We start from the raw sequence: 227442 nt of genomic DNA, 5'->3' as shown, positions 1-227442 counted from the left end.
GCAGGTACGTGACGATGGCGAGCCCCACGAAGAAGATCGTCCAGCTGAGCAGGGGGCGGTGCGGTCCGAAGTTGTCGAGGGGGAGCAGGAAGTACGCGACGGTCGTGGCGACTACGAGACACAGGGGTGGACCCACCACCCGCACCCATCCAGGATTGGTTGTGCGGTGCACCACGTGAGCCTCCCGCCCGAGGTCGCGTCCCGCCGAAGCACGCCCCCACCACGATCGTCCGCCCCGGCGATCCGCCGCCACCCGACAGCGGCCGAACGGTGCACCGGCGCATGAGCGCCCTGCGCCCGAATCGCCCGGACGGGCGTTCCCGAATGGCGGCGGGGTGGGCCCGGGCCGACGCTCGAAGTCCCGGACGCGTCCGGCGTACGGGACCGACCAGAGGACCACGCCATGAGCCAGGACCAGCCGGTAGGAACACCGACGTACAAGGGGCCGCAGCCAGGAGAACCGAACAGCCCGTGGGTGACCGGCGGTCTCGCATTCGCCGCCGTGCTGATGCTGTGCATCGGAGTGCTCGGCGTGCTCCAGGGCATCGCCGCGATCATCGACGACGATGTGTACGGCCGGGTCGGCAACTACGTCTACCGCATCAACCTGACCGGCTGGGGCTGGATCCACCTGATAATCGGCGCCTGCCTCGCGATCACCGCCGGGGGCCTGTTCAAGGCCGCCACCTGGGCGCGGGTACTAGGTATCTGCCTGGCCTCGCTCAGCCTCATCGCCGAGTTCATGTTCCTGCCGTACTCGCCGATCTGGTCGGTGGTCATGATCGCGATCGACGTGTTCATCATCTGGGCGCTGGCGGTGTACCGCAGCGACGCGCCAAGCAGGGCCTGATCAGTCCGTCGCGCCCTACTTCCGCTCCCCTTCGAGGAGTTGGGAGACGACGAAGCCGAGAACCGAGCAGACGATGACCAGCGGCATCTGGTGGGCCGCGTCAGTGCCGAGCAGCAGGAAGGAGAGCACGGCGCTGGTGACCGGGAGGCGGGTGACCACCGAGGTGGCGGTGGCCATCCCGAGCGCGAGCCCCGGCGCCGTACCGAGTCCCGGCAGTCCCGAGCAGGCGATCCCGATGGCGGCACCGAGCAGCACCGACGGGAAGATGGGACCGCCGCGCAGGCTGCCCAGACAGAGGCCCCAGGCGAGGCCCTTGAACAGGACCAGAGCGGCCAGCGCGCCGATTGACCAGGCGTGGGGATGTGCGGCGAGGGTGCCCAGGGTCGCCTGGCCGGACAGGGCGGCCTCCTCCGGCGAGCGGCCGGTGACCAGGGCGTACGCGGAGATGAACACGCCCACGGCCGCGGCACAGGCGATCGTGCGGACGGCGGTGCGCCGTCGCGTCCACGCCGCCGTCAGATGGCCGAGGCGGTGCCCGGCGGTGAGGATCGCCGCGATCAGCACCGCCAGGGGAATCCCCCACAGGAAGTCCCCGGCGTCCGGGCTCGCGTCCGGCGGCACCTCGGGCAGGGTGAGCGCCCCGGTCGACAGCCCGGTCCACTGCCCGAAACCGGTGAAGACGAGCGCCCCCACACCGCTGGCCAGCAGACAGGGCAGCAGCAGGAGCACCAGCTGCGAGCCGGCGAGACCGGCGGCCTCGACCATCATCACGGCGGCCACCAGAGGGCCGCCGAGAATGGTGGAGATCGCCGTTGTGGAGCCGGCGGTGCCCAGTACGAGCACGGTCTTGGGGTCCGCATCCCTTTGCACCGCTCGCAGGATGAGCAGGGCAAGGCCGCTGCCCACCGCCATCAGGGGAGCTTCCGGACCCAGCACCACGCCCAAAGGCAGCGTCGCGAGGGCGGCGAAGAGCACGCCCGGCAGTTCCTTCGGCCCGAGCGGCGGGCCGCCGAGACCGTGGACGGGCACATGTCCGCCCTGCCCCGGTGCGCGTGTGACGACGGGCGCGAGCAACAGCCCGGCCAGCAGCAGCGCGGGCAGGGGCCACCACCAGGGCGCCCGGTCGTATCCGGCGGCCTCCGGCAGGGACTGCCACACCCAGTGCTGCAGCTCGTGCTGCAGGCTCACGAAGTAGAAACAGGCGAGCGCGATGGGCACACCCAGGACGACGGAGACCAGCAACAGGCGTACGTAGCCGGGGCTGAACAGCGTCTGACGCAGCGCCGGCGGACCGGGACCGGGCCCTTGGCCCTCGGGCCCGGGGGGTGCGGACTGGCCTTGGGGCGCGGGAGGTGCGGACATGGAGGGTGCGCTCTCCTCGCTCTCCGGCGGGCCAGGGGCGGTGGGCTCAGTCAACGCCGACGAGATCAAGGGCGCACTCCGAGGACGACGGTGGAGTGACGGGTCTCCCCGTCGCATCTGCTCTGCTGCGGTCCAGGAGGCCTGGCTCAAACGCCGTCCGGTCCGAATCGCATGGGTGGGCGTTGCGAACATGTTCGTCAAGAACTTGTTCGCGGCGAACATGTTCGCTACCTTCCAGGCATGGCAACTCACGGCAATGGCCCCCTCAGTCGTCGGGAACGCCCGGCCAAGCCCGCTCTGACCCGGGCGGGCATCATCGCCGCCGCAGTGCGGATCATGCGGTCCGAAGGTCTGCAGAAGGTCACCATGCGCCGCCTGGCGCAGGAGCTGGACACCGGCCCGGCATCGCTGTACGTCTACGTGCGCAATACCGCCGAGCTGCACGCTGCGGTCCTGGACGAGCTGCTCGGCTCCGTGGACATGACCCCGGTCAGCACCGACGGCGACTGGCGCGACCGGCTGATCGAGGTGCTCACCTCCTGCACGACGGTGCTGTTCTCCCACCCCGAACTGGCCCGTGCGGCGCTGGTCGCCCGACCCAGCGGGGAGCACTATCTGCGGCTGGTCGAGGCGCTGCTGGCTCTGCTGGACGAGGGCGGCGTCCCGCCGGGACAGGCCGCTTGGGGCGTGGACGTACTGCTGCAGTACGCCACCGCGACCGCCGCCGAGCACGCCGGTCAGGACCGGGCCGTCGACACCCAGGACGACTGGGACGCCCTGACCCGGGCCCTGCACGGCGCCTCCCGCGACATTCACCCCCATATCGCCGCACTCGCCGCCGCGCTGCTTTCGGGCGAGCCCGGGGACCGGCTCGACTGGGGTTTCCGTGTGCTGCTCAACGGCATCATGCACACTCCCGTCCCGGCCCCTCCGGCCCGTTCCGCGGACTGAAACTCACCCCATGAGGAGCATCGGCATGACCACCCACCACCCCATCGCCATCATCGGCGCCGGCCTCGGCGGCCTCACCCTGGCCCGCGTCCTGCACGTCAACGGCACCGAAGCGACCGTCTTCGACCTGGAGGCGTCCGCCGGAGCCCGCACCCAAGGCGGCATGCTCGACATCCACGAGGACACCGGGCAGGCGGCGCTGCGTGCCGCAGGCCTCCACGACAAGTTCCGCCGGCTCATCCACCCCGGCGGCGAGGCCCTGCGCATTCTCGACAAGCACGGCGTCGTACGGATGGAGCAACAGGACCCGGGCGACGGCAGCCGCCCCGAGGTCGACCGCGGACAACTGCGCGACCTGCTGCTCACCTCGCTGCCCGAGGGCACCGTCCACTGGGGCAACAGGATCACCGGGGCGCGCCCGCTGGGCGGCGGCCCCCACGAGGTGACCCTCGCCGACGGGAGTTCCTTCACCACCGACCTGCTCATAGGCGCCGATGGAGCGTGGTCGAGGATCCGCCCGCTGCTCTCTGCGGCGGTCCCCGCCTACACCGGCGTGTCCTTCGTCGAGGTGGACCTGCTGGAGGCCGACCGGCGCCACCCCGCCAGCGCGGCCGTCATCGGCGGCGGCTTCTTCTTCGCGCTCGACGGCGGCAAGGCTCTCCTCGCCCACCGCGAGACCGACGGCAGCCTGCACGTCTACGTCGCGCGCAAGGCGCCCCAGGAGTGGATCACCGGCATCGATTTCACCGACTCGGATGCCGCCAAGGCGGCCGTCCTCGCCCACTTCGACGGCTGGCACGACAGCCTGCGCGCACTGGTCGCCGAGGCCGACGGCGCCCGTGTGCCGCGGCACATCCACGCCCTGCCCACCGGCCACCGCTGGGACCGGATCCCGGGTGTCACCCTGCTGGGCGACGCCGCCCACCTGATGTCACCGTTCGCCGGCGAGGGCGCCAATCTCGCCATGTTCGACGGCGCCGAACTCGGCCGGGCCCTCACCGCCCACGCCGGTGACACCGAGGCCGCGCTCGCCGCCTACGAACGGATGCTGTTCCCCCGCAGCGAATCCGCCGCCGCCGAGTCCGCCGCCAGCCTCGACCTGCTCTTCGGCGACGACGCCCTCCCGCGTCTGCTCGACCAGTTCGCCGCCCACAGCCAGGCGGGCTGACTCGCGCGGCTCGCCCACTTTGCGCCACCGGTCCGTACGACGACGAACCGTGAAGGAGCCCCGGTGACCCTTCGTCTCCTACGGCGTGGACGGAGGCGTACGCGCGGTGGAACAACTCCGTCAGATCGTGGGCGCCTTGCAGATCGCCGACGTGGCCGCGCAGGTGGCACTGAACCTGCGGACCGACTTCGCCGACTTCCACGACTTCAAGCCGGGCGACCACCAGCACAAGACGCTCACGACGGCGCTGGACCAACTCGTGACCTGGAGCACGGCCCTCGACACCCTGCGCCCCGCATCCAGCTCCGCAGCCGCCTGACGACGAAGCAGCCCGGCCCTCGCCGCTGTCAACAGTTTTGACAGCAGCCCGAGTTCACGGTTCCGCGCTCTGCACGGGCTGTGCGGGAGAGGCTTCCCAGAGGACCCGAGAAACCACTCAGGGGCCTGATCCACTGAGTGGATCAGGCCCCTGACCTTGTGTTTCGGCTGTCGGGGTGGCGGGATTTGAACCCACGACCTCTTCGTCCCGAATTAGGCCCTGGAAGATCGTCTGCCTGTGCGCTAGGTCAAATTTGCAGGTCAGGGCGTTGGGGAGCATTGGTCTCCGTTGGCGCCTCAGGGGCCCTGACGCAAGATCATCTCCAGAATTTCTCCAAGACAGCACTCGGGCTCACTGCGCGCGATGCAGGAGTCGGCGTGTGGTCCGCAGTTCCGTGGCCCGCGGCCCGCTGTCTGGCACTGACCGCCTCGGCGTGAGCCTCGGAGACTAGCTGCGCGGGGCTGGAACGGCGATGTATAGCTGCCGGAGTCCGTGCACGGCGGCATGGAACGCGGCCGCGATTTCGCGTGCCTTCTGCTCGCTCTTGATCGCCCATATGGAGATGTAGTCAGGTGCAATGTTGGCCTGCGTCACCGTGCCGTCAGATACCAGTACTTCAATCGCGGACTGTAGGACAGCAACTGCCTGCTCCGGGATGGTGGGCCCGCTGCTGGCAAAAGCGTCAAGCTCCACCTTCCAGCGCGATCCCTGGCGAGCGATGCAGACAAAGATCGCGTCGTTGGTCTTGGCGCTTTTGTAGGCCGTGCGGTGAGCATCCGGTTTGGTGCAGTCGGGGATGAGCGCAGCGGGGAGAGGCGTTCCAGGTGTCGGCATGTTCACATCGTCGCAGGCGCTCACGCCGCTAATCAGGCGAACACCGGCCATCGCATCGCAGTCAACCTGTTTCAGTACCGCACAATGTGAGGGCATAGATCACGCTGTTCGTAGCCGCCGCGAACGCCAGCGCTCACTGAGCTCCAGAAGACTTGTGCGTCGCTGAAATGCCCGCCGAGGGTGTGCCAGGCCATCTGCGGAAAGTCGGTCCGAAGCGCGGCCAGGCCCGCTTTGGCGAGTCCACAACGCTGGTACTCCGGCTCGGTGTGAGGCTCCTCGACCCAAGCCAGCTTGCAGCGGCGGCACACCTTGTAGTCGACCCCAAACACAGTCTCGCCGTACAGGTTGGCCGCGCGCTGTCGCCAGCCGGAACGAGTAGGCGAAATCGTGTCCTGCCATGGAGTGTTCAGCTGAGGTGGGTCGGGCCAGCCCTTGGGCTGGCCCAGGCGCCCGCAGGTGATGCGGTGCAGATACAGACGTAGTGGCTCAAGTCCGTAGGAGCGCCCTAACTCGCTAGGTTGCCCGCTGAGGCACAGTGCTGCTTGCCGGTGCTCTTCATTTGCCATGGCGTCCATGTTGCCCACGCCGATCCCGCTGCACGCGCGGTTTCGAGCGCCACGGCCAGGCGCCGCTGGCCAGACTCCTACGCATTACGAGCTGTCCGGGCTTGTTCCGCGGAGGTCCAGGGGCGTCCGCCCTTCGCTTCACGCCGCAGGTCAGGCGTGTGGCGGACGTTCACGGACGAACGCGAACCGCACCGGATTAAGCAGCAATCGAGACTAGAACTGAGACTGCGGGGGCACGTAACGCGTCGGGCTTCAACCGCCCGTCGCACCCTCTCAGCAGCCGTGTGAGGGTCCTCATGCTCCCAGACACGAACCGCAACCCAGCCGGCCTCCCGCAGACGTCGATTCGTGTCCTCGTCTCGCTCCTTGTTCCGGGCAACCTTCTCAGCCCAAAACGAAGCATTGCGTTTGGCGACCGTGTGATGAGTTGGGCATCCATGCCAAAAGCAGCCATCCAAGAAGACAGCGATCTTCGCCCGGGTGAACACCAAGTCCGCGGTTCTACGCACCTCCGGAAGGGGGCGGACCGCCACGCGGTAGCGGAGGCCGAGGCGGTGCACGGCCCGTCTCAGCGCCAGCTCGGGTCGTGTGTCACGACTGCGGTTGCCTCGCATGCTGGCTCGAGTAGCCCTGCTTGAGGCCCAGGACTCGTTGCGTGATCCCACTGAAGCAACGGTAGTCCAGCCCTTCCTCATCTGTGCGCACGGCCAGTCCTCGCGGTGCGAGGACTGGCTCCGTAGTCAAGGGCCCACCCCCTCCTCCCCAACCTGTCGTGCGTGGCAGCCACGAACTCACGCATCTGAACCGCCCGAGGCCCAGTCGGCCACCCAGCCCCCATCGCAGAAAGAGGCACAAGCCAAGCCATGCGTCAGACCTTCCAGAAGGAACGTGGGATCATCGACACCATGCCGACCCTCGCCACCGCCACCCGACCACTGACCGTTGCAGGGCTGTTTGCCGGCATCGGCGGTGTCGAACTGGGACTTCAAGCGGCAGGCATGGAAACCAAGCTGCTCTGCGAGTGGTGGGAGCCGGCTCAGGCTGTACTGCAGCACCGTTTTCCTGACACTCCGCTACATGGCGACATCCAAACGTTGCAGTCGCTGCCTGACGTCGACATCGTGACTGCCGGTTTTCCGTGCACCGACTTGTCGCAAGCCGGCCGAACTGAAGGCATTCACGGGAAAGCCTCGGGAATGGTCAAGCATCTTTTCGAACTACTGCAGGATGCTTCCCCTCGGTGGGTAGTCATCGAGAACGTCCGCAATATGCTTTCCCTCGACCGCGGTACAGCAATGGAGTACCTTGTCGGCGAGTTTGAGCGGCTCGGCTACACGTGGGCCTACCGACTCGTTGATTCACGCTTCACTGGGGTACCGCAACGACGTCAGAGGGTTATCTTCGTTGCGTCACGCACCGAAGATCCGCGTACCGTCCTATTCGCCGACAACACTGAAGAGCGGTCCGAATCGGACTATAAGGACGACGCATTCGGTTTCTACTGGACAGAGGGAAACACGGGGCTGGGATGGGCGAAGGATGCCCTTCCCACTCTTAAAGGCGGATCGGGCCTCGGAATCCCTTCATCACCCGCCGTATGGGTGCCTGGCGCAGGAGTCGGCAGGTCTATCGTGACCCCCCTGATCGAAGACGCGGAAGCAATGCAGGGGTTCCCCCGAGATTGGACCAAAGCGGCACTAGAGGTCGCGCGCCCCGGTACGCGCTGGAAGCTCGTCGGCAACGCGGTCACCGTGGGCGTATCCGAATGGCTGGGACGACGGCTTCAAGCCCCTGGCGACTATGACGAGACGGGCGAACTAATTCTCCCCAAGGGGATGAAATGGCCCACAGCGGCCTGGGGCAACGTGGATGGTCGCTGGGATGTGCCGGTCGGCCTGTGGCCCGAGCAGCGTGAATATCAGCATCTGCTGGACATCATGAACCCGGACACAGCCGTACCCTTGAGCCTGCGAGCCACTGCCGGGTTCCACAAACGCCTCCTCAAGAGTCGCCTTCGCTACCCGGAGGACTTTTCCACGGCTCTCAAGGATCACGCCGACTACATGCAGGGTCTAGTCAGGACAGCCTGACGTAAGGCAGCGCTGGCACTCGATTTCTCGGGGACGAACAGTCTCAGACAGGCGATTAGCATCGACCGCGGATGCGGGGCGAGTTCCCGCATCCGCGACCGGAAATCACGCCCCTCACACAAGACGTCGGCGTAGAATCACGCGCATGACGCCCGAGGAAACCTTGGCACGCCTGTCTCGCTTGCTTAAAAAGGAACACGAAAGGCCCATTAACAACAAGTACGCTGAAGCACGGGGTTTCACCGCCCAATTGCTCGATTTACCCCCTTCGAGGCTTTATTTCACTTATGTCTCAAGGGTGAGCAATTTCAGCGTTCGCGCTGTTCAATCTCCGGCTGCGGTACAGGCAACCGTTGTTGTTGCCCTTATTAAGCTTCGCACCGAAAATGAGGCAACTCACCGAGCCGCCGAAAAACTCGCAGCTAAAACAGGTAAAACAATCCTCCTCTTGCAGCGAGTCAGCGATGAGAGCCTCGAGTGGGCCGTGATGGGCGGCTACTACGTGGCCGCTGACCCCAATACTGAGGAAATCGCCAATCGCATCGTGGAGGTTTTCGGCGGGCCGCCCTTGCGAGGGATCGAAATCAGCCCGAGCGAGGCAGCTACCAGCGCCCTTGAATACTTCGACAGGCTCGGCCTTAGCGGCGCGAGCGTTGGCGCCGTCCTTTCACAGCGGGCCGACATTTCTAGCATTGTCGCATTCGCCGCCGCTTCGAGCGCCGCGGGCCTCTCTGCTGCAGAGACTGCTGTCATCGCAAGGCGGCGAGCTTTGATCGCAGAACTCAAGCGGATGATCTCAGATCCGGCCACCACGGAAACTGATCTACACAGGAAAATCAAGGGAAACTACTGGATTTTCGGCGGCAGGTATACAGGAGTTGCGCGGGCCTCAATCATGCCGATGGATCGGTACGACATCCCACTTTTCTGCGCGGATGGTTCCCTACATATCGTCGAACTTAAGGGATCTCACATCCCAAGCCTCATCGAGCGCCACAGGCAGCATCTGATGCCCGGCGCGAAAGTTCATGAGGCGGTTATGCAGGCCGCCAACTACATCCGCCAACTGGACGAAGGCGGCGCCACCATGGAAACCATCTACAGAAATAGCGGCATCGACTACGATCTGCGTCGAGGGCGAGCAACCGTCGTAATCGGAAATCAGGCTTTTGTAGACATCCCGGAAGATCCCGCGAGACAACTAGGGGCCGTTACTCGGTCGATGGTTGACCAAACGATCCGAACCTATAACTCCCTCATCAATCGGGTGGAAGTCCTGACATGGGCGGACCTTCTCGACGCTGCTGACCGGTCACTCCGATTCGAGGAGGAGGTCGCTGGAAATATCGCGATCGATACGCCCAGCGGGGACGGGGAGGACAGGGCGCAGGGGTATGCCTCAGAGACCGCCGAAGAGGCCGGGCAGGCAGAAGCCAGCCTCTTTTAGTCGGGCCGTGTGGCCGCCTTCTATGCGGCGTCAGAAAGAACGCGTGGTCCCAGCGTCCGGAGTCTGCGGCCCCGTTGGTGCCGCAGACTCCGCAGAGTCGAGGGCGTGTCCCACGGCCAGCAGATGTGAACTAGCGGCCAGCAACTCCGGGTACGGCTCTGCCATGCGAGCCGCCTCCATGGCGGAGGCGACGAGGGCATCGGTGGGTCCTTCGCCCGGCTGCTGCTCAGCCGCCTTCACGAGCGACCATGCTGGCCCTTCAATCCCGAAGACTTGCACGTCCTGCAACCCTGACGCCACCAGCTCTGCCACCAGCTCTTCAGCGCGATGGAAGTAAGACAAGGTGAACCCTCGTACGCCGTCGTAGACAGCCGTCTCAAGAATCTCTGAAACGGAATCACGAATCCGTTCGGTGTGCAGGTGGGCGTAGGTAACGTGCTCGAAGAGCGATGCGTACCGATTAATCGCAGCCGCAACGACCAACCCGCCCGGCTTCACTACACGCTTGGCTTCCGCCAGCGCCCTACGCCGGTCAGCGGGATCGGGCAGGTGGTATAGCGGCCCGAGGAGCTGCACAACGTCGAAGCAGGCGTCGGGCTCGTTCAGCTCGCGGGCATCTCCCACGACCGCTGAGCACACTGATGACGCAGTCTCGACATGCCGGGGGATCGGGTCCACGAGGGTCACGTCGTAGCCGTCCTTCACAAGCCATTCGGCATGGATCCCGGTTCCCCCTCCCACGTCGAGCACGCGGGCCGGCGCCGGGGGCAGAAACCGTCGGAGAAGCTCTTGCGTCCTGATCAGCTCCATCCGCCCATCTGCCGAGCTGCGCAGGCGACTGTCCTCGTTCACTGTCTCGCCATAGAACCGCATCACGGAGGGCGCCAATTCGAGATTCGACATGCCCGCAGTATCGTGTGTACCGGTGGACCAGTCCAGCGCGCGAGGTAGAGGAAGCTATGGCTGTTCTGAAGTACGAGGAGATCGCTGAGTCACTTCGAACGCGCATCGCCGCAGGTGAGTTCGCCCCCGGCGAGACCATCCCGTCCGGCCGAGACCTGGCTGAGCAGTGGGATGTGTCGCGGGCCACTGCCATCAAGGCCGTCGACGTGCTCCGCAACGACGGCGTAGTAGTGGCCAAGCAGGGGACCGGTTTCGTCGTCACGGAGACACCCGTGGCGCGCCCTGCCGGCGCCCGCCGGGCAGGGTCGGCACGCATCTTGGGCGGGATGCCGTTCCTGAGGGTTGGGGTGCCTGACTGGGCCGAACCTCCAGCGCGCGTCGCCAACGCCCTGAACCTAGCGCCGGGAGTCTTGGCGCTCCGGCGCGTCCGCATCCTCCAGCTCCCGGACGGGAGCCCCAATAGCTGGGTGGAAGCGTGGTTCCCCCCTGAGATCGGAGAAGCGGCCCCCCGGCTCTCGGACACGGCTCCTATTGCTGAGGGCACAACCCGCTACGTCCGTCGACAGACCGGGCGATTCCCCGTTGAGGGGGTAGACGTCACCACTGTGCGCCTGGCCACCGATGTGGAGGCGGAGCGGTTGGGAGTTGAGGAGGGCGGCGCGGTCGCGGTTCTCCTGCACACGGCGCACGACCAGGAAGGACGCCCATTGGTCTGCGAAGAGGGCGTTACGCCTGCCTCACTTTTCGAGCAGGTGGACACCTACGCGATGTAGTGAAGTGCTCGAATCGAAGCTGGACCGGTCCGCCGGTCCAGCTTTTTTGATGCCCTGTCAGGCGTTCTGAGCTGGGGATATTGGCTGCGATGTTCGACAACTCCAAATTCGCCGCTTGACTGGACCGGTCCACCGGTCCAGTCTGTAGTTGCAACGCCACGCCGCCTCAGGCGGAGTGGCTCTGGTTCGGGATGGCCTGCCACAACTAGGGGCCCCGCGCTGGGGGTTGCTTGAGAACTACATAGGTGGGCCCCGCCTCCCCGAGTCGAAAAGGCGGCCGCGCGGCACTTGCCCGCGCTTCTGCCTCGCGGCTTTCACGCCGCGCCGGTTGCCTCCGCTGCTCGTCTCGTACGAGCAGCGCTGAGGGGAGCCGGATCTACCGCCTCAACGGCGCGCGGCCCCGGAGTTGCACCTCCGGGGCCGCTGTTCGGGCCGTTCCCACCTGAAAGGAACTGCGACCCATGAAGAACATCGTTGCTGGTCATGTGGCTGTTACCGCCACAGAGTTCGTTGAGCTCGCGCTCGGTACCCCGCTGGATCTGTGGCTGGGTGTGGAGGGCGAGAGCGAGATGGAGCGGGCCGCCCGGCTGGACGCCGCGCGAGACATCCTCGCCGCGTATCCGGAGCTGCCGGACACGGTGAGCAAGGTCGCTGCGGAGGCGATCGAGGCGTTCGCCCCGGAGCTCTTCAACGTGACTGTGCTGCCGCAGCCGTCGCTGCGTCGTCGTCCGGGTACGGGCAAGAGGGCCGCGGCATGAACGACCTCGTACTGAACGACCTGACAGGCGCCCTGCGCGCCCTGCGCACGCTGGCTGTCGAGTTTCCGGACCTGCCGGCCGTGCATGTGCACTTGTCGCCCATCTACCCGGACCGGCTGGACCTCTCGCTGCACGGCGACCTTGCCGGGTTCGAGACGTGGCGGGTGGCGCTCGGCATCAGCCCGGACACGGTGGCCCGCCACGACCAGGACGACGGCACGACCGTCTGTCTGGAAGGCGGGACCGAGTTTGCGGGGGCCGCGGTCCGGCTCATGGGATTCGCACGCCTGGTGCAGACCCCGTCCGCGACGGACCATCCGCGCGTCGCTGAACCTGTCAAGGTCGGGGGCTCGGCATGAAGCGGCCCGCACCCCCGGGCGAGCAGATCGCCGCGCTACTCCTGCTCCAGTCGCGGCTGACGCGGGTGCTGGTGGCCATCGCGGTGGTGGCGCTCGCGTTCACCGCGACGAACGTGACCCTGTTCGCGATCACTCATCACATCTCGGTGTGGATCGCCTGGCTGCTCGATCCGATGGTGGCGGTCGCACTCGGCACCGTGCTGATCGTCGACGGACTGCTGTCGCAGCACGGTGTGCAGCCCTCGGGGTGGGCGACCGCGCTGCGCTGGTTCACCGGGCTCGGCACGTGGCTGATGAACTGCTGGGCCGCACTGTGGCCCGCTGGCAAGCCGTTCGGCATCCCCCGCGACGTGGACCCCGCCGGCCTGGTCCTGCACTCGATTCCGCCCGTGCTGTTGATCGTTCTCGCCGAGGCGATCACTCACTACCGGCGGGCGATCCTGGCCCGGATCGCCGAACTGCGCCTCCTGGTGGACACGGTGGACACCCACCCCGTCCACCGGCCGTCCACCCCGGCATCCACCCACGCCCCCATCGAGCTACCGACCGCGATTGCGAAGCCGGTACCCGCGGCAAGGCCGCTGGTCATCTGTGGTGGAGGCGCGGTGTTTCCCCTCGCTGTCCACCCGGCGTCCACCCCGGACCGGGACGGGCTGCAGGGCGGGCGGAGGTTGAGCACGGAGGAGGCCGCGGAGGTCATCCGCGAGTGCTTCGAGGGTGGCGACAGGATCGCGGAAGCGGCGGTGAAGTCCACCCGGTCCACCTCCTACGTCCACAAGGTCTACGGCCGACTCGCCAACCCCGAGGAGCCCGGGCCGCGCTTGATGGCGGTGGGCGGTGAGGGCTGATGCCGCCCTCCCGCAGCCGGTGCTTTGACCCCACCGGCCGCGTGCACGGGATACCGACCTACCCGTGGCGGCTGGCCCCCGACGGATACGCCACGCGCCGGCAGCTGCGGGCGCGCGGTCTGAGTCCGGGCGGGCAGCCGATCGCGGCTCAGCTGCTCCGGCCCCGCAGAGGTCGCGGACCGCTGACGGCCTACCTGTACCGGCTCGATCGTGCCAGGCCGGTGCGGCCGATGACGACAGCGATGTGGGCCGCGCACGCCAAAGCGATGCTCGCGCGCCGCAAATGCCCCAACTGCCGCACGGATGCGGGCTACTGCATCCCCACCTCGCTCGGAATGTGCGTGTCCTGCGCCTACCCCACCGCGCAAGCCGCCTGAACTCAACTACTCGTCAAGGAGATTCCTGTGACCAGCGCCGTCACATCGTTCCACTACGTCATGACCGTTCACACGAGCGGCGGCCACTTCGCCACGTTCAACGGCGCGGCCGACCTGCCCACCGGCCCACAGGGCGCCACCCGGGCCGAGGCATTCGAGCAGATCCGCGCCGTCGTCGCGCGGGAGCTGGGCCTGAACGCCGACCAGCTTGCAGTGCAGTTCTTCTCGATCGACCCGAACCAGCTATGACCTCGCACGACCCCGATGGACAGCGCGCTGCTTGACCCGTCCCGATGACCGAGGCCCGGCCGCTTCCTACCAAAGTCCCGGCCGGGCCCCTACTCCACCGAGGAGTGCTCGCAGCATGACCGATGTCAGTACCGAGCCGGTAGCGGTCGAACCGGCCACACCGCCGCCCCCACCCGAGATCACACCCCGCTCCCACCAGGCTCCCGAGCCTGCCGAGTTGGACCACACGCCGGGTGGCTGGCCCGTTCTGCCGCTGGCAACGACGGGAGCGAACAGCACCATCGGCATGGTCGCCACCGCAGCTCTGGCCGGTGGGCCGGTCGCCGCGGCGATCGCCATGACCGGTGCGGTCGTTCTCGGCACGGCAGCCGCGGCCCGCAAGAGCCGCCGCGACCAGCGCACTCCACGGAAACAAGGCACGGGCCGCACTGCGTCACGCGCTGCGTCGGCCGCTGGTCAAGCCCGTCGGCAGGGCCGTGGCGGGGTGCCGTCGCAGTCCCGTAACGGGAGTGCCGGCACCAGCGCTGGCCGTGGCCAGAGCAAGTCCCGCACCGGCAGGGGGATGCACGCCGGTGGCCCTGCCAGCCGGGGTAAGCACCGTCCGGCAACACACGGCGCGGGTACGGCAAAGCGGCACGGGACTGCCCGCCCCGGCGGTACGGGTCGGGTGGGTCAGGTGCGGGCGCTGCGCGCCGACAAGCGCCAGGCCGCTCCGACGCGGGCGGCGAACCGGGCGCAGACCACCGCGGCCCGCCGCGGTGTCGCGGACGCCCGCCGGGCCGCGAAAGCCGCGGCCCGCAACACCGACACCCCCACCAAGGGGCGTGTCGGCCGTGCCCTTGCCAAGGGTGCGGGCAAGGTCGCGTCGGGCCGAAGCGCGCTGGTCGCCAAGGCACGGCGCGCTCGTGATGAGCGCACCGGGAAGGACGTGGCGGGCAAGCGGTCCGCGGTACGCAAGGCCCCGGCACGCAAGCGGGCCCGCTGGGCGCTGTGGCGCTCGGCAGCCCGCATGCAGGGCCGTCGCCTGGTGGCCGCGCTGCTGGGCGGAGCGCTGGGCGTCATCGGCCTGATCACCACACCGCTGGGCCGAACGCTCGGCGTTCGCTGGCTCCAGTACCCCGGGCGCCGCCTCTACCGCCGGTTGCTGGGTCAGGCGCGGCTGGAGAAGGCAGAGCGTGACGCGGCGATCCGGCAGACCCAGGACGCCGAAGAGGCCGCCGCCGATGCGGAAGCCGAGAGCGACCCCAACGAGATCACCGACCAGGTGGAGCGTCCCGCCCACCTGGTCCCCACCACACCTGCTTCACCCACGTTCGCTGAGGAGGCGACGCACGTGTCTGGGTTCAACTTCGAAGAGACCGCAGCCGAGATGGAATCGGCGGCCCACTCCTACGAGCCGGACGGCTGCATGGAGATCCTGGCCATGGTCGAGAGCCTGCCCGCAGCCCTGCTGAGCATCGCCCACACGATGCAGATCCTCGCGGAGCGCTCCGACTCGGAGTTCCCGCTGGAGAAGGAAGTCGCGGGCGGTCTGACCGACATCTACAACGCCCTCATGTACGCCGTGTCCGCCGCGGAAGACCTCGGCCCGATCTTCCGGCAGGTGCATGAGCAGGACATCGCCCGCCACGAAGACCCCCGCAACGGTCCCGATGCTGAGAAGGGCTGGAACGTCTGAGATGAGCACCAACACCAAGGCCGCCACCAGCGGTCCGGTGTGGGACTGGAGCGCCGGTCACGGACCCGTGACCGGCGCCCTGTCCGCCACCACCGGAGCATTCGCCCTGGCCACCACCGGAGCAGCCACCCACATGCCACCCGGCTGGGCACTCGCGGCCGGCACCGCCGGGGCGCTCGGCCACGCCATCGCCGGACTGCGCGCCCGCAACGCCGGCCGGACCATCGCCACCCGCGCCGCCTCCTGGCTCGTGGGCGCCGGATGGACCACCTGGGCCATGGCAAGCGGCCCTTTGACCTGGGCCGCGCTCGGCTCACTCGCCACCATCGGCATCGGCATCGGCGCCGCCGCCCGCTCCATGAGCCTCTTTGAGGAGGCGCGGGAGGAGGAGGCCATCGCCGCAGCCGAGCGCCACATCGCCGCAGAGTTGTCCGCCGAACGGCGGGCGATCGCTGCGGAGTGGGTCGACCGCGTCCAGCGGGTGTGCGGCATCACGCTGCGCGTCCTCGCGGTCGAGATGTGGCCCACCGGCACCGGATTCAGCATCGATGCCGAACTCCCGGCAGGCGGTGCCACCTACGACCGGATCGCGAAGGAGTCCGGGCGGCTGTCCGCGGACGCGCGCCTGCCGCACGGCTGCACCGCCGCCGCCGGGCCCGGCATCGACCAGGGCCGGGTACTGATCGACGTGACCACCGTCAACGTCCTGGTCGCCGAGACGACCTATCCGAGCGAGTACGGGCCGCTGTCGATCCACACCGGCTTGCCGTGGGGGTATCGCACCAATGCGGAAGAGGTCCTGGCCTACCTGCGTGAGCAGTGCGCGCTGGTGGTCGGCCCGACCGGATCGGGCAAGACCAACATGGTCCACGTCATCCTCGCCGGATTCGCCCGCGCGGAAGATGTGCTCACGTGGGTGATCGACCTGAACGCCGGATCGGCCGGACTCCCCTGGGTCCTGCCCGCCCTCAACCACCAGCCCGTAGAAGGACAGGCCCCGTTGCGGCCCGGGGTGGACTGGCTGGCCGCCTCCTACGACGAGGCACTCCTGATGCTGGATGCGGCGGTCAGGGTCGCGAAGCACCGGAAGATGGCCTACCAGGACCTGATGTCCCGCGCGAACACCGACCTGCTGCCGGTCAGCGCGAAGATTCCGCAGATCATGCTGGTCATCGACGAGGGCGCGGAGATCCTGACCAGCAACGACAAGCAGATGCGGGAACTGGCCAAGAAGATCCTCGAAGTCATCCGCATCGCCCGCGCCATGGGCGTACGCACCGTGCTCACCGCGCTCGGGGCCACCGGCTCCGTGCTCGGGAACCTGATGATCCGCCGCGAAGCCAAAGTGCGTGTCGCGCTCACCGGCGGTGAGACCGAGGGCATGGACCTGGGCAAGATGTTCCCCGGCAGCCGCGGACTCAAGACCGACCAGGCCCCCTACAAGGGCGCCGGATTCCTCGGCACCCCGGAATCCCCGGTGGCGCTGTTCAAGAACTGGCGGATCCTGCCCAACCAGATCCGCGACATCGTCGCCGCCACCTCAGACCGACACCCCGCACTCGACCAGCCGTCCGCGGACGCGGCCGGAACGGCCTACGCCCGCCGCTGGTACAGCGACCGCATCGCCTGGATGCACGACACCCCCAGCACCGACACGACCGAGTCCACGCCACCGGCCAAGGCCGGTGGGCTGAATCTGTCGGCCCTCCGCAGCGAGAGCGCCGAGCCGGACGCGGATGCCCTGGCAGCACAGTTCATGGCTGAGATCGACGAGCAGTTCGGCACCGTCGCCGAGCCGACCAAGGCTGCGGAGGAGGCACCCGCGGCACCCTCGCAGGGGCTGAACCTGTCCGCCCTACGCGGAGACAAGGACACCGACTCGGGCCCGGCATGGCTCGCAGAAGCGATCGACGCCATCAAGTCCGCGGGCCCCATGGGCATGAAGCCCTCCGCCGTCGCGGAGCTCGTGCGCCGTGATCGCAAGACCGTGCGCGACGCCCTCAAAGCGGCTGCAGAACGCGGTGAGTTGATCTACCGCGACAACGGACCGCACTCCGTCTACATCCACCCCGACCACTTCTGATCACTCACACACAGCTACTGGCTACTGGGTAGTGGGGACCACCCCAGTAGCCAGTAGAACACCCCAGTAGACCCCACTAGAGGCCCCAACAGCGGCTTTCTACTGGGGTCCCCACTAGCCACTACCCACTAGACACACCCCACTACGGTCACACCGTGTGACCGTTCGGGCCGGTTTCCACACCCTGTGGAGACCGGCCCGCCCCGTTCCCGCACCACCACACCGCGAGATGAACGGAGGCACCACCATGACCCGCCAGCCGCCCGGGCCCGAACACGGAACCATCGCCCCGCACATACCCGCCGACCTCTACCGGCAGGCCGAACGAGAAGGCAGGCCGATCATCGTCGTCGTCCAGGCCGCCCCGGCTGCCCGACACGCGCGCGCCTTCCTGGTGCCTCTCGGCCTGGGACTCGCCACGGCAATCGGGGTTGCGGGCACGGTCGCCGCGATCCTCGCGCTGTTCGAGTTCGCCATCCACACCGCAACCCTCATCGCCGGGGCCGCCGGACCCATCGGCGTCGGCGGCCTCACCTTCAAGCTCACCCGCCCCAAGCAATGACGCCCGGGGCGGCCCCCACTCACGCCAATGACTTGGGGCCGCCCCGGCATCCAGCACCAATTCAGAGAAACTGGAGACCTCCAGCATGACCCAACCCACCGACATCCGGCGAGTGCGCGGCTTAAGGCCGCGTCTGCTGGACGCGTTCTGCTGCCAGGGCGGCGCCGGCAAGGGCTACTCAGATGCCGGGTTCGACGTCACCGGCATCGACATCGCCCCGCAGCCCCGCTACCCCTTCACCTTCGTCCAGGCCGAGGCCGTGGCGTTCATCCGCGAGCACGGTGCGGAGTTCGACTTCATCCACGCCTCACCCCCGTGCCAGCACGACAGCGAGTGCCAGCGCATCCGCGGTAACCCCCACCCTGACCTGATCGCCCCCACCCGCGCCGCCCTGGAATCCACCGGGCGCCCGTGGGTGATCGAGAACGTCAGGGGCGCCGTGCCCAAGCTCCGCGAGCCCGTGATGCTGTGCGGCTCCATGTTCGGGCTTGAGACCTACCGGCACCGCTACTTCGAGACCGGCAGCGGCTGCACCCTGACCCAGCCTGCGCATCCCGGACACGTGACGCCCCAGGCCAAGATGGGGCGCCCCGTACCGCCGGGGTACTTCGGGCAGTACATCGGCAACTTCTCCGGCGTCGGCCGGGCCCGCGCGGTCATGCGCGTGCCGTGGATGAACCGGGACGGCATCCGCGAATGCGTCCCCCCGGCCTACTCCCAGTGGATCGCCACCCAATTCCTCACCCTCGAAGGGAGGACCGCCGCATGACCGCCAACCGCAGCCACCTGCGCACCGCACTGGAGTTGGCCGGGTCCGGTGTGCCGCCGCTGCCCCTGCGCAAGGGCAAGGCCCCTTTCGGGAACTGCCCGGCATGCGCCAAGAACGCCTGCGGTGGCCGGCCGAACATGAAGACCCCCGGCCCCTGCACCTGCTCGGCGCCCTGCCACGGCTGGGCCGCCGCTACCACCAACCTCCACGTCATCAACTCGCCGACGTGGGAGCGGGTGTGGCGAGAAGCGGCAGCGGTTGCCTACCACCCCGGCGGCGCCGGCCTCACCGTCGTCGACCTGGACTCCCCGGCCGCCGTTGCCTGGGCCCGGCAGAGTCTGCCCGCCACCCGGATCGTGCTGACGACGCGCGGTGAGCACTGGCTCTACCGGGGCGCCATGCCGTCGTCCAGCGCGGTCCGGCCGGGCGTGGACATCAAATCGCGCATGTCCTATACCCGTTGGCTCGGCCCCGGCACCGGCCGCATGGTCGACCTGCCGACAGCCGTGCGCGCCTTGGTCGTGAGGGAAGAGGCCACCCGCGCGCCCGGGAGGGTGGCCTCTTCGTCTCCCGTCTGCACCACATGGGACCGGGTCGTCGCAACCGGGTGCCGCCACACCGAACGCTACGTACGCACTGGCATCGAGCACGGCCTCGCGTTGGTGCGCAGCCACACCGAATCCGGCGCCGGAGCACAGGCGTTCCAAGTGGCTCGCTTCCTGAAGACGCAGCACGGCCGGTGTCCCGGGCCGTGCGGACTGGCCGTACTCGGGGAACGGATCGTGGCTGCCGCTGTCTCCGTCGGGGTGCCGGAGGCCTACGCCCGCCGCGCGGTCGCCAACGGCCTTGAGGCGGCTGTGGAGCGCACGGTATGAACAAAACATCCCTAATCGCCCCGAACAGCCCACAGGGCGCCCTGCAGGGCCCGCTACGGGCGGCCGTGGGCGCCCCGAAGGGCGTCGCCGAAGGCGTCCCCGTTGCTGTTCGCCCTGACCCGCGCCCGAGTGACGGCCGCTACCCCGTTGCGTGGATGGCGATCTGCGCCCCGCGGGGGGCTATCCCCTCGGCCACCTCGAAATGCCTGTGTGGCAGGGACCGTAGCGCGATTGGCAAGCCACGCGTACTGGCCCTGATCGCCGACCACGAGTCCCACCGCGACACCTGCCCGCTGCGCACTACCCAGGAAGGGAGGGCCGCCGCATGACCGACGTCATCGACGGCGCCGCGCTGCTCGCCGAGATTCATCGACTCAAGGCCCGTATCCGAGAACTGGAGAGTCCTGCCATCGACGCAAAGCGCGCCGAGATCCGCAGCAGCTACATCGAGCTCATCTCCCAGGCCGAGCAGGACCGCGACTACGAGGGCGTGTTCGGCGTCCAGGGCCTTCTCCGTGAACGCGAGGAGCGGTGGGCGGCCGAGGACTCGGCAGCCAGGCAGTTCACCGCAACGGTCGTCAGCACTGAAGCACCCCAGAACATGAGGGCCGCCGCATGACGACCAACGACGCAGGCCCGGATCTGTGGGAGGGGTTCGAGCACATCGAACCCGAGCAGATCACCGGCCCCGCCTGGGATGAACCCGTTCCCCTGCGGGTTCGCCCGCCGCTCCCGGACTTCCCCGTGAACGTCCTCCCCGCCTGGTTGGGCAGCATGGTGCGCGGTGTCGCCGAGGAGACCCAGACCCCGGCGGACCTAGCCGGATGCCTGGCCCTGGCGGTCCTCGCCACCGCCGCCGGCGGGCGCGTCAAGGTGTGCGTACGCGGTCACTGGCGGGAGCCCGTGAACATCTACACCGCCATCGCACTGCCCCCTGGCAACCGGAAGTCCGCCGTATTCGACCTCATGGTTCAACCACTGCTCGATGCGGAGAAGGCTCTGATCGAACTCTCCGGACCCGTGAGGGCGGAGGCCGAGACCCTGGCGAGGCTGGCCAAGTCGGCAGCCGAGAAGGCCGCTGGCAAGGCGGCCAACGCGGAGCCCGAACACCGCGACACCCTGACCGCCGAGGCCGTCCAACTGGCTCAGGACGCAGACAAGATGACGGTTCCCGCCGAACCGCAACTCGTCGCGGACGATGTGACGCCGGAAAACGTCGGGACACTCCTGGACGAGCAGGGCGGGCGCATCTCCTGCCTGAGTGCTGAGGGGGAGCTGTTCGACATCATCGCCGGGCGCTACACGGGCAAGCCCAACATGGGCATGTTCCTCAAGGGCCACGCAGGGGACATGCTCCGGGTCAACCGGCAGGGCCGCAGTGCTCAGCACGTCGACTCCCCGGCAGTCACGATCGGCCTGGCAGTGCAGCCGGAAGTTCTGGACGCACTTAGCCGCATCGACGGAGCAGACGGGCGCGGACTCCTTGCCCGCTTCCTCTACTCCAAGCCCCTGTCCCTGGTCGGCTCCCGGAGCCTGACGCCCGCACTGTTGGACGAGCAGGTGGCCGCCACCTACGCCAAGCACTTGGCGGGTCTGACGCTCGCCCTGGCGGACTGGACCGACCCCGCCCTCATCCAGCTCACCCCCGAAGCCGACGCCGTCCTGCTGGCCTACCAGAAGGTCACCGAGTCGCGTCTCGGCCCGGACGGGAGCTTCGCTCCGATCGTGAAATGGGCGTCCAAGCGGGACGGCGCCGTGGCCCGCATCGCCGGCCTCCTGCACCTCGCCGCTCACCCCGAGGACGGGTGGCACAAGCCCATCGAGGCATCCACCATGGCCGCCGCTACTGAACTGGGCGTCTACTTCACCGCGCACGCCTTGGACGTGTTCAGCGTCATGAGTGCCGACCCCGCCCACGAATCCGCGGTGACCGTCCTTGCACAGCTCGTCTCCAGCAACCCCGCACAGTTCACCAAACGGGAGCTGTTCCGGATGCTGCGTCGGGCGGACTTCCCCGCCATCAGCGACCTGGACCCCGCCCTCGCCCTGCTCGAAGAGCACGGCTGGATCCGGCAGCAGCCGCCGCCCCCGCGCACCGGTCGCGGCGGCCGGCCGCCCTCGCCTCGCTTCGAGACCCACCCGCGCATCGCGCGCGGAGCCTGACAGAACCCCCAGGCCGCTGACAGAACTGACACAACCGCCCGAACAAGCCGTTGACCTGCACGAACGACCATGATCGCGGTTTTGACAGAACTCAATTAAAACTCGACAGAACCCCCGGCAGCGCCGCGCGGGTCCTGTGACAGAACCCCCCTGACGAGGTTCTGTCAGCAATTAATTCAGTTCTGTCAAAGATCCAGAAAGCATCAAAACCGCAGGTCAACGGCTTGCAGGCGAGGTTCTGTCAATTCTGTCACTGGATCCCGCTTCCTCGTGAGGAGTCACCGCTACATGAGCACCGCTCCGCGACTGGAACCCCCGGCCCTTCCCCCGGTCTACCTCCCGAGCGACATCGCCAAGGCCCTCCACTGCTCGGAGTGGTGGGTGAAGGAACAAGCTCGCAGGGGACGCATCCCCTTCACCAAGCCCGCAGGGAGCTACCGGTTCACGGCCGAGCACTTCGCCGAGATCATGCGCATCTTCGAGAGCCGCCCCGCCGAAAGCTATGACGCTCCTGCGCCGGCAAAACAAGCACCACGGCGCAGGGCGACGACAACGGCGGCGTCCGTCACCTCCCTGAAGGCAAGGACCCCACGCAGGGCGCGTGGCGGCCAACCGCAGTCCAGCGCAGCCTGATTCCGCGTGCCGCCCGGCCCTTGAGCCGGGCGGCACGCCCGTTCATAGGAGAACAACGTGGGTTATGCCGAGAGTCTCGGCAACTACTGGCGCGGCCGGTACAAGCTGGCGCCGGGCAAGTACGGCACTGTCCGCGATGCCGATGGCGATGCCATCCGCTTCCGGACCAAGGCTGCGGCAAAGAAGGCGGCTGACGCCGAAGAAGCGAAACTGTTGGCCGGAACGAAGAAAGCACCGCCTGAGCGGATCACCTTCGGTGCCTACGTCAACCGCTGGTATGCCGCACAGGACTTGGCGGCATCCACCATGCAGAACTACCGGCGGCACATCGAAGAGCATCTGCTCCCCGCATTCGAGGATTCCGCCGTCGCTGACATTCTGAGCACCGACATTGCCGCTTGGGAGAAGCGCGAACGTGCCGTGCCCTATGCGGCATCCAGCGTCAAGACATGGCGGGCGACACTGCACCTGATCCTTGCCGACGCTGTTGATGAGGGACTGCGCGACTCCAACCCGGCAACAAAGCGCCGTGGACGAGGAAAGCGTGCCGGCCGCTCACGTAACCGTGGCCCGGAGAAGGCAGTCACGACTGCACTCGGCGTCCTGCTGCTCGCCGAGAGAATGGCGCTGCTGTCCGGCCGCGACGACGAGTTCGTTGCCGGCATCATCAAGGGCTACACCGGCGTGCGCTGGGGCGAGATCGTCGGCCTTGAGACCGAGTTCGTACGGCCCAAGAGCATTCGCGTGGAATGGCAGCTATACGAACTGGACACCGGCGAACTGCACCGCTGCCCGCCCAAGGACGATTCTTACCGCGACATCGACACTCCGGATTTCCTCGCCTCGCTGCTTGCCAGCCACATCGCCCGGAGGAGACCGAAGCCTTGCGAGTGCCACGGACTGGCCTACGTCTTCCGCGGACATGGAACCGCCAATGGGTCCGTGAGCCGCCCTGGGGCGAAGCTGGTCGACGTGGCGCGCCGCTGCGGCGTATCGACCGGCACTGCCTCCAACGTCCTCAACCGCCCGGATGCTGTGGCGGAGCCGACTCGCCTGATCGTGCTGGAAGCCGTCAGTGATCTCGGGTACATCCGCAACGCCGCATCGGGGGAGTTGGCTGCTCACTGGCGGCGCTCCGGTTTCGCCACGTGGCTCTTTCGGCCGGCCGCGACAGGGCGGTACCCGGGGCGGGGCAGTCAGGAAGAGCGGCCGGTGCCTGTCGTTGCTGAGCCTTGGCCTGGCATCCCGGCGCGCGGGCGAGGAGCCTCCAAGCGGGCTGAGGTGTGCTGGGTGCCGATCGCTCCGGGACTGACTCCGCACGGGTTGCGTCACACGCACAAGACTCTGATGAGGGAGGTGGGGACCCCGCCGAAGCTCATGGACGAACGCATGGGCCATGAGGATGGCTCCGTCCAGTCGCGCTACGACCACATCACGCCAGGAATGCGGCAGGCGCTGATGACCGCGCTCACCGGGATGTGGGAGGAAGCGCTGGACGCACGCCGGGAGATGAGTCACGGCTCGCCCGTGGCTGCTCTGGATGCGTTGCTGAAAGCGCGCTGATCTGGAGACAGATTCCAAGATCTTCTCCAGGATTTCTCCAGAGAGCCCCTGGAGAACGAGTCAGGCCCGGTGCTGAAGTATCAGCACCGGGCCTGACCTGCAATTTAGCTGTCGGGGTGGCGGGATTTGAACCCACGACCTCTTCGTCCCGAACGAAGCGCGCTGCCAAGCTGCGCTACACCCCGATGTCACCGCTGTCGCGGCGACATCGATTACTTTAGCCCACCCGCGCCCCTGGACGAAATCCGGTTTTCGCGCACCTACCGGGGCCGTCTCAGTCCCGCGCCACCAGTGTGAGCAGCGTCGCTTCCGGTGGGCACGCGAACCTCACCGGCGTGTAGCGGTTCGCGCCGCAGCCCGCCGAGACGTGCAGGTAGGAGACGTTTCCGGCGTTCTGGTGGGTCGAGAGGCCCTTGACGCGGGCCGCGTCCAGGTCGCAGTTGGTGACGAGGGCGCCGTAGAAGGGGATGCACAGCTGGCCGCCGTGGGTGTGGCCCGCCAGGATCAGGGGGTAGCCGTCCGCCGTGAAGGCGTCGAGCGTGCGCAGGTACGGGGCGTGGACCACGGCCAGGGAGAGGTCGGCGGCCGTGTCCGGGCCGCCGGCGACGCGGTCGTAGCGGTCGCGTTTGATGTGCGGGTCGTCGAGGCCCGTGAACGCGAGCTCGTAGCCGTCGAGCTTCAGGCTGCCGCGGCTGTTGGTCAGGTTCACCCAGCCCGCCGTGTCGAAGGCGTCGCGCAGCTCTTCCCACGGGTTGTGGACCACGCCGACCGCCGCGGAGTTGCCGTTCAGGCCGTGTCGGCCCTGGGCCTTCTCGATCAGATAGCGGGCCGGGTTGCGGAGCATGGGGCCGTAGTAGTCGTTCGAGCCGAAGACGTAGACGCCGGGGTATTCGAGAAGCGGGCCGAGGGCGTCGAGGACTTCGGGTACGCCGTCCGTGTCGGACAGGTTGTCGCCGGTGTTGACCACGAAGTCCGGGCGCAGGCCCGCCAGGGACTGGAGCCATGCCCGTTTCTTGCGCTGGCCGCACACCATGTGGATGTCGGAGACCTGGAGTACGCGCAGCGGGCGCATCCCGTGCGGCAGGACGGGAACCGTCAGCCGTCGGAGGCGGAAGGAGCGGGCCTCGAAGCCGGCGGCGTAGGCGAGGCCGGCTGCGCCGACTGCCGTGATTCCCAGGGGTACTCCGTAGCGTGCGCGCATGCGCCCATCGTTGCAGATCCGGCGTGGTGGGGGAGCGGGCGGGCGGCGGCCGCCCCTTCCCGCAGGGGGAGCGCGATGAGCAGACCGAGGCAGATCCAGACGTACGTATTGCTGCCGACGAAGCCGTCGATGCCCGTCGCGTCCCAGCTCCACAGCCATACGACGCTGCTGCACAGGATGACGTAGATCGCGCCCGCCCAGCGCAGCAGGCGGCGCCGTCTCGGGTCACCCTTCTGAAGGCGCAGCCCCGCGTCGATGAGGACGGCCAGTGCCGGGAACACCCAGACCAGGTGGTGCACCCAGGTGACCGGGCTGATGAGGCAGGCCGTGAGGCCGGTCACGGCGAAGCCCGCGAGTTCGTCTCCGGCGGCCACGGCCCGGCGGGCGCGCCAGGCCCAGAGGCAGAGGATCACGATCACGCCGAGCGCCCAGACCGTGCGGCTGGGGGCGTCGGGTTCCGAGAGCCGGGCGACGACTCCCTGCCAGGACTGGTTGGAGACGTACGCGAGCGAGCCGACCCGGTCCGTGTTCCACATCGCCTCGGTCCAGTAGACCCGCGAGGCGTCGGGCGCCACCCACATGGCGAGCAGTGTGGCGCCGGTCGCGACGCCCGTGGCGGTGGCGGCGGCTCGCCAGCGGCGGGTGACCAGGAGGTAGCCGATGAAGACGGCCGGGGTGAGCTTGATGGCGGCGGCCAGGCCGATGCCGAAGCCCGCGAAGCGGCCGCGGCCCGTGGACAGGAGCCAGGCGTCGGACAGTACGAGCGCCAGGAGCAGCAGATTGACCTGGCCGAAGCTGAAGGTGTCGCGGACGGGCTCCAGCAGGACGAACAGACAGCCCGCGACGGCGAACGTGAACCACCGGCTCCAGCCCTGCCGCCGCACGACGGTTCCGGCCGAGCAGTACAGCACCGCTCCCGCGGCCGCGAGGTTGAGCAGCACGCTGATCGCGACGGCGCTCTGCCAGTCGACCAGGGTCATCGGCAGCATGCACACGGCGGCGAACGGCGGGTAGGTGAAGCCGTAGTGCGTCCCCGGGACCAGATAGTCGTAGATGCGTCCGCCGTCGGTCCACGACTCGACGGTTCCGTAGTACACGCCGAGGTCGAACCAGTCCCGGTGCAGCGGGACCGTGGCCAGGAAGAGTCCGACGGCGGTCGCCAGCCCCCCGACGAGGGACAGCCGTCCGCGCGTGGTCGTCGGCCAGGTCATGGCTGTGGATCTGGTCATCGACATGTGGTGCTCCCTGGCCTCATCCGGCGGCTCCCCGGCCTCTTCGTCATGCGGCGCTCCCCAGCGGGTCCGTCCCGGTGCGGGCCGCGGCGCGCTCCGTCATGCGGTGGGCGCACCACAGCGCGAGCACGGCGAGGACTCCGCCGCAGGTCGCCAGCGCCACCTGCGGTCCCTCGGGCGCGAAGCCGCTCGGCAGTACGGCCAGGGCAAGGACTCCGCTCGCGACGGCGACCGTCCGGCGCACCCAACTGTCGGGTCCGGCCGCGGCTATCAGGAACAGCCCCCACAGCACGTACCAGGGCCTTATCGCCGGTCCGAGGACGGCCACCGCGATCAGGCTCAGCCCGAGTGCGTACACCGGGCGCAGTCTGTGGTGGCGCCGCCATGCGAGCAGTACGGCCAGGGCGGTGGCGCCGAGGCCCGCCAAGTGCCAGGCGGGAGCGGCGAATTGGGCGAGCCCGCTGCCCGCGTTCTCCAGCAGTGCGCCGGTCATGCGGCCGAGAGAGGAGGTGAGCGACCAGTTCTGTGGCGAGACCGGGGTGTCCAGGGCGCCTATCCATCCGTATCCGGTGCCTGTCAGGGCGGTGGTCACCGCCGTGGTGGCCGCGCTGATCCCCAGGACCGCCGCCGCGGCCTTCACCCGTGGCGTACGGCCGTCGAGCTGCCGGGCCCAGAGCAGGGCGACGGCCAGCAGCCCGAGCGCGGCGGGCGCTTTCACCAGGGCCGCGAGCGTGACCAGGACGACCGCGACGATCGGCCAGCGCCCCAGCGCCGCCACCAGACCGGCACCCAGCAGGCCGAGCATGATCGCGTCATTGTGGGCGCCGCCGACGAGATGGAGCAGCACCAGCGGATTGAGCGCCCCGAGCCAGAGCGCGGCTGCCGGGTCCGCCCCGCAGTGCCGCGCCAGCGTGGGCAGGCAGCAGACCATCACGGCGACCCCGAGCAGGGCGACGAGCCGCATCCCGAGCACGCCGGTGAAGACTTCGCTGCGGGTGAAGTCGGTGATGGCCCGGGCGCAGGCGAGGAAGAGCGGTCCGTACGGAGTCGGGGTGTGCTGCCACAGCGGCGCCACCTCGGCGGGCAGAGGTCCGCCGAGCCGCGAGGGCCCGTGCGTGTACACGTCTATCTGTGCGTCGACCATGGCGCCCTGCGCGAGATAGCTGTACACGTCCCGGCTGAACAGCGGCGGCGTAAGCAGCAGCGGGGCCGCCCACAGCCCGAGCGTGAGCAGCAGGGTGCGCCGCCCGGGCGGCTTGGGCCCGCGGACCGCCCGCCCCAGCAGCGCCCAGGCCGCTACCAGCAGGACGAGTCCGAAGTACGCGGCGACCAGTCCGAGCGCGGCCCGGCCCGACTCCGGTGCGAGAGCATTCCGTACGGGCAGGGCGCCGGCGGTCACGCCGCCCGCGGCAAGCGCTGCCGAGCCCACCAGGCCGAGCAGTTGGCAGCGGCGGGTGTCGACGGAGACGGGGAGCACCAGCATCTGGGCAGCGTGTCAACGGGCGGTGTCCGAAAGGCGACGTCGTCATCGCCATCGTGCGGCCGCCATATGTCGGCAGTCTTACAAACATACGCACGAGGGGTTCCGCGGCCCTTCCGGGGCCCCGCCGCGAAATGCACGGGCCGGGACATCGACCCACCTGCCACACTGGATCCCATGACCAGAGTCAAGCCTCCTTCGTACTCTTTTTGTCGCGTTGTCGAGGCACGGGGGCTCTGAGCAGGACGCATCGCGAGCCCTGGATGGCGGGTCGTGCTCCGGCCTAGGCTTTCGCTCATGACTGAGTGCGTGCAGGTGTACACAGCGACGGAGAGCCGCGAGGCGGCGGTGGCACTGGCCAAGGGGGCGACAGAGGCACGTCTGGCTGCGGGTGCGCAGGTGGTTGGCCCCGTGGCGTCGCTGTTCTGGCACCTGGGCGAGTTCGGTGAGGGTGAGGAGTGGCAGGTGATCTTCAAGACAACGGTGGCTCGGTACCCCGAACTTGAGGCACATCTGCTGGAGCATCACCCGTGGAAGAACCCTGAGATCAATGCGGTGGCCATCGTGGCGGGCTCTGCGGCGGGTCTGGACTGGATCGCTCGCAGCGTTGCTGAGTGATCACATGGCCGCGCGGTCCAGGAGTTCGGCGACGGGCGCGATGGTCCGGTGGGGCTGAAGCCTGAGCAGGAATTCGTTGGCGCGCTGCTGGGGCCGGACGGAGCCGATTCCGGTGGAGAGATCCATGGCCTTGGCGATCACGGTTGCTGATTGCTCGATCTCGCCTGCGTCCAGGTAGGCGTGTGCCAGCCAGGTGAGGTACAGCGACTTGTCGCGGGCGTGGGCGTCGTCGAAGTCGGCCAAGGCTGCTTCGAGGGCAGGCACGGCGCGGAGGGGGCGGTGCAGCTCGGTCCAGCAGCGCCCTTTCATGATCTGGAGCTCGCGGGTGTCGACCCAGGACGACCAGTCGGGCCCGGGGCGGTCGCTGCTTGTTCCTGTCAGAGCCTCTTCCGCCTGGCCGAGTGCTTGCTCGGTCTCCTTGGCCTGGCCTGCTTTGGCATGGGCCCACGCGCGACGTTCGAAGAGAAGGGCCCGGACTGTCGCAGGCGCGTCCGCGCTGGCTGTCGCGCACGAGGCGGCGGCTGTTGCCACCCCGGACGCGCCGATGCTGACCTGCTGATATGCGAGGAAGGCGAGCGAGTTACCCGCAAGCGCCGCATCTCGTGCCTCGGTCGCAGCCTGAAATGCCTTCTCGTAGAGGGTTGACGCCTCGGTCTGCCGCCCTGAGTCGAATGCGGCCCAGCCTGCCTGCTGTGCCTGCTCGGCCACCAGGCTCAGGAGCTGCCGACCCGTGGTCTCGGTGTAGGAGGCGTTGCGGAGGAGGTTCATGGTGGTGCCGAGCTCGGTGCGGTAGATGTGCCGAGTGTCGGCCCCGCCGAGTACGTCATCGAGACTGCGGAGACGGGTGGTGCGCCGCTGAAGGTGCTGCACCTCGCGCTGTCCGATGCGGCGGCCGGCCGGGGCTCCTGCCGCCATGGCGGCACCGGTGGCGATGCCTATGGAAGCTGCGAGGAACCTCCTGCGCTGCACTTCGTCTCCTTCGAGATCGACGGTTCCCAGATCATCGAACTCGGGAACATCCGCAATTCCTGGGGCGACACTCGCGAGGGGAGAGATCAGCTCCGGGCGGCTTGCAGGTGTGAGCGTTGCTGCCTGCTCCCACGGGCGCGGAGCCATCCCGATCATGTGGCCAGGGATAGCGAGGGCGTCTGCGATGTACGCAATCTTCTCGTAGGTGGTGATCGCGCCGTCGCCGCGCGCCAACTTCCCCACACGTTCCGGCTTGATGTCGCACGCGTCGGCGATTTTCAGAAAGCTGATCCCACCCCACTGCCGGGCCAGCTTGAAGACCTGCCCGAAGTCGTGGCGCTTCAGCGCAGCCTGCATGTCGGCCCGGCCAAGGACATGGGCCGGTAACGCCGTTGGTGAGAGGTCTCCTGACACGCGCTTCCTCGAATCTGCCTGGGCACAAGGAATATCAGCGATTCTCCGCGCGGAGTTTACCCATCATGGGTACCCCTATCGCCGGGAATCGATGACGCATTGAGACGTCCATCCTCGGAGACATGCAGAAGCGACAGGATGCGCTGAACAGCCTGGAAATGGTGTGCCGATGGGCTCGCCATCCTCGCTGCGTCGGCCTGGCCCGCGTCGAGCTGCGCAAGGCGCTCGCCGCCTGGGGCCTGGCGAAGATTGAGGACACGGCTCTCGTCGTGCTCTCGGAACTGGTCACGAACGCCGTCCGGCACGCGCACGTTTCGCCGGGGCGTGAGATCGAGACCCGTTTTCTGGTGGTCGGCGACGACCTCCGCATCGAGGTACACGACGCCGCTGATGGGTGGCCTCACAAGCACGTCGCCACCAATAGCTCGGAGTGCGGCCGAGGGCTCGTCCTGGTCAGCGTGCTTGCGGACCAGTGGGGCGTAAGCGAACGCGGTGGGGTCGGTAAGTCCGTGTGGGCTCTCATGGCGGTGCCGCCTCAGGACGGAGACAGCTGATGGACGCTACTCAGGGACCAGTGGAAGCTAGCGCGCTGACTAAGGGTTGTCCCGCAATGGATCTCCGAGTCGCTTCGGGTGGGTTGGCCGCTGTACGGGTCGGTCGCCTATCCGGCGAGGGCGAGGTTGTGCAGCCGGGCGATGCCGAGCATGGCGTGGTGAACTCCGTCGCCTTTGAGGCGGCAGTCGCGGAGGATCTTCCAGGTCTTCATGCGGGCGAAGACGTGTTCGACGCGTGCGCGGACCTGTTTGTGGGACTTGTTGTGCGCTTCCTTCCAGTCCGGAAGGTCTTCGCCCTTGCGTCGGCGGTGGGGCATGACGAGCCCCGTGCCGGGGTATCCGCCGTCGGCGATCGTCAGCGTCCTGCCGACGGCGGCTTTCGCGCCGGACTCGTCCCATGCCTTGCAGTCGTTGCGGTTGCCGGGCAAAGGCCGGCCGACCACGACGACCAGTCGGGTGTCGGCGTCGATGACGATCTGGTGGTTGGTGGAGTACCGATAGTTCTTGGACTGCTCCGCCACTGTGTGGTCCCGGGTCGGGACCAGGGTGCCGTCCACGATGAGCACGGTGTCCTTGGCGAACCGCTTGCGGGGCTGGAGCGCGAGCATCGGCCCGAGGTGGTCGATGATCCGGTCCGCTGCCGACTTGGACACCCCGAAGAGCGGGGCGAGCTGGCGCATCGTCAAGTTGGTGCGCCAGTACGCCGCGACCAGCACCAGACGGTCCTCCAGGGGCAGGCTCCACGGCCGGCCCCGCCGCACCGGATCTGCTCCTTCGCGACGCAGCGCGGTGACCAACTTGCTGAAGCAGCGCGGGCTCAGCCCGGTGAACGGCGCTATCCAAGACAGTTTTGACGCAGTGATCACAGCAGCCATGATGTGATCATCTCGTGGTGCTCGCCGGGTAGGGCCCGCGACGCTCCCTCTTCGGGTCCAGCGAATTGACACGGGTGTCCGTCGATCTGGGGCGCTCGGCTTTCTACTCGCCGACGGCTCCGTCGATCGCCTCGCGCAGCAGGTCGGCGTGGCCGTTGTGACGCGCGTACTCCTCGATCATGTGGGTGAGGACGTAGCGGAGTGAGATGGTCTCGCCGCGGAAGTCGACGGTGTTGTCGAGGGAGTTGAAGGAGGCGGCGACGGCGCGGGCGCGGGCGCACTCCTCGCGCCAGATCCCGAACGCCTCGCCGACGTCGGCGTCCTCGACGTGGAACTCGGCGAACGTGCCGTCGACCTCGCCGGGCCAAGGCGTCTTGACGTCCTCGGCGTTCACGATGAAGCGGAACCAGCTCCGCTCGACCGAAGCCGCGTGCCGCACCAGGCCAAGGAGCGTGAGCCCTGAGGTCGGTATCACCTTCTGCTTCAGCTGTTCGCCGGTCAGACCCGCGCATTTCATGGCCAGGGTCGCCCGCTGGTAGTCGAGGAACGAGGTGAGTGACGCACGGTCGTCGGCCACCTTCGAGGGGTATATGCGCTGGTCATCGTTCACCGGGTGATCATGGCAACGATGCGTTCTCGCAGGCACCCCCGGTCCGAAGCGTGGACACCGACGCCTACCTACCCACCGACGCTGAGGCCGGAGATCCATTGCGGGACAGCCCTTAGTCAGCCGGCGAGACCTCGCGCGGTTATTCGGTTCGCGGACTGGGCGTTGACCACAGACAAGCAGGGCAGCGGACCGGTCTACGAGGCTGAGTGCACGACGTGCGGCGAGTCCTCCGACGCGGCGGAAAGCAAGGACGAGCCCGAGCTGTGGTGTCTCCGGCATGCGGGTGCGCTCGGGCACACCGGCTTCCGTGGGGTCACGACGGCGTTCTTCCGCGCCACTCTGGTCAACGCGCGGAGTGGTGGTGCGGACTCATGAGGCAGCGCTTATTCGCCCTCGGATCGTCGTCTTCTGGATCGCGGTGTACGTGCCGTTGGCGGTGATCAGCGATCCCTATTCGTAAGCCTTTTGGTGTCTGGTCCGAGTAGACCGGATGCAGGCCGGACCGCCCCCTTGGCCTGGAAGCACTCGGGGGCGGTCCGGTTGGGGCGCAGAAGCAACCCCGGTGCCGATGGTACCGGGGCGGTCGTCGTGTCCATGATCGACGAGCCCTCTCATGGTCGGAGTTGAGCCAGCGACGGGGAAAGGGACTAGCGGATGCACGACCCAGAGGACGCAGGCTTCGAGAGCGAGCCGTTCGACCCTGACGACGTGGTTTGGGTACGTGAGGTCGATTACGTGGCTGGCTGGCGTGATGCGACGGAAGCCGGTGGGGAGTTGGCAGACGCGTTGGAGAGCGCGGGGTTCGACACGGCGGGACTCGAATGGCGAGCTCGGACGAGTGCGGACGGGGCGGGAAGGGTGCGCCTGGTGCTGTCGGCGGCAGCGGCTCATGACGTGGCTGCGTTGGTGCGAGCGGTCGCTCGGTTGGGCAAGGCGAGCTGAGCGAGCGGATTGCACCAGGGGCACCGCCTGGAGGGCTGAGCATGTAGCCAGCGAGCCAGGGGGCATTCTCAGTTGTGTGTCGTGCATTGCGAGTGCCCCCAGTGCGTGCCACTCACGTGCCCCAAGCCTGTTTGGCCGCGGGCCTACGGGAGCGCCCCCAACACGCTTTCCAAGTCTGTTGGGGGCGCTGAGCCTTGTGCAAGGTCGTTCACCAGCGTTCATTGGTGGCCGACCGGCCGATACTTGGTTCGAGTCCTACCTGAACGACGCTGAACGCAGCTGAATGAGACGGAAACTGAGACGGAGCGTGCCTAACCAGGTGACGACGAGTCCCCGTTGGCGTTAGCGTGCGGCGGTGATCAGCAATGAGGGGGAACGGCTGGGGGCGGAGGCCGCACGTCGCCTGGCACAGACGGGTCTCTACGAGTTCGAGCCTGGTCTGTCAGACGCCGAGTTCACGCGCATTGAGAGTGAGTACGGCTTCGAGTTCGCGGACGATCACCGAGCGTTCCTTGCGGCCGGCCTTCCCGTCAACGTTCCTCCGGAGGAGGGGCAGACGTGGACCAAGCCTTGGCCTGAGTGGCGCAGCGGGGACTTGGACAGGTTGCGCGATCAGCTCGGCTGGCCGGTTGAAGGCGTTCTCCTCAGTGTTAAGCACAACGGGTTCTGGTACGAGGGCTGGGGTGAGCGTCCGGTCGATCATGTAGCCGCCCTAGCCAAGGCTCGGCGCCACCTTGCAGATGTGCCGGTGCTCGTGCCCGTGTACGCCCACCGGTACCTTCCCGCCGGCCGAGGAACCTTTGGGCACCCGGTGCTCTCGATGTGGCAGACCGACATCATCTACTACGGGCTGGGCCTGGCCGACTACATGCACCAGGAGTTCGACGAGGCACGGGGCGACGTCGACGAGAGCTGGAACCCGAGAGCAACCGTCCCCTTCTGGCGGGATCTTGTCTGACTTCTGCGGTGCGCGAGGGCGGATCAGTGGGCGCTCTGAGCTTGGGAATCACCGGGTCCGAAGGCTGAGCAAGGGTGCTTGACCTGCTGTTATGGTGCTCACCGCCGTTGCTGGTCCAGAGCCTGGGAGCCCGTAGGTGACCGCGGCTGACCGTCCGATCGGGCATGCCTCGGGCACGGGCCTGCGCCTGGCTGGCGGAGTGGGAAGAGCTAACGTCTAACGTCGCACCCACTGTCGCAGCGTCCTCATGGCACGATCCTTGCGGAGACGGGTTGCCGGCCTTTCGCCTGGGCTCGTCATGAACGCCGCGACAGGGGTCCATCGCTTGCGTCCGCTGCGAGTTGTCCACCTCACCGCGGGGAAGTCCGTGATCTGCGTAATGCGCCCTCGTTCGATCACCCGCGTGCGTAGGTAGCCACGGATTACCAGTCGCGAGTGTTCATATGTCACGCCGAGCCGATATCCCCGCACTGCTAGGACTGCGAAACCGATCACGGCCAGACAAGCCGCGAGCTGCGCAACGGCGGTGTTGGCGTGCGCCAGGTACACACTGCAGACAACCGCCGGAACGGCTCCAAGGCCGCTGTTGGCGAGACGGTTCTGCGCGGCTAGTGATTGCTCCATGACGTTCCTCGTGTGGTCGAGTCAGCCGGCAGCCTACAGTCGGCGGTCCGCTCGACGTCTTGTGCACCAGTAGATGGCATTTCGCCGCCCGTTCCCCGACTACTGCCTTGTAAGCCTGGCGCCGATCGCAGGCCGGTCTTGGCTGGTCAACAGGCGTACAACAGAGTTGGGCCTGTCGGCGCTTGCCTGCACCGCCTCACACCCTAATTGACCGTGGCTGACCGCTGAATCTGGCACGGATCTGGCACGCGCGGCGTCGCCTCACCTGCCTTGTAAGTTCAACCAGAGGACGATGCAGTCCTGAACTGCTGTTCCCCGTGGCTACCCGCTAGATCGGGCACGGAAGGGGCATAGCTACCGCATAAATCCGTGCTGCTCACGGAGGGTCCCGGGCATAGCATCAGCCTGCTTGATCACGTGGGGGCGGGAGGCTGTGGTGTACGCACACGAGGTGATCCTCAACGAGCTCGCACAAGGGCTCAAACCGATGGCTGAGGGCGTTGAGTGGTTCGAGGGCCTCTCGGAGGATGACCAGCGCAAGGCTGTGCACGCGCTGGTGCTGTTCTGCGGGCAGGCCCGCGCGCGCGAGGACGATGTGCCGGAGAGCATTGCGCGCTCTGGCATTCGCCCCACTCACACGCCTGCCGTGATGCTCACGAAGTGGCGCTTTGGGATGGACCAACTTCCGGCGTATGAACTCACGAAGTCGTTTCGCCTTCTTGTTGCCCTCTTCAGCATCGCTGATAACCGCAGGCGGATGCTGTACTGCGCTGGCGGGTGCAGTCATGAGTGGCACCAGCTGTCAGCTCAGCCAAAACGATCAACATAAGCTGCTTCCTGCCCTGGGTCTTCTAGGGATCACGGCGACCTGGGTTTCGCTGGTCCAGGCGCTGGCCGCCCGCCCTTGACTAGTCGTCATTGGTCGTTGTTGGCCGCTGCCGATCGGTCTTGGACGGCCCAGAGAGGGCCCGGCCCCTGAACCGCGAGCACCGCTTTAGGAGCGTGGTGGGGCGAGTTGGGCCTGACCTGGGTATTGCTGGCTTCGGCGCCTGCGGCCCCTGGGCCCTGCAGACAGCCGCGGTTCCCCGTGAGTCCCCGCCCGATCTGGCACGGTTGTGGCACGGGGACCGCTGGTCCGTTGTTCTCAGATTCGGGCGTGCCTGGGGTCAGGCGTCGCGCCACGCTTCGAAGAATTGATTGCGCTCCTGTGCCGTTTCGAACTCCCGTCGACCGGCCAGTGCAACGCGCCATGCGCTCATCTCGGCGTCCCGTAGCCAGAGCTCGCCCCCGTACCGGCCACTGACGCCGATGGTGCCATTGCCGAGGGCCGAGCCGATGACCTCTGCCAAGTCAGTGCGCTGAGCTGGCGTCAGCTCCTCCAGGAAGCTCAGGACGCGGGAGGCGATGCCGCCCTCGTTACCGTCATGGATGCGGTCGAAGAAGGGACCGCCCATGTTGGCAGGATGGATGTTCCAGGCTGCGCTGCCGCCGGCGTCGCGGATGCGCTCCCAGAAGTCCTTCCCTTCTGTGGTTCCCGGCAACGGAAGTGCCGCGAACAGGTCGATCAAGTGACCGTTGGCGGCATGGCTGTAGGCGGTATCGCAGGTTGCAGCAGCGGCGATTCTGGCGACGTGGCTGGCAGTGAGGCCGCCATCTTCTGGCCAGTCAAGTGGGACGTTGAGCTTCTCGACGAGGTGCTGTTCTAGTTCGTCGTGCTCATCAGGCTGTTCGCTGCCGACACGCCGGTTCACGATCACGCTGTCCCCCTGGGGCTGCGGTCCGATACTCGGTCTGCCAGCATGCCAGCACCGGGAGTCTCGGCGTGGTTGGTTTCTGGACGAGTTGGCTCCCTATCGCGAGGCCCATGACTCGACCGAGCGACTGCTTCGTCCCGAAGCAACTCGCATGGGCCGCCGACCTTGGGCCAGCGCTTATCTGACCTGCTGCGACGGTCCGTGAGTGGCTGTGTTCGTCCGCCGCTGCCTGTCCGCGTTGTCACGCAGTTAGACACTCAACGCTGCGGCTCACGCTGCGGTGTTCAGATCGGCGTTGTGCAGCGCAGCAAGTTCCTTCAGGTCGTTCGCGACCATGACCTGAGAGAGACGACCCGCGACCGCTACGACCCTTGGCCAAGAGGGTGCCCGTAGATACTCCGCGTCGGTGTCGTTGGGTGCCTCGGCCGCCGCGGCGTTGAGCGTGATGCCCAGCTCACGCATGAGAGCGACCTCTTCGTCAGTTCTCAGACTGACTCCGAGGTAGCGCTCCGGCTCGTCGGCGTCGCAGAAGTCATCGAAGAGCGTGTGAAAGACGTGGTCCAGGTTCTCGAACACCTGCGGGTCCAGCCAGACGTCCTGCTGCCACGGCGGATTGGCCAGAGCCAGGACAACGGGTACGACGTGGACCCGGTGGTTCGCTATGAGACGGGCGTCTTCGCTCATGGGCCGAGCCTAGCGACGAGGCCCTGAGGTTGCGCCGTCATTTCCCGGGAGCCGAGTGGTAAGAAACACCCCATCTTGCCATACCGCTACCCCTGGGTGGAAACGCGATGGTGTGGGTCCTATGACCTGGGGTTTCGCTCCTGGCGGCTATAGCTCGACTGTCACTGCCGGTCGCTAGTGGTCGGCCTCGGGAAGCCTCGGACGGCCCAGAGACGGCCCAGCTGGGCAGGCAGGCTGAGTCCCCTTCCTTGTCAGTGCGTGCGGCTAGGGTGCCCCCACCATCACGGGCAACGCTCTGGGGAGAGGTTTTGGGAGCCAAGACGGGACTGCTGGTGTACGCGGACGGCGACGTGCCGGGGTTGCTGCGACGAGTGGGGGCCGCGGACCTTGATCGGACGGTCACCATGATGCGGCGGCTCTACCCGGGCTGGGAGATCGAGCAGTGCGAGGGCTCGAACCTCTGGGACGGCGTGTATCCACCGAAGGGGACGACGTACGCAGCGAGCTGGCCGGGTGTAGAGGTCATCGGTGATCAGGGGGTGATGATCGACGCCCCTTCCCAGCTCCCGGACCACCTCGTGGCGGCAAGCGTCGGACGGCGGCTCGTCCTGCACGCCATGCACAGCGTCGTCGACTGGCTCGGGTTCGCCGTGTGGGAGGACGGACGCCTCGTCCGCTCCCTGAGCCTGTCGCCGGACAGCGGAATCATCGAGAACGTCGGCGAACCGCTCCCCTTCGAACTGCCCTACTGGGCTGGGGACCGCCCGGCGGACATCGTTCCCTGGCCCGGCGAGGAGGAAGAGCCGTACGCCCTGCCCTTTCACCCCCTGGACCTCGGCGAAGACGCACTGCGGGCGCTCTGCGGGTTCATCCAGGAGGGGCTTCCCGAGCGCGATGACGTCGACGCGGACGCCATCGAGCTGTTCGGATTCCACGTGCGCGACCCACACGGGCCTGACCCCGCAGAGCAGGAAGCGGAGCTGCGCAGAGCCGTGGAAGCCATGGATCCGCCGCGCTTCTACACACTGAGCCCTGACGGCTCACTGGTCGAGCGCAACGGCCTTTAGCTCACGATCTCTTCGTCCCGAAGCAACTTGAGCGAGGCTCTGCCTTGCGACGGTGTGGCTCTAAGCTGCTGGGATGGTCCGTGGGTTTGCGTGGGCGTCCGCCGGTGTTTGTCGGCGTTGTCACGCAGTTACACACTCATGGGTCTGGCGTAGTCGTAGTCCGGGCCGATCTGGGCTCCCAAGGGGATCTGCCCCGCCACGCAGCGAGCCAAATGCCGGAAGGTCCTCACCACCCGCGTCATCCGTCCACAACCTCCTGAGACAGAGCGGCCAGCGGGCAACATGGCCTCATGACAAAACTGTCCGTCCCGTCGGTCCGTCGTGCCTCCTCTGGTTCAGTGCTGTCGTTGTGGTCACAGGACTCTGTGTTGTCGATCGGCTCAGTAGGATCGGTGCTGTCCGTGGGGTCCGTTGGTTCGGCCTTGTCAGTCGGCTCGATCGGAAGTGCCCTGTCGGTCGGCTCAATCGGTTCCTCCCTGTCGCTGATCTCAACCGGGTCGTGGCTGAGTACAGGATCGTTGTTTTCCGCGCAGTCGCGGTGGTCGGTGCTGTCCTGGCGTTCCTCTCGCGGTTTCCTGGCCGCGGGAGCGGTAGGGGCAGCGACCGGAGGCGCCCTGCTGTTGGCCCAGATGCTGTACAAGGCCGAAACCGGCACCGAATAGCCTTGATCAGGTTGAGAGGATATTTCGCTCGGCGTTTCAGAACGGGAATGATTGCTTGGTCCCGTGACGCAAGGTCGCGCCGGAAGATGGTGCTCTCGTCGGCGAGGCGGCGGGTCATCAGGTCGGTCATCGCGGGGTGGGTCACGGCTTCGGAGGGCGCGGGCAGGATCTCGTAGCGCAGGCAGGCCGACATCGATCTCTGTACCTCAGCTCCGATCGGCGGCCAACTAAGGTCTGGCCGTAGGAAGAATGGGGCTATGGATGCTGGACTCACCGCACTGTTCGGTGCCGCCGTAGGCTCACTCGCCACCCTCGGCTCCGCGATGGTCACCGGGCGCGCGGCGGCGCGCTCGCAGTTCGGCCAGTGGCGCCGGCAGCATCGCCGGGACGCCTACGCGAACTACCTGGCCGCGGTGTACGACCGCGATGTCGCCCTGGATGCCGTGCGCGACGCGCTGGGGGCGGACCAGCCGGACCTGCGGGAAGTCGACGAGAAGATGGAGCGCTTTGCCGCCCAGGTTCGCGGCGTTCACCGAGCCGCCGAGTTCGTCATCCTCGAAGGTCCGGCGTCCGTAGTGGAGGCGCTCTACCGCGTGGTCCACTCGGCCGACGATCTCGCCGAAGTCATACGGCGCATGGCGCGTGATGCCCGTGAAGGGGACACCTCTCGCAAGGTCGCGGACGCCGCGCTTGCCGCCGAACGGGACCACCCCTTGCACCAGGCCGTGAAGGGCCTCCGCACGGCGGCGGCCGACGTCCTCGGCGACAGCCGGATACGCGTCTACTAGTGACTCGGGCCCACCGGCAGGGCCCTGTCCGTTGCCGCCCAACTCCTCAGAAGAGCGTCAGCCGTTGGCGCTTCGCGGCCCGTGGGCCACGCGTACTCGTCCATCGTCAGATCATGACTGCGCAAGGTATCGCGATCACTGCTTTGTAAGCCTGGCGCCGATCACAAGCCGGTCTTGGCTGGTCAACAGGCAAACAACAGCGCTGAGCCAGGCGGCGCTAGCCTGCACCGCCGCGGACCCCAATTGACCGTGACTGACCGCTCGATCTGGCACGGATCTGGCACGCGCAGCGTTGCCGACACCTGCCTTGCAAGTTCGATCAGACGGTCGCCGTAGAGCCTCTGTCCGCGCGCCGGTGAGCCGCTTCCGATCGCCCAACGCACGGCGAAGCAGGATTGACCGATGACCTGCGTGGGCCCTTTGGAGGGCCGTAGGCTGGTCCGGCAGCCTCAGACTGAAGCCAGCTGCCACAGGCGGGGAGTATGTCACATTCGTCACCAGGTCCCGAATTTCGCGAAGCCGAATTTATCCAGTTCCTGGTTGAGCTGCTACGCAGATCTGGATACCAGAACGCTCAGCCAGAGGCGGCCGTGGGTGGGAATAAACGCGTCGATATTGTCGTAGACTCACCGGATGAGATCTTCCTGATCGAGGTGAAGAGAAGCTCCCCACAGACAGAGCGGCGAGTCAGGGAAAGTGTGGCGCAGTTGAAGCACTACTCTTCTCTCGCCTCGAATGAGGCGTACGCCGGTCGACCTCAAAAGCTTGTCCTGGCAATTCCGGGAAACCTGACGATGAGCACGATAGGAGCGCTATCCCGGGAAGGTATTACAGTCTGGGATGGGGCTTGGATCGCCGAGAAGGCGGTGGCAGTTGGACTCGCTGCCGACGCCGCAAGGTTCCTAAGCGAGGAACACTTTGCCAGCAGTCCAGAGGATCAGTTGCCAGGCATGGCCGAAAGGCTTGCCCAATTGGCGCCTGGACGCCCAGCCTGGTCGGCCTATCAGAGGCTATGCCGAGAAATCGCAGAATTCCTCTTCTGCCCACCCTTGCGATCTGCAATCTGGGAGAGTGCCAATGAGGCAGAAATAAACAAAAGAGACTTCATCTTGCCAAACTATGCCACGGAAGGCTTTTGGAAGTTCCTGAGAGACGAGTATCGAGCACACTATGTAGTGGTTGATGCCAAGAATTACAGAGATGGAATCGAAAAGGAACAGGTTCTTCAGATTGCCAACTATCTCTCACGCCACGGGACCGGTCTGTTTGCACTTATTATGACCCGCAATGAAGCGAAGCAGTCTGCCCTGTATACGATGAGAGAGCAATGGATTCTCCATAACAAGATGATCGTGGTGCTCCACGATCGCGACATCATGCAAATGCTGACCGACAAGTCATTCGGAAATGACCCAGCAGAGCTAGTGCGACAGAAGATCGAGGACTTCCGCTTGGGTATTTGAGGGCCCGAGTTTCCGGTCAGGAAAACCACAGGGTGATCTGTGGGATTTCGCGCTGCCAAATACAGCCCTCCTGGGGGTACGCCGTACAGCCGCAGAGAGGAGTCAGGTTCCTGAGTCAGCTTTACCGATATGACTCATGAGCGCTTGCAGCGTTGGCACAGCTGCGATCACTGCACCGCAAGCTGCAACCACAAGGTCCAAATATTCCGATGAACTCCCTTGCCAGTCCTTTGGATCCCATACAAGCTTGTCTACAGAAAATAGGCAGGCAATTCCGGCGGCGACGCTAACAACGAGCAGGCTCCACTGTGACTGATCCGAATCCGCCCGAAGTCCTTGGTCTCCGCGACGCACGAGTCGCGCCCAGATCAATCCCGCGTAAGCTGCAAATAGTGCTGCTAGTCCGACACGGTTCATGTATGGATACTTTACGTGAATTACGACAGGTACATTTCCTCCCATCGCCCGCGGATCGTCGAGGCTTGCCGCTCCGGAGTACGGCCCAAATTCACTGACTTCGCCATAACGAGGCGCAACACAAACGGTCAGGGTGACCGTTCGTCCACCGCGTCCAACCTGTGCGCTACTGGCTACCTGCCCTTCAGGAAGTGATACTCCGTCCGTCTGGCGGATCAGGTCGGTATTCGAGGTAGCAAGCCGCGCACCTGGGGCGAGCTTGGCACTTTCTGCCACGTTCATTCGCGCTGTAGCAGTCAAAATGCCATCACCGTCGAAACTTTTCGGAATGGTGATATCAATTCCAGCAGAGTCCTCGACTTCAGCAATTTTCAATGGACCAGGGCTCGCAATAACTCCCTCGTCCCCTTTGCATTTGACATTAGGGTTCTCACCTGTGGGGCTTACAGATGGTTCATTAATCACAAGAAAGCAGGTGGCTGCTGCCGCAAGTAGGAGGATTACAACATCCGCATAGTGTAACAGCATCCATTTCGTTAGATTCTTGATGGGTGGCACAGTCGCTCCCTCTTTGACGTAACAGCTTCTAGCGAAACATCAGTATGCGAGTCGATGTTTCAGTGAGAGCGGAGGATCGTTCTTTCTTGCGTGTCACCACGGATTCCGCAGAATCGCCGCTTCATAGAAGGGCAGGAGACCACCGCGGTTGACGTAGCGGCTTTGGGCGGGAGCTGCCATGGGGCGAGAGATCGGGGCCCGTAAGCTTTCCGCGACTCGGGCAGTCTCCTGACCTGCCCGCAATAGCCCGATGTGGGCCCCGATCTTCGAGGCTCGCCCCATGGCGGCTGCCTAAAGCCGCGGAGCCGACCGCCCCAGCCCCGGCCGGCCTCTCTCTGACGGTTTGGTGTCCGCGCTCGGTGCGCCGCCGCCCGGCCGGGGGCAGCCGGGCGAAGACAAAGGCAGCCCCCGAGCCGGGGGCTGCGGCGCGCGCCGCGCTTGCGCGGCGCCTTGAGTAAGTGAAGAGAGTTTGGACCGATCCAGCCTGTCGGCGGTCTGTCAGTTGCGGACGGCGCGGAGTGTGCGGGGGCTGTCGGCTGTGATGCGGTAGGTGAGTTGGGCCTGGCTGCCGTTGGCGCGGAGCTCTTCGAGGATGAGGGGCTGATGGCCAGCGCCGTGGGTGACGCGCAGGGTGTGGATGACCGGTGTGGCGTCGGGAAGTTCCAGGGCGCTGCGCTCGTCGGCCTGGGGCATGCGGGCTCGTACGGTCTCGGACCAGGTGAGCTTGTGCCCGGCCGCGGTGAGAACGGCGTAGATCTCCTCCGGCGCGGTGTCGGGGGCGTCGGCGAGCGGCGGTGTGTTCTCGGCCGTGGCGAGCGGGATCAGCACGCGGTGCAGCGCGCGGGCGCCTGTGGCCGGATCGATCAGGACGCGGTCGACACCGAAAAGTGCTTCGCCCTCGCCAAGTTCGAGTAGCGGGCCGGTCGTGGCAGTGGTTTCGGTCCGGTACACGGTCGGCTCGTGCGGCTGCCCCCACGGGGCGTGCTCGGGAGCGTATGTTCCGCCGGTGCGGGTGATGGTCCGCTCGATCGTCAGTGGCGGCGTAGGTGTGCCCTTCACGAAGCTGCCCTTGCCGTGCCGCACCTCGATGAGTCCTTCGGACCGCAGTGCCGCGATCGCGTTGCGCACGGTGGGCCGGCTGACTTCGTAGCGCTCGATGAGCTGGGCCTCTGAGGGGAGCGCGCTGCCGGGTGGGAACTCGCCGTCCGCGATGCCTCGCCTGATGGCGGCGGCGACCTGCTGGTACAGGGGTCCGGGGCGCTCGATGCCTGCCATGTCTGTGGCCTCCGCTCATGGGCGCGCGTTAGATGTGGGCGGCTGACGCCCGTCGTGTTACGTCACTCGTCAGCATAAGTGCTTGCCTTCTCGCGTCAAGCCATGCATGGTTGTCACTCGTCAGTACGAGTGACGTCAGGTTGATCCTGGCGCCTGGATGGCCAAGGAGGCCAACTACCCATGCAGTCCATACCTGTGGACACATCCCGGCTCGGCGTACTGCGGTGCGCCGTTGGGCCGGAAGCGAAGGTCAGCAACTTCGAGACGAAGGAGGTGAAGAAGGACCGGGACGGCAACACGATCTACACCGTGGCCGTCATGGTCCGCCAGGAGGGGCGCCGGGTGTCGGTGATCGAGATTTCGGTGACCGGGGAGCCCAAGGGCGTCACGGATGGCACGGAAGTCAGGGTCACGGGCCTGGAGGCGTTCGCCTGGGCGATGGGCGACCGGCACGGGATCAGCTTCCGTGCTGCCGCCATCACGCCCATCCCGGCCGCGGGCGGGAGCACAACCGCCGCTGCCAGTAAGGCGGGTGGCGCGTGATGGGGCCGATCGTGCTCGCGTTCGCGCTCGCCGCACTGGCCTGGTTACTGGTCGCCGGGTCCGCGCTGCGGGAGCGGCACCCGGTGTGGTTCTGGTACCTGACGGGCTACCCGATGACCGTGGTGCGGGTCCTGGCTACTTGGCGCAGGGTCGCGCAGTTCAACGGGCTCACCGTCACTCACAAACCTGCCCGCCGGATCGTGGGCGACCTGGAGGTACGGGGTGAGCCGGTGCACCCCATCGCCCCGCGCATCTCCTTTCCTCGCGCCACACCGACGGGTCTGTCCCTGGTGGTGCGGCTGCATCCGGGGCAGACGCCGGGCCCGTTCATTACGGCAGCGGACGCTCTGATGCACGCCTGGCGTGTGCACGGGGTGCGGGTGACCTCTCCGGAGCGGGGAACCGTGCTGATCACGGCGACGGCCCGGGATCCGCTGGAGCGCCCCGGCCTGGCATCCGCCCCCGTTGAGCTGCTGTGTGCGCTGGTCGGCGTGCTGGAGTCCGGCGGGGCCTGGGTGATGGACCTGCGACAGATTCCCCATTGGCTGATCACCGGGGCGACCCAGTCGGGCAAATCCACTCTCCTTGCCCGGCTGGTGTGCCAACTGGCCCCGCAACCGGTCGCCCTGGTCGGCATCGACTGTAAGGGCGGCATGGAACTCGGGCTGTTCGGCGATCGCCTCACCGCACTCACGACCAGCCGACGTGAGGCGGTGGCCGTCCTCGGCGCGCTGGTGGTCGAGATTCAGGACCGGATGCGCATCTGCCGTGCGGCGGGGGCCCGCTCGATCTGGGAACTGCCCCACACCGTGCGGCCGGTGCCCGTCGTGGTCATCGTCGATGAGCTCGCCGAGCTCTATCTGACAGATGGCACCAGGGAGGGCAAGGCGGAGGCGGAGCAGTGCTCCACCTACCTTCTGCGCCTCGGGCAGCTCGGCGCAGCGCTCGGCGTACATCTCGTGGTCGCCGGGCAACGCGTCGGCTCCGACCTCGGTCCGGGTGTGACCGCGCTGCGCGCTCAGCTGGCCGGACGGATCTGCCACCGCGTCAACGACCCCGGCACAGCCGAGATGACCCTGGGCGACCTCAACAAGGACGCCGTAGCGGTCGCCCAGTCCATCACCTTCCAGGAGAAGGGCGTGGCCGTGTGTACCGGGACGGAAGGCGGTTGGGACCGGGCCCGTTCCCATCTGACCACGACCGAGGAGGCCCGCAAGACCGCCTCTGCCTACGCGGGTATGACGCCCGAACTGCCCGGCCTGGACCAGGCCCTGACGGCCTCGGCTGGGGGTGAGATCCATGAGTGAGGAAGCGTCGATTCCCTTCGCGCTGGTCTTCGGGATCATCACCGTCCTGCTGGTGCGCTCTCGCGATGTGAAGGCGTGGGAAGCCGTGATGATCGGCCTGTTCGGCCTCTACCTCGGCCAGACCCCGGTCATCTTCACTGTCGACGGCCTCGTCACGTGGTTCCTCTCCGGATTCACCCACACCTGACAGGGAGCCGTATGCCGATGCGACGCGTGCGCTGCCCCGTCTGCAAGGGCGAGCGCTACCGCAAGACCCGCACCGGACACCGGCGGCGCTGCCGCTGCTGCCGAGGCACCGGAACCATCCGCTGACCCAACCGACCAACCGACCAACCGCCAACCGGCCAACGCACCGACGCACAGGGAGTGATCGCCATGGACACAGCCCACCCACCAACCGTCCGTGCCGCTTCGGCGGCCCACCAAGGGAGGTCCCCGCCATCACCGCCGAGATCACCTCGGCTGACAGGCGCGCCGTGCTCGACCGCGCGGCGCGTCTGCGTCAGCTCACCGAAGTCGACCAAGACGTCATCCGCCGTGCGCAGGACCAGCAGTTCGCCCGCTGGCTGGAACAAATCACCGCAACCGGCGGCTGCGCCCACCCGATCCACCTCACCGGTGCAACCACCGTCCGCGACACGCACAGCGGCGAAATCCTGCACCACTACGACACCATCGCAGAACCGGGCGAACGGCTCCTCGTCCGCTGCCGCAACCGGCGCGCCACCGTCTGCCGGCCCTGCTCCCGCCTCCACGCCGGAGACACCTTCCACCTCGTGCGGGCCGGACTCGTCGGCGGCAAGAACGTCCCCGCCGACGTACGCCAGCATCCGCGGCTCTTTGTCACTCTTACCGCCCCCGGCTTCGGCCCCGTCCACCACATCACCGAAGGGGAAGAGCGCTGCGGCCCCCGCCGTGGTGCAGGGCGCTGCGAACACGGCCGGGCCGTCGGCTGTTCCGCACGGCACACCGACCTTGACCCGCTCGTCGGTCAGCCGTTGTGTCCCGACTGCTACGACTACCCGGGCCATGTGCTGTGGCACGCGCACACCGGGGAGCTCTGGGCCCGCTTCACTCGCACCGTCCGCCGCACCCTCGCCTCAGCCACCGGGATCGCACAGAGCCGCTTCCCCGACCACGCACGGCTCTCCTTCGCCAAAGTCGCCGAATACCAGAAACGCGCGGCCATCCACGTGCACGCCGTCGTGCGCCTCGACGGCCCGGCCGGTCCCCACGATGCTCCGCCGCCCTGGGCCACCGCCGACGCACTCACCACAGCCGTCCACACTGCCGCTGGCACGGTCACCGTTCACACTCCGTACAGCCCGGCCACCGGCGAACATGCCCTGCGATGGGGTGCCCAGCTCGATACCCGGCCGCTGCGTGCCTTCGGCGACCGTAACGGGCTAGCCGATGACGCAGTCGCCGCGTACGTGGCCAAGTACGTCACCAAGGGCGCAGCCGACACAGCCGCCGGCACCGACTACCGACTGACCTGCGCTGAGGACATCGAGACTGCAGCCGTCTCCCCACACCTGCGATCCCTCATGCGCGCCTGCTGGCGACTCGGCGGCCTCCCGGAATTCGCGCCCCTGCGACTCTGGGCCTGGGCACACACCCTCGGCTACCGCGGCCACATCCTCACCAAATCCCGCGCCTACTCCACCACCTACGCCACCCTGCGCGCCGAACGCGCCGACCACGAACGCACTGCCGCCGGGGGCGAACTCCCCGACGACTCCGGCACGGTCACAGACGCTCACTGGCGCTACATCGGCTCCGGACACACTCCGGGTGCCGCCCTTATGGCTGCCGGAATCGCCGAAGACCTCGCCCGAAACCGCGAGATCGCATCCGTGGAGCTGGAGGAGCCTGGGAGGTGGGGAAATGAGCGCAGCACGACGTGACCCAGCGGTGGAGCGAGCACGACATCTTGAGCGCGTCTGCTCCCGGTTCCCGAGAACGATTAGCGCGGACAATGCCCGTCGGCTGGCTCGCCTTCTCAGACCTCCTGGCGACGAACAGACCAGATAGCAAGGATGGGGCCCGCCTGAGCGCGGGCCCCATCCTCTTTCGTCTCGCGGATCGTCAGAGCGGGTTGGGATCGATGTCCACACGCCCGAAGTCGAAGTACCGGCCCTTCGTGCTTGGCTCGTCGATGATCACCGCGTTGAACAGGAACCGCAGGACGGCATTCATGCGGTCGTACTCCTTGGCCTTCACCAGCTCCCGCCAGTTCTTCCGGGCCTCTGGGCCGACCAGCCCCCGAAGGACCTCGACCGCCGGTCGGACGACGAGCTTGCGCTCAACCTTTGAGATCCGCTCCTCGACCGTCTTCCTCATGGCGCGGTACTCGTGGGTCTTGAGCTCTCGGCTGTCCCACATGTCCTTGAGCTCGGCGAGCTCTTCGCGGTCGGCCTCGATTGTTGCCCGATCCTCCTCCGACAGGACAGCGGCGCTCGCTTGACCCGTCACGTCCAACCCCTCAAGAAGCTTGATCGCAGCATCGCTTACGAACTTCTCCAGCGGAGCGCAGCTGGCGGTCCGGTAGCAGCGGTTCGAATCTGAGCGTGCGGCGCGGTTGCACATGTACTTGCCGCCACTTCCGCCCATTCGATTGCCGCACCCCTTGCAGACAACCAGCCCGCGGAGAATGTAAGGCTGCTTCGGCGCATACTTCCCTCTGTTGGCGGCGGCGCGGTATGCGCGGCGCTCCCGAGCCTCGTCCCATACGCCACGACTGACGATCGCGGGCCAGCCGCCCTGCCCGATCTCCTCGCCACGGAAGATCCGGATGCCTGCAACATGGTGGCTGTCCAGGATGGCCCGCACGTTGAAAGAGTTCCACTCCTTGTTGAGAGCGGTCAGTTCTCCCCGGCGATTGAGGTCCTGGGCAAGAGCCGTGGTCGTCTCGCCATCGAGGTAGCGCGTAAAAATCTCGCGCACGATCTCTGCCTCGGCCGCAATGATGACTGTGCCGCTCTTGTCGTAGCCGTACCGGCGCTTTCCGGTGTGCGGCTTCCCATCCTGTGCACGGTCGATCTGTGAGTCTTTGAGTCGTCGGGAGGTGTCGTCGCTGGACCTGCAAGCGTGCGCTACCTCGATGCGCAGAAAGAACCGGTCATCAGGGTCGGCAAGATCCCGTTGGTTCGCCTGGCCGTGAAGGGTGATGCTGTGGTCATCCGAGATCTGAAGAAGCTCCTCAAGATCGCGAGGCTGCCGCATCAGACGGTCCGGGTGATAGGTCAGGATGTGCCGGACGCCTCCGGACCGTGCCGCATCGAGTAGGGCATCCCACCCCTTCCGCTTCCGGTTGCGCTGCCATGCTGAGCGGTTGTTGTCCACGAAGATCATGTGCTGGTCGACCGTGACTCCGAGCCGCTGCGCGATGTCCCGGCAGATACGCTCTTGACGATCGACGCCCGTCTGGTCGTCATCGTTCACGTGCGAGATCCGGCAGTAGATCGCCGCCGATTCCCCTGTCCAGTCAGCACGGCCGCGCTTGGCTCGCTGTGCTTCGGTTATCCGGGCCAACTTGCGAAGTCGTTCTGAGTCGTTTCTGACCTGCGATATCTCGTTGACCGGGTCCATGCCAAGAGACTATGAAGGAACCATGACTAGCCTCAAGTCCAAGCTCCAGGAAGACCTCACCGCCGCCATCAGGGCGCGCGACGAACTGCGCTCCTCCACACTCCGGCTGACCCTCACCGCGATCACCAAGGAGGAGGTCGGCGGCGAGACGGCGCGCGAACTCTCCGACGACGAGGTGCAGAAGGTGATCGCCAAGGAGGCGAAGAAGCGCCGCGAGGCTGCCGAGGCGTTCCAGCAGGGTGGTCGGACCGAGTCGGCCGAGCGGGAGAAGGCCGAGGGCGAGCTGCTCGACGCGTACCTGCCCAAGCAGCTGTCCGACGACGAGCTGGGCGCGATCGTGGCGCAGGCCGTCGAGGAGGCGAAGGCCGCCGGCGCCGAGGGGCCGCGGGCCATGGGGGCGGTCATGAAGATCGTGAACCCGAAGGTGGCCGGGCGTGCCGAGGGCGGCCGGGTGGCCGCCGCGGTGAAGCAGCTGCTCGCGGGCTGAGCCGCGCACAGACACAGCACGACCGAGGGGACCCGGCCGCCCGGCCGGGTCCCCTCGGTTCGTACACGACTACCTGTACGCGAACTACCTGTACACGACTACCTTTACGCGACTGCTGCGGACTTCTTACGGGAATGCGCCGGTCGTCCCGCCGTTCCCCTGGCCGCGGTTGTTCCCGCCGCCGATCAGGTCCGGCGGGATCGAGATGTCGGGGAAGGGGTCCTGTCCGCCGTTGTCCTGACCCCGGTGGTCACCGTGCTTGCCGTCCTCCGGCTTCTCGGGCTTGTCCTTGGGCGGGTCCGGGATCGGGACGGTGACGAACGGCAGCGCTTCCTTGCCCTCCAGGGCCCCGGTCATCGCGTCGCGCCAGATGGGTCCGGGGACCTGACCGCCGAAGACCTTGTCCTGGTATTCGCCGCCGATGTAGATGTGCTCCATCTTCACCTGCTGGGTGGGGCTGCCGACCCAGACGGCGCCGGACAGGTTCGGGGTGTAGCCGACGAACCAGGCGTTCTTGCGTTCGTCGGTCGTACCCGTCTTGCCCGCGTTGTCACGGCTCTGGAGACCGGCCTGCTGACCCGTACCGGAGTCGATCACTCCGCGCAGCAGGGTGTTGATGGTGTCCGCCGTCTGTTCGGACATGACCTTGCCGCAGGTGGACTTCGGGACCTCGAGGTTCTTGCGGTCGGCCGTCTCGATCGACTCGATCGCGGTCGGGGTGCAGTACGTGCCGCGGTTGGCGAAGGTCGCGTACGCGTTGGCCACGGTCAGCGGCGAGATACCGGTGGAGCCCAGGGTGAGCGCCGAGGGCTCCTCGGGGAGCTTCTTGCCGCTGCCCTGCACCACGCCGAGCTTCTGCGTCATCTCCATGACCGGGCAGAGGCCGATCTCGGCGATCATCTGAACGAAGTAGGTGTTGACCGACTTCGCCATCGCCTCCTTGAGGGCGTACGGACCGACCTCCTTCTCGTTCTCGTTCTTGAGCCGCTGGTTGCCGAGGTTGACCCACGGCTTTCCGCTGCAGGTCGCCACCTGGGAGGGGTAGGGCATCTCGTACGGCGCCGGATACACCTGCGTCGGCGGCTTGCCCTGCTCTATCGCCGCCGCCGCCACGAAGGGCTTGAAGGTCGAGCCGACCGGGAAGCCGTAGTTCGAGCCGCCCATGCCCTGGTTGACCGAGTAGTTGATCTGAGTCTCGGTCTTGCCGAAGCCGTACGGCCTGGACTGGCCCATCGCCACGATCTTGCCGGTGCCGGGCTGGACCATCGTCACCGCGGTGGCGACGTCGTCCGTCTTGTAGACGTGTTCCTTGATCGATTTCTGGGCCGACTTCTGAGCCTGCGGGTCGAGCGTCGTCTTGATCGTCAGGCCGCCCTGGTTCCAGACCTTGGCCCGGTCCTCCTTGGTCTTGCCGAAGACCGGGTCGGACAGGAACACCTCGCGTACGTAGTCACAGAAGAAGCCCGCGCCGCTGACGGCCGTGATGCAGCCGTTCTTCGGTTTGCTGACCTTCAGGCCGATCGGCGCCGCCTTCGCCTTGTCCGCTTCCGCCTGGGTGATGTCGTGGACGTCGGCCATGCGCTGCAGCACGGTGTTGCGACGCTTGGTCGCCTCCTGTGTGTCGTTGACCGGGTCGTAGCGGCTGGGGGACTGCACGATGCCCGCGAGCATCGCCGCCTCCTCCAGCTTCAGGTTCTTGGCGGACTTGGAGAAGTAGCGCTTGGAGGCGGCCTCGATGCCGTACGCCTGCTGCCCGAAGAAGGTGATGTTGAGGTAGTTCTCCAGGATCTTCTTCTTGCCCAGCTCTTCCTCGACCTGGATCGCGTACTTCAGTTCCTGGATCTTGCGGCCGATCGTCTGCTGGGTGGCCTGGGCGACCTTGTCGGGGTCGTCGCCTGCCTCCTCGACGAAGACGTTCTTCACATACTGCTGGGTCAGGGTCGAGGCGCCCTGGGAGACGCCGCCCGACTGGGCGTTGCGGTTGAGCGCGCGCAGGACGCCCTTGAGGTCGATCGCGCCGTGCTCGTAGAAGCGTGAGTCCTCGATCGCGACGATCGCCTGCTGCATGTACGGGGAGACGTCCTTGAGCGACACCACCGTGCGGTCGCGTGAGTAGACCGTGGCGATCTGCCCGCCCTGCGAGTCCAGGATCGTGGTGCGCTGACTCAGCGGCGGAGTCTTGAGATTGGCCGGGATCTCGTCGAATCCCTTGACCGTCCCCTTGGCCGCGAGGCCCAGCGCACCGACGGCGGGCAGGGCGATGCCTGCCAGCACGGCTCCGGAGAGCACGCTGACACCGAGGAACTTGGCGGCCTGCTGGGTCCCTGTCAGACCTCCGCCGGAGCGCTTCTTTGGCATGGGGGCAGCCTACGTTCTCATTCGCCGGACACGCGTATATGCCTTGGCCTAAGCTGCTCACAACTGTCACAGCAGTGCGGTTCTGCATCAAGGCCTTCCCGGATTCCCGCTGTACCCGAAGCTGGCGGGCCGCTGTCCGAATCCGCCTCATGCGTCGCCCGAAGTCCGTTGTGACTCAACTAACCTGTCCTGTTTTGTCGGGATAGTGATGTATGCCCCCAGCTCACTCCCCTGGGTGATCTGCCGCGTACGCATAGTCCGTTCGGGCCATTCAAGATTGGGCCCGAAGGGGGTGTTGCGCTGTGCCCACCTTCCGTAACGTCCTCAACTGGCAGCGGTGAATATGCCGCTGCCGCCGTGGGGGAGCCTCGATTCGGGAGAGGACGGCGCCGGCATGGGCTGGGTAACCGACTGGAGTGCGCAGGCAGCCTGCCGCACTACCGATCCGGATGAACTGTTCGTACAAGGGGCAGCGCAGAACAGGGCCAAGGCGGTGTGCACCGGTTGTCCGGTGCGGACCGAGTGCCTGGCCGATGCGCTCGACAATCGCGTCGAGTTCGGCGTCTGGGGTGGAATGACCGAGCGGGAACGGCGCGCACTGCTGCGCAGGCGTCCCACGGTCACCTCCTGGCGCAGGCTGCTCGAGACCGCGCGTACGGAGTACGAGCGCAGCGCGGGCATCCTGCCCGTGGGCCTCGACGACGACGAGACATACGAGACGTACGCAGCGGTGGGGTAGCCCACCGCTGTTTGTTTACACGGCGCTTCTCATACGGCGTCTCATACGGCGCTTGTCTTCACGGCGTCTGTGTCTGTGTACACGGCGTCCGACTACACAGCTCCGGCCGGAGCGGAACCGCCGGTCGCGAGCCGGTCACCGATGGCCCGCAGCCCCGCGAGATCGTGTACATCGCCGGGCAGGGCGGGCACTTGGGCCACCGCCACCTCGGGGTGGAGCGCGGTGAAACGGTCGCGCGTGCGCTGTTCGCGCGCGAGCACCTGCATCCGTTCTGCGTGCAGGCGCAGCAGACCCGCCGTCAGCTGTTCTGTGGTGTGGTCCGCGGGGGTGTGTTCCTCGAGAGTCGTGCCGTCCACGGGGGTGCCGTCCACGGGCTGGGATTCGGGAGAGGCGGCCGTGGAGTCACGAACACCAGTCTTCCCGGACCTTTGATCCACAATGCGGCCCTCGTCAAGATTTTCTGCGGCCGCCAGCGCCCGCTCGGCCGACAGACGGGCGGCGCCGCTGCCATGGACCCGGTTGAGCACCAGGCCGGCCAACGGCATCTCCTCCGCCGCCAGCCGCTCCACGAAGTACGCCGCCTCCCGCAGCGCGTCCCTCTCCGGCGCCGCGACCACCAGGAAGGCCGTTCCGGGTGCCTGCAGCAGCCGGTAGGTGGCATCGGCGCGGGTGCGGAAGCCGCCGAACATGGTGTCCATCGCGGCGACGAACGTCTGCACATCGCGAAGGAGTTGACCGCCGAGCAGTTTGCCGAGCGTCCCCGTCATCATCGACATGCCGACATTGAGGAACTTCATCCCCGCCCGGCCGCCCATCTTCGCCGGCGCCATCAGCAGCTTGATGAACTTCCCGTCCAGGAAGGACCCGAGACGCCCGGGCGCATCGAGGAAGTCCAGCGCCGAGCGCGAGGGCGGAGTGTCGACGACGATCAGGTCCCACTCGTCACGCGCGCGCAGCTGCCCCAGCTTCTCCATCGCCATGTACTCCTGCGTGCCCGCGAAACCGGCCGACAGGGACTGGTAGAAGGGGTTCTCCAGGATCGCCCGGGCCCGCTCGGCGTCCGCGTGGGCCTCGACGATCTCGTCGAAGGTCCGCTTCATGTCGAGCATCATGGCGTGCAGTTCGCCCTCGCCCTCGATGCCCTTGACCCGGCGCGGGGTGTTGTCCAGGGAGTCGATGCCCATGGACTGGGCGAGCCTGCGGGCCGGGTCGATGGTGAGGACGACGACCTTGCGGCCGCGCTCTGCCGCCCGTACGCCAAGGGCCGCGGCGGTCGTGGTCTTGCCGACGCCTCCCGCGCCGCAGCACACGATGATGCGGGTCGCGGGGTCGTCGATCAGCGGGTCGACTTCCAGAGCGGCCGCCGCGTCCAGGGTCATGAGCCGGTTCCTTGCTTCCGCAGTTCCTTCGACAGCCGGTAGAGCCCCGCCAGGTCGACTCCCTCGCTCAGCAGGGGGAGTTCGTACGTCGGCAGGCCGAGGCCGGCCAGTGCCGCGCGCTGCTCGCGCTCCAGCTCCACGCGCTGGGCGTGGTCGGCGGCCTGCTCCAGGAGCGGAGTGACGAGCTTCGCCGAGCCGCTGACGCCCGCCGTCGTCAGCGCCTTGGCGATGTCCGCGCGCCGGTCGCCCGCGGCGTGGCGCACCGCCTCCTCGTCGAGGATGTGGGGGCGCACCATGTTCACGATGACCTTGCCGACGGGCAGGTCGGCGGCGCGCAGCTCGGCGATGCCGTCCGCGGTCTCCTGGACGGGCATCTCCTCAAGGAGCGTCACCAGATGGACCGCGGTCTCGGGGGACTTGAGTACGCGCATCACGGCCTGGGCCTGATTGTGTATCGGGCCGAACTTGGCCAGGCCCGCCACCTCGTCGTTCACATTGAGGAAGCGTGTGATGCGGCCGGTGGGCGGGGCGTCCATCACCACGTAGTCGTAGACGTACGGGCCCTGCTTGGTCCTGCGGCGTACGGCCTCGCAGGCCTTGCCGGTCAGCAGTACGTCCCGGACACCGGGCGCGATGGTCGTCGCGAAGTCGATCGCGCCGAGCTTTTTGAGCGCGCGGCCCGCGCTGCCCAGTTTGTAGAACATCTGGAGGTAGTCGAGGAGCGCGCGCTCGGCGTCGATGGCCAGCGCGAACACCTCGCCGCCGCCCGACGAGACGGCGATTTTCCGCTCCTCGTAAGGAAGCGCCTCCGTCTCGAAGAGCTGTGCGATGCCCTGTCTGCCCTCGACCTCGACAAGGAGAGTGCGCTTTCCCTCGGTTGCGAGGGCCAGCGCGAGGGCGGCGGCCACCGTCGTCTTACCGGTACCACCCTTGCCGCTGACGACCTGGAGCCTGCTCACGTATTCGAGCCTAACCAGTCGGGCTGTCGCCCATGCAGGAGGCTGCCTGCGGGCTGCGTCACGAGGCGGGCGGCAGGTGCGGCTACAGTCGGCTCCATGACCAAGTGGGAATACGCGACCGTGCCCCTTCTCGTGCACGCGACCAAGCAGATTCTGGACACCTGGGGCGAGGACGGCTGGGAGCTCGTCCAGGTCGTTCCCGGGCCGAACAACCCCGAGCAGCTCGTGGCGTATCTGAAGCGGGAGAAGCAGTCGTGAGCGGCGCTGTCGAGGCGAAGCTCGCCGAGCTCGGGCTGACGCTGCCGGAGGTCGTGCCGCCGCTGGCCGCGTACCAGCCGGCTGTGAGGTCGGGTGCGTACGTCTACACCGCGGGCCAGCTCCCGATGGTGGAGGGCAAACTTCCGGTCACCGGCAAGGTGGGCGCCGAGGTCACCCCCGAGGAGGCCAAGGAGCTTGCGCGCACCTGTGGGCTGAACGCGCTGGCCGCCGTGAAATCGGTCGTCGGCGACCTGGACCGGATCGCCCGCGTCGTGAAGGTTGTCGGCTTTGTCGCTTCGGCCGCGGACTTCACCGGACAGCCCGCCGTGCTCAACGGCACCAGCGAGCTGCTCGGCGCGGTGTTCGGTGACAAGGGTGTGCACGCGCGCAGCGCGGTGGGCGTCGCGGTGCTGCCGCTGGACGCACCGGTCGAGGTCGAGATCCAGGTGGAGCTCGTCCAGGACTGACGCGCCGTTCAGGACTGACACGCCGTTCAGGACTGACGCACCGTGCGGGACTGACTGATCGTTCAGCACGGAGCGGAGCTTGTACGGAGCCGAAGCTCCTGGTCAAGCGCCGTATGTGGCCCCGTGTCCGCCGGTTTTCCGGCGGATGCGGGGCCACACTCGTCTTCGGTATTCCCTTGCATCTCTCTTGACGTGGACGCGTCGACGGGTGTGACCTGTCCATGGTTAGGAACGTTTCCTAACCATCTGAACGCAGGAGGGATCCGTGGCACCAACCCCCCGCCAGTCGCGCAGATCGGTCGGCGCTGCCCTCGTGGCCGCGGCCACCGCAGCGTTAACCGTGGCCCTTCCGGCCCTGAGCACTGCCCAGCCCGCCGCCCGAACGACCGTGAACGCCGCACCCGTCCGCTATGAAGCCGAATCGGCAGCCATCTCCCAGGGCGCCGCCGAGTCCAACCACACCGGATTCTCCGGCACCGGCTTCGTCAACTACACCAATGTCGCCGGCGGCTATGTCGAGTTCACCGTGGACGCCCCCGCCGCGGGCAGCGCCACCCTGGCCCTCGGCTTCGCCAACGGCACCACCGGCAACCGCCCGCTGAACATATCGGTCAACGGCAGCGCCGCCGCGGCCAATCTGGCCTTCCAGCCCACCGGCGCCTGGACCACCTGGTCCACCGTGACCACCACGGTCACGCTCAAGGCGGGCACCAACACCGTCCGCGCCACCGCCACCGCCACCGAGGGCGGCCCCAACCTGGACTTCATCGACGTCACTCCCGCCGACGGCCAGGCAGGCACCGACTACGAGGCCGAGTCCGGGACGATCTCCCAGGGCGCCGTCGAGTCCAACCACTCCGGGTACTCCGGCACCGGCTTCGTCAACTTCCAGGCCGTGGCGGGCGCCTCCGTGGAATTCACCGTCGACTCCGCGCAGGCCGCGGGCGCCAAGCTGGACTTCCGCTATGCCAACGGCTCCACCGCGAGCCGCGCGATGGACATCACGGTGAACGGCACCTCGGTCGCCGACGACCTCGCCTTCCCCGTCACCGGCGCCTGGACCACCTGGAAGACCGTCACCGCCAACGCGGCGCTCAAGGCGGGTGCCAACAAGATCCGCGCCACCACCTCCGCGGGCGACGGCCCGAACCTGGACAAGCTCACCGTCACCGCGAGCGGCCCGGCCGACACCGAGAAGCCGACTCCGCCCGCCAATCTGCGCAAGGACAAGGAGCCGACCGCGAGCACGGTCTCGCTGGCCTGGGACGCGTCCACCGACAACGTCAAGGTCATCGGCTACGACATCTACCAGCACGGCCAGCTGATGAAGAGCGTCGACGGCAGCACGCTCGCCGCCACGGTGGAGGGCCTCAACCCCGAGACCTCGTACGACTGGACGGTGTTCGCCCGTGACGCCGCAGCCAATGTCTCGGCCGCGAGCAACGCCGTCACCATCGCCACCCTGCCCGCCCCGCCGGACAACGAGGCGCCGAGCATCCCGGGCAGTCTGCGCTCCACCGGAAAGACCGCGACCAGCGTCGACCTCGCCTGGAACCCCTCCACGGACAATGTGAAGGTCACCGGGTACGACATCTACCGCGACGGCGCGGCCGCCGGAACCTCCGACTCCGCGTCGACGACCATCGCGGGCCTGAAGGCCAACACCGCGTACAAATTCAAGGTCAGGGCCTTCGACCTGAAGGGCAACAAGTCCGAGTTCGGCCCGGAGATCACTGTCACGACCGGCGGCAGCCAGCCCGGCGGCGTCCCCGACCCGGGTACCGTCTCCACCCTCGCCAGTGGCGTGGACGTGGCCTGGGGCCTGGGCTTCCTCCCCGACGGCTCCGGCATCTACACCGAGCGGAACACCTTCAACGTCTACCGGCTCACCAAGTCGGGCCAGAAGACGCTGATCGGCAAGGTCCCCAACGCGGTCGGCACAGGCGGTGAGGGCGGACTGCTCGGCATCGAGATCAGCCCCAGCTTCACGACGGACCACTATCTCTACTTCACCCACTCCGCGTCCGAGGGCAACCGCATCGTGCGGATGAAGTACGAGAACAACGCGCTCAGCGACTACAAGATCTTGCTCCAGGGCATGGAGAAGAGCCGCTTCCACAACGGCGGACGGCTGCGCTTCGGTCCGGACGGCAAGCTGTACGCGTCGATGGGCGACGCCCAGAGCGGCAGCCGGGCGCAGGACAAGAACTCGCTCAACGGCAAGATCCTGCGCATCAACCCCGACGGCACCGTCCCCTCGGACAACCCCTTCGGCAACGCCGTCTGGTCGCTAGGCCACCGCAACCCCCAGGGCCTGGACTTCGACTCCCAGGGCCGCCTGTGGCAGGCGGAGTTCGGCAACAGCACCATGGACGAGGTCAACCTGATCCAGAAGGGCGGCAACTACGGCTGGCCCAACTGCGAGGGCACCAGCGGAAGTTGCTCCGGCTACATCGCACCCAAGAAGACCTGGCCCACCTCCTCGGCCTCACCCAGCGGCCTGACCATCATCAACGACCACGTCTTCGTCGCCACCACCGTCGGCGAGCGCGTCTACCGGCTGCGCATCGACGCGAATTCGAACCTGGTGGACCAGAAGACGTACTTCCAGGGCACCTACGACCGGCTGCGCACCGTCGAGGTCGACCACGACGGCGACATCTGGCTCACCACGTCGACCGACAAGGACGGCACGGCGGGCAACGACCGGGTCCTCTTGATCGACATCGTCTACTCGGGCGGCAATCCGCAGCCCGGCGAGTTCAAGCTGACCAGCAGCGCCTTCAACGACGACGCCACCATCCCGGCGAAGTACACCTGCGCCGGGGACGGTACGGCGGGCCAGGATCCGTCGCCGCCGCTGGCCTGGGGCGCGGGAAGCTCCGGGGCGAAGAGCTACGCCATCGTCTTCGCCGACGTCGCCAACAGCGGAAACAAGCTGCACTGGGCGATCTGGGACATCCCGGCGGCCAAGCTCGCCCTCCCCGAGGGTCTCGGATCGGGCTTCGACGTCCCCGGCCAGGACGGCGCCAAGCAGAAGGCGATGGGCAGCGGGGCGAACGCGCAGAAGTTCTTCGGGCCGTGCCCCGGAGGCTCGACGCACCCGTACACGTTCACTCTGTACGCGGTGAACTCGGCGACCGTGCCCGGGATCGGCTCGGGTTCGTCGATGGCCCAGGTCGAAACGGCGATCAAGAACGCGAGTACCGCGAATGTGAAGCTCCGCGGCAACTCCAACGCCGGCACCTGAGCCCGGGCACCTGAGGCACGGTTCCAGGGGCGGTTCGAGGGGCGGCACTCACGGCCGCCCCTCGAACATCCCGACGAGAGCGGATAGCCTCCGGCCATGTCCAATGGTCAGTGGTACCCGCCGGAGTGGCCGGACCGGATTCGCGCACTCGCGAGCGGTGAGCTCACCGCCGTGACGCCGAAGCGGGCTGCGACCGTGATGCTGTTGCGCGACGCCGCGGACGGCCCCGCCGTCCACATGCTGCGCCGACGCGCCTCCATGGCCTTCGCCGGAGGCGCGTACGCCTATCCCGGCGGCGGCGTCGACCCGCGCGACCACGACCATCTGGTGCGCTGGGCGGGTCCCTCGCTGCAGACCTGGGCCGACCGTCTCGGCGTGGACCAGGCATCGGCCCAGGCCATCGTGTGCGCGGCCGTGCGCGAGACGTACGAGGAGGCGGGGGTCCTTCTCGCGGGCGAGACGCCCGGCACGGTCGTCGGCGACACGACGGGCGACGACTGGGAGGCCGACCGGCGGGCGCTGGTCGAGCGGGAGCTCTCCTTCGCGGACTTTCTGGACCGGCGGGGCCTGGTACTGCGCTCGGACCTCCTTGCCGCATGGGCGCGGTGGATCACCCCCGAGTTCGAGCCGCGGCGCTACGACACCTGGTTCTTCGTGGCCGCCCTGCCCGAGGGCCAGCGGACGCGGAACGCGTCGACGGAGGCGGACCGCACCGTCTGGATCCGCCCGGCCGAAGGGGCCGCGGGCTACGACAAGGGCGATCTGCTGATGATGCCGCCCACGGTCGCCACGCTGCGGGCGCTGGAGCCGTACCGGGCGGCCGCGGACGCGCTCGCCGCCGCCGGGGAGCAGGACCTCACTCCCGTACTGGCCCAGGCACGGCTGGACGACCAGGGGCAGCTCGTGCTGAGCTGGCCGGGCCACGACGAGTTCACCAAGCACATCCCGACGGAGGGCTCGCGATGACGGAGAACGCCGCCATACGGCGGCGTGCCGGAGGTGCGCGATGACCGAAGCAGCCGCTCTGCCCGGGCAGCCGCGCGGAGGCGTGCTCTCGGGGCCTGCCACCGCACGCGCCATGAATGTCCTCGCGCCCAATGCCTCCGCCATGACCCTCGACGGCACGAACACCTGGATCGTCTCCGAGCCCGACTCCGAGCTCGCCGTCGTCATCGACCCGGGCCCTCTCGACGACGGCCATCTGCAGACCGTCGTCGCGACCGCCGAGAAGGCGGGCAAGCGGGTCGCCCTGACCCTGCTCACCCACGGCCACCCCGACCACGCGGAGGGCGCCGTCCGGTTCGCGGAGCTGACGGGTACGAAGGTCCGCGCCCTCGACCCAGCGCTGCGGCTCGGCGACGAAGGGCTCGCCGCGGGCGAGGTGATCCGGGTCGGCGGCCTCGAAATGCGGGTCGTCCCGACGCCGGGCCACACCGCCGACTCGCTCTGTTTCCATCTGCCGGCCGACCGGGCCGTACTGACCGGCGACACGATCCTCGGGCGCGGCACGACGGTCGTCGCCCACCCGGACGGGCGGCTCGGCGACTACCTCGACTCACTGCGCAGGCTGCGCTCGCTCACGGTCGACGACGGGGTGCACACGGTCCTGCCGGGCCACGGGCCCGTGCTCGACGACGCACAGGGCGCGGTCGAGTTCTATCTGGCCCACCGGGCGCACCGCCTCGCCCAGGTGGAGACGGCCGTCGAGGACGGGCACGTCAGCGCGGCCGATGTGGTGGCGCACGTGTACGCGGACGTGGACAGGTCGCTGTGGCCGGCGGCGGAGCTGTCGGTGCGGGCGCAGCTGGAGTATCTGCGCGAGCACGGCCTGATCTGAACCCGTCCTGATCCGAGTCCTGTCCTGATCTGAACCCTGTTCCGGCCGGAAACCGCCGGCAGGCCCCCAGGCGACGGGTTCATTGGCCCGTGCTTTACGCTCCGCTTACTTATCGACACCGTTCCTGGGGGGACCAGCGTGTTCGTGCTCTTCATCCTGCTCGTCATCGTGGCAGCCGTGCTGTTCTTCGTCGGCCGCGGCAGCGAAAAGCGCGGGCTCAAGCTCGGCGCGCTCGGGGCGCTGCTCGCGGGCCTCTTCGCGGGGATCGCCAGCTGTGTGCATGTCATCAGCGCCTATGAGGTGGGCGTCCCGGTCACCTTCGGCAAGGTCGGCTCGCCCATGACGCCGGGGGTGAACATCACCTCACCCTTCACCAACGTCACGACCTTCTCCACCCGCCCCGTGGACCTCAACCTCTCCGACAAGGAAGTGGTCGAGGTGCGCTCCTCGCAGGGCGGTGTGATGTACGCGGAGCTCACCGTGAAGTGGGCGGTGACGCCCGCCAAGGCCGTCGAGCTCTACCGGCTCGCGGGCAGCGAGGACGCGATTCAGCAGCGCCTGGTCTTCCCGGACAGCCGGGAGATCGTCCGTAACGTCTTCGCCCGCCACACCAGCGAAGAGGGCTACAGCTCGGCCCGGGAGACGATCAACAGCGAGATCGCCGACCGGATCAAGGAGCGGCTCGCCCCCCGCGGGATCGACGTCACCACCGTCAATCTGCGCAATGTGAAGCCGTCCGACCGGCTCCAGGACCAGATCGACCGCAAGATCCAGCAGCAGCAGGCGACCGAGCGGGCGACGGAAGCGGCACGCACGGCCAAGGCGGAGGCCGAGCGCCGCCGGATCGAGGCCGAGGGCATCGCCAGGGCCAACAAGATCCTGAACAACTCGCTCACCGACAAGGTGCTGACCAACCAGTGCATCGACGCCTTCAAGGAGGCGGCGGCGAAGCACCCGGTGTACGCCGTGCCCTGCGGCGGCGGAAGCGCCAACCCGCTGATCGTGGACGGCACCAAGAACTGAGGCAGACATGCGGGAAGGGCCGCTCCCGGTGGGGGCGGCCCTTCCCGTACGAGACGACTCAGCGCGAACGCTTGGCGAGGCGCTCCACATCCAGCAGGATCACGGCCCGCGCCTCCAGCCGCAGCCAGCCGCGCTGCGCGAAGTCGGCCAGCGCCTTGTTCACGGTCTCGCGGGAGGCGCCGACCAGCTGGGCCAGCTCTTCCTGGGTCAGGTCGTGGACGACGTGAATGCCCTCCTCCGACTGCACGCCGAAGCGGCGCGACAGGTCCAGGAGCGCACGGGCCACACGGCCCGGTACGTCGGAGAAGACCAGGTCGGACATCTGGTCGTTGGTCTTGCGCAGTCGCCGGGCGACGGCGCGCAGCAGCGCGGTGGCCACCTCCGGCCGGGCGTTCAGCCAGGGCTGCAGATCGCCGTGGCCGAGGCCGAGGAGCTTCACCTCGGTCAGCGCGGTGGCGGTCGCGGTGCGCGGGCCGGGGTCGAAGAGGGACAGCTCGCCGATCAGCTCGCCCGGGCCGAGGACGGCGAGCATGTTCTCGCGGCCGTCGGGGGACGTGCGGTGGAGCTTGACCTTGCCTTCGGTTACCACGTAGAGGCGGTCGCCGGGGTCGCCCTCGTGGAAGAGCGCGTCGCCGCGGGCGAGCGTCACTTCACTCATCGAGGCGCGGAGCTCCGCGGCCTGCTCGTCATCGAGCGCCGCGAAGAGCGGGGCGCGCCGCAGAACGTCGTCCACGTGTTCTCTCCTTGTCGACCTGCTCAGGGACCGTGGCCCATGATGCCGGACCACGCACCCGAGGTGCGGGCGCAGGTCGGATCCCTGGCCGTAAAACCGTGCGATCAATCACACCAAGTCTGACGCACTGGAGCGCCTGTTCGTGCGGCAGGGGCCCGATTGGGTCCTGATTGGCTGTGACCGGGGCGGATGTCAGTGCGGGCCCGTAGGCTGACCGGGTGTCCAATTCGCCGGTGAGAGCGCAGGCCAAGGGGGCTGGGAGCGTGTCCGGAAAGCAGAATTCCGCTGTGGGCGAACAGTCCTCGCTCGGCCCTAAGAAAACGAGCAAATCGCCCAAACCGGAATCGCGGCTGGCCATGGTCCGCCGCGCGCGCCGGATCAATCGGGAGCTCGCCGAGGTCTATCCGTACGCCCACCCGGAGCTGGACTTCACCAACCCCTTCGAGCTGCTCGTCGCCACGGTCCTGTCCGCCCAGACGACGGACCTGCGGGTGAACCAGACCACGCCCGCGCTCTTCGCGAAGTACCCGACACCCGAGGATCTCGCCGCCGCGAATCCGGAGGAGGTCGAGGAGCTCATCCGCCCGACAGGGTTCTTCCGGGCCAAGACCAAGTCGATCATGGGCCTCGCCACCGCGATCCGCGACGACTTCGGCGGCAAGGTCCCCGGCCGCCTCGACGACCTGGTGAAACTGCCGGGAGTGGGCCGCAAGACGGCGTTCGTGGTCCTCGGCAATGCGTTCTCAGTGCCCGGCATCACCGTCGACACCCACTTCCAGCGCCTGGTGCGCCGCTGGAAGCTCACCGAGCAGGAGGACCCGGTGAAGATCGAGGCGGAGATGGCCGCGATCTTCCCCAAGAGCGAGTGGACGATGCTCTCGCACCGGGTGATCTTCCACGGCCGCCGTATGTGCCACGCCCGCAAGCCCGCCTGCGGCGTCTGCCCGATCGCGCACCTCTGCCCGGCGTACGGAGAGGGCGAGACGGACCCCGAGAAGGCGAAGAAGCTGCTCAAGTACGAGAAGGGCGGCCAGCCCGGCCAGCGCCTGAACCCGCCCCCGGACTACCCGGGCAAGCCGGCCCCGCCGCTCGGGGCGGGCGGGTGACGTCCCCGAGAAGGAGCGACGGAACGATCCACGCGCCCCGAGGCGTTGTGAACGAGGGGTGCCGATGATGCGCGCAGGAGAAGAGACGTACGAGCAGAACTACGACCACGAGGTGGTCGTCACCACCGACGGTCTGCCCGCCTGGCTCGACCCCGTCGTGCGCGCCGCGGACACCGTCGAGCCCGAGCAGCTCAGCCGTTTTCTGCCGCCCGAGAGCGGCCGCGGTCGGCAGTCCGCCGTCCTGATCCTGCTCGGCGAGGGTGACAAGGGGCCCGAGCTGCTGCTCATGGAGCGCGCCGGGAGCCTGCGCTCGCATCCCGGGCAGCCCTCCTTCCCCGGCGGTGCGCTCGATCCCGAGGACGGCGATCCGGCCACCACCGGGCCGCTCCGTGCCGCGCTGCGCGAGGCCGAGGAGGAGACCGGCCTCGACCCGGCGGGCGTCCAGATCTTCGGCGTGCTGCCCAAGCTCTACATCCCGGTGAGCAGTTTCGTCGTCACGCCCGTACTGGGATGGTGGCGCACCCCGAGCCCGGTCGGAGCGGTCGACCCCGCCGAGACCGCGCGGGTCTTCACCGTGCCCGTGGTGGATCTCACGGACCCGGCCAACCGTGCGACGGCCGTGCACCCGAGCGGGCACAGCGGTCCGGCGTTTATGGTCGAGGGGGCTCTGGTCTGGGGTTTTACCGCGGGTGTGATCGACCGCATTCTGCATTTCGCCGGATGGGAACGACCATGGGACCGCGCCAAGCAGGTCCCGCTCGACTGGCGCTCATGACAGGCTGAACCCAGCCGCTCCAGCCGGACGGAGCAGGCGCCGACGAATCTGCGAGGCAAATGACGGTGAACGTGCTGGACATTCTGTTGCTGGTCGCCGCCGTGTGGTTCGCGATCGTCGGCTACCGACAGGGTTTCGTCGTCGGCATCCTTTCGGTGATCGGTTTCCTCGGTGGCGGTCTCGTCGCCGTGTATCTGCTGCCCGTGCTCTGGGGTCAGCTGACGAACGATTCCGACGTGTCCACCACGGCAGCGGTCGTGGCCGTCGTCATCGTGATCGTCTGCGCCTCGGTGGGGCAGGCCTTCACCACCCACCTCGGCAACAAACTCCGCCGGTACATCACCTGGACGCCCGCGCGTGCCCTGGACGCGACCGGGGGCGCGCTGGTCAACGTCGTGGCGATGCTGCTGGTCGCGTGGCTGATCGGTTCCGCACTCGCCGGAACCGCCCTGCCGACGCTCGGCAAGGAGGTCCGCAGCTCCAAGGTGCTGCTCGGGGTCTCCCGGGTGATGCCCAGTCAGGCGAACACCTGGTTCACGGACTTTTCCTCCGTTCTCGCGCAGAACGGCTTCCCGCAGGTCTTCAGCCCGTTCTCGAACGAGCCCATCACCGAGGTCCAGGCGCCCGACCCGGCGCTCGCGGGCAGCCCGGTGGCCGCCCGCGCCCAGCGGTCCATCGTCAAGGTCGTCGGCACGGCCCAGAGCTGCGGCAAGGTGCTCGAAGGCACGGGCTTCGTCTTCTCCGACCGCCGCGTGATGACCAATGCGCATGTCGTCGGCGGCGTGGACGAGCCGACCGTCCAGATCGGCGGTGAGGGCAAGCTGTACGACGCGAAGGTCGTGCTCTACGACTGGCAGCGCGACATCGCCGTACTGGACGTGCCCGATCTGAAGGCGCGACCGCTCCAGTTCGCCGACACCGACGCCCGCAGCGGCAACAGCGCGATCGTCGCGGGCTTCCCGGAGAACGGCTCGTACGACGTGCGCTCGGCCCGCGTCCGCGGCCGGATCAACGCCAACGGCCCGGACATCTACCACCGCGGCACGGTGCGCCGTGACGTCTACTCCCTGTTCACGACGGTCCGTCAGGGCAACTCCGGCGGCCCGCTGCTCACGCCCGACGGCAGGGTGTACGGCGTGATCTTCGCCCGTTCGCTGGACGACCCGGACACCGGTTACGCGCTGTCGGTCGACGAGATCCGCGAGGACATCTCGTTCGGCCTGACCGCGAACCAGCAGGTCGACAGCCAGGAGTGCGCGCTGTAGCGGTCAGCCGTACGGGGTGCTGTACGGGGCGGCGCTAGGCCGTACGAGGAGCTGTACGGGTCAGCCCTGAGCCGCCTGGGCGTCAGCCGCGGGTATGCCGCAGCCGCGCCGAGACCCAGCGGGCCCGGCGGCGCAGGATGCGCGGAATGCCGATCCCCTGCCCGGGATACTCATGGCCCTCACCTTGGGGGCCACCCCTCTCGCGGGTGACCGGCCCGTTGGCCGAGCGGCGGTTGCGTGCTGCGTCACCGTAGTCGTACGTCCAGCCCATACACCGACGTGTGCCCGTGCCCCATGGTCGGTAACCGCGCCGGGGGCGGCCAATTGGCCTATGCGCCGGGCAATTGGCTGTTCGTCGTACAAGCGTTCAAGGTTGTGGGTGCACGGGAACCCACCGGGCTAGCGGTCGGGCTCCGGGTCCTTCAGCCAGGCGATGAGTTCCTTGGAGAACCCGGCCGGATCCTCCTCGTGAGGAAAGTGGCCGAGGCCGTCGAACAGCCGCCAGCGGTACGGCGCTTCCACGTACTCGCCCGAGCCCGCCGCGCTGCGCGTCCGCATCGCCGGGTCCAGCGAGCCGTGCAGATGCAGCGTAGGCACCCGCACCGGGCGCTTCATCCGGCGGTTGAACTGGATCCCGTCCGGCCGCGCCATCGACCGCACCATCCACCGGTACGGCTCGATCGAGCAGTGCGCCGTCGACGGGATGCTCATCGCCCGCCGGTAGACGTCGATCTCGTCCGCCTCCGGCAGCTGCGGCCCGGACCAGTCCTGGATGAGCCGGCCCACCAAGGCCGCGTCGTCCGCGACGAGCTGACGCTCCGGAATCCATGGCCGCTGGAAGCCCCAGATGTACGAGCCCGCCCGGCTCTGCGAGAAGTCGGAGAGCATCGCGGACCGCCAGCGCCGGGGGTGCGGCATCGAGGAGACCGCGAGCCGGCGCACCAGCTTGGGCCGCATCACCGCCGCGGTCCACGCCAGATAGCCGCCGAGGTCGTGGCCCACCAGCGCCGCGTCCGGCTCGCCGAGCGAGCGCACCACGCCGGTGATGTCGAGCGCGAGGTTCGCGGGGTCGTAACCCCGCGGCGTACGGTCGCTGCCGCCCACGCCCCGCAAATCCATCGCAACCGCCCGGAACCCGGCGTCGGCGAGTGCGGTCAGCTGATGCCGCCAGGTCCACCAGAACTGCGGAAAGCCGTGCAGCAGCAACACCAGCGGCCCATCGCCCATCTCGGCGATATGGAAGCGCGCACCATTGGCCGCCACGTCGCGATGGGTCCAAGGACCATCGATGCGTACGGGGCTTCCAGAACCGGTATCAGGGGCCGTCATGCAGTCGAGCGTGCCACACCCGAGCACCCCACGGTCGCCATGCCCACCCGAGAGGGAGCGACGGGCGAGACCCAGAGGATGCTCCGCCGGTGCTCACGGCCCCGCGACCGTGGTCCTCAGACCGCGACCTTGTCCTGCGCCGGGCGGGTGTGCGGCTTGACGCCCTGCAGTACGGCGGCCGTCTGTTTGGCCGACGCGATGGACTTCTCCGGCGGCTTGACCTTCTTGAACTTGGCCACGGCCAGCACCGCGAGCAGCCCCGCGAGCAGCAGATAGGCCCCGCCCACGATCAGGAACGACCACGCCAGGCCGAGACCCAGATTGTGGATCCCGTACACCGCCGCGAAGCTCAGCACCGGCAGCGAGAAGAGCACGAACACTCCCGCGACAGTGAACGCCGCGCCGCCCATCACGCCGCGCCTGACGTCCTGCCGCAGTTCCGCCTTGGCCAGGGCGATCTCGTCGTGCACGAGCGCGGACATCTCGGCGGTCGCCGAGGCGACCAGCTGGCCGAGACTGCGCTCGGCGCCGACGACGTTCGCCGCGGTGTTGCCGGGGTCGCTCATCGCTGACTCCCTCTCCTCATCGGCGGATCCGATGTCAGTTCCGATCTCAGTTCCGATGTCAGATCATGCCGGACTGTCGCCGCCCTCGCGCGACGCCCCCGCCAGTTCGGCCTTGCGACGGTGCTCCGCGGCCTTCTCCTCGTAGATCGCAGCCATCCGAAGGTGGTATTCCGGGTTGTCCTGTTCATAGATGTCCGGGATGCCGTCCTGGTCCTCGTCGCGCTCCTCAGCCTCGACGAGCGCGTTGTACTTCCGTACGCGCAGCTTGAGCAGAATCGCGGCGAACACGGCGGCGATCAGGGAGCCCATCAGGACGGCGGCTTTGACATCCTCGGTGAGCACCGGGCTGCCCGCGAAGGCGAGTTCGGCGATGAGGAGGGAGACGGTGAAGCCGATTCCGGCGAGCGCGGCGACGGCGAAGACGTCCGGCCACGCCAGATCCTCATTGAGTTCGGCCCGGGTGAAGCGGGCGGCGAGCCAGGTGCCGCCGAAGATGCCGAGGGTCTTGCCGACCACCAGGCCGAGGACGACGCCGAGGGGCTCCGGCTTGGTGAAGACGTCGGTGAGCAGGTCGCCGGAGACGACCACTCCTGCGGAGAAGAGCGCGAACAGCGGTACGGCGAGTCCCGCGGAGAGCGGCCGTACGAGGTGCTCTATGCGCTCGCCGGGGGAATGCTCCTCCCCCTCGCGCCTGGTGCAGCGCAGCATCAGGCCCATGGCGACACCGGCGATGGTGGCGTGGATGCCGCTGTTGTACGTCAGCCCCCAGATGACGAGGGCCATCGGGACGTACACGTACCAGCCGCGCACGCCCTTGTGCAGGAGCAGCCAGAAGACGCCGAGGCCGACGACGGCACCGCCCAGCGCCGCGAAGTTCAGCTCGTCGGTGAAGAAGACGGCGATGATCAGGATCGCGAAGAGATCGTCGACGACGGCGAGGGTGAGCAGGAACGCGCGCAGCGCGGACGGCAGCGAGGTGCCGATGACCGCGAGGACGGCGAGCGCGAAGGCGATGTCGGTGGCGGTCGGCACGGCCCAGCCCTCGGTGGACCCGCCGCCGGCAGTGGTGACGACGAGATAGACGAGCGCGGGCATGGCCATCCCGCAGACCGCGGCGATCACGGGCAGCGCGGCGGCCTTGGGTTCGCGCAGCTCACCGGCCACCAGTTCGCGCTTGAGCTCGATCCCGGCGACGAAGAAGAAGATGGCGAGCAGTCCGTCGGCGGCCCAGTGCTCGATCGAGAGATCGAGGCCGAGGGCGGAGGGGCCTATGTGGAAGTCGCGTACGGATTCGTAGCTGTCACCCAGGGGCGTGTTGGCCCAGATGAGTGCGGCGACGGCGGCGACGAGAAGAAGGACACCACCCACGGTCTCGGCCCGCAGCGCGTCCGTGACGAACGTCCGCTCAGGAAGGGAGAGACGTCCGAGAAACTTGCGGGGGGTGGAGGTGGGCGCGGCCACGTCGGGGGACCTCCGGTCGGGTGGGCAGGACAGAGCACATGCCGACCAGACTTCCCGGCGCACCTAGGTTTTCTTGCTACGTTATTGACGCGGTCCTTAGTTTACCTAAGAGCGCGAGGGCGTATCCGGTGAGCCTCACTTTAAGGCGCATAAGGGACACGCGTCGCGCTGTCGCGGGCGGTTGCGTGCGCCCGCGGCGCGGAGTCACCGCGTCCGGGGTCGTCGGGGCCCGCCCCGACACGGACACGAGGGGGGTCCTGCCGCACGCGGCCGGACCCCTCCCCAGGCGCTGAATCAGTCCTCGCTTGCCGCCGTCGGCAGCTTCGTCTGGATCAGATCCATCACCGACGAGTCCGTGAGCGTTGTGACGTCGCCCAGCTGCCGGTTCTCCGCGACATCCCGCAGCAGCCGCCGCATGATCTTGCCCGAGCGGGTCTTGGGCAGCTCCGCCACCGGCAGCACCCGCTTCGGCTTCGCGATCGGCCCGAGCGTCGCGCCCACGTGGTTGCGCAGGTCGTTCACCAGGTTCTCGTCCTCGCTCGCCGTACCACGCAGGATCACGAACGCCACGATCGCCTGACCCGTCGTCTCGTCCGCCGCGCCCACGACTGCCGCCTCGGCGACCTTCGGGTGCGAGACCAGTGCCGATTCCACCTCGGTCGTCGAGATGTTGTGCCCGGACACGAGCATCACGTCGTCGACGCGGCCGAGCAGCCAGATGTCGCCGTCGTCGTCTTTCTTGGCGCCGTCGCCCGCGAAGTACTTGCCCTCGAAGCGCGACCAGTAGGTGTCGATGTAGCGCTGGTCGTCGCCCCAGATGGTGCGGAGCATCGAAGGCCACGGCTCGGTGAGGACGAGATAGCCGCCGCCTCCGTTCGGAACCTCGTGGGCCTCGTCGTCCACGACGGTGGCCGAGATGCCGGGCAGGGCGCGCTGGGCGGAGCCGGGCTTGGTCTCGGTGACGCCGGGCAGGGGGCTGATCATCATGGCGCCGGTCTCGGTCTGCCACCAGGTGTCCACGATCGGGCAGCGGTTGCCGCCGATGTGCTCGCGGTACCACATCCAGGCCTCCGGGTTGATCGGCTCGCCGACCGACCCGAGCACCCGTAGCGAGGACAGGTCGAACTTGGCGGGGATGTCGTCTCCCCACTTCATGAAGGTACGGATCGCGGTCGGCGCCGTGTACAGGATCGTGACGCCGTACTTCTGCACGATCTCCCAGAAGCGGCCCTGGTGCGGAGTGTCGGGGGTGCCCTCGTACATCACCTGGGTCGCGCCGTTGGCGAGCGGCCCGTAGGCGATGTAGGAGTGGCCGGTCACCCAGCCGACGTCGGCCGTGCACCAGTACACGTCCGTCTCCGGCTTGAGGTCGAAGACGGCGTGGTGGGTGTACGCCGCCTGGGTGAGGTAGCCGCCGGAGGTGTGCAGGATGCCCTTCGGCTTCCCGGTGGTGCCGCTGGTGTAGAGAATGAACAGCGGGTGCTCGGCCTCAAAAGCCTCGGGAGTGTGCTCGGTTGACTGGCGCTCGACGAGCTCGTGCCACCATGCGTCGCGGCCCTCGGTCCAGGCGACGTCCTGGCCGGTGCGGCGCACGACGAGGACGTGTTCGACGTTGTCGACGCGGTCGATCGCGTCGTCCACGGCCGGCTTGAGTGCGGCCGGCTTGCCGCGCCGGTATCCGCCGTCGGCCGTGATGACGACCTTGGCGTCGGCGTCCTGGATACGGGTCGCGAGCGCGTCGGCGGAGAAGCCTCCGAAGACCACCGAGTGCGCGGCGCCGATGCGGGCGCAGGCCAGCATCGCCACGACCGTCTCGGGGATCATCGGCATGTAGACGGCGACCCGGTCGCCCTTGCGGACACCGAGCTCGGTCAGGGCGTTCGCGGCGCGCGAGACCTCGTCCTTGAGCTCGGCGTAGGTGATCGCGCGGCTGTCGCCGGGCTCGCCCTCGAAGTGGATGGCGACCCGGTCGCCGTTGCCCGCTTCGACATGGCGGTCCACGCAGTTGTACGCCACGTTCAGCGTGCCGTCCGCGAACCACTTCGCGAAGGGCGGGTTGGTCCAGTCGAGGGTCTCGGTCGGTTCGGTGGCCCAGCTGAGCCGCCTCGCCTGCTCGGCCCAGAAGCCAAACCTGTCAGCCTTGGCCTGCTCGTACGCCTCCGCCGTCACGTTGGCGTGCGCGGCCAGCTCCGCCGGCGGTGCGAACCGCCGCTCTTCCTTGAGCAGGTTGGCCAGGCTTTCGTTACTCACGACATCTCCCTTTCCCAGGGCGTCCTATGTGCCTATGTGTCCCAAGCCATAGCTCATCAGCCAGAGGGCCGGGTGACAAGAGCCTTCCGGAAATTGGTTTAGACCTATTGAGGCTGTGGGTGAAGCTATGGGTGGCCCCTCCTCCCCGGGCGGCGGGAAAGAGGGGCCATACGGTCTCACGGACGCGGCCGACGAGCGGTTCAGGCGCGCAACTCCTGCAGAGCCGAAGGAGCAGGTGCGACCCGGTCGAAGACCTCGTCGATCTCGTGCTCGTCGCTGCTCGCGAGGAGATACGCCTGGGCCTCGCCGACATGGAAGTACATGCCGTGCAGCTCCAGCCTCCCTTCGGCGAGCCGCCTGGCGACCGATTCATGGGCGCGCAGATGCTCCAACTGCTGGACCACATTCGTCAGACACAGCTGCTCGACCGCGTCGGTGGGCATCCGCCCGGAAATCCTCGCCCAGGAACGGTGCCTGCTCCTCATCCGATCAAGGCTCGGCTGCCCGTGCCGCAGCCAGCGCCGCAGCGGGGTCTGGACGCTTGCGGGCGGCCCGTTCAGCAGCGACTGCATCGCGCCGCAGCCCGAGTGGCCGCAGATGGTGATCGAGTCGACCTCCAGCACATCGACGGCGTACTCGATGGCGGCGGCCACCGAATCGTCGCTGCTCTCCGCCCCGGGCAGCGGAACCAGATTTCCCACATTGCGTACGGTGAACAGATCGCCCGGGCCGCTGGCCGTGATCATGCTGGTGACCAGCCGGGAGTCGGCGCAGGTGAGGAAGAGCTGCGAGGGCCGCTGCCCCTCGCGCGCCAGCCGCGCCAGCTCGTCGCGCACCAGCGGGGCCGTATTGCGCTGGAACGAGCTGAGCCCGCTGGCCAGTTGATGCGCGTACGCCTGCCGGGGGCGGTTGTCGGCGCAGTGATGGTTGCGCCAGGGTGTCCAGGGGCGGCAGCAGCCGTGCGTCTCCGAGGCCGGCTCGCTGATCCGCCCCCCGGCCCGGCCGGTGAACTCCACCGTCCCGCCCTGCGCGACGTGCGAGGCCTGCCAGCCGTGCAGCGCCTCGTACGCCGCATGGTCCATGAAGGAACCGTCCAACTCGACCACACAATGGGCTCCTTGGGGCACCTGGCCCAGCGTCCGGCTCAGCCGCGGCACGGCCAGAAACGTCAACTGGCCACGCGCCCGGACCAGGTGGACCCCGTCCCGGTCCTCCGTGGTGATCCGGGTCCGGGTCAGCCGGCGCAGAGCCACCGCGACGGCCACCGCGATCCCGATGGCCACACCTTCCAGCACGCCCGTGAGCACGACCGACGCCAGCGTCGCCGCGTACACGAGGATCTCCCGGTTCCGCCGCACGCTGCGCAGATGCGTGATGCTGACCATCTGTACGCCCACGACCATCACCAGTGCTGCCAGCGCGCCCAGCGGGATCAGATCGAGCACGGGCACCAGCAGCAGTGCGGCGACCGTGATCCACAGACCGTGCAGCATCGTGGCGTTCCGGCTCACCGCGCCTGCGGACACATTGGCGGTGCTGCGGACGGCTACTCCGGTGACGGGCAGCCCGCCGAGCGCACCGGCGACGACATTCGCCGCCCCCTGCCCCGCCAGCTCACGGTCGAGACGCGCGCGCGGAATCCGGCCGCCCGGCTCCTTGCGGGCAGCCACCAGGTTGTCGACGGCGACCGCTGACAGGAGCGACTCCACGCTGGCCACCAGGGTGATGGTGAGGACGGCGGCAAGGATGCCGAGCACCGGCCCTTGGGGCAGCTCGGGCAGGGCATGGCTGCTCCAGGACGGCAGATCGACACGCGGCAGGCTCAGCCCGGCGACCACGGCGAACGTGGTCGCTGCTGCCACCGCGGCGAGTGCGGCCGGGATCTTCCGTGCGACTCGACCCACGTGCCCGGGAATCCGCGCCCACACCACCAGTACGGCAATGGTCAGAACGCTGGCCGACAGCGCGGCCGGGTGAACGTTGGCCAACTGGGCGGGAAGGGCACGGACATTGTCGATCGCGGAGCTCTGCGGTGTGGCGCCGAGGACGATATGGAGTTGTGCGAGGGCGATCGTGACGCCGATGCCGGCCAGCATGCCGTGCACGATCGCCGGGCTGACGGCGAGAGCCGAGCGGGCCACCCGCAGAGCGGCCAGCCCGAGTTGGGCGATTCCGGCGAGGACGGTGATGGCGCAGGTGGTGCGCCAGCCGTACTGCTGGATCAGATCGGCGGTGACGACGGTCAGCCCGGCGGCGGGACCGCTGACCTGAAGCGGCGCCCCGCCGAGCCGGCCGGCGACGATCCCGCCGACGGCAGCGGCCACCAGCCCGGCCTGGAGAGGGGCGCCGGTGGCGAGCGCGATGCCGAGGGAGAGCGGCAGCGCGATCAGAAAGACGGAGATCGAGGCGGACAGATCGGCGCCCGCGATGCGGAAGCGGTGGGACGGGCGGTCCTTGCTCTTTCGGGACTTTCGAGTTGTGCGGGGCTTTCGGCTTTTGCGGGAGGGGTCTTCGGTGCGAGTGGGGGCGCAGGCAGACATGGTTCCCGTCTCCTCCGGGGCAGCGCGGTCGCGGAATGTGGGGACGCGGCCGTGGGTCACGGCGTGCAGCGGCGGGATTCTCAACTCTCGGTAAATGGATCGTAATGCAGAGTAAAGACTGAGGCATTATTTTCGGGGCAAATGGGGCAGCATTTCACCCGTTCTGGTGATTAGTACTTTGAACGCGGCTCGTCGCACCCTTCCCCCACCCACCGCGATGCGAGCTTGACGGCGCCATGGGCAATGCGTCGTACAGGCATATAGGCATAAGAAAGAGGGTGGGCGGATGAAGGTCGCCACGAGGAGGATCGCCGTCGGGGTAGTCGCCACGGCGCTGATCGCAGAACTCGCCGGCTGTTCCGTACTGGACGCGGCTGACGACTCGGCCGCCGCCCAGCAGGGTGCCCCCGCAGCGAGGAAGGGCGCCCCGGCTCCCCAGAGCGCGGTACGTCTCATCGGAGACGGATCCACCGCGTTCACCGGACCCCAGTCCGGTCTTCTCAAGCCGCAACGCCTGAAGCCGGGTCAGCAGCCGCCACAGTTCGTGGTGTTCTCCTGGGACGGGGCCGGCGAGGACAGCCAGAAACTCTTCTCGCACTTCCGCAAGGTCGGCAAGAAGTACGACGCGACCATGACCTACTTCCTGAGCGGCGTCTATCTGCTGCCCGAGGAGAAGGCGACCCTCTACGACCCGCCCCAGCATTCACCCGGCAGCTCAGACATCGGCTTCAACGACACCCAGGGCATCCGTGACACCGTGCGCGAGCTGCGCGGCGCCTGGCAGGACGGCAACGAGGTGGGCACCCACTTCAACGGCCACTTCTGCGGCAATGAGGGGGGCGTCGGCCAGTGGTCCGTCGCCGAGTGGAAGAGCGAGATCAGACAGGCCAAGTCGTTCGTGAAGAACTGGCGCACCAACGCGGGCCTGGAGGACGAGCAGCCGCTGCCCTTCGACTACGACAAGGAGCTCATCGGCGCCCGCACCCCCTGCCTCGAGGGCCGCACGAACTTCGTGCGCGCCGCCGGCGAGCTGGGCTTCCGCTACGACACCAGCGGCATCAACGACCAGATCTGGCCCAAGAAGGACCTCGGCCTGTGGGACCTCTCCCTGCAGATGGTCCCCGTCCCCGGCCGGGCTTTCGAGACCCTGTCCATGGACTACAACTTCATGGTCAACCAGTCCGGGACGGTCAAGGGTGACCCCTCGAAGTACGAGTACTGGGGCAACCAGATGCGCGACGGCCTGGTGAAGGCCTTCGACCGCGCCTACAACGGCAACCGCGCGCCGCTGATCATCGGCAACCACTTCGAATCCTGGAACGGCGGCACGTATATGCGTGCGGTCGAGGAGACGATCGCGAAGGTCTGTGTGAAGCGGGACGTGAAGTGCGTGTCCTTCCGGCAACTGGCCGACTGGCTGGACGTGCAGGATCCCGAGGTCCTGCGGAAGCTGCGCACGCTCCAGGTCGGTCAGGCCCCGAGGAACGGCTGGGCGGCCTTCCTCGCTACCCAGCCGGCGGGCGCACCGGGCTCAACCAAGACCAAGCAGGCTGAGCGGCACTGACGTCGTGCGCCCGCACTTCGTCCTTGGGCCCCCCCCGCGCCGTTCGGCGCCGGGGGCGTCTCGTCAGCTGGGCTGAGGTACGGGGGCAGGCTCGGCCAGCACGAAGGCGGGGTCGACCTGCGCCGCAAGGTCGGCTCCTGTCTTCGCGTTCCCCCAGCTCTCCGCGTTCTTCAGGTGGAAGTGCACCATCTGGCGGGTGTAGCGCTCCCAGTCGCGGTGTTCGTACGAGTCCTCCGCGGCGTTCTGCAAGGCCTGCAGCGACATGCGGTTGTCGGCCTCCAACTGCTCGAAGCGCGGCGGCCGTCCCTTCTCCATCGCCCGTACCCAGCCGGAGTGCCCGACGGTCACCAGCAGGTCCTCACCGACCTCGTCGCGCAGGAAGTCGACGTCGTCCGGGCCCTGCACCTTGTTGCCGACGACCTTCAGGGCGACGCCGAAGTCCTGTGCGTACTCCTTGTACTGGCGGTAGACCGAGACCCCCTTACGGGTCGGCTCGGCCACCAGGAACGTCATGTCGAAGCGGGTGAACATCCCGGAGGCGAAGGAGTCCGACCCCGCGGTCATGTCGACGACCACATACTCCTCGGGACCGTCGACCAGGTGATTGAGGCAGAGCTCGACCGCGCCGACCTTGGAGTGATAGCAGGACACCCCGAGATCCGACTCGGTGAAAGAGCCCGTGGCCATCAGCCTGATGTCCCCGTCGTCGAGGCGCACGCTGACCGCGCAGGCGTCATAGACCGGGTTGTCCTCGCATACGCGCAGCAGCCGCGAGCCCTCCCCCGGGGGTGTGGTCTTGATCATCGTCTCGACAGAGGCGATCCGGGGATTGGAGCCCCGCAGATAGTCCTTGATCAGCGACAGTTGCGCGCCCATCGCGGGCAGCGCGGCGGCCTCTGCCTCATCGAGCCCGAGCGCGGCCCCCAGATGCTGATTGATGTCGGCGTCCACCGCGACGACGGGGGCTTCATTGGCGGCAAGGTGGCGGATGAAAAGCGAGGACAGCGTCGTCTTGCCGCTGCCGCCCTTCCCTACGAAAGCGATCTTCATGTTCACCTAGAGTAGTGGGTCGATCGCATGGTGTGGTCAAGTTGCGTGAAGAAGACCACTCCAAGGTGGGGCGTGGGTCGGGGGCGCGTAGCCTCGCTACCTATGAGTACGAATGCCTCGTCGGTCGACCCCCTAGCCACCCTCGGCTCCCTGCCGGGCGTCGCCGACTCCGTGGACTCCGTACGCAAAGGTGTCGACCGGGTCTACGGTCACCGGGTGATGCGCCGGCGCAGCACCGAGGTCACGTCGGAGGCGGCGCTGCGCGGAGCTCGGGCTTCTGCCGCGCTGTCCGGTGCGGACTGGGCGCTGGAAGAGGTCCGCAGGCGGACCGACTTCGGCGTCGAGCCCGAGGCGCGCACGGTGGGTGCGGCCCTGCGGCTGACCGCCGAGGCGGGTCAACTCCTGTCCATCTGGCGGCAGTCGCCGTTGCGTGTGCTCGCCCGGCTGCATCTGGTCGCGGCGAGTGGCGCCGGTGACGACGCCACGGTGGGCAGGCCGCGCCTCGCGAGCGAGGAAGTCGACGAGCCGCTGATCGAGGCCCCGCTTCCGGATGCGGACGAGGTGACCGGCCGACTCGACGGACTGGCCGAACTGATCATCGCGGGCAGCTCCGCCCCGGCTCTGGTGACCGCTTCCGTGGTCCACGGCGAGCTGCTGGCTCTGCGCCCGTTCGGTACGTACAACGGTCTCGTCGCGCGGGCCGCCGAGCGCATCGTGCTGATCGGCAGCGGGCTCGACCCGAAGGCGATCTGTCCCGCCGAGGTCGGTCACGCCGAGCAGGGCCGGGCGGCGTACGTCGCCGCATTCGAGGGGTATCTGTCGGGCACGCCGGACGGGATGGCCGCGTGGATCGCGCACTGCGGGCGTGCGGTGGTACTCGGGGTCAGGGAGTCGACCGCCGTGTGTGAGGCATTGCAGCGCGGCGCTGCCTGAACTGAGGCCGGACAAGTTCCTGCAAGAGCCCCCGAACAGGGTTGCGGCGGTACCGGAATTGGTACCGCCGCTGGCATGTCCGCCAAGTTACCAAGCGTCCTCGATATATTGCCCATCAGGTCGGGAACTTCTGCCCGTCACCTGGTGCGGCTGGCCCGTAATCGACGGGTCGACGTCGCGTGGGTGCTCAGTTTTCATGCTTCGGTCCGTGGGCCTTCATGCGTTAAAGGTGATCCTTTCGGATGTCCTTGGTCTCGCGGGCCGTTGATTCATTTGTACTCCAGCGGGAGGGGAAGCGGAACCCCTGGCTGCACATCTTTACTTTTAGGTTCAAACAGGGACGCATATCTACACAGCGGCGGCAGTGGCAATCTGAGCTGCGGCATTGCGTCGCCGGCTGGCGTACCAGACGAGCCCGGCGGTCGCGGCCGCCGCCCCCACCGCAGCCGCCGCGACCAGGGCCGGACGCGGCGGCATCGAGAGGGCAGGCAGCCGCTGTTTGAGGCGGACCGGACGGTTGAAGACGAGAATCGGCCAGCCGCGCGCGGTCGCCTCCCGGCGCAACGCCCGGTCCGGGTTCACTGCATAGGGATGGCCGACGGAGGAAAGCATGGGGATGTCCGTCGCCGAGTCACTGTAGGCGTAACAGCGCGCCAGGTCGTACCCCTCCGAGGCGGCGAGCTCTTTGATCGCTTCGGCTTTGGTCGGCCCGTATGCGTAGTACTCCACCTCCCCGGTGAAGCAGCCGTCGTCGCCGACCACCATGCGGGTGGCCACCACCCGGTCGGCGCCGAGCAGCTCGCCGATCGGCTCGACGACCTCAGCGCCGGAAGTGGAGACGATGACGACGTCGCGGCCCGCGGTGTGGTGCTCCTCGATGAGGGACGCGGCCTCGTCGTAGATGATCGGGTCGATCAGGTCATGGAGGGTCTCGGCGACGATCTCCTTGACCTGCTGGACGTTCCAGCCTTTGCAGAGCGCCGAGAGGTACTGGCGCATCCGCTCCATCTGGTCGTGGTCGGCGCCGCCGGCGAGAAAGACAAACTGGGCATAGGCGGTACGCAGTACGGCGCGGCGGTTGATCAGCCCGCCTTGGTAGAAGGACTTGCTGAAGGTCAACGTCGAAGACTTCGCAATGACCGTCTTGTCCAGGTCGAAGAAGGCGGCTGTGCGCGGCAAGGAGTGGTTTTCCACGAGCCTGAGCATAGGTGCCCGCCATTCGGCGTACGCTCGGGCGCGTGGGTTTGCCTGAGAAGGCTCTCGGGTACACCATGGAAGTCACGGATCGTTCGCGACCGTGCTAACCCGGTCCGGCTCCTCCCCCCCCGAGTCGGCCGGAGAGACGACCCCCGCTCTCCCCCCCGGCGGGGGTCGTCGCATGTCCGGACGCCTTTTCGTCCCGCTGCTGTGATCCATTGTGATCGTTCTCCCCTCGTGCGAGCTGTGCCGTCGACGGCCTTCCATCACCCTGCACGGTCACTGTGCGTAGTGGAAGTGCTGCTCCCGGGAGTCACCGGTATGAGCGAGCGGGATATTCACAAGTGGCTAGTTGTCCACAGCTTTTCAGCAAGATCCACACGATTTCCCGGTGCGCTGCACGGTGATTCCAGCCGCGCAGTTCGCGGACCGCAGGAATCGCAGATCTCGGCACGAAGCGAGATCGAAGTAATCAGGGGGTGGAGTACGTGGCTGGATCCATCACGTCCACACGGCCGCCGGCCGTCGAAGGGCGGCGGGACGGGCCGCTGATCGTCACCGAGGACATGGAACTGCTCGACGATCTGCTGCGGTTGTGTGCCGCGGCGGGAGCCGAGCCGGACGTCCATCACTCGGTGCCGGAGCGGAGGGGAAGTTGGGAGGGGGCGCCGCTGGTCCTCGTCGGCGACGACGCGGCCGCTCGCTGTCGTGGCGCGGCGCGCAGACGCGGTGTGCTTCTGGTCGGACGCGATCAGGATGACCCGGACGTCTGGCGGCGGGCGGTGGAGATCGGGGCCGACTGCGTGCTGCGGCTGCCCGACGCCGAGAGCTGGCTCGTCGACCGGATCGCCGATGTGGTCGAGGGGGTCGGACGGCAGGCGCTCACCGTGGGGGTGATCGGTGGCCGGGGCGGGGCCGGGGCATCGACGCTGGCCTGCGCGCTGGCGGTGACCGCGGCGAGGACCGGGCAGCGCACCATGCTCGTCGACGGCGACCCGCTCGGCGGTGGGATCGACGTGCTGCTGGGCGGAGAGCGGGCCGAAGGCAGGCGCTGGCCGGATTTCGCGGCATCCAAGGGACGGGTCGCCGGCGGGGCGCTGGAGGAGTCACTGCCCGAGCTGCATGCGCTGCGGGTGCTCAGCTGGGACCGCGGCGACTCGGTGGTCATTCCGCCGGAGGCGATGCGGTCGGTGCTGGCCGCGGCACGCAGGCGCGGCGGGGTGGTGGTCGTGGATCTGCCGCGCCGGGTGGACGAGGGCGTGGCGGAGGCCCTGGCCCAGCTGGATCTCGGACTGCTGGTGGTGCCGGGCGAGTTGCGGGCCGTGGCGGCTGCGAATCGCGTGGCGTCGACGGTGGGCATGGTGCTCCAGGACCTGCGCGTGGTGGTGCGCGGCCCGTTCGCAGCGGGTTTGGACGAGCAGTGGGTCGCGGACGCCCTGGGGCTGCCGCTGGCCGGTGAACTGCCTGCGGAGGCCGGCCTGTTGGCCGCGCAGGACTCGGGCGCTCCACCGGGCGGCGCGCGCGGGCCGCTGGCCAGGTTCTGCGTCGCCTTCTGGGATCGCGCGCTGACGGGTGGCGGGGTCTCATGAGCACCGGACTGCTGGACGCCGTGCGGCAGCGGCTCGCGGAGAGCGGCGCCGAACCCACACCGGCACGGGTGGCGGCCGCGCTGCGGGCCCAGGGACGGCTGCTGGGGGACGCCGAAGTGCTCGGCGGCACCGAGGAGTTGCGGTGCGAACTGGTCGGGACGGGGCCCCTGGAGCCACTGCTGGCCGATCCTTCCGTGACGGATGTCCTTGTGTCCGCGCCCGACCGGGTGTGGGTGGACCGGGGCCGTGGACTTGAGCTCACGGGAGTGACCTTCGCCGACACGGCGTCGGTGCGCAGGCTGGCGCAGCGGCTCGCGGCGGTGGCGGAGAGGCGCCTCGACGACGCCCGGCCCTGGGTGGATGCCCGGCTGCCGGACGGGACCCGCATGCATGCCGTGATCCCGCCGGTGGCGGTCGGCTCGACGTGTCTGTCGCTGCGGGTCGTCAGACCCCGGGCGTTCTCCGTGGGAGAGCTCGTCGCGGCAGGGACGGTACCGCCCGGCGGGGACCGGGTGTTGAGGGCCCTGATCGATGCCCGGCTCTCTTTCCTGATCAGCGGCGGGACCGGATCGGGCAAGACGACCTTGCTGTCGAGCCTGCTCGGCCTCGTGGGGGAGCGCGAGCGGATCGTGCTGGCCGAGGACTCGGCGGAGCTCAGACCCGAACACCCGCATGTGGTCCGGCTGGAGTCGCGTACGGCGAACCAGGTGGGCGCCGGCCTGGTGACGCTGCGGGACCTGGTGCGCCAGGCGCTGCGGATGCGGCCGGACCGGCTGGTCGTCGGGGAGGTGCGCGGCGCGGAGGTCACGGAACTGCTGGCCGCGCTCAACACCGGGCACGAAGGCGGCTGCGGGACCGTCCACGCCAACGCTGCGGCGGATGTACCGGCCCGCCTTGAGGCGCTCGGGACGGCGGCGGGGCTCGACCGGGCGGCGCTGCACAGCCAGTTGGCGGCCGCTCTCGCGGTGGTGATCCATCTCGTGCGGGACAGGGGCGGGCAGCGGCGGGTCGCCGAGGTGCATGTCCTGGACCGGGATGCGGCGGGGCTGGTGGTGACCGTGCCCGCACTGCGATGGGGTGCGGAGGCCTTCGCGTACGGGCGGGGCTGGGAGCGGCTGCGGTCGCTGATCGGAGGTGCGTTGTGATGGCCGGCGAGCAGGTGTACGCGGCAGCGGTGTGTGCGGGGGCGGCTGCGTGGCTGACGGTCGGGCGGGAACAGGGGCTCAGGCGGGCGCGGTTGCTGCTGGCGGGCGGCGGCGCCGTGAAGGCCTCCCGGTGGTGGGCGTGGAAGGGGGTGCTGCCGCGGGTCGGGCTGCGGCGGGAGTGGCTGTGCCTGCCGGTTGCCCTTGTCCTCGCGGTGCTGGGTGGGTCGGTGCTGCCGCTGATCGCGGGGGCGGTGGCGGTGCCGTTGGTGAGGCGGCGGCTGCGGGCCCGGGAGCTGAGGCGCGAGCAGGAACGACGGGCCGAGGGGGTGGTCACCCTGTGCGGCGCGGTGGCCGGCGAACTGCGCGCGGGGCTCCAGCCGGGGCAGGCGCTGTTGTTCGCCGCGAGATCCACTGGGGTGCTGGGCGATGCGGAAGCCGGGGTACTCGCGGCCGCGCGCTTCGGGGGCGACGTTCCCCAGGCGCTGCGGGAGGCGGCGCGGGAGCCGGGTGCGGATGGGCTTGCGGGTGTCGCTGCCTGCTGGCGGGTGGCCGTGGACAGCGGTGCGGGTCTGGCCGCCGGGCTCGACCGGCTGGAGGCGGCCTTACGGGCTGAGCGGGACCAACAAGCCGATCTGAAAACCCAGTTGGCGGGTGCGTGGTCCACCATCGGGCTGCTTGCCCTGCTTCCGCTGGCGGGTCTCGGGATGGGCTGGGCGCTGGGCGCCGACCCTCTGCGGGTTCTGCTGCACACCCCGGCGGGCCTGATGTGCCTGATGGTCGGCGGCTTGCTGGAGACAGCGGGTCTCTGCTGGGCAGGGCGGATCGTGCGTCAAGGAGGCGAGCCGTGACCGGGGACGCCGTCCACAGGCTGGGGGTATTGGTGTGCGTGGTGGCCGCGGCGACCTTCCTGGCCTTCACGATCGCAGTAGGGCGGCGTCGGCGCGCCGTGCGCAGGCGGATCCAGGCGCTGTTGAGGGTGGAGCGCGAGCGGCAGCGACGGCGGCCGGAGTACGGGGCCTGGGTGAGGCGTTGGGCGGCGCCGTTGGGTGCGGTGATGACCGGCTGTGTCCTCGTCGGCGGGGTGACCGGCTGCGTCGTCGGGCTCGGCGGGGCCTATGGGGTTTCACGCTGGCAGCGAAGCCGTAAGCCCGCGGCGGCGGGAGCCGAGGAACAGCAGGCGAGCCGCCAACTGCCACTTGCCGCCGACCTCCTGGCGGCCTGCATCTCGGCCGGGGCGGGGCCCCGCGAGGCGGCGGAGGCGGTCGGGGAGTCGCTGGGCGGACCGGTCGGCGAGCGGCTGGCGCGGGCGGCGGCGGAGTTGCGGCTCGGAGGTGAGCCGGCGCGGGCGTGGGGGTGGTTCGGGCGGATACCGGGAGCGGAGGCGCTGGGCCGCTGCCTGGAGCGAGCCGACTCGACCGGGGCTCCGGCCGCGGAACCGGTGTCCCGGCTTGCCGAGCGCTTCAGGGCGGACCGGGCGCGGGCGGTCGCCGAACGAGGCCGCAAGGCGCAGGTCCTGATCACGGCCCCGGTTGGGCTGTGCTTCCTGCCCGCCTTCCTCGCGGTGGGCGTGGCCCCGGTCGTGATCGGCCTGGCGGACGGACTGCTGAACGGCAACTGAGCACGCGCAGGTGTGCAACTGAACAAGAACTCTTGGGGGTTGACATGTGGAATCCGGTACGGGGATGGCTCCACGGGCTGTCGCGCAGGATGGGCAAGGACACGAGGCGCAAGGACGCGGGCATGACCACGTCCGAGTACGCCATGGGGACGATCGCGGCGTGCGCCTTCGCCGCTGTTCTGTACAAGGTCGTCACGAGCGGGGCCGTCTCGGGGGCGCTCCAGTCGGTGATCGGGAAGGCGCTCGATGCGCAGTTCTGAGGTAGCCGACAGGGGGTCCGTGACGGCGGAGGCGGCCGTCGCGCTGCCCGCCCTGGTCGTCTTCGCCATGGCCCTGGTCTGGGCGCTGATGGCCGTGTCCGCGCAGATCCAGTGCGTGGACGCGGCCCGGGCCGGGGCGCGTGCCGCCGCCAGGTCCGAGCCGCGGGCGGCCACGCTGGCCGCCGCCCGCTCGGCGGCTCCCAGTGGCGCCAGAGTCACGCTGGGGCGGACGGGTGACCTGTGGCGCGTCCGGGTCGAGGCGACGGCCCCGGGCCCGGGTGCCCTGGCTTTGACGCTCAGCGCGGAGGCGGCTGCGTTCGCGGAGGACGCCGCGGGCCAGGAGGTCGCCTCATGAACCGGAACCGGAACCGGCACCTGAACTGGAACTGGCACCTCGACCGGTACCAGGACCAGCATCGGCACCGACGCCGAGGCCAGGACCGGGACCAGGACCGGGGTTCCGCGACCGTGTGGGTGGCCATGGCGACCACCGTGCTGTGTGCCGTCTTCGCCGTCGTCCTCGCCATGGGGCAGGCCGTGGTCGCCCGCCATCGCGCAGGCTCCGCAGCCGACTTGGCGGCGCTGGCGGCTGCCGATCAGGCTCTGCGGGGCACGGCAACCGCCTGCGCGAAGGCGGCCGAGGTGGCCCGGGCGCAGGGTGCCGCGGTGGTGCGCTGTGCGGTGCGGGGTGAGATCGCCGACGTGATGGCGCAGGCCAGCTTCGGGCCGTACGCCCCGGAGGTCAGGTCGCGGGCGGGGCCACCGGGGCCACCGGCGCCACCGGGGCCTCCTGCGCCGCCGGGGCGTCCCGCAGCAGTTCCGTGAGGAGGCGGACCGCGCCGCGCTTGTGCAGCGGGTCGTTGCCGTTGCCGCACTTCGGGGACTGGATGCAGGACGGGCAGCCCGCCTCGCACTCGCAGGACGCGATCGCCTCACGCGTGGCGGTCAGCCACTCACGGGCGGTGTGGAAGGCCCGCTCGGCGAAGCCCGCGCCACCCGGATGGCCGTCGTACACGAAGACAGTCGGCAGCAGGGTGTCCGGGTGGAGCGGCACCGAGACGCCACCGATGTCCCACCGGTCGCAGGTGGCGAAGAGCGGCAGCATCCCGATGGAGGCGTGCTCGGCGGCGTGCAGCGCCCCGCCCAGCAGCTCCGGATTGACCCGGGCGGCGTCCAGCTGGTCCTCGGTGACCGTCCACCACACGGCCCGGGTGCGCAGGGTGCGCGGCGGAAGATCGAGTTTGGTCTCGCCGAGCACCTCACCGGTGATGAGTTTGCGGCGCAGGAAGGAGACGACCTGGTTGGTGACCTCGACGGAGCCGTAGCAGAGGCGTCCGTCGCCCCACGGGATCTCGGTGTCGGTTTCGAGTACGGAGATGGAGGTGGTGTCGCGGGCGGTGGTGGAGTACGGCGGGTTGGCCTCCTCGACGAGGGCGGCCGAGTCCTCCAGGTCCAGGTGCTTCACCAGGTACGTACGGCCCTGGTGGAGATGGACAGCCCCGTCGTGTACCGAGGTGTGGGCGGCCGATTCGTCGACCGTGCCCAGCAGCCGGCCGGTGGCGGCCTCCACGATCTGGACAGGGCGGCCGCCCTCGCCACGGATGTCGGTGAGGTCGGCGGCCCGCTCCCGGCGGGTCCAGTGCCAGCCGGAGGCCCGGCGCCGGAGCAGCTTGGCGGCCTCCAGCTGGGGCATGAGCTCGGCGGTCGCGGGGCCGAAGAGCTCAAGGTCGGCGTCCGTGAGCGGAAGCTCGGCAGCGGCAGCGCACAGATGGGGGGCGAGGACGTACGGATTGTCGGGGTCGAGGACCGTGGACTCCACCGGCTGCTGGAACAGCGCCTCGGGATGGTGGACGAGGTAGGTGTCCAGCGGATCGTCTCGGGCGACGAGCACAGCCAGGGCGCCCTGGCCCGAGCGGCCCGCGCGGCCGGCCTGCTGCCAGAGCGAGGCCCGTGTCCCGGGGTACCCGGCGATGATCACGGCATCGAGGCCCGAGACGTCGACGCCGAGCTCGAGGGCGGTGGTGGCGGCGAGGCCGAGGAGCTCGCCGGAGTGCAGGGCCCGCTCCAGGGCACGGCGCTCCTCGGGCAGGTAGCCGCCCCGGTAGGCGGCGACACGCGGGGGCAGCGAGCGGTCCACCTCGGCGAGGCGTTCCTTTGCGATGACGGAGATCAGCTCGGCGCCGCGCCGGGAGCGTACGAAGGCGACGGAGCGGACGCCCTGGACGGTCAGGTCGGTGAGCAGGTCCGCGGTCTCGGCGGTGGCAGTGCGGCGCACCGGGGCGCCCTTCTCGCCGTGCAGCTCGGTGAGCGGGGGCTCCCAGAGGGCGAAGACGAGCTCACCGCGCGGCGAGGCGTCGTCGGCCACCTCTTGGACGGGCAGGCCGGTGAGGCGGCCGGCGGCCAGAGAAGGTTCCGCGGCGGTGGCGGAGGCGAGGAGGAAGACCGGGTTCGCACCGTAGCGGGCGCATACACGGCGAAGGCGGCGCAGCACCTGGGCGACATGGGAGCCGAAAACGCCCCGGTAGGTGTGGCACTCGTCGATGACGACATAGCGCAGGGAGCGCAGGAAGGAGGACCAGCGGGGGTGTGAGGGAAGTATTCCGCGATGCAGCATGTCCGGGTTGGTCAGGACGTACGTGGCGTACTGCCGGACCCACTCGCGTTCCTCGACCGGCGTGTCGCCGTCGTAGACGGCGGGACGCACCCGGTTGCCCAGCGGCGCGGCGAGCTCCTTCACGGCGCGGCACTGGTCGGCGGCCAGAGCTTTGGTCGGGGCCAGGTAGAGGGCCGTGGCACCGCGTCCATTGGGGGCGTCGGCGCCGTCGAGGAGTGTGGTGAGCACGGGCGCCAGGTAGGCCAGGGACTTGCCCGAGGCGGTGCCGGTGGCGATCACCACGGATTCGCCGTCCAGGGCGTACTCGGCGGCGGCGGCCTGGTGGGCCCACGGATGGTCGATCCCCGCCTGCTGAATGGCGTTGATCACTTCCGGGCGGATGCGGTCGGGCCAGACTGCATGGCGGCCCGGCCTAGGGGGCAAGTGCTCCGTATGAGTGATGCGCGCGGCACGGCTCGCCCCTGCGGCGAGCCGGTCGAGGACCGTAGCGGGGGAGGGGCGGTTGTCCCCGCTCTCGGCGGGTCGTCTGGGACGGTGATTCTTGGCCATCGGGACCGAGTGTGTCACCGGCGTGACGGACAATGGTCCCAAGGCGTCGTGCATGGCTGCTGGTAAGTGATTGAATGCCATCGCGGCTGGCGACCGTCTCCGGCTCCGCCGGGGAGACCTCAGGGGGCGGCCGCTCGATAGCAAGGTGCTGGAGGATCCGTGGACCTGTCCCTGTCGACTCGCAATGTGTCCGGCCCTGGTGGCGACCGTACGGTCGTCGAGGTCGGTGGCGAGATTGATGTGTATACCGCGCCCAAGCTGCGCGAGCAGTTGGTCGAGTTGGTGAACGACGGCAGCTACCACCTGGTTGTCGACATGGAGGGCGTGGACTTCCTCGACTCCACCGGCCTCGGCGTGCTCGTGGGTGGCCTGAAGCGCGTTCGCGCGCATGAGGGTTCGCTGCGCCTGGTCTGCAACCAGGAACGCATTCTCAAGATCTTCCGGATCACGGGTCTGACCAAGGTGTTCCCCATCCACACCACGGTCGACGAAGCTGTCGCGGCCACCGACTGACGGTCGGCCGCAGACTTCCGGAAGAAGTGAGGGGCACCGGGCATCCAGCCCGGGCCCCTGAGATGCACGCCCGTACGTCCGAGGGGGATTGCATGGCCACCGTTGAACTCCGCTTCAGCGCCCAGCCTGAGCATGTCAGGACCGCCCGTCTGGTGGCCGCTGCCGTGGCTCGCCGGGCAGGGGTCGACGAGGCCGTGCTGGACGAGGTCCGTCTCGCGGTCGGCGAGGCGTGCAGCCGTGCGGTCGGGCTGCACCGCAGCCATGGCATCACAGCCCCTGTCCGGGTCGTGCTGACCGAGGAGGAGAAGGCTTTCTCCATCGAGGTCGGGGACGAGGTCCCGAGCGCGGGCGCCGAGGGGTCCTCCGGGGCCCCGGGAGCCCGTGACGCCACGGACGAGGACCTGGACTCCGAGGGCGAGGACGAGATGGGTCTCGCCGTCATCAGCGGTCTCGTCGACGACGTGGAGGTCACGTCCACCGATGAGGGGGGCGTGATCCGGATGAGTTGGCCGACGACGCCCGTCACCATCGTGCCCTGATCGCGGATGATCGACGACGGTGCCGAACTGTCGGCGCTTTGATCGTTTTCTTTGGATGAGGCCCTGCTGAGCAGGGCCTCTTTCCATTTCTCTAGATCATTTATCGCGCGTCAATGCCTTTGTCCCATTACCTCTTTCGGGGGGTGTTTCGGAACCCGATCATTTGCTGAGGAGCATGTGAAGGTCAATTCCAATTGCCGCGCCCTGTTTTGATCAGGTTCCGCTACCTACAATCCGTCCACATCTTGAGCTCTGAGCGTCAAGGAGGACGAATGGCGGGGCTCTTCAACCCAGAACTGACCGACCACCCCACTTCTCTCGCAGCCGCGGTACTCACCGACAGCAACCGGCTGATCGTTATCGTCATCGCCGCGGTCGCGGTGGCGGCACTGATCGTCGCCCAGGTGCTGACGCGCCAGGTGCTGGCCGCCGGCGAGGGCACCGATTCCATGAAGAAGATCGCGGCAGCCGTGCAGGAGGGCGCGAATGCCTATCTGGCCCGGCAGTTGCGCACCCTCGGCGTCTTCGCCGTCGTGGTGTTCTTCCTGCTGATGCTTCTTCCGGCCGACGACTGGTCACAGCGTGGCGGACGCTCGGTGTTTTTCCTGGTGGGTGCGCTCTTCTCGGCGGCCACCGGATACATCGGCATGCGCCTGGCCGTACGAGCAAATGTGCGCGTGGCAGCGGCCGCGCGTGAAGCGACACCGGCGGAGGGCGAGCCGGAAAAGGATCTGACGGCCGTCTCGCACAAGGCCATGAAGATCGCTTTCCGGACGGGAGGCGTGGTCGGCATGTTCACGGTGGGCCTCGGCCTGCTCGGTGCCTCCTGCGTCGTTCTCGTCTACGCGGCCGACGCGCCCAAGGTGCTCGAGGGCTTCGGCCTCGGCGCCGCGTTGATCGCCATGTTCATGCGTGTCGGCGGCGGCATCTTCACCAAGGCCGCCGACGTCGGCGCCGACCTGGTCGGCAAGGTCGAGCAGGGCATCCCGGAGGACGACCCGCGCAACGCCGCCACCATCGCCGACAACGTGGGCGACAACGTCGGTGACTGTGCCGGTATGGCGGCCGACCTCTTCGAGTCGTACGCGGTCACGCTCGTCGCGGCGCTCATCCTCGGCAAGGCGGCATTCGGCGACGCCGGACTCGCCTTTCCGCTGATCGTCCCGGCGATCGGCGTGGTCACCGCGATGATCGGTATCTTCGCGGTCGCCCCGCGGCGCGCCGACCGCAGCGGGATGACTGCCATCAACCGCGGATTCTTCATCTCCGCGCTGATCTCGCTCGGCATGGTGGCCGCGGCGGTGTTCATCTATCTGCCGTCCACGTACGCCGAGTTGGACGGGGTCACCGAGGCTGCGATCAAGTCGCATCCCGGAGACCCGCGGATTCTGGCCCTCGTCGCCGTGGCCATCGGCATCGTGCTCGCGGCCCTGATCCAGCAGCTGACCGGGTACTTCACCGAGACCACCCGGCGTCCCGTCAGGGACATCGGCAAGTCCTCGCTGACGGGACCCGCGACCGTCGTGCTGGCGGGTATCTCCATCGGTCTGGAATCCGCCGTCTACACCGCGCTGTTGATCGGTCTCGGTGTGTACGGGGCGTTCCTGCTCGGCGGTACGTCGATCATGCTCGCCCTGTTCGCGGTGGCTCTGGCCGGTACCGGTCTGCTCACCACGGTCGGCGTCATCGTGGCCATGGACACCTTCGGACCCGTCTCCGACAACGCCCAGGGCATCGCCGAGATGTCCGGCGACGTCACGGGCGCGGGCGCCCAGGTGCTCACCGACCTCGACGCCGTCGGCAACACCACCAAGGCCATCACCAAGGGAATCGCCATCGCCACGGCCGTCCTGGCCGCGTCCGCGCTCTTCGGTTCGTATCGCGATGCCATCGCGACCGCGGCCAGGGACGTCGGCGAGACGGTCGGCGAGGGCGCTCCGGTGAACCTCGTGATGGACATCTCGCAGCCCAACAATCTGGTGGGCCTGATCCTCGGCGCCGCGGTCGTCTTCCTCTTCTCGGGTCTCGCGATCAGCGCGGTGTCCCGTTCGGCGGGCGCGGTCGTCTACGAGGTACGGCGGCAGTTCCGCGAGCATCCCGGGATCATGGACTACACCGAGCAGCCGGAGTACGGGCGCGTCGTCGACATCTGCACCAAGGACGCGCTGCGCGAGCTGGCCACACCGGGTCTTCTCGCCGTACTGACCCCGATCGCCGTCGGCTTCTCGCTCGGCGTGGGGGCCCTCGGCTCCTTCCTGGCGGGCGCGATCGGCACCGGCACGCTGATGGCCGTCTTCCTCGCCAACTCCGGTGGCGCGTGGGACAACGCCAAGAAACTCGTCGAGGACGGACACCATGGCGGCAAGGGCAGCGACGCCCACGCGGCCACCGTCATCGGTGACACCGTCGGCGACCCGTTCAAGGACACCGCGGGACCGGCGATCAACCCGCTGCTGAAGGTGATGAACCTGGTGGCGCTGCTGATTGCGCCCGCGGTGATCCAGTTCAGTTACGGGGACGACTCCAGCGCCGGAATCAGGGCGCTGGTGGCGGTGCTCGCCATCCTCGTCATCACCGGCGCGGTGTACATCTCCAAGCGGCGCGGCATCGCCGTCGGTGACGAAGACAACCATGCGGAGCGGAGCGCGAAGTCACCTGATCCTGCGGTGGTTTCGTAACACCTGCTCAAGAGGCGGGCGGGCGGCGCGTATTGACGTGCCGCCCGCCCGTTTGCGCGCCGCCGTGAGCCTTGTCTCTCTTGGTGCAAATGGCTTCAATAGATAACAGAACGGACATACGGCACGCGGTTGTCGCCCACGCGGCGTGTATGTTCCGGGGCCGAGAGCCTTGGAAGGGACCAATCCGGTGAACAAGAAGCTTGCGGCCGCACTGTCCGGCGGCGCGGTACTGGTACTGGCGCTGTCGGGCTGCACCGACGACGACGGCGACAACAAGGTGAACGACTGGGCCAAGACGTTCTGCGACCAGGCGCAGCCGCAGATCAAGAAGAGGGCCAACGCCGAGCAGGCCATCATTTCGACCGCGGCGGACGGCAAGCCCGCCGACATCCAGGCCGCCGACTCGAAGGCCTTCCAGGACCTCGCCGATGTGAATAATTCACTCGCCACCGCGGTCAAGGGAGGCGGAACGCCGCCCATCGACGGCGGAGCGAAGGTCCAGCAGGACGCGGTCGCCGAACTCCAGGCGACGGCCAAGGCCTACCTCGCTCTGAAGAAGCAGGTCGACGGGCTCGACGCCAAGGACCAGCAGAAGTTCGCGGACGGGCTGCAGGGCGTCGCCGACGGTCTGGCCAAGATCGAGAAGATGAAGCAGGACGCGGTGAAGAAGCTGCAGTCCGGTGACCTGGGCAAGGCGATGGCCAAGGAGCCCGGCTGCCAGACGGTGAAGGGCTCGAGTCCCCCTGCGGGCGGTTCCGGCTCGGACTCTCCCTCCGCCCCGGCGTCCCCGTCCGGACCGGCTTCGTCGAAGGCATCGGCGAAGGCCGCGCCGAAGCCGTCGGTGACGGTCTCGGCAGGAAAGTCGAGCGAGCAGTCGAGCGAGCTGTAGGAGGCGGCGGGCAAGAAGGGGGCCCGGCCGTGCGGCGTTTGTCAGTGTCGGCCGCCACAATGGGCGGGTGAGTACGACCAGCCCTGCCCCAGGCCTTCCTTCGCCCGACCGCTCGCCCCGGCTGCGTGAAGCCCTCCTCGCCGCCGACTTCACCGCTGACGGACTGCTCGACCTGCTGGGCGCTCCCGCCTATGCCGCGCTCGCCCGCAGTGAGACGGTGCCGGCCCTGCGCGCCACCCGCGGGGACGGCGTCCTCGACACCCTCGTACGGCTGTTTCTGCTCCAGCGCTCCGTCGCCTCCGGGCGGGCGCGGGCAGCCCTGCCGCTCGACGAGTGCCTTGCCGACGGCTGGGTGGTGCGGGACGGCGAGGACGTACGCGCCACGGTCGATGTGAGGCCGTACGGCGGTCCCGAGGGCCAGGACTGGTTCATCGTCTCCGACCTGGGCTGCGCGGTCGGCGGCGCGGGTGGTGCGAGTGGCCAGGGCGAGGGAGTCGTTCTCGGTGTCGGCGGGGCGTCGACCACGCTCGCCGGGATCACCGTTCGTACGCCGGTGTCCTCCGCGCTCGACCTGGGAACCGGCTCCGGCATTCAGGCGCTGCACGCCACGCAGCACGCGATCCGCGTGACGGCCACCGATCTGAACCCGCGCGCCCTGCACTTCGCGCGGCTCACGTTGGCCCTCTCCGCAGCCCCAGAGGCCGATCTGCGCGAGGGCTCGCTCTACGAGCCGGTCCACAAGGACACGTTCGACCTGATCGTGTCCAACCCTCCGTTCGTCATCTCCCCCGGCGCCCGGCTGACCTACCGGGACGGCGGGATGGGCGGGGACGATCTGTGCCGTTCGCTCGTTCAGCAGGCGGGGGACAGGCTGAACGACGGGGGATACGCCCAGTTCCTTGCCAACTGGCAGCACGTGGAGGGGGAGGAGTGGCAGGAGCGGCTGCGCTCCTGGGTGCCGCGCGGCTGTGACGCCTGGATCGTCCAGCGCGAGGTGCAGGACGTGACGCAGTACGCCGAACTGTGGCTGCGGGACAGCGGCGACCATCGCAGTGACCCCACTCAGTACGCCGCGCGGTACGACGCGTGGCTGGACGAGTTCGAGGCCCGTAAGACCAAGGCCGTCGGCTTCGGCTGGATCACGCTCAGGAGGTCCGGTTCCGAGCGCCCTTCGATCGTCGCCGAGGAGTGGCCGCACGCTGTCGAGCAGCCGCTCGGCGCCGCCGTGCAGACGCACTTCGAGCGGCAGGACTATCTGCGTACGCACGACGACGCGGCGCTGCTCGCCGGTCACTTCACGCTGGCCCCGGAGGTCGTGCAGGAGCAGGTCGGGCTGCCGGGCGCGGAGGACCCGGAGCATGTGGTGCTGCGTCAGAACCGCGGCATGCGGCGCGCCACCAAGGTCGACACGGTCGGCGCGGGCTTCGCCGGGGTGTGCGACGGGACGCTCAGTGCCGGACGGATTCTGGACGCGATCGCCCAGCTGCTCGACGAGGATGCGGTGGTGCTGCGTGATCGCACCCCGCAGGCGCTGCGGCTGCTGGTCGAGGAAGGTTTTCTGGAACCGGTCCGTCCATGAGGTGAAATCGGCCAACATCAAACAGAAGAAGAGGAGGGTCGGCCTCCGGGTGGGTGAACCGACGCGGCGTTCACTCGGAATTCGCACCCGTGTCGCCCGGAGGTGCCAGCCTCGGCCTCCGGGAGACCTCGGCTTCAGGGAAGGACCGGGTACGGGCATGGAGAGCGGGCCGGCGATCTTCGCGGGGACGGCGTTCACGCTGTTCGGGGCCGGGCTGCTGATGTGGACGGGAGCGCGTGTGCGCCACCGCGCGCCGGTCGCACACGGAGTGAGTCCCGCCACGGCCGTCGCGCTCGCCGCCCTCTTCGGCGCGGGGTTCCTCGCCCTCGGTCTCTGGTGCTTCGGCCGCGTCTGATCTGGGGGCATCTGGGCGCCGAAGCGCCGTCGTGCCGCTCCGGGGCGGCAGGAATGGCCGGACTCGGGTTACCGTTCGAGTGGCCGTTGCGGGCTTTTGCCGTTTGACACGGGGGCGGGTTGTACCGTCACACTCCGCAGCGACAGCAGCGTCACAGCCGTGCCGCACCCAGTGCCGTGCAGCCGTGAGCGCCCACAGAGCGTCGACCGGAGAGAAGAGCGAAGTTGTCCCCGACCAGCGAGACCGCACAGGGCGGCCGCCGACTCGTGATCGTCGAGTCGCCTGCCAAGGCGAAGACGATCAAGGGCTACCTCGGCCCCGGCTATGTCGTCGAGGCGAGCGTCGGGCACATCCGCGACCTCCCCAACGGCGCCGCCGAGGTGCCGGAGAAGTACACCGGCGAGGTGCGCCGCCTCGGTGTCGACGTCGACAATGACTTCCAGCCGATCTATGTCGTCAACGCCGACAAGAAGGCCCAGGTCAGGAAGCTCAAGGAGCAGCTCGCCCAGTCCGACGAACTCTTCCTCGCCACCGATGAGGACCGCGAGGGCGAGGCGATCGCCTGGCACCTGCTCGAGGTCCTCAAGCCCAAGGTCCCCGTCCACCGGATGGTCTTCCACGAGATCACCAAGGACGCGATCCGCGAGGCCGTCGAGAACCCGCGCGAGCTCAACAAGCGCATGGTCGACGCCCAGGAAACCCGCCGTATCCTCGACCGTCTCTACGGCTACGAGGTCTCGCCGGTCCTGTGGAAGAAGGTCATGCCGCGGCTGTCCGCCGGCCGTGTGCAGTCCGTCGCCACCCGTCTCGTCGTCGAGCGTGAGCGCGAGCGCATCGCCTTCCGCTCCGCCGAGTACTGGGACCTGACCGGCACCTTCTCCACCGGCCGCGCCGGGGACGCCTCCGACCCCTCTGTCTTGACGGCCCGGCTGAACACCGTCGACGGGCAGCGTGTGGCCCAGGGCCGCGACTTCGGCTCGGACGGGCAGCTGAAGTCCGCCCAGGTGCTCCACCTCGACGAGGCGAACGCCCGGGCGCTCGCCGCCGCGCTGGCCGATGCGTCGTTCGCGGTCCGGGCCGTCGAGTCGAAGCCGTACCGCCGCTCTCCGTACGCACCCTTCCGTACGACGACGCTGCAGCAGGAGGCCTCCCGCAAGCTGGGCTTCGGGGCCAAGGCCACCATGCAGGTCGCGCAGAAGCTGTACGAGAACGGCTTCATCACCTATATGCGTACGGACTCCACCACGCTGTCCGACACCGCCATCTCGGCGGCCCGGGCGCAGGTCACGCAGCTGTACGGCGCCAACTATCTGCCGGACAAGCCGCGTGTGTACGCCGGGAAGGTCAAGAACGCGCAGGAGGCGCACGAGGCGATTCGCCCTTCGGGTGATCGTTTCCGCACTCCGGCCGAGACGGGTCTGAGTGGCGACCAGTTCCGGCTCTACGAGCTGATCTGGAAGCGGACCGTCGCCTCCCAGATGAAGGACGCGGTCGGTAACAGCGTCACTGTCCGGATCGGCGGCCGTGCTTCCGACGGCCGGGACGCCGAGTTCACCGCGTCCGGCAAGACGATCACCTTCCACGGCTTCATGAAGGCCTACGTGGAAGGCGCCGACGACCCGAACGCCGAGCTCGACGACCGTGAGCGGCGCCTCCCGCAGGTATCCGAGGGCGACGCCCTGTCCGCCGAGGAGATCTCGGTGGACGGCCACGCGACCAAGCCGCCGGCCCGCTACACCGAGGCCTCGCTGGTCAAGGAGCTGGAAGAGCGCGAGATCGGCCGCCCCTCGACGTACGCGTCGATCATCGGCACGATTCTGGACCGCGGCTATGTGTTCAAGAAGGGGACGGCGCTCGTGCCCTCCTTCCTGAGCTTCGCCGTGGTCAATCTGCTGGAGAAGCACTTCGGCCGGCTCGTCGACTACGACTTCACCGCGAGGATGGAGGACGACCTCGACCGCATCGCGCGGGGAGAGGCGCAGGCCGTGCCGTGGCTGAAGCGTTTCTACTTCGGCGAGGGCGACGACAGGGGCGCCGCCTCCGGCGCGGGCAACGGCGACTGGGACCACCTCGGTGGCCTGAAGGAGCTGGTGACGGACCTCGGCGCGATCGACGCCCGTGAGATCTCCAGCTTCCCGGTCGGCGAAGGCATCATGCTGCGCGTCGGCCGGTACGGCCCGTACATCGAGCGCGGCGAGAAGGACGCGGAGGGCCACCAGCGCGCCGACGTTCCCGACGACCTCGCTCCGGACGAGCTCACCGTGGAGTACGCGGAAGAGCTGCTGGCCAAGCCGAGCGGCGACTTCGAGCTGGGCGCCGACCCGGTGACCGGCAACCAGATCGTCGCCAAGGACGGGCGCTACGGCCCGTACGTCACGGAGATCCTTCCCGAGGGCACCCCGAAGACCGGCAAGAACGCGGTCAAGCCGCGCACAGCCTCGCTCTTCAAGTCGATGTCCCTGGACACCGTCACGCTCGACGACGCCCTCAAGCTGATGTCCCTGCCGCGTGTGGTGGGCAAGGACGCGGACGGCGTCGAGATCACCGCGCAGAACGGCCGGTACGGCCCGTATCTGAAGAAGGGCACGGACTCGCGCTCCCTGGAGACCGAGGACCAGCTCTTCAACATCACGCTGGACGAGGCGCTGGCGATCTACGCACAGCCCAAGCAGCGCGGACGGGCCGCGGCCAAGCCGCCGCTGAAGGAGCTGGGCACGGACCCGGTCAGCGAGCGGCCGGTCGTGGTCAAGGACGGGCGCTTCGGTCCGTACGTCACCGACGGCGAGACGAACGCGACGCTGCGCACGGACGACAGCGTCGAGGACATCACGCCGGAGCGCGGCTACGAACTGCTCGCCGAGAAGCGGGCCAAGGGGCCTGCCAAGAAGACGGCGAAGAAGGCTCCGGCCAAGAAGGCACCCGCGAAGAAGGCCGCGGCGAAGAAGACCGTCGCCAAGAAGGCGGTGGCCAAGAAGACCGCCGCAAAGAAGACGACATCGGCCGCCGCGGCGAAGAAGACGACCGCGTCGGCCAAGGCCTCGACGAAGGCGTCGGCGGACGAGTAGCGGTTTGCCCGGCTGTGTTCGGGTGCTTTGTTCGGGCGCTTTGCGCGGGGAGGTATCGCACCCTCCGTACAAAGCGCCCGTATGTTCGGACAGGCCTCCGGGGAGCGGTGCGCTCCGGATAGGCTGGGCGGATGACGCGAGCCGAGCAGCCAGCCGAGCAGCAGGCGGTCGTGAGCACCGCCTCAGAGACTGCCTCAGACTCCGACGCAACCGACGCACTTGGCGCGGATTCCCGTGAACGCGCGGTCCGCGCCCTGTTGCGCTTTCCCCCGCTGAGGCGGTTGTGGAACGCCCAGGTCGTGGGCGGGATCGGTGACTCCGTTGCCGTCCTTGTCCTCCTCCTGCTGACGCTGCAGGCCTCGGTCCTGGCGGGCACCTTCGGGGAGGGCTATCGCGGAGCGGCCTTCGCCGTCGCCGCCGTGTTCGGTGCGCGGGTGCTGGCCACGCTGCTCTTCGGCGCCGTACTGCTCGGCCCGCTGACCACTCTCACCTCGCCCAAGGGGCCGCTCGACCGGCGCTGGACCATGATCGGGGCGGATGGGCTGCGGCTCGCGCTCTTCGTCGTCGCGCCGCTGTGGATCGACTGGACCCCGGACAACGCCCCGGCGATCCTGTTGATCACCGTCTTTGTCGCGGGCGTCGCCGAACGCTTCTGGACGGTCGCCCGCGACGGTGCCGCTCCCGCGCTGCTCCCCGCCCCGCCGCTGGAGGGCGCGGCCGTGCGCCCGCTGCCGGACCACCTCGACGCGCTGCGCAGGCTGTGGCTGCGTACGGGCTTCGCCGTCATCCCCGCCGGTGCCGCGGTCCTGCTCGTGGCCACGCTGATCGGAAATCTGCTCGGCTCGGGCATCGACTGGTTCTCGCTGCACCAGGCGGCACTCGGTTCGTATGTCGCGGCCGGTCTCTTCGCCGCGTCCATCTCGACGCTGTACTTCGTCGAGCTGCCCGGCTCGCAGACCGCGCGGCCGCGTTCGCCGCTCGAAGGGCTGCGCCGTCCGTCCACCGGCAACGGTCTGGACAGGGGGCGTACGGGCGCCATACCGCTGTTCGTCCTCGCCTGCGGGTCGGTCGCCGGCGCGATCGCATCCGCCGTGGCCGTCTCCGTACTGCACGCCTTCGACCTGGGCGGCGGGCCCGCCGCCTTCGCGCTGCTCGTGCTCGCGCTGACAGGCGGCACCGGTGTCGGCATCCGCGGCGCCGCCGCCGTACTGCCCACGCTCTCGCGCCGCCGGCTGCTCGCCATCGCGCTCGCCGTCACCGGCATCGCGCTGCTCGCGATGGGCCTGGTGCCCGACACGGCGAGCGTGCTGTTCATCGCGCTGCTCGCGGGACTCGCGGCAGGTGTCGCGGCGAGCACCGGGCACGCGCTGATCGACCAGGAGGCCGAGGACTTCCGGCGGCCCCGGATCACCGAGCACCTCCAGGCGGTCGTACGGGTCGCCATCGCCCTCGGCGCGCTGGTAGCTCCGCTGCTCGCCGCGGCGATCGGGCCGCACCGGCTCGCGAGCGGGGACTTCGTCTTCGCGCACGGCGGCGCGGCGTTCACGCTGATGCTGGTCGGCGCGCTGCTGCTGCCTGTCGCGGCCGTGGTGCTCGCCAAGACGGACGACAGGTCCGGTGTCCCGCTGCGCCGGGACCTCGGCGACGCGCTGCGCGGCGGGGCCGACCCGGCGCAGGCGCCGTCCCCGACGGGGTTCTTCATCGCCATGGAGGGCGGCGACGGGGCCGGGAAGTCCACGCAGGTCGAGGCGCTCGCGGAGTGGATCCGGGCGAAGGGCCACGAGGTTGTCGTGACGCGTGAGCCGGGCGCCACGCCGATCGGGAAGCGGCTGCGGTCGATCCTGCTCGACGTGTCCTCGGCGGGGCTCTCGAACCGCGCTGAGGCGCTGCTGTACGCCGCCGACCGCGCCGAGCACGTCGATTCCGTCGTACGGCCCGCACTGGAGCGCGGAGCGATCGTCATCTCCGACCGCTACATCGACTCGTCGGTCGCCTACCAGGGAGCGGGCCGCGATCTGTCCCCGACCGAGATCGCCCGTATCAACCGGTGGGCCACGGACGGACTCGTACCGCATCTGACGGTGCTGCTCGACGTCTCCCCGGAGGCGGCGAGGGAGCGCTTCACCGAGGCGCCGGACCGGCTGGAGTCGGAGCCGGCGGAGTTCCACCAGCGGGTGCGGGCCGGATTCCTGACACTCGCGGCGGCGGACCCGGGCCGGTATCTGGTGGTGGACGCGGGGCAGGAGCCCGGGTCGGTCACCACGGTCGTACGGCACCGGCTCGACCAGATGCTGCCGCTGTCCGAGGCCGAGGTGAAGGCGCAGGCGGAGGCGCGCAAGGCGGCCGAGGAAGAAGCCAGGCGCAGGGCCGAGGAAGAGGCCGCGCGCAAGGCGGAGGAAGAGCGGATCGAACGCGAGCGGCAGGAACAGCTCGCGAAACTCCGCGCCGAGGAGGAGGAGCGCAAGCGCCGCGAGCTGGAGGAGGCGCGGCAGCGCGAGGCCGAACGGCAGGCGGAGGAGGCCCGGCGGCGGGCCGAGGAAGCACGGCGGCTCGCCGACGAGGAGCGGGCACGGCGGCTGGCCGAGGAGAAGGCGCGCCGGGAGGAAGAGGAACGGCGGCGCCGGCAGGCGGAGGAGGAGGCCCGGCTGCGGGCGGAGGCGGAGGAACGGCGTCTCGAGAAGCAGCGCAAGGCGGAGGAGGCGCTGCTCAGGGCCGAGGAGGCGCGGCGGCTGGCCGAGGCGGAGGCAGCAGCGGCTTCGCCCTCGCCTTCGGAGGTGACGGTGCCTACTCCGGTGGTCGCGCAGCCGGACGCGGTGACGCGGGAGGTCCCGACGCCGGGGCCGGTGGCCGATGAGACGGCGGTACTCCCGAAGGTCCCGGCGGACGCGGACGAGACGGCGGTCCTTCCTCCGGTGCGGGACGCGGACGAGACGGCGGTGCTCCCTCCGGTACGGGACGAGGGCGCGGCCCCGGACGAGCGCACGCGTGAGCTCCCTCAGGTCGACCTGAGTTCGGGCCGCCCGCGCCGCCGCTCGGACTGGGCGGAAGAAACGCCGCTCGACGACCTCCCGTCGCTGGCGGACGAACTGCTGGGCCCGCACGAGGACGACGAGAACGACGGCAGCCGCAGGAGGAGCTGAGGGGTGCCCGGTGCGGTGTCGGTTGCCCTTTGGGGTCCGCGCCTTGAGTTGCCCGGCGCCGCAGGGTGACCGTCTGGGGTCCGCTCCGGGGTTGCGTCGGGACTGCATGATTTACGGCGCGTCTCTCTGGTCTGACGCTTTGTGGGCCCCCGCGCCGCGAAGCCGGCGCATCGGGGGTGTGGGGGCGCAGCCCCCTTCCCCATGGGGCCTGGGGGCTGGGCCCCCAGTTTCGGGGGAGACACCCCCGGCCCGCACTCTGCTGTCAGACGCCTCCCCCACAATGGAGACCCCACGCAAGAAAGGCGGGTGACGGCCCATGGCCGTATGGGACGACGTCGTCGGCCAGGAGCGCGTCCACGCGCAGCTCTCCGCCGCCGCCAGGGACGCCGACACCCGCGTCACCGCCGAAGCCCTCCGTGAGCGGCCGCCGGACGCGTCCAAGATGACGCACGCCTGGCTGTTCACCGGTCCGCCCGGTTCCGGGCGGTCCACCGCCGCTCGGGCGTTCGCCGCGGCGCTGCAGTGCACGAGTCCCGACCGTGCCCTCGGCGGGGAGCCCGGCTGTGGGTTCTGCGACGGCTGCCACACCACCCTTGTCGGTACGCACGCCGACGTCGAGGTGATTCGTACGGACCTGCTGTCCATCGGCGTCAAGGACACCCGCGAGCTCGTCCGCCGCGCGCAGCTCTCCCCGGCCGGCGGGCGCTGGCAGGTGATCATCCTGGAGGACGCCGACCGGCTCACGGAGGGCGCGGGCAATGTCCTGCTGAAGGCCGTCGAGGAGCCCGCCCCCCGCACCGTGTGGCTGCTCTGCGCGCCGTCGATCGAGGATGTGCTGCCGACTATCCGTTCCCGCTGCCGCCATCTCACGCTTCGTACGCCACCCGTCGAGGCCGTGGCCGACGTACTGATCCGGCGTGACGGGATCGAGCCCGATGTCGCCATGTCCGCGGCCCGCGCCACCCAGGGGCACATCGGTCGGGCCCGCCGCCTGGCGACGGACGAGCGGGCCCGGGCCCGCCGGGCGACCGTGCTGAAGATGCCGCTGCGCGTCGAGGACATCGGCGGCTGCCTCAAGGCCGCCCAGGAGCTGATCGACGCCGCCGCCGAGGACGCCAATCAGGTGGCCGAGGAGATCGACGTCAAGGAGACCGAGGATCTGAAGACGGCCCTCGGCGCATCGGCCGGGGGGCGGATGCCGCGGGGGACCGCGGGGGCGATGAAGGAGCTTGAGGACAGGCAGAAGCGCCGCAAGACACGTTCGCAGCGCGACAGCCTGGATCTCGCGCTGACCGATCTGACGGGCTTCTACCGCGATGTGCTCGCCCTCCAGATGGGCTCCGAGGTCGCGCTCGCCAATCTCGACGTACGGGACTCCCTCGACCGGATCGCCCGCGCTTCGACCCCCGAGGGCACCCTGCGCCGGATAGAGGCGGTGGTCGCCTGTCGTCAGGCGCTGGACAGCAATGTCGCGCCCCTGCTGGCGGTCGAGGCGATGGCGGTGGCTCTGCGCGCGGGCTGAGCGACCGCAGCGGTGTTGACCGGCTCACCCGTACGGGCCACCGGCAGGCATGGCCCGCACCCTGCGACTACGCTCCGAGGATGGACACCAGGCGCCTGCTTCGCACTTCCGCCCTCGCGCTGGCCACTGCCGGTCTGCTGATCTCCGGCTGTACGGGCGGGAGTTCGTCGTCAGGCGCCTCCGCTTCCGCCGCACCGGGCCGGGCCGCCCCGGCCGCCGCTCTCAAGCCGTACTACGAGCAGCAGTTGAAGTGGCGGCCGTGCGGTGTCGAGGGCTTCGACTGCGCCACGATGAAGGCTCCGCTGGACTACGCCGCGCCCGGCGGCGACTCCATCAAGCTGGCCGTGGCCCGCAAGAAGGCCACCGGCCCCGGTAAGCGCCTCGGCACGCTGCAGGTCAACCCGGGTGGCCCAGGCGGCTCGGCGGTCGACTATCTGCAGGGGTACGCGGGTATCGGCTACCCCGCCCCCGTCCGCGCCCGGTACGACATGGTCGCGATCGACCCGCGCGGTGTCGCCCGCAGCGAGCCCGTCGAATGCCTCAGCGGCAAGGAGATGGACGCGTACACCCAGGTCGACCAGACCCCCGACGACGCCGCCGAGACGGCCCGGCTCTCGACCTCGCTGAAGGATTTCGCGGCGGGCTGCAAGCAGCGTTCCGGCGAGGTCCTGCCCCATGTCTCCACCGTCGAGGCGGCCCGCGACATGGACATCCTGCGCGCCGTGCTGGGGGACGAGAAGCTGTCGTACGTCGGGGCTTCGTACGGCACCTTCCTCGGCGCGACGTACGCCGAGCTGTTCCCCGACCGCGTCGGCCGTCTCGTCCTGGACGGGGCTATGGACCCCTCACTGCCGTCCCGTGAGATGAACCGGGACCAGACCTCGGGCTTCGAGACCGCGTTCCAGTCCTTCGCCGCGGACTGTGTCAAGCAGAAGGACTGCCCGCTCGGCGACACCTCCGCCGCGGACGCCTCGCTCCGGCTCAAGGCCTTCTTCACCGCGCTCGACGCCAAGCCCGCCGCGACCGGTGAGAGCCGCAAGCTCGGTGAGTCGCTGGCCACGACGGGCGTGATCGCCGCGATGTACGACGAGGCCGCCTGGCCCCAGCTCCGCGAGGCCCTCACGACCGCCATGGCCGGGGACGGAGCCGCGCTGCTCTCGCTGGCCGACAGCTACTACGAGCGCGAGAGCGACGGCACGTACGCGAACCTGATGTACGCCAACGCGGCCGTGAACTGCCTCGATTCGCCGCCCGCCTTCACCACCCCCGGGGCCGTGGAGTCGGCGCTCCCGGAGTTCGAGAAGGCCTCGCCGGTCTTCGGCAGGGGTTTTGCCTGGGCCTCGCTGAACTGCGCGTACTGGCCCACCCCCGCGACCGGCGCGCCGCACCGCATCGAGGCGAAGGGCGCGGCCCCGATCGTGGTCGTCGGCACCACCCGGGACCCGGCCACCCCCTACAAGTGGGCGCAGGGGCTGGCCGCGCAGCTGTCCTCGGGGAGCCTTCTGACGTACGAGGGTGACGGCCACACGGCGTACGGGCGCGGCAGCGACTGCATCGACACGGCGATCAACACCTACCTGCTGGAAGGCACGGTTCCGCCGAAGAACAAGCGTTGCAGCTGAACCGACGGGACGTGGTTCGAGGGTGTTCGGGGGTGGTTCGGGGCACCCGAAACAACCCTGTAGACTTGGCGCCGCTGCTGATGCGAACGTGTCTTCGTCAGGACGCGCATATGCGCAGCTTGCCGCCTTAGCTCAGTTGGCCAGAGCAACGCACTCGTAATGCGTAGGTCTCGGGTTCGAATCCCGAAGGCGGCTCCGCTGAAGCCCAGGTCAGTTCTCCGCTGACCTGGGCTTCTTTCATTGGTCCGCCCGAGCGTGCGCGGGACCCAGCAGGGACCAGCTTCGGTCGTCGCCCCAGATCGAGGACGCGTCCACATACGGTCGCAGAAGCGCCGTGAGCTCCGCGTCGCCCCGGCCGTTGAGCTCGTCCGAGGCTATCTTCCGCGCCACTCCGGCCAGGAAATCCGCGAGCTGAACGCGTGGGTCCGAGCGGGAATCGACGAGCCGCACGCTGGTCAATCGGCCCTGTGGTGAACGGAGATGCTCCTTGAGCCATGCGATGCGCTCTTCTGTCAGCGCGTTCTGCTGGTCGTGGACAAGGGAGACGGACTGTCCGCCCGCACTCCAGTGGGCGACGGTTTGGACGATGGCCGGAATGAGGGGGTCCAATGACGGAATCCTCGTCGGGTTTTCGAGCGTCCGCGCCCAGAAAGAGTCGGCGCGGGGCCGGGCCTGTTGAAGCAATTCCATGATGTCGCCCACTCCGTTGCCCGCGACTGCCGGGCGCAGGGCGTCGAGCAGGTGGAAGAAGGAGTCGACCGGGGTTCGGGCGTCCCAGCGGTTCTTGGTGCGCATCAGGTTGTTGGACGACTCCAGGAAGGCTTGCCACTGTTGGTGCCCGAAGGTGCGGGGTCCCTCGCGGTAGAGGGTGAGAGCCATGGTGCCCGGGGCCCGGCTGCGGGTTTCGCCCACGAGGAGGTCGACGACTCTGCCGACGACGAAGAATGCCTTGTCGGTGAGATGCACATGGGCGTTTTGGTGGATCGGGCCCGAAGGCCCCAGCATCCACTCAAGCGTCGAGCGGTGTTTCCCCCGGAGCAGATGATTCGCTTTGTATTCCTCCGCCGGTGATCGGATTCTGTTTCGTATTTCCTGGATGGAATCCGCCGCCGGTTCAAGGGGCAGGTGCACGCTGGCGTGGGCGAACACATCAGTGTTTCCGCCGGTGAGATTCTCGCCGTCGGACCCGGACTCGTCGCAGAAGACTTCCACCCTCACCAGTGTTCGCGATCCGGGTGGCATGCACCATGGGTTTTCCCGTACCTCCGCTCGGGGGCAGGTTCCGTGTGTCCGGAGGTCACATTCCTCCGCCCCGTCGTGTCATGGCAGTGAACGCACGACCTGAGCACCGCGAACCGAGCACCAGGAGCACGTCATGAACGAAGGCATCAAGACGATCATCTACCCCGTCAAGGACATCGAGCAGGCCAAGGCCCGCTTCACCGAGCTCCTGGGGGTGGAGCCGGTCATGGACGAGGTCTACTACGTCGGCTACCGCGTCGGCGGCCAGGATGTCGGTCTGGACCCCAACGGCCACAGCCTGGGGATGACGGGCCCCGTCGCCTACTGGCACGTCGATGACATCAAGGCCAGGATCCAGGCGCTCGTCGGCGCCGGCGCCGAGACCGTGCAGGACGTCAAGGACGTCGGCGGCGGCAAGCTGACCGCCATGCTGAAGGACGCGGACGGCAGTGTCATCGGCCTTATCCAGGAGGCCTGACGGCAGGCGGCCGTCAGCCGCGGAAACGGTGGCCCGGTCCGTACGCCTCCCCGTGCCGACCGGGCCGCCGCAGCCCCGCGCCCCGGCAGCCCGGTCCGGCGCCAGTCAGCCGCTCAGGACCTCCAGGTCCAGCCGGCCCAGGCCCCCGGGGTCGGCCACGATGTCGATCGCGACGATCCTGCCGTCGGCGGCGATGGTGAAGCCGAAGACGACGCGCGGCTGTCCGCCCGGGGCCCAGACCAGCCCCGCCGAGCCGTTGATCAGCGCCGGCTGTGCGGCCTTCGCGCGGCCCGCGAAGGTGTGGGCCACCGCCTGCGCACCGCGGGCCGCGCCCGCTCCCGACCGGACGGCCGCGCTGTCCGCGCGCAGGACGACATCCGGGTCGAGCAAGGTCAGCAGCGCGTCGAAGTCGCCGCCGCGCGAGGCGGCGAGGAAGGCGTCGACCACCTCGCGCTGGCGCGTGACATCGGTTTCGGGGGCGGTTTCCGCGCCCTGGACCCGGCGGCGGGCGCGGCTGGCGAGCTGGCGGGTGGCCGCAGGGGTGCGCTCCACGATGGGGGCGATCTCGTCGAAGGGCACAGCGAACATGTCGTGCAGGACGAAGGCGAGCCGTTCGGCGGGCGCCAGGGTGTCGAGTACGACGAGGAGCGCCAGGCCGACCGAGTCGGCGAGCAGCGCCTGGTGCTCGGGGTCGGCGATGTCCTCGCGGTCGGCGGCCGGTTCCGGCCGGTGCACGTCCCAGGGGTCCTCGCGCCGGGTCTCGCGCGAGCGCAGCATATTGAGGCACACGCGCGCGACGACCGTGGTGAGCCAGCCGCCCAGGTTGTCGACCGCGTCGGCGTCGGAACGGCTGAGCCGCAGCCAGGCTTCCTGGACGGCGTCGTCCGCCTCGCCGGACGAGCCGAGCATCCGGTAGGCCACCGCGCGCAGCCGGGCGCGGTGCTCCTCGAAGCGTTCCGCCAGAAATTCGTTCTCGTCCATGGGGCACATTCCTTCGCCGCCGCGGGTCACAGGAGTGACCCGTGAAACCGAGCCGATGTGACAACTATCAGCCAGGAATCAAGCCACGCGTGGGAGGAAGCATGAACGACAGTCCGTACGTCCTGCAGCCGATCGGCCGGGTCGAGTCCCCTCTGACCGACCGCGAGTCGGCTCCCAAGCAGGGGGACGAGGGTGCGCCCGAAGCCTGGCTGGTGTTCCAGCCGGGCGTGAGCGAGGGGCTGCGCGATCTGCGAGCCGGGGAGGAGGTGATGGTGCTGACCTGGCTCGATCGCGCGAGCCGCGAGGTCCTTGCGGTGCATCCGCGCGGTGATGTGACGAGGCCGGTGACGGGGGTGTTCTCGACTCGTTCGCCGGACCGGCCCAACCCGATCGGGCTGCACCGGGTGACCCTTGTGGCGGTCGACGTGACGAAAGACGGCACGAGAGTGCGCGTGCAGAATCTGGAGGCGCTGGACGGGACACCCGTACTCGACGTGAAGCCCGTGCTCGACCCGGGAGCCGAGCGCTGAGCGAACCGCCCGTCCGTCACAGCTGGAGCAGAGCCCAGGCGCCCGCCGCGACCACGGCCAGGAGGTACGCCGCCGCAGCCGCCCGCACCACCTTTTCGCGGGTCGACCCCGGCCAGGAGGTGAAGGCCAGCAGGCGGGCCAGAACCGGCAGGACCAGGATCACGTGGAGCGACACCCCGTGCAGCGGCTTCAGGGCTCCCGAGGAGTGGTAGGCGGCCTCCTGGCTGTCGGTGCGGGTCACCACGACCCCGTACGCGATCATCGCCGCGCCCGACAGCAGGCCGACGAGCAGCACGGCGAAGCCCGTGCGCACCGCGAGTGCCATGCCCGCCGGGCCCTCGGGGCGGTGCCTGAACGAGGCGATGGCGAAAGTCGTGAGAATCAGCACCAGCAGCACCCCGCCGACCGCGAGGGCCGTGGCGACAGCGCTGTCGAAAGGAGTCTCGCGGTTGAAGTGAGACGGAACATCCCGCCAGGCCTGGAGCGTGATCCCGGCGACTTCGAGTACGCAGTCGGCGGCGAACAGGGCCAGCAGTACGCAGCGGGCGCGGGCGCCGATCCGCAGATACGACGTCACCCAGGTGATCGCGACGAGCGTCAGGCCGAAGGAGACCCCGAAGGTGAAGGGCTTGCGCCAGGAGACCGGGCCCGTCCAGGGGCCGCCGTCGGCGAAGAAGACCACCAGGTGGAAGAGGCCGGCGGCGATCAGGATGGCGCCGGTCGCGTAGCAGAGGCGTTCAGTGGGGCGCGGGCCACCCGTATGCCGGGACGTGAGGGCGTGCCGGAGGGCTGCGGTGGTCATGCGGTCAGCATCGGCCCGGACCGGGGGCGGCCGCGTCGTCCCGGCGGAGTCACCCCTCGTACGACCGGGGGAGTAGCGGGACGGGGCAGGCAGACATGCTGCGGATGCGGCCGCGTCGGCGATACTCCCCCGAGTGTGGCTCTGCACGCCGAGCACCGGCGGAGCCGGATCCGAAGACTCGATCCAACAGCCGCCACCACCCCCGACGGGGGCGTACGAGTCGACGCTGGGGGAGTTGCGGGAGCCGCTGGGGAGCCGGTCCGTGTCCGTGTGAAACATTCCGCAGGTGCCATCGCGTCAGAGAGGTGAAGGCAGGCACGAGAACGGAGAGACATGAGACGGTCCCGCACGGAGGACTTCCGGGAGTTCGCGGCTGGTCGCACCAGCCACCTCTTCCGCTCTGCCTGTCTCCTGACGAGTGGTGACACCCATCTCGCCGAGGACCTTGTGCAGGAGACGCTGGGCCGGATGTATGCGCTGTGGGGTCGCGTCTCGCGGATAGACAACCCGGCGGGCTATGCCCAGGCCGTTCTTGTACGCACCTTCCTCACTCATCAGCGGCGGCGATCCGCCACGGAACGCCCCCTCGGCGAAGTCCCCGACAGTGCTCTGCAATCCGGTGACGACCCGGCGCTGCGCCTCGCACTGCTCGGTGCGCTCGGGCAGCTCGCTCCCAAGGACCGTGCCGTGGTGGTGCTGCGGTACTGGGAGGACCGCAGTGTCGAGGAGACCGCCGATGCCATGAAGGTCAGCTCTGCTGCCGTTCGCACCAGATCGACGCGTGCGCTCGCGAAGCTCCGGGAGCAACTGGGCGGAAATCTCGCCGAGTTCGCCGCCCACTAAGGCTCCCTTTTCCCCTATTGACCCAGAAGTGGTGGTTCATCATGCCCTTTGAAGACGAACTGGGCGATGCGCTGCGCCGTACCGGAGAGGCCTTCCGGCCGGCGGGCGGCAGGGCACTGGTGGACGGCGGCCTGGCCCGCGGCCGCCGCAGGCTCGCCCGCCGCCGTATCTCCGCCGTGGGCGGCGCCTCTCTGGCCGTGGCCCTGGTGGCATCGAGCGCGCTGTACCTGGGTGGCGCATTCCGAGGTGACACAGCGGACGGTGCGACCGACCCGGTTCCGCCGGCCGGCTCGGGGCATTTCAAGGTCACCGCCGAGCAGATGAAGAACATCCTGCAGAACGGTATGGAACGCGCGGGGATCGCCATCGCCCGCCCGAAACTGCAGGGCAGCGGCAGTTCCAGCCAGGCCAAGGCAGCGACAGCATCCATCGTCTTCGAGGACGGCTGGGCCGGTGCGACCGTGACGCTCTCGGTCCGCCGCGTGGACCCGGCGGACAAGTCGCTCGCGAAGCTGGTCACGTGCCCGCCCAAGAAGGGCTCGCCGTACGAGGAGTGCACCACACAGCCGGGCAACCGGGCCGTGAAGGGGTACACGGAGGCGGGCCGTGCCGGAGGCATCAAGAAGTGGGCGGTCACGATGCTCTCGTCCAGCGGGTACCTCATCGAGCTGGCCACCAACAACGTGAAGGCCGGGAACCAGGAGGCGCCGTTGAGCCGCAACCCGCGGATGAACCCGGGCAAGTTGCGCCATCTCGCGCTGTTCGTGGAAGGCTCGTTCACCACAGCCGGTGAGCCGAACGCGTTCGGTTCTGTAAGGCCCGGTTCCAGGGCCGAACCGGGTGACATGCTGCCCATCCTCAAGTCCCTGCTGCCCAAGCGCCTCGAGGTGTACTCCGAGGGCGGCACCGGCGCCGACGGGCACGTGGTGGTGGTCGACGGGAACACCGGGGGTCGCACCTACATCGAGACGGTGCGGACGGCCGCCGACGACGCCGTCTGGACCGAGACCCGTCCGGACGGCATGAAGGTGGCCGCCGTGAAGAAGCCCGGCGCGTATCCGGGCGTCCAGCACTGGCAGGTCGACACCTTCCGGCCGAACGGTCTGTCGATCCAGATCTCCGCCTACAACTCCCCAAGCCCCAAGTCGCTCAAGAGCGGCAAAGAACTCCTGATCACGATGGAGGAGCTGAAGGCCATCGCCACGGACCCCGTGTGGCTCACGGCTCGGTAACTCTCCCGGACGCGGTCACTTCGCGTCGGCGTAACACTCCACCACCGCCGTCGTGAACGGAAACCGCACCGGCGTCCGACCGAAGGCGATCCGCCCGGCCAGCTCCCCGGCCTCGCGGATCGCCTTCGCGACCTCGGCCGCCTCATCGGCCGGGCAGTGCACGATCACCTCGTCGTGCTGGAAGAAGACCAGCTCGGCGCGCATGCCCGCGATGGCCTGCCGCAGTGCCGCCAGCATCAGCAGGGCCCAGTCCGCCGCGCTGCCCTGCACCACGAAGTTACGGGTGAAACGGCCCCGCGCCCGCGCGTTGGAGGAGGCGTATCCGGGGGTGAACTCCGCGTCCGGGGACGGGAGTTCCTCGCTCTCCTGGGGGATTCCCGCCTCGTCGTCGTCCCCCGAACCCGCCGCCCGCGGGCTCGTGCGCCCCAGCCAGGTGCGCACCAGCCGCCCCTCCTCGCCCGCCCGCGCCGCCTCGTCGACGTACGACACGGCGAGCGGGAACCTGCGTCTGAGCATGGCCAGGTTCTTCAGGCCGTCGCCCGAGGTCTGGCCGTAGATCGCGCCGAGCAGCGCGACCTTCGCGTGGTCGCGGTCGCCGGAGAAGGCGCGGTCGGAGAGCGCGGAGTACAGATCGCCGTCATGGCCCGCGACGTCCATCAGGCCCGGATCGCGGGAGATCGCGGCCAGCACCCGCGGCTCCATCTGGTCGGCGTCCGCGACCACCAGGCGCCAGCCCTCGTCCGCGACGACCGCGCGCCGGATCACCTTCGGGATCTGAAGTGCCCCGCCCCCATTGGTCGTCCAGCGGCCCGAGACCGTGCCGCCGGGCAGATACTCGGGGCGGAAGCGGCCGTCGCGGACCCAGTCCTGGAGCCAGCTCCAGCCATGCGCGGTCCAGATGCGGTACAGCTTCTTGTACTGGATCAGGGGCTCGACGGCCGGGTGGTCGATTTCCTCCAGCTCCCAGCGCCGGGTCGACTTCACCTTGATCCCGGCCTGCGCGAACGCCTTCACCACATCCGCGGGCAGATCCGGTCGCACCCGGCGCCCGAAGGCCGCCGACACCTCGTCCGCCAGCTCCGCCAGACGGCGCGGCTCGCCCCCGCCCGCGTACCGCTCGCCCAGCAGCTCGTGCAGCACATCCCGGTGGACGTCCGCGCGCCACGGCAGCCCGGCGCGGTTCATCTCCGCGGCCACCAGCAGGCCCGCCGACTCGGCGGCCGTGAGCAGCCGCATCCGCCCAGGGTGCTCGGCGGCCTCGTGTCTTCGCTGCTGGTCGGCGTAGACCTCGAGGAGCGCTTCCAGTGGTACGGGCACGGGCTGCGGCTCGAAGAGCGAGGACTGCGAGCCCGGTTCGGCCGCGCGCTGCGGGGGATCGGGCGGCACGGGGGCGTTGTGCAGCCGGGCCCAGGCGGCCGCAGCCGACCGGGGCTCGCCGAGCCGTCCCTCGTGGCCGAGCAGCAGGAGCTCCGCGTCCTCGATGTCGTAACACCGCTCGACGCGCACTCCGGCCGCCAGCAGCCGGGGGTAGATCTCGGGGGTGGAGCGCCAGACCCATCTGCCGACGTCCGGGCGGGAGCGGACGGCCTCGGTCAGCTCGGGTTCCTCCTGGACGGGCCCGGCGGGCAGGCCGTCGGGGCCGAGGGGGACGAGCCGCGCCCCGTCGCCCTCCGCCGCCGCCAGAGCCCATCGTTCGCTCATGGGAGCGAGTGTCGCAGCCGGGTCTGACATCCGCCCTGATCGGCGGGGCACGGCGCCGCGGGCCGGGTCGGCGCGGCCGCTCCCCAGGGTGTGGACGCGGCTGGTGATCACTCCCTGACGGCGATCTAGGATCGGTCAGGTTTGTTCGGAACTGACCCAGGGGTGGGGAAGCGTGGTGCGAGGTCTTCTGCGCGGTGTGGGTGCGGGGCTGGTCCCGGTGGCGCTGGTGACGGTGGCGCTGACCGGCTGTTCCTCGGAGGGGGAGTCGGACCGGCTTCAGCCCGCGGCGAGCGCGAAGGGCGCTGCTGAGGGCCAGGCGCAGGGGGACGGCAAGGGGGACGCGGCCAAGGCCGCCGCGAAGGGCGGCACGGTCGGGGGTGCCGGTTCGCCGTGCGCCCTGCCCGTCTCGTTCGACCTGGCGGCCGGCTGGAAGCCGAAGGCCGTCAAGGAGGACAAGCAGTTCGGGCTGACCAAGCAGGGTCCCGTCACCCTCGTCTGCGAGATCGACGCCAAGCCCGCCGGGAACATCGGCTTCCTGCGCGTCTGGACCGGGGGCCGCGCCGGCGACGATCCGCGCAAGGCGCTGGAGGCTTTCGTCGCCGAGGAGGCCAAGAGCCGGGACAAGGTCGCGTACGCCCAGATCAAGGCGGGCGAGTACGCGGCCACCGAGGTGACCTACCTCAATACCAACGAGTCCCTGGACGCGCCCAAGAAGGAGCGGGCGCTCGCCTTCACGACCCCCAAGGGCGTGGTCGTCGTGCATCTCGGTGGACTGGACACCGAGGAGCACGAGGGGATGCTCCCTGCGTACGAGCTGGCGAAGAAGAGCCTCCACGGCGCTTAGGGGCTTTGCGGCGGGCCCGCCGGAGGTGCCCGATCGGGTTACCGCTGTCAGGCTCGTTGTATGCGAATGGCACTGGCACAGACCGACTGTGTACTGGGCGAAGTGGACGCGAATCTCGAAACGGCCCGGGAGCAGATCGAGCAGGCCGTCGCCCAGGGTGCGGATCTCGTCGTCTTCCCCGAGCTGAGCCTGCACGGCTACCACCTGGGCGCGCTGCGGCGGGACACCTCGGTGCAGGCACGCGACCCGCGGCTGCTCAAGCTGGGGACGTACGGCGCGGACGTGATGGCCGGATTCCACGAGCACACCTCACTGCGGGCGTACAACACCTGCGCGTACTACAGCGGTGGTGAACTCCTGCACACGCACCGGAAGTGCTATCTGCCCAACTATCTGGCGTGGGAGGAGCGCAAGCACGTCAGCCCCGGCCAGTTGGTGCGCGCGTACGACCTGCCGGACGGTGCCGGTCGCGCGGCCACGCTCATCTGCAACGACGCCTGGCAGCCGATGCTGCCGTGGCTCGCCGTGCAGGACGGGGCGGAGGTCGTGATCGTGCCGGCGAACAGCGCGGCCAGCCTCGATCCGGAGGCGATGGACACGGGCCTGTACTGGGACAGCCTGCTCACCTATACGGCGCGGATGCTCCAGTGCTGGGTCGTCTTCGTGAACCGGGTGGGGAGCGAGAACGGCGCCTCGTTCTGGGGCGGTTCACGGGTGGTCGACCCGCGCGGGTCGGTGGTGGCCCAGGCGCCCAAGTGGGAGCCCGGGCTCGTGACCGTGGACATCGACCTCCACGAGGCGCGGCGGCAGCGGAGATCGGTACCGCTGGTGGCGGAGGCGCGGCTGGGGCTGATCGACCGCGAGGTGCGGCGGCTGATCGACGAGGGCGGGGACAGCTAAGCCCGCCTGGGAGGGCCGCTTGGTCGTACCTCCCGCTCCGCCGCGCGGCGGAGCGGGATGCTCCCGTACGCCGATGTCACCGGCGCACCCCCGGCCCGAGCATGAACGCATGCCGAAGATGAGCGCTCTGCCGAATGTGCCGCGCTGGGCCGTGCTCGCGGCCCACGCCGTACCGCTGGTCACCCTGCCGTCCGGGCTGTGGCGGATCGCCCTGGTCGCGGGGGTGCCGTTGCTCCCCCGGGCCGTCTCGAACTGGGGAGAGGGGCTGTACATCGTCATGCTCAGCGTGGTCGCGGAGTGCCTCGCGCTGCTGACCCTCGGGCTCGTCCGCCCGTGGGGCGAGGTGGTGCCCGACTGGATCCCGCTGATCGGCGGGCGGAGGGTGCGGCCGAGCGCCGCGGTGGTCCCGGCGCTGCTGGGCGCGGCCGGTCTCACCGTGCTCTGCGCCTGGTCGTTCTACGCCCAGTTCGCCGGTCTTGGCGACGGGCTGGACGGGAGTGCGCTCCAGGTCGCGGTGCTGGTGGTCTGCTATGCCCCGCTGCTCGCGTGGGCTCCGCTGCTGGTGGCGGTGACGCTCGCGTGCCGCCGGCGCCGTACGACGGCCTGAGGTCAGGCGCGGGTCGCCCGCCAGGCCGGGAGCAGAGCGGCCGCCTGGGTCACGCCCGCCCTCCGCAGCGAGGCGAGCCCGGGCGCCCGGGCGGAGGTGGCCATCAGCAGGGTGCCCGCGAGCGCGATCGCCGTGCAGAGCAGGGCGACGCCGAGGACGACCGGCAGGTCGACCACTGGGGGGCGTCCTCAGGGTAGGGGCTGACCAACCCCGAGACACACCTCAGGGCAGGCCCGGCCCCATGGGATCATCGGAGGCGTGAGCACAGTCGGCACGGTCGAGAAGGCGCTTGCCGTGGCGTTGTACGCCGACGGCCACGAAGGGCTCGACACCGGCGCCTCCCTGCTCGCCGCCGATCCGGCCGCCGACGCCGAACTGAGGCTGCGCGGCGAGGAGTTCCTGCGCCGGGCCTGGGAGCGCGGCTGGCAGCCCGCCGATGTCGTTCGGCTCGTACGGCGCGACCTCGACGACGAGCACGAGCGGCTGGTCGCCGGGCTGATCACGGGGGAGAGCGGGCGGTACGCGCACCTCGCCCCGCGCTGGCGGGCCCACCTCGACGAGCTGAAGCTGCCCCCGTACACCGCCGACCGTTTCTCGTACGCGACCGCCGTACTGGATCTGTACCGCCTGCTGATCCGGCTCCCCGCGATCGAACCGGTCGGCCCGATACCCGGCGCGCCCCTCTCCGCCGAGCCGGCGCCGCACGAGCCGCGCATGCTCGGCCGGATCCGGGCGCTGCTCGCCAAGGCCGAGGCGACCGGCTATCCGCAGGAGGCGGAGGCGCTCACCGCGAAGGCCCAGGAGCTGATGGCGCGGCACAGTCTGGACGAGGCCATGCTCGCCGCGCAGACCCATCGCCCCGATGTGCCCGCGGCCTGCCGCATCGGCGTGGACGCCCCCTACGAAACGGCCAAGGCGATCCTGCTGGACGCGGTCGCATCGGCGAACCGCTGCCGCGCCGTATGGAACAGCGCCTTCGGATTCTCGACGGTCGTCGGCTTCGACGGCGACCTGGAGGCGGTCGAGCTGCTCTACACCTCGCTGCTGGTTCAGGGGACGACATCGATGACCCGCGCGGAGGCGACCCAGCGCGCGGGCGGCCGCAAGCGGACGAAGACCTTCCGGCAGTCCTTCCTGATGTCCTACGCCGCCCGCCTCGGCGAACGCCTCACGGCGGCGACGGACGCGGTGACGGCCGACGAGGGAAGCGACCTGCTGCCGGTCCTGGCCGCGCGGGACGTGGCGGTCACGGGCCGCACGGAGCAGATGTTCCCCGAGACGACGACCACACGGGTGCGCGGAGTGACCGACGAGGCGGGCTGGGTCCACGGCAGAGCGGCGGCGGACACAGCGCATCTGGCGCGGGAGCGCCACAGGCTCAGCGGTGAACAGGCCCGCTCGGGCGCAGCGGACGCGTAGGTCAACGGCGTGCCACGGCGGACCCCTGCCCCGCCCCAGGGCAGGGCAGGGGTCGTGCGTCAGCGCTCCTGGACGAACGCCCTGCCCTCGTGGGCATCGGCGGAGCAGGACTGCTTCTCCGCATCGGTCATCTTGCGGCTCTTGACGACCACCGCGTTGCTCTTGCCGTCCGTGCCGTTCGCGGCCGGACCGGTGATGGTGTCCTGCCAGAACCAGTAGTAGTGATCCCACTTGGGGCTGTCGTAGTGGGTCTGCCAGGTGCCGGAGACGTTCTGCATCACCTGGGCGCGCGAGATCCAGCCCACTTCACCGGGCTTGACCGTCATGCCCAGGGAGCTGCTCTCCGAGTGCGTGCTCGTCCAGGTGTGGCTGTAGGTCGCCGTCACACTCAGGTCGATGATGCCCGCGATGTTGCCGCCCGCGGTGACCGAGACGCCGGCCGAGTCGGTCGAGCCCACGGTGTCGCTCCAGGTCATGGACTGAGTCGCGTCCGACGTACTGCAGTTGTAGAGCGAGTCGGAGACCTGGCGGAACTGACCCAGGTACGCCTCGCCCAGCTGGGGGGAGTTGAAGGTGCACTTGCCCTCGCCGGAGGCGCAGTCCGCCGTCAGCTGCTCCCGCGTCGGCTGCTCGTCGGCGGATGCGGACGTGGTTGTCGCCGCCGCGATTCCGCAGGCCGCCACCGTCAGGGCCAGTAGCCGGCCGCCGTGCCGTATGGCGCGGTTCATTGTCATGTTGGTGCCTTTCGGTCGTGCATGGGGGGCCGGTGAACCGGTCGTCTCCGCACGGGAGTTGAGGCTCCCGGACGTGACCGAGCTCACCGCCTGTGCATGCGAGGCTGTCCCAACAGCCTCCGCAGCCACACCAAGAGAAGGCAAAGTTGTAGTTGACGGTGCAATCGCCGCCGGGCCAGGCCCCGCTGACACGACGACGGGCCGCGAACCCGTAAAGGTCCGCGGCCCGCGGCTGACCTCGTATGTCAGGACGTCGGAGGCATCAGAGGCGTCAGGGAGCCGGGATGCCGGTCGGCAGCTCCGTCGGCAGTCCCTTGGGCAGCTTGCCCGGCTCGGTCTTGGTGAGCGTGTCCTTCGCGCCCGCGTCCCACGAGACCACCAGCTTCGTACCGTCGTTGGACTCGATCGAGCCCATCGTGCGGTCGGTGTTCCCGTCCGCGCACTTCAGCGACAGCATCGGCTTGCCGTGGTCCGTCACCTCGCCCGTGCAGACATGACCGTCGGCGACGACCGCCGCGGTCTTGCCCGAGACGGACAGCGCGATCGGCTTGCCGTCGGTCACACCGGACCAGGCGCCGTCGATGCTCCCACTCGCCGACCCTCCGTCGCCACCCGCTTCCGTGGGCGTGGCAGAGGTCTTGCCCTTGTCCGCGTCGTCACTGTCGCTGCTGCCGCAGCCGGTCAGCGCGAGCGCGGCGACAAGACCCGCCGCGGCGACTGACATTCGTACGCGCTTGTGCACTTATCGGTCCCCCTAGTCGGTTTCAAGACCGCGCCAAGCTACCAGGAGGACTTGCGCACTCCGGGGAGGAACCCGGCGTGTGCCTGCTCACGCACCCGGACACGCGACAGGCCGAACTTCCGCAGATGGCCGCGCGGCCGGCCGTCCACGCTGTCCCGGTTGCGCACGCGCGTGGCGCTCGCGTCGCGCGGCTGACGCCGCAACTCCTCCTGCGCGGCGATCCGTTCGGCCCCGCCGACTGGACGCTGGAGCCGGAAGGGCGCGGGACACGTCTCTTCCTTGTGTACGAGGGATTCGATCCGGACGACCCGGCCCAGGTGCGTGCTGGAGAAGCTCCCGCGGAGCTGTAACCGGGGGGCCACTCGGCGTGCACGTGCATCTGCTCGTGCTGCCGCCCATGCATCGGCATATGAACACAGCTATGATCCGGGATAGTTGACACCTGCATCTTGCACCCCGGGAGCGACTTGTGCCCAACGTGTACAACGGCATGGCGGCGACGGAGCTGCACGGTGTCGTCTGGCAGAAGAGCAGGCACAGCAACTCCCAGGGCTCGTGCGTGGAGTTCGCCAAGCTGCCCGGCGGGGATGTGGCGATGCGCAACTCACGGCACCCGGACGGCCCCGCACTCGTATATACGCCCGCAGAGATAGAAGCGTTGCTTCTGGGCGTCAAGGACGGGGAGTTCGACCACCTCGTCTAGAGCGTGCTCAGCCGAGCCGGAACAGCGCCCAGACCACCTTGCCGTGCAGTGATCCAGCGAGCGGGTGCCAGCCCCAGCTGTCGCTGAAGGAGTCCACGAGAAAAAGGCCCCGGCCGGACTCGGCCGCGCCACTGGGATCCGGGAAAGGAGCGTCGTCACTCTCCCCGGCCGCCCCCGGGCCGTCGTGGCTGGGGTCGCGCACGGCGCACACCAGCCGGGTCGTCCAGCGCATCAAGTGCAGCCGTACGGGCGGTTCCTGGGTCTCCTGATGCGTCTGAGTGGGCAGCGCGTGCCGTAGTGCGTTGGTGACGAGTTCGGACACGACCAGCGCGACATCGTCGAAACGGTCGCTCAGTTCCCACTGGCCGAGAGTCGTCCGGGTGAACTGCCGTGCTCCGCGCACCGCTTCGAAGCGGGCGGGCAGGGCGCACGAGGCCGAGCTGGAGACCGCGGCGGGATCAATAGGAGGAAGCCCCTGCCGTAACGGCGCGAGCATGGTCGATCCATTCATCCCCATGCGAGGCACTCCCGGGAATCGCGGCTGTGACGCTACAACACGAACGAGCACGCAGGTGCGCGAGGACCATGGTTCCGAATGCGTAGGGCAGATGCAAGGGCAGATGCACGTGCACGCGCCGGACCTGTCCGACCCCGTGCCGGTTCTTGCTCATTTCTTCCACCAATCTCTTTCCAGCCCTTCCCAAGGCCGTCTCATTTCCGTAATCGAATGAGTACGGGCTGAAGCGTTTTGGTGGCAGAATCCCGGGTCTCGGGGTTCGGGGGTGCTCCGGTAAGGCGGACAAGCGAGTTGAGTCGAGGCGGACCATGAGTCGATGGGGAGGGTTGGGGTCGTGACCGCAGGCGAGTCGAGCGGTTCGGTGGTACGGCGCATCCTGTTGGGCTCGCAGCTGAGGCGGCTGCGCGAATCACGCGGCATCACCCGAGAGGCTGCCGGGTACTCGATCCGGGCATCCGAATCCAAGATCAGCCGCATGGAGTTGGGACGGGTGAGCTTCAAGGCCAGGGACGTAGAGGATCTGCTGACGCTCTACGGAGTCTCCGACGAAGCGGAGCGCGAGTCCCTCCTCGGTCTCGCCAAGGAGGCCAATGTCGCCGGCTGGTGGCACAGCTTCGGCGATGTACTGCCGGGCTGGTTCCAGACGTACGTCGGTCTGGAAGGCGCCGCCTCGCTCATCCGTATCTATGAAGTGCAGTTCGTGCACGGCCTGCTGCAGACCGAGTCGTACGCCCATGCCGTTGTCGCCTGCGGCATCCCCGACGCCCCCGCGGCCGAGATCGACCGCCGCGTCGCCCTCCGCCTCGAACGCCAGAAGGTTCTGGTCTCCGAGCGCGCCCCCCGCTTCCATGCCGTCCTCGACGAGGCCGCGCTGCGCCGCCCCTACGGCGACCGCTCGGTGATGCAGGGCCAGTTGAGGCATCTCATCGAGATCTCCGAGCAGTCGAACATCACGCTCCAGGTGATGCCCTTCAGCTTCGGCGGGCACGCGGGCGAGAGCGGCTCGTTCACGATGCTGCGCTTCCCCGAGTCCGACCTCTCCGACCTCGTCTATCTGGAGCAGCTGACCAGCGCCCTGTATCTCGACAAGCGCGAGGAAGTGGCGCAGTACGAACGGGTGATGAGGCGTCTGCACGAGGACAGCCCGGATCCGTCCGAGACCCGGGATCTTCTTCGGGGTCTCCTTCAACTCATCTGAAACACAAGTACGATGACGCCACATCAGGCATCTGCTTCTGCAGTCTTCTGCGGTAAGGAATCGGATCACATGTCCTTCTTCACCGAGCTGGCCCAGCAGTACATCGATGGCGAGTGGAGGTCGGGAAGCGGCTCCTGGGACATCATCGACTTCAACCCGTACGACGGGGAGAAGCTGGCCTCGATCCCCGTTGCCACCGCCGCCGAGGTGGACCAGGCCTACCGCGCCGCCGAGCGTGCGCAGGAGGCCTGGGCCGCGACCAATCCGTACGCCCGCCGCCTTGTCTTCGAGCGCGCCCTGCGCATCATCGAGGACCGCGAGCAGGAGATCACCGAGACGATCATCGCGGAGCTCGGCGGTACGCATCTGAAGGCGGCCTTCGAACTTCACCTCGCCAAGGAGTTCCTGCGCGAGGCGGTGCAGCTCTCGCTGCGGCCCGAGGGCCGGATCCTGCCCTCGCCGGTCGACGGCAAGGAGAACCGCGTCTACCGGCTGCCGGTGGGCGTCGTGGGTGTCATCAGCCCCTTCAACTTCCCCTTCCTGCTGTCCATCAAGTCGGTGGCCCCGGCGCTGGCGCTGGGCAACGCCGTCGTCCTCAAGCCGCACCAGAACACCCCGATCTGCGGCGGGTCGCTGGTCGCCAAGGTCTTCGAGGACGCGGGCCTGCCCGCGGGTCTGCTCAATGTCGTCATCACCGACATAGCGGAGATCGGCGACGCGCTGCTGGAGCACCCGGTGCCGAAGGCGATCTCCTTCACCGGCTCGGACAAGGTGGGGCGGCATGTCGCCACGGTCTGCGCGGCCAACTTCAAGCGCGCGATCCTCGAACTGGGCGGCAACAGCGCGCTGATCGTGCTGGAGGACGCGGACATCGACTACGCGGTGGACGCGGCGGTCTTCAGCCGTTTCGTGCACCAGGGCCAGGTCTGCATGGCCGCCAACCGTGTCCTGGTGGACCGGAAGGTGGAGAAGGAGTTCACCGAGAAGTTCGTCGCCAAGGTCAAGACCCTCAAGGTCGGCGACCCCAAGGATCCCGGCACCCACATCGGCCCGCTCATCAACTCCACGCAGGCGGACGCGGTCACGGCGCTCGTCGACCAGACCGTGGAGGCCGGCGCGACCGCGCTGCTGCACGGCAGCTCCGAGGGCAATCTGGTGCGCCCGTCGGTGCTGACCGGGCTCGAAGCCGATTCGCCGGTCCTGCAGCAGGAGATCTTCGGCCCGGTGGCCCTGATCGTCCCGTTCGACGGGGAGGACGAGGCGGTCAGGATCGCCAACGACACTCCGTACGGCCTCAGCGGCGCGGTGCACACCGGTGACATCGAGCGCGGTGTACGGATCGCCCAGCGCATCAACACCGGAATGATCCACATCAACGACAGCACCGTTCACGACGAGCCGATCGTGCCCTTCGGCGGCGAGAAGCACTCGGGCAGCGGGCGGCTGAACGGCGAGTCGATGATCGAGGCGTTCACCACCCAGAAGTGGATCTCGGTGCAGCACGGGCGCTCGCAGTTCCCGTTCTGATTTTCCCGGGCCGCCGCCACCCTTGCGGACAGAAACTGACCGCAAGCGTCCGTAGCTTGGTTGGTGTCAGGACGGCACAACCAAGCTCGGAAGGGCAGACATCATGGTCACTCACGTTCCCGCAGAGGCTCACGGCGACGAGCGCGGCGCGCTGCTCGCTTTCGTCGAGGCGCAGCGCGGCGCGATCCGCCGCTCGGTACTCGGGCTGACCGAGGAGCAGGCCGCGAGCCGGCCCAGCGCCAGCGAGCTCTCGCTCTCCGGGCTGCTCAAACATGTCGCGGAGACGGAGCTCGGCAGGCTGCGGCGGGCGCAGCGGCGAACGAACGAGAGGGAGCGCACCGAGGAGACCTGGGCCGACAGCTTCCGCCTGGTGGGCGACGAGACCGTCCCGGGGATGCTGGCCTTCTGGGACGAGGTGGCCAAGGAGACGGAAGCCTTCATCCACTCCGTGCCGAGCCTGAACGACACCTTCCCGCTGCCTCCCGCGCCCTGGTTCCCCAAGGACAGCGCTGTGTCCATGCGCTGGGTGCTGCTGCACCTGGTCGAGGAGTTCGGCCGGCACGCCGGGCACGCCGACATCATCCGCGAGTCGCTGGACGGCAAGGGCGCGTTCGACCTGGTGGCGCTGGAGAGCGGCCAGAGCTGGGGCTGAGCCCGGCCGTACCCTATTCAAAGTTGAATAGAAAGGTGCGCGGATGTCAGCGATCCGGCTGCTGGTCCTCGGGGCCGTACGCCAGCACGGGCGGGCGCACGGCTACCAGGTCCGCAACGATCTGGAGTACTGGGGCGCGCACGATTGGTCCAACGCCAAGCCGGGCTCGATCTATCACGCGCTGAAGCAGATGGCGAAGCAGGGACTGCTGCACGCGCACGAGTCCGCGCCGTCCACGGCCGGCGGGCCGCCGCGTACCGAGTACGAGATCACCGAGAAGGGCACCGAGGAGTTCTTCAAGCTGCTGCGGGAGTCCCTGACGGCCTACGACGAGAAGATGGACGTGCTCTCGGCGGGGATCGGCTTCATCGTCGACCTCGAGCGGGAGGAGGCCGTGGCCCTGCTGAAGGAGCGGGTACGCGGCCTGGAGGAGTGGCGGACCTCGGTGACGGAGTACTACACACCGCAGGCGGGGCCCGAGTCGATCGGGCACATCGGCGAAATCATGAACATGTGGGTGGGCTCGGCGGACTTCGGCGCGGAGTGGACGCGGGGGCTGATCCGGCGGATCGAGGACGGGGCGTACGTGTTCGCGGGGGAGGGGGAGCCCTTCAAGGGAGTGCTCGCGGAGGGCGAGGAGAACCCGTACGCGACGGGCGAGCGGCACCCGCAGGACGACAGCTGATCAGTGGTGGAACGCCGAATGCGCCGCCGTGTCCGTGCTCAACGGGTGCTGCTGGCGGCGCAGTTCCGGCAGTAGCTCGTTCAGATCGTCCATCAGCAGCTCGCCGAGGTCGGCCGAGAAGCCGTTGCGGATCACCAGTCGCAGTACGGAGAGGTCCTCGCGGTTGGGCGGGAAGGAGTAGGCGGGGACCAGCCAGCCGCGTTCGCGCAGCCGCCGCGAGACATCGAAGACGTCGAAGTTCTTCACGTCCGGCGCGGTGGTCACCGCGAAGACCGGCAACTGGTCTCCTCTCGTGATGAGTTGGAACTCCTCCAGCGCCTCCATCCGGTCCGCGAGCGCGCAGGCGATGTCCCGGGAGGTCTGTTGAACGGCCTGGTAGCCCTCCCGGCCCAGCCGCAGGAACGTGTAGTACTGCGCGACGACCTGAGCGCCCGGACGTGAGAAGTTGAGGGCGAACGTCGGCATGTTGCCGCCCAGATAGTTGACCCGGAAGACGAGTTCCTCCGGCAGATCCTCCGGTGAACGCCACAGCGCCCAGCCGACCCCCGGGTAGACAAGGCCGTACTTGTGCCCGGAGGTGTTGATCGACTTGACCCGCGGCAGCCGGAAGTCCCAGACCAGATCCTCGTCGATGAACGGCGCCACCATCCCGCCGGACGCCCCGTCGACATGGACCGGGATGTCCAGGCCCGTACGCTCCTGAAGGGCGTCCAGCGCGGCACAGACCTCGGCAACGGGCTCGTACGACCCGTCGAAGGTGGAGCCGAGAACGCTCACCACGCCGATGGTGTTCTCGTCGCAGAGATCGGCCGCCGCCTGCGGATCGAGATGGAAGCGGTCGCCCTCCATCGGCACGAGCCGCGCTTCGACCTCCCAGAAATTGCAGAACTTCTCCCAGCAGACCTGGACATTGGCGCCCGTCACCAGGTTCGGCCGGGCGGCGCCGGGATAGCGGTCCGCGTTGCGCTGCGCCCAACGGCGTTTGAGCGCCATCCCGGCGAGCATGCAGGCCTCGCTGGAGCCGGTGGTCGAGCAGCCGACCGCGGTGGCCGGGTCCGGGGCGTTCCACAGGTCGGCGAGCATGGCCACACAACGCCGCTCCAGCTCGGCGGTGCGCGGGTACTCGTCCTTGTCGATCATGTTCTTGTCCCGGCACTCCGCCATCAGCACCCCGGCCTGCGGCTCCATCCAGGTGGTGACGAAGGTGGCGAGGTTGAGCCGTGCGTTGCCGTCCAGCATCAGCTCGTCGTGCACCAGCTGGTACGCCGTCATGGGCGGAAGCGGGCCGTCCGGAAGTCGGTGCGTGGGCGGAGCCGTGGTCATTCCGCTGGTCGGGTCGGTTGCCCCGAAGAAGGGATTGACCGAGAGCCTGCGCATGTCCCCCGGCCGCTCGGCGGAGCCGTCCTTGTGGGGAGGGCTGCCCGCGCCCTTGTGGAGTGGCATCGTCGGTGTCCGCCTTCCTGGCGCATGGCTGTGCGGTCAGTTCTCAGGCTCGTACGGGCTTGCACCTCACGCAACGTGAGGAGCGAGGCTGGGACGCGCAACGAGAGACGAAGGAGCGGAACGCGATGAGCTACTCCGTGGGACAGGTGTCCGCATTCGCCGGAGTGAGCGTGCGCACGCTGCACCACTACGACGAGATCGGACTGCTCCGTCCGGGTGGCCGCAGCCACGCGGGCCACCGGCGCTACGAGGACGCCGACCTCGACCGGCTGCAGCAGATCCTGTTCTACCGGGAGCTCGGCTTCCCGCTCGACGAGGTCGCGGCGCTGCTCGACGACCCGGCCGCGGATCCGCGCGAACACCTGCGCCGGCAGCACGAGCTGCTGACCGGCCGGATCGCCAGGCTGCAGCAGATGGCCGCCGCCGTCGAACAAGCCATGGAGGCGAAGAAGATGGGCATCAACCTCACGCCCGAGGAGAAGTTCGAGGTCTTCGGGGACAAGGACCCCGAGCAGTACGCCGAGGAGGCCGAGCGGCGCTGGGGCGGTACCGCGGCCCATGCCGAGTCGCAGCGCCGCTCCGCCCGCTACACCAAGGACGACTGGCTGCGCTTCAAGGAGGAGAGCGCCGACTGGAACCGCCGCGTGGTCGCGCTCATGGAGGCCGGGGCACCCGCGGACGGAGAGGCCGCGATGGACCTCGCCGAGGAGCACCGGCAGCAGATCGTCCGCTGGTTCTACGACTGCGGCTACGAGATCCACACCGGACTGGCCGAACTGTACGTAACGGACGACCGCTTCACGCAGACGTACGAGCAGATCCGCCCGGACCTGGCCCGGTACCTGCACGACGCGATCCTCGCGAACGCGGTGCGGGGCAGCTGAGGGCTCCCGGCCCGAGCGTCCTGGCCCGGGGTTCCTCAGCTCTTGGCCAGGACCACCGCTGTCCCGTACGCGCAGACCTCCGTGCCCACGTCCGCCGCTTCCGACACATCGAAGCGGAACATCAGCACACCGTTGGCGCCGCGTGAGCGGGCCTGCTCCACCAGGCGCTCCATCGCCTGGTTCCGGGTCTCGACCAGGGTCTTGGTCAGCCCCTTCAGCTCGCCGCCGATCATCGACTTGAGACCGGCGCCGATCTGGCTGCCCAGATGCCGCGAGCGCACAGTGAGGCCGAAGACCTCGCCGATGACCTGCTGCACCTGGAATCCCGGGACGTCGTTCGTCGTCACGACCAGTACGTCGGCCTGCGGACCCTGTCCGCCGCCGTAATCCTCAATGCCCATCTGCGTCCACCTTCCGTACGGGCTTGTGACGCACAGCTTTGTCCCAGAGGGGGCACAGTGCATCCTGAGCGGGCGGACGGAACGTGGAGCAGCGGCGATGCGTTGATAGCTTTGGGTGGCCGACCACGCCGAATCGACGGCCGAATCGACGATCGACCGACTATCGACTCAGGAGCCCGGACCTCGTGACTACCCTTGCGCTCGGACCGAGCTGGCTGGACCCGGACTATCTGATCTCGACCTTCGGCCTGATCGGCGTCCTGGTCATCGTCTTCGCCGAATCCGGCCTGCTCATCGGCTTCTTCCTGCCGGGCGACTCGCTGCTGTTCACCACCGGCCTGCTGGTGACGACCGGCAAGCTCGACGAGCTCCCGCTGTGGGCGGTCTGCGCGCTGGTCGTGTTCGCGGCCGTCGTCGGTGACCAGGTCGGCTATCTCTTCGGCCGCAAGGTCGGCCCCTCGCTCTTCAAGCGCCCCGACTCCCGGCTCTTCAAGCAGGAGAACGTCGAGAAGGCGCACGAATTCTTCGAGAAGTACGGTCCCAAGTCGCTGGTCCTGGCCCGCTTCGTGCCCATCGTGCGCACGTTCACGCCGATCATCGCCGGTGTGAGCCGGATGAACTACCGCTCGTTCGTCACGTTCAACCTCATCGGCGGCGCGCTCTGGGGCGCGGGTGTGACGCTGCTCGGCGCCGGGCTCGGCAAGGTCGAGTTCGTGAACAAGAACATCGAGGCGATGCTGGTCCTGATCGTGCTGCTCTCGGTGATCCCGATCGCGATCGAGTTCCTGCGGGCCCGCTCCAAGAACAAGAAGGCAGCTGCCGCCGGACCGGCCGACGACGACGTGCCCCCGGCGCAGCGCGGCCGCCACGCCAAGCGCTGAGCCCGGCTCCCGGGCCGCTCAGAATCCGCGCGTCCGCTTGGCCGCGCGGCGAAGCGGGCCCTCCACGCCGGGCATCCTGAGGAACAGCCGCGACAGCTCGCCCCCCAGGTTCACCCCGATCGCGATGGCCAGCGCCAGGGCGGCGGCCTTGGTGAGCTGGGTGAGGCCCGCGTTCAGATCGTTCCTGGCGATCTCCAGCAGCCCGAAGTACGTCGCGCTACCGGGCAGCAGCGGCCCGATCGCCGCGGTCACGTACGGCAGCGCGGACGCGAACCGGTAGCGCGAGAGCACCTGCCCGAACAGGCCCACCAGACCGGCCGCGGCGGCCGTCGCGGCGACCGGCGAGACACCCGCGGTGTTCGCGAGCGCGCCGTACACCACCCAGGCGATGCCGCCGTTGAACGTCGCCAGCAGTACCGTGTTCCGCTCCTGCTGGAGCAGCACGGCGAAGCACAGGGACAGTGCCATCGCCGCCAGCGTCTGCACGATGGGCCGGTCGACGCTGTGGATGGCCGTCTCGGGGTTCAGGCCCGCGCCCAGTGCGAGGCCCAGATAGAGCACGCTCAGTACGCCGACGACGATGCCGACCACCAGATAGCCGACCTCCAGCAGGCGGGCCGCCGCGGTGATGTAGAAGCCGGTCAGGCCGTCCTGTACGCCGGCGACCAGGGCCCGCCCCGGGATCAGCGCGAACAGACCACCGGTGATCACCGCGGAGGCGCGTACGTCCAGCGGCGACAACGTCAGCGCGACGCCCATCGCGGCGGACGGCATGGCCGCGGCGACGAACTGGTAGAACTCCGGCAGTCCGCGCCCGGCGCACAGCCAGGCCAGCCGGTCGCCGAGCATGGCGCTGATCGCGGCCGCCAGGAACACCAGCGCGTCGCCGCCGACCAGCACGGACGCCGCGCCCGCCAGCAGTCCGCCGGCCAGGGTGAGCGCCCAGCCGGGGTAGGGGTGCCGGTTACGGCGGATCTCGGCGAGGCGGCGGTAGGCCTCCTCCAGCGAGACCTCCGACTCCTCGGTGCTGATGTCGTGGACCAGCCGGTAGACCGCGGCCAGCCGGGTGTAGTCGGTGCCCCGGCGCCGTACGGTCCGGTTCGCCGTCACCGGGTCGTCGACGAGCGAGGGCTGGTAGGTGATCGACAGCAGGGTGAAGGTGACGGTCGGCTCGCAGCGGTCGAGTCCGTACGAACGCGAGATGGCGAACATGGCCGCCTCGACGTCCTCGGCGCCCTCGCCGCCCGCGAGCAGCAGTTCCCCAATACGCAGCGTCAGGTCCAGCACGCGCGGGACGGCCGGGCCGCCCTCCTCATGGCGCTGCACCGCCTCCGGCACGGGCCGCTCGCCCACCGGCATCCGCAGCATCGCCCGCATCCGGTCCTGCCAGTGGGCGTCCTTGGTGAGCCGGACCACGGGGATGCCGTGCGCGGGCGTGAACGCGGGCGGCGAGCTCTTGGCGCTGTAGGTGCGCGGGAGGGCGAAAGCGGAACCTTCCGGTTCGGCCGGGCCCTCGGTGCCGATCCCGGCCGGAACGGCGAACTCCGAGGAGGGATGGTCCTCTTCGTGAACATCCGGCTGTCCCACCCCGGGCGGCGGGGTGAAGGCGCTGTGCGCCTCGTCGGACTGAGGCTTCCGGTCTTCCGGACCCTCCGGCTCCGCCACCACGTGCTGTCCTCGCTCCCTCTTGTGTCGCGTGTCAGCTCAGTATGGGTGTGGGCCGGCGGCCACACGCACGACGGGCGGCCCCACCTTTCTTGACGCCCCGCTCGCAACCTTCCTTGACGCGCCGCTCGCACTGCTCGGCGCCGGGGCGCCTCCCGGGCTTCGCGCCGCTGCGTCGGCCTGCGGCCGCCGATCCGGGGCCGGACGCACGAGGGGCGGCACACCCCGAAGGGTGCGCCGCCCGTACGAGCAACAGCGAACTCAGTGCGTGCCGCCCTGCGCCTCCAGGCGCTTGTAGGAGGCCTCGATCTCCGCCTCGGCCTCGGTGCGGCCGACCCAGTTCGCGCCCTCGACGGACTTGCCGGGCTCCAGGTCCTTGTAGACCTCGAAGAAGTGCTGGATCTCCAGGCGGTCGAACTCGGACACATGGTGGATGTCGCGCAGGTGCTCGACGCGCGGGTCGGAGGCAGGCACACACAGGAGCTTGTCGTCGCCGCCCGCCTCGTCCGTCATCCGGAACATGCCGATCGCGCGGCACTTGATGAGGCAGCCGGGGAAGGTCGGCTCGTCAAGGATGACCAGCGCGTCCAGCGGGTCGCCGTCCTCGCCGAGGGTGTTCTCGACGAAGCCGTAGTCGGCCGGGTAGCTGGTCGAGGTGAAGAGTCGACGGTCAAGGCGGATCCGACCGGTCTCGTGGTCCACCTCGTACTTGTTCCGCGAACCCTTCGGGATCTCGATGGTGACGTCGAACTCCACGGGTGGCTCCTCCATGATCAACACATACGTCGGGTGGTTAAGTGTCCCTCACGCAGGTGTGTGATCGCGAAAGGGGCTGGTGCGAGGTGCCAGAGGTCAGTACGTGGCAGCTCGCCGCGGGCGCCGCCGTGTCCGGCCTCGCCCTCGCCGCCGGGGCGGTGGCCGTGGCTGGTCCCTGGGACTCCGGTCAGCGTAAGGCCGAGAAGGAGTGGGCGGCTGCCCGGAGTCCGGTGGGTGGCGCACATCACGGGACGCCGGGGCGGCAGGACCCGGCGCCCGCGCCCAGCGCACCCGGTGTGCTCGCCGCTCTCGGCGCCCCCGCGAACGCCACGGCCAAGGCCGCGAAGGCCACCCCCGCCGACCTCGCAAAGGTGCTCGCACCGCTGCTCGGCGCTCCCGGGCTCGGGACGGTCCGTACGGCCTGCGTCATCGATCTCGCGACGGGCAAGCAGCTGTACGGGCAAGGGGTCTTCGACCCGATGACCCCCGCCTCCACCATCAAGATCGCGACCTCGGTCGCCGCCCTGTCCGCCCTGGGTCCCGACCACCGCATCCCCACCACGGTCCTCGCCTCCAAGGACGCCAGGCAGCTCACACTCGTCGGCGGCGGAGACCCGAGCCTCGACTCGGCAGGCCTGCGGACGCTCGCCGACCGTACGGCCCGTGCCCTGCGCGAGCGCGGAGTCGTCTCCGTCCGGCTCGCGTACGACACCTCGCTCTACAAGGGGCCCGTCCGGCACCCCATCGGCCCCAACCAGAACATCGCCCCCGTCAGCGCACTCATGGTGGGCGAGGGGCGGTCCGACGAGAAGAGCACCGGGCCCGTGGACCGCAGCCCCGACCCGGCGGGAGACGCGGCCCGCGCCTTCGAGCGGCTGCTGAAGGAGCGCGGCATCGCCACTTCCGCCGCCCCCGCCCCCGGCCGTCCCGCCGCCGGGTCCGCCCCGCTGGCCAAGGTGCTCTCCGGACCCCTGTCGGCCCTGGTCGAACGGGCACTGACCAACAGCGACAACGACATCGCCGAAGCACTGGCCCGCCAGACCGCCGTCGCCACCGGCGAGGAGCCGAGCTTCGAGGGCGGCGGACGGGCCGTCAACGGGCAACTGGCCAAGCTGAAGCTCCCGTTGACCGGCGCCCGCTTCGCCGACGGCAGCGGCCTGAACCGGGACGACCGGCTCACCGCCGGGCTGCTCACCGCGCTGCTGGCCCGCGCCGCCGACCCGGCCCACCCCGAGCTGCGCCCGGTCCTGACGGGCCTGCCGGTCGCGGGCTTCAACGGCACCATGGAGAACCGCTACAGCCGGAACTCGCCAGGCACCGGCCTGGTGCGCGCCAAGACCGGGACCCTGACCGGCGTCAACACCCTGGCGGGCACCGTCGTAGCCCCGGACGGACGCCTCATCGCCTTCGCCTTCATGGCCGCCAACACCCCGTCCAAGGAGGCCGCCCAGCCCGCTCTGGACCGGCTGGCGGCCGCGCTGGCCTCGTGACTCAATGGGCGAACCGGCCGTTGCCGACACCTGACCGCTCCCGGAGCCGACAACGTACGGTTGACGCATGACGAGCATCGGTGGTGCCGAGATGGTCGACTGGAACCTCGCCGTGGCGACCGCGACCCGCTTCGTGCGGCCCGGACCCGACGTGAGCCGGGAGGAGGCGCGTGCCGTCGTCGCCGAGCTGCGGCGGCATGCCAAGGCGTCCGAAGTACATGTGCGGGGCTTCACCCGGATGATCCCGGACGGTCATGAACCGAAGGACACTCCCGTCCTCGTCGTGGACCGGGCCGGGTGGATCCAGGCGAATGTCGCGGGCTTCCGCGAACTGCTTAAGCCGCTGCTGGACAAGATGCAGGAGCGCCGCTCGAGCAGCCCGGGCGGCGCGATGCTCGGAGCGGTCGGCGGCAAGGTCACCGGCGTGGAGCTGGGCATGCTGCTGTCGTTCCTGGCCTCGCGGGTCCTCGGTCAGTACGAGACCTTCGCGCCCGCCACCCGTGAACTGCCCGCGGGCGACCCCTCCGTCCCGGGCGCCGGCGGCGGCCGCCTGCTCCTGGTCGCCCCGAACATCGTCCATGTCGAGCGTGAACTCGAAGTGGACCCGCACGACTTCAGGCTCTGGGTCTGCCTCCACGAGGAGACCCACCGCACCCAGTTCACCGGGGTGCCCTGGCTGCGCGACCACCTCGAGGGCGAGATCCAGTCATTTCTGGGCGAGACCGAGGTCGACCCGATGACGGTTCTCGAGCGCTTCAGGGAGGCCGCCCAGTCGCTCTCCGGCGCCCGGCCCGAGGGCGAGGAGGACGAGAGCGGCCGCTCCATCGTCGAGCTGGTCCAGACCCCCGCCCAGCGCGAGATCCTCAGTCGGCTGACCGCCGTGATGTCCCTGCTGGAAGGGCATGCCGACTTCGTGATGGACGGCGTCGGACCCGATGTCGTGCCCTCCGTCGCCGAGATCCGGGAGAAGTTCCAGCAGCGCAGGGCTCGTGGTGCGAGCCGTCTGGACCAGGCACTGCGCAAGCTGCTCGGCCTCGACGCCAAGCTGCGCCAGTACCGCGACGGCGAGCGGTTTGTCCGGTCCGTCGTCGGGGAGGTCGGAATGGATGGATTCAACCGCGTCTGGACGTCTCCGAACACGCTGCCCACCAAGGCGGAGATCGCCAAACCCGCGGACTGGGTCGCGAGGGTGCACCGTAAAGCAGATTCGTGAGCGGGCGGCGTCCGACGGCGAAAGGACGCCCCCCTAATCACCCATCCGAGGGACCGTAGGCAATGGGTAGGCGTGCAATGCTCGGGTATCGGCTCGGTTCTGTCACCATCGACGCACTCTGAGTGACTGATCCTCCCCTCCCGACAACCGACCGAGGCACCCCCCAACTTTTCACGAAGGGCACCGGACATGGGTCCCCATCCTGCGGTCGCGGCGATACGCCTGGCGGTCCGCCGCGTACTCCACGACGTACTCACCGAACACTCCGACCGGCTCGCGCGCTCCGTCGGCCACGCGGCCCCCGCGCGCTCGGCCTCCTCCTTCCATCACGCGCCCACAGACGAGCAGCCGCTCGTCCTGGTGGCATGCTCCGGCGGCGCCGACTCCATGGCCCTCGCCTCCGCCCTCGCCTTCGAGGCCCGCAAACTCTCCGTCCGGGCCGGCGGCATCACCGTCGACCACGGCCTCCAGGACGGCTCCGACCTCCGCGCCACCGAGGTCGCCGCCCGGCTCACCGCGATGCAGCTCGACCCCGTCGAAGCCATCACCGTACGAGTCGGCCGCGACGGCGGCCCCGAGGCCGCGGCCCGCGACGCCCGCTACGCCGCCCTCGACGATGCCGCGGAGCGCCACGGCGCCGCCGCCGTCCTGCTCGGCCACACCCGCGACGACCAAGCTGAAACCGTCCTGCTGGGTCTCGCCCGCGGCTCCGGCACCCGCTCGCTGTCCGGGATGGCGGCCGTCTCGGGGGCGGCCGGCCGTTACCGCCGCCCCTTCCTCCAGCTCGACCGGCAGACCGCCCGCAAGGCCTGCATGGCCCAGTCGCTGCCCGTCTGGGACGACCCTCACAACGCCGACCCGGCCTACACCCGCTCCCGGCTGCGCCACGAGGGCCTGCCCGCGCTGGAGAAGGCGCTCGGCAAGGGCGTCGTCGAGGCGCTCGCCCGTACCGCACAGCTCTCCCGCGACGACGCCGACGCCCTGGACACCTGGGCCGCCGACGCGGACGCCGCCGTACGGGACGACGCGGGCCGCCTGGAGTGCACGAAGCTGTACGCGCTGCCGCCCGCCGTGCGCCGCCGGATCCTGCGCCGGGCCGTCATCGAGGCCGGGGCGCCCGCCGGTTCGCTCTTCGCCCGGCACGTCGAGGAAGTGGACCGGCTGATCACGGGCTGGCGCGGCCAGGGAGCCATCAATCTGCCCGGCCGCGTCGAGGCACGACGGCAGGGTGGCAGACTGGTCATTCGGCAAGGCTGACGCAGCAAACGAAAGTGACCCGGGTGAACGAGAAGGACATGGGCGCCGACCTCCAGTCGGTGCTCATCACCAAGGAAGAGATCGACGCGAAGCTGGGCGAGCTGGCCGCGAAGATCGACGCAGAGTACGCGGGCAAGGACCTGCTCCTCGTCGGTGTCCTCAAGGGCGCCGTGATGGTGATGGCGGACCTGGCGCGTGCCCTGTCCACCCCCGTCACGATGGACTGGATGGCGGTGTCCTCGTACGGCGCGGGCACCCAGTCCTCGGGCGTGGTCCGGATCCTCAAGGACCTGGACACCGACATCAAGGGCAAGCACGTCCTGATCGTCGAGGACATCATCGACTCCGGCCTCACGCTTTCGTGGCTGCTGTCGAACCTCGGCTCGCGCGAGCCGGCCTCTCTTGAGGTCTGCACACTGCTGCGTAAGCCGGATGCCGCGAAGGTCGCGATCGATGTGAAGTGGATCGGCTTCGACATTCCCAATGAGTTTGTCGTCGGGTATGGCCTGGATTACGCCGAGAAGTACCGCAATCTGCCGTTTGTCGGCACGCTCGCACCGCACGTGTACGGCGGCTGAAGCCCCCCGAAAGCACGGGAACCCTGGCCCCTCTCCCGCCGTTGGAGCAAGCGAAGACGGTCGCGGGTGACAATGCTGGGGTACCGTCCGAAGAACAGTCTTTTCTCACAGCAGCATTTACCTACGGGCAGGAGGGACGGAGCGATTTCCGCTCCGTATGGATGGACGTGAAGCGATACTTCCGTGGGCCGGTCATGTGGATCGTGCTGGCCGTCCTCGCCGTGGTCGTGTTGATGCAGGTCGTCGGCTCGTCCGGCGGCTACAAGACGGTGGACACCGGCGAGGTCGTCCAGGCGATCGACAAGAACCAGGTCGACCAGGTCAAGCTGACCACCGGCGACGAACAGATCATCAAGGTTGATCTGAAGGACGGCCAGAAGGTCAAGGGCAGCGACAAGATCCAGGCGAGCTACATCGGCACCCAGGGCGCCGATCTGGCCGAGAAGCTCCAGACGAAGTACGAGGCCGGCGACATCGGGAAGGGTTACACCGTCTCGCCGTCGAAGCAGAGCCCGTTCGTCTCGGTGCTGCTCTCTCTGCTGCCCTTCGTCCTGATCGTCGTGGTCTTCCTCTTCCTGATGAACCAGATGCAGGGCGGCGGCTCCCGAGTCATGAACTTCGGGAAGTCCAAGGCCAAGCTGATCACCAAGGACACCCCGAAGACGACCTTCGCCGATGTGGCGGGGGCCGACGAGGCGGTCGAGGAGCTCTACGAGATCAAGGAGTTCCTGCAGGAGCCGGCCAAGTTCCAGGCGGTCGGCGCCAAGATCCCGAAGGGTGTGCTGCTGTACGGCCCGCCCGGTACGGGCAAGACGCTGCTCGCGCGCGCCGTCGCGGGCGAGGCCGGTGTCCCCTTCTACTCGATCTCCGGCTCCGACTTCGTCGAGATGTTCGTCGGTGTCGGTGCATCCCGAGTGCGCGACCTCTTCGAGCAGGCCAAGGCGAACGCCCCGGCGATCGTCTTCGTCGACGAGATCGACGCCGTCGGCCGGCACCGCGGTGCGGGTCTGGGCGGCGGACACGACGAGCGCGAGCAGACGCTCAACCAGCTGCTCGTCGAGATGGACGGCTTCGACGTGAAGGGCGGCGTCATCCTGATCGCCGCCACGAACCGGCCCGACATTCTCGACCCGGCGCTGCTGCGCCCGGGCCGTTTCGACCGGCAGATCGCCGTCGACCGCCCGGACATGCAGGGCCGTCTGGAGATCCTCAAGGTCCACCAGAAGGGCAAGCCGGTCGCCCCGGACGTCGACCTGGGCGCGGTTGCCCGGCGTACGCCCGGCTTCACCGGCGCGGACCTGTCGAACGTGCTGAACGAAGCGGCGCTCCTGACGGCGCGCAGCGACAAGAAGCTGGTCGACAACCACGCCCTGGACGAGGCGATCGACCGCGTCGTGGCGGGCCCGCAGAAGCGGACCCGGATCATGTCGGAGAAGGAAAAGAAGATCACCGCGTACCACGAGGGCGGTCACGCCCTGGTCGCGGCGGCCTCGCCGAACTCCGACCCGGTGCACAAGATCACGATCCTGTCCCGTGGACGGGCTCTCGGATACACCATGGTCCTGCCGGACGAGGACAGGTACTCCACGACCCGCAACGAAATGCTCGACCAGCTGGCATACATGCTGGGCGGGCGCGCGGCCGAGGAACTCGTCTTCCACGACCCGACCACGGGTGCGGCCAACGACATCGAGAAGGCCACGACCACGGCCCGCGCGATGGTCACGCAGTACGGCATGACCGAGCGTCTTGGAGCCATCAAGTTCGGTGGCGACAACACCGAGCCGTTCCTCGGACGTGAGATGGGTCACCAGCGCGACTACTCCGAAGAGGTCGCCGCGCTGGTCGACGAAGAGGTCAAGAAGCTCATCGAGACCGCGCACAACGAGGCGTGGGAGATCCTTGTCGAGAACCGTGACGTACTCGACAACCTGGTTCTCCAGCTCCTCGAGAAGGAGACCCTCGGCAAGGAGCAGATCGCCGAGATCTTCGCGCCGATCGTGAAGCGCCCGGCCCGCCCGGCCTGGACCGGCTCCTCGCGACGCACGCCGTCGACGCGGCCGCCGGTGCTCTCGCCGAAGGAGCTGGCGCTGACCAACGGAGCCGTCGGCTCCAACGGCTCGGCCCCGACGGATGCCGTCCCGGCCATCGAGGTGGTCCCCGAGGAGCGTCCGGAGGGCTGATCCCTTCCGGCGCCGTGGTCGCACGGCGCCGCACAGGGCCCGGAATGAATGCCGCGTCCCCCAGGTTTTAGCCTGGGGGACGCGGCATTTTCGTATGCCCGCACGCCAGAGCAAGAGGAACGAGGCACAGCAGATGACCGACCCGGTGACGCTGGACGGCGAGGGCACGATCGGCGAGTTCGACGAGAAGCGGGCCGAGAACGCCGTGCGAGAACTCCTCATCTCGGTCGGGGAGGACCCGGACCGGGAGGGCCTGCGGGAGACGCCGGGGCGGGTGGCGCGCGCGTACCGGGAGATATTCGCGGGCCTGTGGCAGAAGCCGGAAGAGGTCCTGACGACGACGTTCGACCTCGGGCACGACGAGATGGTCCTGGTGAAGGACATCGAAGTCTTTTCAACCTGTGAACATCATCTGGTCCCGTTCAGGGGTGTGGCGCATGTCGGCTACATCCCGTCGACCGACGGCAAGATCACCGGACTGTCGAAGCTGGCCCGCCTCGTCGACGTCTTCGCCCGGCGCCCCCAGGTGCAGGAGCGGCTCACCACCCAGATCGCCGACTCATTGATGGAGATACTGGAGCCGCGCGGAGTGATCGTCGTCATCGAGTGCGAGCACATGTGCATGTCGATGCGCGGCATCCGCAAGCCGGGTGCCAAGACGATCACTTCCGCGGTGCGCGGCCAGCTGCGCGACCTCGCGACGCGCAATGAGGCGATGAGCCTGATCATGGCTCGCTAGGGCCTGTCCGGGGCGCCGGCGGGCCCCCGCCGCGCTGCTGAGGTCTACGACGCGCTGAGCCGGCCGCTCAGCCACTCCAGGGCCGGCGGGATCTCGCGCCGCCAGGTGTTGAAGTTGTGCCCGCCGCTGTCGAGCATGATCGACGAGACGCGCGCCGGAGCCTTCACCTTGTCGATGAACTGCAGGGTGTGCTTGAGGTTGCCCTCGCCCCCCTTCGAACTGGTCACCAGGAACGACGACTTGCCCTGCGGCAGGTGGTCCAGGCTCCACAGCAGATTGGCGCGGCTCTTCGCCTTCTTGTCACCGTGGAAGAGATCGCCGGTCGTCGGATCGTCGGCCGCCTTGTAGTACGCCGAGAGGCCCGCGGCCGCACCGAACTGCTCCGGGTGGTGCAGCGCGATCTTCAGGGCGCAGTAGCCACCGGTCGAGTTCCCGATGAAGCCCCAGTTCCGGGGCTTGGTGCCGACGCGGTACGTCTGAGAGATCGCCTTCGGCAGATCCTTGGCGAAGAAGGTCTCGGTCTGCGGCCCGCCCGGTACGTCCACGCACTCGGTGTCCCGCGGCGGCGCGACGGTCGGGCGCAGCATCACCAGGATCATCGGCTGCATCCGGCCTTCTTTGACCTGCATGAAGGCCGTCCTCGGGTACTTCAGCCCCTTGAGCAGGTTCTCGGCCGTCCCGGGATATCCGGTCAGCACAAGGGCTGCCGGGAAGGTGCTCTTCTGGTATTTCGGCTGAAAGTACTCCGGAGGCAGATAGACGTACGCAGGGCTGTCGATCCGGGATTTCTCGCCCGCCACGACGATCTTCTGTATCTGACCACCCGTCGCGGGCCGCGAGCTGCCCGGAACATCCAGCTTCTTCTTCTCCACGACCTTGATCCGCTTGCCGCCGGCCGAGTGGTCGACGACCACGCCCATGTCCTGTTCCTGACCGAAGAGGTCGGACCAGGTGCCGTAGAAGAGGAACGAGTTGTTCGCGGCGAGTCCGACCGCGGCGAAGAGGGCCAGTTGGGTCGCGAGCAGCAGGCCGATCCTGCCGGTCACGGCCCGCCAGCTGCGCCGCCCGAGCCGCGGCCAGAGCCAGATCGTGACGGCGAACAGCACCACGGCCACGAGGATGGCCAAGGCCAGAACTTTGTTACTGGTCAGACCCATGAGTCGCGTGAGCTTTCTTCCTTGAGAATTTCCTGAGAGTGAGTGAACCCGCCTCCCGAAAGTCCCGTCCTAGAGAGCGCAAATCGTCCGAGGCCCGCTGAACTGCGGCTCACGGACACAGGATCTCTCGCGGAGTCACGGGAAGCGATGTCTGCAACGGTAGATGGGGACAAATCAGGATTGGTTCCGGATCGGGTACGTCGCGTCCTGCGCGGCCCCCGATCGGAAGTGGTTCCTTCGCTGGTCGGCACGGCCTCCACACTCGTCGGCCTGATCGACATTGCCGCCGGGGTCTTCCCCCGGTTCCGGCACAGCCGTATGCACTCGCTCGCCGAGGTGCTGCCGGGGGCCACCGGGCCCTTCGCCGCGGCGCTTTCGCTGAGCGTCGGCGTGCTGCTCCTGCTGCTCGCCCACGGGCTCAAGCGGCACAAGCGCCGTGCCTGGCGGGCCGCGGTGATCCTGCTGCCCGTCGGGGCGGTGGGGCAGTTCGTCTACCGCCACTCGGTGATCGGCGCGCTCGTCTCGCTGCTGCTGCTGACGCTGCTGCTGCGCCACCGCAGTGAGTTCGCCGCGCTGCCCGACCCGCGCAGCCGCTGGAAGGCGCTCGCCAACTTCATCCTCATGGGCGCCGGTTCCCTGGGCCTCGGCCTGGTCATCGTCAGCGCTCACCCCGACAACGAGGTCGGCAGCCCCAGCCTGACGGACCGCCTGGAGCATGTCCTGTACGGGCTGTTCGGCTTCGAGGGTCCCGTCGACTACTCCGACAGGGTGTCCTGGACGGTCGGTTACTCGCTCGGCGCGCTCGGCCTGCTGACCGCCGTCACCACGATCTATCTCGCCTTCCGCCCCGAGCACCCGGCGGCGCGCCTCACCGAGGACGACGAGCGCCGGCTGCGCGACCTGCTGACCCGGCACGGCGGGCGGGACTCGCTCGGGCACTTCGCGCTGCGCCGCGACAAGGCGGTCGTCTTCTCGCCGAGCGGCAAGGCCGCGGTCACCTACCGCGTGGTCTCCGGCGTGATGCTCGCCAGCGGCGACCCGATCGGCGACGTCGAGGCGTGGCCGGGCGCGATCGAACGCTTCATGGACGAGGCGAAGGCGCACTCGTGGACCCCCGCGGTGATGGGCTGCTCGGAGACCGGCGGTGAGGTCTGGACCCGGGAGACCGGACTGGACGCGCTGGAGCTCGGCGACGAGGCGGTGGTGGACGTCGCGGATTTCTCGCTCACCGGGCGCGCGATGCGCAACGTACGCCAGATGGTGAAGCGCATCGAACGCAATGGGTACACCACGCGCGTACGGCGCGCCCGTGATCTGTCCGACGAGGAGCTGGAGGCCATCCGTCGGGCCGCGGCGGACTGGCGGGGCACCGACACGGAGCGGGGCTTCTCGATGGCCCTGGGCCGGATAGGCGACCCGGCCGACGGCGACGCGGTGATCGCGACGGCGCACAAGGAGGACCCCGATTCTCCCTACGGCGACCTGAAGGCGATCATCCACTTCGTCCCGTGGGGGCCGGACGGAATGTCCCTGGAACTGATGCGCCGCGACCGCTCGGCCGACCCGGGCATGAACGAACTCCTCATCGTGGCCGCCCTGCAGGCTTCGCCCGAGCTGAAGATCGAGCGGGTCTCGCTGAACTTCGCGATGTTCCGCTCGGCACTGGCACGCGGCGAGAAGATCGGCGCGGGCCCGGTGCTGCGGATGTGGCGCGGACTTCTCGTGTTCCTCTCCCGCTGGTTCCAGATCGAGTCGCTGTACAAGTTCAACGCGAAGTTCCAGCCGCGCTGGGAGCCGCGCTTCGTGGTCTTCCGCAACACGCGCGACCTGCCGCGGATAGGTTTCGCGGCGATGCAGGCGGAGGGCTTCGTCAACGTGGCGCTCCCGCGCCTCTTCCCCCGCCGCCGCCCGCCGCGCCAGCCCCGCCCGTGCGCGCACATGACGGTCCACCAGCCGGAACACGAGGTTCAGGCGGCGTAACGCCGTGCCGGCCAGCCCCGCCGCCCCGCCCGCCGCCCGGGACAGCGGGGTTCGTGTGGGGGGCGCCTGAGCCCCGCCCTCCGACCGGGGGGCGGGCTCAGGCGCCCGCCTTCGTCGCGTAGCCGCCGCTACGCGCGGGGCCTGCGGCCGGCCTCTGCGGCACGGTGCCCACCCGGCTTGGTCTGCGGGTCCCGCCACGGGCCCCCGGGCGCGCCTCGCGGCGCGAAGCTGCCGCCCCGGCGGGGCGCGGGGGATGCCCCGCACCCCCGTATTCACAGGGCGCGCGGGTGGGGACAAGCCGTCGTCCGCCACCGGCGTGACTTCCCGCCCGCCCCACGGGCCTAGGCTGGGCGTATGAGTACGTTGCGCGGACGGGGCACGGCCAGCGGCCTGCCGGAGTGGGATCGCTGTGCCGTGATGGGGGTCGTCAATGTGACGCCCGATTCCTTCTCCGACGGCGGTCGCTGGTTCGACACCACCGCCGCGGTCAAGCGCGGCCTCGAGCTCGTCGCCGAGGGCGCCGACCTCGTCGACGTCGGCGGCGAGTCCACCAGGCCCGGCGCCAGTCGCGTCGACGAGGACGAGGAGCTGCGCCGCGTCGTCCCCGTCGTACGTGGCCTTGCCGCCGAAGGCGTCACCGTCTCCGTCGACACCATGCGCGCCTCCGTCGCCGAACGGGCCGTCGCCGCCGGCGCCGTACTCGTCAACGACGTCAGCGGCGGCCTCGCCGACCCCCGCATGGTCCCCGCAGTCGCCGCCACCGGCGTCCCCTTCGTCGTCATGCACTGGCGCGGCTTCAGCCAGGACATGAACGCCCGCGCCGTCTACACCGACGTCGTCGCCGAAGTCCTCACCGAATTGCGCGCCCGCATGGACGCCGTCGTCGCGGGCGGCATCGCGCCCGAGCGCATCGTCCTCGACCCCGGCCTCGGCTTCGCCAAGCAGGCCGAGCACGACCTCGCCCTCGTCGCCCACCTCGACGAGCTCCGCGCGCTCGGCCGCCCCCTCCTCGTCGCCGCCTCCCGCAAGCGTTTCCTCGGCAACGTACTGGCGAAGGAGGGCGCCCCGCCACCGGCCCGCGAGCGGGACGCTGCGACCGCCGCCGTGTCCGCCATCGCGGCCCACGAGGGTGCGTGGGCCGTACGCGTGCACGAGGTGCGCGCCACGGCCGACGCCGTCCGCGTCGCCCGCGCCGTCGAGGGTGCCCGGTGAGCCGTACCGACGTAGAGCTGGTCGAAGAGGCCAACACCACGTTCTACGAGACGATGGAGCGCGGGGACTTCGAGGAGCTGTCCAGCCTCTGGCTGGACGAGGGCATCTCCTGCATCCACCCCGGCTGGCCGGTCCTCACCGGCCGCGGCGAGGTGCTCCGCTCGTACGCCCTGATCATGGCGAACACCGAGTACATCCAGTTCTTCCTCACGGACGTGAAGGTCAGCCTCGCCGGCGACACCGCCCTGGTGACCTGTACGGAGAACATCCTCAGCGGCGGACCCGCCGAGGAGAGCGGCGAACTCGGCCCCCTCGTCGGCCAGCTCGTCGTCGCCACCAATGTGTTTCGCCGCACATCGGACGGTTGGAAGATCTGGTCACATCACGGATCACCCGTTCTGGCGGAAAGCGACGACGAAGAGGACGACGAAACCCCCTCATAAGTGGGTAGGCGGGCCTTCGGGGATTGGAAATCCGGCCCTCCGGGTAGGGGCGGCTACCAGCCTCGCGGGGTGCTCGTCCACAGCCCCCGTTGGCGGGCACTGTCGGTGCCCGCAGGTAGATTCGATGGTGGACACCGTGCCGCCCGCACGCGGCAGTGTGCCCGCAAGTCCAACGACAGCAGGAGTGATTCGCGTGGATCGTGTCGCGCTGCGCGGCCTCAAGGCCCGCGGGCACCATGGTGTCTTCCCCCGGGAGCGCCAGGAGGGCCAGACCTTCATCGTGGACCTGGTGCTCGGCATCGACACCCGCCCCGCGGCGGCCAGCGACGACCTGGCCAAGACCGTGCACTACGGCATCGTCGCGGAGGAGGTCGTCGCGGTCGTCAAGGGCGAGCCCGTCGACCTGATCGAGACGCTGGCGGAGCGGATCGCGCAGCAGTGCCTCAAGCACGACGGCGTCGAAGAGGTCGAGGTGGTCGTGCACAAGCCGGACGCGCCGATCACGGTGCCCTTCGACGACGTGACCATCACGATCACCCGGAGCCGAGTATGAATTCGACCCAGAGCGACCCGACCGTGCAGCCGGTGCCCGCCTCCGTGGTGGAACAGGTCGACGCGGCGGATGTCACCCTGTCCAACCCGAAACGAGCGGTGATCTCCCTCGGCTCCAACCTGGGCAACCGCCTGGAGACCCTGCAGGGCGCGATCGACGCGCTCGAGGACACCCCGGGCCTGCGGGTCAAGGCGGTCTCTCCCGTGTACGAGACGGAGCCGTGGGGCGTCGAGCCCGGCAGCCAGCCCTCGTACTTCAACGCGGTGGTCGTGATCAAGACGACGCTTCCCCCCTCCTCCCTGCTGGAGCGCGGCCAGGCCATCGAGGAGGCCTTCGACCGGGTCCGGGAGGAGCGCTGGGGTCCGCGCACCATCGACGTCGACATCGTGGCGTACGCCGATGTGGTCTCCGACGACCCGGCGCTCACGCTGCCCCACCCGCGCGCCCACGAGCGGGCGTTCGTGCTCGCGCCGTGGCACGACGTCGAGCCGGAGGCACAGCTGCCCGGCCGAGGAGCGGTCGCCCAGCTGCTGGCCGGCGTCGCACAGGACGGTGTGGCTGCCCGGGCCGACCTGGAACTCCGTCTCCCCGAGTAGTCGTTAGGCTCTTCGGATACGCAGGACAGGTGAAGGGCGGCGCTCTCGGTGAAGCAACTACGGCTCGGTGTACTGGCCGGTCTCTTCGCCGCGGCCGGCGTGCTGTCGTGGGCCGGCGCCCGCCTGTGGGAGGCCTTCGGCACCCTGCCGAAGGTGCCGCTGGCCGCGCCGATCGTGCTGGCGGTGATCGCGGTCGTCCTCACGGCGACGGCACTCTCCCTCCGCGCCCGCCTCCGGGCCCAGCGCGAACGCCGCCCCGGTGCGAAGGGCGTGGAGCCGCTGATGGCGGCCCGAGCGGTGGTCTTCGGCCAGGCGAGCGCGCTGGTGGCGGCACTGGTCTCGGGGATGTACGGCGGTACGGGCGTCTACCTGCTCGGCTCCCTGGACATTCCGGCCCGCCGGGATCAGGCGATCTACGCGGGCTTCTCGGTGGTGGCGGGCATCGGCGTGATCGCGGCGGCGTTCTTCCTCGAGCGGGTCTGCAAACTCCCCGAGGACGAGGACAACGGGACGGGCGCGGCCCCGACGGCTCTCTGAGGCAGCCTCGCTCTCTCTGGGCAGCCTCTGTGGCACCTTCCTCAGAGCTTCGTCACGGCCGTGACCGTCTCGATCGTCTCCAGCGCGACTTCGGCACGCGGGATGTCCTGCGCGTCCGCGTCGATCGAGCGGCGCAGCGCCTCGTGCAGCCGGGCCGGGGTGAGCACCCCGAGGAAACGCCCGGTCTCTTCCTTGTCGATGACCGCGATCCAGCCCGCGTCGTGCTGGAGCATCGTGGCGAAGGCCTGCTTGAGCGATGCGCCGACGGGCAGCCATGCCTCCATCCGGCGGGCGTGTTCGCGTACGGAGCCCTTCTGCTGTGCCTGCTCGGCGGAGATCCAGCCGTGCAGGTCGCCCGATCCGTCCAGTACGACGGCCCAGCGGGAGCCGATCTCGCGCGGCAGCGGGTCATCGAGACGGACGACGGGCGGCTGGTCCAGATCGCTCTCCTCGATCGGGGTGACCGACAGCCGCTTGAGCCCGCGGTCCGCGCCGACGAAGTCCGCGACGTAGTCGGTGGCCGGGGTGCCGAGAACCGCGGCCGGTGCGTCGAACTGCTCGATGCGCCCCTGTCCGTAGACGGCGATACGGTCGCCGAGGCGTACGGCTTCCTCGATGTCGTGGGTGACGAAGAGCACGGTCTTGCGGACCTGCGACTGGAGCCTGAGGAACTCGTTCTGCAGATGCTCGCGCACCACCGGGTCGACCGCGCCGAACGGCTCGTCCATCAGCAGCACGGGCGGGTCCGCGGCCAGTGCCCGGGCCACGCCCACGCGCTGGCGCTGCCCGCCGGAGAGCTGCTCGGGGTAGCGGTCGCCGTACACCGACGGGTCCAGGCCCACCAGATCAAGGAGTTCGGCGGCGCGCTCGCGGCCCTTGCCGCGCTTCCAGCCGAGGAGATGCGGGACTGTCGCGACATTCTCCAGGACCGTTTTGTGGGGGAATAGGCCGACCTGCTGGATCACATAGCCGATTCGGCGGCGCAGTTGGACCGGGTCGATGGCGGATATGTCGTCCCCGTCGAGGTATATCCGGCCGCTGCTCGGCTCGATCAGGCGATTGACCATCTTCATGGTGGTGGTCTTGCCGCAGCCGGACGGCCCGACGAGCGTGACCAGTTCGCCCTCGGCGACCTCGAACGACAGGTCGTCGACCGCTGTCGTTCCGTCCGGGTACCGCTTCGTGACGTGTTCGAATCGGATCATGATTCCCCATTGTGACGGGTGTTGTGTGAAGGCCATGTTGCTGCAATGTGGCGGCCCTCGGCGATTGTCAGTGCCCAGGGATATGGTCGCCATACATACGTTCGGCACTGCTGGGGAGGTGGGGGTGGATGAGTTTCCAGGTGGCTGCGCAGAGCTGTCTGGCAGCCAATGACTGGATCTGCGGGGAGTATCTGCGCACCCGCAGCCAGGAGTTGACCGACGCGACGATCCAACATGTCTGGATCACCGTGGTGTCCGTTCTGATCGGCCTCGCCGTGGCCTTTCCGCTGGCTCTGCTCGCGCGCGCCAAACCGCGGTTCGCGGGCGCGGTCCTGGGGCTGACGACCCTGCTCTACACCATTCCGTCGCTGGCGATGTTCTCGCTGCTGCTGCCCGTCTTCGGACTGTCGGCCGCGCTGGTGGTCACCGGCCTGGTGCTGTACTCGCTCACCATTCTCGTACGGAACATCATGGCGGGGCTCGACGCAGTGCCCGGCGAGGCGCGGGAAGCCGCACGCGGGATGGGGTACGGCCCGGGGCGGCTGCTCTGGGAGGTCGAACTGCCTCTCGCGCTGCCCGCGCTGATGGCGGGCCTGCGCATAGCGACGGTCTCGACGATCGCGCTGACGACGGTGGGGGCGCTGGTCGGCAAGGGCGGTCTGGGCAATCTCATCGACGACGGAGTGCAGACCACCTTCAAGGCGCAGGTGCTGACCGCGTCCGTGCTCTGCGTGCTGCTCGCGGCCGTCGCTGATCTGCTGCTGCTCGGCCTGCAGCGGCTGCTCACCCCCTGGACCCGAATACGCACGGCGAAACCGGCCGCGGCGCCGGCACCGAAGGTGAAGGTGGCGGTCTGATGGAAGTCCTCGCCGACGCGTGGACGTGGCTCACCACCGGCTCCAACTGGTCGGGGGAGAGCGGTGCCTGGCACCGGCTCGGCGAGCATGTGTACGTCAGCGGGGTGTCCCTGGCGCTGGCCTGCGCGATCGCCCTGCCGATCGCGCTGTGGCTGGGGCATGTGGGCAAGGGGGGCGCGCTCGCGGTCAACATCTCCAACGCGGGCCGGGCGATCCCGGTCTTCGCGGTCCTCGCCCTCTTCATGCTCACGCCGCTGCGCAGCGCCGGCTATCTGCCGACGATCATCGCCCTGGTGCTGTTCGCCGTGCCGCCGCTGCTGACCAACGCCTATGTGGGGATGCGGGAGGTGGACCGGGCGGTGGTCGAGGCCGCGCGGGGGATGGGCATGTCGGGCGGCCAGCTCTTCTTCAGGGTCGAACTGCCCCTCGCCTACCCCCTGCTCATGACCGGGCTCAGGTCGGCCGCCGTGCAGGTGGTGGCCACGGCCACGATCGCCTCGATGGTGGGCCAGGGCGGCCTGGGCCGGATCATCACCGCGGGATTCAACACCTACAACACCCCGCAGGTGGTGGCGGGCGCGCTCCTCGCGGCGCTGCTCGCGCTGTTTGTCGAGGGGGTGCTGGTCGCGGCCGACCGGCTGCTGAACCCCCTCCGTAAGACCGTGTGACAACACTTGGACGGAGAACCTGATGATCAAGACCTCGCGCATCGCGGGTGCTGTACTCGGTGTGGTGGCCCTGACGGGTTCTCTCGCCGCATGCGGCGGCGACAGCCTGGAGAAGGAGAAGGGAGGCTCGGCTTCGGGCGGTGGCTCGGACAAGAAGGGCACGCTCGTTATCGGCGCCGCGTCCTTCACCGAGTCCAAGGTGCTCGCCGAGCTCTACGCACAGCTCCTGGGCGATGCCGGATACAAGACCTCGGTCACCACGGTGAAGAACCGTGAGCTGTATGAGCCGTCCCTGGAGAAGGGCGAGATAGACGTCGTACCGGAATACGCGGCGACGATCGCCGAATTCCTCAACGCGAAGGTGAACGGCCCGAAGGCGCCCGACGAGAAGCCGGTCGCGTCCGGTGATGTCACGGCCACCGTCGCGGCTCTCACCAAGCTTGCCGAACCGCGCGGGCTGAAGGTGCTGTCGGCCGGTGCGGCCGTCGACCAGAACGCCTTCGCGGTGAGCCAGGAATTCGCCGAGAAGAACAAGCTCAAGACGCTTTCCGACCTCGGGAAGTCGAAGCTCAAGGTGAAGGTCGCGGCGGGCGACGAGTGCGAGGTGCGGCCCTTCTGCGCGCCGGGACTGAAGAAGACGTACGGCATTGATGTCGCGGGCATCGACCCCAAGGGCGTGGGCACTCCCCAGTCCAAGCAGGCGGTCAAGGACGGCGCCGACCAGCTGGTGCTGACCACGACCACGGACGCGGTGCTGGACGGCCTGGTCTTCCTTCAGGACGACAAGAAGCTCCAGAACGCCGACAACGTCCTGCCGGTGGTCAATGCCAAGGACGCGGGTTCCAAGGAGATAGCCGACGTACTCGACAAGCTCACCAAGGTGCTGACCACCGAGGATCTTGCCGAGCTGAACCGCAAGGTGGACGCGGAGCGCGCGAAGCCCCAGGACGCGGCGAAGGCATATCTCGAGTCGAAGGGCCTGCTCAAGAAGTAGCGAGAGGCCGCCCTGGAAGTGGCGGCGGTGCGGCCCGGCGTTCTTGAAAGAGAGATTTGCCGGGCCGACACCCCATTCGGCGTCTACGCAGGGTAAATTTCGGGCCATGCCACGTGGACGCCACCGTCATTCCCCACCCCTTCACAGGCTGCTGCCGCCCTCGGCGGTCGCCGGAGCGTCGGTTCTCTGTGCCGCCGGCGCGTGGTTTCTGGCGGAGCCAGTCATGCTCCGTTCGCTGGTCACCGCGGCGACGGCCGCGGCCGTGACCGGCGCGGTCCTCATGCGCAGTTGGGACCGTTCCGCGGGTCGCCGCGTCGCGGAGCTCACCCGTGCCCGCGCGAGCGACGCGTGGAAGACCGAGGAGCGCATAGCCGAACTCGAAACCGACATCGACGAATCGCGCGAGCTTCGCGCCAAGCTCGATGCCAAGCTGCGCGCCAAGCGCGTCGAGCTGGCGGCGCTTCGCGGTGAGCACGCCGCCCTGCTGCGGCGTTACGCGACCGCCGAGACCGAGCGGGCCGGAGTCCTGGAGGATCGCCGGCAGCTCGCGCTGGAAGCCGCGTCCCCGGTCAAGGCGCTGCCCCCGGCGGGGACCACGCCCACCCCGGCGACGTATCTGCGGGCCAACAAGGCGCTGGACGAGCTGTCCCGCAACGCCGCGGCCCAGGAGGCGAAGAGAACCGTCGAGGAGGCCCGCGCCCGGGATCTGGCCGAGCGGTCCCGTGAGGCGGACGAGCCGCAGGGGAAGCACGCGGCGGTCGCCGGGGGAGAGCAGCACACCCGCCCGACGTCCGCCTCTCCCGCCCGTCGTCCCGTTCCCGCGGCCACCGCGATCGTTCCGTACGGCCCGCAGCGTCGCCCCGTCAAGCGCCCCGAGGGCGGCTTCGACTTCTTCGGCACGACCGAGGGCGCGGGCGCGCAGAAGGCGATCGAGGCCGTGCAGAACGAGGATCTCGCCGATGTGGTGGGCGAGGAGGCCCTGGCCGCGGAGCATCCGGCGGACTCCCGTGCCGTCGGCAAGGTCATCGACCTGACCGCGCACGACGAGACGGAGACGCTCGACGTGGTCGAGCTGCGCGACGCGGTCAGCTGACCGGCCCCTCGCCTACTTGTCGATGTCGCCGACGACGAAGAACAGCGATCCCAGGATCGCGACCATGTCGGCGACCAGCGTCCCCGGCAGCAGCACGGTGAGCGCCTGGATGTTGTTGTACGACGCCGAGCGCAGCTTCAGCCGGTAGGGCGTCTTCTCGCCCTTGGAGACCAGGTAGTAGCCGTTGATCCCGAGAGGGTTCTCGGTCCAGGCGTAGGTGTGGCCCTCGGGAGCCTTCAGCACCTTCGGCAGCCGCTGGTTGATCGGGCCGGGCGGCAGGTCCGCGATCCGGTCCAGGCAGGCGTCCGCCAGCTCCAGCGCGTTGTGCGTCTGATCGAGCAGCACCTCGAAGCGGGCCAGGCAGTCGCCGTCCGCGCGCGTGACGACCTTGAGGGTGTCCTGCAGCTCCCCGTACGCCAGGTACGGCTCGTCGCGCCGCAGATCGAAGTCGACGCCCGACGCGCGGGCGATCGGGCCGCTCACTCCGAAGGCGTGCACCGCCTCGGCCGGGAGCACGCCCACGCCGCGCGTACGGCCGCGGAAGATCTCGTTGCCGAGGACGAGGCGGTCGTACACGTCCATCCGAGAGCGGAGCTCCGCCACCGCGTGCCGGGCCCGGCCGAGCCAGCCCGCCGGGAGGTCCTCCTTGAGGCCGCCGACCCGGTTGAACATGTAGTGCATCCGGCCGCCGGAGACCTCCTCCATGACGTGCTGGAGCTCTTCGCGCTCGCGGAAGGCGTGGAAGATCGGGGTGATTCCGCCCAGTTCGAGGGGGTACGACCCGAGGAACATCAGGTGGTTCAGTACCCGGTTGAGCTCGGCGAGGAGCGTACGGGTCCAGACCGCGCGCTCCGGGACCTCCATGCCGAGCATGCGCTCGACGGCCATGACGACGCCGAGCTCGTTGGAGAAGGCGGAGAGCCAGTCGTGGCGATTGGCCAGCATGACGATCTGGCGGTAGTCGCGCGCCTCGAAGAGCTTCTCGGCGCCGCGGTGCATATAGCCGATGACCGGCTCGGCGTGCTGGATGCGCTCGCCGTCGAGGACGAGGCGCAGGCGGAGGACGCCGTGGGTGGAGGGGTGCTGGGGGCCGATGTTGAGCACCATGTCGGTGCTCTCCGCCGCGCCGCCGATGCCGACCGTCGTCTCCGTCATGCGGCCAGTATCCCTTGTGGGGCGAGCACCCGGGGCTCCGCCCCGGACCCCGGTCATCGGATGCGCTGCATCAGCCAGCCGAAGTCGCCGAGGCCGCCGCGGGCCGTCAGTTCCGCCGCCTCGCTCGCCGACGCCAGTGCGTGGACGTAACCCGTCGGGTCGGACGATGCCTGGGACAGCGGTGGGCGTGCGCCGGTGAGGCCCAGGTCGCGCAGTGCGTACCGCTGGGTGCGCAGTTCCGCGCCCGGCAGCGCGCAGGCGTCCAGGGCCACATGCGACGTGATGTCGCAGCTGCCGTCCGGGACCGGGCGTACCTCGCGACCCGCGCGGAAGCCCGTCAGCGTGCCGAACGGCGGCCGGGACCCGGCCGTGTGTGCGTAGTCGACCGCCACGGCGAGGCCCGCCCGCAGCGTGCCCACCGCCGACGCCCACGCCTCGTCGCGCGGGCGCCCGATCTCCGCCCGCGTTCCGGGCTCGGTCAGCGGCCACCAGCGCGCCAGCCACTTCGCGTCCGCGCCGTCGACGGGGGAGCCGAGGCGCTCGGTGCCGTCCGGGCGTACGAGGACGTAGCGCGCCACCCCGTCGGGGTCGGCCTCGGCGATGTCCACCGGGACGTTGTCCAGCCATTCGTTCGCGAAGAGGAGTCCGCTCACGCCGGCGGGCGGCTCGGCGCACCACTCGATGCGAGGGTCCAGACCGGCGGGCCGGGGAGCCTGTTCGACGGCGTACGCCCGGACCGGGAAGCCGGAGGGGAGTGCGGCCAGTACGCCGGTGAGGAGCTCACCGCGGCCCGCGCCGACGTCGACGAGTGCCATGTCGTCGAGTTCGAGTGAGGTCAGCAGACGGGCGACTGCCGATGCGAAGAGGGGCGAGGTGTGCACGGACGTACGGAAGTGCCCGGCGGGTCCCTCGGGCCGCAGATAGAAGCCGCCGGGGCCGTAGAGCGCGGCCTGAGCGGCTTCCCGCCAGCCCCTCCATTGACACGTCTCATCAGTCACGTCATCCATCACGCGCACAAGTCTCCACCTTGGGGAGTACGCCCCGGCCGCCCGGATCGCTCCTCCGGTTGACCCCTGCACCTATCTGCTTTCCCTACTCTGGGTTACGTGCAGCGCCTCTATGACTTCATCCGCAGACACCCGACGGGCGTCGACACCTTCTGGGCTGTCGTGCTCTTCGGGTTCGCCATGCTGTGGGTGATCGACGTGCCGGTCGGGGTCGAGACCCAGTGGTCGGCCGGAATCATCGCTCTCCTGCTGAGTGTGGTGGTGGCCCTTCGCCGCCGGATGCCGGAGAAGATGCTGATCCTCGCCGCGCTCCTGGGCGCCGCCCAGCTCGCGCTCGACGTCGAGGTCAACCCGGGCGACTTCGCGATGCTCGTGATCATCTACACCGTCGCCGCCCATGACGGGCCGCGCTGGACGTCCCGTCTCGCGCTCGCCGGAGGGCTCTCCGCGGCCACCCTGGCCCAGCTGCGCTGGCCGGAGGAGGGCGCCGGCGTCGGCGGCAGGATCTTCGTCACGATCGTCATGACGGTGCCCTTCGCCCTCGCCTGGGTGCTCGGCGACTCGATACGCACCCGGCGGGCGTACTTCGCCCAGCTCGAAGAGCGTGCCACCCGGCTGGAGAGGGAGCGCGAGGCGCAGGCGAAGGTCGCCGTCGCGGCGGAACGGGCGCGGATCGCCCGCGAGCTGCACGACGTCGTCGCGCACAACGTCTCGGTGATGGTCGTGCAGGCCGACGGCGCCGCGTACGTGCTCGATGCCGCGCCCGACCAGGCCAAGCAGGCGCTGGAGACCATCTCCACCACCGGCCGCCAGGCGCTGGCGGAGATGCGCAGGCTGCTCGGCGTCCTGCGCACCGGCGACGCCCCCGAGAGCGGGGAGTACGTCCCGCAGCCCGATGTGCAGCAGATCGAGGACCTGGTCGAGCAGGTGCGCCGCGCGGGCCTGACCGTCGACTTCAAGATCGAGGGCACACCGCGGCCACTGCCGAGCGGCGTCGAGCTCACGGCGTACCGCATCGTCCAGGAGGCGCTGACCAACACCCGCAAGCACGGCGGCCCCGAAGCCGGCGCCAGTGTGCGGCTGGTCTACTTCGACGACGGCCTCGGCCTGTTGGTGGAGGACGACGGCCGTGGTTCGGCGCACGAGCTGTACGAGGACGGCGGGGCCGACGGAAAGGGTCACGGCATGATCGGCATGCGCGAGCGCGTCGGTATGGTCGGCGGCACGCTCGACGCGGGGCCGCGGCCCGGCGGCGGCTTCCGGATCAGCGCACTGCTCCCCCTCAAGCCCGCACACTGAGCTCGCCCACGTGAGTTCGCAAACCAGAGACCGAGGAACCGACTGACATGTCCATCCGCGTGATGCTCGTCGACGATCAGGTGTTGCTGCGCACCGGATTCCGCATGGTGCTCGCCGCCCAGCCGGACATGGAGGTCGTCGCGGAGGCGGGCGACGGCGCGGAGGCGATCGAGAACCTCCGCTCCACGGCCGTGGACGTGGTGCTGATGGACGTACGCATGCCGAGGCTGGACGGGGTCGAGGCGACGCGCCGGATCTGCGCCGAGCCGAGCGCGCCCAAGGTGCTGATCCTGACCACCTTCGACCTGGACGAGTACGCCTTCTCCGGGCTGAAGGCGGGCGCCAGCGGCTTCATGCTCAAGGACGTGCCGCCCGCCGAACTGCTCAGCGCCATCCGCTCGGTGCACAGCGGCGACGCGGTGGTCGCGCCGTCCACGACCCGCCGGCTGCTCGACCGCTTCTCGCCGATGCTGCCGAGCAGCGTGAACGAGCCGCAGCACAAGGAGCTGGAGCGGCTCACCGAGCGCGAGCGCGAGGTGATGATGCTGGTCGCCCAGGGCCTGTCCAACGGCGAGATCGCCGGGCGTCTGGTGCTCTCCGAAGCCACGGTCAAGACCCATGTGGGCCGCATCCTCACCAAGCTGGGCCTGCGGGACCGGGTCCAGGTGGTGGTGCTGGCGTACGAGACCGGCCTGGTGCGGGCGGGCGGCGGACAGGCGTTCTGACGCCATGCTGCTCTGGATCAACGGCCCGCCCAGGGGCGGCAGTCCCAGACCGCGTACGAGCTGAAGCGACGCCTGCCGCGCAGCGTCGTCTGCGATCCGGAGCATGTCGGCTTCGGATCGCAGACGACGCCGCGCCGGATGGCGCCGCTGCAACTGCTAGGCGACTTCGAGGACTTGGCTGCCTGGCGGCAGGGCGTGTACGAGGTCCTCGACCTGAGCCTGCGCTCGTACGAAGGCGTGGTGATCGCCCCCATGACGCTGATCGGTGTCCGGCCGATCTTGCCGGGCTCGCGCCCGATCGGCCGGACAGGTTGCTCTAGTCGATGACGACCGGGCCGTCCTTCGTGTCCGTGCCCTTGTCGGGCGCCGACAGGCGTCCCGGAAGCCCGAGCCTGCCGTCGGCCTTCTCCGGCTTCTCCGGGCGCTGATCGGAACCGCTCAGGTTCTGCCTGACCGAGTCCAGGATCGTCAGCCCCTGTCCGACCAGGCCCGCAGCGATCTCGCCGAGGCCGTCGGCGCCGTTGAGCACATTGACGTTGGCGCCCGCGAGGCCGCCCGCCGCCTCCTTCACGATCTGCGGCAGCTGGTCGATCAGCATCCGGTCCAGCGCCACCCGGTCGTGCGAGGCGGCGGCCTCGGCCTGGATCTTCATCCGCTCCGCCTCGGCCACTGCCAGCACCCTGATCCGCTCGGCCTCGGCCTCGGCCGGCTTGACGATCTCGGCCATCAGCTCCTGCTGGCGGAGCTGGGCCGCGCGCTGGGCCAGCTCGGTCTGCGCGGCGAGCACCTCCTGCTGCGCGTGCGCCTTCGCCAGCGGCCCGGCCTGCGCCGCCTTGGCCTCTGCGCGTTCCACCTCCGCGGAGTACTCCGCCTTCACCACCGCGGTCTGCCGCGCGTACTCGGCCTGGTTCCGCGCGGCCACCTGCTGCGCCTCGACCGACGCCTGGGTGGCCTGGGCCTGGGCGATCTGGGCCTGCCGCTGGATGGCCGCCTTGTGCGGGGCCGACATCGCGTCGATGTAGCCGGTGTCGCCGTCGTCGATCGACTGGATCTGCAGCGAGTCCACGATCAGACCGATCTTGGCCATCTCGGTCTTCGAGGTGTCCAGGACCTCGGCCGCGAGCTTCTGCCGTTCGGTGACGATCTCCTCGACCGTCATCGAGCCGATGATGGCGCGCAGGTGGCCGGCGAAGATCCGCCCGGTCAGCACCGACATCTGGTCCTGGTCGGAGAGGAATCGCTGGCCCGCGTTGATGATGCTCTCGTGGTCATTGCCGACCTTGAAAGCGATCACGGCGCGGACGTGAAGTGCGATGCCCTGCCTGGTGACACAGGTCTCGGTGACCTCGGACTCGCACATCGACAGTGTGAGGAAGCGCGTCTTGCGGAAGATCGGGAGCACGAACTTGCCGTGGCCTGTCACCACACGGAACGGCGCACCCCCAAGACCCCGCCTGCCTCCCGAGATCAGCATCGCCTCGTCGGGGGCCGGAACCCGGTAACCGAACATTCTTCGTCTCCTTAACCAGCGCCGACGGCGCCGCCGCCCAGCGCATCCAACGGATCGGCCCACTCGATGACGTCCACCTGGCGATGGCCGCGGGATCCGATCACAAGCACGGTCGCGCCCCTCGGCAGGGGCTCTTCGGACCAGGCGAGGAACGTCTCGGATCCGCCTCTGACCCGTACCAGGATCTCGCCGGGACCGGCCGGTCCACGTGTGCCGATGAGCAGCTCTCCGGGGCAGCCGATCACGGCCTCGTCCTGTGCCACTGGCGGCCGCCTCCTATCGTTCTGCTCCCGATTTCAGACCTTAGACCCGCTGGTAACGGCGGCATATCCTCAGGGTCCAGTTTGATCCACAAGGCATCCCTAGTCGCCTTTGAGGACGAGTTCGAGGAGGCCGGGGAAGCGCGCGTCGAACTCCGGACGCCGCAGCCGGTTCACCCGCTTCGGTCCGACGTCGCGCTGCTCGACGAGTCCGGCCGCGCGCAGCACCGAGAAGTGATGGCTGATCGCCGCCTTCCGTACCGGCACGTCGAAGGAACCGCAGGTGCGCGTCCACTCCTGCGATGCGGCGAGCTCGCGGACGAGCTGGAGGCGCACCGGGTCGGCGAGTGCGTCGAGTGCGCTCAGCAGGGGGACGTCGGCGGGGTGGGTGTGCTCGGGCGCGGGCCGGTGGCTGCTCATGTCGGGCGTGTCCCTCCTTGCCGAGTGTTCGATGGCGCTCGTACACTTCGAGTGTTCGCTTTTCATTGAACAGTCTAGCGAGGGAGTGCGGCGTGCGTGCGATCCAGGTGGCGGAGTTCGGCGGCCCCGAGGTGCTGCGGCCTGTCGAGACGGATGTGCCGGAGCCAGGCGCCGGCGAGGTCACGATCGATGTCGCGTACGCGGGAGTGAACTTCGCCGAGATCAAGGCGAGGCGCTCCGGTTACCGCAGGCCGATTCTCCCTTTCACCCCGGGACTTGAGGTCTCGGGCCGCGTCCGGGCGCTCGGTCCTGGCGTCACGGACCTGACCGTCGGCCGGGAGGTCGCGGCCTTCATCGCGGGCGGCGGCTACGCGGAGGTTGCTCTCGCGCCCGCTGCCACCGTCTTCCCGGTCCCGGCCGGCCTGTCGCTGCGTACCGCCGCCACCCTGCCGACCGTGCTGCCCACCGCTCACGCCCTGATCCACGAGGTGGGGCGGCTGCGGGCGGGCGAGAGCGTGCTGGTGCGGGGCGCCGCGGGCGGAGTTGGCACGGTGGTGGGCCAGTTGGCGAATCGCGTCGGCGACGGCGCCGTCTACGGAGTGGTGTCGTCCGCGGCCAAGGTGGACTTCGCGCTGAAGCACGGCTACGACCAGGTGTTCGTCGGCGACGACTGGGAGCGGCAGCTGGCCGCGGCGACCGGCGGGCGCGGCGTGGATCTGCTGCTCGACCCGATCGGCGGTGAACAGCTGCGCCACAGCCTGCGGTCGCTGGCGCCCTTCGGCCGGGTCGTGAACTTCGGCAACGCCGGCGAGGAGGCCCCGTGGCACTTCGGCGCGGCCGAACTCGGGCCCGGCGCCTGGTCGGTGGCGTTCTTCTCGATCCTGACGCTGGCGGCGGAGCGGCCGAAGGAACTGCGCGAGGTGTCGGCGCGGGCGTTCCGTCTTGTCGCGGACGGGGCGGTGGACCTCCCGGTCACCGCCGAACTGCCGCTCGCCGAGGCGGCGGAGGCGCACCGGCTGATGGAGAGCCGTGCGACGACGGGCAAGCTGCTCCTGCGCGTTGAGGACTAACGGAGCACCGTCTCCAGGAAGTCGCTGCCGAGGCGGGCGACGGCGGTGACGTCCAGCTGGTGCAGTACGTAACGGCCGCGCCGCCGGGTGGAGATCAGCCCGGCCTTCTTCAGCACGGCGAGATGCCGTGAGACCTCGGGAGCGGTGATTGCGTACGTGTCCGCCAGCTCGCTCGTCGTGTACGGGGCGCGGGCGAGGTTGCGGCACAGGCGCATGCGCATGGGGTGCGCCAGCGCCTCCATCCGGAGCTTCAGCAGCTCTACGGGGGCCGGTCCCGGCAGCGCGGGCGAGCCGACCGGGTAGTGGATCACCGGCCGCCAGCCGGGCGCGTGCAGCACCATCAGATGCGGCCAGCCGAAGCTGGACGGGATGAGGGAGAGCCCGGCGCCGACGACCGGGTCGACGGCCGTCGTACGCCCGTCCGCGAGCTTGTCGGCGCTGATACGGGTGAGGTCCTCGTCCACCGCGAGTGCCGGGGAGACGGCGTGCAGCGCTTCGGCCAGGCCCTTGTGACGCAGCAGCTCGGTCTTGTGGCGGGCGTCGGAGGCGAGCTGGGTGCCGATGCGGCGCCAGGTGTCGGCGAAGAACGCCTGGTCGCAGTCCTCGAAGAGGCGGCGCACCCAGGCGCGTACGGAGACGGGGTCGTCCAGCAGCCGCCGGGTGAAGTCGAGCTGCTTGGGGCCGCGGGTGGCGGCGAGTTCGAGGGCGCGCTCGCGGCGGGCCGGGTCGCTGAGGGCGGAGGGCACGCCTGTCCCGTACGTACTGACGCAGGTGAACTCCAGGGCGGCGGAGACGAATCGCTCGTCGTCGAGCCGGTCGAGCATGTCCAGCTCGTCGGCCAGGCTCGCGCCGGTGCTGTCGCCGGGCCCACGGGCGGAGGCGGGCAGCCCGGCGAACGGCATGAAGACGTCCGAGAAGGTGGTCCGCCACAGGAACTCGGCCTCGTGGAGCCGGTCCGCGAGATCGGGCTTGAGCCCGGCGGAGGTGGCCGTCGCCCAGCCGTGCAGCCCGGGATGGTGCCCGGGCTCGGCGAGCGCGTGCAGCGCCACGCCCAGCTCGGCGAGGGGGGAAATCTCGAAGACGATGCGCTCCGGGGGCAGCCCCGCGATGTCGATGCTCACGCTCACCCCTCCATGGTGCGGGGTGCGGCGAGGTGGTCCCGCGTCATTTGACTGGGCTCGTCAATCGGCGGGACCAGGGGTGGGGGGCGGGTCCAGCGTAATGGGCCCGCGGGGCGGCGGGCTGCCGCTGAGTCCGAGCGGGGGCGCGCGCCGACCCGCCGGGGAGCTACCCCATCCGCCGCACAAACTCCTCCACCGCATCCCGCACGTCCTCCCCCGTCCACTCCAGCCCCTTGGACCCCACCGTGACCTCCGTGACCGCGATCCCCGGCGGGCACCCCTCCGTGAACCAGCGGCGGAACAGCGTCACGCCCGTCTCCTCGGCCTGGGCCAGCGACGCCTCGTTCAGCGCCTCCGCATCGCCTGCGAGCCAGACATGGAACTGATGGGTGTGCGGCTCGCCGGGGTGGACCCGGAACCACGGCACGCCCGCCGCCGCCAGACCCTCCCGCAGCGCCGCCGCGACGAGCTTCGCGTGGGCCACGTACGACGGCAGTCGGGGCAGCTCGCGCTCCAGGCCGAGCAGTGCCGACAGTGCCGCGGGGTACTGCTGGAAGAGCATGCCGCCGTACCGGTGGCGCCAGGCGCGGGCCTCGTCCATCAGGTCCGTCGGGCCCGCCAGTGCGGCGCCCGAGAGCGCGTCGAGCGACTTGTAGAAGGACACGTACACGCTGTCAGCGAGCGAGGCGATCTCCTCCAGCGGGCGGCCGAAGTGCGAAACGCACTCCCACAGGCGCGCGCCGTCGAAGTGCACCACCGCGTCGCGGGAGCGCGCCGCCTCGACCACGGCCACCAGCTCGTCCCACGTCGGCAGTACGAACCCCGCGTCCCGCAGCGGCAGTTCGAGCATCAGCGCCCCGAAGGGCTCCTCGAAGTCCCGTACGTCATCCTCCGTGGGCAGCCGCGGTTCACTCGTCGGGTGGACAGTGCGCAGCCCGCTCAGCGCACCGAACGCGCCCCGCTCGTGCACTTCCGGGTGCGCCATCGGATGCAGCGCGACCGTCGTGTCCCCGGTACGTCCCGCCCAGCATCGCAGCGCCACCTGCTGCGCCATCGTCCCGGTCGGGAAGTACACCGCGGCCGGGAAGCCGAGCAGTTCGGCCACCCGCTGCTCCAGTTCGGCGACGACCCCGTTGCCGTAGATGTCGGTCCATTCGTCCAGGTCGTAGACGGATCGAGCGTCCGCCGCCAGGGCCGAGAGCCGCTCCCCGACGCGGTGGTCTGCGGAGCCCCGCGACAGCACCCGGTCGCAGGCCCGCCATGCCGCAAGCCTGCGCCGGCGCTGGTCCTGCTCGCTGTGCTCAGTCATCCACAGATCATCGCCCACGCTCGTGTCGTACGGACCACCCACAGCCTGTGGACAACTGCCGGGGGTGGACAGGCGCTGGCGTAGCATGACGGGAAATCGTCCGGTACCCCCCGCGGACTGGAACGGAAGGCCCCGCCGCGTGAATGCCACAGCACCACAGGAACCGCTCGACCCGCGGGACCGTCCCGCCCGCCTGAGCGTCGGCGTTGTCGGAGCGGGCCGCGTCGGTCCTGCTCTCGCGGCGTCCCTGCAGCTCGCGGGACACCGTCCGGTCGCCGTCTCCGGAGTGTCCGACGCGTCCGTGAGGCGGGCGGCCGCTCTGCTCCCCGACGTTCCCCTGGTGACACCCGCCGACGTACTCGCCCGCGCCGACCTGGTGCTGCTGACCGTCCCGGACGACGCCCTGCCCGCGCTCGTCGAAGGACTCGTCGGAGCCGGCGCGGTCCGCCCCGGCCAGCTGCTGGTGCACACCTCGGGGCGTTACGGCACGAAGGTGCTGGACCCCGCCACGCGGGCCGGTGCGCTGCCGCTCGCGCTGCACCCCGCGATGACGTTCACGGGGACGAGCGTGGACGTCCAGCGGCTGGCGGGCTGCTCGTTCGGCGTGACCGCCCCGGAGGAACTGCGGCTGGCCGCCGAGGCGCTCGTCATCGAGATGGGCGGCGAGCCCGAGTGGATCGAGGAGGACAACCGCCCGCTCTACCACGCGGCCCTCGCCCTCGGAGCGAACCACCTGGTGACCCTGGTCGCCCAGTCGATGGAGCTGCTCAGCAAGGCCGGGGTGGCCGCTCCCGACCGGATGCTCGGCCCGCTCCTCGGCGCCGCCCTCGACAACGCCCTGCGCTCCGGTGACGCGGCCCTGACCGGACCCGTCGCCCGCGGCGACGCGGGCACCGTCGCCGCCCATGTCGCGGAGCTGCGCAAGCACGCCCCCGGAACCGTCGCCGGTTATCTCGCGATGGCCCGCACCACCGCCGACCGCGCCCTCGCGCACGGCCTGCTCAAGCCGGAGCTCGCGGAGGATCTGCTGGGCGTTCTTGCGGAGGATGACCAGCGATGAGCCATGGTTTCGAACTCGTTCCGGGCGCGGACGAACTGAACCGCGTCCTCGGCCAGCGCGCCGTCCCCGGCCGCAGCGCCGTCGTGATGACCATGGGCGCGCTCCACGAGGGCCACGCCACCCTGATCCGCACGGCCCGCGCGCACGTCGGCCGCGAGGGTCTCGTCGTCGTCACGGTCTTCGTCAACCCGCTGCAGTTCGGCGCGGGCGAAGACCTCGACAGGTACCCCCGTACCCTCGACGCCGACCTCAAGACGGCCGAAGACGCGGGCGCGGACGTCGTGTTCGCCCCCCCGGCCGACGAGGTCTACCCCGGCGGCAAGCCACAGGTCACCATCGCCGCGGGCCCGATGGGGGAGCGGCTCGAAGGGGCCTCGCGCCCCGGCCACTTCGACGGCATGCTCACCGTCGTCGCCAAGCTGCTCAACCTCACCCGCCCCGATGCCGCCTTCTTCGGACAGAAGGACGCGCAGCAGCTGGCCCTGATCCGGCGGATGGCCCGCGATCTGAACTTCCCGGTCGAGATCGTCGGCGTACCGACCGTGCGGGAGCCGGACGGCCTCGCCCTGTCCAGCCGTAACCGCTATCTCTCGGCCGAGGAGCGCCGCACCGCCCTCGCCCTGTCGGGGGCGCTGTTCGCGGCCCGCGACCGGCTCACCGCCCAGCAGGCGCTGCGCGCGCGTGCCCGGTCGCAGCCCGCGTCGCAGTCCCGGGCCGCGGCGCTCTCCAAGCTCGGCGAGGCCCGCGCCGCGGCCGACGCGCACGCCGTGGCGCAGGCGGGACCGGGCGGCGCCGATGCCGTACGGGCCGCGGCCCGCGCCGTGCTCGACGAGGCGGCCAGGGCCAAGCCCCCGCTCGTACTGGACTATCTGGCCCTGATCGACCCGGCCGACTTCACCGACGTCCCCGACGACCACACCGGCGACGCCGTCCTGGCCGTCGCCGCCCGGGTCGGCACCACGCGGCTGATCGACAACATCCCCCTGACCTTCGGAGCCCCCGCATGACCGGAATACGGCTGAACGCTCCCGCCCCCGGCTGGGCCATCGACGCGGACGTCGTCGTGGTCGGCTCCGGCGTCGCAGGCCTGACCGCGGCGCTGCGCTGCGCAGCGGAGGGGCTGAGCACGGTCGTGGTCACCAAGGCCCGCCTGGACGACGGCTCCACGCGCTGGGCCCAGGGCGGCATCGCGGCGGCGCTCGGCGAGGGGGACACCCCCGAGCAGCATCTGGACGACACCCTCGTCGCGGGGGCGGGCCTGTGCGACGAGGAGGCGGTACGCACCCTGGTCACCGAGGGGCCGGGCGCCGTACGACGCCTCATCGCCACCGGCGCGCACTTCGACACCTCCGACGCCGGCGAGATAGAGCTCACCCGCGAGGGCGGCCACCACCGGCGCCGTATAGCGCACGCGGGCGGCGACGCCACGGGCGCCGAGATCTCCCGGGCGCTGGTCGGGGCGGTGCGCGACGCGGGCCTGCGGACCATCGAGAACGCGCTGGTCCTGGACCTGCTGACGGACGCCGAAGGCCGTACGGCCGGTATCACCCTGCATGTCATGGGCGAGGGCCAGCACGACGGCGTCGGCGCGGTCCACGCCCCCACGGTCGTCCTGGCCACCGGCGGCATGGGCCAGGTCTTCTCCGCCACCACCAACCCCGCGGTCTCCACCGGCGACGGCGTGGCGCTCGCGCTGCGCGCCGGAGCGGAGGTGAGCGACCTGGAATTCGTGCAGTTCCACCCCACGGTGCTCTTCCTCGGCGCGGACCGCGAGGGCCAGCAGCCGCTGGTCTCCGAGGCGGTACGGGGCGAGGGCGCCCATCTCGTCGACGCGTCCGGGACCCGCTTCATGCTCGGACAGCACGAACTGGCCGAGCTCGCGCCGCGCGACATCGTGGCCAAGGGCATCATGCGCCGGATGCAGGAGCAGGGCGCGGCCCACATGTATCTCGACGCCCGCCACTTCGGCGCCGAGATGTGGGCCTCCCGCTTCCCCACGATCCTCGCCGCGTGCCGCGCCCACGGCATCGACCCCGTCACCGAGCCGATCCCGGTGGCCCCCGCCGCGCACTACGCCTCCGGCGGCGTCCGCACGGACCTGCACGGCCGCACCACGGTCCCGGGCCTGTACGCCTGCGGCGAGGTGGCCTGCACGGGCGTCCACGGCGCGAACCGGCTGGCCTCCAACTCCCTGCTGGAGGGCCTGGTCTTCGCCGAGCGCATCGCCGCCGACATCGCGTCCCGGGCCCCGCTGCGGGCCGGTGCGCCAGCCGCCCCGGCGACCCCCTCCGTGCTGCCGCTCATCGCCCCCGAGACGCGCGCCGAGATCCAGCGGATCATGTCGCACGGCGCGGGCGTGCTCCGCTCTGCCGAAAGCCTCACCGCCGCTGCCGCCGCGCTCGGCGCCGTCCACCGCGACGCCGTCGAGGGCCGCAACGGCTCCGCCGCCAAGACGGCCGAGCCCGGCGTCGAGTCCTGGGAGACCTCGAACCTTCTGTGCGTGGCCCGCGTGCTGACCACCGCCGCGCTGCGGCGCGAGGAGACCCGCGGCTGCCACTGGCGCGAGGACCGCCCCGAGCGCGACGACGCCCAGTGGCGCCGCCATCTCGTCGTACGCCTCGCCCCCGACCGGTCACTCATGGTCAGCCGCACCGAGAACACCGCATTCGCCCCGACCGTCCCCGCCGTCCCCGTCGCCCCCAGGGAGCCCCAACCGTGAGCACGCCCGAAGAACGTCCGCGTCCCGTGGACGTACCGCTGATCCAGATCGGCGCTCCCGCCGCGGCCTCCACGGGCGGCTGCGGCGACGCGTGCGGCTGCGGAGGCGACGAGGAGGGGTACGACGACCTGGAGTGCGGCCTCGACCCCGGCCTCGCCCAGTTGCTGGCCGACGCGGGCCTCGATCCCGTACAGGTCGAGGACATCGCGCACCTCGCACTCGCCGAGGACCTCGACGGCGGCGTGGATGTCACCACCGTGGCAACCGTCCCCGAAGACGCCGTCGCCACCGGGGACTTCACCGCCCGCGAGGCCGGTACGGTCGCGGGCCTGCGCATCGCCGAGGCCGTCCTGTCGATCGTCTGCACCGACGCCTTCGAGGTCGAGCGGCATGTCGAGGACGGCGAGCGCGTCGAGGCGGGCCAGAAGCTGCTGTCCGTCACCACCAACACCCGCGATCTGCTCACCGGCGAGCGCAGCGCCCTGAATCTGCTGTGCCGCCTGTCCGGCATCGCGACCGCCACGCGCGCGTGGGCCGACGTACTCGAAGGCACCGGCGCCAAGGTCCGTGACACCCGCAAGACCACGCCCGGACTGCGCGCCCTGGAGAAGTACGCGGTGCGCTGCGGCGGCGGCGTCAACCACCGCATGTCGCTCTCGGACGCAGCCCTGGTCAAGGACAACCACGTCGTGGCCGCGGGCGGCGTGGCGGCGGCCTTCAAGGCCGTACGGGACGCCTTCCCGGACCTCGCCATCGAGGTCGAGGCCGACACCCTCCACCAGGTCCGCGAGGTCCTGGACGCGGGCGCCGACCTGATCCTGCTGGACAACTTCACCCCCGCCGAGACCGAGGAGGCCGTCGCGATCGTCGCGCACCGCGCCGTACTCGAGTCCTCCGGCCGCCTCAGCCTCGACACCGCCCGGGCCTATGCCGAGACGGGCGTCGACTACCTGGCGGTGGGCGCGCTCACGCACTCCTCCCGGATCCTCGACATCGGCCTCGACCTGCGCGAGGCAGGCATCTGATGCTGCTCACGATCGACGTCGGCAACACCCACACCGTCCTCGGCCTGTTCGACGGAGAGGAGATCGTCGAGCACTGGCGCATCTCCACCGACGCCCGGCGCACCGCCGACGAACTCGCGGTCCTGCTGCAGGGCCTGATGGGCATGCACCCGCTGCTCGGCGACGAACTGGGCGACGGCATCGAGGGCATCGCGATCTGCTCCACCGTCCCCTCGGTCCTGCACGAGCTGCGCGAGGTGACCCGCCGCTACTACGGCGACGTCCCGGCCGTCCTCGTCGAGCCCGGCATCAAGACCGGCGTGCCGATCCTGATGGACAACCCCAAGGAGGTCGGCGCGGACCGCATCATCAACGCGGTCGCCGCCGTCGACCTGTACGGCGGCCCGGCGATCGTCGTCGACTTCGGCACGGCGACGACGTTCGACGCGGTCAGCGCGCGCGGTGAGTACGCCGGCGGCGTGATCGCCCCCGGCATCGAGATCTCCGTCGAGGCGCTCGGCGTCAAGGGCGCCCAGCTCCGCAAGATCGAACTGGCCCGCCCGCGCAGCGTGATCGGCAAGAACACGGTCGAGGCGATGCAGTCGGGCATCGTCTACGGCTTCGCGGGCCAGGTCGACGGCGTGGTCCGCCGCATGAAGGTCGAACTGGCCGACGACCCGGACGACGTCACGGTGATCGCCACGGGCGGCCTGGCGCCGATGGTCCTTGGCGAGGCGTCGGTAATCGACGAACACGAGCCGTGGCTGACGCTGATCGGGCTGCGGCTGGTGTACGAGCGGAACGTCTCGCGTATGTAGCGTTTTCGGCGCCCGCGGTGGGTTGCGCGGGCGAACCCCCGCACATTGAGGCCCCTTCCGGTGGGGAGGGGCCGTGCAGGGTCGTCCCCGCGTTTCCAGCGTCCGTGGTGAGCGTGGGCCAGGGGGCTTTGGTGGTTGCTGCCCGGTGGGTGGCTTCGCGGGCGAACCCCCGATTGGCGGCCAACACCGGGTGCCCCACGCGGACGCCTCATCGCCGCCGACGCCGAGGAGTCGAGCCCGGAGGGGCCCCGGAGCCCGCGCCCCGCGGCACCGGGTGCCCGGACAGCCCAGGCGCGCCCCCGCACCCCCCGCCGCGCCCGGGTTCGCGGAATTAACCCGATTTTGTCCAAGTCGCACGTATCGTCGCCCCATGCCCACGCCATACGGATCCCGCGGCGGCATGGCCTTCAGCGCAGACGAGCTGCGTGTGCTCCGACGCGCCCTCGCCAGTGCCCTCCATCCCGCCCCTCTCGCCGACGAGGACGTCCAGGACTGTCTGCGTCTGGCCGATTCCGTGGACGAGGCGGTACGCGAGGCCGGCCGGCTGCGTACGTTCCTCCTCGCCGACCTCGCCCGTTACCGCGAAGCGCTCCCCGGCTCGGCAGCCGGCTATCTGGAGCTCCTCCAGGACGCCCTGGCCGCCGGCTACGACCCCCGCCCGGAGGATCTGGCCGCGCTGCGCACCCTGCGCCGCCACCCCGTTGGTGCCGCCGTGCTGCGCCGCTGCCAGACGCTGGCGGAGCACTCCGTACGCGCCCGGCTGGCCGGCCGCGCGGTACGGACCGGGTCGCGCGCCCCGGCGAGCGCCCCGACCCCCCGCACCCGACTCCACGCGCTCCCCGGCGGCCGCGCCGCCGACGAGCCGAAGCCGCAGCAGAAACCCCGCGAGAAGCCCCAGCGGGAACCGCAGCCCAAGGCGCCCGCACCCGGCGAGCGGCCGGTGCCCAAGCCCTCCGAGGTCTTCCCGCCCCGCCGCAAGCCCGTCCCCCCACCGGAACAGCTCGCCGCCGGCTAGCTACTCTGGGAGCCATGGACTACGTATCCGCGCTCCTGCCCCCCGTGGTGATGGCCATTTTCTTCACCTTCCTGGTCGTGACGATCGTCAAGAGCCAGGGCGGCCCGAACAAGGCCAAGGAGGATGCGATCGTGGACGCCGCGCTCGCCCGTGCGGCATCCACCCGCCAGGCCGGCCGCGACGACTGACGTTCACCGGCGGACCCCTTCGCGCCGAGGACGTACGGCAGATTTCCCGCCGTACGTCCTTTTTTGCTGCGGCAATAACAGGCCATTCCGCCACAACTCGCACTATGGTGGCGCTGTGCCCCGCCAATTGGGAGAGCTGGAAGACGCCGTCATGACTCGCGTCTGGCAATGGAACCGGCCGGTCACCGTCCGGGAAGTCCTTGAAGACCTTCAGCAGGAACGGTCCATCGCCTACACCACCGTCATGACCGTAATGGACAATCTCCATCAGAAGGGCTGGGTGCGCAGGGAAGTCGACGGCCGCGCCTATCGATATACCGCTGTCTCCACCCGCGCCGCCTACGCGGCAGCACTGATGAACGAAGCCTGGTCCCAGAGTGACAACCCCGCCGCAGCACTGGTCGCCTTCTTCGGCATGATGTCGCCCGAGCAGCGCGAGTCCCTGCAAGCCGCGGTCCGCATGGTTCAGGACACCGAGGCCCCTGAGGGCGGTACGCCGCCGGGGCGATAGCGTCGGGCCATGCCTTATGCCGCAGCAAATGCCATCACCGTCAGGCGGGCCAGGACCAGCGATGTGCCCGAGGTCCGCCGACTCGTCGACCCGTACGTGAGTGAAGGCATCCTGCTCGACAAAGCGACGGTCACCCTTTACGAAGACATCCAGGAGTTCTGGGTCGCGGAACGCGACGAGGATGCCCGGGTGGTCGGCTGCGGCGCACTGCATGTCATGTGGGAAGACCTCGCGGAAGTACGCACTCTCGCCACCGATCCCGTCTTCAAGGGCGCCGGCATCGGTCATCAGGTGCTCGGCAAGCTGCTGCAGACCGCCCGCTGGCTGGGGGTGCGCAAGGTTTTCTGCCTCACCTTCGAAGTGGACTTCTTCTCGAAGCACGGCTTCGTGGAGATCGGGGAGACTCCGGTCGACGGAGATGTCTACAGCGAGCTGCTGCGTTCCTATGACGAGGGCGTCGCCGAGTTCCTCGGGCTCGAACGAGTGAAGCCGAACACCTTGGGCAACAGCCGGATGCTTCTGCACCTGTGATCACCGCAAGAGTCGGAACCCTATGTCCGAATCGCGCATGTTTCCCGTGTTCTTGAGGTTCTGAACCTCTCCCAAGGGTTTGTGTTTTCCAAGGAAAAGCGGTTTCCTTTCCGCGTACTGCATTTTCGATGAAAGGAAATCCGGTGGCACAGAAGGTTCAGGTCCTTCTTGTCGATGACCTCGACGGCGGCGAGGCGGACGAGACGGTGACGTTCGCTCTGGACGGCAAGACCTACGAGATCGACCTCACCACCGCCAATGCGGACAAGCTCCGTGGTCTCCTCGAGCCGTACGCCAAGAGCGGTCGGCGCACGGGTGGCCGCGCCGCATCCGGCCGTGGCAAGGGTCGTCCCGCCGCGGGCGGTAACAAGGACACCGCAGAAATCCGCGCCTGGGCCAAGGCGAACGGCTTCGAGGTGAACGACCGCGGCCGTGTCCCGGCCACGGTTCGTGAGGCTTACGAGAAGGCCAACGGCTGAGTATTAGTGCGCGGCGTATTCGTACGCAGCAAACGGGCCCGGTGGCACTCGGTCGCCACTGTGTCCACGAGTCGTACGAGATCGGGGCTGATACCCCCACCTGTTCCGGCGCTGCGCCCGAAAGGGGCCAGAGCCGGCAGCGTCGGCTCCACCTCGCGCCCCGGCACGGGGGGTCGCAGCCATACGGCGGCCCCCCGCGAGCCAGGCCATCCGGGCGGCGGCGGGGCGGTCATCAGTCCGCCCGCGCCGATGGCGGTCAGATCGAGCGCGATCCCGCCCCACTGAAGCCAGTCGAGCAGCCCAGGCAGCTCCTCCGCGCTTCCCGCGGCCACCAGGAACCGCATTCTGCGCCCCATCAGAACTACCGGGCCGGCCGTCTCCGCCCGGCGCAGCACGGCCGCGCCCGCGTCCGCCGGCAGCTCCAGCACATCGAAGCGCAGCCCGGTGAGCAGCCGCACGGGCGACCCCTCCGCGGCGGCCCAGCCGAGTTCGTTCTCGTACCACCGCGCGGCACTGCCGTCGCAGGACGCGCGGGGAAGCGGGACGATGGAAGCCATACCCCCGGGAACGGGAGAGCCGCCCCGGGAGTTACGCAGAGTGTGAGTGCGATCGCACAGGGTGTCTGAGTTGGGGGCGTATGTGCGCTTCAGCAGGCGCAAGGTTGTTCGCCCGTAGCTGAGGGAACCGGTGCGCGCCGCATGGAGTGTCAGTGCTTACGGGTAAGACATTCCTAGTGGGGAGGGGCGACACGCTCGCAGGTACAGTCTCACGTTCGCCATCGGCGTAGCGGTGGTGAGGGTAACTGCCTGGCCTGCGGGAACATCGTCTCGCACCATCGGGTTGAGCAGTTGTCGGCGTTCAGCGGTCAGGAGGCCACAGACGGGTGTCGGCAGTTGGAATGAGCGGTCCCCGCTTGCGGGACTAAGCTGCGGAAGGACAGGGAGGGGACCGACCCCTTACTGCCTGACCGCTCTGAGGAGCGATTAACGATGTTCGAGAGGTTCACCGACCGCGCGCGGCGGGTTGTCGTCCTGGCTCAGGAAGAAGCCCGGATGCTCAACCACAACTACATCGGCACCGAGCACATCCTCCTGGGCCTTATCCACGAGGGTGAGGGTGTCGCCGCTAAGGCCCTGGAGAGCCTCGGGATTTCGCTCGAGGCGGTCCGCCAGCAGGTGGAGGAGATCATCGGGCAGGGCCAGCAGGCTCCGTCCGGGCACATCCCCTTCACCCCCCGTGCCAAGAAGGTCCTGGAGCTGTCGCTCCGAGAGGCCCTTCAGCTGGGCCACAACTACATCGGCACGGAGCACATCCTGCTCGGCCTGATCCGCGAGGGCGAGGGCGTCGCCGCCCAGGTCCTCGTGAAGCTCGGCGCCGATCTCAACCGGGTGCGGCAGCAGGTCATCCAGCTGCTCTCCGGCTACCAGGGCAAGGAAGCCGCCACGGCAGGCGGCCCGGCCGAGGGCACCCCCTCGACCTCGCTCGTCCTGGACCAGTTCGGCCGGAATCTCACCCAGGCCGCTCGTGAGTCCAAGCTCGACCCGGTCATCGGGCGCGAGAAGGAGATCGAGCGGGTCATGCAGGTGCTCTCCCGCCGTACCAAGAACAACCCGGTTCTCATCGGCGAGCCCGGCGTCGGCAAGACGGCGGTCGTCGAGGGCCTGGCCCAGGCCATCGTCAAGGGCGAGGTGCCCGAGACCCTCAAGGACAAGCACCTCTACACCCTGGACCTCGGCGCGCTGGTCGCCGGCTCCCGTTACCGCGGTGACTTCGAGGAGCGCCTGAAGAAGGTGCTCAAGGAGATCCGCACCCGCGGCGACATCATCCTGTTCATCGACGAGCTCCACACCCTGGTGGGTGCGGGTGCCGCCGAGGGCGCGATCGACGCCGCCTCGATCCTCAAGCCGATGCTGGCCCGTGGTGAGCTGCAGACCATCGGCGCCACGACGCTGGACGAGTACCGCAAGCACCTGGAGAAGGACGCAGCGCTCGAGCGCCGCTTCCAGCCCATCCAGGTCGCGGAGCCGTCGCTGCCGCACACCATCGAGATCCTCAAGGGCCTGCGGGACCGTTACGAGGCCCACCACCGCGTCTCCATCACCGACGAGGCGCTGGTCCAGGCCGCGACGCTGGCGGACAGGTACATCTCGGACCGCTTCCTGCCGGACAAGGCGATCGACCTGATCGACGAGGCCGGCTCCCGGATGCGCATCCGCCGGATGACCGCGCCGCCGGACCTCCGCGAGTTCGACGAGAAGATCGCAGGCGTCCGCCGCGACAAGGAGTCGGCGATCGACTCCCAGGACTTCGAGAAGGCGGCCTCTCTGCGCGACAAGGAGAAGCAGCTGCTTGCCGCGAAGACCAAGCGCGAGAAGGAATGGAAGGCCGGCGACATGGACGTCGTCGCGGAGGTCGACGGTGAGCTCATCGCCGAAGTCCTCGCCACGGCGACCGGCATTCCCGTCTTCAAGCTCACCGAGGAAGAGTCTTCCCGGCTGCTGCGCATGGAGGACGAGCTCCACAAGCGCGTCATCGGTCAGAAGGACGCCATCAAGGCGCTCTCGCAGGCCATTCGCCGTACGCGAGCGGGTCTGAAGGACCCGAAGCGCCCCGGCGGCTCGTTCATCTTCGCCGGCCCGTCCGGTGTCGGTAAGACCGAGCTCTCCAAGACGCTCGCCGAATTCCTCTTCGGCGACGAGGATGCGCTGATCTCCCTCGACATGTCGGAGTTCAGCGAGAAGCACACGGTTTCCCGTCTCTTCGGTTCCCCGCCCGGATACGTGGGTTACGAAGAGGGCGGCCAGCTCACCGAGAAGGTGCGCCGGAAGCCGTTCTCCGTCGTCCTCTTCGACGAGGTCGAGAAGGCCCACCCCGATATCTTCAATTCCCTTCTGCAGATCCTGGAGGACGGTCGGCTGACCGACTCCCAGGGCCGCGTCGTGGACTTCAAGAACACGGTCATCATCATGACGACCAACCTCGGGACCCGGGACATCTCGAAGGGCTTCAACCTGGGCTTCGCGGCGCAGGGCGACGTCAAGTCGAACTACGACCGGATGAAGGTCAAGGTCAACGAAGAGCTGAAGCAGCACTTCCGGCCCGAGTTCCTCAACCGTGTCGACGACACCGTGGTCTTCCACCAGCTGACCGAGGAAGACATCATCCAGATCGTCGACCTCATGATCGCCAAGGTGGACGAGCGCCTGAAGGACCGCGACATGGGTCTGGAGCTCAGCCCCACGGCCAAGTCGCTGCTCGCGAAGAAGGGCTACGACCCGGTTCTGGGCGCCCGGCCGCTGCGCCGGACGATCCAGCGCGAGATCGAGGACATCCTGTCGGAGAAGATCCTCTTCGGCGAGCTGCGCCCCGGTCACATCGTGGTCGTGGACACCGAGGGCGAGGGTGAGGAGAAGAAGTTCACCTTCCGCGGCGAGGAGAAGTCGGCGCTGCCGGACGTTCCTCCGATCGAGCAGGCGGCCGGCGGAGCCGGGCCGAACCTGTCGAAGGACGCGTAAGCGTTCTGAGTGTCTGAAGGGGCTGCCCCGGACCGTTTCGTACGGTCCGGGGCAGCCCCCTTTTGCCTGTCCGGTCGGTGAGACCCTGAGCGGGCCACCGGCGTTTCAGCAGAACTTCGGCTTCTGCCAGGAGCATTCGAGGCCGGCCGGAAGCTCGTGGGTGCGCACCGCGTTCGGGGCAACAGCGGCGATGGTGCCCGCCCCCGTGTCCGACTTCGCGAGCGTGACCACGATCGCGTCCTCGATGCTCTTCACCGAGGACGCCAGGTAGTTGTTGAGAACGATGCTGTAGACGAGTTCACGGCCCGCGGCGTCCTTCACATACCCCGACAGCGCCGAGGCGCCCGTCAACGACCCTGTCTTGCCACGGGCGTTGAGAGCCGCGGGAGTGCCGCACATACGGGAGCGCAGGGTACCGCCGATCGCGCGGTCGGTGTTGCAGGCCACCGGGAGGGATGCGTACCAGTCGGCGTACCAGGGAGCGTCCCGCACGGAGAGGAGCAGCGTGGCGAGTTGTTCGGCCGGGAAGAGATTCATACGGGTCAGGCCCGAGCCGTCCAACTGGCGGATCGTGGAGGTCCGTACGCCTTCCTTCCCCAGGTAACCGCCGATCGCCGCGAGGCCCGCGTCCCAGGTACCGCGGCCCGCCGTCTCGTAGCCGATCGTCTTGGTGAGCGTCTCGGCGTGCATGTTGTTGGACAGCTTCATGAAGGGAAACATCAACTCCCGCAGCGGCATGGAGCTGTGCGAGGCCAGCAACTTCGCGCCGGGCGGGGTCGCGCGGCCGAGGCGGGGGCTGCCTGAAATGCGTATGCCGTGCTGGGCGAGCGCGTCGGAGAAGACCGCGGCGGCGTAACCCGTGGGCTCCCAGGTGGTCACCCATTCCTTGGTCGCGCTCGCGCCGACCGGGATGTTCCCGCTGACGACGATCGTGTTGGTGCCGTGCTGCCGCTCGATGGCGAGGGTGTCGGTCTGCCCGGCGGGGACCGTGGTGCCGCGGTTGTCGATGCGGACGTAGTCGGTGAGCGGGGTGAGGCTCACGCGCGGCTTGTCGCCGGGGGCGGCGCCGGGCAGCGCCTCGACGATGACCGTGCCGGAGTCGTAGTCGGTGTCGGGCGCGAGGGTGAGCGGTGAGATCTGCGCGGAGTAGTACGAGGACTCGTCGTCGGCGGCCCAGGAGCGGCCGAGGCGCTGGGTGTCGAAACGGGTGTCGTCCGCGACGAGGCGGCCGGTGACGCGCTTCACGCCCGAGGCCGCGAGGTCGGCGGCGAGCCGGTCGTAGTCCTTGGCGAGGGTCGTGGGGTCGCCGCCGCCGCGCAGATAGAGGTCGCCGCGGAGGGTGGAGCCGTGACGGCTGCCGGTGGACAGGACGTCGGTGTGGAAGCGGTAGTCGGGACCGAGCAGGGCCATCGCGGCGGTGGAGGTGGCGAGTTTGGTGTTGGAGGCGGGCATCAGGCGGTCGCCGCCGTCCCGCTGGTAGAGCCGCTCCCCGGTGGCGGCGTCGGCGATGACCACGCTCGCGGCCCCGCCGTCCATGCGGGCGTCGGCGAGGATCGCGTCGATGGCGCCCTTGAGCCCGGTGTCGGAGGGTCCGGCTCCGGCGGGTGCGCTCCAGGTGAGTGTGGACGTGAGGATGCAGGCGAGGCCTAAGAGGGCGGGCCTGAGCCGGCCGCGGAGCCGTCCGCGGCCTCGGGTCGGGCGAATCACGGGTCTACTCATGGCACAGGAGCATCCCGGAGGCGGGGCGGGGCGGGAAGGTGGCGGTTCGGTCGTATGGGCCGCTTCCGGAGTGCCGTTCTGGGGCGAAACCGGCATTTGCGACACGGGAGTTGGTGTGGCGCGGGTAACATCCGCGGCCCGTGGCGGGCCTCGGGTCCGTGACAAGGCACACAGGCCCATCCGGCCCTACTAGCCGGGTTAGGAGCACTTGTCACCCCCCGAAGGGTGCCCTCCGCCCAGGGGTGCGGCGAGACCTTTGGTCCATGACTGGGCGAGAGGTTCCTATCCGGGCGGGATGTCGGTTTCGGTCGGTTCACACAAGGGCTTAAACCTCTCCCCGCTGGGATATTTTGTCCGCTTTTCGAGCGACTCCGGTGGGGATGGGAGTGGCGTCAAGAGTTGAATTCCTGGGGTGACAGCTACGACGCAATGTCGTAGATGGGCTGTTTGAGGTGGAACGGGAGCTCGGGTTACCAAGGGATGGCCAGCCCGGTGCCAGCGCGCCGGGTCCATTCATGCCCGGAGGTTCTCCCGTATGTCGAAGCGCGTCATCAACCCCCGTCTCCGCCCGTCCGTGCTCCGTAACCGTGGCACCGTCGTGGCCGCCGGACTCGGCGCCGTGATGGTCGTCGGAGCCGGTGCCGGTGTCGCCTCCGCAACTGCGGGCAAGGCGGCAGTCACGACTCCCGCCGCCGCCGTGGCCGTCCAGGCCAACGTGCAGGCCAAGGCCGCCGCAACTGCCAAGGCCGCCGCAACGGCGAAGGCTGCCGCAGCCGCCAAGGCCGCCGCCAACGCGAAGGCCCTCAAGGCCGCCGCGAAGGCCAAGGCTGCGAAGGCTGCCGCGGTGAAGGCCGCTGCCGCGAAGGCCGCCAAGGCCAAGGCCGCCAAGAAGGTCGGCTGGGTCAAGCCGGTCGCCCGCTACACGCTGACCGCGAGCTTCAACCAGGGCGGCGCCATGTGGTCCCACAAGCACTCCGGCCAGGACTTCGCCGTTCCGGTCGGCACCCTGGTCAAGGCCACCCACGGCGGTGTCGTCGTGAAGGCCGGCCCGAACGGCGGCGGCGACGGTTCCGCGTACGGCAACGCCATTGTGATCAAGCACGCCAACGGCACGTACTCGCAGTACGCCCACCTCTCGAAGATCAACGTGTTCGTCGGCAAGCACGTGAAGACCGGCCAGGCGATCGCCCGCTCGGGCAACACCGGTAACACCTCCGGCCCGCACCTGCACTTCGAGATCCGTACGACCCCGAACTACGGCTCCGCGATCAACCCCATGGCCTTCCTGCGCGCCGAGGGCGTCTCCATCTGACGCACCGAGCCGGACGTACCGAGCCGGCCGAGCCGAGCCCGATGCGCCGACCCTGACGCCGCAGCGCGTCAGCCCTTGACGCCGTGAGCCTGGCTCACGAGATCGATGGCGACCTCGAGGACGGCCGAGCGCTTGTCCTCCGGGTCGCCTTCGACGTCCTTGAGCAGGAACATCCCGGCGTGCATCGTGAAGAGCGCGCTGAAGCAGCGGACCTGGTCGGGCAGCGCCGCCCCGGGCTCCTTGATCAGCTCTACCATCGCCAGCATCCGGTCCTTGAAGGTCTCGCCGATGCTCAGATCGCGCAGCGTCGCCTGGTTCTCCTGCATGAAGCGGAAGAGCGGGGCCGCGCCGAGCAGTGCCTCGCTGTAACGGCGCAGGATCTCCTTCTTCGTCTCCAGCGTGTGCGGCTGCGTCTGCGCCCACTCGATCAGCTCGTCCATCGGCCTCGTCAGGTCCTGGAAGAGGCTGATCAGGATGTCTTCCTTGGTCTTGAAGTGGTAGTACAGCGCGGCCTTGGTGACGTCGAGGGCCTCTGCGATCTCGCGCAGTGACGTCTTGTCGTAGCCCTGCTCGGCGAAGAGCTCCAGGGCCACGTCCTGAATGCGCTGGCGGGTGTTGCCTCTGGCCATGGGGCTCTCCTGAAAACTTACTTGACGCCCGGCTAGTTGCGGGTCTACCTTCCCAGTGTAGTCAGCTAGCCGGGCGGCAAGTAAGTGTCGGGGAGTGGGAACGATGGCCGGTATATCGGGAGACAAGAAAAAGCCGAGCGCCGAGGCGCCGGGGCAGCAACAGGCGAATCAACAGCCACAGGCGCAGCAGGAGGCTCAGCCTCAGGCGCGCAGCGTCCGGGTCGTGATTCTCGCCCTCATGATCGCCATGCTGCTGGCCATGCTCGACAACATGATCGTCGGCACCGCGATGCCGACGATCGTCGGTGAGCTCGGCGGCCTGGAGCATCTCTCCTGGGTCGTCACCGCGTACACCCTGGCCACCGCCGCCTCCACCCCGATCTGGGGCAAGCTCGGCGACATGTACGGCCGCAAGGGCACCTTCCTCACCTCCATCGTGCTCTTCCTGATCGGCTCGGCACTCAGCGGCATGGCCCAGGACATGGGCCAGCTCATCGGCTTCCGCGCCATCCAGGGTCTGGGCGCGGGCGGTCTGATGGTCGGGGTCATGGCGATCATCGGCGATCTGGTTCCGCCGCGGGAGCGCGGCAAGTACCAGGGCATGATGGCGGCCGTCATGGCCGTCGCGATGATCGGCGGACCGCTGGTCGGCGGCACCATCACCGACCACCTCGGCTGGCGCTGGAGCTTCTACATCAACCTGCCGCTCGGTGCCGTCGCGCTCGCCATGGTCACCGCGGTGCTCCACCTGCCGAAGAAGGAACGGACCAAGGCGCGCATCGACTATCTGGGCGCCGGGCTGCTGACCGTGGGCATCACCTCGATCGTGCTCGTGACCACCTGGGGCGGTACGGAGTACGCCTGGGACTCGGCCGTGATCATGGAGCTCATCGCGATCGGTGTGGCCGCGCTCACCGGCTTCTTCTTCGTCGAGACCAAGGCCGCCGAACCGATCATGCCGCTGCACATCTTCCGCAGCCGCAACTTCTCCCTCATGTCGGTGATCGGCTTCCTGACCGGTTTCGTGATGTTCGGCGCGGTGCTCTTCCTGCCGCTGTACCAGCAGTCGGTCCAGGGCGCGTCAGCGACCAACTCCGGCCTGCTGCTGCTTCCGATGCTGATGTCGATGCTCGTCGTCTCGATGATCGCGGGCCGGGTCACCACCAGCACCGGTAGGTACCGGCTCTTCCCGATCATCGGCGGCGGGCTGATGATGGTCGGCCTGTACCTGCTCTCGACGATGGACACCGAGACCTCGCGGCTGACCTCCGGCCTCTACATGGCGGTGCTCGGCGCGGGCATGGGCTTCCTGATGCAGATCACCATGCTGGTCGCGCAGAACAGCGTGGAGCTGAAGGACATGGGCGTCGCGTCATCCGGTGCCACCCTCTTCCGTACGCTCGGCAGCTCCTTCGGGGTCGCGATCATGGGCGCGCTGTTCACCAGCCGGGTGCAGGACGAGATGGCTGCCAAGGGCGGCTCGGCGATCACCGAGCGTTCCGCGCAGCTGGACGCCGCGAGCCTGGCGAAGCTGCCGGACCCGGTGAGGGAGGCGTACGAGTTCGCGGTGTCGTCCGGCACCCACGCGGCCTTCCTGCTGGGGGCGGCGGTCGCGGTGATCGGCTTCCTGGCGGCGTTCTTCGTCAAGGAGGTACCGCTGCGCGGGGCGGCCCCGGCGCCGGCCGCGGAACCGAGCGCGGACGCCGAGCAGAGTGCGGACGCGGAGGAGAGTGCGGACGCTGGTGGCGAGAAGGTCACCGAGAGGGTCTGACCGCGCCCGAACCCCGCAGAATGCCTGGCCGACGGCCCCCGGTGTGCACGCCGGGGGCCGTTGTCAGTGGTGCGTGCCAGCATCGGACATGTGGAAAGCACCACTGCGGCGCCGGCGCGCCTGGCCCATCTGCGGCAGCTGCGCCTCGCCAAGGACGCCATGGACCGCGACTGGGCCGAGCCGCTCGACCTGGACGCGGTGGCCGCCCATGCCGGGTATTCGCGGTATCACTTCGTGCGCGCCTTCAAGGCGGTGTACGGGCAGACGCCCGGCCAGTACCTGTCCTGCAGGCGCATAGAGCGGGCCGAGGAGCTGCTGCGCTCGGCGGATCTGTCCGTCACCGAGATCTGCACACTGGTCGGCTTCAGCAGCCTCGGCACCTTCTCGACCCGGTTCAAGAAGCAGACCGGGCTGACACCGAGCGAGTACCGCGCCCGGCACGTGGGGCGCGGGGCCGCGCTGATACCCGGGTGTTATGCCCTGCTGTGGGCGGGCGGCTTCCCCGCGAAGCAGGGTCCGGACCGACAGAGCAATTCTGGAGAAGCCGGCTGACGTGCGCGCTGCCTACGGTGACACCACGGGCAGGGACCACCCCGCTCGACGCACCGAACCGAGGAGCACCTCATGATCAAGGGTCTTGCCATTTCCACGGTCTGGGTCCTGGACCAGGACCGTGCCAAGGAGTTCTACACCGAGAAGCTCGGTCTTGAGGTCCGTACCGACATGACCATGGGCGACGGCGGGATGCGCTGGCTGACCGTCGGAGCCAAGAACCAGCCGGACGTGGAGCTGACGCTGATGGTGCCTGGCGCGCCCGCGATGGACCCGGAGGCGGCCGCGGCGATGAAGACGCTCATCAGCAAGGGCGTCATGGGCGCCGGGGTGCTGACCACCGACGACGTCCACGGGGACTACGAGAAGCTCAAAGCGCGCGGCGTGGAGTTCCTGCAGGCGCCGCAGGAGCGTCCGTACGGCACGGAGGCGATCCTGCGCGACGACTCGGGCAACTGGTTCTCCTTCACGCAGCGGCGCGAGGGTGGCCTCGACCTCGACCAGGACTGGGCCCGTTAGCGCAGGGCGCGGTTAGTCCGGGAGCGGCATCATCGGGAAGCTGCCGGTGTTCGTCGGCGCGTGCTCGGGCAGCCACAGCACCGCGATCGCGCCGCCCGACTCGCCCAGCGGCGTCTGCATCCCTTCCGGCGCGGCATTGCGGAAGGTCAGCCGTGCGCCGAGGACGCGCGCCTGGCCCGCCGCGATCGTCAGACCCAGGCCGTGGCCGGTGCCCGCCCGGTCGCTGGCGCCCGTACGGAAGCGGCTCGGGCCTTCGCGCAGCAGCGCCCCGGGATAGCCGGGACCGTGGTCGCGGACCCGCACCACGCGGCCCTCGACGGTGACCTCGATCGGCGGCTTTCCGTACTTGGCGGCGTTGGTCAGCAGATTGAGCAGGATGCGTTCGAGGCGGCGCGGATCGGTGCTGACCCACGACTCGTGCACGACCCGGACCACCACGTCCGGATTCAGTGCCGTGATCCGGCGGCTGACGAACTCGCCGAGCGCGATCTCCTGGAGTTCGGCCCGCTCCGACGCGCTGTCGAGCCTGGCCACCTCCAGGACATCCTCGACCAGTGTCCGCATGGCCTGCGCCCGGTCCCGTACGAGCTCGCTGGGGCGGCCGGGCGGCAACAGCTCGGCGGCCGTGAGCAGCCCGGTGACGGGGGTGCGCAGTTCGTGCGCGATGTCCGCGGTGACGCGGCGCTCCGCCTCGAGGCGATCGTTCAGCGCGTCGGTCAGGGCGTCGACGGCACGGGCGAGATCGTCGGTCTCGTCGCGTACGACACCACTGATGGCGTGCCTGACCCGTACGTCCGTATTGCCCTGCGCGACATTGCGGGCGGCCGCAGCGGCCTTGCGCAGTCTGCGCGAGAGCTGTCCGCCGATCAGCACGCCGAGCGCGCAGCCGCCGAACACCACCGAGACCGAGCCGATGATCAGCGCCCGGTCGAGGTCGTTCAGGACGGTGGCGCTGCGTCCGGTGAACTGGCTGTGCAGGGAGAGCACATCGCCGTTGGAGAGGGGGACGGCGGCCCAGATGTCGGGGGTGCTGCCGTGGCTCTCGTCGACGTAACTGCCGCGCCGCTTCTCCCCCATCAGCTTCTGGAGCGACTTGGGCAGCGTGGGGTCATTGATCTTGGTGTTGAAGCGGGGGTCCTTGTCCTTGTTCTTGGACGTCTCGTACCAGCGCTGCGCGAGCAGCACCTGTTTCATCTGGACGTCGCGCGCGTTGTCCAGCATCGAGACGCGGGCTGCGTTGTGCACGACAAGACTCAGCGCCACGGCGATCAGTGCGCCCACCCCTGCGATCGCGATGCTGATCTTCCATCGGACGCCGGTGCGCAGTACGAGCCGCCTCATGCCTTGAGCTTGTAACCGAAGCCGCGGACCGTCTCGATCCGGTCCTGTCCGATCTTGGTGCGCAGCCGCTGGACATGGACGTCCACGACCCGGGTGTCGCCGCCCCAGCCATAGTCCCAGACCCGCTCCAGCAGCTTGTCGCGGGAGAGCACGGTGCCGGGCGTGGAGGAGAACTCCAGCAGCAGCCGCATCTCCGTCGGCGTCAGCGCCACCGGCTCACTGGCCTTGCGCACTTCCATGCCCTCCGTGTCGATCTCCAGATCGCCGAAGACCAGCAGCGCATCCTGCGCCTCCTGGCCCGCGGGGCCCGACTCGCCGCCCGCCGCCCCGCCCGCGTGGCCGAAGCGGCGCAGGACCGCGCGGATGCGGGCGACCAGCACCGCGCCGTCGAAGGGCTTGGTGACGTAGTCGTCGGCGCCGGCCTCCAGGCCGAGCACCACATCGATGGAGTCGGCTCGCGCCGACAGCATGATCACCGGCACGGTCGACTCGTCCCGGATACGGCGGCACAGACTCACGCCGTCAAGGCCCGGCACCATCACATCGAGCAGCGCGATGTCCGGACGGTTCGCCCGGAACGCGTCGAGGCCCTGCAGCCCGTCGGGCATCGCGGTGACCCTGAAGCCGTCGCGCTCCAGCGCCAGCTGGGTCGCCTCGCGGATGACGTCGTCGTCCTCCACGAACAGGACATGGGTCTCGGCCATCCCGCTGTTCTCTCAGTTCTCGCTCGTCGATGACGGTTCGGGGACGACTGCCTCGCCCTCGCCGACCGCTCTGCTGAATTCGTTGCGTACCCAGTACTGCTGGACGAACTTCCCGCCCGCCCAGTGCCACGTGGTCACTTCCTCGCCCGACGGCTCGGCGCCCTGATCACCCTTGGCGTACACCTGCTTGGTCACCACCAGGTCGCCCCGGTCGATCGCGGCGTACACCGCGGGCTCCTCGGCTGCGAAGACATTCTCGTACCTCTCGCCGTTGTCACGGTACACATACGTGCCCATGCCAACCGCGTCGCCGCACGTCAGGACGTTGACGACCACATCCGGCTTGGTCCCGCCGGTGAGGTTTCCATAGGACGTGTCCACCGGGTAGGAGTCCCGGGCGCACGGCTTGAGGTCGGCCTTGACCCGCTCGCTGACCTTGGGGTCACTCATGATCAGCTTTACCGGGTTCGTGCCCTCGGTCTTCTGCGCACCGCTCGTGGGGCTCGCATTGGGCGAGGGGGTGGTCTTGGTGGCCACGTCGGCATGAGCCGCGCCCTCGTCCTGGAGCCCGGTGCCGCCCGAGGAGCAGGCGACAGTGAACACGCCTACGGCGGCGAGCCCGGCCATCGCCGCGCCGCTCACCGCCAGGCTTTTGTTGCCGCCTCTGACTCTCAGGCCGCGCACCGCTCCTGCCCCCGTTCGTCGAGCTCACGCTCACGCCGCAGTTCGCCGCGCTCAAGGGCGCGGGCGTCCAGGTCCCGGCTCTCCAGCTCCTGGCGGAGCCGGGCAAGGGCCCGGTGCAGCGTGCTCTTCACCGTACCGGCCGACATGCCCAGCGCGGCAGCTGTCTCTTCGGTGCTCATCTGCTCCCAGTGTCGCAGCACGACGACGCTGCGCTGCTTGGGAGCCAGCACCTTCAGTACGTCCATCAACAGGGCGCGGTCCGCACGCTGTTCACTGCCGTCCTCGACGCTCGCGTCCGGGAGCTGCTCGGTCGGTACCTCGTCGAGCTTGCGGGCCCGCCACCACTCCGTACGCGTATTGATCATCACGCGGCGGAGGTAGGCGTCGGCCAGCGACTTGTCGGCGATGCCGTCCCAGCGGCCGTAGGTGCGGACCAGAGCGGTCTGCAGCAGGTCCTGGGCGTCGATCGGGTCGGGTACGAGACGCCGGGCGCTTCTCAGCAGAGCCTCCTGCCGGTTGCGTACGTACTCTTCGAATTCGAGCACCTCGCCGTGCGCCATTTCAACCGCCTCCGTCCCCGTGAATCCCCGTGACAAGCAACTGCCGTTCCCTTACGCCAGTGAAGCTACGGAGGTGTTGTCACGGGGCTGTGCGGTCCAGCCGTCGGAGGGCGCACGGCCATCCATCGGTTGTGTAACAAGAGAGGTTTCAGGCATGGTTCGGGTGGGAAACGGCCCCCGGGCGCGTTGCGGACCTTGGCCGAGGGTACGGCTTTCCGCGCCGGCTCTGTGTCTGCTCCGTGTCTGCTCTGCGCCCGCTCGGGGTCAGTTCTGAGGGAGGCGGTAGACGCCGTTCTCCAGCGGCTCGACAAGGCCGTCCGCGACCAGTCCGTCCAGCGCCCGGGCCCGCTGCACCGGCTCGTGCCAGACCGCGTCCAGCGCCGACTGGGGCACCGGCACCACGGCCTCGCGCAGCACGGCCAGGAGCCTGCCGCGCACCTGGCGGTCCGTGCCCGCGTAGGTCTGGGCGCGGCGCGCGGGCCCCTGGTGGGCGGGCTTACCGGCCAGCCGCCAGGCGCACCGCTCGGCGATCGGGCAGCGCGCGCAGTCCTCGTTCTTCGCGGTGCACACCAGCGCGCCCAGCTCCATGGAGGCCGCTGCCCAGCGGGCGGCGGTCTCCTCGTCGTCGGGCAGCAGTGCCCGTGCCAGCTTGCGCTCGGCCGCGGTCGTCGCGGTCGGCGGGTACTGGATGCCGCTCGCCGCGCGGGCGAAGACCCGGCGGACGTTGGTGTCGAGGACGGCATGGCGCTGTCCGTACGCGAACGAGGCCACCGCGGCCGCCGTGTACTCCCCGATACCCGGCAGCGCGAGCAACTGGGCGTGGTCGCTGGGCACATCGCCGCCGTGCCGATCCGCTATCGCCTGCGCGGCCCCGTGCAGGCGCAGCGCACGGCGCGGATAGCCGAGCCGCCCCCAGGCGCGGACCGCCTCGCCGGGCGCATCGGCCGCGAGATCGGCAGGACGCGGCCAGCGGGCCAGCCACTGCTCGTACACGGGCAGCACCCGGTTGACCGGGGTCTGCTGCAACATGAACTCGCTGACCATCACACCCCAGGCGCCGGCCTCGGGGCGGCGCCAGGGCAGATCGCGTGCGTGCTCGTCGAACCAGGCGATGACGGGGGCGTGGAGGGCCGCCGCGTCAGCCGGGGCAGGGTCTGTGGTGGTTTCAGTCATCACTCCGATCCTGACACGTCCCGGGGAGCCGATGCTGCATACGCTCCGTGAAGCTGTCGCCTTCTCTCGGTGACCGGAATGCGGACAGGGCGGTGCCGCCCGGGATGATGATCCGCAGAACTTGGAAGTCCGGCGGCGGGTGGGGCCGGAGTTGGCCCGGAACTCTCGTAGAGTTTGGGCCGTGGGATCTCTGCGCAATCCGATCGGGCCGCTCCCCTCCTCCATCTACTGGCGACGGAGGGCAGTCGCGGCTTCGTTGATCGCGCTGCTCGCGATGCTGACCGTATGGGTCGTCAGTTCCGGCGGTGGCAGCGGAGACAAGGGCGACGGCGACAGCGCCAACGGCTCGACACCCGCCCGCACCATCACCCCCGGACCCTCGCAGTCCGGCACCGCGATCAGTGAACAGCCGGGCGGGCGCGACGAGTCGGGCGAAACCGGCGGCAGCGACGGCAGCGGTGACGACGGCGGTACGGGCGACGGCGCGGGCGGCGACGGTGGCGCCACCGCGGGCAAGAACGGCGACGACGCAGCGGGCGGCGCGGCCAATGGCGGCGCCGGCGGCCAGCAGGTCCCGGCCGGCTCCAGCCTGCCCGACTGCGCCCCGGGCGCACTGAAGTTGACCCTGCGCAGCGTCGAAGTCGCCTACGGGCCGGGGGAGAAGCCCGCGTTCCAGCTGGTCGCCTCCAACTCGTCGGCGACGACGTGCAAGGCGGACTTCGGGCCCAAGGCGGCCGTGCTCACCGTCACCGACCACGAGGACGACGCGGTGTGGTCGTCGAAGGACTGCCCGCGGGCGGCGGGGAGTCTGCTGCTGAGGGTCCCGGCGAAGGCGAGCATCACGCACACCGTGGAGTGGGACCGCAAGCGGAGCGCGCCGCAGTGCGCCACGCCGCCCGCGGGGGCGGTGGGTCCGGGCACGTATCTGGTGGAGGCGGCGTTCCCGGGAGTGACGGTGCTGCCGGCGTCGTTCCGCCTCGAAAAGGACTGAGCCGGAGCCGGGGCCGGCCGGCGGTCGGAGTTTGTCCTCAATCGCCGGACAGGCTGGAAGATCCAGCCTGTCCGGCGATCGAGGACAAAGAACTCACACGTACCGCTCGAGGATCGAGGACTCCGCCAGCCGCGACAGGCCCTCGCGCACGCTCCGTGCCCGCGCCTCGCCCACGCCGTCGACCGTCTGCAGATCGTCGACGCTCGCCGCCAGCAGCTTCTGCAGACCGCCGAAGTGCTCGACGAGCCGCTCGATGATCGCGCCCGGCAGCCGCGGCACCTTCGCCAGCAGACGGTAACCGCGCGGCGAGACCGCGGAGTCGAGCGTCTCGGGTGAGCCGCTGTAGCCCAACGCCCTTGCCACTATGGGCAGTTCGAGCAGTTCGGTGTGGGTGAGGTCGTTCAGCTCGGCAAGCGCCTCGTCCACCGTGCGCGACCGCTTCGCCGTCGGCTCCGGCACGTAGTCGCGTACGACCAGCTCCCGCTCCGGCTCGACGCCCGCGATCAACTCGTCCAGCTGCAGCGAGAGAAGGCGGCCGTCGGTGCCCAACTCCACCACGTACTCGGCGATCTCGGTCGCGATCCGGCGCACCATCTCCAGGCGCTGAGCCACCGCCGTCACGTCGCGGACCGTCACCAGGTCCTCGATCTCCAGCGCGGAGAGCGTGCCCGCGACCTCGTCGAGGCGGAGTTTGTAGCGCTCAAGGGTCGCGAGCGCCTGGTTCGCGCGGGAGAGGATCGCGGCCGACTCCTCAAGGACCCGCCGCTCCCCGTCCACGTACAGCGCGATCAGGCGCATCGACTGGGAGACGGATACGACGGGGAAGCCGCACTGGCGCGAGACCCGGTCCGCCGTGCGGTGGCGGGTGCCCGTCTCCTCGGTGGGGATGGACGCGTCCGGGACCAGTTGCACACCGGCCCGGTGGATCTTGCTGATGTCCTTGTCGAGGATGAGCGCGCCGTCCAGCTTGCACAGCTCGCGCAGCCTGGTCGCGGTGAACTCCACGTCCAGCACGAAGCCGCCGGTGCACATGGATTCGACCGTTTTGTCCATGCCGAGGACGATCAGGCCTCCGGTGTTGCCGCGGAGGATCCGCTCGAGGCCGTCGCGGAGGGCCTGCCCGGGCGCGACCGCGCTCAGTGCGGCGCGGATCAGTGCTTCGTTGCCGGAGCCTCCGCCGGACTTTCCGGGTGCACCTGCCCCGTCCTTGGCTGCCACTGCACTCCTCCGGCTCGTACGGATGGGCGAGACCAGGGCAAAGTCTACCGGCGCGCGTCGCCCGTCCGTGGGGCCTCGGTGCGCTCTTTCCCCGCGGCGGTCTACTGACCCCTTTCGGAAGCCCTTTCGGGACGCCCTTCGGAACCGTTGTCGGGAGCCGTCCGGCGACCGCGCGGGAGCACTCTGAGAGCGTCCCCCATGTCGGCCACTTCCGTGACCTTCATGCCCGCAGGGATCTTGCCCGGATCGGTGGGGACAAGGGCATGCGTGAAGCCGAGCCGGTGCGCCTCGGCGAGCCTTCGCTGGACGCCCGTCACCCTTCTGACCTCGCCCGCGAGGCCCACCTCGCCGATCGCGACCAGATTCTTGGGCAGCGGGGTGTCGCTCGCCGCCGACGCCAGGGCGAGCGCGATCGCGAGGTCCGCCGCGGGCTCGGAGAGCTTCACACCGCCGACCGTCGCGCTGTAGATGTCGCGCTTGCCCAGCGCGGTGATCCGGCCGCGCTGTTCCAGTACGGCCAGCATCATCGAGACACGTGAGGTCTCCAGACCCGAGGTCGTGCGCCGGGGCGAGGGGATCTGCGAGTCGACGGTCAGCGCCTGCACCTCGGCGACGAGAGGGCGGCGGCCTTCGAGGGTGACCGTCAGGCAGGTGCCCGGGACGGCCTCCGCGCGGCGGGTGAGGAAGAGGCCCGAGGGGTCGGCGAGGCCGGTGATGCCCTCGTCGTGCAGTTCGAAGCAGCCGACCTCGTCCGTCGCGCCGTAGCGGTTCTTGACGCCTCGTACGAGACGGAGGCGGGCGTGCCGGTCGCCCTCGAAGGACAGCACGACGTCCACCAGATGTTCGAGGAGCCGCGGTCCGGCGATCGCGCCGTCCTTGGTGACATGGCCGACAAGGAGCGTGGACATGCCGCGCTCCTTGGAGGCGCGGATCAGCGCGCCCGCGACCTCGCGGACCTGGGCCATGCCGCCGGGCGCCCCGTCGATCTCGGGCGATGCGACGGTCTGTACGGAGTCGAGGATCAGCAGCGAGGGCTTGACCGCGTCCAAGTGGCCGAGGACGGCGGAGAGATCGGTCTCGGCGGCGAGATACAGGTGGTCGTGCAGCGCGTTGATCCGGTCGGCTCGCAGGCGGACCTGGCTCGCGGACTCCTCGCCGGTGACGTACAGGGTGGGGTGATCGTCGCTCGCGGCCTTGGCGGCTACGTCGAGGAGCAGTGTGGACTTGCCGACGCCCGGCTCGCCCGCCAGCAGCACGACGGCTCCCGGCACCAGGCCGCCGCCGAGGACGCGGTCCAGCTCGGCCACACCGGTGGAGCGGGCGGTCGCCTGCCGGCCGTCGACCTGGCCGATGGGGAGCGCGGCGGTGGAGACGCGCCCGGCGGCGGTCGTACGGACAGCGGGTGCGCCGTACTCCTCGACAGTGCCCCAGGCCTGGCATTCAGGGCAGCGGCCGAGCCACTTGGCGGTCGTCCAGCCGCAGTCGGTGCAGCGGTAGGACGGCCGGTCCTTCGCGGATTTCGTACGGGCAGCCATGCAGGAACCGTATAGGGGACCACTGACAACGAGGTCTCCCGCGGCCTGTCATCGCCGCAGGGCGGACCGGTAGGGGTGGAATTAACGATTCCTGTCCCCCTTCGAGCGAAGTGTTCACCCGTAAGGATTAAAAGTGTTCAAGGGGTACGAAGGGGATGTGATTCAGCGCCTACGGTCACGGCGTGACGAGCAGCAGGCTGGAGCCACCGATCCACATCACCGGCGCACACCGGGGGCACCGGCGTGCGCCCCGCCCCTCCGCACAACAGCCGCCCGCGCGTTATGAGCCCTACCTCGACGGCCTGTTCACCTACTGCCTCTCCGTGCTCTGCGACCACGACGCCGCGACCGCGCTGCTCGGCGACGTACTCGCCATCGCCGAGCGCCATTACGGGCGTTGCCCTTCGGGCGAGGCCGAGCGGAAGGCATGGCTGTACGCGCTCGCGCGCTGGGCCTGTCTGCGCCGACTGGCCGAACAGCGGCGCAGGCGGCAGGGGGCGCACACCGGTCGGCCGACGCGGCCCGCCGTCCCGGACGAGGCCCCGCGGGTCTGTGAGGACGTCGCCGAGCGCCGCCGCGGCGAACTGGCGCTGCTGGCCTGGCCCGAGGCGGCCGGCACAACACCCGAACAGCGCGAGGCCCTCGAACTCGCCGTACGGCACGGACTCGGGGCATCCGAAGTCGCCTCGGTCCTCGGCCTCGACGCACTCGCGGCGCGCGAACTGCTGGCCGCGGCCGCGTGCGAGGTCGAGCGCACCCGGGCCGCGCTCGCCGTCGTCGAGACCGGCAACTGCCCGGCCGTCGCCCGGCTCACCGACGACCACCGGGTCCTGCTCTCCGCCGCGCTGCGCCAGGAACTCGTCCGGCACGTCGACGACTGCCCGCGCTGCCGCCGCGCCGCCGAGCGAGCCGGTGCGGGCGGCCCCTGGCCGGGGTCCAGTGTCACCCCGGCCGCGCTGCCCCTGGTCGAGGCGCCGCGGGCCGCCGCGTACATCGCCATGCTGCACGTGCCGCGGGCCCGCGCGGGCGCGCCGCGCTTCGGCCCCGACGGCTTCCCCCTCGACCCCAAGGACCACGCGGCCCGGCGTGACCGGCTGCGGGCACGCGCCGTGACGACCACGGTCGTGGCGACCGTCGTCGCGGCGCCGGTGCTCGCGCTGTGGGCGGCGTACCGCGACGCGCCGCAGACGGGGGAGGGGCGCAACGGGTCCTCGGTCACCGCGAGCGAGGCGGACGGTCCCGGCGGGCTCGACGGCGAGCCGTACGACTACTACGAGAACGCGGGCAACGCGCGCGCGGAACCGGACCCGAGGTTCACGGCGGGCATGCGCTCGCCCGACGTCTCGGTCGAGGTCATCAGCGCGGGCGCCTCGTCGCCACCGGCCCGCCCCGGCGTCCCGGGCCCCGGCCGCATCACGGTCGAGGCGGAGCCCGCGGGCGACACGACCCGCATCACGCTCAACGCGTCGGGCGGGTCCCCGGTGGCCTGGTCCTTGTGGACGGACGCGCCCTGGCTGTACGTGAGCCGCTCCTCGGGGACGCTGCGTCCGGGCGAATCGGTCACGATCTACGTGACCGTGGATCACGGGCGGGAGCCTGCGGGGCCGTGGAGTGCGCGGGTGGGGGTGGACCCGTCGGGAGCGGTCCTGGAGATCGACGGCTACGGCGCGACCCCGACGCCGCCCTCTTCGCACCCGACGCCCACGCCGACCCCTACGCCCACAGACCCGACGCCAACCCCGTCGGACCCGACCCCGACGCCGACAGACCCGACGCCGGCCCCTTCGGATCCGACCCCGCCCCCGTCGGACCCTCCGCCCACGGAGCCCTCCTCGTCGGAGACGGCCCCGTCCGACCCGCCGCCGTCCCAGGAGGAGACGCCGCCGTCGCCGTCGGGCTGAGAGAGGGTCCCCCGCCCGCGGCAGCTTCGCGCCGCGGGCACGACGCCCCCTGGACGCCGTTTCCACCCGTGGCGCCGGGTGCGCCCATCAAGCCCGTCCGGCGTTCGAGGGCCGGGGAGGTTGGGCCCACGACCCGCGGCCCCCGCCCCTCAGTCCCTCTTCGGGTCCGCCGGATGCGGCGCCACCAGAGGAAGCTGGGACGACAGCCGCGCCTCGCACAGCTCCACCAGTACCTCGTACGCCGCCTTGCCCATCAGCTCCGTCAGCTCCGGCCGGTACGTCACGTACACCGGCTCCCCCGCCCCGTGCGCCGACGTCGCCGACGTGCACCACCAGTGCAGGTCGTGGCCGCCCGGACCCCAGCCCCGGCGGTCGTACTCGCCGATCGAGACCTGCAGCACCTTCGTGTCGTCGGGCCGCTCGATCCAGTCGTACGTCCGCCGCACCGGCAGCTGCCAGCACACGTCCGGCTTCGTCTCCAGCGGCTCCTTGCCCTCCCGCAGCGCCAGGATGTGCAGCGAGCAGCCCGCCCCGCCCGCGAACCCGGGACGGTTCTGGAAGATGCAGGAGCCCTCCCAGCGCCGCGTCTGGCGTTCGCCGTCCTCGTCGAGCTGGACCCAGCCCGTCTCCGCGCCCACGTCGTGGAACTGCCACAGCTCGGGAGTCAGCCGCGCGACATTCTCCGCGACCCGCTTCTCGTCGTCCTCGTCGGAGAAGTGCGCTCCCAGCGTGCAGCACCCGTCGTCCGCGCGGCCCGCCTGGATGCCCTGGCAGCCGCTGCCGAAGATGCAGCTCCAGCGCGAGGTCAGCCAGGTCAGATCGCAGCGGAAGACCTGTTCGTCGTCGGCGGGGTCCGGGAATTCGACCCACGCGCGTGCGAAGTCCAGGCCCTTCTCGTCCGGCACAGCGTCCGGCACAGCGTTCTGCACGCCGTCCCGGTCGCGCTTGTTCTGCTTCGGGGGCTTGGCTTTGCCCGGCTTCGCCTTTTTCGTCTTTGGCACAGGCCAAGGGTATGTCCGCGACCGCAGTAGCGTTCGGTCCATGAGACTCGGAGTCCTCGACGTCGGTTCGAACACAGTGCACCTGCTGGTGGTGGACGCGCACCCCGGCGCCCGCCCCCTGCCCGCCCACTCCTACAAGGCGGAGTTGCGGCTCGCCGAACTTCTCGACGACGACGGGGCGATCGGCCCCGCCGGAATCGACCGGCTGATCGAGACGATCGCCGGGGCGGTGCAGGCCGCCGAGGACCAGGGCTGCGAGCAGGTGCTGCCGTTCGCCACATCCGCGGTGCGTGAGGCCACCAACGCCGACGCGGTCCTCGCCCGGGCCAAGGCCGAGACCGGCGTGGATCTGCAGGTGCTGACCGGTGAGGAGGAGGCCCGCCTCACCTTCCTCGCGGCCCGCCGCTGGTTCGGCTGGTCCGCCGGGAGGCTGCTGGTCCTGGACATCGGCGGCGGATCGCTGGAGATCGCGTACGGGATCGACGAGGAGCCCGACAAGGCCGTGTCGCTGCCGCTGGGTGCGGGCCGGCTGACGGCCGGGATGCTGCCGGGCGACCCGCCCGACGCCGAGCACGTGAGGGCGCTGCGCCGCCAGGCGCGGACCGAAATCGCCCGTACGGTCGGAGAGTTCACCCGGCTGGGCAAGCCGGACCACGTCGTGGCGACCTCCAAGACCTTCCGGCAGCTGGCCCGTATCGCGGGCGCCGCGCGCTCCACCGAGGGGCTGTACGTGCAGCGTGAGCTCAGTCTCAAATCGCTGCGGGAGTGGGTGCCGAAACTCGCCACCATGACGGTCGAGCAGCGCAGCACGCTCCCCGGTGTCTCCGAGGGCCGCGCCCGCCAGCTGCTCGCAGGAGCCCTGGTCGCGGAGGGTGCGATGGAGCTGTTCGGCGTACCGGTCCTGGAGATCTGTCCCTGGGCGCTGCGCGAGGGCGTGATCCTGCGGCGTCTCGACCACCTCCCGGCTTCCTAGTGTTGGCCCGTACGCTGTCACCCGTGGCAGAACCAGTGGTGCGCATCCCGGATGCGAAGATTGTCCTGTCGACGGCTTCCGTCTATCCGGAGTCCACGGCGACGGCCTTCGAGATTGCCGCACGCCTCGGGTACGACGGCGTAGAGGTCATGGTCTGGACCGATCCCGTCAGCCAGGACATCGAGGCCCTGCGTCGCCTGTCCGACTACCACCGGGTGCCGATCCACGCCGTCCACGCGCCGTGTCTGCTGATCACCCAGCGGGTCTGGTCCACCGACCCCTGGGCGAAGCTCCAGCGGGCGCAGGCGGCGGCCGAGAAGCTGGGCGCGTCGACGGTCGTCGTGCATCCGCCGTTCCGCTGGCAGCGGCAGTACGCCCGTGACTTCGTCAGCGGGATCTGGCGCATGGCGCACGAGACGGACATCCGATTCGCCGTCGAGAACATGTACCCCTGGCGCTACCGGGACCGCGAGATGCTCGCGTACGCCCCCGACTGGGACGTCACCCAAGAGGACTACCGGCACTTCACGATCGACCTCTCGCACACCGCGACCTCCCGCGCCGACACCATGGCCATGGTCGACCGGATGGGCGACCGGCTCGGTCATGTGCATCTCGCCGACGGCAAGGGATCGTCGAAGGACGAGCACCTGGTGCCCGGGCGGGGCAACCAGCCCTGCGCCGAGCTCCTCGAACGGCTCGCCCGGTCCGGCTTCGACGGCCATGTCGTCATCGAGGTCAACACCAGGCGCGCGATGTCCGCAGCCGAACGCGAAGCCGACCTGGCCGAGGCGCTCGCCTTCACCCGGCTGCACCTCGCGTCGGCCGCCTCCTCGGGAGTGCGCGGCTCATGACCGGTGCGGCGGCTCCGCGGCGGCGCGGCCGCCCGGCCCGTACCAAGACCGACGAGGGGCCCGGCGCCCGGGACCGGATCCTTGAGGCGGCCCGTACGGAATTCGCCGAGCGCGGCTACGACAAGACGACCGTCCGCGGCATCGCCAGGGCCGCGGGCGTCGACCCGGCCCTCGTGCACCACTACTTCGGTACCAAGGACGAGGTCTTCGCGGCCGCCATCGAGGTCTCCTTCGAGCCGGCCCTGGTCGTCCCGGCCATCCTGGGCCAGGGCAACGAGGGCATCGGCGAGCGGCTCGCCCGCTACTTCATCGGGGTGTGGGAGAACCCGGCGACCCGGGGCCCGCTGCTGGCCATCGTCCGCTCCGCGCTCACGCACGAGGCGGCGGCCAAGGTGCTGCGCGGCTTTGTGCTGCGGCGGCTGCTGGAGCGGATCGCGGGGGAGCTTGACGTACCGGATCCGAAGCTCCGCGCGGAGCTCGCGGCCTCGCACATGATCGGCATCGCGATCCTGCGCTATGTGATCAAGGTGGAGCCGCTGGCCTCGGTGGAGCCCGAGGAGATCGTGCAGATGGTGGCGCCCACGCTCCAGCGGTATCTGACCGAAGCGTGAGCGACCGAAGCGTGACGACCGAAGCGTGAGCCGCACGTCCCGTATAGCGGACGGAGTGTCCAGATCTTGGAGCCTCGGCGTAGGCTGGTTTGCAGTCCTATCTGTCTGAAGGATCTGCCTGAAGGATCCGTCCGAAGGAGCGAGCGACGATGCCCGAGCTGCGGTCCCGCACTGTCACCCACGGCCGGAACATGGCGGGCGCCCGCGCCCTTATGCGGGCCTCGGGCGTAGCGAGCTCGGACATCGGCAAGCCGATCATCGCGGTCGCCAACTCCTTCACGGAGTTCGTCCCCGGGCACACCCACCTCGCCCCGGTCGGCCGGATCGTCTCCGACGCGATCCTGGCCGCGGGCGCCGTGCCCCGTGAGTTCAACACGATCGCGGTCGACGACGGCATCGCCATGGGCCACGCGGGCATGCTCTACAGCCTGCCCTCCCGGGACCTGATCGCCGACTCCGTCGAGTACATGGTCGAGGCGCACTGCGCGGACGCGCTGATCTGCATCTCCAACTGCGACAAGATCACCCCGGGCATGCTGATGGCCGCCCTGCGCCTCAACATCCCCGTCGTCTTCGTCTCCGGCGGCCCCATGGAAGCCGGTCAGGCCACCCTCGTCGACGGTACGGTCCGCAAGCTCGACCTGATCAACGCCATCGTCGACGCGGTCAACGAGAACGTCTCGGACGAGGACGTGCTGCGTATCGAGGAGAACGCCTGCCCGACCTGCGGCTCCTGTTCCGGCATGTTCACCGCCAACTCGATGAACTGCCTGACCGAGGCCATCGGCCTCTCCCTGCCGGGCAACGGCTCCGTCCTCGCCACCCACACCGCCCGCAAGGCGCTGTACGAGAACGCCGCCCGCACGGTCGTCGAGATCACCAAGCGCTACTACGAGCAGGACGACGAGTCGGTCCTGCCGCGCAATATCGCCACCCGCGCGGCCTTCGACAACGCCATGGCCCTCGACATCGCCATGGGCGGCTCGACCAACACGATCCTGCACCTGCTCGCCGCCGCCCAGGAGGCCGGGCTCGACTACGACCTCAAGGACATCGACGCGGTCTCGCGCCGGGTGCCCTGCCTGGCCAAGGTCGCCCCGAACGTCGCCCCCGGCGGCACGTACTACATGGAGGACGTGCACCGCGCGGGCGGCATCCCCGCGATCCTCGGCGAGCTCTACCGGGCCGGAATGCTCAACGAGGACGTTCACACCGTCCACTCGCCCGGCATCAAGGAGTGGCTGGAGACCTGGGACGTGCGCGGTGGCTCGCCGTCGGACGAGGCAGTCGAAATGTGGCACGCGGCGCCCGGCTGCGTCCGCTCGGCCACGGCGTTCTCACAGTCGGAACGCTGGGAGACGCTGGACACCGATGCGGCGGGCGGCTGCATCCGCGACGCGGCGCACGCGTACTCCAAGGATGGCGGCCTCGCCGTCCTCAAGGGCAATCTCGCGGTCGACGGCTGTGTCGTGAAGACCGCCGGTGTCGACGAGTCGATCTGGACCTTCGAGGGCCCGGCGGTCGTCTGCGAGTCGCAGGACGAGGCCGTCGACAAGATCCTCCGCAAGGAGATCAAGGAGGGCGACGTCGTCGTCATCCGTTACGAGGGCCCCAGGGGCGGCCCCGGTATGCAGGAGATGCTCTACCCCACGTCCTTCCTGAAGGGCCGCGGCCTCGGCAAGGCCTGCGCACTGGTGACGGACGGCCGCTTCTCCGGCGGCACGTCGGGCCTCTCGATCGGCCACGCCTCACCTGAGGCGGCGTCGGGCGGCGTCATCGCCCTGGTGGAGGACGGCGACCGCATCCGTATCGACATCCCGAACCGCTCGATCGAACTCCTCGTGTCGGAGGACGACTTGGCGGCCCGTCGTGAGGCGCTGGGTGGCGTCTACGCGCCGAAGAACCGCGACCGGCAGGTCTCGGCGGCGCTGCGGGCGTACGCGGCGATGGCGACGAGCGCGGACAAGGGAGCGGTCCGGGACGTGTCCCGGCTGGGCTGACCAACCGGGGGCGCTGCTCGACCCGGCGCCTGCGGCGGCCTTGTCCCCTACCGCCCTCCCCCTACGGCCTGGCGGCCGTGGGAGGTACCCCCATCCCGTAAACCCAGACCCCGTACGTGCTTCGCGCGTGTCCTCAAACGCCGGACGGGCTGGATGTGCGGCCCTGCCGCACATCTAGGGCGTGTTTTAGAAGTCGCGCCTGCCCCGCGACGCCTGGCACGCACACTCGCGGTGTTGTCGGAGTCGCCCAAGTACGTCCAGTACGAGGGCGACCCTCCGCCTTGCGATTGCACGCACCAGACGCCGCGGGGCCCGCCCTACGGGCGTACGGCGCTACTTCTAAAACACGCCCTAGCCCTGCCCGCGCCGCACCGCGCCCCTCACCACCCCGCCGCGCCCCGCCCGTCCAGCGCGAACACCGACCCGTCCGGCGCCATCCCGTACACCCTCCCGCCCCCCGCCACCGGCGCCGGCAGCGCCGACGCGAAGGTGTAACGCCCGTCGTCCATACGGGGTTTCGACTGACCGGTCAGCACCCCCCGCACCGCGTCCACCGCCAGCAGCCGCCCGTCCCCCGCCGTCACATACACCGCGCGCCCGTCCGCCGCGGGACGCGAGAGATGCGTGACCTGGGTCTCAAGGCGCCACAGCTGCGCGGGTTTCCTCCCGCTCGTGTCGAGGGCGATCAGCGAACCGCCCGACCCGCTCAGGTAGACGACGTCCCCGGACACCGCCACCGCCGCCTGCGCCTGGTCGAGCGGCGCGGACAGCACGATCCGGCGAACAGCACGCTTGCCGCCCGCGGTGTCGATTCGTACGACCGCGTCCGTGAAGCCGTCGGCGTTCGCGGCGAGCAGATACAGCGCCCCGCCAACGAACCGCACCGGGCTCAGCGACCCCTTGACCCGCTTTTCCCACAGCAGCTTTCCACTGCCCGGATCGACCGCGCTCACCAGCGTCGTCGTACCGTCCGGCGCGGGCGTCGCGCCCAGCGCGGGCCCGTCGCCGCCCGGGGACGAGACCCACTGGGTGCCGCGTCCGCCGCGCTGCCGGGTCCAGCGTTCCTTGCCCGTCGCGGCGTCGACCGCCCGCAACCGCCCGCTGTCGGTCACCAGCAGCACCACGTCGCCGCTGTACCGGACCGAGGAGTACGGGGAGATGTCGACGTCCCAGCGCACCGTGCCGGATTCGGGGTCGAGCGCCTCAAGCCGGTTCCCGCCGGGCGCGACAACCTGAAGCAGCCCTCCGGAGAGCACGGGCGTCATGCCCTCGTCGGTCTGCGCCGCACTGTCGGCCGCCTTCTGCGACCAGAGGATCCTGCCGTCGTCGGGGTCCAGCCGGGCCGCCTTGATCCCGGGCGCCGCGCAGTACAGCCCCCCGTCCGCCGCCGCGCAGACCGGTGTCCTGTTCTCGTCGTTCCCGCCGCGCAGGGGCACACTCCAGCCGTGGAAGCCCTGTTCGGCGCGCGGCGCGGAGTGAGCGCGTCCGGGGCTCCCGCCGTCCGCCAGCGACCCGGCGACCACGAACCCCGCCGTGACCAGCACCGCCACCGCCACCGCCGCGGCCGCCCACTTCATCTTCCGGCCCAGCCGCCGCCGCGGCCGCGGCCCGGCGGCAAGGCCCGGGGGCACGTTCTCGCGGGGGTCCGGCGTCCGCTGCACCGGTATGTAGGCCTGGGTGTCGTACGAGGACGAGGGTGACGATCCGCGAAGCGCGACCATCAGCTCGTACGGCGTCGGCCGCTCGTCCGGGTCCTTCGCCAGACAGCGCCGGAACAGCGGTATGAGGTCCGCGGGCACCCCCGCCAAGTCCGGTTCGTTGTGCACCACTTGGTACGCCACGATGTACGGGCTGTCCGAGTCGAAGGGCCCGCGCCCGGTCGCCGCGTGCACCAGCACCGCGCCCATCGCGAACACATCGGCTGCCGGCCCGACCTCGCGCGGGCGCTGGAACTGCTCGGGCGCCATGAACGGCGGCGTACCGATCAGCTTGCCCGTCTCCGTACGCAGATCGCTGTCCGCGGGACGGGAGATGCCGAAGTCGATGACTTTGGGGCCGTCGGGCGCGAGAAGTACGTTGCTCGGCTTGAGATCGCGGTGCACCACGCCGACGCGATGGATGTCGCGCAGCGCCTCGGCCAGGCCCGCGCCCGCCTTGCGCAACTCCTGTGCGCCCAGCGGCCCGTTCCGTTTCACCCGCTCGGCGAGCGTCGGGCCCTCGATGAACAGCGTGGCCATCCAGGGCCGTTCGGCCTCCGGGTCGGCATCGACCACAGGCGCGGTGAACGCCCCGCTGACCTTCCGGGCAGCCGCGACCTCCTGCCGGAACCGGGCTCTGAACTCCGGGTCCGACGCGTGCTCGGCATGGATGACCTTGACGGCGAGGCGCAACCCCGAGGCAGAGGTGGCCAGATGGACCACACCCATGCCGCCATTGCCGAGGCATGCCTCAAGCCGGTACTGCCCGGCATATTCCGGATGCTCCGCTTCCGGGAACTGACCGGTGCTGCGCAGCGGTGGCATTTCCCCACCCCCGTGATGTTCGTGCACACGCGCGACGCACGGAGCCTAGTCGATGATGCGTCCGATGCCGGTGTGGCTTGCTAGCCTGCGCGGCGTACGGGCGAACCGTACGGATCAAGCCACATTGGTCAAGTCGCATTGACGGGGGAGAGTTTCATGGCTGTCGAAGAAGTGCGGAGCGAGTCGGAGAGCTTCGAGGAGACCACGGTCAAGCGCTACCCGGTCGCGCCGGGCGTCGCGTTGAACGTCCGCAGCGGTCCCGGCACCAACTACCGGCTCATCAGGGTGCTGCCGGTCGGGTCGCGGGTGCCGATCAACTGCCAGAAGCCGGGGGAGTGGATCAGCGGCCCGTACGGCACGTCCAACCTGTGGGACAACATCGCGAACGGGGAGTACGTCTCCGACGCGTATGTGAACACGGGCAGCGATGGCTATGTGACCATCCGCTGCTCGTGACGGTACGGGGATAATCGCCCCGTGAGCGACCAGATCCAGAACACCACTGACGGCGCCGGTGACGGCCCGCAGCCCGAGCCCATCCGTTTCTTCGGTACGACCTGGGTGGGCCACGACGGGGGCTACGGGCCGCGCCGCGCCGCGGTAGCGGCCGGTTCGCTCATCGCCGCGCTCGCGGGCTGCCTCGTCCTGCGCTTCGCCTACCAGGGCCTGGCGATCGCCGACATCGGCGGCTTCGTCAACATGCTGGTCGTCGTCACCTTCGCGATCTGCAGCGCCGTCGCCTTCCGCAAGACCTGGGAGGGCTTCACCCGCCGCCCCACCGGCTCCGTCGGCGAGGACTCGCTTCGCAGCCTCAAGGTGATCGGCTTCGTCGGCGCACTCCTCGCGTATTTCTTCCGCTCGCTGGCCGAGGCGCCGGGCGAGAAGCTGCACCGCGAGGAGTACGAGACGGCTCGCAGCCAGTACGAGAAGCGCCGCGGCGCCCGCGCGGGCAATCCGGCCGCGCGCAGGCCGAAGGGCGCCAAGTCCCAGCGTAAATAGCCGTGTCGCGGTGAGGATGGAACGCATGACGAAAACAGATCACGCGCGGCGCGGGCTCTCCTTCGACACTGCGGCAGCCCAGTACGACGCGGCCCGCCCCGGCTACCCGCCCGCTCTCTTCGACGCCGTCGAGGAACTGACCGGCCGTCCCCTCAGGGGCTCCCGGGTCATCGACGTCGGCGCGGGTACGGGCATCGCGACCCGGCTGCTGCGGGAGCGCGGCGCCCACGTCACCGCGGTGGAGCCGGGCCCCGGTATGGCGGCCCAACTGCGCAGCGCCCTGCCGGACATACCGCTCGTGCTGGGCTTTGGCGACGCACTGCCGCTGGCCGACGGCTGCGCCGACCTCGTCGCGTACGCCCAGTCCTGGCACTGGACCGACCCGGAACGTTCCTTCCCGGAGGCGCTCAGGGTGCTGCGGCCGGGCGGTGCGCTGGCACTGTGGTGGAACGTCTCGGACAGCGATGTCCCGTGGATAGCCGCGCAGGACGAACGGCTCCGCGGCGAGCTGAAGAACGGCGCACATGGAGCCGCCGGCCCGGCCCGGCGCCTGCCGGAGGGGGTGGAGCGGGCGGAGCGGCGGGTCCACTGGACCCGGCGCGTCTGTCTCGACACCCACCTCGACAACCTCGGCAGCCACTCCCTTTTCCTGGTGCTGGGCGCGCAGGCCACGGCGTCCTTCCTCGCCCGGGAGCGCGCCGAACTGCTGAAGGTCTTTCCGGACGGCGTCGTCGAGGAGGCGTACGCGGTCGAGCTCAGTGTCACAGTCCGCGCGTCGGGATCGTCCACCCGGTAAGGCCCGCGCGTATCTGCCGACTCCCCCACGCCCACCTCACCGACGGCCCCGCGACACGCGCCCCACCACGCCCACCACACCGACCACCAGCGCCCCCCGCCACAGCCCCTCCCACAGGCTGCCGAAGAACCCCTGCGACGTCAGCACCTGCCGCACCACCACGTCCGACGCCACCATCAGAGCCCCCGGCACCGCCGCGACCCGCCACGGGTGGGCCGCCGCCCAGCGGCGTATGCGGCGGTCCGTATCGGCCGCCCCGGCAGCCGACGGTGCATCGCCCAGCACCGCCCCGGCCCCGCCGACCATGAAGAACAGCATCAGCGCGACCGACAACGCCCCGGCCAGCATGCCCAGTCCGATTCCGTCGTCGATCGCCCCGAGTGCGAGGGCAACCCCGCCGCCCAGCCCGCCGACCGCCGCCGCCGCACGCCACGGCCCGAGCGTCGCCGAGGCGATGGCGAGCCGCCGCCGCTCGGTCTTCGAGATCTCACTGTTGTGGCTCATATGTCCACAGTCCGCCGCCTTTCCCCCGGAGCGCCATGGGGGATGCCCCTGACGCACCCCCCATCTCTTGACGAGGTCCAGGCCCAGGCGCATTATTCATCGCATGATGAATTCTTCTGGCCTGGCTGTCCTGGCCCGCGGCCTCACCGTCGTACGAGGAGACCGCACCGTCCTGCGCGGCATCGACTTCACCGTCCCGCCCGGCCGTATCACCGGCCTCCTCGGCCCGTCCGGCTGCGGAAAATCGACCCTGATGCGTGCCGTCGTCGGCACGCAGGCCAAGGTCACCGGCACCCTCGAGATCCTCGGCAAGCCCGCCGACGACGCCTCCCTCCGCTCCCGGATCGGCTATGTCACCCAGGACCCCTCCGTCTACGACGACCTGACGGTCCGCCAGAATCTCGACTACTTCGCCGCCGTACTGGAACCCGGCCGCCGCCGTCGCGAGGCCCGCCGCGAACACGTCGCCCGCGCCATCGCCGATGTCGACCTCACCTCGCACGCCGACTCCCTCGCAGGCAGGCTCTCCGGCGGCCAGCGCACCCGCGTCTCCCTCGCCGTCGCCCTGCTCGGCGCACCCGAACTGCTCGTCCTCGACGAACCGACCGTCGGTCTCGACCCCGTCCTGCGCCGCGACCTGTGGAACCTCTTCCACCGCCTCGCCGAAGAGCGCGGCGCGGCGATCCTCGTCTCCTCGCACGTCATGGACGAGGCCGAGCGCTGCCACCGCCTGCTGCTCATGCGCGAGGGCGAGATCCTCGCCGAGGACAGCCCCGACGACCTGCGCCTGCGCACCCGCTCGGAGACGGTCGAGGCCGCCTTCCTCCACCTGGTCGACGAAGCCAACGCCCGCCGGGCCGATGACCGCAGGACCCGGATGCCGCAGACCCAGGCCATTGAGGAGAACGCCCGATGAGCACCTCACGCACCCTCGCCACCGCCGCCCGGGTCCTGCGACAGCTGCGCCACGACCCGCGATCCATAGCGCTGATGGTCTTCGTGCCGTGCGTGATGCTCTTTCTGCTGCGGTACGTCTTCGACGGCAGCGAGCAGACCTTCGACTCCATCGGCGCCTCGCTGCTCGGCATCTTCCCGCTGATCACGATGTTCCTGGTGGCCTCCATCGCCACCCTGCGCGAACGCACTTCCGGCACCCTGGAACGCCTCCTCGCCATGCCGCTGGGCAAGGGCGATCTGATCGGCGGCTACGCCCTGGCCTTCGGACTCGTCGCCGTCGTCCAGTCCCTCCTCGCCACCGGCCTCGCGCTGTGGGCACTGGGCCTGGACGTCATCGGCTCGCCCTGGCTGCTGCTCCTCGTCGCACTCCTCGACGCCCTGCTCGGCACGGCGCTCGGCCTCTTCGTCTCGGCCTTCGCCGCCTCCGAGTTCCAGGCGGTCCAGTTCATGCCGGCCGTGATCTTCCCGCAGCTGCTGCTCTGCGGTCTGTTCATCGAGCGGGAGAAGATGCAGCCCGTCCTGGAAGGGATCTCGAACGTCCTGCCCATGTCGTACGCCGTCGACGCGATGAACCAGGTCCTGCGCCACCCGGACGCCACAGGCGACTTCACCCGCGACGTCCTGATCGTCGCGGCCTGCGCGATCCTCGTCCTCACCCTGGGCGCGGCGACCCTGCGCCGCCGCACCCCCTAGTTGGGGACGATCACGTCCCCGACCTTGAGCTGGTCGTAGACCCACTTCGCATCGTCTGAGCCCACTGCGATCACGTTCGAGGAAACTCTCGTGATCTTGGACGCCTGCGCGATGTAGACGGGAGAACCGCCTGTCCTGGTCAGCTTCACCACCCACTGCGCGCCGTACACGTACTTGCCCTCCGGGAGCAGGTCGGCGGGCAACGTGCCCTTGGGGTACTTGTCGGCGACGGTGAGCCGGATCAAGGCGGTGCCTTCCTTCATCCACACGTCGATCGAGCGCGACCGGCCGTCGCGCCCGGTGACCGTCAGCACCATGTTCTGGGTGTCGAGGCTGGCCGCCGACAAGGGCGGCGGTGTCGGCAACGAAGGGCTCGGTGTCGACGCGGCAGGCGGCCGATCGGCCCCACCCGCACCCATCACCTGGGGGAGGCCGAACGCGACCCCCGCCACCAGCGCAACGGCCACAGCCGCCGTCCCCACGACCCGCCGACGCCTGCCCCGCGCCTCACCGCGACGCCGGATCTGCCCACCCGACAGCGACGGCGGCGCCTGTGCATCCGCGGCCAGCACCCGCAACGCGGAGCCGAGCGCGTCCGGCTCGTGCTCAGACATGGCTCCCCTCCCTCTCGTCGGCGGACTCCCCGGGAGACAACAACTTCGCGAGCGCGGCCCGCCCACGAGACAGTCGCGCCTTGACCGTACCGGCCGGAGATCCCGTCTCCGCGGCGATCTGCTCGATGCTCAGGTCGCAGAGATGGTGCAGCACCACCGCCTGCCGCTGCGCTTCCGGCAGCTGCCGCAGCGCCTCCACCAGCATCGTGTGCTCCGGCCCGGGCCCCGGCGTACGGTCCGCCGGCGGATGGTGCCGCACCAGCTCGAGCCACCGCCTCGCCCGCCGCCAGCGGCTCACCGCGAGCCGCATCGCGACCGTGCGGATCCACGCCTCCGGAGCCGCCTCGGCCAGGAAGGAGGCACGACGGTCCCAGGCCCGTACGAACGCCTCCTGGACCACGTCCTGAGCCTCGCCGTGATCCCCCGTCAACGCGTACAACTGCCCCACCAGGCGCGGGAAAGAGGCCGCATAGAAGGTGTCGAATTCCTCCTCGGTCACGAGCGGTAGGACAGCCGACGCGCCCCCGCGGTTCCCCCGGAACTTTCCGCGCCGCTCCTGCAACCTCCCCCTCTCCCCATGCGTACAGAAGCCGAACCAGCACAGCTGACCCATCAGCTGACCCAGGGGGAGGAACCATGCGAGGACACATCGGCGCCGCCGTACTCGGCCTGATCTGCGCACTGTCGCTCACCGGCTGCTCGGGAGCGAGCGTCACATCGGATGCCGCCGCGGCATCGGCGCGACCGGCCGACAACAGGTCAACCACGCCCCCTTCGGCATCCCGGCCCACGGCCACCCCGCCGACCGCCGCCACCCTCGCCCACCTGTCCGACGCCTCCGTCAACATCACCGAAGGCGAGCGGGTCGGCGTCGGCATGCCGATCTCGGTCACCTTCAAGCGCCCGATACCCGAGTCGGAGCGTGCCGACGTGGAGCTCCGGCTGAAAGTCACCGCCAACCCCTCAGTCACCGGCGCCTGGGCCTGGATCAAGGACCGCAACCTCCACGACGGCCAGCGCGTCGACTTCCGCCCCGCGACCTACTGGAAGCCGGGCACCAAGGTCAGCCTCACGGCCCCCTCCATCGCACGCGCCTTCACCATCGCCCGCTCACTCGTCGCGACGGTCGACGTCCGCAGCCACAAGATGACCGTGGCCGAGGACGGCGAGGCCACCCGGACCATCCCGATCACCGCCGGCGCTCCCGGCTACGACACCTGGAACGGCACGATGGTCGTCTCGGACAAGCAGCGCCGCGTCTATATGGACTCCCGCACCGTCGACATCGCCGACTCCTACCAGGGCTGGTACGGCTACGCCGTCCACCTCACCACCTCCGGCACCTACCTCCACGAGAACGACCGGGCCAACACCTTCGCGGGCCGCACCAACGTCAGCCACGGCTGCATCGGCCTTGCATCCGACGGCACCGCCCGCCGCTTCTACGAGCAGATCATCCCGGGCGACGTCATCCGTGTGACCAACTCCAAGGAGACCCTCGCCGCGGGCAACGGCTACGGCGACTGGAATCTCTCCTGGTCCCAATGGCGCTCCCGCAGCGCCCTGTGATCCCGCCCCTCGGACGTCACGGCACCGTCACGCCCCCGGTGCGAGGATGGCCGCACGTATCCCCACCGGCGAGGTGAACAGAGCCATGACCCAGACAGTCGCAGTTCTCGGTACGGGCAAGATCGGCGAGGCCCTCCTCAGCGGCATGATCCGTGCCGGCTGGCGCCCCGCCGACCTGCTGGTCACCACCCGCCGGGCCGACCGGGCCGACGAGCTCCGCACCCGCTACGGCGTCGAGCCCGTCACCAACGCCGAGGCCGCCAAGCGAGCCGACACCCTCATCCTGGCCGTCAAGCCCCAGGACATGGGCAAGCTCCTCGACGAACTCAGCCCGCACATCGCCGCGGACCGTCTCGTCATCAGCGCCGCGGCCGGTATCCCCACCTCCTTCATCGAGGAGCGCCTGACCGCAGGCACCCCCGTCGTCCGCGTCATGCCCAACACCCCCGTACTGGTCGACGAGGGCATGTCCGTGATCTCGGCCGGCAGCCATGCCACCGCCGATCACCTCGCCCACGCCGAGGAGATCTTCGGCGGCGTCGGCAAGACCCTCCGCGTCCCCGAGTCCCAGCAGGACGCGGCCACCGCCCTGTCCGGCTCGGGTCCGGCGTACTTCTACTTCCTTGTCGAAGCCATGACCGACGCGGGCATCCTCCTCGGCCTCCCGCGCGCCCAGGCGCACGACTTGATCGTCCAGGCCGCCATCGGCGCCGCCGTCATGCTCCGCGACAGCGGCGAACACCCCGTCAAGCTCCGTGAAGCCGTCACTTCCCCCGCCGGCACCACCATCAGCGCCATCCGTGAACTCGAGAACCACGGTGTACGCGCCGCCCTGATCGCCGCCCTCGAAGCGGCCCGCGACCGCAGCCGCGAGCTCGCCTCCGGCAACGGCTGAGAGATCGGCGGCCGCAGGCGCGGCCGCCGGGCCCACCGCCGTGGCGCCACGGCGGTGGCGGCGAACCGTCCTCCCGCTACCCCGCTAAGCGGGCAGCAGCCCGATCGCCCGATAGGCGGCGTCCACCCTCGGCCTGGCCATCCCCCTGGCCCGCTCTGCTCCCTTCCTCAGCACGTCGTCGACATGTCCCGGATCCGCCGCCAGCTCGGCATGCCGCTCCCTGACCGGTCGCAGCAGCTCCACCACCGCCTCGGCCGTGTCCTTCTTCAAGGCGCCGTACGACTCATATGCACCGGCCAGCTCGATGGGGTCCCCACCCTCACAGGCCGCCAGCACTTCGAGCAGATTCGTGACACCGGGCCTGGCCGCTCGGTCGTACTCGACCTCGCGTCCGCTGTCCGTCACCGCCCGCATGATCTTCTTGCGGACGACGTCGGCCTCGTCGAGCAGATAGACGATCCCCGCCCCGGCCTCGTGCGACTTCCCCATCTTCGACGTCGGGTCCTGCAGATCCATGACCCGCGCGGCCACGGGCGGATGCGTCGCCTTCGGCACGGTGAACGTGTGCCCGTACCGCTGGTTGAACCGCACCGCCAGATCGCGGGTCAGCTCCACATGCTGGGTCTGGTCGTCCCCCACAGGCACCTCATCGGTCCCATAGGCCAGGATGTCCGCCGCCATCAGCACCGGATACGTCAGCAGCGACAGCCGCACACTCTGCCCGGCCGCCTGCGCCCGCGCGGCCTTCTCCTTGTACTGGATCATGCGGCGCAGCTCGCCGTCCGTGGCCGTGCACTCCAGGAGATACGACAGCCGTGCGTGTTCGTCCACATGACTCTGTACGAATACGGTGCACAGCTCCGGATCCAGCCCGGCCGCCAGCATCAGCGTGGCAGCCTGCCGACTCAGTCTGCGCACCCGCGCAGGATCGTGCTCCACGGTCAGCGCATGCAGATCGACCACGCTGAACAGCGCGTCCGCCTGGTGCTGATCGACGTCGACCCACCGGCGCAACGCCCCGAGGTAGTTGCCCAGCGTCAGATGCCCTGTGGGCTTGATCCCGCTGAAGATCCGCGTCATCCCGCTCTCCGTCTCTGTCGGAGCCGCCGCCACCAGCGGCCGGACTCCCGGAGGGAGAAACACGAACGGCCGCCGAAGCGGCGGCCGTTGAGTGCGTGCGTAAGCGCCGGCCGCCGTCAGGCGGCCCACCACTGAAGGAGGCACGTACGCATAGTCATGCGAACGAGAGTACGCTGGCAGGCACCAGGTTGACAGCGGATTCCCCCATCCGTACTGTTCTCCGAGTTGTCCGGCGTGAGCACCGACTTCGGCCGGTCCCGGGGCAACCATTCCGCAAGATCCACTACAGCAAGCGACTCTCCGTCGCTCGGCTTTCCGTGCGCTTTTGCGAAATGAGGAATCGGCGTTCGAACGGACGTCACCCCGATTAGCGTCGGGGGCAAGGATTCCGCTAAAGTCTCACTCGTCGGAACGGCTCAACGGCCGGAATGACAACCCGAGTTCGACCGGGAATCAGGCCCGAAAGGATCTGATAGAGTCGGAATCGCCGGAAAGCCGAAAGGCCGGAAAGCGAGCCCCGCCGACGGGGAATCGGACACGAAAGAGTCTGATAGAGTCGGAAACGCAAGACCGAAGGGAAGCGCCCGGAGGAAAGCCCGTGAGGGTGAGTACGAAGGAAGCGTCCGTTCCTTGAGAACTCAACAGCGTGCCAAAAGTCAACGCCAGATTGACAACCCCGGCCCATTTCGGTGGGTTGAGGTTCCTTTGAAAGTCCTGTCGGTCCTTTGTGGCGGGCAGGCAATGACACAGCGAGGACGCTGTGGACGATCGGTCTTATTCCGACCGGTCGTCCCGCTCTTGTGGTGTTCGACCCGATTACGGGTAAACATTCATGGAGAGTTTGATCCTGGCTCAGGACGAACGCTGGCGGCGTGCTTAACACATGCAAGTCGAACGATGAAGCCCTTCGGGGTGGATTAGTGGCGAACGGGTGAGTAACACGTGGGCAATCTGCCCTTCACTCTGGGACAAGCCCTGGAAACGGGGTCTAATACCGGATACCACCTCCCGAGGCATCTTGGGGGGTTGAAAGCTCCGGCGGTGAAGGATGAGCCCGCGGCCTATCAGCTTGTTGGTGGGGTGATGGCCTACCAAGGCGACGACGGGTAGCCGGCCTGAGAGGGCGACCGGCCACACTGGGACTGAGACACGGCCCAGACTCCTACGGGAGGCAGCAGTGGGGAATATTGCACAATGGGCGAAAGCCTGATGCAGCGACGCCGCGTGAGGGATGACGGCCTTCGGGTTGTAAACCTCTTTCAGCAGGGAAGAAGCGCAAGTGACGGTACCTGCAGAAGAAGCGCCGGCTAACTACGTGCCAGCAGCCGCGGTAATACGTAGGGCGCAAGCGTTGTCCGGAATTATTGGGCGTAAAGAGCTCGTAGGCGGCTTGTCACGTCGGATGTGAAAGCCCGGGGCTTAACCCCGGGTCTGCATTCGATACGGGCTAGCTAGAGTGTGGTAGGGGAGATCGGAATTCCTGGTGTAGCGGTGAAATGCGCAGATATCAGGAGGAACACCGGTGGCGAAGGCGGATCTCTGGGCCATTACTGACGCTGAGGAGCGAAAGCGTGGGGAGCGAACAGGATTAGATACCCTGGTAGTCCACGCCGTAAACGTTGGGAACTAGGTGTTGGCGACATTCCACGTCGTCGGTGCCGCAGCTAACGCATTAAGTTCCCCGCCTGGGGAGTACGGCCGCAAGGCTAAAACTCAAAGGAATTGACGGGGGCCCGCACAAGCAGCGGAGCATGTGGCTTAATTCGACGCAACGCGAAGAACCTTACCAAGGCTTGACATATACCGGAAAGCATCAGAGATGGTGCCCCCCTTGTGGTCGGTATACAGGTGGTGCATGGCTGTCGTCAGCTCGTGTCGTGAGATGTTGGGTTAAGTCCCGCAACGAGCGCAACCCTTGTTCTGTGTTGCCAGCATGCCCTTCGGGGTGATGGGGACTCACAGGAGACTGCCGGGGTCAACTCGGAGGAAGGTGGGGACGACGTCAAGTCATCATGCCCCTTATGTCTTGGGCTGCACACGTGCTACAATGGCCGGTACAAAGAGCTGCGATGCCGCGAGGCGGAGCGAATCTCAAAAAGCCGGTCTCAGTTCGGATTGGGGTCTGCAACTCGACCCCATGAAGTCGGAGTTGCTAGTAATCGCAGATCAGCATTGCTGCGGTGAATACGTTCCCGGGCCTTGTACACACCGCCCGTCACGTCACGAAAGTCGGTAACACCCGAAGCCGGTGGCCCAACCCCTTGTGGGAGGGAGCTGTCGAAGGTGGGACTGGCGATTGGGACGAAGTCGTAACAAGGTAGCCGTACCGGAAGGTGCGGCTGGATCACCTCCTTTCTAAGGAGCACTTCTCACCAGACCCCGGTCTGGTCAGAGGCCAGTACATCGGCGTACGTCCGATGCTGGTTGCTCATGGGTGGAACGTTGACTATTCGGCACGATGAGTTGGGATCACTAGTACTGCTTCGGCGTGGAACGTGACTTCTTGACTGGTCGTGCCGGGCGCGCTGTTGGGTGTCTGAGGGTACGGACTGAAACGTCTGGACCTTCGCGATGCCGGCCCCAGTGAACTCGTTGCTTGTCGACGGGGTGGTGGGTGGCTGGTCGTTGCTTGAGAACTGCACAGTGGACGCGAGCATCTGTGGCCAAGTTTTTAAGGGCGCACGGTGGATGCCTTGGCACCAGGAACCGATGAAGGACGTGGGAGGCCACGATAGTCCCCGGGGAGCCGTCAACCAGGCTTTGATCCGGGGGTTTCCGAATGGGGAAACCCGGCAGTCGTCATGGGCTGTCACCCGCTGCTGAACACATAGGCAGTGTGGAGGGAACGAGGGGAAGTGAAACATCTCAGTACCCTCAGGAAGAGAAAACAACCGTGATTCCGGGAGTAGTGGCGAGCGAAACCGGATGAGGCCAAACCGTATGCGTGTGATACCCGGCAGGGGTTGCGCATACGGGGTTGTGGGATCTCTTTGTCATCGTCTGCCGGCGATGAGACGAGTCAGAAACCGTTGATGTAGGCGAAGGACATGCGAAAGGTCCGGCGTAGAGGGTAAGACCCCCGTAGCTGAAACATCAGCGGCTCGTTTAAGAGACACCCAAGTAGCACGGGGCCCGAGAAATCCCGTGTGAATCTGGCGGGACCACCCGTTAAGCCTAAATATTCCCTGGTGACCGATAGCGGATAGTACCGTGAGGGAATGGTGAAAAGTACCGCGGGAGCGGAGTGAAATAGTACCTGAAACCGTGTGCCTACAAGCCGTGGGAGCGTCGCTGTTGTTCTTCGGAGCAACAGTCGTGACTGCGTGCCTTTTGAAGAATGAGCCTGCGAGTTTGCGGTGTGTTGCGAGGTTAACCCGTGTGGGGAAGCCGTAGCGAAAGCGAGTCCGAACAGGGCGGTTTAGTAGCGCGCTCAAGACCCGAAGCGGAGTGATCTAGCCATGGGCAGGTTGAAGCGGAGGTAAGACTTCGTGGAGGACCGAACCCACCAGGGTTGAAAACCTGGGGGATGACCTGTGGTTAGGGGTGAAAGGCCAATCAAACTCCGTGATAGCTGGTTCTCCCCGAAATGCATTTAGGTGCAGCGTCGTGTGTTTCTTGCCGGAGGTAGAGCACTGGATAGGCGATGGGCCCTACCGGGTTACTGACCTTAGCCAAACTCCGAATGCCGGTAAGTGAGAGCGCGGCAGTGAGACTGTGGGGGATAAGCTCCATGGTCGAGAGGGAAACAGCCCAGAGCATCGACTAAGGCCCCTAAGCGTACGCTAAGTGGGAAAGGATGTGGAGTCGCAGAGACAACCAGGAGGTTGGCTTAGAAGCAGCCACCCTTGAAAGAGTGCGTAATAGCTCACTGGTCAAGTGATTCCGCGCCGACAATGTAGCGGGGCTCAAGCGTACCGCCGAAGTCGTGTCATTCGTACATATATCCCCAACGGGAGTACGGATGGGTAGGGGAGCGTCGTGTGCCGGGTGAAGCCGCCGCGTAAGCGAGTGGTGGACGGTTCACGAGTGAGAATGCAGGCATGAGTAGCGATACACACGTGAGAAACGTGTGCGCCGATTGACTAAGGGTTCCTGGGTCAAGCTGATCTGCCCAGGGTAAGTCGGGACCTAAGGCGAGGCCGACAGGCGTAGTCGATGGACAACCGGTTGATATTCCGGTACCCGCTTTGAAACGCCCAGTATCGAGCCCATTAATGCTAAGGCCGTGAAGCCGCCCCGGAGCCTTCGGGCAAAGGGGAGTGGTGGAGCCGCCGAACCGAGGTGGTAGTAGGTAAGCGATGGGGTGACGCAGGAAGGTAGTCCAGCCCGGGCGGTGGTTGTCCCGGGGTAAGGGTGTAGGCCGTGTGATAGGCAAATCCGTCACACATTGAGGCTGAGACCTGATGCCGAGCCGATTGTGGTGAAGTGGATGATCCTATGCTGTCGAGAAAAGCCTCTAGCGAGTTTCATGGCGGCCCGTACCCTAAACCGACTCAGGTGGTCAGGTAGAGAATACCGAGGCGTTCGGGTGAACTATGGTTAAGGAACTCGGCAAAATGCCCCCGTAACTTCGGGAGAAGGGGGGCCATCACTGGTGATCTGTCTTGCACAGTGAGCTGGGGGTGGCCGCAGAGACCAGCGAGAAGCGACTGTTTACTAAAAACACAGGTCCGTGCGAAGCCGTAAGGCGATGTATACGGACTGACGCCTGCCCGGTGCTGGAACGTTAAGGGGACCGGTTAGTCACATTTCGGTGTGGCGAAGCTGAGAACTTAAGCGCCAGTAAACGGCGGTGGTAACTATAACCATCCTAAGGTAGCGAAATTCCTTGTCGGGTAAGTTCCGACCTGCACGAATGGCGTAACGACTTCTCGACTGTCTCAACCATAGGCCCGGTGAAATTGCACTACGAGTAAAGATGCTCGTTTCGCGCAGCAGGACGGAAAGACCCCGGGACCTTTACTACAGTTTGATATTGGTGTTCGGTTCGGCTTGTGTAGGATAGGTGGGAGACTGTGAAGCTTGGACGCCAGTTCAGGTGGAGTCGTCGTTGAAATACCACTCTGGTCGTGCTGGATGTCTAACCTGGGTCCGTGATCCGGATCAGGGACAGTGTCTGATGGGTAGTTTAACTGGGGCGGTTGCCTCCCAAAGGGTAACGGAGGCGCCCAAAGGTTCCCTCAGCCTGGTTGGCAATCAGGTGTTGAGTGTAAGTGCACAAGGGAGCTTGACTGTGAGACCGACGGGTCGAGCAGGGACGAAAGTCGGGACTAGTGATCCGGCGGTGGCTTGTGGAAGCGCCGTCGCTCAACGGATAAAAGGTACCCCGGGGATAACAGGCTGATCTTCCCCAAGAGTCCATATCGACGGGATGGTTTGGCACCTCGATGTCGGCTCGTCGCATCCTGGGGCTGGAGTCGGTCCCAAGGGTTGGGCTGTTCGCCCATTAAAGCGGTACGCGAGCTGGGTTTAGAACGTCGTGAGACAGTTCGGTCCCTATCCGCTGTGCGCGTAGGAGTCTTGAGAAGGGCTGTCCCTAGTACGAGAGGACCGGGACGGACGAACCTCTGGTGTGCCAGTTGTCCTGCCAAGGGCATGGCTGGTTGGCTACGTTCGGAAAGGATAACCGCTGAAAGCATCTAAGCGGGAAGCCTGCTTCGAGATGAGGACTCCCACCCCCTTTGAGGGGTTAAGGCTCCCAGTAGACGACTGGGTTGATAGGCCAGATGTGGAAGCCCCGCAAGGGGTGGAGCTGACTGGTACTAATAGGCCGAGGGCTTGTCCTCAGTTGCTCGCGTCCACTGTGTCAGTTCTGAAGTAACGAACTGTCGAGTCCCCCCACGGTCACAGGGGGGATTCCGGAATCGATATCTTCACAGTGTTTCGGTGGTCATTGCGTTAGGGAAACGCCCGGTTACATTCCGAACCCGGAAGCTAAGCCTTTCAGCGCCGATGGTACTGCAGGGGGGACCCTGTGGGAGAGTAGGACGCCGCCGAACAATTTTTAGCCTCAACCCCCGGACTCTGTCCGGGGGTTGAGGCATTTTTGCGTTGTGCGTCAGGCGTGGGGCCCTCCTAGGCTGGGGGCATGCGCTACGACCTTGTCATTTTCGACAACGACGGTGTGCTCGTCGACAGCGAGCCCATCTCCAACACCATCCTCGCCGGGTATCTGACCGAGCTTGGGCACCCCACCTCGTACGAGGACTCCCTGCGGGACTACATGGGGGCCGCTGTGCATCGCATACACGACATAGTTATGGAACGGACCGGGCAGACGCTGCCTGCGGATTTCGACGACACCCTGCATGCTCGCGTCTTTGCCGCCTTCGAGCGGGAGCTGGTAGCCGTCGACGGTGTGACGGAGGTGCTGGAGAAGCTGGTCGCGGACTCGGTGCCGTACTGCGTTGCGTCGTCCGGGAGCCATGAGCGCATCCGGGTCGGGCACCGCAAGACCGGGCTGGACCGGTGGTTCGAGGACGGGACGGTGTTCAGCGCGCAGGATGTGGGGCGGGGGAAGCCGGCGCCGGATCTGTTTCTGCATGCCGCCGAGCGGATGAGGGTCGCGCCGGAGCGGTGCGTCGTCGTGGAGGACAGTCGCCTCGGGGTGGCGGCGGCCAGGGCGGCCGGGATGGATGTGTACGGGTTCACGGCGATGACCGCGGCCGAGAAGCTGGCGGGGGCCAAGGGGTACTTCGAGGAGATGGCGGAGCTGTCCGCATTGCTTGCGTGATCGATCTACCCATGGGTAGACGAGCGCTCTACGCTGTCCGGCCATGACAGATGCGCGGTTGCGGCACGGGCGTGCCTCCTTGGCGTTGAGCTTTTTCGCGCAGGGAGTGGCGTTCGCGCTGCTCGTGACGCGCATACCGGCGATCCAGGACCGTTACGGGATATCCGACGGGCTGCTGCCCGCCTTTCTAGCGGCCGTGCCGGTGCTGGCCGGGGTGGCGAGTGTCGTCACCGAGCGGCTGGTGCGGCGCGTCGCGCCGAGTGTGGTGCTCCGGTGGGCGCAGCCGGTCGTTCTGCTGGCGCTGCTCGGGGTCGCCGCGGGCGATGAGCTGTGGCAGGTGGCGTTCGCGCTCGGGGTGTTCGGGCTGGCGGTCGGTGCGCTTGATGCGTCCATGAACATGCTCGGGGTAAGCCTGCAGCGGGCGTACGGGCGCAGCATCATGCTCGGCTTCCACGCGGCGTACAGCCTGGGCGGGATCGCGGGTGCCTCGCTCGCGTGGGCCGGGGCGCACTGGCATCTGTCGCTGCTCGTCTCGTATCTGCCGGTGGTGGGTGTGCTGTTGCCCGCGGCGCTGATCGGGAGCCGGTGGTACGCGGACGGGGAGCGGGGCGGACCGGTCTCGGCCGCGGGCGAGGGGAAGCGGACGGGGGTCGCGTTCACGCTGCTGCTGCCGCTCTGCCTGGTGATGACCTTCGCGTACATCGGGGACTCGACGGTCTCCAACTGGAGCGCGAAGTATCTGCAGGACGTGCTGGGCAGCTCGGAGGAGCTGGCGACCGTTCCGTACAACGCATACATGGTCACGACGCTGCTCGGGCGGGCCGTCGGGGATCTGGGGGTGCGGCGGTTCGGGGCGGTGGCTGTGGTCCGCTGCGGGACCGTGCTGGCGGCGGCCGGGTTCGGGGTGGTGGCCGTGGCGGCCGGAGCGTGGGTGGGGATTCTCGGGTTCACGATGCTGGGGCTCGGGCTGTGTGTGATCGTGCCGCAGACCTTTGCGGCGGCGGGGCGCCGGGCTGTCGAGAGCGGCGATCCGGGGGCGAGTGACGCTGCGGTGGCGCGGCTGAATGTATTCAACTACGTGGGGTTTCTGATCGGTTCGCCGTTGGTGGGGGCGCTCGGGGACGCGTGGAGCTACCGGTGGGCGATGGTCGTGCCCATGGTGTTGGTGCTGGTGACCCTGCGGTACGCCAGGTCGTTCGATGCGCAACAAGCCGGATACCGTGGCGGGCATGAGCGGCCGCGGGTTGTTGATGTGGGACGAGGCGGTAACGAAGTATGACTTCGGGGACGGCCATCCGATGGATCCGGTACGGCTTGCGCTGACCATGGGGTTGGTGCGGGCGTACGGGCTGGATCGCGTCGTCGATGTGGTGGCGGCGAAACCGGCCGGGGACTCGACGCTGCGGCTCGTACACCGCGAGGACTATGTGGCGGCGGTGCGGGCGGCGTCGGCCGATCCGCGGGCGGCGGATCAGGCGTACGGGCTGGGGACTGTCGACGATCCCGCCTTCGCGGGGATGCACGAGGCGTCGGCGCTGATCGCGGGGCAGTCCGTGGGGGCCGCGGAAGCGGTGTGGCGCGGGGAGGCGACGCACGCGGTGAACTTCGCGGGCGGGCTTCATCATGCGATGCCGGGGTCGGCGGCGGGGTTCTGCGTGTACAACGATGCGTCCCTGGCGATCGCGCGGCTGCTGGAGCTGGGGGCGGAGCGGGTCGCGTACGTGGACGTCGATGTGCATCACGGGGACGGGGTGCAGGCGGCGTTCTGGGACGACCCGCGGGTGCTGACGATCTCGCTGCACGAGCATCCGCGGATGCTGTTTCCGGGGACCGGGTGGCCGGAAGAGACGGGTGGGTCGGGGCCGGGTGAGGGCTCGGCCGTGAACGTGGCGCTGCCGGCGGGGACGGGGGACGCGGGATGGCTGCGGGCGTTCCACGCGGTGGTGCCGGAGCTGCTGGCGGACTTCCGGCCGCAGGTGCTGGTGACGCAGCACGGGGCGGATACGCACTTCGAGGATCCGCTGGCACATCTGGCGGTGTCGCTGGACGCGCAGCGGGCGGTCCAGGAGTCGTGCCACACGTTGGCCCACGAGTGGGTCGAGGACGGGCGGTGGGTCGCGCTCGGGGGCGGCGGGTACGCGGTGGTGGATGTCGTACCGCGGTCGTGGACGCACTTGGTGGGGATCGCGGGGCATGCGCCGGTGGACCCGGAGTCGGTGATTCCGTCGTCGTGGCGGGATGAGGTGTATGCGCGGACGCGGCAGTTGGGGCCGGGCCGGATGACGGATGGGCGCGAGCCGGAGTGGCGGTCGTGGGAAGAGGGGTACGACCCGGCGGACCGGCTGGACCAGGCGGTGCGGGCGACGCGGCGGGCGGTGTTTCCGTTGCGGGGGTTGTTGGCGTAGGGGTGCGCCACCAGCGGGGCCGTTCGGTGCGGGCCCGGGGGTGGCGCGGGTGGCCGCTGCGCGGGGCGTTTCCCCACCCCGCCCCTGCCCGAACCGGGGCTCCGCCCCGGACCCCGGGGGTTTCCCCACTCGCCCGCCCTTGAGTTGTGAGGGTACGGGGTACCCCCACGCCCCGGCGGGGCGGCAGCTTCGCGCCGCGGGTTGGGGCCGGGCGACCGCTTCGCCGCGCCCGGTGTGGCGGGGCCACGGCTTCCGCCCGGCGCTGTCGGCCGCCAGCAGCTTCGCGCCGCCGGTGAGTTCGGGCACCAGCTGCGAGGCGCCCGGTGTGGCGGGTGCCCCAGTCCCCGTCACGCGCCCGCGCCCTCGGCCGCGGCAGCCTGGCGCCGCCGGGTGCTCTCGGGCAGCAGCTTCGCGGCGCGCCGTGGGGCGGGGGCAGCTTGCGGGTGCGGTCGGCCGACCGCTTCGCGCCGCCCCGGCCGGCCGCGCTGTGGCGTCGGCCCGCGCCGAGCGCCGAGGCTCGGCGGCGGTAGCCCTGGCGGTCATTTTGCGCCGACCACGTGTCATTACGCCAACTGTGCGTGGTATTCCTCCTTTTGGCCCGGGATTCTGCCCCATGCGGCAGCATCAACCGTGTGTTGAGTACCGGAGCGCTGCGTGCGCATCTCCTGGCCGCTCGGTTGGCCGGGCCCGTGGCCACCTCGCGGGAGGAGAGTCTGCGCAGCTATCGGCTCTTCGCCGCCAGGGATCCCCGCGTCACCCTCGGGCTCGATCCCGAATGGGACTGGGGCGAGCGGGACTTGATCGCGTTGATGGCCGACAAGTGCGGGGTCTCCCGCGATCCCACGCATGTCGACGGGCCGGATGTGATTGATCCCGAGCTAACGCTGAGCGCACTCACGGCCTTTGCCGAGCGGCTCGGGGACGTGGCCGCCCGGCGGGGGGCCGTGTTGATCGGGACCGGGCATCCGCATCGGCTGCTTGGGTTCTACGCCGCGCTGGCAGACGCTTTGTCGGCAGTGGGGTGCGAGGTCCTCACACCCGCGCAGGGGCGATGTGTCGACATAACGACCCGGTTCGGCGTACGCACGTACGACCTTGAGTACGTACGAGGAGTCGCGCTGGTGCGGGAACCCGGAGCGCAGGGCGCCGCCGGTGGCACCGGCGCACACACCCACTCGCCGCTCCCGGTTCGGGCTGCCCTGGAGGGTGTTGTGCAGGGCGGCGGGCCGCTGCCCGAGCTGGTCGTCGGGGACCATGGCTGGGTCTGCGGGGCAGGTCAGCTGGGGATCGAGGCCATCGGCCTCGCCGATACGGACGATCCGGCCTTGTTCGTCGGCGAGGCCGAGGGCCGCGTGTCCGTCGTCGTTCCGCTTGATGACGCTGTGCGGTCTGATTACTACCGACCGCTGACACGCTATGTACTCAATCGAGCGTGTCTGTCACAGTAGGCGGCCGATGGCTGCTCCTCTTCCCCACTCGCATCACCCGCCCCTAGTCTGGGGAGTGAGCGCACAGCGACGAAGAGTCACCGGAGGGGAAGCCGGTGTGCGTCGTGTGCGGAAGGTACAGGTGGGTCATGGCTGCTGGCAGCGAGAGGCCTCTCAATGAGGTCAAGTTTCTTACCGTGGCGGAAGTCGCCTCGGTAATGCGAGTGTCGAAGATGACGGTGTACCGCTTGGTACACAGCGGTCATCTGCCGGCGATCCGGGTGGGCAGGTCCTTCCGGGTTCCGGAGCAAGCAGTTCACGAGTACCTCCGCGAATCCTTCGTGGGGGTGGAATCGGCGTAGCCGGAGCCGGTCGGTTCCCCTCGGATTACAGGCTCGGAGCTCGGGCGGGTAGGCTAGGCCGACGTAGGTCGTGTGGGCCCAGACGCCCCGCACCGAGTGAAGAGAAGTGAGCGAGGGTAGTCGTGGGCTCTGTTATCAAGAAGCGGCGCAAGCGGATGGCTAAGAAGAAGCACCGCAAGCTGCTCAAGCGCACCCGCGTTCAGCGTCGCAACAAGAAGTAAGCGATAGCTGTTCGTGTCGCCGCGACCCTCCCACCAGCACGGTGGGAGGGTCGCGGTGGTTTTCGGCCGGGTGGCAAAAGTGCGTCGCGTGGTCATCACAGCGCAACACCGAACCGCTACGGTGACGCGTGAGAGTGGGACCTGGGCGGACCAGGGACCTGGGCGGACCTAGGCGGACCTATGGGAAGGCGCTGATCTTGGGGAAGGTCGTGCTCGTCACCGGAGTGGCCCGGCAGCTCGGAGGCCGTCTCGTACGGCGTATCCAGCGGGATCCAGAGGTGGACCGGGTCATCGGCGTCGATGCGGTGGGGCCCGAGCACCATCTCGGTGGGGCCGATTTCGTCCGCGCGGACATCCGCCAGCCCGCGATAGGGCGCGTACTGGCCGAGCACGGCGTCGACACGGTCGTCCATATGGACGTCACCGGCACGCCGCTGGGCGCGGGCGGCCGGACGACGGTCAAGGAGACCAATGTCATCGGCACCATGCAGCTGCTCGGCGCCTGCCAGAAGTCGCCGACGGTCAAGCGGCTGGTGATCAAGTCCAGTACGAGCGTGTACGGCTCCGCTCCACGCGATCCGGCGGTCTTCACCGAGACCACCCCGCCCAAGTCCCTGCCGAGCGGCGGCTTCGCGAAGGACGCGGTGGAGGTCGAGGGGTACGTACGCGGATTCGCCAGGCGGCGGCCCGATGTGGCGGTCTGCGTGCTGCGCTTCGCGAACATCCTCGGGCCGTGCGCGGACTCCCCGCTCGCCGAGTTCTTCTCACTGCCCGTCATGCCGACCGTCTTCGGCTACGACCCGCGGCTGCAGTTCGTCCACGAGGACGATGTGATCGACGTGCTGCGCATCGCCCTGCACGAACCGCGGCGCGGGACGCTCAACAGCGGCACGTTCAATATCGCGGGCGACGGTGTGCTGCTGCTCTCGCAGTGCTCACGGCGGCTGGGGCGGCCCACCATGCCGGTGCTGCTGCCCGCGGTCACCTGGGTCGGCTCCGCGCTGCGTACGGTCGGTGTCACGGACTTCTCGCCCGAGCAGATCCGGCTGCTCACCCATGGCCGGGTGGTGAGCACCGACCAGATGCGCGAGACACTGGGCTTCAACCCGAAGTACACGACCGCGGAGACGTTCGCGGACTTCGCGCGCAGCCGGGGCCCGGGGCTGCTGCCGCCGGAAGCCCTGGCCAAGGCTGTTGACCAGGTGGCGGCGGCACTGCCTTGCGTGGGCAGTGCGCGTACGAAGGCCACGAAGACGACTCAGAGCGACGCCGAATAAGGAGCGCAGCCAACGATGGCGGACGCCAAGGTCATTCCGTTCGACGACGACCGTTCGCGCGCCGGCGCTCAGCGTGGGGCACGGCGACGCCCTGCGGGGGGCCGCCGGAAGGCCGAGCCCGCGGCGGTACACGAGGTTCCGGTCAGCCCTCTGCCGGGGCCGCAGGGGGCGCTGAGGGCTTCCGAGACGCCCGGCCAGGAGCCAGGGGCGCTCCCGGAGCCTGCGGGCGCGGGTGGCGGCTGGGAGCGGCGTATCGCGGGCGGGCTCGCGTTTCTGCGCCGGCGGATCACCGGTGACTACGAGGTCGACGAGTTCGGTTACGACAAGGAGCTCACCGACCAGGTCCTGATGTCGATGGTCCGGCCGCTGTACGAGAAGTACTTCCGGGTCGAGGTGAAGGGCATCGAGAACATCCCGTCCGACGGCGGGGCGCTGGTGGTGGCCAACCACTCCGGAACGCTTCCGCTGGACGGGCTGATGATGCAGGTCGCCGTCCACGACAACCACCCGGCGAACCGGCATCTGCGTCTGCTCGCCGCGGACCTGGTCTTCATGCTGCCCGTGGTCAACGAACTGGCCCGCAAGGCCGGGCACACGCTGGCCTGCGCGGAGGACGCCGAGCGGTTGCTGCAGCGCGGCGAGGTCGTCGGGGTGATGCCGGAGGGCTTCAAGGGCATCGGCAAGCCGTTCAGCGACCGCTACAAGCTTCAGCGGTTCGGGCGCGGCGGGTTCGTGTCGACGGCGCTGCGGGCCGGGGCGCCGATCGTGCCGTGCTCGATCGTCGGGGCGGAGGAGATCTACCCGATGCTCGGCAACGCGAAGACCCTGGCGCGGCTGCTGGGGTTCCCGTACTTCCCGATCACGCCGACGTTTCCGTGGCTGGGGCCGCTGGGTGCGGTGCCGCTGCCGACGAAGTGGACGATTCAGTTCGGCGAGCCGATTCCGACGGACGGGTACCCGCCGGAGGCGGCGGAGGATCCGATGCTGATGTTCAACCTGACGGACCAGGTCCGGGAGCAGATCCAGCACACGCTGTACAAACTGCTGGTGCAGCGCCGGTCCGTGTTCTTCTGACGCGTGTTCTTCTCACATACGTGGCAGGGAGGGCTTTCCCTCCCTGCCACGTAATGCCGGTACCGCTAGCCGTCGTCGTCGCTCTCGAAGCCGAGACCCGGCAGGATCCCCGGCAGCAGCGGCGGGATCGTCACATCCTGCTGCGGCATCGTCGAGATGTCGCCGGACGGGGCCGGCGACGCGCCGGTCGCCGGGGGCTCGAACAGGCCGCCCGTGTTGCCGCCCAGCAGGCCCTCGTCCGCCGTGGTGGTCGCGCCCGACGGGTTGAGCTTGCCGCTGTCTCCCGGCCGACTGTCGCTCGCGCCGGGTGAGGCCGGTGACGTACGACCAGGGCCCGAGGTGCGTCCGGAGTCCTGCGTGGAGCCGGGCTGCTGGGAGCCGCGGCCCTTCTCCGGGGACCGGGGGAGCAGCGACTCCAGCGGGCCGACCTCTTGGTCTATGGCGTCGAAGGCGGAGTTCACCTCGTCGCCGACGTCGGCCAGCTGAGCGGGCAGCCGGTCGCGCAGACCGTTCCACGTGTCGCGGTGGGACCTGGCGAACGAATTGAGTGTCGCCATCGGGCCGAGCGAGCCGTCCCGTTCGTACTCCGCGTGCAGCAGGCGGTGGCCCTCGCTCACGTCGCGCCGCATGCCGTTGAGCGCGCGGCGGACCTCGCCCAGCGATTCGTGGTCCATGGCGCCCGCGCGGCCCCGCTCCATCAGGCGCCGGGCCTCGCTCAGGCGGGTGGACGCCTGGTCGAGGTAGAGCTCGCCGCGGTCGGAGTCGTCGTCCGCCAGGCCGAGCTTGAAATCTTCCATGCCACGCTTCAGCCCGTAGAGCGAGTCACCGGGCAGCGCGTCGGAACTGGCTGCGGCCACCCCGCTGAAGGCTCCCGCGGCGACTCCGACGGTCAAGCCGCCGGCCGCGAGGCCCTTCGACCAGCGGGAGCGCGGTCGCAATTTTCGGAGTGGGGAGGCGCGATGGGCGCCCCGGCCGGTCCGCTGCCCGGGCACCGCGGAGCCCGAGGACGCACCTGCCGAGGCGAACATCTCTTCCATGGCGGCCACGAGCTGTGCTCGCTGCACCACTTTGACCTCGGGATCCATCTCCGGTTTCGGCAGCTCGCCGAGACCGTTCGCCAGAGCCAACAGCCGTCCGTGCTCGGTCGGTTCGACCGATTCTTCGGACTGCCCGGCCGCCTGATCTTCCAAGCCTTGGGCGAAGGCGCTCGCCCGCCGGTGCGCCGATACGTTCGCGATCACTGGCGGCACCTCCTCTCGTCATGACGATCGACTCCCCTGGGGGTCTGGAGGGTTGCACGCCTTGAGCACATCCACACGATCGAGTGAGTGGCTGTGGGCATGGCGTGACCACAGGGAGCCTGCATCCCGCACAACGAGCGTCGCGGCACTTGGGTTACGCGCGAAAGATGATCGGACCAGTGCGTCATCGAGGCGTCACCGATTGTGAGTTGGGGTTCGGTCAGCGGGCGTCGTCGGGAAGGAGCCGGGCAAGGGTGCGCACCGCGCGGTACTGGAGGGTTTTGATCGCACCCTCGTTCTTGCCCATGACCCTGGCCGTCTCGGCGACCGAGAGGCCCTGCAGGAAGCGCAGAGTGACGCACTCCTGCTGCTGGGGGTTGAGCTTGCGGACGGCTTCCAGCAGTGCGGCGTTCGAAAGGGACTCCAGGACGGAGTCCTCGGGGCTGCGCTCGACCTCGTTGGCGTCGAGCATTTCGCCGGTGGTGACCTCCAGCCGGAAGCGGCTGGACTTGAAGTGGTCGGCCACCAGGTTGCGGGCGATGGTGACCAGCCAGGCGCCGAAGTCCCGGCCCTGCCAGGTGAAGGTGGAGATACGGCGCAGGGCGCGCAGGAAGGTCTCGCTGGTGAGGTCCTCCGCCGTCGCCTTTCCGCCGACCCGGTAGTAGATATAGCGGTAGACGGTGTCGCTGTACTGGTCGTAGAGACGGCCGAAGGCCTCGGCCTCGCCCGCCTGGGCGCGCTCGACCAGCTCCATCATGCGTGCGCTGTCACTGTCGGCACTCGGACGGCGGGCGGTGGTCGAGGCGCCGGAGCCGCCCCGGCTGCCCCGTCTGCCGACCGCCGCGCGGCCGTCGGCCAGGGCGTAGCAAGGGGCGGCAGGGCCGCTTACGGCAAGGCGGGGCATGGCGAATGCGGGGACGGCGTACGCGGTGGGGACGAAGCCGCGCAAGTGGTCGAGGACCGCTGCGCGCAGCGTAGCCAGGCCCGAGGCGTCAACCCCGACGTGTGGGTACACGGGACTCCCAGAGGCAGAGCTTCCATCACGTGCAGTGCGGGACCGTTCACCCGTCGTGGGGACTGGTGGTGGTCCGTCATGCGTCTGAGGAGAATAACGCTTCGTACAGGCAGTGCTACACCCAGTTGCTCAAATCGCCGTTTCCGTCGCTTACGTTACGTCTCAGCGACGTATCAAGTAGCAGATTGTGAACGCTTGTTGATCGAATTGCGTCGTGATCTGTCGTATCGGGCGGTGGATTGCGCCCGCGCCGCGGCAACAGGACTGGCCGGGGGCACGCCGGGCCAAGGCCCCCGGAATGGCCGGGGGTGCGCCGCCCGTGTCCGCCGGGAAACCGGGCAGGTGTGCGTCAGCGGCGGCGGCGGTGCAGGGCGACCGCTGCGGCGGTTCCGCCCGCGATGGCGCCCACGCCGGCGGCGGCCGGGATGCCCACCTTGGCCGCCTTGCGGCCCGTCCGGTAGTCGCGCAGCCGCCACTCGCGGGCGCGCGCGTGCTTGCGGAGCTTGGTGTCCGGGTTGATGGCGTACGGATGCCCCACCAGCGACAGCATGGGGATGTCGTTGTGCGAGTCGCTGTACGCCGCGCAGCGGGTCAGCTCCAGGCCCTCGGCGTGGGCAAGCGCCCGCACGGCCTCGGCCTTGGCGGGTCCGTGCAGCGGTTCGCCGACCAGCCTGCCGGTGTACACGCCGTCGACGGACTCGGCGACGGTGCCGAGCGCGCCGGTCAGGCCGAGGCGGCGGGCGATGATCGTCGCGGTCTCCACGGGGGCCGCGGTCACCAGCCAGACCTTCTGGCCCGCGTCGAGGTGTGCCTGGGCGAGTGCGCGGGTGCCCGGCCAGATGCGGTCGGCCATGTACTCGTCGTAGATCTCCTCGCCGATCGACATCAGTTCGGAGACGCGGTGGCCCTTGACGATGGACAGGGCGGACTCGCGGACGTCCTGCATATGGTCCGGGTCCTCGACGCCCGCGAGGCGGAACCAGGTCTGCTGCCAGGCGAAACGGGCGAGTTCGCGGCGCTGGAAAAACTTCCGCTTGTACAGGCCGCGGCCGAAGTGGAAGATCGCGGCGCCCTGCATCACGGTGTTGTCGAGGTCGAAGAAGGCGGCGGCCCGGTCGTCCCCCGCGACGGGGAATTCCGGTTCGGCCGGGGCAGTGCCGTCCTTCGCTTCGAGCGCGTCGAGTGCCTCGAACTGCTGTGACGACTTGCGCGCTGCCTCGGCTGCTGCCTCGCCTGCGAGCACGCTCCGTGCTGTGGCGGAGCGCCTACGGGGGGTGAGCCATCCCAGTGCGGCCATGTCGTGAGCATAGCCAGTCTGTTCGGTACTTCCCGACACGCCGGGATGCCATGGCGTGAACACTCTGCGACCTGCCTGTTAAACGGGTGATTCGTCACGCGAGGCACGGGGGACCCATCGCGCGCGGGCGGGCGGAGAATGGCTGCATGAGTCCTGTGTTGCGGCGTACGAAGAAGAAGGCCGGCGAGCGCGTGGTGACGCTGATCGGGAAGCCGGGGTGTCATCTGTGTGACGAGGCGCGGTCGGTGATCGAGGAGGTGTGCACCGACACGGGGGCGTCCTTCGAGGAGAAGGACATCACTCAGGACGAAGCGTTGCACCGTGCCTACTGGGAGCAGATTCCGGTCGTCCTGGTCGACGGGGAGCAGCACACCTTCTGGCGCGTGGATGCCGGACGGCTTCGCCGCGCGCTGGGTGCATGACCGGAAGGTTCGTGACCACCCTGGACGTTTTACTGGGTTTTTCCGGCGGGCCCGGCTCTATCCGGACGCGACACGGACAGGGCACAGTAGAGCGGTCTCGGGGGCGTCATCGTGAGGAGTGTGTACGGCTTTGCGCCCTTCGGCTCTTCAACGGACCGATGCGGTTCACGGTTCCAGGATCGTGTGGCCGGATTGCGTGACCCCGGTCACTTTGCGCGGACAAAGCGGACACCATCTTTGTGCACGCGTTCACAAAGACATAGCCTGCATTCGACGGGGCGGTCCTTGGACGTCTGGCCGCCTGCAGCCTCGCTCATCCCGCAGGAGCACCGTGGCAACTGGCCGAAATCACCGACCGGCGACCCGTAGCCGAGGAATCCCCGAGGCCACCGTCGCCCGTCTTCCGCTGTACCTGCGCGCTCTGACCGCGCTGTCCGAGCGGTCCGTACCCACGGTCTCCTCCGAGGAGCTCGCGGCCGCCGCCGGGGTCAATTCCGCGAAGCTGCGCAAGGACTTCTCCTACCTCGGCTCCTACGGGACGCGGGGCGTCGGCTACGACGTGGAGTACCTCGTCTACCAGATCTCCCGTGAGCTCGGCCTCACGCAGGACTGGCCGGTTGTCATCGTCGGTATCGGTAACCTTGGCGCCGCACTCGCCAACTACGGCGGGTTCGCCTCCCGTGGCTTCCGGGTCGCCGCGCTCATCGACGCCGACCCCACCATGGCCGGAAAGCCGGTCGCCGGGATTCCGGTCCAGCACACCGACGAACTCGAGAAGATCATCAGCGACAACGGGGTGTCCATCGGCGTCATCTCGACGCCCGCCGGTGCCGCGCAGCAGGTGTGCGAGCGCCTGATCGCCGCCGGCATCACCTCCATCCTCAACTTCGCCCCCACCGTCCTCTCCGTGCCCGACGGCGTCGATGTGCGCAAGGTCGACCTCTCGATCGAGCTGCAGATCCTCGCCTTCCACGAGCAGCGGAAGGCCGGCGAGGAGGCCGAGGCCGCGGCAGGCCGGAAGGGACCGGACGGGGACATGCCCGCCGTGATGCCGGCATGAGCCTTCTGGTCGTCGGACTGAGCCACCGCAGTGCGCCGGTGAGCGTGCTGGAGCGGGCCTCGCTGTCCGCGGACGCGCAGATCAAGCTGCTCCAGGACACGCTGGCCGCGGAGCCCGCCACCGAGGCGGCGGTGCTGGCCACGTGCAACCGCATCGAGCTGTACGCGGACGTGGACAAGTTCCACGCGGGTGTCGCCGAGCTGTCCACGCTGCTCGCGCAGCACAGCGGCGTCGGGCTCGAGGAGCTCACTCCTTATCTCTACGTGCACTACGAGGACCGGGCCGTCCACCACCTCTTCTCGGTGGCCTGCGGCCTGGACTCCATGGTCGTCGGCGAGGGCCAGATCCTCGGGCAGATCAAGGACGCCCTCGCGCTCGGGCAGGAGCTGCACACCGCGGGCCGCCTGATCAACGACCTCTTCCAGCAGGCGCTGCGCGTCGGCAAGCGCGCGCACAGCGAGACCGGGATCGACCGGGCCGGGCAGTCGCTCGTCACCTTCGGACTGGAGCAGCTGGCGGACGGCGCGGACGTAGAGGACTGGGCCGCGGACAAGCGGGTGCTGGTGATCGGCGCGGGCTCGATGTCCTCGCTCGCCGCGACGACGCTCGCGCGCCTGCGCGTACGTGAACTGGTCATCGCCAACCGGACGCTGGAGCGCGCGGAGCGACTGGCCGCGGCACTGGGCGAGAGCGGCGGGGTGACGGCGCGCGCGGTTGCGATGGACGGCCTCGCCGATGAGCTGACACGTGCCGACGCCGTGGTGTCGTGCACCGGTGCGACGGGTCTTGTCCTGACGGCCGAGTCGATCGCGGCGGCCCTCGCGGTGGCGCCCTCCGCTCCGGACGCGGGTGCGGGCGACAGCCTGCGCGCGCCGGACGGCAGCCTGGTGGCGCGCCTCGCAGCGGCGGCGGCGCGGGACGGCCGCGTGGCCGACAAGTCGCTCGCGGGGACGTCGTTCGGTGACACGGGTGTGAGTAACACCGGTACCGACGCGGCGGTCTCCGGCCGCCGGGACTCCGCCCCTGAAGCCTGCCCCGTGGGTCTTGACCAGTCGCCCGCCGACGAACTTGCGCAGCACGGCGCCTGGGTGGAGAACGCCGGACGGCGCATTCGCCAGGGTTCGGCCGCCGGAGCAAGGGCCACCGGCGACGTACGGATCGCGCTGCTCGATCTCGCCATGCCGCGGGACATCGACGGCGCCGTCCACCGCCTCGCCGGTGTGCGGCTCGTCGACATCGAGTCCCTCGCCGAGGCCTCCGCCGACGCCCCCATGGCCGCCGACGTGGACCAGGTGCGGCGCATCGTCTCCGACGAGGTCGCCGCCTTCGGCGCGGCCCAGCGCGCCGCGCACATCACTCCGACCGTCGTCGCCCTGCGCACCATGGCCGCCGATGTGGTCGCCGGGGAGATGGCGCGCCTGGAGGGCCGGTTGACCGGTCTCGACGAGAAGCAGCGCGCCGAGATCAACCAGACCGTGCGCCGCGTCGTCGACAAGCTCCTGCACGCGCCCACCGTGCGGGTCAAGCAGCTGGCCAGCGAGCCCGGCGGCGCCGGGTACGCGGACGCGCTGCGGACACTCTTCGACCTCGACCCGGAGACGGTCGCCTCCGTCAGCCGGGCCGACATGAATGACCCGAATCGAGGGCGAGTATGACCGAGAGGGCTTTGAGGCTCGGGACCAGGCGCAGCAAGCTGGCCATGGCCCAGTCCGGGCAAGTGGCTCAGGCGGTGCGCCAGTTGACCGGTCGGCCCGTCGAGCTCGTCGAGATCACCACGTACGGAGACACCTCCCGTGAGCATCTCGCGCAGATCGGCGGTACGGGGGTCTTCGTCACCGCCCTGCGGGACGCCCTGCTGCGGGGTGACGTCGACTTCGCCGTCCACTCCCTGAAGGACCTGCCCACCGCGCAGCCCGAGGACCTGACGCTGGCGGCCGTGCCGCTGCGCGAGGACCCGCGGGACGCGCTGGTGGCCCGCGAAGGGCTGACCTTCGACCGGCTGGCTGCTCCTTCCCCAAGGGGGGCTGCCCGGATCGGGACAGGTTCGCCGCGCCGCATGGCGCAGCTCAACGCGTACGCCCGCGCGCACGGTCTGAGCATCGAGACCGTGCCGATCCGCGGCAATGTCGACACCCGGATCGGATACGTACGCGGCGGAGAGCTGGACGCCGTGGTGCTTGCCGCGGCCGGGCTCAACCGACTCGGCAGGATCGACGAGGTCACCGACTTCCTGTCGGTCGACTTCGTCCTGCCCGCCCCCGGCCAGGGGGCACTGGCGATCGAGTGTGCCGCGGTCAACGCGGACCTCGCCGCCGCGCTCGCCGAGCTCGACGACCCGCACACCCGGGCCGCCGTGACCGCCGAGCGTTCCCTGCTCGCCGCCCTGGAGGCCGGCTGCTCCGCACCTGTGGGTGCGCTGGCCGACCTGCTGGCCGACGGACAGGTTGTCAACGAAATGCGCCTGCGCGGCGTCGTCGGCACGACCGACGGCTCCACGCTGGTGCAGCTGTCCACCACCGGTCCCGTACCCACGTCGCACGGCGACGCCATCGCGCTCGGTCGCGAACTCGCGTCCGAGATGCTCGCCAAGGGTGCGGCCGGTCTTATGGGGGAGCGAGCACTTTGAGCCCCACCAGCCCCACCAACAACGCATCCTCGACGCTCTCGGCACACGGGCACGTCACTTTCCTCGGCGCCGGTCCCGGCGACCCCGGACTGCTGACACTGCGCGCCGTCGAAGCGCTCGCGGGAGCAGACGTACTGATCGCCGAACCGGATGTGCTCGACGTCGTACGCAGCCATGCGCGGGCGAATGTAAGCACGCCTGAACTGACGGTTGTTGACGACGCGTCAACAGCCGCCGGAATCCCCATCCTCAGGGATGCGGCCAATCTTGTCATGGAGGCCGCGCGCCACGGCAAGCGGGTCGTCCGTGCGGTGACCGGCGATCCCGGCCTGGACACCGACGCAGGTCAGGAGATGCTCGCCTGCGCCGCGGAGGGGATTCCCTTCGAGGTCGTGCCCGGTGTCGCCACCGCGGTGGGTGTGCCCGCGTACGCCGGTGTGCCGCTGCGCGACGCGCAGGGTACGGACGTCCGCTTCGTCGACGCCCGCACCGCGAGCGAGCGTTGCTGGACCGAGGTCGGCGCGAGCGACGGCACGGTCGTCGTCTCCACGACGCTGGAGACGGTCGCCGCGGCGGCGGGCGAGCTGGTGGCCGCGGGCCGCAAGCCCGACACCCCGCTGACCGTCACCGTCGCCGGAACCACGACGCGGCAGCGCACCTGGACCGCGACGCTCGGCACGATCGCCCAGACCCTGAAGCAGGCGAAGGTGCTGCCCTCGCCCGACGGCCACCAGTCCGTCATAGCCGTGGTCGGTGAGCGCAGTGCCGCTGCTCAGCGCGACCAGCTCGCGTGGTTCGAGTCCAAGCCGCTGTTCGGCTGGAAGGTGCTCGTGCCGCGGACCAAGGAGCAGGCCGCCTCGCTCTCCGACCAGCTTCGTTCGTACGGCGCGGTGCCGCACGAGGTTCCGACGATCGCCGTCGAGCCGCCACGGACGCCGCAGCAGATGGAGCGCGCGGTCAAGGGCCTGGTGACGGGCCGCTATGAGTGGATCGCCTTCACCTCGGTGAACGCCGTGAAGGCGGTACGGGAGAAGTTCGAGGAGTACGGGCTCGACGCGCGGGCCTTCGCGGGGATCAAGGTCGCGGCGGTGGGGGAGCAGACCGCGGCCTCACTGGTGGACTTCGGCGTCAAGCCGGACCTTGTACCGAGCGGTGAGCAGTCCGCGGCCGGTCTCCTGGAGGACTGGCCGCCGTACGACCCCGTCTTCGACCCGATCGACCGGGTCTTCCTGCCGCGGGCCGACATCGCGACCGAGACGCTGGTCGCGGGCCTGATCGAACTCGGCTGGGAAGTCGACGACGTCACCGCCTACCGGACGGTGCGGGCGTCGCCGCCGCCGGCGGACACGCGCGAGGCGATCAAGGGCGGCGGCTTCGACGCCGTTCTCTTCACATCGTCGTCGACGGTGCGGAACCTGGTCGGCATCGCCGGGAAGCCGCACAACGTGACCGTGATCGCGTGCATCGGTCCTGCGACCGCGAAGACCGCGGAGGAGCACGGGCTGCGGGTGGACGTACTGTCCCCCGAGCCGTCGGTGCACAAGCTCGCGGAGGCGCTCGCGGAATTCGGGGCGCGGCGGAGGATGGCGGCGCTGGAGGCGGGGGAGCATGTGACGCGGCCGAGCGAACGGCGGCCGGGGGGTCGGCGGCGCCGGACGACGTAACCGGGGACGCTGCCCCCGGACCCCCGCGCCTCAAACGCCGGCGAGGCTGAATGTGCGGCTGGGCCGCACATGTCAGCCCGTCCGGCGTTTGAGGACATGCGGCCGAAGGTCGCATACGGGGTCCGGGGGCAGCCCCGTCGGGGTCTGGGGGGCTTGCCCCCAGTTCGGGAAGGGGCGGGGTGGGGAACAGGCCCGCCGCAGGCGCCCCCGCTCCGCCGACGGGCTGTCGGTACGTGAGCCCCTCCGACGGGCGTACCGTTCCCGTATGACTGCGTACGGATCCTTTCCCGGCGCGCGGCCACGGCGGCTGCGCACCACGCCCGCCATGCGCCGCATGGTCGCCGAGACCCGCCTTCACCCCGCCGATCTGATCCTTCCGGCCTTCGTCCGCGAGGGCATCCATGAGCCCGTGCCGATCAGCGCCATGCCCGGCGTCGTGCAGCACACCCGCGACACCCTGCGGAAAGCCGCCGTCGAGGCGCTGGAGGCGGGCGTCGCCGGGATCATGCTGTTCGGGGTGCCGGAGGACGCGAAGAAGGACGGTGCGGGGACCGCGGGGACGGACCCGGACGGGATTCTGCAGGTCGCGATCAGGGACGTGAAGGCCGAGGTCGGGGACGAGCTCGTCATCATGTCGGACCTGTGTCTGGACGAGTACACGGACCACGGCCACTGCGGCGTCCTGGACGCCGACGGCCGCGTCGACAACGACGCCACCCTTGAGCGGTACGCCGAGATGGCCCAGGTGCAGGCCGACGCGGGCGTTCATGTCGTCGGCCCCAGCGGCATGATGGACGGCCAGGTCGGCGTCATTCGCGACGCGCTGGACCAGACCGGCCACGAGGACGTGTCGATCCTCGCGTACACGGTGAAGTACTCGTCGGCCTTCTTCGGACCCTTCCGCGAGGCCGTCGGCTCCTCTCTCAAGGGCGACCGCAAGACCTACCAGCAGGACCCCGCCAACCTCCGGGAGTCCCTGCGGGAGTTGGCGCTGGACCTCGAAGAGGGCGCCGACATGGTCATGGTCAAGCCCGCGGGCCCCTACCTCGACGTGCTGGCGAAGGTCGCCGAGTCCGTCGACGTGCCGGTCGCGGCGTACCAGATCAGTGGTGAGTACGCGATGGTCGAGGCCGCCGCCGAGAAGGGCTGGATCGACCGGGACAAGGCGATCGCCGAGACGCTGCTCGGCATCAAGCGGGCCGGTGCGGACATGATCCTCACCTACTGGGCGACAGAGGTCGCGCAGGGGCTCGGCGCAGGTCGCTGACGTAAGACGCACACGCGGGCGTGAACCGAAGGTGTCGGCTCACGCCCGCGTGACCAACGCGTCTGCGCCTACGGCGCGTTGAGCACCGTGCCGGTCAGGACCGGGCCCTGCGGCTTGCCCTCGTCGTCGATGGACCGGAGTCCCACGTACTCCGCCGGCTCGGCCAGCCGGTCGCGGACCGTGGGTACGGTCACCTCGGCGCTGGTCTTCCCGGCCGGTACCGACGCCCACAGGTTGGCGTGTTCCAGCCGGGACAGGGGGACTTCACCGTTCGGGACCTGGCCGATCAGGTCGAGCAGCCACTGCCGGTCGACGTCCGCCGTGGACAGCTCGCGGCGGCCCGGGACGGGGACGAACGTCAGCGTGCTCGTGATCTCCACGTCGGCGGGCGCGGACAGGGCGACCTGCCACTTCAGGGGCTGCCCCTCGGTCACCTTGTCGGCGGCGGGCTTCACGGTGACCTTGGGCATCGGGTCGTCGTTCTCGGCGATGACCCCTCCGGAGTGCGAGCCGATGACGGTCCCGCGGACCGCCTTCACGAGCAGGTCGTGGGACACGTCCCAGGCGTACCGCTTGTTGCCCTTCACCCGCACCGAAACGTCGATGCCCCCGCCGGGCCGCACCGTCACCAGCCGGTCCTTCGCCTTGCCGGTGGCCGGGTCGAGGACGTACAGCCGCACCGTGCCGCTGCCCTTCCCGGACGCGCTTACGGGGACCTGGTACGTGCGGACGCCCGAGTCGCCCTCCTTGACCTTGATGCGGCCGATGTCGATACGGGTCAGCGGGGCCTGCGACACCGCGGGGGTGCCGGGGCTCCACGCCCAGGCGTCCATCAGCCACGCCTGCCCGGAGGGGGTGCGCGGGGTCAGCTCCAAAGAGGCGGTCTTGCGCAGGTCGAGGCCGGCGCGGGCGGCGGCGGTGAGCGGTACGCGCACCTCGCGCGCCCAGTAGGAGGAGGTACGGTCGCTGCCGGGCAGGCCGTCCACCCGTACGCGGCCGAGGTTCGCCCGCTTGCCGGAGGCGTCGGTGACGGACACGTCGAGCTGCGTGCCGGTGGAGTTCGGCGGCACGAAGACGCGCAGCGCGAGGCTCTTGGCGTCCTTGACGGAGAGCGGCTTCGCGGGGCGCACGGTCACCGCCGAGCCCGGCGATTTCCAGCGCAGGGCCACCGCCCGGCGGCCGGTCTCGCGCTCCGGCTGCCAGGACGCGAAGTGCGGCGAGGAGCCGGCCGCCGAGTCCAGGCAGGCGACGCGCGGGTCGGGATCGATCGCGGAGCACAGCCGTCCGCCGGTCACCTTCACGGAGGCGTCGGGCAGGAACCCGGCCCCGCGGCTCGCGCCGACCGCGTGCGTCAGCACCCGCGCGGGGTCGGCGGAGGGGGCCCGGCGGTCCGAGCCGTCGACCAGCTCGCGAACCCGGTCGTCACCGGCGACGAACAGCCGGGCCGCGGCGGCGATGTAGGTGGCCCCGGCCCGGTGCTGCTGGTCGGCCGTCAGCCGGGTCGCGGTGCCCGGCGAGCACACCGGGTCCGGCCGCTCGGGGTCCTGACCGAAGTCGTCGGAGGAGGGTGCCTGGGCCTGGCCCGGCGTCCACTCGGTGTTGAAGAAGTTGTGGTTGGCGCCGACCATGTAGACGGAGCTGTGCAGAGCTTTGCCCGTGCTGACCCCGCGGGTGCCGTCGGCGTACACCTGGCCCTGGAGGTCGGATACGTCGCCGTCGCAGCCCGGCAGGATCGTCAGCGACGGCACGTCCGGCACCGGGTTGTGCCCGAAGATCGTCGGCCCGATGAGCACGGTCCCGCGGATGTGCCAGCGCACCGCGCCGCGGTAGCCGTCCTGGGCGGGCGGGGGCGGGTACAGGCTGTCCATGGCGGCACGGTTGACGCCCTCGCCGCCGCGCGAGTGGCCGACGAGCAGGACACGGGACATATCGGCCTTCGGCGCCTTGCGTACGGCCGCGGGCGCGGCGGACGGCTTGGCGGCCCAGTCGGCCCAGCGTGCCAGGTGGGTGCGCACCAGTGAGGAGCGCGCCTGCGCGCCGGCGTCCTCGATGTCCCCGTCCTGGCCGTTGATGCCGTTGGCGGAGATCGACACGGTCACATAGCCCTGGGAGGCCAGCAGTTCCTGGTCGCGCAGGTAGCCCCGGTGGCTCGGGATCGGTTTGGCGCCCTTGGCGCAGGGCCAGTCGATGTTCGGCTCGTCGCTGCCCGGGACGTAGCAGGTGGCATGCCGTCCGTGCAGGAACAGCGCGATCGGACGCTTGCCCTTGGCGTCCTTCGGTGCGACGACGACGCCGCGCATCTCGACCGGCGCGGAGAGGCCGGGCAGGCGGACCGGGTCGAGCGCGTACTCGCCGGTGACCGTGCGGTACGTGCCCGGCTTGCCCGGGTCGACGGAGCCGGCCGGGAGCTTGGCGGGCGGTTTCGCCGAGGACGGCGAGCGCCGGTCACGGGCGCTGTCGGCCTTCTGGTCCAGCCGTCGGCCGGCCGCCAGCACCTGAAGGTCCGCCAGATCCGCTGTGCGTGCGTCGTCGAGGGGCAGCCGGAAGGTCCGGCCGTCCTCGTCCGGCTCGGGCACGCCGACCAGCTTGCCGTCGGCGTGGAACTCCACGCGCGCGTCGCCCGTCGGCACCGGGCGCGGGGAACGCCACTCCAGCGCTTGTTCCCCCTCGGTGTTCGTGATCTGCCAGCCGGGCGGCAGGGCATCGTCGTTGTTCGCCGCCGCGGCAGGCCGGACCTCAGGCGGCTTGGGCTGGGCGTAAGCCACGGCCGGGGACACCCCCGCCACGGTGAGCACCGCTATCGCGGTGGCCCATGTTCTCCGGGCACGTATCAACTGTTCTCTCCTCAACCCCCCGACTGCGGCGCCCGGTTGCGCCCGGACACCTCTCGATCCCGGAGGACGGGGAGAAGATCCTGTGGGTTGCCCAGTGGCACATGAACAAGGAGTGGCGACAGTGACTGTGGCGCGAAATGGGGCTCACATGGCTGACCGCGGGCCGGGGAAATCGCTCCCGGCCCGCGGTCGTGTGGGGGGTGTCAGCAGTACAGGTTGGAGCCTGTCGGTACACCGAGGATCTGCGTGAACTGCGTGTAGCTGTTCACCCGGCTCTGGACCTGCGCCGGGTTCCTGCCGTCGCATTCCAGCGAGCCGTTGATCGAGCGGATGGTCTGGCCGAAGCCCGCCTGGTTGACCATCGCGTTGTGCGGGGTCATCGTGCCCGGGCCGTTCTGCGTGTTCCAGTACCAGAGGCCCGTCTTCCAGGCCACGGCCGCGTCGTTCTGCACAAGCCAGGGGTTGTTCAGCAGATCGATGCCGAGCGCGTCGCCCGCCGCCTTGTAGTTGAAGTTCCAGCTGAGCTGGATCGGCCCGCGGCCGTAGTACGCCGCCTGGCCCGCCGGGCAGCCGTAGGACTGGCTCCAGTCGCAGTAGTGCGGGTAGTTGGCCTGGTTCTGCTCCACGACGTAGACCAGACCGCCCGTCTCGTGGCTCACATTCGCCAGGAAGGCCGCGGCCTCCTGCTTCTTGACCGTGTCGCTGCCCGTGTTCGCGAAGCCCGGGTACGCGCTCAGCGCGGCGGTCAGCCCGCTGTACGTGTAGAACGAATTCCGGTTCGGGAACATCTGGTTGAACTGCGCCTCGCTCACGACGAAGCCCGACGGGGACGGGTCCCCGCTGCCGCTGCAGCTGTACGGGTCCCAGTACCAGGTGCTGATCGTCGGGTCGTAGCCCGGGTTGTCGTGCTCGGCTATGTAGTACTTGCCGTCCGTGTACTTGACAACGTTGCCAGTGCCGTACCAGGTGCCGGCCGACCAGTTCGGCGCGGACGTGCAGGCGTCCGCGGTGGCGGCGGTGGCGGCGGGCATGA

The 227442-nt window shown here is 69.1% G+C and carries 212 protein-coding genes, 2 tRNA genes, 3 rRNA genes and 3 pseudogenes (2 of these 220 only partly in view); 146 read left to right on the top strand and 74 right to left on the bottom strand.

The window, feature by feature from the left end:
* Nucleotides 1-175, bottom strand: partial view of a potassium channel family protein gene (locus tag OG905_RS19005; RefSeq protein ID WP_443043956.1) — the 5' portion only. The gene continues 356 nt to the left of window position 1, outside the view; only the first 175 of its 531 coding nucleotides appear in the window; it begins with the start codon at nt 173-175; the stop codon falls past the left edge of the window.
* A 228-nt stretch (nt 176-403) separates the two neighbouring features.
* On the opposite strand from OG905_RS19005, the gene OG905_RS19000 reads away from it, so the two are divergent.
* Nucleotides 404-850 (top strand): DUF7144 family membrane protein, encoded by a 447-nt coding sequence (locus OG905_RS19000; protein WP_328673489.1) that lies wholly within the window; start codon nt 404-406, stop codon nt 848-850.
* A gap of 15 nt (nt 851-865) precedes the next feature.
* Here the strand turns inward: OG905_RS19000 and OG905_RS18995 are convergent, their stop codons facing one another.
* Complete coding sequence (locus OG905_RS18995; protein ID WP_328673486.1) at nt 866-2212, bottom strand: chloride channel protein; 1347 nt, start codon at nt 2210-2212, stop codon at nt 866-868.
* A 240-nt stretch (nt 2213-2452) separates the two neighbouring features.
* Here OG905_RS18995 and OG905_RS18990 point away from each other — a divergent pair, with 240 nt between their 5' ends.
* The 3 genes from OG905_RS18990 to OG905_RS18980 all read left to right on the top strand — a co-directional run bounded on the left by OG905_RS18990 (nt 2453) and on the right by OG905_RS18980 (nt 4650).
* Nucleotides 2453-3163: a TetR/AcrR family transcriptional regulator gene (locus OG905_RS18990; protein WP_328673485.1), complete on the top strand. Its 711-nt coding sequence runs from the start codon at nt 2453-2455 to the stop codon at nt 3161-3163.
* A 25-nt stretch (nt 3164-3188) separates the two neighbouring features.
* Nucleotides 3189-4331, top strand: a complete 1143-nt coding sequence (locus OG905_RS18985; protein ID WP_328673482.1) for an FAD-dependent oxidoreductase — start codon at nt 3189-3191, stop codon at nt 4329-4331.
* A 106-nt stretch (nt 4332-4437) separates the two neighbouring features.
* Nucleotides 4438-4650: a hypothetical protein gene (locus OG905_RS18980; RefSeq protein WP_328673480.1), complete on the top strand. Its 213-nt coding sequence runs from the start codon at nt 4438-4440 to the stop codon at nt 4648-4650.
* A 447-nt stretch (nt 4651-5097) separates the two neighbouring features.
* On the opposite strand, the gene OG905_RS18975 is transcribed toward OG905_RS18980, so the two are convergent.
* The 3 genes from OG905_RS18975 to OG905_RS18965 form a co-directional block, all read right to left on the bottom strand.
* Nucleotides 5098-5535, bottom strand: coding sequence for a hypothetical protein (locus tag OG905_RS18975; protein ID WP_328673478.1), 438 nt, complete (start codon nt 5533-5535; stop codon nt 5098-5100).
* Nucleotides 5536-5555: 20 nt separating this feature from the next.
* Nucleotides 5556-6050 (bottom strand): hypothetical protein, encoded by a 495-nt coding sequence (locus tag OG905_RS18970; protein ID WP_328673476.1) that lies wholly within the window; start codon nt 6048-6050, stop codon nt 5556-5558.
* Between the two features lie 77 nt (nt 6051-6127).
* Nucleotides 6128-6664 (bottom strand): very short patch repair endonuclease, encoded by a 537-nt coding sequence (locus OG905_RS18965; protein WP_328673474.1) that lies wholly within the window; start codon nt 6662-6664, stop codon nt 6128-6130.
* A gap of 249 nt (nt 6665-6913) precedes the next feature.
* Here OG905_RS18965 and OG905_RS18960 point away from each other — a divergent pair, with 249 nt between their 5' ends.
* Both OG905_RS18960 and OG905_RS18955 read left to right on the top strand, forming a co-directional pair.
* Nucleotides 6914-8140 (top strand): DNA cytosine methyltransferase, encoded by a 1227-nt coding sequence (locus OG905_RS18960; RefSeq protein ID WP_328673472.1) that lies wholly within the window; start codon nt 6914-6916, stop codon nt 8138-8140.
* A gap of 145 nt (nt 8141-8285) precedes the next feature.
* Nucleotides 8286-9587: a Shedu anti-phage system protein SduA domain-containing protein gene (locus OG905_RS18955; protein ID WP_328673469.1), complete on the top strand. Its 1302-nt coding sequence runs from the start codon at nt 8286-8288 to the stop codon at nt 9585-9587.
* A gap of 30 nt (nt 9588-9617) precedes the next feature.
* Here OG905_RS18955 and OG905_RS18950 read toward each other — a convergent pair whose 3' ends face one another.
* A complete protein-coding gene (locus OG905_RS18950; RefSeq protein ID WP_328673468.1) occupies nt 9618-10490 on the bottom strand; it encodes a class I SAM-dependent methyltransferase in 873 nt (290 codons plus the stop codon).
* A 56-nt stretch (nt 10491-10546) separates the two neighbouring features.
* On the opposite strand from OG905_RS18950, the gene OG905_RS18945 reads away from it, so the two are divergent.
* From OG905_RS18945 to OG905_RS18875, 15 genes are all read left to right on the top strand, one after another.
* Nucleotides 10547-11263 (top strand): GntR family transcriptional regulator, encoded by a 717-nt coding sequence (locus OG905_RS18945; RefSeq protein WP_328673466.1) that lies wholly within the window; start codon nt 10547-10549, stop codon nt 11261-11263.
* A gap of 461 nt (nt 11264-11724) precedes the next feature.
* Complete coding sequence (locus tag OG905_RS18940) at nt 11725-12021, top strand: hypothetical protein (protein ID WP_328673464.1); 297 nt, start codon at nt 11725-11727, stop codon at nt 12019-12021.
* The gene (locus tag OG905_RS18935) at nt 12018-12380 is read left to right on the top strand and encodes a hypothetical protein (RefSeq protein ID WP_328673462.1); all 363 of its coding nucleotides are present in this window, start codon (nt 12018-12020) and stop codon (nt 12378-12380) included. The genes OG905_RS18940 and OG905_RS18935 overlap by 4 nt, the downstream gene beginning before the upstream one ends.
* On the top strand, nt 12377-13228 hold the full coding sequence (locus OG905_RS18930) for a hypothetical protein (protein WP_328673461.1): 852 nt from the start codon (nt 12377-12379) through the stop codon (nt 13226-13228). The genes OG905_RS18935 and OG905_RS18930 overlap by 4 nt, the downstream gene beginning before the upstream one ends.
* Nucleotides 13228-13605: an RRQRL motif-containing zinc-binding protein gene (locus tag OG905_RS18925; RefSeq protein WP_328673459.1), complete on the top strand. Its 378-nt coding sequence runs from the start codon at nt 13228-13230 to the stop codon at nt 13603-13605. Before OG905_RS18930 ends, OG905_RS18925 begins: the two co-directional genes overlap by 1 nt.
* A 27-nt stretch (nt 13606-13632) precedes the next feature.
* Nucleotides 13633-13854, top strand: coding sequence for a hypothetical protein (locus OG905_RS18920; RefSeq protein ID WP_328673457.1), 222 nt, complete (start codon nt 13633-13635; stop codon nt 13852-13854).
* Nucleotides 13855-13969: 115 nt separating this feature from the next.
* On the top strand, nt 13970-15532 hold the full coding sequence (locus OG905_RS18915) for a hypothetical protein (protein ID WP_328673455.1): 1563 nt from the start codon (nt 13970-13972) through the stop codon (nt 15530-15532).
* Nucleotide 15533: 1 nt separating this feature from the next.
* A complete protein-coding gene (locus OG905_RS18910; protein ID WP_328673454.1) occupies nt 15534-17615 on the top strand; it encodes a hypothetical protein in 2082 nt (693 codons plus the stop codon).
* 247 nt (nt 17616-17862) lie between these two features.
* Nucleotides 17863-18177 carry a hypothetical protein gene (locus OG905_RS18905; RefSeq protein WP_328673451.1) on the top strand — a complete coding sequence of 105 codons (315 nt, stop codon included), beginning with the start codon at nt 17863-17865 and terminating at the stop codon, nt 18175-18177.
* An 85-nt stretch (nt 18178-18262) separates the two neighbouring features.
* Nucleotides 18263-18946 (top strand): SAM-dependent methyltransferase, encoded by a 684-nt coding sequence (locus tag OG905_RS18900; RefSeq protein WP_328673449.1) that lies wholly within the window; start codon nt 18263-18265, stop codon nt 18944-18946.
* Nucleotides 18943-19821, top strand: coding sequence for a bifunctional DNA primase/polymerase (locus OG905_RS18895; RefSeq protein WP_328673448.1), 879 nt, complete (start codon nt 18943-18945; stop codon nt 19819-19821). Before OG905_RS18900 ends, OG905_RS18895 begins: the two co-directional genes overlap by 4 nt.
* A gap of 325 nt (nt 19822-20146) precedes the next feature.
* Nucleotides 20147-20440 (top strand): hypothetical protein, encoded by a 294-nt coding sequence (locus tag OG905_RS18890; protein ID WP_328673446.1) that lies wholly within the window; start codon nt 20147-20149, stop codon nt 20438-20440.
* Nucleotides 20437-21984 (top strand): YfjI family protein, encoded by a 1548-nt coding sequence (locus OG905_RS18885; protein ID WP_328673445.1) that lies wholly within the window; start codon nt 20437-20439, stop codon nt 21982-21984. Before OG905_RS18890 ends, OG905_RS18885 begins: the two co-directional genes overlap by 4 nt.
* A gap of 288 nt (nt 21985-22272) precedes the next feature.
* Complete coding sequence (locus OG905_RS18880; RefSeq protein WP_328673443.1) at nt 22273-22617, top strand: DNA-binding protein; 345 nt, start codon at nt 22273-22275, stop codon at nt 22615-22617.
* 57 nt (nt 22618-22674) lie between these two features.
* Nucleotides 22675-24180: a LacI family DNA-binding transcriptional regulator gene (locus tag OG905_RS18875; RefSeq protein WP_328673441.1), complete on the top strand. Its 1506-nt coding sequence runs from the start codon at nt 22675-22677 to the stop codon at nt 24178-24180.
* 111 nt (nt 24181-24291) lie between these two features.
* On the opposite strand, the gene OG905_RS18870 is transcribed toward OG905_RS18875, so the two are convergent.
* The 4 genes from OG905_RS18870 to mptB form a co-directional block, all read right to left on the bottom strand.
* A tRNA-Pro gene (locus OG905_RS18870) sits at nt 24292-24365 on the bottom strand.
* A gap of 89 nt (nt 24366-24454) precedes the next feature.
* Nucleotides 24455-25381 carry a metallophosphoesterase gene (locus OG905_RS18865; RefSeq protein WP_328673439.1) on the bottom strand — a complete coding sequence of 309 codons (927 nt, stop codon included), beginning with the start codon at nt 25379-25381 and terminating at the stop codon, nt 24455-24457.
* Nucleotides 25276-26592 carry a glycosyltransferase 87 family protein gene (locus tag OG905_RS18860; RefSeq protein ID WP_328682447.1) on the bottom strand — a complete coding sequence of 439 codons (1317 nt, stop codon included), beginning with the start codon at nt 26590-26592 and terminating at the stop codon, nt 25276-25278. The genes OG905_RS18865 and OG905_RS18860 overlap by 106 nt, the downstream gene beginning before the upstream one ends.
* A 67-nt stretch (nt 26593-26659) precedes the next feature.
* Nucleotides 26660-28096, bottom strand: coding sequence for a polyprenol phosphomannose-dependent alpha 1,6 mannosyltransferase MptB (gene mptB / locus OG905_RS18855; protein WP_328673438.1), 1437 nt, complete (start codon nt 28094-28096; stop codon nt 26660-26662).
* Between the two features lie 294 nt (nt 28097-28390).
* Between mptB and cutA the strand changes: the two genes are divergently transcribed.
* Nucleotides 28391-28711, top strand: a complete 321-nt coding sequence (cutA, locus tag OG905_RS18850) for a divalent-cation tolerance protein CutA (protein ID WP_328673435.1) — start codon at nt 28391-28393, stop codon at nt 28709-28711.
* On the opposite strand, the gene OG905_RS18845 is transcribed toward cutA, so the two are convergent.
* On the bottom strand, nt 28712-30037 hold the full coding sequence (locus OG905_RS18845) for an XRE family transcriptional regulator (protein ID WP_328673434.1): 1326 nt from the start codon (nt 30035-30037) through the stop codon (nt 28712-28714). It lies immediately after the preceding gene.
* A gap of 179 nt (nt 30038-30216) precedes the next feature.
* On the opposite strand from OG905_RS18845, the gene OG905_RS18840 reads away from it, so the two are divergent.
* On the top strand, nt 30217-30648 hold the full coding sequence (locus OG905_RS18840; protein ID WP_328673433.1) for an ATP-binding protein: 432 nt from the start codon (nt 30217-30219) through the stop codon (nt 30646-30648).
* Between the two features lie 107 nt (nt 30649-30755).
* On the opposite strand, the gene OG905_RS18835 is transcribed toward OG905_RS18840, so the two are convergent.
* Both OG905_RS18835 and OG905_RS18830 read right to left on the bottom strand, forming a co-directional pair.
* Nucleotides 30756-31523 carry an IS5 family transposase gene (locus OG905_RS18835; RefSeq protein WP_328673431.1) on the bottom strand — a complete coding sequence of 256 codons (768 nt, stop codon included), beginning with the start codon at nt 31521-31523 and terminating at the stop codon, nt 30756-30758.
* A gap of 103 nt (nt 31524-31626) precedes the next feature.
* Nucleotides 31627-32133 carry a DinB family protein gene (locus OG905_RS18830; RefSeq protein ID WP_328673429.1) on the bottom strand — a complete coding sequence of 169 codons (507 nt, stop codon included), beginning with the start codon at nt 32131-32133 and terminating at the stop codon, nt 31627-31629.
* Between the two features lie 81 nt (nt 32134-32214).
* On the opposite strand from OG905_RS18830, the gene OG905_RS18825 reads away from it, so the two are divergent.
* The 3 genes from OG905_RS18825 (at nt 32215) to OG905_RS18815 (ending at nt 35486) form a co-directional block, all read left to right on the top strand.
* Entirely contained in the window at nt 32215-32508 is a 294-nt protein-coding gene (locus tag OG905_RS18825) for a DUF7848 domain-containing protein (RefSeq protein WP_443044076.1), read from the top strand.
* Nucleotides 32509-33430: 922 nt separating this feature from the next.
* A complete protein-coding gene (locus OG905_RS18820; protein ID WP_328673422.1) occupies nt 33431-34033 on the top strand; it encodes a hypothetical protein in 603 nt (200 codons plus the stop codon).
* A gap of 1075 nt (nt 34034-35108) precedes the next feature.
* Nucleotides 35109-35486, top strand: coding sequence for a DUF5958 family protein (locus OG905_RS18815; protein WP_328673421.1), 378 nt, complete (start codon nt 35109-35111; stop codon nt 35484-35486).
* A 337-nt stretch (nt 35487-35823) separates the two neighbouring features.
* Here OG905_RS18815 and OG905_RS18810 read toward each other — a convergent pair whose 3' ends face one another.
* Together OG905_RS18810 and OG905_RS18805 are read right to left on the bottom strand one after the other, a co-directional pair.
* Complete coding sequence (locus tag OG905_RS18810; protein ID WP_328673419.1) at nt 35824-36414, bottom strand: hypothetical protein; 591 nt, start codon at nt 36412-36414, stop codon at nt 35824-35826.
* A 267-nt stretch (nt 36415-36681) separates the two neighbouring features.
* Nucleotides 36682-37095 (bottom strand): SCO4402 family protein, encoded by a 414-nt coding sequence (locus tag OG905_RS18805; protein ID WP_328673417.1) that lies wholly within the window; start codon nt 37093-37095, stop codon nt 36682-36684.
* Between the two features lie 308 nt (nt 37096-37403).
* Here OG905_RS18805 and OG905_RS18800 point away from each other — a divergent pair, with 308 nt between their 5' ends.
* The 4 genes from OG905_RS18800 (at nt 37404) to OG905_RS18785 (ending at nt 41075) form a co-directional block, all read left to right on the top strand.
* Nucleotides 37404-38162 (top strand): DUF6928 family protein, encoded by a 759-nt coding sequence (locus OG905_RS18800; RefSeq protein ID WP_328673415.1) that lies wholly within the window; start codon nt 37404-37406, stop codon nt 38160-38162.
* 290 nt (nt 38163-38452) lie between these two features.
* Nucleotides 38453-38824, top strand: a complete 372-nt coding sequence (locus OG905_RS18795; protein WP_328673413.1) for a hypothetical protein — start codon at nt 38453-38455, stop codon at nt 38822-38824.
* 257 nt (nt 38825-39081) lie between these two features.
* Nucleotides 39082-39612, top strand: coding sequence for a proline dehydrogenase (locus OG905_RS18790; protein ID WP_328673411.1), 531 nt, complete (start codon nt 39082-39084; stop codon nt 39610-39612).
* Nucleotides 39613-40094: 482 nt separating this feature from the next.
* Nucleotides 40095-41075 (top strand): restriction endonuclease, encoded by a 981-nt coding sequence (locus OG905_RS18785; RefSeq protein ID WP_328673409.1) that lies wholly within the window; start codon nt 40095-40097, stop codon nt 41073-41075.
* Nucleotides 41076-41177: 102 nt separating this feature from the next.
* Here the strand turns inward: OG905_RS18785 and OG905_RS18780 are convergent, their stop codons facing one another.
* A complete protein-coding gene (locus OG905_RS18780) occupies nt 41178-42050 on the bottom strand; it encodes a hypothetical protein (protein WP_328673407.1) in 873 nt (290 codons plus the stop codon).
* A 498-nt stretch (nt 42051-42548) separates the two neighbouring features.
* Nucleotides 42549-43325, bottom strand: a complete 777-nt coding sequence (locus tag OG905_RS18775; protein ID WP_328673405.1) for a GntR family transcriptional regulator — start codon at nt 43323-43325, stop codon at nt 42549-42551.
* 180 nt (nt 43326-43505) lie between these two features.
* Between OG905_RS18775 and OG905_RS18770 the strand changes: the two genes are divergently transcribed.
* The 4 genes from OG905_RS18770 to OG905_RS18755 all read left to right on the top strand — a co-directional run bounded on the left by OG905_RS18770 (nt 43506) and on the right by OG905_RS18755 (nt 47082).
* Nucleotides 43506-43868, top strand: a complete 363-nt coding sequence (locus OG905_RS18770) for an SCO3933 family regulatory protein (RefSeq protein ID WP_328673403.1) — start codon at nt 43506-43508, stop codon at nt 43866-43868.
* Complete coding sequence (locus tag OG905_RS18765; RefSeq protein WP_328682445.1) at nt 43868-45175, top strand: FtsK/SpoIIIE domain-containing protein; 1308 nt, start codon at nt 43868-43870, stop codon at nt 45173-45175. The genes OG905_RS18770 and OG905_RS18765 overlap by 1 nt, the downstream gene beginning before the upstream one ends.
* Nucleotides 45168-45362, top strand: a complete 195-nt coding sequence (locus OG905_RS18760; protein ID WP_328673402.1) for a hypothetical protein — start codon at nt 45168-45170, stop codon at nt 45360-45362. Before OG905_RS18765 ends, OG905_RS18760 begins: the two co-directional genes overlap by 8 nt.
* A 289-nt stretch (nt 45363-45651) precedes the next feature.
* The gene (locus OG905_RS18755; protein ID WP_328673400.1) at nt 45652-47082 is read left to right on the top strand and encodes a replication initiator; all 1431 of its coding nucleotides are present in this window, start codon (nt 45652-45654) and stop codon (nt 47080-47082) included.
* A gap of 181 nt (nt 47083-47263) precedes the next feature.
* Here the strand turns inward: OG905_RS18755 and OG905_RS18750 are convergent, their stop codons facing one another.
* Nucleotides 47264-48766, bottom strand: coding sequence for a recombinase family protein (locus OG905_RS18750; RefSeq protein WP_328673398.1), 1503 nt, complete (start codon nt 48764-48766; stop codon nt 47264-47266).
* 22 nt (nt 48767-48788) lie between these two features.
* Here OG905_RS18750 and OG905_RS18745 point away from each other — a divergent pair, with 22 nt between their 5' ends.
* Entirely contained in the window at nt 48789-49253 is a 465-nt protein-coding gene (locus tag OG905_RS18745) for a GatB/YqeY domain-containing protein (protein ID WP_328673396.1), read from the top strand.
* Between the two features lie 126 nt (nt 49254-49379).
* Here OG905_RS18745 and OG905_RS18740 read toward each other — a convergent pair whose 3' ends face one another.
* Nucleotides 49380-51611 (bottom strand): transglycosylase domain-containing protein, encoded by a 2232-nt coding sequence (locus OG905_RS18740; RefSeq protein ID WP_328673394.1) that lies wholly within the window; start codon nt 51609-51611, stop codon nt 49380-49382.
* 394 nt (nt 51612-52005) lie between these two features.
* Between OG905_RS18740 and OG905_RS18735 the strand changes: the two genes are divergently transcribed.
* Nucleotides 52006-52350 carry a WhiB family transcriptional regulator gene (locus tag OG905_RS18735; protein ID WP_177149633.1) on the top strand — a complete coding sequence of 115 codons (345 nt, stop codon included), beginning with the start codon at nt 52006-52008 and terminating at the stop codon, nt 52348-52350.
* A gap of 92 nt (nt 52351-52442) precedes the next feature.
* Here the strand turns inward: OG905_RS18735 and OG905_RS18730 are convergent, their stop codons facing one another.
* On the bottom strand, nt 52443-53729 hold the full coding sequence (locus OG905_RS18730; RefSeq protein WP_328673390.1) for an ArsA family ATPase: 1287 nt from the start codon (nt 53727-53729) through the stop codon (nt 52443-52445).
* Nucleotides 53726-54688: an ArsA family ATPase gene (locus OG905_RS18725; protein WP_328673388.1), complete on the bottom strand. Its 963-nt coding sequence runs from the start codon at nt 54686-54688 to the stop codon at nt 53726-53728. The genes OG905_RS18730 and OG905_RS18725 overlap by 4 nt, the downstream gene beginning before the upstream one ends.
* Nucleotides 54689-54784: 96 nt before the next feature.
* Between OG905_RS18725 and OG905_RS18720 the strand changes: the two genes are divergently transcribed.
* From OG905_RS18720 to OG905_RS18695, 6 genes are all read left to right on the top strand, one after another.
* The gene (locus OG905_RS18720; RefSeq protein ID WP_121891618.1) at nt 54785-54946 is read left to right on the top strand and encodes a DUF4177 domain-containing protein; all 162 of its coding nucleotides are present in this window, start codon (nt 54785-54787) and stop codon (nt 54944-54946) included.
* Nucleotides 54943-55413, top strand: a complete 471-nt coding sequence (locus OG905_RS18715; RefSeq protein ID WP_324975413.1) for a RidA family protein — start codon at nt 54943-54945, stop codon at nt 55411-55413. Before OG905_RS18720 ends, OG905_RS18715 begins: the two co-directional genes overlap by 4 nt.
* A gap of 265 nt (nt 55414-55678) precedes the next feature.
* Nucleotides 55679-58663, top strand: coding sequence for a PQQ-dependent sugar dehydrogenase (locus tag OG905_RS18710; protein WP_328673375.1), 2985 nt, complete (start codon nt 55679-55681; stop codon nt 58661-58663).
* A gap of 96 nt (nt 58664-58759) precedes the next feature.
* Nucleotides 58760-59629, top strand: a complete 870-nt coding sequence (locus OG905_RS18705; RefSeq protein ID WP_328673373.1) for an NUDIX hydrolase — start codon at nt 58760-58762, stop codon at nt 59627-59629.
* 40 nt (nt 59630-59669) lie between these two features.
* Nucleotides 59670-60500 (top strand): MBL fold metallo-hydrolase, encoded by an 831-nt coding sequence (locus OG905_RS18700; RefSeq protein WP_328673371.1) that lies wholly within the window; start codon nt 59670-59672, stop codon nt 60498-60500.
* Nucleotides 60501-60638: 138 nt separating this feature from the next.
* Nucleotides 60639-61523, top strand: a complete 885-nt coding sequence (locus OG905_RS18695) for a prohibitin family protein (RefSeq protein WP_328673369.1) — start codon at nt 60639-60641, stop codon at nt 61521-61523.
* A 58-nt stretch (nt 61524-61581) separates the two neighbouring features.
* Here the strand turns inward: OG905_RS18695 and OG905_RS18690 are convergent, their stop codons facing one another.
* Entirely contained in the window at nt 61582-62256 is a 675-nt protein-coding gene (locus OG905_RS18690; protein ID WP_017947815.1) for a Crp/Fnr family transcriptional regulator, read from the bottom strand.
* A 263-nt stretch (nt 62257-62519) separates the two neighbouring features.
* On the opposite strand from OG905_RS18690, the gene nth reads away from it, so the two are divergent.
* From nth to OG905_RS18675, 3 genes are all read left to right on the top strand, one after another.
* Nucleotides 62520-63362 carry an endonuclease III gene (gene nth / locus OG905_RS18685; protein ID WP_328673348.1) on the top strand — a complete coding sequence of 281 codons (843 nt, stop codon included), beginning with the start codon at nt 62520-62522 and terminating at the stop codon, nt 63360-63362.
* A gap of 64 nt (nt 63363-63426) precedes the next feature.
* Nucleotides 63427-64137 (top strand): NUDIX hydrolase, encoded by a 711-nt coding sequence (locus OG905_RS18680; protein ID WP_328673346.1) that lies wholly within the window; start codon nt 63427-63429, stop codon nt 64135-64137.
* 65 nt (nt 64138-64202) lie between these two features.
* Nucleotides 64203-65402: a MarP family serine protease gene (locus tag OG905_RS18675; RefSeq protein WP_328682442.1), complete on the top strand. Its 1200-nt coding sequence runs from the start codon at nt 64203-64205 to the stop codon at nt 65400-65402.
* A gap of 82 nt (nt 65403-65484) precedes the next feature.
* Here OG905_RS18675 and OG905_RS18670 read toward each other — a convergent pair whose 3' ends face one another.
* The 6 genes from OG905_RS18670 to OG905_RS18645 form a co-directional block, all read right to left on the bottom strand.
* Nucleotides 65485-65673: a hypothetical protein gene (locus tag OG905_RS18670; protein WP_328673344.1), complete on the bottom strand. Its 189-nt coding sequence runs from the start codon at nt 65671-65673 to the stop codon at nt 65485-65487.
* A 128-nt stretch (nt 65674-65801) separates the two neighbouring features.
* Nucleotides 65802-66731, bottom strand: a complete 930-nt coding sequence (locus OG905_RS18665) for an alpha/beta fold hydrolase (protein WP_328673342.1) — start codon at nt 66729-66731, stop codon at nt 65802-65804.
* 116 nt (nt 66732-66847) lie between these two features.
* Nucleotides 66848-67297: a phage holin family protein gene (locus tag OG905_RS18660; RefSeq protein ID WP_328673340.1), complete on the bottom strand. Its 450-nt coding sequence runs from the start codon at nt 67295-67297 to the stop codon at nt 66848-66850.
* Between the two features lie 63 nt (nt 67298-67360).
* Nucleotides 67361-68758, bottom strand: a complete 1398-nt coding sequence (nhaA, locus tag OG905_RS18655) for a Na+/H+ antiporter NhaA (protein ID WP_328673338.1) — start codon at nt 68756-68758, stop codon at nt 67361-67363.
* Between the two features lie 294 nt (nt 68759-69052).
* Nucleotides 69053-71008, bottom strand: a complete 1956-nt coding sequence (acs, locus tag OG905_RS18650; protein WP_443043955.1) for an acetate--CoA ligase — start codon at nt 71006-71008, stop codon at nt 69053-69055.
* A 200-nt stretch (nt 71009-71208) separates the two neighbouring features.
* Nucleotides 71209-73548, bottom strand: coding sequence for a bifunctional SulP family inorganic anion transporter/carbonic anhydrase (locus tag OG905_RS18645; RefSeq protein WP_328673336.1), 2340 nt, complete (start codon nt 73546-73548; stop codon nt 71209-71211).
* A 286-nt stretch (nt 73549-73834) separates the two neighbouring features.
* Here OG905_RS18645 and OG905_RS18640 point away from each other — a divergent pair, with 286 nt between their 5' ends.
* On the top strand, nt 73835-75112 hold the full coding sequence (locus tag OG905_RS18640) for a hypothetical protein (RefSeq protein WP_328673334.1): 1278 nt from the start codon (nt 73835-73837) through the stop codon (nt 75110-75112).
* 63 nt (nt 75113-75175) lie between these two features.
* Here OG905_RS18640 and OG905_RS18635 read toward each other — a convergent pair whose 3' ends face one another.
* Entirely contained in the window at nt 75176-76162 is a 987-nt protein-coding gene (locus tag OG905_RS18635) for an ATP-binding protein (RefSeq protein WP_328673332.1), read from the bottom strand.
* A 102-nt stretch (nt 76163-76264) separates the two neighbouring features.
* Here OG905_RS18635 and OG905_RS18630 point away from each other — a divergent pair, with 102 nt between their 5' ends.
* Nucleotides 76265-77095 carry an oxidoreductase gene (locus OG905_RS18630; RefSeq protein WP_328673331.1) on the top strand — a complete coding sequence of 277 codons (831 nt, stop codon included), beginning with the start codon at nt 76265-76267 and terminating at the stop codon, nt 77093-77095.
* A 348-nt stretch (nt 77096-77443) separates the two neighbouring features.
* On the opposite strand, the gene OG905_RS18625 is transcribed toward OG905_RS18630, so the two are convergent.
* Complete coding sequence (locus OG905_RS18625; RefSeq protein ID WP_328673329.1) at nt 77444-78301, bottom strand: HAD family hydrolase; 858 nt, start codon at nt 78299-78301, stop codon at nt 77444-77446.
* A 479-nt stretch (nt 78302-78780) separates the two neighbouring features.
* Here OG905_RS18625 and ssd point away from each other — a divergent pair, with 479 nt between their 5' ends.
* The 7 genes from ssd (at nt 78781) to OG905_RS18590 (ending at nt 83729) form a co-directional block, all read left to right on the top strand.
* On the top strand, nt 78781-79881 hold the full coding sequence (ssd, locus tag OG905_RS18620) for a septum site-determining protein Ssd (RefSeq protein ID WP_443043954.1): 1101 nt from the start codon (nt 78781-78783) through the stop codon (nt 79879-79881).
* Nucleotides 79878-81026 (top strand): TadA family conjugal transfer-associated ATPase, encoded by a 1149-nt coding sequence (locus OG905_RS18615; RefSeq protein ID WP_328673327.1) that lies wholly within the window; start codon nt 79878-79880, stop codon nt 81024-81026. Before ssd ends, OG905_RS18615 begins: the two co-directional genes overlap by 4 nt.
* Nucleotides 81026-81874 (top strand): type II secretion system F family protein, encoded by an 849-nt coding sequence (locus OG905_RS18610; RefSeq protein WP_328673325.1) that lies wholly within the window; start codon nt 81026-81028, stop codon nt 81872-81874. Before OG905_RS18615 ends, OG905_RS18610 begins: the two co-directional genes overlap by 1 nt.
* On the top strand, nt 81871-82644 hold the full coding sequence (locus OG905_RS18605; RefSeq protein ID WP_328673323.1) for a type II secretion system F family protein: 774 nt from the start codon (nt 81871-81873) through the stop codon (nt 82642-82644). Before OG905_RS18610 ends, OG905_RS18605 begins: the two co-directional genes overlap by 4 nt.
* Before the next feature lie 89 nt (nt 82645-82733).
* Nucleotides 82734-82904, top strand: a complete 171-nt coding sequence (locus tag OG905_RS18600) for a DUF4244 domain-containing protein (RefSeq protein ID WP_328682435.1) — start codon at nt 82734-82736, stop codon at nt 82902-82904.
* A complete protein-coding gene (locus tag OG905_RS18595; RefSeq protein WP_328673321.1) occupies nt 82891-83259 on the top strand; it encodes a TadE family type IV pilus minor pilin in 369 nt (122 codons plus the stop codon). The genes OG905_RS18600 and OG905_RS18595 overlap by 14 nt, the downstream gene beginning before the upstream one ends.
* Nucleotides 83256-83729, top strand: a complete 474-nt coding sequence (locus OG905_RS18590; protein ID WP_328673319.1) for an Rv3654c family TadE-like protein — start codon at nt 83256-83258, stop codon at nt 83727-83729. Before OG905_RS18595 ends, OG905_RS18590 begins: the two co-directional genes overlap by 4 nt.
* On the opposite strand, the gene OG905_RS18585 is transcribed toward OG905_RS18590, so the two are convergent.
* Nucleotides 83647-86148, bottom strand: a complete 2502-nt coding sequence (locus OG905_RS18585) for a DEAD/DEAH box helicase (protein ID WP_328673318.1) — start codon at nt 86146-86148, stop codon at nt 83647-83649. The genes OG905_RS18590 and OG905_RS18585 overlap by 83 nt on opposite strands.
* A 78-nt stretch (nt 86149-86226) precedes the next feature.
* Between OG905_RS18585 and OG905_RS18580 the strand changes: the two genes are divergently transcribed.
* From OG905_RS18580 to OG905_RS18530, 11 genes are all read left to right on the top strand, one after another.
* On the top strand, nt 86227-86580 hold the full coding sequence (locus OG905_RS18580) for an STAS domain-containing protein (RefSeq protein ID WP_003967428.1): 354 nt from the start codon (nt 86227-86229) through the stop codon (nt 86578-86580).
* A gap of 92 nt (nt 86581-86672) precedes the next feature.
* Nucleotides 86673-87119, top strand: a complete 447-nt coding sequence (locus OG905_RS18575; protein ID WP_328673072.1) for an ATP-binding protein — start codon at nt 86673-86675, stop codon at nt 87117-87119.
* A gap of 272 nt (nt 87120-87391) precedes the next feature.
* Nucleotides 87392-89797, top strand: a complete 2406-nt coding sequence (locus tag OG905_RS18570; protein WP_328673070.1) for a sodium-translocating pyrophosphatase — start codon at nt 87392-87394, stop codon at nt 89795-89797.
* 187 nt (nt 89798-89984) lie between these two features.
* On the top strand, nt 89985-90686 hold the full coding sequence (locus OG905_RS18565; protein ID WP_328673068.1) for a small secreted protein: 702 nt from the start codon (nt 89985-89987) through the stop codon (nt 90684-90686).
* Between the two features lie 67 nt (nt 90687-90753).
* Complete coding sequence (locus OG905_RS18560; protein WP_328673067.1) at nt 90754-92265, top strand: class I SAM-dependent methyltransferase; 1512 nt, start codon at nt 90754-90756, stop codon at nt 92263-92265.
* Between the two features lie 157 nt (nt 92266-92422).
* Nucleotides 92423-92620 (top strand): hypothetical protein, encoded by a 198-nt coding sequence (locus OG905_RS18555; RefSeq protein ID WP_328673065.1) that lies wholly within the window; start codon nt 92423-92425, stop codon nt 92618-92620.
* A 224-nt stretch (nt 92621-92844) separates the two neighbouring features.
* Nucleotides 92845-95685 carry a type I DNA topoisomerase gene (gene topA / locus OG905_RS18550; protein WP_328673063.1) on the top strand — a complete coding sequence of 947 codons (2841 nt, stop codon included), beginning with the start codon at nt 92845-92847 and terminating at the stop codon, nt 95683-95685.
* Nucleotides 95686-95816: 131 nt separating this feature from the next.
* Nucleotides 95817-98825 carry a dTMP kinase gene (tmk, locus tag OG905_RS18545; RefSeq protein ID WP_328673062.1) on the top strand — a complete coding sequence of 1003 codons (3009 nt, stop codon included), beginning with the start codon at nt 95817-95819 and terminating at the stop codon, nt 98823-98825.
* 316 nt (nt 98826-99141) lie between these two features.
* Nucleotides 99142-100347, top strand: coding sequence for a DNA polymerase III subunit delta' (locus OG905_RS18540; protein WP_328673059.1), 1206 nt, complete (start codon nt 99142-99144; stop codon nt 100345-100347).
* Nucleotides 100348-100427: 80 nt separating this feature from the next.
* A complete protein-coding gene (locus tag OG905_RS18535; protein ID WP_328673057.1) occupies nt 100428-101969 on the top strand; it encodes an alpha/beta hydrolase in 1542 nt (513 codons plus the stop codon).
* A gap of 121 nt (nt 101970-102090) precedes the next feature.
* Nucleotides 102091-102164, top strand: a tRNA-Thr gene (locus OG905_RS18530).
* 42 nt (nt 102165-102206) lie between these two features.
* Here the strand turns inward: OG905_RS18530 and OG905_RS18525 are convergent.
* Nucleotides 102207-103211, bottom strand: coding sequence for a DUF3800 domain-containing protein (locus OG905_RS18525; RefSeq protein WP_328673055.1), 1005 nt, complete (start codon nt 103209-103211; stop codon nt 102207-102209).
* 133 nt (nt 103212-103344) lie between these two features.
* Here OG905_RS18525 and OG905_RS18520 point away from each other — a divergent pair, with 133 nt between their 5' ends.
* Complete coding sequence (locus tag OG905_RS18520; protein ID WP_328673052.1) at nt 103345-103689, top strand: VOC family protein; 345 nt, start codon at nt 103345-103347, stop codon at nt 103687-103689.
* A 105-nt stretch (nt 103690-103794) separates the two neighbouring features.
* On the opposite strand, the gene OG905_RS18515 is transcribed toward OG905_RS18520, so the two are convergent.
* Complete coding sequence (locus OG905_RS18515; protein WP_328673051.1) at nt 103795-104670, bottom strand: sigma-70 family RNA polymerase sigma factor; 876 nt, start codon at nt 104668-104670, stop codon at nt 103795-103797.
* 101 nt (nt 104671-104771) lie between these two features.
* On the opposite strand from OG905_RS18515, the gene tsaA reads away from it, so the two are divergent.
* Nucleotides 104772-105200 carry a tRNA (N6-threonylcarbamoyladenosine(37)-N6)-methyltransferase TrmO gene (gene tsaA / locus OG905_RS18510; protein WP_328673049.1) on the top strand — a complete coding sequence of 143 codons (429 nt, stop codon included), beginning with the start codon at nt 104772-104774 and terminating at the stop codon, nt 105198-105200.
* Nucleotides 105201-105216: 16 nt separating this feature from the next.
* Here tsaA and OG905_RS18505 read toward each other — a convergent pair whose 3' ends face one another.
* On the bottom strand, nt 105217-106002 hold the full coding sequence (locus tag OG905_RS18505; RefSeq protein ID WP_328673046.1) for a hypothetical protein: 786 nt from the start codon (nt 106000-106002) through the stop codon (nt 105217-105219).
* Between the two features lie 333 nt (nt 106003-106335).
* Here OG905_RS18505 and OG905_RS18500 point away from each other — a divergent pair, with 333 nt between their 5' ends.
* Nucleotides 106336-106845: a SigE family RNA polymerase sigma factor gene (locus tag OG905_RS18500; RefSeq protein ID WP_328673044.1), complete on the top strand. Its 510-nt coding sequence runs from the start codon at nt 106336-106338 to the stop codon at nt 106843-106845.
* Between the two features lie 41 nt (nt 106846-106886).
* A complete protein-coding gene (locus tag OG905_RS18495) occupies nt 106887-108077 on the top strand; it encodes a hypothetical protein (protein WP_328673042.1) in 1191 nt (396 codons plus the stop codon).
* 15 nt (nt 108078-108092) lie between these two features.
* On the opposite strand, the gene OG905_RS18490 is transcribed toward OG905_RS18495, so the two are convergent.
* A complete protein-coding gene (locus OG905_RS18490; protein WP_328673040.1) occupies nt 108093-109778 on the bottom strand; it encodes a bifunctional 3'-5' exonuclease/DNA polymerase in 1686 nt (561 codons plus the stop codon).
* A 172-nt stretch (nt 109779-109950) separates the two neighbouring features.
* Here OG905_RS18490 and OG905_RS18485 point away from each other — a divergent pair, with 172 nt between their 5' ends.
* The 3 genes from OG905_RS18485 to OG905_RS18475 all read left to right on the top strand — a co-directional run bounded on the left by OG905_RS18485 (nt 109951) and on the right by OG905_RS18475 (nt 112129).
* Nucleotides 109951-110622: a lipoprotein gene (locus OG905_RS18485; protein WP_328673037.1), complete on the top strand. Its 672-nt coding sequence runs from the start codon at nt 109951-109953 to the stop codon at nt 110620-110622.
* 60 nt (nt 110623-110682) lie between these two features.
* On the top strand, nt 110683-111522 hold the full coding sequence (locus tag OG905_RS18480) for a nitrilase-related carbon-nitrogen hydrolase (RefSeq protein ID WP_328673036.1): 840 nt from the start codon (nt 110683-110685) through the stop codon (nt 111520-111522).
* Nucleotides 111523-111631: 109 nt separating this feature from the next.
* Nucleotides 111632-112129, top strand: a complete 498-nt coding sequence (locus OG905_RS18475) for a hypothetical protein (protein ID WP_328673034.1) — start codon at nt 111632-111634, stop codon at nt 112127-112129.
* 2 nt (nt 112130-112131) lie between these two features.
* On the opposite strand, the gene OG905_RS18470 is transcribed toward OG905_RS18475, so the two are convergent.
* Complete coding sequence (locus OG905_RS18470; protein ID WP_328673033.1) at nt 112132-112305, bottom strand: hypothetical protein; 174 nt, start codon at nt 112303-112305, stop codon at nt 112132-112134.
* Nucleotides 112306-112387: 82 nt separating this feature from the next.
* Here OG905_RS18470 and OG905_RS18465 point away from each other — a divergent pair, with 82 nt between their 5' ends.
* Nucleotides 112388-113548 carry a DUF2786 domain-containing protein gene (locus OG905_RS18465; RefSeq protein ID WP_328673031.1) on the top strand — a complete coding sequence of 387 codons (1161 nt, stop codon included), beginning with the start codon at nt 112388-112390 and terminating at the stop codon, nt 113546-113548.
* Nucleotides 113549-113607: 59 nt separating this feature from the next.
* Here OG905_RS18465 and OG905_RS18460 read toward each other — a convergent pair whose 3' ends face one another.
* The 3 genes and pseudogenes from OG905_RS18460 to rpsN form a co-directional block, all read right to left on the bottom strand.
* On the bottom strand, nt 113608-114282 hold the full coding sequence (locus OG905_RS18460; protein WP_328673029.1) for a hypothetical protein: 675 nt from the start codon (nt 114280-114282) through the stop codon (nt 113608-113610).
* Nucleotides 114283-114553: 271 nt separating this feature from the next.
* Nucleotides 114554-115006: a hypothetical protein gene (locus OG905_RS18455; protein ID WP_328673027.1), complete on the bottom strand. Its 453-nt coding sequence runs from the start codon at nt 115004-115006 to the stop codon at nt 114554-114556.
* A gap of 56 nt (nt 115007-115062) precedes the next feature.
* Nucleotides 115063-115251, bottom strand: a pseudogene (rpsN, locus tag OG905_RS18450) (30S ribosomal protein S14); the annotation flags it as partial.
* Between the two features lie 12 nt (nt 115252-115263).
* Between rpsN and OG905_RS18445 the strand changes: the two are divergent.
* Together OG905_RS18445 and OG905_RS18440 are read left to right on the top strand one after the other, a co-directional pair.
* Nucleotides 115264-115350 (top strand): annotated as a pseudogene (locus tag OG905_RS18445) (SRPBCC domain-containing protein); the annotation flags it as partial.
* Between the two features lie 143 nt (nt 115351-115493).
* Complete coding sequence (locus OG905_RS18440; protein WP_142214438.1) at nt 115494-115727, top strand: DUF397 domain-containing protein; 234 nt, start codon at nt 115494-115496, stop codon at nt 115725-115727.
* A gap of 7 nt (nt 115728-115734) precedes the next feature.
* Here OG905_RS18440 and OG905_RS18435 read toward each other — a convergent pair whose 3' ends face one another.
* The gene (locus tag OG905_RS18435) at nt 115735-116244 is read right to left on the bottom strand and encodes an ATP-binding protein (protein ID WP_328673025.1); all 510 of its coding nucleotides are present in this window, start codon (nt 116242-116244) and stop codon (nt 115735-115737) included.
* Nucleotides 116245-116578: 334 nt separating this feature from the next.
* On the opposite strand from OG905_RS18435, the gene OG905_RS18430 reads away from it, so the two are divergent.
* The 4 genes from OG905_RS18430 (at nt 116579) to OG905_RS18415 (ending at nt 120306) form a co-directional block, all read left to right on the top strand.
* The gene (locus OG905_RS18430) at nt 116579-117442 is read left to right on the top strand and encodes a helix-turn-helix domain-containing protein (RefSeq protein WP_328673023.1); all 864 of its coding nucleotides are present in this window, start codon (nt 116579-116581) and stop codon (nt 117440-117442) included.
* 69 nt (nt 117443-117511) lie between these two features.
* A complete protein-coding gene (locus tag OG905_RS18425) occupies nt 117512-118969 on the top strand; it encodes an aldehyde dehydrogenase family protein (protein WP_328673021.1) in 1458 nt (485 codons plus the stop codon).
* A gap of 103 nt (nt 118970-119072) precedes the next feature.
* The gene (locus tag OG905_RS18420; RefSeq protein WP_328673019.1) at nt 119073-119621 is read left to right on the top strand and encodes a DinB family protein; all 549 of its coding nucleotides are present in this window, start codon (nt 119073-119075) and stop codon (nt 119619-119621) included.
* Nucleotides 119622-119664: 43 nt separating this feature from the next.
* On the top strand, nt 119665-120306 hold the full coding sequence (locus OG905_RS18415) for a PadR family transcriptional regulator (RefSeq protein ID WP_328673017.1): 642 nt from the start codon (nt 119665-119667) through the stop codon (nt 120304-120306).
* On the opposite strand, the gene OG905_RS18410 is transcribed toward OG905_RS18415, so the two are convergent.
* The gene (locus OG905_RS18410) at nt 120307-121749 is read right to left on the bottom strand and encodes a glutamate decarboxylase (RefSeq protein ID WP_328673016.1); all 1443 of its coding nucleotides are present in this window, start codon (nt 121747-121749) and stop codon (nt 120307-120309) included.
* 125 nt (nt 121750-121874) lie between these two features.
* On the opposite strand from OG905_RS18410, the gene OG905_RS18405 reads away from it, so the two are divergent.
* Nucleotides 121875-122633: a MerR family transcriptional regulator gene (locus tag OG905_RS18405; protein WP_328673015.1), complete on the top strand. Its 759-nt coding sequence runs from the start codon at nt 121875-121877 to the stop codon at nt 122631-122633.
* A 35-nt stretch (nt 122634-122668) separates the two neighbouring features.
* Here OG905_RS18405 and OG905_RS18400 read toward each other — a convergent pair whose 3' ends face one another.
* Nucleotides 122669-123034: a YbjQ family protein gene (locus tag OG905_RS18400; RefSeq protein WP_328673013.1), complete on the bottom strand. Its 366-nt coding sequence runs from the start codon at nt 123032-123034 to the stop codon at nt 122669-122671.
* A gap of 185 nt (nt 123035-123219) precedes the next feature.
* Here OG905_RS18400 and OG905_RS18395 point away from each other — a divergent pair, with 185 nt between their 5' ends.
* Nucleotides 123220-123915, top strand: coding sequence for a DedA family protein (locus OG905_RS18395; protein WP_328673011.1), 696 nt, complete (start codon nt 123220-123222; stop codon nt 123913-123915).
* An 18-nt stretch (nt 123916-123933) separates the two neighbouring features.
* On the opposite strand, the gene OG905_RS18390 is transcribed toward OG905_RS18395, so the two are convergent.
* Nucleotides 123934-125583, bottom strand: a complete 1650-nt coding sequence (locus tag OG905_RS18390) for a threonine/serine exporter family protein (RefSeq protein WP_328673009.1) — start codon at nt 125581-125583, stop codon at nt 123934-123936.
* Between the two features lie 258 nt (nt 125584-125841).
* Complete coding sequence (locus OG905_RS18385; RefSeq protein ID WP_328682433.1) at nt 125842-126336, bottom strand: inorganic diphosphatase; 495 nt, start codon at nt 126334-126336, stop codon at nt 125842-125844.
* A gap of 86 nt (nt 126337-126422) precedes the next feature.
* Here OG905_RS18385 and dacB (OG905_RS18380) point away from each other — a divergent pair, with 86 nt between their 5' ends.
* The 6 genes from dacB (OG905_RS18380) to folE all read left to right on the top strand — a co-directional run bounded on the left by dacB (OG905_RS18380) (nt 126423) and on the right by folE (nt 133796).
* Nucleotides 126423-127826 (top strand): D-alanyl-D-alanine carboxypeptidase/D-alanyl-D-alanine endopeptidase, encoded by a 1404-nt coding sequence (dacB, locus tag OG905_RS18380; RefSeq protein ID WP_328673008.1) that lies wholly within the window; start codon nt 126423-126425, stop codon nt 127824-127826.
* Between the two features lie 67 nt (nt 127827-127893).
* Nucleotides 127894-129039: a zinc-dependent metalloprotease gene (locus OG905_RS18375; RefSeq protein ID WP_328673006.1), complete on the top strand. Its 1146-nt coding sequence runs from the start codon at nt 127894-127896 to the stop codon at nt 129037-129039.
* A 189-nt stretch (nt 129040-129228) separates the two neighbouring features.
* On the top strand, nt 129229-130296 hold the full coding sequence (gene tilS, locus OG905_RS18370; protein ID WP_328673003.1) for a tRNA lysidine(34) synthetase TilS: 1068 nt from the start codon (nt 129229-129231) through the stop codon (nt 130294-130296).
* Nucleotides 130297-130334: 38 nt separating this feature from the next.
* Nucleotides 130335-130874, top strand: a complete 540-nt coding sequence (gene hpt, locus OG905_RS18365; protein ID WP_142215096.1) for a hypoxanthine phosphoribosyltransferase — start codon at nt 130335-130337, stop codon at nt 130872-130874.
* 161 nt (nt 130875-131035) lie between these two features.
* Nucleotides 131036-133057 (top strand): ATP-dependent zinc metalloprotease FtsH, encoded by a 2022-nt coding sequence (ftsH, locus tag OG905_RS18360; protein ID WP_328673002.1) that lies wholly within the window; start codon nt 131036-131038, stop codon nt 133055-133057.
* A 133-nt stretch (nt 133058-133190) separates the two neighbouring features.
* Complete coding sequence (gene folE / locus OG905_RS18355) at nt 133191-133796, top strand: GTP cyclohydrolase I FolE (protein ID WP_266479725.1); 606 nt, start codon at nt 133191-133193, stop codon at nt 133794-133796.
* Between the two features lie 44 nt (nt 133797-133840).
* On the opposite strand, the gene OG905_RS18350 is transcribed toward folE, so the two are convergent.
* The gene (locus OG905_RS18350; RefSeq protein ID WP_328672999.1) at nt 133841-134953 is read right to left on the bottom strand and encodes an alpha/beta hydrolase; all 1113 of its coding nucleotides are present in this window, start codon (nt 134951-134953) and stop codon (nt 133841-133843) included.
* Between the two features lie 147 nt (nt 134954-135100).
* Between OG905_RS18350 and OG905_RS18345 the strand changes: the two genes are divergently transcribed.
* The 6 genes from OG905_RS18345 (at nt 135101) to OG905_RS18320 (ending at nt 140274) form a co-directional block, all read left to right on the top strand.
* Complete coding sequence (locus OG905_RS18345) at nt 135101-136933, top strand: phosphatidylglycerol lysyltransferase domain-containing protein (RefSeq protein ID WP_328672997.1); 1833 nt, start codon at nt 135101-135103, stop codon at nt 136931-136933.
* A gap of 354 nt (nt 136934-137287) precedes the next feature.
* Nucleotides 137288-138145, top strand: coding sequence for a dihydropteroate synthase (folP, locus tag OG905_RS18340; RefSeq protein ID WP_328672993.1), 858 nt, complete (start codon nt 137288-137290; stop codon nt 138143-138145).
* Nucleotides 138142-138588 carry a nuclear transport factor 2 family protein gene (locus tag OG905_RS18335; protein ID WP_266479717.1) on the top strand — a complete coding sequence of 149 codons (447 nt, stop codon included), beginning with the start codon at nt 138142-138144 and terminating at the stop codon, nt 138586-138588. The genes folP and OG905_RS18335 overlap by 4 nt, the downstream gene beginning before the upstream one ends.
* 193 nt (nt 138589-138781) lie before the next feature.
* Nucleotides 138782-139141 (top strand): dihydroneopterin aldolase, encoded by a 360-nt coding sequence (folB, locus tag OG905_RS18330; protein ID WP_266479715.1) that lies wholly within the window; start codon nt 138782-138784, stop codon nt 139139-139141.
* The gene (folK, locus tag OG905_RS18325) at nt 139138-139737 is read left to right on the top strand and encodes a 2-amino-4-hydroxy-6-hydroxymethyldihydropteridine diphosphokinase (protein WP_328672989.1); all 600 of its coding nucleotides are present in this window, start codon (nt 139138-139140) and stop codon (nt 139735-139737) included. Before folB ends, folK begins: the two co-directional genes overlap by 4 nt.
* A 48-nt stretch (nt 139738-139785) precedes the next feature.
* The gene (locus OG905_RS18320) at nt 139786-140274 is read left to right on the top strand and encodes a DUF3180 domain-containing protein (RefSeq protein ID WP_328672987.1); all 489 of its coding nucleotides are present in this window, start codon (nt 139786-139788) and stop codon (nt 140272-140274) included.
* A gap of 41 nt (nt 140275-140315) precedes the next feature.
* Here the strand turns inward: OG905_RS18320 and OG905_RS18315 are convergent, their stop codons facing one another.
* A complete protein-coding gene (locus tag OG905_RS18315; protein WP_328672985.1) occupies nt 140316-141479 on the bottom strand; it encodes an ABC transporter ATP-binding protein in 1164 nt (387 codons plus the stop codon).
* A 128-nt stretch (nt 141480-141607) separates the two neighbouring features.
* Here OG905_RS18315 and OG905_RS18310 point away from each other — a divergent pair, with 128 nt between their 5' ends.
* From OG905_RS18310 to OG905_RS18295, 4 genes are all read left to right on the top strand, one after another.
* Entirely contained in the window at nt 141608-142336 is a 729-nt protein-coding gene (locus OG905_RS18310) for an ABC transporter permease (protein ID WP_328672983.1), read from the top strand.
* Entirely contained in the window at nt 142336-143004 is a 669-nt protein-coding gene (locus tag OG905_RS18305; RefSeq protein WP_328672981.1) for an ABC transporter permease, read from the top strand. Before OG905_RS18310 ends, OG905_RS18305 begins: the two co-directional genes overlap by 1 nt.
* 22 nt (nt 143005-143026) lie before the next feature.
* A complete protein-coding gene (locus OG905_RS18300; RefSeq protein WP_328672978.1) occupies nt 143027-143998 on the top strand; it encodes an ABC transporter substrate-binding protein in 972 nt (323 codons plus the stop codon).
* Between the two features lie 106 nt (nt 143999-144104).
* Nucleotides 144105-145091, top strand: a complete 987-nt coding sequence (locus tag OG905_RS18295; RefSeq protein ID WP_328672976.1) for a hypothetical protein — start codon at nt 144105-144107, stop codon at nt 145089-145091.
* A 12-nt stretch (nt 145092-145103) separates the two neighbouring features.
* Here the strand turns inward: OG905_RS18295 and OG905_RS18290 are convergent, their stop codons facing one another.
* Nucleotides 145104-146246, bottom strand: a complete 1143-nt coding sequence (locus OG905_RS18290) for an NADH-quinone oxidoreductase subunit D (protein WP_328672973.1) — start codon at nt 146244-146246, stop codon at nt 145104-145106.
* A gap of 53 nt (nt 146247-146299) precedes the next feature.
* On the bottom strand, nt 146300-147253 hold the full coding sequence (locus tag OG905_RS18285) for an SAM-dependent methyltransferase (RefSeq protein WP_328672971.1): 954 nt from the start codon (nt 147251-147253) through the stop codon (nt 146300-146302).
* Between the two features lie 99 nt (nt 147254-147352).
* Between OG905_RS18285 and OG905_RS18280 the strand changes: the two genes are divergently transcribed.
* The 3 genes and pseudogenes from OG905_RS18280 to OG905_RS18270 all read left to right on the top strand — a co-directional run.
* On the top strand, nt 147353-148552 hold the full coding sequence (locus OG905_RS18280) for a sensor histidine kinase (RefSeq protein WP_328672969.1): 1200 nt from the start codon (nt 147353-147355) through the stop codon (nt 148550-148552).
* 47 nt (nt 148553-148599) lie between these two features.
* Entirely contained in the window at nt 148600-149277 is a 678-nt protein-coding gene (locus tag OG905_RS18275) for a response regulator transcription factor (RefSeq protein WP_328672968.1), read from the top strand.
* A 4-nt stretch (nt 149278-149281) separates the two neighbouring features.
* Nucleotides 149282-149538: pseudogene (locus OG905_RS18270) on the top strand (ATP-binding protein); the annotation flags it as partial.
* A 55-nt stretch (nt 149539-149593) separates the two neighbouring features.
* On the opposite strand, the gene OG905_RS18265 reads toward OG905_RS18270, so the two are convergent.
* The 3 genes from OG905_RS18265 to OG905_RS18255 all read right to left on the bottom strand — a co-directional run bounded on the left by OG905_RS18265 (nt 149594) and on the right by OG905_RS18255 (nt 151467).
* Nucleotides 149594-150787, bottom strand: a complete 1194-nt coding sequence (locus OG905_RS18265; RefSeq protein ID WP_328672966.1) for a flotillin family protein — start codon at nt 150785-150787, stop codon at nt 149594-149596.
* A gap of 11 nt (nt 150788-150798) precedes the next feature.
* Nucleotides 150799-151050: a hypothetical protein gene (locus tag OG905_RS18260; RefSeq protein WP_328672965.1), complete on the bottom strand. Its 252-nt coding sequence runs from the start codon at nt 151048-151050 to the stop codon at nt 150799-150801.
* A 99-nt stretch (nt 151051-151149) separates the two neighbouring features.
* A complete protein-coding gene (locus tag OG905_RS18255; protein WP_328672963.1) occupies nt 151150-151467 on the bottom strand; it encodes an ArsR/SmtB family transcription factor in 318 nt (105 codons plus the stop codon).
* Nucleotides 151468-151559: 92 nt separating this feature from the next.
* Between OG905_RS18255 and OG905_RS18250 the strand changes: the two genes are divergently transcribed.
* A complete protein-coding gene (locus OG905_RS18250; protein ID WP_328672961.1) occupies nt 151560-152537 on the top strand; it encodes a quinone oxidoreductase family protein in 978 nt (325 codons plus the stop codon).
* On the opposite strand, the gene OG905_RS18245 is transcribed toward OG905_RS18250, so the two are convergent.
* Complete coding sequence (locus OG905_RS18245; protein ID WP_328672960.1) at nt 152534-153658, bottom strand: DUF5937 family protein; 1125 nt, start codon at nt 153656-153658, stop codon at nt 152534-152536. The two genes, OG905_RS18250 and OG905_RS18245, sit on opposite strands and share 4 nt — an antisense overlap.
* Before the next feature lie 166 nt (nt 153659-153824).
* Nucleotides 153825-154967 (bottom strand): threonine aldolase family protein, encoded by a 1143-nt coding sequence (locus tag OG905_RS18240; protein WP_328672958.1) that lies wholly within the window; start codon nt 154965-154967, stop codon nt 153825-153827.
* A gap of 139 nt (nt 154968-155106) precedes the next feature.
* On the opposite strand from OG905_RS18240, the gene OG905_RS18235 reads away from it, so the two are divergent.
* The 10 genes from OG905_RS18235 (at nt 155107) to OG905_RS18190 (ending at nt 163292) form a co-directional block, all read left to right on the top strand.
* Nucleotides 155107-156027, top strand: coding sequence for a Rossmann-like and DUF2520 domain-containing protein (locus tag OG905_RS18235; protein ID WP_328672956.1), 921 nt, complete (start codon nt 155107-155109; stop codon nt 156025-156027).
* Nucleotides 156024-157034, top strand: coding sequence for a pantoate--beta-alanine ligase (gene panC / locus OG905_RS18230; RefSeq protein ID WP_328672954.1), 1011 nt, complete (start codon nt 156024-156026; stop codon nt 157032-157034). Before OG905_RS18235 ends, panC begins: the two co-directional genes overlap by 4 nt.
* Nucleotides 157031-158746 (top strand): L-aspartate oxidase, encoded by a 1716-nt coding sequence (locus OG905_RS18225; RefSeq protein ID WP_328672952.1) that lies wholly within the window; start codon nt 157031-157033, stop codon nt 158744-158746. The genes panC and OG905_RS18225 overlap by 4 nt, the downstream gene beginning before the upstream one ends.
* The gene (gene nadC / locus OG905_RS18220) at nt 158743-159771 is read left to right on the top strand and encodes a carboxylating nicotinate-nucleotide diphosphorylase (protein ID WP_328672949.1); all 1029 of its coding nucleotides are present in this window, start codon (nt 158743-158745) and stop codon (nt 159769-159771) included. The genes OG905_RS18225 and nadC overlap by 4 nt, the downstream gene beginning before the upstream one ends.
* Nucleotides 159771-160568: a type III pantothenate kinase gene (locus tag OG905_RS18215; RefSeq protein ID WP_328672947.1), complete on the top strand. Its 798-nt coding sequence runs from the start codon at nt 159771-159773 to the stop codon at nt 160566-160568. Before nadC ends, OG905_RS18215 begins: the two co-directional genes overlap by 1 nt.
* Nucleotides 160569-160968: 400 nt before the next feature.
* Nucleotides 160969-161583: a hypothetical protein gene (locus tag OG905_RS18210; protein ID WP_328682426.1), complete on the top strand. Its 615-nt coding sequence runs from the start codon at nt 160969-160971 to the stop codon at nt 161581-161583.
* Between the two features lie 14 nt (nt 161584-161597).
* On the top strand, nt 161598-161771 hold the full coding sequence (locus tag OG905_RS18205) for a hypothetical protein (RefSeq protein WP_266479660.1): 174 nt from the start codon (nt 161598-161600) through the stop codon (nt 161769-161771).
* A 115-nt stretch (nt 161772-161886) separates the two neighbouring features.
* Nucleotides 161887-162282: a BlaI/MecI/CopY family transcriptional regulator gene (locus OG905_RS18200; RefSeq protein ID WP_328672944.1), complete on the top strand. Its 396-nt coding sequence runs from the start codon at nt 161887-161889 to the stop codon at nt 162280-162282.
* A gap of 9 nt (nt 162283-162291) precedes the next feature.
* Nucleotides 162292-162813, top strand: a complete 522-nt coding sequence (locus OG905_RS18195; protein ID WP_328672943.1) for an amino-acid N-acetyltransferase — start codon at nt 162292-162294, stop codon at nt 162811-162813.
* A gap of 143 nt (nt 162814-162956) precedes the next feature.
* Complete coding sequence (locus tag OG905_RS18190; RefSeq protein ID WP_142214397.1) at nt 162957-163292, top strand: histone-like nucleoid-structuring protein Lsr2; 336 nt, start codon at nt 162957-162959, stop codon at nt 163290-163292.
* Here OG905_RS18190 and OG905_RS18185 read toward each other — a convergent pair.
* Entirely contained in the window at nt 163271-163849 is a 579-nt protein-coding gene (locus OG905_RS18185; protein WP_328672940.1) for an SCO3374 family protein, read from the bottom strand. The genes OG905_RS18190 and OG905_RS18185 overlap by 22 nt on opposite strands.
* Nucleotides 163850-164281: 432 nt before the next feature.
* Here OG905_RS18185 and OG905_RS18180 point away from each other — a divergent pair, with 432 nt between their 5' ends.
* The gene (locus OG905_RS18180) at nt 164282-166807 is read left to right on the top strand and encodes an ATP-dependent Clp protease ATP-binding subunit (RefSeq protein ID WP_266479644.1); all 2526 of its coding nucleotides are present in this window, start codon (nt 164282-164284) and stop codon (nt 166805-166807) included.
* A 105-nt stretch (nt 166808-166912) separates the two neighbouring features.
* Here OG905_RS18180 and dacB (OG905_RS18175) read toward each other — a convergent pair whose 3' ends face one another.
* Nucleotides 166913-168526 carry a D-alanyl-D-alanine carboxypeptidase/D-alanyl-D-alanine endopeptidase gene (dacB, locus tag OG905_RS18175; protein WP_328672936.1) on the bottom strand — a complete coding sequence of 538 codons (1614 nt, stop codon included), beginning with the start codon at nt 168524-168526 and terminating at the stop codon, nt 166913-166915.
* A gap of 535 nt (nt 168527-169061) precedes the next feature.
* On the opposite strand from dacB (OG905_RS18175), the gene OG905_RS18170 reads away from it, so the two are divergent.
* Nucleotides 169062-169838 (top strand): M23 family metallopeptidase, encoded by a 777-nt coding sequence (locus tag OG905_RS18170; RefSeq protein WP_328672933.1) that lies wholly within the window; start codon nt 169062-169064, stop codon nt 169836-169838.
* A gap of 68 nt (nt 169839-169906) precedes the next feature.
* Here OG905_RS18170 and OG905_RS18165 read toward each other — a convergent pair whose 3' ends face one another.
* Nucleotides 169907-170467 (bottom strand): TetR/AcrR family transcriptional regulator, encoded by a 561-nt coding sequence (locus tag OG905_RS18165; protein ID WP_328672930.1) that lies wholly within the window; start codon nt 170465-170467, stop codon nt 169907-169909.
* A gap of 103 nt (nt 170468-170570) precedes the next feature.
* Between OG905_RS18165 and OG905_RS18160 the strand changes: the two genes are divergently transcribed.
* The 3 genes from OG905_RS18160 (at nt 170571) to OG905_RS18150 (ending at nt 173309) form a co-directional block, all read left to right on the top strand.
* On the top strand, nt 170571-172238 hold the full coding sequence (locus OG905_RS18160; protein WP_328672928.1) for an MDR family MFS transporter: 1668 nt from the start codon (nt 170571-170573) through the stop codon (nt 172236-172238).
* A gap of 159 nt (nt 172239-172397) precedes the next feature.
* A complete protein-coding gene (locus OG905_RS18155; protein WP_328682425.1) occupies nt 172398-172790 on the top strand; it encodes a helix-turn-helix transcriptional regulator in 393 nt (130 codons plus the stop codon).
* Nucleotides 172791-172862: 72 nt separating this feature from the next.
* Complete coding sequence (locus OG905_RS18150; RefSeq protein ID WP_328672927.1) at nt 172863-173309, top strand: VOC family protein; 447 nt, start codon at nt 172863-172865, stop codon at nt 173307-173309.
* Between the two features lie 12 nt (nt 173310-173321).
* Here the strand turns inward: OG905_RS18150 and cseC are convergent, their stop codons facing one another.
* The 5 genes from cseC to OG905_RS18125 form a co-directional block, all read right to left on the bottom strand.
* Nucleotides 173322-174650, bottom strand: a complete 1329-nt coding sequence (gene cseC, locus OG905_RS18145) for a two-component system sensor histidine kinase CseC (protein ID WP_328672925.1) — start codon at nt 174648-174650, stop codon at nt 173322-173324.
* Nucleotides 174647-175354 (bottom strand): two-component system response regulator CseB, encoded by a 708-nt coding sequence (gene cseB, locus OG905_RS18140; RefSeq protein ID WP_328672923.1) that lies wholly within the window; start codon nt 175352-175354, stop codon nt 174647-174649. The genes cseC and cseB overlap by 4 nt, the downstream gene beginning before the upstream one ends.
* 12 nt (nt 175355-175366) lie before the next feature.
* A complete protein-coding gene (locus tag OG905_RS18135) occupies nt 175367-176038 on the bottom strand; it encodes a hypothetical protein (RefSeq protein ID WP_328672921.1) in 672 nt (223 codons plus the stop codon).
* Nucleotides 176026-176598 carry a SigE family RNA polymerase sigma factor gene (locus OG905_RS18130; RefSeq protein ID WP_328672918.1) on the bottom strand — a complete coding sequence of 191 codons (573 nt, stop codon included), beginning with the start codon at nt 176596-176598 and terminating at the stop codon, nt 176026-176028. The genes OG905_RS18135 and OG905_RS18130 overlap by 13 nt, the downstream gene beginning before the upstream one ends.
* 264 nt (nt 176599-176862) lie before the next feature.
* Complete coding sequence (locus tag OG905_RS18125) at nt 176863-177780, bottom strand: A/G-specific adenine glycosylase (protein WP_443044075.1); 918 nt, start codon at nt 177778-177780, stop codon at nt 176863-176865.
* Nucleotides 177781-177952: 172 nt separating this feature from the next.
* On the opposite strand from OG905_RS18125, the gene OG905_RS18120 reads away from it, so the two are divergent.
* A complete protein-coding gene (locus tag OG905_RS18120; protein ID WP_328672914.1) occupies nt 177953-178762 on the top strand; it encodes a hypothetical protein in 810 nt (269 codons plus the stop codon).
* A gap of 93 nt (nt 178763-178855) precedes the next feature.
* On the opposite strand, the gene disA is transcribed toward OG905_RS18120, so the two are convergent.
* A complete protein-coding gene (disA, locus tag OG905_RS18115; protein WP_266479620.1) occupies nt 178856-179980 on the bottom strand; it encodes a DNA integrity scanning diadenylate cyclase DisA in 1125 nt (374 codons plus the stop codon).
* Nucleotides 179981-180081: 101 nt separating this feature from the next.
* Complete coding sequence (radA, locus tag OG905_RS18110; RefSeq protein WP_328672910.1) at nt 180082-181515, bottom strand: DNA repair protein RadA; 1434 nt, start codon at nt 181513-181515, stop codon at nt 180082-180084.
* A gap of 182 nt (nt 181516-181697) precedes the next feature.
* Here radA and OG905_RS18105 point away from each other — a divergent pair, with 182 nt between their 5' ends.
* Entirely contained in the window at nt 181698-183416 is a 1719-nt protein-coding gene (locus OG905_RS18105; RefSeq protein ID WP_328672908.1) for a BACON domain-containing protein, read from the top strand.
* A 149-nt stretch (nt 183417-183565) separates the two neighbouring features.
* Here the strand turns inward: OG905_RS18105 and OG905_RS18100 are convergent, their stop codons facing one another.
* Nucleotides 183566-184417 carry a hypothetical protein gene (locus tag OG905_RS18100; protein ID WP_328672905.1) on the bottom strand — a complete coding sequence of 284 codons (852 nt, stop codon included), beginning with the start codon at nt 184415-184417 and terminating at the stop codon, nt 183566-183568.
* Nucleotides 184418-184457: 40 nt separating this feature from the next.
* On the opposite strand from OG905_RS18100, the gene OG905_RS18095 reads away from it, so the two are divergent.
* The 4 genes from OG905_RS18095 to ilvD all read left to right on the top strand — a co-directional run bounded on the left by OG905_RS18095 (nt 184458) and on the right by ilvD (nt 188855).
* Nucleotides 184458-185390 carry a Ppx/GppA phosphatase family protein gene (locus OG905_RS18095; RefSeq protein WP_328672903.1) on the top strand — a complete coding sequence of 311 codons (933 nt, stop codon included), beginning with the start codon at nt 184458-184460 and terminating at the stop codon, nt 185388-185390.
* Between the two features lie 23 nt (nt 185391-185413).
* A complete protein-coding gene (locus OG905_RS18090) occupies nt 185414-186244 on the top strand; it encodes a sugar phosphate isomerase/epimerase family protein (RefSeq protein ID WP_328672901.1) in 831 nt (276 codons plus the stop codon).
* Nucleotides 186241-186855, top strand: coding sequence for a TetR/AcrR family transcriptional regulator (locus OG905_RS18085; RefSeq protein WP_328672899.1), 615 nt, complete (start codon nt 186241-186243; stop codon nt 186853-186855). The genes OG905_RS18090 and OG905_RS18085 overlap by 4 nt, the downstream gene beginning before the upstream one ends.
* Nucleotides 186856-187004: 149 nt before the next feature.
* Nucleotides 187005-188855 carry a dihydroxy-acid dehydratase gene (gene ilvD, locus OG905_RS18080; protein WP_328672897.1) on the top strand — a complete coding sequence of 617 codons (1851 nt, stop codon included), beginning with the start codon at nt 187005-187007 and terminating at the stop codon, nt 188853-188855.
* A 380-nt stretch (nt 188856-189235) separates the two neighbouring features.
* Here ilvD and OG905_RS18075 read toward each other — a convergent pair whose 3' ends face one another.
* Nucleotides 189236-191377, bottom strand: a complete 2142-nt coding sequence (locus OG905_RS18075; protein WP_328672895.1) for a serine/threonine-protein kinase — start codon at nt 191375-191377, stop codon at nt 189236-189238.
* 156 nt (nt 191378-191533) lie between these two features.
* On the opposite strand from OG905_RS18075, the gene OG905_RS18070 reads away from it, so the two are divergent.
* Genes OG905_RS18070 through OG905_RS18060 form a run of 3 tightly spaced genes read left to right on the top strand, consistent with a single transcriptional unit; the run spans nt 191534 to nt 193172 of the window.
* On the top strand, nt 191534-191833 hold the full coding sequence (locus OG905_RS18070) for a peptidase (RefSeq protein WP_328672894.1): 300 nt from the start codon (nt 191534-191536) through the stop codon (nt 191831-191833).
* A 21-nt stretch (nt 191834-191854) separates the two neighbouring features.
* On the top strand, nt 191855-192376 hold the full coding sequence (locus tag OG905_RS18065) for a hypothetical protein (protein ID WP_328672892.1): 522 nt from the start codon (nt 191855-191857) through the stop codon (nt 192374-192376).
* A gap of 25 nt (nt 192377-192401) precedes the next feature.
* Nucleotides 192402-193172, top strand: coding sequence for a class I SAM-dependent methyltransferase (locus tag OG905_RS18060; protein WP_328672890.1), 771 nt, complete (start codon nt 192402-192404; stop codon nt 193170-193172).
* A gap of 36 nt (nt 193173-193208) precedes the next feature.
* Here OG905_RS18060 and OG905_RS18055 read toward each other — a convergent pair whose 3' ends face one another.
* On the bottom strand, nt 193209-193676 hold the full coding sequence (locus tag OG905_RS18055; RefSeq protein WP_328672889.1) for a hypothetical protein: 468 nt from the start codon (nt 193674-193676) through the stop codon (nt 193209-193211).
* 103 nt (nt 193677-193779) lie between these two features.
* On the opposite strand from OG905_RS18055, the gene OG905_RS18050 reads away from it, so the two are divergent.
* Nucleotides 193780-194592 carry an ABC transporter ATP-binding protein gene (locus OG905_RS18050; RefSeq protein ID WP_328672887.1) on the top strand — a complete coding sequence of 271 codons (813 nt, stop codon included), beginning with the start codon at nt 193780-193782 and terminating at the stop codon, nt 194590-194592.
* Nucleotides 194589-195326: an ABC transporter permease gene (locus OG905_RS18045; protein ID WP_328672884.1), complete on the top strand. Its 738-nt coding sequence runs from the start codon at nt 194589-194591 to the stop codon at nt 195324-195326. Before OG905_RS18050 ends, OG905_RS18045 begins: the two co-directional genes overlap by 4 nt.
* Here OG905_RS18045 and OG905_RS18040 read toward each other — a convergent pair.
* Together OG905_RS18040 and OG905_RS18035 are read right to left on the bottom strand one after the other, a co-directional pair.
* On the bottom strand, nt 195323-195940 hold the full coding sequence (locus OG905_RS18040; RefSeq protein ID WP_328672882.1) for a hypothetical protein: 618 nt from the start codon (nt 195938-195940) through the stop codon (nt 195323-195325). The two genes, OG905_RS18045 and OG905_RS18040, sit on opposite strands and share 4 nt — an antisense overlap.
* Nucleotides 195933-196439: a SigE family RNA polymerase sigma factor gene (locus OG905_RS18035; RefSeq protein WP_328672880.1), complete on the bottom strand. Its 507-nt coding sequence runs from the start codon at nt 196437-196439 to the stop codon at nt 195933-195935. Before OG905_RS18035 ends, OG905_RS18040 begins: the two co-directional genes overlap by 8 nt.
* 137 nt (nt 196440-196576) lie before the next feature.
* On the opposite strand from OG905_RS18035, the gene OG905_RS18030 reads away from it, so the two are divergent.
* Both OG905_RS18030 and proC read left to right on the top strand, forming a co-directional pair.
* On the top strand, nt 196577-197509 hold the full coding sequence (locus tag OG905_RS18030; protein WP_328672877.1) for a L,D-transpeptidase: 933 nt from the start codon (nt 196577-196579) through the stop codon (nt 197507-197509).
* Between the two features lie 85 nt (nt 197510-197594).
* Nucleotides 197595-198404: a pyrroline-5-carboxylate reductase gene (proC, locus tag OG905_RS18025; protein WP_328672875.1), complete on the top strand. Its 810-nt coding sequence runs from the start codon at nt 197595-197597 to the stop codon at nt 198402-198404.
* A gap of 84 nt (nt 198405-198488) precedes the next feature.
* Here proC and trpS read toward each other — a convergent pair whose 3' ends face one another.
* Nucleotides 198489-199484, bottom strand: coding sequence for a tryptophan--tRNA ligase (gene trpS, locus OG905_RS18020; RefSeq protein ID WP_328672873.1), 996 nt, complete (start codon nt 199482-199484; stop codon nt 198489-198491).
* 829 nt (nt 199485-200313) lie between these two features.
* Between trpS and OG905_RS18015 the strand changes: the two genes are divergently transcribed.
* The 11 genes from OG905_RS18015 (at nt 200314) to OG905_RS17965 (ending at nt 212983) form a co-directional block, all read left to right on the top strand.
* Nucleotides 200314-201839, top strand: a 16S ribosomal RNA gene (locus tag OG905_RS18015).
* Nucleotides 201840-202145: 306 nt separating this feature from the next.
* A 23S ribosomal RNA gene (locus OG905_RS18010) occupies nt 202146-205270 on the top strand.
* Between the two features lie 96 nt (nt 205271-205366).
* Nucleotides 205367-205483: ribosomal RNA gene (rrf, locus tag OG905_RS18005) — 5S ribosomal RNA — on the top strand.
* The 16S, 23S and 5S rRNA genes sit together here, the layout of an rRNA operon.
* Before the next feature lie 89 nt (nt 205484-205572).
* Nucleotides 205573-206217 carry an HAD family hydrolase gene (locus tag OG905_RS18000; RefSeq protein WP_328672871.1) on the top strand — a complete coding sequence of 215 codons (645 nt, stop codon included), beginning with the start codon at nt 205573-205575 and terminating at the stop codon, nt 206215-206217.
* A 43-nt stretch (nt 206218-206260) separates the two neighbouring features.
* Nucleotides 206261-207496, top strand: a complete 1236-nt coding sequence (locus OG905_RS17995; protein ID WP_328672868.1) for an MFS transporter — start codon at nt 206261-206263, stop codon at nt 207494-207496.
* Nucleotides 207447-208622: an acetoin utilization protein AcuC gene (locus OG905_RS17990; protein WP_328672866.1), complete on the top strand. Its 1176-nt coding sequence runs from the start codon at nt 207447-207449 to the stop codon at nt 208620-208622. The genes OG905_RS17995 and OG905_RS17990 overlap by 50 nt, the downstream gene beginning before the upstream one ends.
* 632 nt (nt 208623-209254) lie before the next feature.
* Nucleotides 209255-210070, top strand: coding sequence for a phosphatase (locus OG905_RS17985; protein ID WP_328672864.1), 816 nt, complete (start codon nt 209255-209257; stop codon nt 210068-210070).
* 128 nt (nt 210071-210198) lie between these two features.
* Entirely contained in the window at nt 210199-210411 is a 213-nt protein-coding gene (locus OG905_RS17980) for a helix-turn-helix domain-containing protein (RefSeq protein ID WP_014046653.1), read from the top strand.
* A 122-nt stretch (nt 210412-210533) separates the two neighbouring features.
* A complete protein-coding gene (locus tag OG905_RS17975; protein ID WP_003948845.1) occupies nt 210534-210632 on the top strand; it encodes a 30S ribosomal protein bS22 in 99 nt (32 codons plus the stop codon).
* A 197-nt stretch (nt 210633-210829) separates the two neighbouring features.
* Entirely contained in the window at nt 210830-211909 is a 1080-nt protein-coding gene (locus tag OG905_RS17970; RefSeq protein WP_328671838.1) for an NAD-dependent epimerase/dehydratase family protein, read from the top strand.
* A 15-nt stretch (nt 211910-211924) separates the two neighbouring features.
* Nucleotides 211925-212983 carry a lysophospholipid acyltransferase family protein gene (locus OG905_RS17965; RefSeq protein WP_328671836.1) on the top strand — a complete coding sequence of 353 codons (1059 nt, stop codon included), beginning with the start codon at nt 211925-211927 and terminating at the stop codon, nt 212981-212983.
* A gap of 65 nt (nt 212984-213048) precedes the next feature.
* Here the strand turns inward: OG905_RS17965 and OG905_RS17960 are convergent, their stop codons facing one another.
* From OG905_RS17960 to OG905_RS17950, 3 genes are all read right to left on the bottom strand, one after another.
* A complete protein-coding gene (locus OG905_RS17960) occupies nt 213049-214224 on the bottom strand; it encodes a DUF5667 domain-containing protein (RefSeq protein WP_328671834.1) in 1176 nt (391 codons plus the stop codon).
* Between the two features lie 220 nt (nt 214225-214444).
* Entirely contained in the window at nt 214445-215239 is a 795-nt protein-coding gene (locus OG905_RS17955; protein ID WP_324979391.1) for an ECF subfamily RNA polymerase sigma factor, BldN family, read from the bottom strand.
* A gap of 349 nt (nt 215240-215588) precedes the next feature.
* The gene (locus tag OG905_RS17950; protein ID WP_328671828.1) at nt 215589-216536 is read right to left on the bottom strand and encodes an HAD family hydrolase; all 948 of its coding nucleotides are present in this window, start codon (nt 216534-216536) and stop codon (nt 215589-215591) included.
* Between the two features lie 146 nt (nt 216537-216682).
* Here OG905_RS17950 and OG905_RS17945 point away from each other — a divergent pair, with 146 nt between their 5' ends.
* From OG905_RS17945 to hemB, 6 genes are all read left to right on the top strand, one after another.
* The gene (locus tag OG905_RS17945; protein ID WP_328671826.1) at nt 216683-216958 is read left to right on the top strand and encodes a glutaredoxin family protein; all 276 of its coding nucleotides are present in this window, start codon (nt 216683-216685) and stop codon (nt 216956-216958) included.
* A gap of 331 nt (nt 216959-217289) precedes the next feature.
* The gene (locus OG905_RS17940; RefSeq protein WP_328671824.1) at nt 217290-218018 is read left to right on the top strand and encodes a redox-sensing transcriptional repressor Rex; all 729 of its coding nucleotides are present in this window, start codon (nt 217290-217292) and stop codon (nt 218016-218018) included.
* Nucleotides 218015-219673: a glutamyl-tRNA reductase gene (locus OG905_RS17935; protein WP_328671822.1), complete on the top strand. Its 1659-nt coding sequence runs from the start codon at nt 218015-218017 to the stop codon at nt 219671-219673. Before OG905_RS17940 ends, OG905_RS17935 begins: the two co-directional genes overlap by 4 nt.
* Nucleotides 219670-220644, top strand: a complete 975-nt coding sequence (gene hemC / locus OG905_RS17930; protein ID WP_328671820.1) for a hydroxymethylbilane synthase — start codon at nt 219670-219672, stop codon at nt 220642-220644. The genes OG905_RS17935 and hemC overlap by 4 nt, the downstream gene beginning before the upstream one ends.
* A complete protein-coding gene (locus OG905_RS17925; protein WP_328671818.1) occupies nt 220641-222308 on the top strand; it encodes a uroporphyrinogen-III synthase in 1668 nt (555 codons plus the stop codon). Before hemC ends, OG905_RS17925 begins: the two co-directional genes overlap by 4 nt.
* A gap of 265 nt (nt 222309-222573) precedes the next feature.
* Nucleotides 222574-223575: a porphobilinogen synthase gene (gene hemB, locus OG905_RS17920; RefSeq protein WP_328671816.1), complete on the top strand. Its 1002-nt coding sequence runs from the start codon at nt 222574-222576 to the stop codon at nt 223573-223575.
* A gap of 68 nt (nt 223576-223643) precedes the next feature.
* Here hemB and OG905_RS17915 read toward each other — a convergent pair whose 3' ends face one another.
* Nucleotides 223644-226409 (bottom strand): alpha/beta hydrolase family protein, encoded by a 2766-nt coding sequence (locus OG905_RS17915; RefSeq protein ID WP_328671814.1) that lies wholly within the window; start codon nt 226407-226409, stop codon nt 223644-223646.
* A gap of 203 nt (nt 226410-226612) precedes the next feature.
* Nucleotides 226613-227442 carry the 3' portion of a chitinase gene (locus tag OG905_RS17910; protein ID WP_328682423.1) on the bottom strand. It continues 67 nt past the right edge of the window, so only the last 830 of its 897 coding nucleotides appear in the window; the start codon falls outside the window, past its right edge; the stop codon is at nt 226613-226615.

This window comes from Streptomyces sp. NBC_00322 (genome assembly GCF_036147535.1).
Classification (GTDB): Bacteria; Actinomycetota; Actinomycetes; order Streptomycetales; family Streptomycetaceae; genus Streptomyces.
Note: the sequence above shows the minus strand (reverse complement) of the source record. Positions and strands in the feature narration are given on the sequence as shown.

Excerpts from the sequence above, each read along its gene's own strand:
- OG905_RS19000 (WP_328673489.1), top strand. The coding sequence starts at position 404 with ATGAGCCAGGACCAGCCGGTAGGAACACCGACGTACAAGGGGCCGCAG.
- OG905_RS18995 (WP_328673486.1), bottom strand. The coding sequence starts at position 2,212 with ATGTCCGCACCTCCCGCGCCCCAAGGCCAGTCCGCACCCCCCGGGCCC.
- OG905_RS18990 (WP_328673485.1), top strand. The coding sequence starts at position 2,453 with ATGGCAACTCACGGCAATGGCCCCCTCAGTCGTCGGGAACGCCCGGCC.
- OG905_RS18985 (WP_328673482.1), top strand. The coding sequence starts at position 3,189 with ATGACCACCCACCACCCCATCGCCATCATCGGCGCCGGCCTCGGCGGC.
- OG905_RS18975 (WP_328673478.1), bottom strand. The coding sequence starts at position 5,535 with ATGGCCGGTGTTCGCCTGATTAGCGGCGTGAGCGCCTGCGACGATGTG.
- OG905_RS18970 (WP_328673476.1), bottom strand. The coding sequence starts at position 6,050 with ATGGCAAATGAAGAGCACCGGCAAGCAGCACTGTGCCTCAGCGGGCAA.
- OG905_RS18965 (WP_328673474.1), bottom strand. The coding sequence starts at position 6,664 with ATGCGAGGCAACCGCAGTCGTGACACACGACCCGAGCTGGCGCTGAGA.
- OG905_RS18960 (WP_328673472.1), top strand. The coding sequence starts at position 6,914 with ATGCGTCAGACCTTCCAGAAGGAACGTGGGATCATCGACACCATGCCG.
- OG905_RS18955 (WP_328673469.1), top strand. The coding sequence starts at position 8,286 with ATGACGCCCGAGGAAACCTTGGCACGCCTGTCTCGCTTGCTTAAAAAG.
- OG905_RS18950 (WP_328673468.1), bottom strand. The coding sequence starts at position 10,490 with ATGTCGAATCTCGAATTGGCGCCCTCCGTGATGCGGTTCTATGGCGAG.
- OG905_RS18945 (WP_328673466.1), top strand. The coding sequence starts at position 10,547 with ATGGCTGTTCTGAAGTACGAGGAGATCGCTGAGTCACTTCGAACGCGC.
- OG905_RS18940 (WP_328673464.1), top strand. The coding sequence starts at position 11,725 with ATGAAGAACATCGTTGCTGGTCATGTGGCTGTTACCGCCACAGAGTTC.
- OG905_RS18935 (WP_328673462.1), top strand. The coding sequence starts at position 12,018 with ATGAACGACCTCGTACTGAACGACCTGACAGGCGCCCTGCGCGCCCTG.
- OG905_RS18930 (WP_328673461.1), top strand. The coding sequence starts at position 12,377 with ATGAAGCGGCCCGCACCCCCGGGCGAGCAGATCGCCGCGCTACTCCTG.
- OG905_RS18925 (WP_328673459.1), top strand. The coding sequence starts at position 13,228 with ATGCCGCCCTCCCGCAGCCGGTGCTTTGACCCCACCGGCCGCGTGCAC.
- OG905_RS18915 (WP_328673455.1), top strand. The coding sequence starts at position 13,970 with ATGACCGATGTCAGTACCGAGCCGGTAGCGGTCGAACCGGCCACACCG.
- OG905_RS18910 (WP_328673454.1), top strand. The coding sequence starts at position 15,534 with ATGAGCACCAACACCAAGGCCGCCACCAGCGGTCCGGTGTGGGACTGG.
- OG905_RS18905 (WP_328673451.1), top strand. The coding sequence starts at position 17,863 with ATGACCCGCCAGCCGCCCGGGCCCGAACACGGAACCATCGCCCCGCAC.
- OG905_RS18900 (WP_328673449.1), top strand. The coding sequence starts at position 18,263 with ATGACCCAACCCACCGACATCCGGCGAGTGCGCGGCTTAAGGCCGCGT.
- OG905_RS18895 (WP_328673448.1), top strand. The coding sequence starts at position 18,943 with ATGACCGCCAACCGCAGCCACCTGCGCACCGCACTGGAGTTGGCCGGG.
- OG905_RS18890 (WP_328673446.1), top strand. The coding sequence starts at position 20,147 with ATGACCGACGTCATCGACGGCGCCGCGCTGCTCGCCGAGATTCATCGA.
- OG905_RS18885 (WP_328673445.1), top strand. The coding sequence starts at position 20,437 with ATGACGACCAACGACGCAGGCCCGGATCTGTGGGAGGGGTTCGAGCAC.
- OG905_RS18880 (WP_328673443.1), top strand. The coding sequence starts at position 22,273 with ATGAGCACCGCTCCGCGACTGGAACCCCCGGCCCTTCCCCCGGTCTAC.
- OG905_RS18865 (WP_328673439.1), bottom strand. The coding sequence starts at position 25,381 with ATGCGCGCACGCTACGGAGTACCCCTGGGAATCACGGCAGTCGGCGCA.
- OG905_RS18860 (WP_328682447.1), bottom strand. The coding sequence starts at position 26,592 with ATGACCTGGCCGACGACCACGCGCGGACGGCTGTCCCTCGTCGGGGGG.
- mptB (WP_328673438.1), bottom strand. The coding sequence starts at position 28,096 with ATGCTGGTGCTCCCCGTCTCCGTCGACACCCGCCGCTGCCAACTGCTC.
- cutA (WP_328673435.1), top strand. The coding sequence starts at position 28,391 with ATGACTGAGTGCGTGCAGGTGTACACAGCGACGGAGAGCCGCGAGGCG.
- OG905_RS18845 (WP_328673434.1), bottom strand. The coding sequence starts at position 30,037 with ATGCAGGCTGCGCTGAAGCGCCACGACTTCGGGCAGGTCTTCAAGCTG.
- OG905_RS18840 (WP_328673433.1), top strand. The coding sequence starts at position 30,217 with ATGCAGAAGCGACAGGATGCGCTGAACAGCCTGGAAATGGTGTGCCGA.
- OG905_RS18835 (WP_328673431.1), bottom strand. The coding sequence starts at position 31,523 with ATGGCTGCTGTGATCACTGCGTCAAAACTGTCTTGGATAGCGCCGTTC.
- OG905_RS18805 (WP_328673417.1), bottom strand. The coding sequence starts at position 37,095 with ATGAGCGAAGACGCCCGTCTCATAGCGAACCACCGGGTCCACGTCGTA.
- OG905_RS18795 (WP_328673413.1), top strand. The coding sequence starts at position 38,453 with ATGACAAAACTGTCCGTCCCGTCGGTCCGTCGTGCCTCCTCTGGTTCA.
- OG905_RS18790 (WP_328673411.1), top strand. The coding sequence starts at position 39,082 with ATGGATGCTGGACTCACCGCACTGTTCGGTGCCGCCGTAGGCTCACTC.
- OG905_RS18785 (WP_328673409.1), top strand. The coding sequence starts at position 40,095 with ATGTCACATTCGTCACCAGGTCCCGAATTTCGCGAAGCCGAATTTATC.
- OG905_RS18775 (WP_328673405.1), bottom strand. The coding sequence starts at position 43,325 with ATGGCAGGCATCGAGCGCCCCGGACCCCTGTACCAGCAGGTCGCCGCC.
- OG905_RS18770 (WP_328673403.1), top strand. The coding sequence starts at position 43,506 with ATGCAGTCCATACCTGTGGACACATCCCGGCTCGGCGTACTGCGGTGC.
- OG905_RS18765 (WP_328682445.1), top strand. The coding sequence starts at position 43,868 with ATGGGGCCGATCGTGCTCGCGTTCGCGCTCGCCGCACTGGCCTGGTTA.
- OG905_RS18760 (WP_328673402.1), top strand. The coding sequence starts at position 45,168 with ATGAGTGAGGAAGCGTCGATTCCCTTCGCGCTGGTCTTCGGGATCATC.
- OG905_RS18750 (WP_328673398.1), bottom strand. The coding sequence starts at position 48,766 with ATGGACCCGGTCAACGAGATATCGCAGGTCAGAAACGACTCAGAACGA.
- OG905_RS18745 (WP_328673396.1), top strand. The coding sequence starts at position 48,789 with ATGACTAGCCTCAAGTCCAAGCTCCAGGAAGACCTCACCGCCGCCATC.
- OG905_RS18740 (WP_328673394.1), bottom strand. The coding sequence starts at position 51,611 with ATGCCAAAGAAGCGCTCCGGCGGAGGTCTGACAGGGACCCAGCAGGCC.
- OG905_RS18735 (WP_177149633.1), top strand. The coding sequence starts at position 52,006 with ATGGGCTGGGTAACCGACTGGAGTGCGCAGGCAGCCTGCCGCACTACC.
- OG905_RS18730 (WP_328673390.1), bottom strand. The coding sequence starts at position 53,729 with ATGACCCTGGACGCGGCGGCCGCTCTGGAAGTCGACCCGCTGATCGAC.
- OG905_RS18720 (WP_121891618.1), top strand. The coding sequence starts at position 54,785 with ATGACCAAGTGGGAATACGCGACCGTGCCCCTTCTCGTGCACGCGACC.
- OG905_RS18705 (WP_328673373.1), top strand. The coding sequence starts at position 58,760 with ATGTCCAATGGTCAGTGGTACCCGCCGGAGTGGCCGGACCGGATTCGC.
- OG905_RS18700 (WP_328673371.1), top strand. The coding sequence starts at position 59,670 with ATGACCGAAGCAGCCGCTCTGCCCGGGCAGCCGCGCGGAGGCGTGCTC.
- OG905_RS18680 (WP_328673346.1), top strand. The coding sequence starts at position 63,427 with ATGATGCGCGCAGGAGAAGAGACGTACGAGCAGAACTACGACCACGAG.
- OG905_RS18670 (WP_328673344.1), bottom strand. The coding sequence starts at position 65,673 with ATGGGCTGGACGTACGACTACGGTGACGCAGCACGCAACCGCCGCTCG.
- OG905_RS18665 (WP_328673342.1), bottom strand. The coding sequence starts at position 66,731 with ATGACGGCCCCTGATACCGGTTCTGGAAGCCCCGTACGCATCGATGGT.
- OG905_RS18660 (WP_328673340.1), bottom strand. The coding sequence starts at position 67,297 with ATGAGCGACCCCGGCAACACCGCGGCGAACGTCGTCGGCGCCGAGCGC.
- OG905_RS18645 (WP_328673336.1), bottom strand. The coding sequence starts at position 73,548 with ATGTCTGCCTGCGCCCCCACTCGCACCGAAGACCCCTCCCGCAAAAGC.
- OG905_RS18640 (WP_328673334.1), top strand. The coding sequence starts at position 73,835 with ATGAAGGTCGCCACGAGGAGGATCGCCGTCGGGGTAGTCGCCACGGCG.
- OG905_RS18635 (WP_328673332.1), bottom strand. The coding sequence starts at position 76,162 with ATGAAGATCGCTTTCGTAGGGAAGGGCGGCAGCGGCAAGACGACGCTG.
- OG905_RS18630 (WP_328673331.1), top strand. The coding sequence starts at position 76,265 with ATGAGTACGAATGCCTCGTCGGTCGACCCCCTAGCCACCCTCGGCTCC.
- OG905_RS18625 (WP_328673329.1), bottom strand. The coding sequence starts at position 78,301 with ATGCTCAGGCTCGTGGAAAACCACTCCTTGCCGCGCACAGCCGCCTTC.
- OG905_RS18615 (WP_328673327.1), top strand. The coding sequence starts at position 79,878 with ATGAGCACCGGACTGCTGGACGCCGTGCGGCAGCGGCTCGCGGAGAGC.
- OG905_RS18610 (WP_328673325.1), top strand. The coding sequence starts at position 81,026 with ATGGCCGGCGAGCAGGTGTACGCGGCAGCGGTGTGTGCGGGGGCGGCT.
- OG905_RS18600 (WP_328682435.1), top strand. The coding sequence starts at position 82,734 with ATGGGCAAGGACACGAGGCGCAAGGACGCGGGCATGACCACGTCCGAG.
- OG905_RS18595 (WP_328673321.1), top strand. The coding sequence starts at position 82,891 with ATGCGCAGTTCTGAGGTAGCCGACAGGGGGTCCGTGACGGCGGAGGCG.
- OG905_RS18590 (WP_328673319.1), top strand. The coding sequence starts at position 83,256 with ATGAACCGGAACCGGAACCGGCACCTGAACTGGAACTGGCACCTCGAC.
- OG905_RS18585 (WP_328673318.1), bottom strand. The coding sequence starts at position 86,148 with ATGGCATTCAATCACTTACCAGCAGCCATGCACGACGCCTTGGGACCA.
- OG905_RS18575 (WP_328673072.1), top strand. The coding sequence starts at position 86,673 with ATGGCCACCGTTGAACTCCGCTTCAGCGCCCAGCCTGAGCATGTCAGG.
- OG905_RS18570 (WP_328673070.1), top strand. The coding sequence starts at position 87,392 with ATGGCGGGGCTCTTCAACCCAGAACTGACCGACCACCCCACTTCTCTC.
- OG905_RS18555 (WP_328673065.1), top strand. The coding sequence starts at position 92,423 with ATGGAGAGCGGGCCGGCGATCTTCGCGGGGACGGCGTTCACGCTGTTC.
- tmk (WP_328673062.1), top strand. The coding sequence starts at position 95,817 with ATGACGCGAGCCGAGCAGCCAGCCGAGCAGCAGGCGGTCGTGAGCACC.
- OG905_RS18540 (WP_328673059.1), top strand. The coding sequence starts at position 99,142 with ATGGCCGTATGGGACGACGTCGTCGGCCAGGAGCGCGTCCACGCGCAG.
- OG905_RS18535 (WP_328673057.1), top strand. The coding sequence starts at position 100,428 with ATGGACACCAGGCGCCTGCTTCGCACTTCCGCCCTCGCGCTGGCCACT.
- OG905_RS18525 (WP_328673055.1), bottom strand. The coding sequence starts at position 103,211 with ATGCCACCCGGATCGCGAACACTGGTGAGGGTGGAAGTCTTCTGCGAC.
- OG905_RS18520 (WP_328673052.1), top strand. The coding sequence starts at position 103,345 with ATGAACGAAGGCATCAAGACGATCATCTACCCCGTCAAGGACATCGAG.
- OG905_RS18515 (WP_328673051.1), bottom strand. The coding sequence starts at position 104,670 with ATGGACGAGAACGAATTTCTGGCGGAACGCTTCGAGGAGCACCGCGCC.
- tsaA (WP_328673049.1), top strand. The coding sequence starts at position 104,772 with ATGAACGACAGTCCGTACGTCCTGCAGCCGATCGGCCGGGTCGAGTCC.
- OG905_RS18505 (WP_328673046.1), bottom strand. The coding sequence starts at position 106,002 with ATGACCACCGCAGCCCTCCGGCACGCCCTCACGTCCCGGCATACGGGT.
- OG905_RS18500 (WP_328673044.1), top strand. The coding sequence starts at position 106,336 with ATGAGACGGTCCCGCACGGAGGACTTCCGGGAGTTCGCGGCTGGTCGC.
- OG905_RS18495 (WP_328673042.1), top strand. The coding sequence starts at position 106,887 with ATGCCCTTTGAAGACGAACTGGGCGATGCGCTGCGCCGTACCGGAGAG.
- OG905_RS18490 (WP_328673040.1), bottom strand. The coding sequence starts at position 109,778 with ATGAGCGAACGATGGGCTCTGGCGGCGGCGGAGGGCGACGGGGCGCGG.
- OG905_RS18480 (WP_328673036.1), top strand. The coding sequence starts at position 110,683 with ATGCGAATGGCACTGGCACAGACCGACTGTGTACTGGGCGAAGTGGAC.
- OG905_RS18475 (WP_328673034.1), top strand. The coding sequence starts at position 111,632 with ATGCCGAAGATGAGCGCTCTGCCGAATGTGCCGCGCTGGGCCGTGCTC.
- OG905_RS18460 (WP_328673029.1), bottom strand. The coding sequence starts at position 114,282 with ATGACAATGAACCGCGCCATACGGCACGGCGGCCGGCTACTGGCCCTG.
- OG905_RS18455 (WP_328673027.1), bottom strand. The coding sequence starts at position 115,006 with ATGTCAGTCGCCGCGGCGGGTCTTGTCGCCGCGCTCGCGCTGACCGGC.
- OG905_RS18435 (WP_328673025.1), bottom strand. The coding sequence starts at position 116,244 with ATGGGGATGAATGGATCGACCATGCTCGCGCCGTTACGGCAGGGGCTT.
- OG905_RS18425 (WP_328673021.1), top strand. The coding sequence starts at position 117,512 with ATGTCCTTCTTCACCGAGCTGGCCCAGCAGTACATCGATGGCGAGTGG.
- OG905_RS18420 (WP_328673019.1), top strand. The coding sequence starts at position 119,073 with ATGGTCACTCACGTTCCCGCAGAGGCTCACGGCGACGAGCGCGGCGCG.
- OG905_RS18415 (WP_328673017.1), top strand. The coding sequence starts at position 119,665 with ATGTCAGCGATCCGGCTGCTGGTCCTCGGGGCCGTACGCCAGCACGGG.
- OG905_RS18410 (WP_328673016.1), bottom strand. The coding sequence starts at position 121,749 with ATGCCACTCCACAAGGGCGCGGGCAGCCCTCCCCACAAGGACGGCTCC.
- OG905_RS18405 (WP_328673015.1), top strand. The coding sequence starts at position 121,875 with ATGAGCTACTCCGTGGGACAGGTGTCCGCATTCGCCGGAGTGAGCGTG.
- OG905_RS18400 (WP_328673013.1), bottom strand. The coding sequence starts at position 123,034 with ATGGGCATTGAGGATTACGGCGGCGGACAGGGTCCGCAGGCCGACGTA.
- OG905_RS18375 (WP_328673006.1), top strand. The coding sequence starts at position 127,894 with ATGACGAGCATCGGTGGTGCCGAGATGGTCGACTGGAACCTCGCCGTG.
- tilS (WP_328673003.1), top strand. The coding sequence starts at position 129,229 with ATGGGTCCCCATCCTGCGGTCGCGGCGATACGCCTGGCGGTCCGCCGC.
- hpt (WP_142215096.1), top strand. The coding sequence starts at position 130,335 with ATGGGCGCCGACCTCCAGTCGGTGCTCATCACCAAGGAAGAGATCGAC.
- ftsH (WP_328673002.1), top strand. The coding sequence starts at position 131,036 with ATGGACGTGAAGCGATACTTCCGTGGGCCGGTCATGTGGATCGTGCTG.
- folE (WP_266479725.1), top strand. The coding sequence starts at position 133,191 with ATGACCGACCCGGTGACGCTGGACGGCGAGGGCACGATCGGCGAGTTC.
- OG905_RS18350 (WP_328672999.1), bottom strand. The coding sequence starts at position 134,953 with ATGGGTCTGACCAGTAACAAAGTTCTGGCCTTGGCCATCCTCGTGGCC.
- OG905_RS18345 (WP_328672997.1), top strand. The coding sequence starts at position 135,101 with ATGTCTGCAACGGTAGATGGGGACAAATCAGGATTGGTTCCGGATCGG.
- folP (WP_328672993.1), top strand. The coding sequence starts at position 137,288 with ATGAGTACGTTGCGCGGACGGGGCACGGCCAGCGGCCTGCCGGAGTGG.
- folK (WP_328672989.1), top strand. The coding sequence starts at position 139,138 with ATGAATTCGACCCAGAGCGACCCGACCGTGCAGCCGGTGCCCGCCTCC.
- OG905_RS18315 (WP_328672985.1), bottom strand. The coding sequence starts at position 141,479 with ATGATCCGATTCGAACACGTCACGAAGCGGTACCCGGACGGAACGACA.
- OG905_RS18310 (WP_328672983.1), top strand. The coding sequence starts at position 141,608 with ATGAGTTTCCAGGTGGCTGCGCAGAGCTGTCTGGCAGCCAATGACTGG.
- OG905_RS18305 (WP_328672981.1), top strand. The coding sequence starts at position 142,336 with ATGGAAGTCCTCGCCGACGCGTGGACGTGGCTCACCACCGGCTCCAAC.
- OG905_RS18300 (WP_328672978.1), top strand. The coding sequence starts at position 143,027 with ATGATCAAGACCTCGCGCATCGCGGGTGCTGTACTCGGTGTGGTGGCC.
- OG905_RS18295 (WP_328672976.1), top strand. The coding sequence starts at position 144,105 with ATGCCACGTGGACGCCACCGTCATTCCCCACCCCTTCACAGGCTGCTG.
- OG905_RS18290 (WP_328672973.1), bottom strand. The coding sequence starts at position 146,246 with ATGACGGAGACGACGGTCGGCATCGGCGGCGCGGCGGAGAGCACCGAC.
- OG905_RS18285 (WP_328672971.1), bottom strand. The coding sequence starts at position 147,253 with ATGGATGACGTGACTGATGAGACGTGTCAATGGAGGGGCTGGCGGGAA.
- OG905_RS18275 (WP_328672968.1), top strand. The coding sequence starts at position 148,600 with ATGTCCATCCGCGTGATGCTCGTCGACGATCAGGTGTTGCTGCGCACC.
- OG905_RS18265 (WP_328672966.1), bottom strand. The coding sequence starts at position 150,787 with ATGTTCGGTTACCGGGTTCCGGCCCCCGACGAGGCGATGCTGATCTCG.
- OG905_RS18255 (WP_328672963.1), bottom strand. The coding sequence starts at position 151,467 with ATGAGCAGCCACCGGCCCGCGCCCGAGCACACCCACCCCGCCGACGTC.
- OG905_RS18240 (WP_328672958.1), bottom strand. The coding sequence starts at position 154,967 with ATGACTGAGCACAGCGAGCAGGACCAGCGCCGGCGCAGGCTTGCGGCA.
- panC (WP_328672954.1), top strand. The coding sequence starts at position 156,024 with ATGAGCCATGGTTTCGAACTCGTTCCGGGCGCGGACGAACTGAACCGC.
- OG905_RS18225 (WP_328672952.1), top strand. The coding sequence starts at position 157,031 with ATGACCGGAATACGGCTGAACGCTCCCGCCCCCGGCTGGGCCATCGAC.
- OG905_RS18215 (WP_328672947.1), top strand. The coding sequence starts at position 159,771 with ATGCTGCTCACGATCGACGTCGGCAACACCCACACCGTCCTCGGCCTG.
- OG905_RS18210 (WP_328682426.1), top strand. The coding sequence starts at position 160,969 with ATGGCCTTCAGCGCAGACGAGCTGCGTGTGCTCCGACGCGCCCTCGCC.
- OG905_RS18205 (WP_266479660.1), top strand. The coding sequence starts at position 161,598 with ATGGACTACGTATCCGCGCTCCTGCCCCCCGTGGTGATGGCCATTTTC.
- OG905_RS18195 (WP_328672943.1), top strand. The coding sequence starts at position 162,292 with ATGCCTTATGCCGCAGCAAATGCCATCACCGTCAGGCGGGCCAGGACC.
- OG905_RS18185 (WP_328672940.1), bottom strand. The coding sequence starts at position 163,849 with ATGGCTTCCATCGTCCCGCTTCCCCGCGCGTCCTGCGACGGCAGTGCC.
- OG905_RS18180 (WP_266479644.1), top strand. The coding sequence starts at position 164,282 with ATGTTCGAGAGGTTCACCGACCGCGCGCGGCGGGTTGTCGTCCTGGCT.
- dacB (WP_328672936.1), bottom strand. The coding sequence starts at position 168,526 with ATGAGTAGACCCGTGATTCGCCCGACCCGAGGCCGCGGACGGCTCCGC.
- OG905_RS18170 (WP_328672933.1), top strand. The coding sequence starts at position 169,062 with ATGTCGAAGCGCGTCATCAACCCCCGTCTCCGCCCGTCCGTGCTCCGT.
- OG905_RS18165 (WP_328672930.1), bottom strand. The coding sequence starts at position 170,467 with ATGGCCAGAGGCAACACCCGCCAGCGCATTCAGGACGTGGCCCTGGAG.
- OG905_RS18160 (WP_328672928.1), top strand. The coding sequence starts at position 170,571 with ATGGCCGGTATATCGGGAGACAAGAAAAAGCCGAGCGCCGAGGCGCCG.
- OG905_RS18155 (WP_328682425.1), top strand. The coding sequence starts at position 172,398 with ATGGACCGCGACTGGGCCGAGCCGCTCGACCTGGACGCGGTGGCCGCC.
- OG905_RS18150 (WP_328672927.1), top strand. The coding sequence starts at position 172,863 with ATGATCAAGGGTCTTGCCATTTCCACGGTCTGGGTCCTGGACCAGGAC.
- cseC (WP_328672925.1), bottom strand. The coding sequence starts at position 174,650 with ATGAGGCGGCTCGTACTGCGCACCGGCGTCCGATGGAAGATCAGCATC.
- cseB (WP_328672923.1), bottom strand. The coding sequence starts at position 175,354 with ATGGCCGAGACCCATGTCCTGTTCGTGGAGGACGACGACGTCATCCGC.
- OG905_RS18130 (WP_328672918.1), bottom strand. The coding sequence starts at position 176,598 with ATGGCGCACGGCGAGGTGCTCGAATTCGAAGAGTACGTACGCAACCGG.
- radA (WP_328672910.1), bottom strand. The coding sequence starts at position 181,515 with ATGGCTGCCCGTACGAAATCCGCGAAGGACCGGCCGTCCTACCGCTGC.
- OG905_RS18095 (WP_328672903.1), top strand. The coding sequence starts at position 184,458 with ATGAGACTCGGAGTCCTCGACGTCGGTTCGAACACAGTGCACCTGCTG.
- OG905_RS18085 (WP_328672899.1), top strand. The coding sequence starts at position 186,241 with ATGACCGGTGCGGCGGCTCCGCGGCGGCGCGGCCGCCCGGCCCGTACC.
- ilvD (WP_328672897.1), top strand. The coding sequence starts at position 187,005 with ATGCCCGAGCTGCGGTCCCGCACTGTCACCCACGGCCGGAACATGGCG.
- OG905_RS18075 (WP_328672895.1), bottom strand. The coding sequence starts at position 191,377 with ATGCCACCGCTGCGCAGCACCGGTCAGTTCCCGGAAGCGGAGCATCCG.
- OG905_RS18070 (WP_328672894.1), top strand. The coding sequence starts at position 191,534 with ATGGCTGTCGAAGAAGTGCGGAGCGAGTCGGAGAGCTTCGAGGAGACC.
- OG905_RS18060 (WP_328672890.1), top strand. The coding sequence starts at position 192,402 with ATGACGAAAACAGATCACGCGCGGCGCGGGCTCTCCTTCGACACTGCG.
- OG905_RS18055 (WP_328672889.1), bottom strand. The coding sequence starts at position 193,676 with ATGAGCCACAACAGTGAGATCTCGAAGACCGAGCGGCGGCGGCTCGCC.
- OG905_RS18050 (WP_328672887.1), top strand. The coding sequence starts at position 193,780 with ATGATGAATTCTTCTGGCCTGGCTGTCCTGGCCCGCGGCCTCACCGTC.
- OG905_RS18045 (WP_328672884.1), top strand. The coding sequence starts at position 194,589 with ATGAGCACCTCACGCACCCTCGCCACCGCCGCCCGGGTCCTGCGACAG.
- OG905_RS18040 (WP_328672882.1), bottom strand. The coding sequence starts at position 195,940 with ATGTCTGAGCACGAGCCGGACGCGCTCGGCTCCGCGTTGCGGGTGCTG.
- OG905_RS18030 (WP_328672877.1), top strand. The coding sequence starts at position 196,577 with ATGCGAGGACACATCGGCGCCGCCGTACTCGGCCTGATCTGCGCACTG.
- proC (WP_328672875.1), top strand. The coding sequence starts at position 197,595 with ATGACCCAGACAGTCGCAGTTCTCGGTACGGGCAAGATCGGCGAGGCC.
- trpS (WP_328672873.1), bottom strand. The coding sequence starts at position 199,484 with ATGACGCGGATCTTCAGCGGGATCAAGCCCACAGGGCATCTGACGCTG.
- OG905_RS18000 (WP_328672871.1), top strand. The coding sequence starts at position 205,573 with ATGCGCTACGACCTTGTCATTTTCGACAACGACGGTGTGCTCGTCGAC.
- OG905_RS17995 (WP_328672868.1), top strand. The coding sequence starts at position 206,261 with ATGACAGATGCGCGGTTGCGGCACGGGCGTGCCTCCTTGGCGTTGAGC.
- OG905_RS17990 (WP_328672866.1), top strand. The coding sequence starts at position 207,447 with ATGAGCGGCCGCGGGTTGTTGATGTGGGACGAGGCGGTAACGAAGTAT.
- OG905_RS17980 (WP_014046653.1), top strand. The coding sequence starts at position 210,199 with ATGGCTGCTGGCAGCGAGAGGCCTCTCAATGAGGTCAAGTTTCTTACC.
- OG905_RS17965 (WP_328671836.1), top strand. The coding sequence starts at position 211,925 with ATGGCGGACGCCAAGGTCATTCCGTTCGACGACGACCGTTCGCGCGCC.
- OG905_RS17950 (WP_328671828.1), bottom strand. The coding sequence starts at position 216,536 with ATGGCCGCACTGGGATGGCTCACCCCCCGTAGGCGCTCCGCCACAGCA.
- OG905_RS17945 (WP_328671826.1), top strand. The coding sequence starts at position 216,683 with ATGAGTCCTGTGTTGCGGCGTACGAAGAAGAAGGCCGGCGAGCGCGTG.
- OG905_RS17935 (WP_328671822.1), top strand. The coding sequence starts at position 218,015 with ATGAGCCTTCTGGTCGTCGGACTGAGCCACCGCAGTGCGCCGGTGAGC.
- hemC (WP_328671820.1), top strand. The coding sequence starts at position 219,670 with ATGACCGAGAGGGCTTTGAGGCTCGGGACCAGGCGCAGCAAGCTGGCC.
- hemB (WP_328671816.1), top strand. The coding sequence starts at position 222,574 with ATGACTGCGTACGGATCCTTTCCCGGCGCGCGGCCACGGCGGCTGCGC.